General features: G+C 58.0%; 157 protein-coding genes and 1 pseudogene (1 of these 158 running past the window's edge). 93 read left to right on the top strand and 65 right to left on the bottom strand.

The window, feature by feature from the left end:
- The 4 genes from C7H08_RS09810 to C7H08_RS09795 all read left to right on the top strand — a co-directional run.
- Window positions 1-1614, top strand: a 1614-nt coding sequence (locus C7H08_RS09810) for a type VI secretion system Vgr family protein (RefSeq protein WP_106671580.1), incomplete at its 5' end; no start/stop codon positions are given.
- Between the two features lie 17 nt (window positions 1615-1631).
- Window positions 1632-2171 carry a DUF4123 domain-containing protein gene (locus C7H08_RS09805; RefSeq protein ID WP_227663172.1) on the top strand — a complete coding sequence of 180 codons (540 nt, stop codon included), beginning with the start codon at window positions 1632-1634 and terminating at the stop codon, window positions 2169-2171.
- A gap of 39 nt (window positions 2172-2210) precedes the next feature.
- Window positions 2211-6329, top strand: a complete 4119-nt coding sequence (locus tag C7H08_RS09800; protein ID WP_106671525.1) for a hypothetical protein — start codon at window positions 2211-2213, stop codon at window positions 6327-6329.
- Complete coding sequence (locus C7H08_RS09795; protein WP_106671524.1) at window positions 6322-7485, top strand: hypothetical protein; 1164 nt, start codon at window positions 6322-6324, stop codon at window positions 7483-7485. The genes C7H08_RS09800 and C7H08_RS09795 overlap by 8 nt, the downstream gene beginning before the upstream one ends.
- A 168-nt stretch (window positions 7486-7653) precedes the next feature.
- Here C7H08_RS09795 and C7H08_RS18105 read toward each other — a convergent pair whose 3' ends face one another.
- Window positions 7654-8178 carry a hypothetical protein gene (locus C7H08_RS18105; protein WP_133169827.1) on the bottom strand — a complete coding sequence of 175 codons (525 nt, stop codon included), beginning with the start codon at window positions 8176-8178 and terminating at the stop codon, window positions 7654-7656.
- Window positions 8179-8205: 27 nt separating this feature from the next.
- Here C7H08_RS18105 and C7H08_RS09785 point away from each other — a divergent pair, with 27 nt between their 5' ends.
- Together C7H08_RS09785 and C7H08_RS09780 are read left to right on the top strand one after the other, a co-directional pair.
- Complete coding sequence (locus C7H08_RS09785) at window positions 8206-8658, top strand: DUF4124 domain-containing protein (protein ID WP_106671522.1); 453 nt, start codon at window positions 8206-8208, stop codon at window positions 8656-8658.
- Between the two features lie 57 nt (window positions 8659-8715).
- Entirely contained in the window at window positions 8716-8958 is a 243-nt protein-coding gene (locus tag C7H08_RS09780; protein ID WP_106671521.1) for a hypothetical protein, read from the top strand.
- Window positions 8959-9034: 76 nt separating this feature from the next.
- On the opposite strand, the gene C7H08_RS09775 is transcribed toward C7H08_RS09780, so the two are convergent.
- The 4 genes from C7H08_RS09775 to C7H08_RS09760 are packed head-to-tail and all read right to left on the bottom strand — an operon-like array spanning window position 9035 to window position 11650.
- Window positions 9035-10129 (bottom strand): rhomboid family intramembrane serine protease, encoded by a 1095-nt coding sequence (locus C7H08_RS09775; protein ID WP_106671520.1) that lies wholly within the window; start codon window positions 10127-10129, stop codon window positions 9035-9037.
- A 29-nt stretch (window positions 10130-10158) separates the two neighbouring features.
- Window positions 10159-10491, bottom strand: a complete 333-nt coding sequence (locus C7H08_RS09770) for a hypothetical protein (RefSeq protein WP_044389001.1) — start codon at window positions 10489-10491, stop codon at window positions 10159-10161.
- 44 nt (window positions 10492-10535) lie between these two features.
- Complete coding sequence (locus C7H08_RS09765) at window positions 10536-11231, bottom strand: PspA/IM30 family protein (protein ID WP_106671519.1); 696 nt, start codon at window positions 11229-11231, stop codon at window positions 10536-10538.
- Window positions 11232-11245: 14 nt separating this feature from the next.
- On the bottom strand, window positions 11246-11650 hold the full coding sequence (locus C7H08_RS09760; RefSeq protein WP_044389003.1) for a YjfI family protein: 405 nt from the start codon (window positions 11648-11650) through the stop codon (window positions 11246-11248).
- Window positions 11651-11855: 205 nt separating this feature from the next.
- Between C7H08_RS09760 and C7H08_RS09755 the strand changes: the two genes are divergently transcribed.
- The 9 genes from C7H08_RS09755 (at window position 11856) to C7H08_RS09715 (ending at window position 23427) form a co-directional block, all read left to right on the top strand.
- Window positions 11856-12482, top strand: a complete 627-nt coding sequence (locus tag C7H08_RS09755) for a hypothetical protein (protein WP_106671518.1) — start codon at window positions 11856-11858, stop codon at window positions 12480-12482.
- 43 nt (window positions 12483-12525) lie between these two features.
- The gene (locus C7H08_RS09750) at window positions 12526-14529 is read left to right on the top strand and encodes a flotillin family protein (protein WP_044389005.1); all 2004 of its coding nucleotides are present in this window, start codon (window positions 12526-12528) and stop codon (window positions 14527-14529) included.
- Between the two features lie 83 nt (window positions 14530-14612).
- Window positions 14613-19850, top strand: coding sequence for a DNA repair ATPase (locus tag C7H08_RS09745; RefSeq protein ID WP_106671517.1), 5238 nt, complete (start codon window positions 14613-14615; stop codon window positions 19848-19850).
- 151 nt (window positions 19851-20001) lie between these two features.
- Complete coding sequence (locus C7H08_RS09740) at window positions 20002-20325, top strand: ElaB/YgaM/YqjD family protein (RefSeq protein ID WP_106671516.1); 324 nt, start codon at window positions 20002-20004, stop codon at window positions 20323-20325.
- Between the two features lie 2 nt (window positions 20326-20327).
- Complete coding sequence (locus C7H08_RS09735; protein WP_106671515.1) at window positions 20328-20825, top strand: hypothetical protein; 498 nt, start codon at window positions 20328-20330, stop codon at window positions 20823-20825.
- 124 nt (window positions 20826-20949) lie between these two features.
- Window positions 20950-21207, top strand: coding sequence for an HP1242/YdcH family protein (locus tag C7H08_RS09730; protein ID WP_106671514.1), 258 nt, complete (start codon window positions 20950-20952; stop codon window positions 21205-21207).
- A 31-nt stretch (window positions 21208-21238) separates the two neighbouring features.
- Window positions 21239-22138: a DNA ligase gene (locus C7H08_RS09725; protein WP_106671513.1), complete on the top strand. Its 900-nt coding sequence runs from the start codon at window positions 21239-21241 to the stop codon at window positions 22136-22138.
- Window positions 22139-22204: 66 nt separating this feature from the next.
- On the top strand, window positions 22205-23116 hold the full coding sequence (locus C7H08_RS09720; RefSeq protein WP_106671512.1) for an esterase/lipase family protein: 912 nt from the start codon (window positions 22205-22207) through the stop codon (window positions 23114-23116).
- The gene (locus C7H08_RS09715; protein WP_188445199.1) at window positions 23113-23427 is read left to right on the top strand and encodes a hypothetical protein; all 315 of its coding nucleotides are present in this window, start codon (window positions 23113-23115) and stop codon (window positions 23425-23427) included. The genes C7H08_RS09720 and C7H08_RS09715 overlap by 4 nt, the downstream gene beginning before the upstream one ends.
- On the opposite strand, the gene C7H08_RS09710 is transcribed toward C7H08_RS09715, so the two are convergent.
- The 4 genes from C7H08_RS09710 to pdsR form a co-directional block, all read right to left on the bottom strand.
- Window positions 23400-26345 (bottom strand): transporter substrate-binding domain-containing diguanylate cyclase, encoded by a 2946-nt coding sequence (locus C7H08_RS09710; RefSeq protein WP_227663171.1) that lies wholly within the window; start codon window positions 26343-26345, stop codon window positions 23400-23402. The genes C7H08_RS09715 and C7H08_RS09710 overlap by 28 nt on opposite strands.
- Window positions 26346-26417: 72 nt before the next feature.
- Entirely contained in the window at window positions 26418-27725 is a 1308-nt protein-coding gene (locus C7H08_RS09705) for a DUF3422 family protein (RefSeq protein WP_106671511.1), read from the bottom strand.
- Entirely contained in the window at window positions 27722-29773 is a 2052-nt protein-coding gene (locus tag C7H08_RS09700) for an ATP-binding protein (RefSeq protein WP_106671510.1), read from the bottom strand. The genes C7H08_RS09705 and C7H08_RS09700 overlap by 4 nt, the downstream gene beginning before the upstream one ends.
- A 2-nt stretch (window positions 29774-29775) precedes the next feature.
- Window positions 29776-30477: a proteobacterial dedicated sortase system response regulator gene (gene pdsR / locus C7H08_RS09695; RefSeq protein WP_106671509.1), complete on the bottom strand. Its 702-nt coding sequence runs from the start codon at window positions 30475-30477 to the stop codon at window positions 29776-29778.
- Window positions 30478-30657: 180 nt separating this feature from the next.
- Here pdsR and C7H08_RS09690 point away from each other — a divergent pair, with 180 nt between their 5' ends.
- The 5 genes from C7H08_RS09690 to C7H08_RS09670 all read left to right on the top strand — a co-directional run bounded on the left by C7H08_RS09690 (window position 30658) and on the right by C7H08_RS09670 (window position 34858).
- On the top strand, window positions 30658-32793 hold the full coding sequence (locus tag C7H08_RS09690) for a marine proteobacterial sortase target protein (protein ID WP_227663170.1): 2136 nt from the start codon (window positions 30658-30660) through the stop codon (window positions 32791-32793).
- Window positions 32790-33371, top strand: coding sequence for a class GN sortase (locus tag C7H08_RS09685; RefSeq protein ID WP_106671507.1), 582 nt, complete (start codon window positions 32790-32792; stop codon window positions 33369-33371). Before C7H08_RS09690 ends, C7H08_RS09685 begins: the two co-directional genes overlap by 4 nt.
- 48 nt (window positions 33372-33419) lie before the next feature.
- Complete coding sequence (locus C7H08_RS09680; protein ID WP_106671506.1) at window positions 33420-34139, top strand: lysophospholipid acyltransferase family protein; 720 nt, start codon at window positions 33420-33422, stop codon at window positions 34137-34139.
- A 73-nt stretch (window positions 34140-34212) separates the two neighbouring features.
- On the top strand, window positions 34213-34455 hold the full coding sequence (locus C7H08_RS09675; RefSeq protein ID WP_106671505.1) for a GlsB/YeaQ/YmgE family stress response membrane protein: 243 nt from the start codon (window positions 34213-34215) through the stop codon (window positions 34453-34455).
- 1 nt (window position 34456) lies between these two features.
- Window positions 34457-34858, top strand: coding sequence for an MAPEG family protein (locus tag C7H08_RS09670; protein WP_106671504.1), 402 nt, complete (start codon window positions 34457-34459; stop codon window positions 34856-34858).
- 65 nt (window positions 34859-34923) lie between these two features.
- Here the strand turns inward: C7H08_RS09670 and C7H08_RS09665 are convergent, their stop codons facing one another.
- Window positions 34924-35364, bottom strand: a complete 441-nt coding sequence (locus tag C7H08_RS09665; RefSeq protein ID WP_106671503.1) for an OmpA family protein — start codon at window positions 35362-35364, stop codon at window positions 34924-34926.
- 304 nt (window positions 35365-35668) lie between these two features.
- On the opposite strand from C7H08_RS09665, the gene C7H08_RS09660 reads away from it, so the two are divergent.
- On the top strand, window positions 35669-37120 hold the full coding sequence (locus C7H08_RS09660; protein ID WP_106671502.1) for a rhomboid family intramembrane serine protease: 1452 nt from the start codon (window positions 35669-35671) through the stop codon (window positions 37118-37120).
- Between the two features lie 41 nt (window positions 37121-37161).
- Here C7H08_RS09660 and C7H08_RS09655 read toward each other — a convergent pair whose 3' ends face one another.
- Window positions 37162-38616, bottom strand: a complete 1455-nt coding sequence (locus tag C7H08_RS09655; RefSeq protein WP_106671501.1) for a hypothetical protein — start codon at window positions 38614-38616, stop codon at window positions 37162-37164.
- A 257-nt stretch (window positions 38617-38873) separates the two neighbouring features.
- On the opposite strand from C7H08_RS09655, the gene C7H08_RS09650 reads away from it, so the two are divergent.
- Both C7H08_RS09650 and C7H08_RS09645 read left to right on the top strand, forming a co-directional pair.
- On the top strand, window positions 38874-39458 hold the full coding sequence (locus C7H08_RS09650; RefSeq protein WP_106671500.1) for an SCO family protein: 585 nt from the start codon (window positions 38874-38876) through the stop codon (window positions 39456-39458).
- Entirely contained in the window at window positions 39455-40978 is a 1524-nt protein-coding gene (locus C7H08_RS09645; RefSeq protein ID WP_227663169.1) for a methyl-accepting chemotaxis protein, read from the top strand. The genes C7H08_RS09650 and C7H08_RS09645 overlap by 4 nt, the downstream gene beginning before the upstream one ends.
- Before the next feature lie 62 nt (window positions 40979-41040).
- On the opposite strand, the gene C7H08_RS09640 is transcribed toward C7H08_RS09645, so the two are convergent.
- A complete protein-coding gene (locus C7H08_RS09640) occupies window positions 41041-42309 on the bottom strand; it encodes a sensor domain-containing diguanylate cyclase (RefSeq protein WP_207768301.1) in 1269 nt (422 codons plus the stop codon).
- Between the two features lie 206 nt (window positions 42310-42515).
- On the opposite strand from C7H08_RS09640, the gene acnA reads away from it, so the two are divergent.
- Window positions 42516-45275 (top strand): aconitate hydratase AcnA, encoded by a 2760-nt coding sequence (acnA, locus tag C7H08_RS09635; protein ID WP_106671499.1) that lies wholly within the window; start codon window positions 42516-42518, stop codon window positions 45273-45275.
- Between the two features lie 163 nt (window positions 45276-45438).
- Window positions 45439-47490 (top strand): bifunctional metallophosphatase/5'-nucleotidase, encoded by a 2052-nt coding sequence (locus tag C7H08_RS09630; protein WP_106671498.1) that lies wholly within the window; start codon window positions 45439-45441, stop codon window positions 47488-47490.
- Window positions 47491-47552: 62 nt separating this feature from the next.
- On the opposite strand, the gene C7H08_RS09625 is transcribed toward C7H08_RS09630, so the two are convergent.
- From C7H08_RS09625 to C7H08_RS09615, 3 genes are read right to left on the bottom strand one after another with little or no spacing between them, the layout of a single operon-like run.
- Complete coding sequence (locus tag C7H08_RS09625; RefSeq protein ID WP_106671497.1) at window positions 47553-49484, bottom strand: sensor histidine kinase; 1932 nt, start codon at window positions 49482-49484, stop codon at window positions 47553-47555.
- On the bottom strand, window positions 49481-51547 hold the full coding sequence (locus C7H08_RS09620) for a GAF domain-containing protein (RefSeq protein ID WP_106671496.1): 2067 nt from the start codon (window positions 51545-51547) through the stop codon (window positions 49481-49483). The genes C7H08_RS09625 and C7H08_RS09620 overlap by 4 nt, the downstream gene beginning before the upstream one ends.
- Entirely contained in the window at window positions 51534-53318 is a 1785-nt protein-coding gene (locus C7H08_RS09615) for a sensor histidine kinase (protein ID WP_106671495.1), read from the bottom strand. Before C7H08_RS09615 ends, C7H08_RS09620 begins: the two co-directional genes overlap by 14 nt.
- Window positions 53319-53415: 97 nt before the next feature.
- Here C7H08_RS09615 and C7H08_RS09610 point away from each other — a divergent pair, with 97 nt between their 5' ends.
- The 7 genes from C7H08_RS09610 to C7H08_RS09580 all read left to right on the top strand — a co-directional run bounded on the left by C7H08_RS09610 (window position 53416) and on the right by C7H08_RS09580 (window position 61416).
- Window positions 53416-55104 carry a diguanylate cyclase domain-containing protein gene (locus tag C7H08_RS09610; protein WP_106671494.1) on the top strand — a complete coding sequence of 563 codons (1689 nt, stop codon included), beginning with the start codon at window positions 53416-53418 and terminating at the stop codon, window positions 55102-55104.
- Window positions 55105-55134: 30 nt separating this feature from the next.
- A complete protein-coding gene (locus C7H08_RS09605; protein WP_106671493.1) occupies window positions 55135-56274 on the top strand; it encodes a response regulator in 1140 nt (379 codons plus the stop codon).
- A 1-nt stretch (window position 56275) separates the two neighbouring features.
- Entirely contained in the window at window positions 56276-56680 is a 405-nt protein-coding gene (locus tag C7H08_RS09600) for a response regulator (RefSeq protein ID WP_106671492.1), read from the top strand.
- An 88-nt stretch (window positions 56681-56768) separates the two neighbouring features.
- On the top strand, window positions 56769-57089 hold the full coding sequence (locus C7H08_RS09595; RefSeq protein WP_106671576.1) for a DUF2288 domain-containing protein: 321 nt from the start codon (window positions 56769-56771) through the stop codon (window positions 57087-57089).
- A gap of 68 nt (window positions 57090-57157) precedes the next feature.
- A complete protein-coding gene (locus tag C7H08_RS09590; RefSeq protein WP_106671491.1) occupies window positions 57158-58066 on the top strand; it encodes a LysO family transporter in 909 nt (302 codons plus the stop codon).
- Between the two features lie 114 nt (window positions 58067-58180).
- The gene (locus C7H08_RS09585; protein WP_106671490.1) at window positions 58181-59137 is read left to right on the top strand and encodes an ABC transporter substrate-binding protein; all 957 of its coding nucleotides are present in this window, start codon (window positions 58181-58183) and stop codon (window positions 59135-59137) included.
- The gene (locus C7H08_RS09580; RefSeq protein ID WP_106671489.1) at window positions 59134-61416 is read left to right on the top strand and encodes a diguanylate cyclase domain-containing protein; all 2283 of its coding nucleotides are present in this window, start codon (window positions 59134-59136) and stop codon (window positions 61414-61416) included. The genes C7H08_RS09585 and C7H08_RS09580 overlap by 4 nt, the downstream gene beginning before the upstream one ends.
- Here the strand turns inward: C7H08_RS09580 and C7H08_RS09575 are convergent.
- The 3 genes from C7H08_RS09575 to C7H08_RS09565 all read right to left on the bottom strand — a co-directional run bounded on the left by C7H08_RS09575 (window position 61386) and on the right by C7H08_RS09565 (window position 65086).
- A complete protein-coding gene (locus C7H08_RS09575; protein WP_106671488.1) occupies window positions 61386-63005 on the bottom strand; it encodes a Na/Pi cotransporter family protein in 1620 nt (539 codons plus the stop codon). The two genes, C7H08_RS09580 and C7H08_RS09575, sit on opposite strands and share 31 nt — an antisense overlap.
- A gap of 66 nt (window positions 63006-63071) precedes the next feature.
- Window positions 63072-64280: a cyclic di-GMP phosphodiesterase gene (locus C7H08_RS09570; RefSeq protein WP_106671487.1), complete on the bottom strand. Its 1209-nt coding sequence runs from the start codon at window positions 64278-64280 to the stop codon at window positions 63072-63074.
- Complete coding sequence (locus C7H08_RS09565) at window positions 64277-65086, bottom strand: TatD family hydrolase (RefSeq protein WP_106671486.1); 810 nt, start codon at window positions 65084-65086, stop codon at window positions 64277-64279. The genes C7H08_RS09570 and C7H08_RS09565 overlap by 4 nt, the downstream gene beginning before the upstream one ends.
- A gap of 118 nt (window positions 65087-65204) precedes the next feature.
- On the opposite strand from C7H08_RS09565, the gene C7H08_RS09560 reads away from it, so the two are divergent.
- Genes C7H08_RS09560 through C7H08_RS09550 form a run of 3 tightly spaced genes read left to right on the top strand, consistent with a single transcriptional unit; the run spans window position 65205 to window position 68624 of the window.
- A complete protein-coding gene (locus tag C7H08_RS09560; protein ID WP_106671485.1) occupies window positions 65205-66035 on the top strand; it encodes a polyphosphate kinase 2 family protein in 831 nt (276 codons plus the stop codon).
- A gap of 12 nt (window positions 66036-66047) precedes the next feature.
- Window positions 66048-67319: a D-amino acid dehydrogenase gene (locus C7H08_RS09555; protein ID WP_106671484.1), complete on the top strand. Its 1272-nt coding sequence runs from the start codon at window positions 66048-66050 to the stop codon at window positions 67317-67319.
- Window positions 67320-67367: 48 nt separating this feature from the next.
- On the top strand, window positions 67368-68624 hold the full coding sequence (locus C7H08_RS09550; protein ID WP_106671483.1) for a methyltransferase: 1257 nt from the start codon (window positions 67368-67370) through the stop codon (window positions 68622-68624).
- Between the two features lie 44 nt (window positions 68625-68668).
- On the opposite strand, the gene C7H08_RS09545 is transcribed toward C7H08_RS09550, so the two are convergent.
- Together C7H08_RS09545 and C7H08_RS09540 are read right to left on the bottom strand one after the other, a co-directional pair.
- Window positions 68669-69805: an OmpA family protein gene (locus C7H08_RS09545; RefSeq protein ID WP_106671482.1), complete on the bottom strand. Its 1137-nt coding sequence runs from the start codon at window positions 69803-69805 to the stop codon at window positions 68669-68671.
- Between the two features lie 165 nt (window positions 69806-69970).
- Complete coding sequence (locus C7H08_RS09540; RefSeq protein ID WP_106671575.1) at window positions 69971-72295, bottom strand: ATP-dependent helicase; 2325 nt, start codon at window positions 72293-72295, stop codon at window positions 69971-69973.
- A gap of 188 nt (window positions 72296-72483) precedes the next feature.
- Here C7H08_RS09540 and C7H08_RS09535 point away from each other — a divergent pair, with 188 nt between their 5' ends.
- The 3 genes from C7H08_RS09535 (at window position 72484) to C7H08_RS09525 (ending at window position 75667) form a co-directional block, all read left to right on the top strand.
- Window positions 72484-72861, top strand: a complete 378-nt coding sequence (locus C7H08_RS09535; RefSeq protein ID WP_106671481.1) for a DUF2237 family protein — start codon at window positions 72484-72486, stop codon at window positions 72859-72861.
- Entirely contained in the window at window positions 72862-75006 is a 2145-nt protein-coding gene (locus tag C7H08_RS09530) for a tRNA(Met) cytidine acetyltransferase TmcA (protein WP_106671480.1), read from the top strand. It begins immediately after the preceding gene.
- A gap of 70 nt (window positions 75007-75076) precedes the next feature.
- On the top strand, window positions 75077-75667 hold the full coding sequence (locus C7H08_RS09525; protein ID WP_188445197.1) for an ankyrin repeat domain-containing protein: 591 nt from the start codon (window positions 75077-75079) through the stop codon (window positions 75665-75667).
- 40 nt (window positions 75668-75707) lie between these two features.
- On the opposite strand, the gene C7H08_RS09520 is transcribed toward C7H08_RS09525, so the two are convergent.
- Entirely contained in the window at window positions 75708-76811 is a 1104-nt protein-coding gene (locus tag C7H08_RS09520; RefSeq protein WP_106671479.1) for an enoyl-CoA hydratase/isomerase family protein, read from the bottom strand.
- 226 nt (window positions 76812-77037) lie between these two features.
- On the opposite strand from C7H08_RS09520, the gene C7H08_RS09515 reads away from it, so the two are divergent.
- A complete protein-coding gene (locus C7H08_RS09515; protein WP_106671478.1) occupies window positions 77038-77373 on the top strand; it encodes a c-type cytochrome in 336 nt (111 codons plus the stop codon).
- Between the two features lie 23 nt (window positions 77374-77396).
- Here C7H08_RS09515 and ppnN read toward each other — a convergent pair whose 3' ends face one another.
- Window positions 77397-78779, bottom strand: a complete 1383-nt coding sequence (gene ppnN / locus C7H08_RS09510; RefSeq protein ID WP_106671477.1) for a nucleotide 5'-monophosphate nucleosidase PpnN — start codon at window positions 78777-78779, stop codon at window positions 77397-77399.
- 121 nt (window positions 78780-78900) lie between these two features.
- Between ppnN and thiI the strand changes: the two genes are divergently transcribed.
- The gene (gene thiI / locus C7H08_RS09505; RefSeq protein ID WP_106671476.1) at window positions 78901-80355 is read left to right on the top strand and encodes a tRNA uracil 4-sulfurtransferase ThiI; all 1455 of its coding nucleotides are present in this window, start codon (window positions 78901-78903) and stop codon (window positions 80353-80355) included.
- 1 nt (window position 80356) lies between these two features.
- Here thiI and C7H08_RS09500 read toward each other — a convergent pair whose 3' ends face one another.
- Window positions 80357-81370, bottom strand: coding sequence for a histone deacetylase family protein (locus C7H08_RS09500; protein ID WP_106671475.1), 1014 nt, complete (start codon window positions 81368-81370; stop codon window positions 80357-80359).
- Between the two features lie 226 nt (window positions 81371-81596).
- On the opposite strand from C7H08_RS09500, the gene C7H08_RS09495 reads away from it, so the two are divergent.
- Window positions 81597-83045: an NAD-dependent succinate-semialdehyde dehydrogenase gene (locus C7H08_RS09495; protein ID WP_106671474.1), complete on the top strand. Its 1449-nt coding sequence runs from the start codon at window positions 81597-81599 to the stop codon at window positions 83043-83045.
- 65 nt (window positions 83046-83110) lie between these two features.
- On the opposite strand, the gene C7H08_RS09490 is transcribed toward C7H08_RS09495, so the two are convergent.
- The 3 genes from C7H08_RS09490 to C7H08_RS09480 are packed head-to-tail and all read right to left on the bottom strand — an operon-like array spanning window position 83111 to window position 86381.
- The gene (locus C7H08_RS09490) at window positions 83111-83524 is read right to left on the bottom strand and encodes a type 2 periplasmic-binding domain-containing protein (RefSeq protein WP_106671473.1); all 414 of its coding nucleotides are present in this window, start codon (window positions 83522-83524) and stop codon (window positions 83111-83113) included.
- A gap of 9 nt (window positions 83525-83533) precedes the next feature.
- Entirely contained in the window at window positions 83534-84739 is a 1206-nt protein-coding gene (locus C7H08_RS09485) for a hypothetical protein (protein ID WP_106671472.1), read from the bottom strand.
- A 28-nt stretch (window positions 84740-84767) separates the two neighbouring features.
- Window positions 84768-86381 carry a methyl-accepting chemotaxis protein gene (locus C7H08_RS09480; protein WP_165793950.1) on the bottom strand — a complete coding sequence of 538 codons (1614 nt, stop codon included), beginning with the start codon at window positions 86379-86381 and terminating at the stop codon, window positions 84768-84770.
- 251 nt (window positions 86382-86632) lie between these two features.
- Between C7H08_RS09480 and uvrD the strand changes: the two genes are divergently transcribed.
- Window positions 86633-88798: a DNA helicase II gene (gene uvrD, locus C7H08_RS09475; protein ID WP_106671572.1), complete on the top strand. Its 2166-nt coding sequence runs from the start codon at window positions 86633-86635 to the stop codon at window positions 88796-88798.
- A gap of 43 nt (window positions 88799-88841) precedes the next feature.
- Here the strand turns inward: uvrD and C7H08_RS09470 are convergent, their stop codons facing one another.
- The 3 genes from C7H08_RS09470 to arsH form a co-directional block, all read right to left on the bottom strand.
- Window positions 88842-89639, bottom strand: a complete 798-nt coding sequence (locus tag C7H08_RS09470) for an undecaprenyl-diphosphate phosphatase (protein ID WP_106671471.1) — start codon at window positions 89637-89639, stop codon at window positions 88842-88844.
- A gap of 147 nt (window positions 89640-89786) precedes the next feature.
- Entirely contained in the window at window positions 89787-90854 is a 1068-nt protein-coding gene (gene arsB / locus C7H08_RS09465) for an ACR3 family arsenite efflux transporter (RefSeq protein WP_106671470.1), read from the bottom strand.
- A gap of 10 nt (window positions 90855-90864) precedes the next feature.
- The gene (gene arsH / locus C7H08_RS09460) at window positions 90865-91581 is read right to left on the bottom strand and encodes an arsenical resistance protein ArsH (protein WP_106671469.1); all 717 of its coding nucleotides are present in this window, start codon (window positions 91579-91581) and stop codon (window positions 90865-90867) included.
- Between the two features lie 91 nt (window positions 91582-91672).
- On the opposite strand from arsH, the gene C7H08_RS09455 reads away from it, so the two are divergent.
- The 4 genes from C7H08_RS09455 to C7H08_RS09440 all read left to right on the top strand — a co-directional run bounded on the left by C7H08_RS09455 (window position 91673) and on the right by C7H08_RS09440 (window position 95188).
- The gene (locus C7H08_RS09455; protein ID WP_106671468.1) at window positions 91673-92437 is read left to right on the top strand and encodes a metalloregulator ArsR/SmtB family transcription factor; all 765 of its coding nucleotides are present in this window, start codon (window positions 91673-91675) and stop codon (window positions 92435-92437) included.
- 45 nt (window positions 92438-92482) lie between these two features.
- On the top strand, window positions 92483-93487 hold the full coding sequence (locus C7H08_RS09450) for an ArsJ-associated glyceraldehyde-3-phosphate dehydrogenase (RefSeq protein WP_106671467.1): 1005 nt from the start codon (window positions 92483-92485) through the stop codon (window positions 93485-93487).
- A 1-nt stretch (window position 93488) separates the two neighbouring features.
- Window positions 93489-94691: an organoarsenical effux MFS transporter ArsJ gene (arsJ, locus tag C7H08_RS09445; RefSeq protein ID WP_106671466.1), complete on the top strand. Its 1203-nt coding sequence runs from the start codon at window positions 93489-93491 to the stop codon at window positions 94689-94691.
- A gap of 119 nt (window positions 94692-94810) precedes the next feature.
- Complete coding sequence (locus C7H08_RS09440) at window positions 94811-95188, top strand: cupin domain-containing protein (protein WP_106671465.1); 378 nt, start codon at window positions 94811-94813, stop codon at window positions 95186-95188.
- A 158-nt stretch (window positions 95189-95346) separates the two neighbouring features.
- On the opposite strand, the gene C7H08_RS09435 is transcribed toward C7H08_RS09440, so the two are convergent.
- Entirely contained in the window at window positions 95347-95793 is a 447-nt protein-coding gene (locus C7H08_RS09435; protein ID WP_106671464.1) for a phosphate-starvation-inducible protein PsiE, read from the bottom strand.
- A 237-nt stretch (window positions 95794-96030) separates the two neighbouring features.
- Between C7H08_RS09435 and C7H08_RS09430 the strand changes: the two genes are divergently transcribed.
- The 3 genes from C7H08_RS09430 to C7H08_RS09420 all read left to right on the top strand — a co-directional run bounded on the left by C7H08_RS09430 (window position 96031) and on the right by C7H08_RS09420 (window position 99196).
- Window positions 96031-96702, top strand: coding sequence for an SDR family oxidoreductase (locus C7H08_RS09430; RefSeq protein WP_106671463.1), 672 nt, complete (start codon window positions 96031-96033; stop codon window positions 96700-96702).
- A gap of 59 nt (window positions 96703-96761) precedes the next feature.
- Entirely contained in the window at window positions 96762-97931 is a 1170-nt protein-coding gene (locus C7H08_RS09425; RefSeq protein ID WP_106671462.1) for an MFS transporter, read from the top strand.
- A 221-nt stretch (window positions 97932-98152) separates the two neighbouring features.
- Window positions 98153-99196, top strand: coding sequence for a nucleoside monophosphate kinase (locus C7H08_RS09420; RefSeq protein ID WP_106671461.1), 1044 nt, complete (start codon window positions 98153-98155; stop codon window positions 99194-99196).
- A 300-nt stretch (window positions 99197-99496) separates the two neighbouring features.
- On the opposite strand, the gene C7H08_RS09415 is transcribed toward C7H08_RS09420, so the two are convergent.
- Both C7H08_RS09415 and C7H08_RS09410 read right to left on the bottom strand, forming a co-directional pair.
- Window positions 99497-99832: a TraR/DksA family transcriptional regulator gene (locus C7H08_RS09415; protein WP_106671460.1), complete on the bottom strand. Its 336-nt coding sequence runs from the start codon at window positions 99830-99832 to the stop codon at window positions 99497-99499.
- A 27-nt stretch (window positions 99833-99859) separates the two neighbouring features.
- Entirely contained in the window at window positions 99860-101077 is a 1218-nt protein-coding gene (locus C7H08_RS09410) for an MFS transporter (protein WP_106671571.1), read from the bottom strand.
- 135 nt (window positions 101078-101212) lie between these two features.
- Here C7H08_RS09410 and C7H08_RS09405 point away from each other — a divergent pair, with 135 nt between their 5' ends.
- The 8 genes from C7H08_RS09405 to C7H08_RS09375 all read left to right on the top strand — a co-directional run bounded on the left by C7H08_RS09405 (window position 101213) and on the right by C7H08_RS09375 (window position 113154).
- A complete protein-coding gene (locus tag C7H08_RS09405) occupies window positions 101213-102352 on the top strand; it encodes a tRNA-queuosine alpha-mannosyltransferase domain-containing protein (protein WP_106671459.1) in 1140 nt (379 codons plus the stop codon).
- Window positions 102349-103395, top strand: a complete 1047-nt coding sequence (locus tag C7H08_RS18235) for a HelD family protein (RefSeq protein WP_207768299.1) — start codon at window positions 102349-102351, stop codon at window positions 103393-103395. The genes C7H08_RS09405 and C7H08_RS18235 overlap by 4 nt, the downstream gene beginning before the upstream one ends.
- Window positions 103383-104114 carry a 3'-5' exonuclease gene (locus tag C7H08_RS18230; RefSeq protein ID WP_207768298.1) on the top strand — a complete coding sequence of 244 codons (732 nt, stop codon included), beginning with the start codon at window positions 103383-103385 and terminating at the stop codon, window positions 104112-104114. The genes C7H08_RS18235 and C7H08_RS18230 overlap by 13 nt, the downstream gene beginning before the upstream one ends.
- 297 nt (window positions 104115-104411) lie before the next feature.
- Window positions 104412-105917, top strand: coding sequence for a sodium/proton antiporter NhaB (nhaB, locus tag C7H08_RS09395; RefSeq protein ID WP_106671570.1), 1506 nt, complete (start codon window positions 104412-104414; stop codon window positions 105915-105917).
- Between the two features lie 86 nt (window positions 105918-106003).
- Window positions 106004-107494: a SulP family inorganic anion transporter gene (locus C7H08_RS09390; protein ID WP_106671458.1), complete on the top strand. Its 1491-nt coding sequence runs from the start codon at window positions 106004-106006 to the stop codon at window positions 107492-107494.
- A 13-nt stretch (window positions 107495-107507) separates the two neighbouring features.
- On the top strand, window positions 107508-108401 hold the full coding sequence (locus C7H08_RS09385) for a universal stress protein (protein ID WP_106671457.1): 894 nt from the start codon (window positions 107508-107510) through the stop codon (window positions 108399-108401).
- 156 nt (window positions 108402-108557) lie between these two features.
- The gene (gene nifJ / locus C7H08_RS09380; RefSeq protein ID WP_106671456.1) at window positions 108558-112151 is read left to right on the top strand and encodes a pyruvate:ferredoxin (flavodoxin) oxidoreductase; all 3594 of its coding nucleotides are present in this window, start codon (window positions 108558-108560) and stop codon (window positions 112149-112151) included.
- Window positions 112144-113154: a dihydroorotate dehydrogenase-like protein gene (locus C7H08_RS09375; protein ID WP_106671455.1), complete on the top strand. Its 1011-nt coding sequence runs from the start codon at window positions 112144-112146 to the stop codon at window positions 113152-113154. The genes nifJ and C7H08_RS09375 overlap by 8 nt, the downstream gene beginning before the upstream one ends.
- Before the next feature lie 37 nt (window positions 113155-113191).
- Here the strand turns inward: C7H08_RS09375 and C7H08_RS09370 are convergent, their stop codons facing one another.
- Both C7H08_RS09370 and C7H08_RS09365 read right to left on the bottom strand, forming a co-directional pair.
- The gene (locus tag C7H08_RS09370) at window positions 113192-114520 is read right to left on the bottom strand and encodes an ATP-binding protein (protein WP_106671454.1); all 1329 of its coding nucleotides are present in this window, start codon (window positions 114518-114520) and stop codon (window positions 113192-113194) included.
- Window positions 114510-115175: a response regulator gene (locus tag C7H08_RS09365; protein ID WP_106671453.1), complete on the bottom strand. Its 666-nt coding sequence runs from the start codon at window positions 115173-115175 to the stop codon at window positions 114510-114512. Before C7H08_RS09365 ends, C7H08_RS09370 begins: the two co-directional genes overlap by 11 nt.
- A gap of 166 nt (window positions 115176-115341) precedes the next feature.
- Between C7H08_RS09365 and C7H08_RS09360 the strand changes: the two genes are divergently transcribed.
- The 4 genes from C7H08_RS09360 to C7H08_RS09345 all read left to right on the top strand — a co-directional run bounded on the left by C7H08_RS09360 (window position 115342) and on the right by C7H08_RS09345 (window position 119915).
- Complete coding sequence (locus tag C7H08_RS09360) at window positions 115342-116652, top strand: ferredoxin reductase family protein (protein WP_106671452.1); 1311 nt, start codon at window positions 115342-115344, stop codon at window positions 116650-116652.
- An 87-nt stretch (window positions 116653-116739) separates the two neighbouring features.
- Window positions 116740-117141 (top strand): PepSY domain-containing protein, encoded by a 402-nt coding sequence (locus C7H08_RS09355; protein ID WP_106671451.1) that lies wholly within the window; start codon window positions 116740-116742, stop codon window positions 117139-117141.
- 55 nt (window positions 117142-117196) lie between these two features.
- Window positions 117197-117667, top strand: a complete 471-nt coding sequence (locus C7H08_RS09350) for a DUF2271 domain-containing protein (RefSeq protein WP_106671450.1) — start codon at window positions 117197-117199, stop codon at window positions 117665-117667.
- Between the two features lie 22 nt (window positions 117668-117689).
- Window positions 117690-119915 carry a PepSY domain-containing protein gene (locus tag C7H08_RS09345; protein WP_106671449.1) on the top strand — a complete coding sequence of 742 codons (2226 nt, stop codon included), beginning with the start codon at window positions 117690-117692 and terminating at the stop codon, window positions 119913-119915.
- Between the two features lie 98 nt (window positions 119916-120013).
- Here C7H08_RS09345 and C7H08_RS09340 read toward each other — a convergent pair whose 3' ends face one another.
- Both C7H08_RS09340 and C7H08_RS09335 read right to left on the bottom strand, forming a co-directional pair.
- Complete coding sequence (locus tag C7H08_RS09340; protein ID WP_106671448.1) at window positions 120014-120565, bottom strand: DUF2231 domain-containing protein; 552 nt, start codon at window positions 120563-120565, stop codon at window positions 120014-120016.
- A complete protein-coding gene (locus C7H08_RS09335) occupies window positions 120562-121956 on the bottom strand; it encodes an ethylbenzene dehydrogenase-related protein (protein WP_106671447.1) in 1395 nt (464 codons plus the stop codon). The genes C7H08_RS09340 and C7H08_RS09335 overlap by 4 nt, the downstream gene beginning before the upstream one ends.
- Before the next feature lie 224 nt (window positions 121957-122180).
- Between C7H08_RS09335 and C7H08_RS09330 the strand changes: the two genes are divergently transcribed.
- From C7H08_RS09330 to arcC, 4 genes are read left to right on the top strand one after another with little or no spacing between them, the layout of a single operon-like run.
- Window positions 122181-123629, top strand: a complete 1449-nt coding sequence (locus tag C7H08_RS09330; RefSeq protein WP_106671446.1) for a YfcC family protein — start codon at window positions 122181-122183, stop codon at window positions 123627-123629.
- A 60-nt stretch (window positions 123630-123689) separates the two neighbouring features.
- Complete coding sequence (locus C7H08_RS09325; protein ID WP_106671445.1) at window positions 123690-124919, top strand: arginine deiminase; 1230 nt, start codon at window positions 123690-123692, stop codon at window positions 124917-124919.
- Between the two features lie 18 nt (window positions 124920-124937).
- Entirely contained in the window at window positions 124938-125939 is a 1002-nt protein-coding gene (locus tag C7H08_RS09320) for an ornithine carbamoyltransferase (protein ID WP_106671444.1), read from the top strand.
- Between the two features lies 1 nt (window position 125940).
- Entirely contained in the window at window positions 125941-126849 is a 909-nt protein-coding gene (arcC, locus tag C7H08_RS09315) for a carbamate kinase (RefSeq protein ID WP_106671443.1), read from the top strand.
- 40 nt (window positions 126850-126889) lie between these two features.
- Here arcC and C7H08_RS09310 read toward each other — a convergent pair whose 3' ends face one another.
- A complete protein-coding gene (locus tag C7H08_RS09310; protein WP_106671442.1) occupies window positions 126890-127846 on the bottom strand; it encodes an arsenic resistance protein in 957 nt (318 codons plus the stop codon).
- 14 nt (window positions 127847-127860) lie between these two features.
- Window positions 127861-128265, bottom strand: coding sequence for an acyl-CoA thioesterase (locus C7H08_RS09305; RefSeq protein ID WP_106671441.1), 405 nt, complete (start codon window positions 128263-128265; stop codon window positions 127861-127863).
- A gap of 195 nt (window positions 128266-128460) precedes the next feature.
- Here C7H08_RS09305 and C7H08_RS09300 point away from each other — a divergent pair, with 195 nt between their 5' ends.
- The 5 genes from C7H08_RS09300 (at window position 128461) to phoU (ending at window position 133981) form a co-directional block, all read left to right on the top strand.
- Window positions 128461-129519 carry a substrate-binding domain-containing protein gene (locus tag C7H08_RS09300; RefSeq protein WP_106671440.1) on the top strand — a complete coding sequence of 353 codons (1059 nt, stop codon included), beginning with the start codon at window positions 128461-128463 and terminating at the stop codon, window positions 129517-129519.
- A gap of 147 nt (window positions 129520-129666) precedes the next feature.
- Window positions 129667-131055: a phosphate ABC transporter permease subunit PstC gene (gene pstC / locus C7H08_RS09295; protein ID WP_106671439.1), complete on the top strand. Its 1389-nt coding sequence runs from the start codon at window positions 129667-129669 to the stop codon at window positions 131053-131055.
- Window positions 131048-132325, top strand: coding sequence for a phosphate ABC transporter permease PstA (gene pstA, locus C7H08_RS09290; RefSeq protein WP_106671438.1), 1278 nt, complete (start codon window positions 131048-131050; stop codon window positions 132323-132325). Before pstC ends, pstA begins: the two co-directional genes overlap by 8 nt.
- 10 nt (window positions 132326-132335) lie before the next feature.
- The gene (pstB, locus tag C7H08_RS09285) at window positions 132336-133226 is read left to right on the top strand and encodes a phosphate ABC transporter ATP-binding protein PstB (protein ID WP_106671437.1); all 891 of its coding nucleotides are present in this window, start codon (window positions 132336-132338) and stop codon (window positions 133224-133226) included.
- A gap of 32 nt (window positions 133227-133258) precedes the next feature.
- A complete protein-coding gene (gene phoU, locus C7H08_RS09280) occupies window positions 133259-133981 on the top strand; it encodes a phosphate signaling complex protein PhoU (RefSeq protein WP_106671436.1) in 723 nt (240 codons plus the stop codon).
- A gap of 48 nt (window positions 133982-134029) precedes the next feature.
- Here phoU and C7H08_RS09275 read toward each other — a convergent pair whose 3' ends face one another.
- The 6 genes from C7H08_RS09275 to C7H08_RS09250 form a co-directional block, all read right to left on the bottom strand.
- A complete protein-coding gene (locus tag C7H08_RS09275) occupies window positions 134030-134395 on the bottom strand; it encodes a histidine triad nucleotide-binding protein (RefSeq protein WP_106671435.1) in 366 nt (121 codons plus the stop codon).
- A 39-nt stretch (window positions 134396-134434) separates the two neighbouring features.
- Window positions 134435-135730, bottom strand: coding sequence for an FAD-dependent monooxygenase (locus C7H08_RS09270; protein WP_106671434.1), 1296 nt, complete (start codon window positions 135728-135730; stop codon window positions 134435-134437).
- A 76-nt stretch (window positions 135731-135806) separates the two neighbouring features.
- Window positions 135807-136364, bottom strand: a complete 558-nt coding sequence (locus C7H08_RS09265) for an aminoacyl-tRNA deacylase (protein WP_106671433.1) — start codon at window positions 136362-136364, stop codon at window positions 135807-135809.
- A 172-nt stretch (window positions 136365-136536) separates the two neighbouring features.
- Window positions 136537-137370, bottom strand: a complete 834-nt coding sequence (locus C7H08_RS09260) for a mechanosensitive ion channel family protein (RefSeq protein ID WP_106671432.1) — start codon at window positions 137368-137370, stop codon at window positions 136537-136539.
- 29 nt (window positions 137371-137399) lie between these two features.
- The gene (gene mnmH / locus C7H08_RS09255; protein WP_106671431.1) at window positions 137400-138503 is read right to left on the bottom strand and encodes a tRNA 2-selenouridine(34) synthase MnmH; all 1104 of its coding nucleotides are present in this window, start codon (window positions 138501-138503) and stop codon (window positions 137400-137402) included.
- Between the two features lie 609 nt (window positions 138504-139112).
- The gene (locus C7H08_RS09250) at window positions 139113-139517 is read right to left on the bottom strand and encodes a VanZ family protein (RefSeq protein ID WP_106671430.1); all 405 of its coding nucleotides are present in this window, start codon (window positions 139515-139517) and stop codon (window positions 139113-139115) included.
- A gap of 95 nt (window positions 139518-139612) precedes the next feature.
- On the opposite strand from C7H08_RS09250, the gene cysZ reads away from it, so the two are divergent.
- From cysZ to C7H08_RS09225, 5 genes are all read left to right on the top strand, one after another.
- Window positions 139613-140362, top strand: a complete 750-nt coding sequence (gene cysZ / locus C7H08_RS09245) for a sulfate transporter CysZ (RefSeq protein WP_106671429.1) — start codon at window positions 139613-139615, stop codon at window positions 140360-140362.
- 18 nt (window positions 140363-140380) lie between these two features.
- The gene (gene rapA / locus C7H08_RS09240) at window positions 140381-143242 is read left to right on the top strand and encodes an RNA polymerase-associated protein RapA (RefSeq protein WP_106671428.1); all 2862 of its coding nucleotides are present in this window, start codon (window positions 140381-140383) and stop codon (window positions 143240-143242) included.
- A 134-nt stretch (window positions 143243-143376) separates the two neighbouring features.
- A complete protein-coding gene (locus C7H08_RS09235) occupies window positions 143377-145824 on the top strand; it encodes an acyl-CoA dehydrogenase (RefSeq protein ID WP_188445195.1) in 2448 nt (815 codons plus the stop codon).
- 14 nt (window positions 145825-145838) lie between these two features.
- Window positions 145839-146219, top strand: coding sequence for a fluoride efflux transporter CrcB (crcB, locus tag C7H08_RS09230; RefSeq protein WP_106671426.1), 381 nt, complete (start codon window positions 145839-145841; stop codon window positions 146217-146219).
- A 261-nt stretch (window positions 146220-146480) separates the two neighbouring features.
- On the top strand, window positions 146481-146687 hold the full coding sequence (locus tag C7H08_RS09225; protein ID WP_044389091.1) for a cold-shock protein: 207 nt from the start codon (window positions 146481-146483) through the stop codon (window positions 146685-146687).
- 71 nt (window positions 146688-146758) lie between these two features.
- On the opposite strand, the gene C7H08_RS09220 is transcribed toward C7H08_RS09225, so the two are convergent.
- The gene (locus tag C7H08_RS09220) at window positions 146759-147562 is read right to left on the bottom strand and encodes a dienelactone hydrolase family protein (RefSeq protein WP_106671425.1); all 804 of its coding nucleotides are present in this window, start codon (window positions 147560-147562) and stop codon (window positions 146759-146761) included.
- A gap of 247 nt (window positions 147563-147809) precedes the next feature.
- On the opposite strand from C7H08_RS09220, the gene C7H08_RS09215 reads away from it, so the two are divergent.
- The 5 genes and pseudogenes from C7H08_RS09215 to C7H08_RS09205 all read left to right on the top strand — a co-directional run bounded on the left by C7H08_RS09215 (window position 147810) and on the right by C7H08_RS09205 (window position 153107).
- Entirely contained in the window at window positions 147810-148421 is a 612-nt protein-coding gene (locus C7H08_RS09215; RefSeq protein WP_106671424.1) for a Yip1 family protein, read from the top strand.
- 219 nt (window positions 148422-148640) lie between these two features.
- The gene (locus tag C7H08_RS18545; protein WP_107524644.1) at window positions 148641-148709 is read left to right on the top strand and encodes a twin-arginine translocation signal domain-containing protein; all 69 of its coding nucleotides are present in this window, start codon (window positions 148641-148643) and stop codon (window positions 148707-148709) included.
- A pseudogene (locus C7H08_RS18540) lies at window positions 148700-148837 on the top strand (PhoD-like phosphatase N-terminal domain-containing protein); the annotation flags it as partial. The gene C7H08_RS18545 and the pseudogene C7H08_RS18540, both read left to right, overlap by 10 nt.
- 36 nt (window positions 148838-148873) lie before the next feature.
- Complete coding sequence (locus C7H08_RS09210) at window positions 148874-150199, top strand: alkaline phosphatase D family protein (RefSeq protein WP_373284904.1); 1326 nt, start codon at window positions 148874-148876, stop codon at window positions 150197-150199.
- A gap of 163 nt (window positions 150200-150362) precedes the next feature.
- Window positions 150363-153107: a cation-translocating P-type ATPase gene (locus C7H08_RS09205; protein WP_106671422.1), complete on the top strand. Its 2745-nt coding sequence runs from the start codon at window positions 150363-150365 to the stop codon at window positions 153105-153107.
- Window positions 153108-153148: 41 nt separating this feature from the next.
- Here the strand turns inward: C7H08_RS09205 and C7H08_RS09200 are convergent, their stop codons facing one another.
- Window positions 153149-155569: a phosphoketolase family protein gene (locus C7H08_RS09200; protein ID WP_106671421.1), complete on the bottom strand. Its 2421-nt coding sequence runs from the start codon at window positions 155567-155569 to the stop codon at window positions 153149-153151.
- A 193-nt stretch (window positions 155570-155762) separates the two neighbouring features.
- Between C7H08_RS09200 and C7H08_RS09195 the strand changes: the two genes are divergently transcribed.
- Complete coding sequence (locus C7H08_RS09195; RefSeq protein WP_106671420.1) at window positions 155763-156053, top strand: type VI secretion system PAAR protein; 291 nt, start codon at window positions 155763-155765, stop codon at window positions 156051-156053.
- Here C7H08_RS09195 and C7H08_RS09190 read toward each other — a convergent pair.
- The gene (locus tag C7H08_RS09190) at window positions 156040-158649 is read right to left on the bottom strand and encodes an EAL domain-containing protein (RefSeq protein ID WP_106671419.1); all 2610 of its coding nucleotides are present in this window, start codon (window positions 158647-158649) and stop codon (window positions 156040-156042) included. The two genes, C7H08_RS09195 and C7H08_RS09190, sit on opposite strands and share 14 nt — an antisense overlap.
- Before the next feature lie 227 nt (window positions 158650-158876).
- Between C7H08_RS09190 and pbpG the strand changes: the two genes are divergently transcribed.
- Window positions 158877-159809, top strand: coding sequence for a D-alanyl-D-alanine endopeptidase (gene pbpG, locus C7H08_RS09185; protein ID WP_188445193.1), 933 nt, complete (start codon window positions 158877-158879; stop codon window positions 159807-159809).
- A gap of 17 nt (window positions 159810-159826) precedes the next feature.
- Window positions 159827-160318, top strand: a complete 492-nt coding sequence (locus C7H08_RS09180; protein WP_106671418.1) for an asparaginase domain-containing protein — start codon at window positions 159827-159829, stop codon at window positions 160316-160318.
- On the opposite strand, the gene C7H08_RS09175 is transcribed toward C7H08_RS09180, so the two are convergent.
- From C7H08_RS09175 to C7H08_RS09160, 4 genes are all read right to left on the bottom strand, one after another.
- Window positions 160315-161016, bottom strand: a complete 702-nt coding sequence (locus C7H08_RS09175) for a pseudouridine synthase (protein ID WP_106671417.1) — start codon at window positions 161014-161016, stop codon at window positions 160315-160317. The genes C7H08_RS09180 and C7H08_RS09175 overlap by 4 nt on opposite strands.
- Window positions 161016-162044: a metal-dependent hydrolase gene (locus tag C7H08_RS09170; RefSeq protein ID WP_106671416.1), complete on the bottom strand. Its 1029-nt coding sequence runs from the start codon at window positions 162042-162044 to the stop codon at window positions 161016-161018. The genes C7H08_RS09175 and C7H08_RS09170 overlap by 1 nt, the downstream gene beginning before the upstream one ends.
- Window positions 162045-162161: 117 nt before the next feature.
- Window positions 162162-162905 carry a THxN family PEP-CTERM protein gene (locus C7H08_RS09165; RefSeq protein WP_106671415.1) on the bottom strand — a complete coding sequence of 248 codons (744 nt, stop codon included), beginning with the start codon at window positions 162903-162905 and terminating at the stop codon, window positions 162162-162164.
- A 157-nt stretch (window positions 162906-163062) separates the two neighbouring features.
- Window positions 163063-164286, bottom strand: coding sequence for a lytic murein transglycosylase (locus tag C7H08_RS09160; RefSeq protein WP_106671414.1), 1224 nt, complete (start codon window positions 164284-164286; stop codon window positions 163063-163065).
- Between the two features lie 226 nt (window positions 164287-164512).
- Here C7H08_RS09160 and C7H08_RS09155 point away from each other — a divergent pair, with 226 nt between their 5' ends.
- Window positions 164513-165409 (top strand): response regulator, encoded by an 897-nt coding sequence (locus C7H08_RS09155; RefSeq protein ID WP_106671413.1) that lies wholly within the window; start codon window positions 164513-164515, stop codon window positions 165407-165409.
- Between the two features lie 12 nt (window positions 165410-165421).
- On the opposite strand, the gene phoR is transcribed toward C7H08_RS09155, so the two are convergent.
- The 5 genes from phoR to C7H08_RS09130 all read right to left on the bottom strand — a co-directional run bounded on the left by phoR (window position 165422) and on the right by C7H08_RS09130 (window position 169648).
- The gene (phoR, locus tag C7H08_RS09150; RefSeq protein WP_106671412.1) at window positions 165422-166741 is read right to left on the bottom strand and encodes a phosphate regulon sensor histidine kinase PhoR; all 1320 of its coding nucleotides are present in this window, start codon (window positions 166739-166741) and stop codon (window positions 165422-165424) included.
- Window positions 166742-166793: 52 nt separating this feature from the next.
- Window positions 166794-167486, bottom strand: a complete 693-nt coding sequence (phoB, locus tag C7H08_RS09145; RefSeq protein ID WP_106671411.1) for a phosphate regulon transcriptional regulator PhoB — start codon at window positions 167484-167486, stop codon at window positions 166794-166796.
- 107 nt (window positions 167487-167593) lie between these two features.
- Window positions 167594-168478: a 4-hydroxybenzoate octaprenyltransferase gene (gene ubiA / locus C7H08_RS09140; protein ID WP_227663166.1), complete on the bottom strand. Its 885-nt coding sequence runs from the start codon at window positions 168476-168478 to the stop codon at window positions 167594-167596.
- Between the two features lie 65 nt (window positions 168479-168543).
- Entirely contained in the window at window positions 168544-169110 is a 567-nt protein-coding gene (locus tag C7H08_RS09135; protein WP_106671409.1) for a chorismate--pyruvate lyase family protein, read from the bottom strand.
- Window positions 169091-169648 (bottom strand): hypoxanthine-guanine phosphoribosyltransferase, encoded by a 558-nt coding sequence (locus C7H08_RS09130; protein WP_106671408.1) that lies wholly within the window; start codon window positions 169646-169648, stop codon window positions 169091-169093. The genes C7H08_RS09135 and C7H08_RS09130 overlap by 20 nt, the downstream gene beginning before the upstream one ends.
- 278 nt (window positions 169649-169926) lie before the next feature.
- Between C7H08_RS09130 and C7H08_RS09125 the strand changes: the two genes are divergently transcribed.
- The 3 genes from C7H08_RS09125 to tesB all read left to right on the top strand — a co-directional run bounded on the left by C7H08_RS09125 (window position 169927) and on the right by tesB (window position 172249).
- A complete protein-coding gene (locus C7H08_RS09125) occupies window positions 169927-170094 on the top strand; it encodes a rubredoxin (protein ID WP_044389108.1) in 168 nt (55 codons plus the stop codon).
- A gap of 15 nt (window positions 170095-170109) precedes the next feature.
- A complete protein-coding gene (locus tag C7H08_RS09120) occupies window positions 170110-171267 on the top strand; it encodes an NAD(P)/FAD-dependent oxidoreductase (protein ID WP_106671407.1) in 1158 nt (385 codons plus the stop codon).
- A gap of 121 nt (window positions 171268-171388) precedes the next feature.
- The gene (tesB, locus tag C7H08_RS09115) at window positions 171389-172249 is read left to right on the top strand and encodes an acyl-CoA thioesterase II (protein ID WP_106671406.1); all 861 of its coding nucleotides are present in this window, start codon (window positions 171389-171391) and stop codon (window positions 172247-172249) included.
- Here tesB and C7H08_RS09110 read toward each other — a convergent pair.
- From C7H08_RS09110 to C7H08_RS09100, 3 genes are all read right to left on the bottom strand, one after another.
- A complete protein-coding gene (locus C7H08_RS09110; protein WP_106671405.1) occupies window positions 172216-174762 on the bottom strand; it encodes an EAL domain-containing protein in 2547 nt (848 codons plus the stop codon). The two genes, tesB and C7H08_RS09110, sit on opposite strands and share 34 nt — an antisense overlap.
- A gap of 108 nt (window positions 174763-174870) precedes the next feature.
- Window positions 174871-175317 carry a flavodoxin gene (locus tag C7H08_RS09105; protein ID WP_106671404.1) on the bottom strand — a complete coding sequence of 149 codons (447 nt, stop codon included), beginning with the start codon at window positions 175315-175317 and terminating at the stop codon, window positions 174871-174873.
- Between the two features lie 75 nt (window positions 175318-175392).
- Entirely contained in the window at window positions 175393-176505 is a 1113-nt protein-coding gene (locus tag C7H08_RS09100) for a GGDEF domain-containing protein (RefSeq protein WP_106671403.1), read from the bottom strand.
- A 198-nt stretch (window positions 176506-176703) separates the two neighbouring features.
- Between C7H08_RS09100 and C7H08_RS09095 the strand changes: the two genes are divergently transcribed.
- Both C7H08_RS09095 and C7H08_RS09090 read left to right on the top strand, forming a co-directional pair.
- A complete protein-coding gene (locus C7H08_RS09095; protein WP_106671568.1) occupies window positions 176704-178269 on the top strand; it encodes an inorganic phosphate transporter in 1566 nt (521 codons plus the stop codon).
- 100 nt (window positions 178270-178369) lie between these two features.
- Window positions 178370-178636 carry a hypothetical protein gene (locus C7H08_RS09090; RefSeq protein ID WP_106671402.1) on the top strand — a complete coding sequence of 89 codons (267 nt, stop codon included), beginning with the start codon at window positions 178370-178372 and terminating at the stop codon, window positions 178634-178636.
- A 233-nt stretch (window positions 178637-178869) separates the two neighbouring features.
- Here the strand turns inward: C7H08_RS09090 and panP are convergent, their stop codons facing one another.
- The 4 genes from panP to C7H08_RS09070 all read right to left on the bottom strand — a co-directional run bounded on the left by panP (window position 178870) and on the right by C7H08_RS09070 (window position 183632).
- Complete coding sequence (panP, locus tag C7H08_RS09085; protein WP_106671567.1) at window positions 178870-180546, bottom strand: pyridoxal-dependent aspartate 1-decarboxylase PanP; 1677 nt, start codon at window positions 180544-180546, stop codon at window positions 178870-178872.
- 199 nt (window positions 180547-180745) lie between these two features.
- Window positions 180746-181090, bottom strand: a complete 345-nt coding sequence (locus C7H08_RS09080) for a DUF503 domain-containing protein (protein ID WP_106671566.1) — start codon at window positions 181088-181090, stop codon at window positions 180746-180748.
- Window positions 181091-181293: 203 nt separating this feature from the next.
- A complete protein-coding gene (locus C7H08_RS09075) occupies window positions 181294-183000 on the bottom strand; it encodes an isovaleryl-CoA dehydrogenase (protein ID WP_188445191.1) in 1707 nt (568 codons plus the stop codon).
- Between the two features lie 2 nt (window positions 183001-183002).
- Window positions 183003-183632, bottom strand: a complete 630-nt coding sequence (locus tag C7H08_RS09070) for a TetR/AcrR family transcriptional regulator (RefSeq protein ID WP_106671401.1) — start codon at window positions 183630-183632, stop codon at window positions 183003-183005.
- A 272-nt stretch (window positions 183633-183904) separates the two neighbouring features.
- On the opposite strand from C7H08_RS09070, the gene C7H08_RS09065 reads away from it, so the two are divergent.
- The 4 genes from C7H08_RS09065 (at window position 183905) to C7H08_RS09050 (ending at window position 188864) form a co-directional block, all read left to right on the top strand.
- Window positions 183905-184129: a hypothetical protein gene (locus tag C7H08_RS09065; protein ID WP_106671400.1), complete on the top strand. Its 225-nt coding sequence runs from the start codon at window positions 183905-183907 to the stop codon at window positions 184127-184129.
- Between the two features lie 154 nt (window positions 184130-184283).
- Window positions 184284-185333, top strand: a complete 1050-nt coding sequence (gene hemB / locus C7H08_RS09060) for a porphobilinogen synthase (protein WP_106671399.1) — start codon at window positions 184284-184286, stop codon at window positions 185331-185333.
- Between the two features lie 43 nt (window positions 185334-185376).
- Window positions 185377-187518, top strand: a complete 2142-nt coding sequence (gene ppk1, locus C7H08_RS09055) for a polyphosphate kinase 1 (protein WP_106671398.1) — start codon at window positions 185377-185379, stop codon at window positions 187516-187518.
- A 50-nt stretch (window positions 187519-187568) separates the two neighbouring features.
- The gene (locus tag C7H08_RS09050) at window positions 187569-188864 is read left to right on the top strand and encodes a DUF945 family protein (protein WP_106671397.1); all 1296 of its coding nucleotides are present in this window, start codon (window positions 187569-187571) and stop codon (window positions 188862-188864) included.
- 14 nt (window positions 188865-188878) lie between these two features.
- On the opposite strand, the gene coaD is transcribed toward C7H08_RS09050, so the two are convergent.
- Complete coding sequence (gene coaD, locus C7H08_RS09045) at window positions 188879-189358, bottom strand: pantetheine-phosphate adenylyltransferase (RefSeq protein ID WP_106671396.1); 480 nt, start codon at window positions 189356-189358, stop codon at window positions 188879-188881.
- 239 nt (window positions 189359-189597) lie between these two features.
- Window positions 189598-190083, bottom strand: the 3' portion of a protein-coding gene (locus tag C7H08_RS09040) for a GMC family oxidoreductase (protein WP_106671395.1). Its footprint extends 1110 nt past the window's final position; the window shows 486 of its 1596 coding nt (coding positions 1111-1596); the start codon falls outside the window, past its right edge — the gene reads right to left on this strand; its stop codon occupies window positions 189598-189600.

The following is a 190083-nucleotide window of genomic DNA, read 5'->3' as shown; positions in this document are numbered from 1 at the left end:
TACCAGCACGGCAGCGTGGACGGCGAAGAACAACCGGCGCTGATCATCGCCGACCACCACGGCGACGCCCCGAAACTGGACCCGGTGCCCTGCAACACCCAGGCCGGCGGCAGCACCAAACAGGCCTGCGTGTTCAGCTTCGCCTACGAAGAACGCATCAAAGCCGCTTCGGTCGCCATGAAGGACTACACCTTCAAAAACCCCGCCTACGCCCTGATGCACGAACAAAGCGCCGGCAGCCCGAACCACCGCGAAGACTATCAACACTACGACTACCCCGGCCGCTACAAAGCCGACGCCAGTGGCCAGCCCTTCACCCAGGCCAGACTGGACGCCCTCAGAAACGACGCCAGCCTGGCCAAGGGCGAAAGCAATCGCCCCGACTTCACCCTCGGCGCCAAAGTCGAGCTGCAGGATCACGACAGCCAGAGCCTGAACCGGGAATGGCTGCTGACCGCCATCACCCACACCGGCACCCAGCCCCAGGCGATGCAGGAAGAAGGTGGCAGCCAGCCCACCAGCTACCACAACGACTTCACCGCCATCCCCGCCGATAAAACCTGGCGCCCGCTGTGCGAACACAAACCCATGATGGACGGCCCCCAGATGGCCCTCGTCACCGGCCCCGAGGGTGAAGAGATCCACTGCGACCAGTACGGACGAGTCAAAGTACGCTTCCCCTGGGACCGCTACTCGAAAAACGACGAACACAGCAGCGCCTGGCTGCGCGTCGCCCAGGGCTGGGCCGGCGGCCAATACGGCTTTATGGCCCTGCCCAGAATCGGCAACGAAGTGATTGTGTCCTTCCTGGACGGCGACCCGGACCAGCCGATCATCACCGGTCGCACCTACCACGCCACCAACACACCGCCGTACGCGCTGCCAGAACACAAAACAAGAACTACCCTGAAAACCAAAACCCACAAGGGCGAGGGCAGTAACGAACTGCGCTTTGAAGACGAAGCCGACCAGGAACAGATCTACGTCCACGCCCAGAAAGACCTGGACCTGCTGACCGAAAACAACCGCACCGAAGTCATCAAGAACGACAGCCACCTGACGGTGGAAAACAACCGCTTCAGCCACACCAAAGGCTACAGCCACCACACCGTGGACGGCGAGAAGCGCGAACAAACCGGCAAAGACCACAGCTTCAACGTTACCGGCACCCTGCACCTCAAAGCCGGCACCGCCTGGCTCAGCAACGCCGGCACCGAACTGCACATCAAGGCCGGCCGGAAAGTCGTGATCGAAGCCGGCGCCGAAATCACCCTGAAAGCGGGTGGCAGCTTCGTAAAGATCGACCCCAGCGGCGTGGCATTGGGTGGCGCGAGCATCAAGATGAATGCCGGTGGTGCTGGCGGCAAAGGCAGCGGGCAGAAGGTGAAGGTGCCGGAGCGGCCGGGGTTGGTGACAGCGGCGGGTGGGGTTGTGGCGCCGGTGGCGTTGGCGGAGGATGGGCAACGAATAGATGCCCAGCCGAAAGCCATCGTGGCCCATCGGCTGAAACAGGCAAAGCTGAACAGAACCGCCGTTGTCGAGCAATGCCAGCAGCAGCCTGATGGCAGCTGTCCGCTGGGGAACTGCCCCTGCGGTAAGAGTCAGTCGGCATGAATCAAGGGAGCGATCGCGTGGCATTCCCCAACCCGTCGCCTGACAAGAGCCGCTATCTGGTTCTGGAGTCCGGCCAGACAACTCCGGTTACACGGGCTCTGTATGAGCACGCCGAGAACCCGGACTGGGTCTATCTGTTCGCCGATACGGAATGGCAGCTGTACCTGACGGAAAGCCCGATTGTCCTGAAAGCGGCCCAGCACAGCCCAGAATACCAGTGGGCCCTGAAAGGCCTGAAGGAGGGGCGGCTTATCGGCCTGATTCTGGAATCATCAGAAGCCCTGGAGCCGGTAGCCAACTGGTTGAGGGCAAGGTTGAAAGTGCGCTTTGATGGCCGGCGCCATGGCCTGCTGCGTTTTTACGATCCGCGAATCTGGCATCAGCTGTCGCCCACCTCGGGATCGGAAGCCAATGTGATCGAGCGAGCGATCTACTGGTACGGAGCGCCTGGTGATGAGCGTTGGCAAACTACTGAAAAGCCCAACCTCTTCGCCATGTTGCCGGTGCCCACATTAGACGAAAGCCAGTGGCAGGCATTGAATGCCACCACCGCTTAAGCATGAATTCACCGCTATACAGAGCAAGGAATGACAGGGATGTCTGAGAACAACTCAAACCAGGTTACCGGAAGCTGCGGCCCCGCCTGTGAAGGCGAATCGCTGATTATTGAGGTGATGGGCAAGGATCATCCGGAAGGGCATAGTTTCAGGATCTTTGATGAGACAAATGCGGAGCAGCAAGAAGGGCTGGAAAATCGGGCAGTAGTGGAAGAATTGGAAGGATCGGTCCTTCATGTCTGGCCTTGGCAAAGAGAGCCTAATCGTAATCTGTGGCTGGAGATTGCCGCGGACAAAGGTGACCCCGTTCGTGTCCCGTTCCTGCAAAGTGCCACGGTGGTGAATCGTGAAACAGAAAGGCAACGTCATGTGATACTTCCCATCATTCCGACCACTCTGGTATCGGGTGTGACCCTGAAGCGTGACAACCCAGCGCATCATGTAATGTCCCGGCCTGGCTTTATTTACCTGTTTCATGAAGGGAAACTTTGGCGTGAACTTGAAGTACGAATAGGCGAGCAGGGCGTTACACGCTATCACGATGTGGCACTCCAGAATTATCGACAGGCCGACGGTAAATTTGAACCTGGTTACCGAGCCGTTACAGGTACCGCACTGAGTGAAATCTGGGTGCCTGCCCGAGTTGATGGAAGGTGGATTAGTATTCACGCAGCCTACAGTGAGTCTCAGTGGCCCGGGGCCCGGGTTAACTATTTGCAGGGAAAACCTCTGGCCAGGGTGGACCGATGCAGCACCGTTAACATGGAGCTTGCAGAGCCGAAACATAGCGACGGCGATACCCTCACGGTCAACACCAGTTTTACCAATGCTTTCCTGGCTAGCGATCTCGCACCCCAGCGGAGCCGAAACCCTTCAACTGAGTGGCAGTTCGATCGCCCGGAGAATTATCTCCTTGATCTCAAGGGCGACTATGCTGCGTCTGCTGCGCAGGAAGCCATCGGCGTCCACCAACGTCAGGAGTACCCGGATCCGGACGATCCGGTCCATGAGGATGAACGTCCGGAGATGACCGCGCTTGCCAAATGCCTTCATCAGACATTGAAAGAAGTGGAAGCCGCTGACGAGGCAACGAGGGATAACGAAGGGCTCGGGATACTGGATTGGCCTGAAAATACACAAACCGTTGAAGACTGTGTAAAGGACGCACGTGATCGGTTAATCGGAGCCATTCGGCTTGATGACCCGGTTGGAAAGCTTCGCTACCTGCAGCAGCGTCGTCAGGTAGCGGGCTGGTTTTCCAATGCTGCGGTTCGGAGGGCAAAGGCCCGACCTTATTTTGATTCTGCCCTGCTAATGAATGCCGCAGTTGTCCCCAGTAACATTGGCGGAAGGCTGAATCCGCTGCATAAGTACATGTCTGAAATTAATGGCGAGGGGCGGAGGGAACTGGAACGTTCCATCGCAGCTTCCGAAAGAAAACTTGCAGTGGAGTATGGGACTAACCTGCAGGCAGATCTACTGGATCTGTTGCGGCGTAGTTGGGCGCAGCACAGCTTGGTGGATCTCTTCACCCATGATGGTTATGACTATGCAGGTGCTTTCCACTTTCTGGCTTCGCTAATACAGGAGGTGGTTATGGAACCGGAGGAATGCGACGTACTAGCCGCCAAGGTGGACGGCCCGAGGGATGGAGCAGGTAAGGAGTGGCTTCGGAGGCTCTGTAGTGCAGGGCACAGTGAATTGTTGTACTCACTATTGTTTCCCCGCTTTCGTATTGAAGACCTGGAACAGCCCTATGTGTTGCCTTCCGAGCCAGACGAAAACTCTGGCGACGGCCAGTTCCGTGCCAGCGAATTGGCCTCTCTGGAAGCTGCAGACCTTCCGGAAACGGAACTTGTTAAAACACGGGACGGCCTGGAGCTTGCTGCAGCCGCCGAGGCAGGAGTCTTTTTAACGGCCTTCGCCTCAAGCTTGCGGACAGGCGCCCAGACACTATTGAGTATCCATGGAAATATGTGGGGAACTATCCAGAGTGCCAGTCAGCCTCTGATTAGCGGCAACCAGCAACTTAAGGACATAGATGCTCAACTCAAGTCGATGAAAACGGAAATGGATCGGTTGAGTCAAGAGCGGGTAGATGCCGAAAAAGCAAATGCGGATGCAAGAGCCAACGCTGTTGATGAACAGAATGAGGGCCGCCGGCAGGCCGAACAGGCCAGACAGAGAGCGCAGGCAAACCTTGGGCGTATAGCCGCACAGGAATCTGAAGTCGATCTACGCTTAAAGAATCTGGCCGCACAGAGACAGCGATTACTTAAAAACGTGATCAAAGCTCAAATGAGACTGTACGCAGGGTCGATTCAGCAGCTCCGAGCTTCAATGCCCTTCCTAATGGGTAACGTCCGGCTGGAGCGCCTCTCAAAGGCAGCGCAAAAGGGCTATTTAGTGATTGGCATCATGGGCATGGAGGAAATCTCCGAAGAGGGACTGTTCGTTCAGATGTTTGGCGATATCACCGAGCAAGGCGAGGGAGGAGCTCACCCCAGAGCTTCGACCAACCGGAGGCGTGCCAGAGCGCAGGGATTGCCCTCTGATAAAGCGGAGGATGTGTTAGTGCTGGTTGTGCCGGAGAACGAGCAAATGGCGAGAATTCTGAGGCATTTGGGTGCAGCGCAAAGACAATACTCCGGGGCGTTGAAAGAACTCGGCATATGGGAGCGCTATGCTGCCCAATCATCGAATCTGTCGGCGGCAGCGACTGCCGTCGTGGCCCGGCGGGTCGCCGACGCCGAGGCGAAATTGGAGCGGGCGTTAAGCCACTTCGAAAGGGTAGACGGTAACCTGCAAGCAGCCAACGACGCCTTCGATGACCTGGAAGTGAACAGGGGTACCCTGAGAGCCGAAGTGCGCAAACTTGAGGAGACGGTGACCAAGACGGAGAACAGGCGTCTTTACCGGGTGCTCAACTCGCCGCTTTTGCCTGCGGCGGTTATGTTGATGGAGTTGCATAATGTTAGGGGGGGAAATGCGGCTTTTGACCAAAACGTGAGAGCGATGGGTCTCAGTAATGCTTTAGCTAGATCAGCAAGTGCTTACTATGACCTAGCCTATGCCTCTGTCATTCTAACAGAGAGGTTTCTACAGAACGTGGTAATCGTCGAAAGGGTCTCTTCTCAGTTCATGTCTCGTAATTTGGCGACCCCGTTTTTTAAAGCGCTTGAAAAAATTGTTGGTGGGTCGTTGACACCGGGAAAATTGCTGGGGGGGCTGGGTGGTATGCTTATGGCGTTCGACTATTCCCAGGAGGCCAATTATCTTTCCCGCATGGGGAACACCGGTGCGGCAGTGGGTGCAAGCATTGCTGCTGCGGGAGGCTTGGCATTCGCGTTTGCCAGTGTCGCAGGGTCTGCGGGCCTTCTGTTTCTGGGGCCTGCCGGTTGGCTGGCCTTGGGTGTGACACTGGCAATCTCTGGTACGGCGGTGATGGCCTGGTTCAGCGAAGAGCCTGTGGAGATTTGGATGCGCCATGGCCCCTTCGGATCGATGGCGGAGAAACCCTTCCTGAAAGAGCCGCAGGAGGCCTATTACCGCCTTGCTAGTCTATTAATGGGTGTGAATGTTGTGATCGAGCCCAATCCCTTGCGTAGATTGGCACTTCGGGGGGAGTTGGTCGAGCAGGATGAGCATCGTCTGGCTGCGCTCCAAGAGGCCAACACCCGTCTACGTGTAGAAAGCGCCTTTCCCGGTTTGTTCAAGGGAGCGGAGATGGTGGCGGTGAAACCACACCTGCAGCTGGTAGAGACAAAGTCCGAGCGGGGGTATTTGTTGGGTGTGAGCGATATGTCCAGAACGACAGTTACGCCATTTGCAAAACCCGAGCTAAAGAACCACGTGCTTCTAGAGGAGGAGTTCGATGGTGGGACCTATGTGTATCTGAAAACGCCCGTTACGCGCAGCGCGGAATCGCAGCGCTGGCTGGGCTCGGCGGATTTGATCGAAACCTGGACCTATCACTGGAACGTTCGGATTCAGTTGCAAATCCAGACGAAGGAAGGTGAGGCCCCTATGGTGTTTCCCGCCCCCGATCCGGAGGATCCATTGGTCTACAATACAGATGATCCGAATCACACCGAACCGGACTTTAGTAAAAAGGGTCGTCCATTCTGGTACGACGAACAGGTCCGTTACTATGGATAAACCAGCAAACACAGGGACTGATTTCGGTGGCTACTATGGCATCGAAGCTTACCGTCCCGAATCGATACCGGATCAGCCCGTTCAAAGTCAGGATTTCAATCATTCGAAATTGGGGCGATCGGCTGGCTTTCGGCTGCCTTGGGGCGGCACTCAAGAGTTGATGCCGTTGAGCTTGTTTACTCGATGGTCGCCGAAGGACCTGCGAAAGATTGAATCGCGTGAAAGTCTGCTGACTGGGAGCGGGGATCAGGGGCAACTCGATCACGAAAGTATTTGTTATTCACCCCTAGCCTTTCGGTCTAAGGTGATCGGTTATTCCCAAGTTATTGGGAAAATTTACTTTTGGGTTGGGCTAACACTTTCTATCGTCACTTATTTAGCGACTGCTTATCAGCTTGGGCCTCCAGAAACACGGTTAACTATTTTTTTAGAATCGTGGCCATTTTTCTTTTTCCTGGTAGGCATACCCGCTCTCATGTGGTTGTCCTCAACACTCGTTTTCACACTTTTCCCCCGATGGAGCGTAAAGGCCGGACGGGGCCCTGAGTGGGAGCTCGACCGTCGTAACGGGATGGTCCGGGTATGGCGTTACCGTCGCACAGTTCCTCTCATTGGTCGACGTAAAGTGACGGTTTTCGAGGCACCTTTCTATGAGTTCGACGGCTGGGTAGCAGGCGGAGCGACCCGGTATGGGCCGAGGTTCGATTTCATACTGTGCCATCGCTATAGCAAGTTGAAGGTCCATATCGGCGATATTCTTTTAGGCTGGCACCATGTTTCCCGTCCTTGCTATGCACTCTGGGATTTCCTCCAGAACTACATGGATGTGAGCCGTCCCCTGCCAGAGTATCCGGTGCTGGAACCCCACAGACGCAAGGATCCGGTGACCGCCGAACACGACAGGAGTACCGGCCGTCCGGAACGCTACTGGCGGGATATGGACAATAAAACGTTCAAGCAACAAGAAGATGAGATGCTCAGTCGGGTCCTGCGCATCAACACCGAACAACGCCCGAACCTGATGGCAAAGAAAGTACGTTATGCGCACATGACGCCAGAGGACATGCTCGCCTATGGGCGTGGTTCCCGTCAGGGTCGTACTGGGTCTCGTGCACCCAGACCGTCAGTTGGACGTGTGCAAAGCGATTGGAAATAAACCAATGACTGCTTACCGTACCTGCACTTATCAATTCTAAAAGCATCGGTTAACGGACTAACTCCGATGGATTCAACGTGCTCAAAAATATCAACGGTCAAGCATCAGGTGTACCCCAAAAACAGGGCATTGATGTATGCAACCGGCGCTCTATTGTTCGGAACGGCCCTAGGCTTCGGGTATCTGTTTTATCTGGAAGCATCCGCCGCGTTTGCATTTGGCTTCGTCATATTTATAAGCATTGTCATGCTGGGTTTGTTGCGGCTGGATTTTGGCAAGATCAATCACATGATTGAGGTGACGCCCCAATTCCTGAGAATTGACGACTGTATGTTGAATGAGATTGCCTGGCAGGATATCGCTGATCTCAAACTGGAAAGTCATTTCAGCAAGGGCATAAAGCGGTCTGCACTTCTGATCGTTTACCTCAAGAACAATCACCCGTACGACCTGCCAGAACCAGGGCGAATCCTGTCCCGCCAGCGATCTGACGGCGGGATTGTTGCCACGAATCTGTATAACTACGCCGGCGATTACAAAGACCTCTTCAAAAGTCTCTGTGAAGCGCGGGAAAACGGTCAGATTGTTTTGTGGAATCGCTCTCAACATTGAGCACCAGTTGACGCGTTGTATGGCCAGATCAAGGCGCCCAAACACTTGCTCGGGTAGACTAGCGGGATCATAAGTGGTCACAAGTATCTGCGGAAAAGGACTTCAGTTTTGGCTTACAAGCGTCTTCTATTTCTAGTTTTGCTATTGGTAACCCCTCTCACCCACGCCGCTGTCTACCAATGGACCGATGCCAACGGCCAAGTCCATTTCGGTGACCGGCCTCCAGCCCAGGTGAAATCCAATGAAGTTCGGGTAAACGCCGCTTCCGCTCAAGTGGATACGAGTGCCCGGGAACGTCATCAGAAAATGACCGAATTTCTGAACCAGCAACAACAGGAACGGGAAGCACGCCAGGCAGATCAAGCCAAGTCTCGAGAGCAGGCGCAAAAGGCCGAGGCGACCTGCCAGAAGCTGCGAGCGAGACTCAATAACATGGAGCGAATCTCCACCTTCTACAATCTTGATGAGAGTGGTGAGCGGGTGTTTGTGTCGGAGGAAGAGAACGAACAGATACGCGACCGGTTCCGGGAAAAAGTACAAGAAACGTGTAATCAGGGATAACCCTGGTTGCCTTGTAACCATCCAGCATCAATACAGTGTTATCACAGGGAGAAAACCATGTCAGGAAGTCGCGATCATCTGGAAATGTCGTTTATGTCGATTCAGTGCTTTACCGATGACGGCAAACTCGATGCTGAAGAGCTGGGCTCAATCGTTCGTATCGCCGAGCGCGATGGCGTGATCGATGAAAACGAAATCCGGGTGCTTCGGAACATCATATCCAGGATCAAACCGGAAGAGGTGGACGACGCCATGCGACGCCGCTTGCAGGAGATTGAACGCAAAATCAACGCAGTTTGAATGACAGCCCTACTGAGTGGGGAAGTCGGAAGCTTTACTGTTTTGAACAGCATACAGTGAGTGCATGCGGCGGTCTTCACCGCCGCAAAACCGCCTCCGGCTGATTCAGTAGAGCAATGAGCGGGTTCTTCCTGAGCACGTAATCCCGCATCAGATATCCCAGCAATAACCCCAGGGCAAAGCCGCCGAGGTGCGCTGCCCAGGCCACGCCACCTTGCGCGGTAAACATGCCGAACAGGTTGATCAGGCTCCAGATCAGGAAGTACCAGTGGGGGGCGAGTTTCTTCTGGTAGACGATGATCATGAAGCTGAGGCTGGCATGGCGGAACCACATCAGGTATAGCCCGAACAAGGCGGCGATAGACCCGCTGGCACCCACGAGCAGGAGGGGGCCCTGGGCCGTATCAAACAGTAGAAGCTCTGCCAGCGCGGCCATCACGCCGGCGAACAGGTAGAGGGCCAGGAAGGCGCCGTGGCCGAGTGCGTCTTCCAGGTTGTCCCCGATGATCCAGAGAAAATACATGTTGCCGACCAGGTGCATCAGTCCCCCATGCACAAACTGGTAGGTCAGCAATTGCAGTACGAAGTGTGCTGGGCTCTGGGTGTCAGAATTCAGGCCCAGATTCACGAAAATCCATTCGTTGGCGGAGGGTGTAAGCAGGCCGGCTACAAAAATCAGGCTGCAAAGCACTACCAGTGTGCGGGTGACCCAGGGCGTGCGGTGGGGTTGAATGTTGTATTCCACCGGCATGGAGGTCAGGAACTGGAATAACCAGGACTTCCAGGTCACTTTCTGGTTCAGATCGGTCAGCGCCTGTTTCAGTTTGGGCGAGTGCATCACCTGGTCAATTTCGTGTCTATCGAGCCACACGCCGTCGCAGTCCGGGCAGCAGTCAATCTCCGTGGTGTAGTGCTCCAGTAACTGGTAGTGCACCATCGGCACCCGGCAGCGCCTGCACTGGCGGTCGCTGGCACGCAGGGCCGGGCCCAGGTGCACTTCGTGGTCGTACTCATCGATGCAGTCGTGCTGATGGGCAATCGCCTGATTCAGCGCGCCATCTTCAAACCATAAGCCGTGGCACTGTCGGCAGTCCAGTATCGAGGGGTTGCTGGTGGCAACCAGGCCGTCGGTGCGGCAGGCCGGGCAACGTTGGTGTCGTATTCTGGGCATTAGGTCCTTTCCATGGAGTTCTCCGGCGGCTAGTGGCCGGAGTCGGTCAGATAATTCCTGGCAAATCCCTGTAACTCTTCTGCCACCCGATGGCGGATAGCAGCTCGATCCTGCGGATCAAGGCGGTATTTCTGTGCCAGCAGTTCAAAGTCTTCGTCTTTCAGGGTTACCGTCAGCCGAGGCCTGGCTCTGGCTCTTCGGTAAGGCAGTTGCAGAACCTTCCGCACCATGTCGGCCGTGCTCATGTCCTGCAACGCCGCTGATACCCGGAATGCGCGCTGGATGTCGTTGGAGAGATCAAAGGCCAGTTGCACCGCCTGAACCGCTTGCTCTTCTTTTGACCAGTCCGGTTTCTTTGCCATTGGCTTAGCCTGGGTAGGCGCCCCCATGTTGGGGGCGCAACGATTTACTGAGCCTGATTGCCTTTGAGGCGGGCAAGAACATCGTTTACCGCGTCTTGCTCGCTGTCAATGCCAGCGGCTTTCAGTTTCTCATCAAGGTCCGCGCCGGTCAGTTCTTTTTCCAGCGAGGCGCTGGCGGTCTGCCGGTCTTCTTCCCGGGCCTGGCGATCGCGGATGCGCTCGAGGGTTTCCTTGGCGGTGCTCAACGATGACTGATTGCTGTTAATGTTGGTGTCGATCTGGGCGGTGGTGCGCAGCACCCGCTCATTGGTCTTCACCACCTGCAGCTCGCGGCGGTAGTCGGCCAGTTGTTTCTCGGCCCGTTGTACCCGCTCTTTCAGGCCGGCAATGCGCTGTTGCAGCAGTTCCCGAGTCTGGGTCAGTTCGGTCGCACGGCGCTCGTGGCCGACAATGCGTTCGGCCACTTCCCGGGCCAGCTCTTCCTGGCCGGCGGCCAGGGCTTTGCGGGCATCCTGTTCGCGTTTGCCGGCGCTGTCCTGCTCGACCCGGATCTGCCGTGCCAAGGACGCCGCCTCTGCCATCAGGGCAGCCAGTTCCTGCTTGGCCTGCTTCAGTTCCTGCTCGGCATCGCGCAGTTCCTGTTCCAGAATGCGGTTGCCCTGGCCATCGACGACGGCTTCGCCCAGTTCGTTAACACCACCGCGCATCGCGGTCAGAATCTTTTTCAGTACGGTTCTCATGTCTCACCCCTTGCTCAAGCCAGATAGTCTTCAAATGTCTGTAACAGGTCGATGGCATTCTCGGCGAGCGTGACCAGTTCCTGCATGATCTCTGCGGTGCCGGAGGTGGGGCTCAGGGCGCCGTACACCACGTAGTGGTCGCCAGTTTTGCCGAGCGCACTCAGTGGCATGGGAACGCTGATTCTCAGCATGTTTTCATGCAGCTCGTGCAGCCGTTCCGGGTTCAGTTCCTGGGTGTCAAAAAGGTACGCAAGGCACAGAATCTGGGTGTCGGTTACGGTAATGTACACCGGCGTTTCTTCAGCACCGGACACGGTAACCTGCAGAACCGGCTCGTCACCGGCCACGGGCATAACATCGAAGGTACGGCCGGCATGGGTAGCATCACCCAGGGCCAGGGTGAGGGATTGAGTGTCCACGAATAGCTCCTTCCTGTGGCGTTGAATCGGTTCGGCCGATCCGGACGAACCTTGTCCTGTAGCTTGACATTTTATGTCAGTGAACTGAGTCTATACTCCGCCATTAAATGTTTGCAAGAAATAGTTTATTTGGGTTATAAACAACGCCTCTCGTTGACACGAACTGTCACTTATTGGATTTACCGGAACGGATATCTGGTCGCGTATGGAAACATTCTTCGCAGTTGCGTTCTCCTTCCCGACGGTGGTTTTCTCGGTACTGCTTTGCGTTGCCATTGTGTATTGGCTGATTTCGTTGTCTGGCATGGGCGACGTCGATACCGATGGTGATATTGACTTTGTTGGCGATTTCAGTGGCCTGATGGTGACGCTGGGCCTGCAAGGTGTGCCTTTGCCGCTGGTGCTCACGCTGCTGTTCCTGATCAGCTGGTTGACCAGTTATTTTACTGATCTGGTTTTCGGCGCACTGGTGCCGTCGGGCATTCTGCACTGGTTGTACGCTCTGGCGGTGATGTTCATTGCCCTGGTTGTTGGCTTGTTGGCCACATCGATCGTGGTAAGGCCGCTCCGGCCCCTGTTCCGGCGCGCCTATCTGCCGCCTCTTCAAAAACGCATCATCGGCACACCGTGCGTCGTGATTTCGTCATCTGTTTCTGAAACATCCGGACGGGCAGAAGTCCATCTGGATGGTGCCCATCTGGTGTTGCAGGTGCGCAGCCATTCACCGCTTTCCCATCGGGAACGGGCGGTCTTGATTGAACACATTCCGGATGCCAACGCCTGGTGGGTGGTGCCGGAAACCGAATTTCTGTCCGGCGAATCGGCCGGTTAATCCCGCACTCATTTCTTTCCAATCAGCTCAGGAGAAAGCGTAAATGGATTTATCTTGGATCATACCGGCCTTCATGACGGTAGGTGTTCTGGTTTTGCTGATATTGAGCATTCTGACCCTGTTCAAAGCCTTCTACCGCAAGGTGGATCAGGGCCAGGCCCTGATCGTGAACGATCTGTCGCCAACGCCCAAGGTGTACTTCACTGGTGCCATGGTGTTGCCGGTTATTCACCGTTCCGAGATCATGAAAATCTCGGTGATCACCCTGGAGCTGAACCGCACCGGCAAAGAAGGGTTGATCTGTAAAGACAACCTGCGGGCCGATATCACCGTTGCCTTCTACTTGCGGGTAAATGAGACGGCAGAAGATGTGCTGCGGGTCGCCAAATCGGTGGGTGTCGGTCGTGCGTCTGACCGGGACGCGGTTAATGAACTGTTCAATGCCAAGTTCAGTGAGGCCCTGAAGACGGTCGGTAAGAAGCTGGAGTTCATGCAGCTGTTTGAGGAGCGTCAGCATTTCCGCGACTCCATCATTGAGACCATTGGTGAGGATCTCAATGGTTACGTGCTGGAAGACGTGGCTATTGATTACCTGGAACAGACGCCGAAAACCTCTTTGGACCCCAACAATATTCTGGATTCTGAAGGCATCAAGCGGATTACTGAAATCACCGCGATGCACAACGTGGAAACCAATCGCCTGGAACGCGACCAGGAACTGGAAATTCAGCGCAAGAACGTCTCTGCCCGTGAGGCGTCGCTGGAATTGGAACGCAGCCAGGCTGATGCGGAAGCCCGTCAGCGCCGTGAAATTGAAACCCTGCAGGCCCGTGAAACTTCCGAGACCGAACAGGTGCGTGAGCAGGAGCGTGCCCGCGCTGAAGCTGCTCGTATCAAGACCGATGAAGAGCTGGCCATTGCCGAAGAGAACAAGCAGCGCCAGATTGAAATGGCCATGAAGGCCCGTGAACGTGCGGTTCAGATTGAAGAAGTGCGGATTCGCCAGGCCCGTGAGCTGGAAGACGTCAACCGTGAACGTGCGGTAGAGATCGAGCGCATCGGCATGGAGAAGGCGCTGGAAGGCGAGCGCAAGGAAATTGCTGACATCACCAGCCAGCGTATTGCGGTTGAGCGCAACGTGGCGGAAGAGGAAGAGAACATCAAGGACGTGCGCAACCGTTCTGAAGCGGAGCGCCTGAAGGTCAAGAAAGTGGTGGCTGCGGAAGCGGATGCCGAAGAACTGAAACTCATGGACGTGAAAGCTGCGGAAGCCGCCTTCGAACGCTCCAAGTTTGAAGCTGAGCAAGTGCGAGTCAAAGCCCAGGCAGACCTGGATGCCGCCGAGAAGAAGTCGGTGGCTGACGAGAAGCTGGCTCGTGGTCGTCAGGCAATGGCGGCATCAGACGGGCTTGCCGAAGCGCAGGTCAAGGAAGCTCAGGCGTCTGCTATCCGCGCTGATGGTCTGGCACGGGCCGATGTTAAATCGGCTACTGCCAAGGCGGATGAAGAGGCTGGTCTGGCTGAAGTGCGTGTGCTGGAGCAGCGCCTTGAAACCGAAGCCATGGGTGAAGAGAAGCTGGGTCTGGCCAAGGCCGATGCCCGCAAGGCAATGGTGCTGGCAGATGCCGAAGGCGAGCAGCGCATGGGTCATGCCAAGGCCGATGCCCGTGAAGCCATGGCCAAGGCCGAAGCCTCTGGTCTGGTTGAGAAGCTCAAAGCCTATGACAACATGTCTGAAGAGGCACGTCACTTTGAAGAATTCCGCATGAACCTGGAAGTTCATGAGAAGGAAGTGATGGCCCAGATTGAGGCTCAGAAGACCGGCATGCTCGAGAATGGCCGCGTGATGGCGGCTGCCCTGAAAGACGCCAAGTTCGAAATGATTGGTGGCGACGGTGGCATCTTCGAGAAGTTTGCCCAGGGCATCGGCTACGGCAAGAGCGTACAGGGTGTTCTGGACAAGTCCCCATCTCTGCAGGCCGCCCTCGCGGGTATTGCCGGGCGGGTTGCTTCTGAGAAGTCCAGCCGGACTTCCGAAACCGCCTGATGTTCTGGACCGGGTCGGTGCCTGATGTGCACTGCCCCGGTCTTCTCCCTTTCAGATTTCTCCTCAGTTCAGGATGATTTGGTATGTCGACGGATCGCACCGGCCTTGAGAGCATTGTTCAGGAAGGCTCTGCCTTCGAAACCATTCAGCGACGGTTAAAGGAGCAGGGTGCCCAGCTGCGCCAACAGGTTTCCGGGCTCAACCAGGCCCGCGAGGACATCTTTGGCAGTGCCGGCATGAACGTGCTCGGCCGGGCTCGGGTCCGGACCGAAAATAACGCGGTTGCACGGGATGTGGTCCGTCTGGGTGATAGCCTGCTGTTTGGATTCAACCTGCGGCTGGGGCTGCGTAAGACCCTCGCAATCGAGGACGTGTTCCGGCTGTACCACCTGAACGACGGTGACAGTGGCTTCGAGATGACCGAAGCCGCCATTGAAGGCTCGTTCCTGACCGATGCCCGTTTTGTAACTGATTTCAGGGAATTGCAGCAGTACTACAACACCGCCACGCTATCGCAGCTGGTCATCCTGAAGGGCATGCTGCTGATGGCATTCCGGATTGGCGACAAGCTTGATGACCTGAGGGTGTTCCGCTGGGAGTTAAAGCCGGACGGTGAGGTTGGTCGCTATGTGGATAACCGGGGTGAACGGGACCTGACGTTTCCGGATCGTTTCAGCTTTGCGTGGAAATCCGTGGGCCGAGACAGTCAGGTTCAGGGGCGTTCACCGCACCTGAACATTGCCGACACCCTGTTTGTCGACAACCTGCGGGGCAACATCACCTTCAAGGTGGAGAACAACACCGCCACCGGCGAAGGCATCTATCAGGATGCGGTAGAGTCTGATTCCCAGTCGCTGGATGATGCGACCTTCGACTACGCAGATCTGGGTGAGATTCTGCTGGTGCGGATTCTGCCCTTCAATGAAAAACAGTGGCGCTACTACCTGTTCAATCGCACCGAGCGCAAGGTGGAGCGGGTTGATACCATGGCCGGCTCGGTGGCATCGCTGCCGGACAATCACGGCCTGATTTTTCCCTCGGGCTATTACCTGACGACCGGTGAACTGAAAACCTTCCAGATTCCGGATGGGGATTTTCGTCTTAAACGTACCCTGCGCTCGCCCAATGGCGAGGACGTGCTGTATGTGTTCTACGAGCAGCTCACCGGACAGGTGATTCTGTTCCGCTACAACCTGATTCGCAAACAGGCCGATGTGCCGTTGATTGGCCATGGCTTTGCCCTGTTCGAAAATGGTCATCTGGTGATTTTCAACGCCGACAACGAGCCCACTCTGGTGCATCCGTTGCAGGTGTGGGAAACCCCGTTCACATCTGAAACCTTTCATGCCCAGGCCAGTGTTTCGAACGATTCGGAGCTGGCCCGCATTGGTAATCCGGAACTGGTGCGCGGCATCGCCGAGCTGAATACCGTGGCGACCCTGATGGAAGCTGCGGGTGCCAGCGAACGCCACTTTACCGCACTGATTCGTACTGTCGACCGTGTTCTTGATCAGTTCTTCTGGTTGACCGCCCGGCAGGATGAAGCACTGTTTGCCGGTCTTCATCAACAGCTGAGCACCATACGCGGAACCGCCGAACTGGTGTTGGATGAATACGAGAAGGTCCAGAGCATCCGGGCTCAGACGGAAACCGCCATCGCCGAAGTGGCGGATGCCCAAGGCGAATTGATGCGGGATCTGAAACCAGACAGCTGGAAGGCCCCGGACCAGTTCGTCGGCTACCTGGCCCGCCTGCGGGAACACCGGGGCCGGGTGCGTACCCTGAACGATCGCCGTTATGTGGACAAGGCCAGGGTTGAGGCTCTGGAAAGCGATCTGGCTGAGGCGGAAGAGCGCCTGACCGACCGCACCTTCCGTTTTCTGGCATCGCCAGAGGCTCTGGATGGTTATCGGAAGACGTTGACTGAATTGCAGACCGATCTGGTGGACGCCGATACCCGCGACGCGCTCAGAAAGATCGTTGAACGATACCGGGAACTGACCTCCGGACTGGATATGATCCAGGGCATGCTGGCCTCCATGGCCGGTGACGACGCGGCCCTGGAAACCGCCATCACCGACAACATCTCTGGCATCTACGCCACCATTAACCAGCAGCGCTCGGAAGCGGAGCTGCGCCTGAAAGAGCAGGGCAGTGCCGAGGCTCGGGCCCAGTTTGCCGCCCGGCTGCGGCTGTTTGAGCAGAGCCTGGCCAATGGTGTGAGTGCGCTGACCGACGTGCGGGAATGCGATGGCCTGATGACGCGCATGCTGGATCAGCTGCAGGAACTGGAAAGCCAGTTTGGTGAGTTTGATGAGTTCCTGGCGGCGGTTCTGGAGCAGCGTGAGAACGCCCACGAAAGCATTGAGGCCCGGCGCCAGCAACTTCAGGATCAGCAGCAACGACGAGTAACGACATTGACCGATGCCGCCGAGCGCATCCTCAAGAACGTTACCCGGCGGACCGAGCGCTTCGCCAGCCCGGAAGAATTGCACGCATTCTTTGCCTCCGATGCCATGGTCGCCCGCCTGCGCAGCATGGCCAAAGAACTGCGGGAATTGGGCGCTGCCATGGAAGCAGACGATTGTCTCGGGCAGCTGAAAGCGGCCCAGGACAATGCGCTTCGAAGTGTTCGCGACAAAGCCGATATTTTTGAAGACGGCGGCGCGGTCATCCGCCTCGGCAAGCATCGGTTCAGCGTCAACCAGCAGGAGCTGGACCTGACCCTGATTCCGCGAGACGACCATGTATTGCTGCACCTGACCGGCACCCAGTATTACGAACGGCTGGACGAGCCGGAGCTGGATCGGCTGCGGGGTTACTGGAACATGAGCCAGCCGTCTGAGTCAGACCGGGTGTACCGTGCCGAATACCTGGCGGCGCTGGTGATTGACGAGTTCCGGGCGTTGCCGGATTTACCGGTCAATGTTGCCGATCTGGATGAACTGACCGACTACGTTCGTAAGTTCGCCTCACCCCGTTACCGGGAAGGCTATGAAAAAGGCATTCACGATCATGACGCCGCGCTGATTGTCAGTACACTCTGGCCAGCAACCCAGAGCGCCGGGCTGCTGCGCTTCAGCCCCCGGGCCCGGGCGTTGGCGATGCTGTTCTGGGCGGAACTGAGCCAGCAACAGGCTCCCGCGCAGCAGTTGCGGTCGCGATGCCTGTCTGCCGGTATTCTCAGCCGGATGATGCAATCGAATGAACTGCTGGGCTCGCTTGAACAGGAACTCGGCCCTCGGTTGTCTGAATTTATCGAGACTCATGGGCTTGCGCTGACAGACAAAGGCAGTGCAGAGCGGTCGCTGGTGACCTCTGCTGCCGAGTACCTGGTGCGTCAGCTGGCGGAAGAGTCTGATGCGTTCGAGATAACCCGCTACGCCGGTGAACTGGCCGAAGGGTTCACAGAAGCCCTGAAGCGCGACAATCAGTTGGCGCAATATCAGAACGCGCTGAATGTGGTGGCCGGTCAGCCAAAGGCGCGCTGGAGCATTACCAGCCATTGGCTGAAAGCCTGGATGGGCAAGGCCGATCAGCAACACCTGCAACATTATCTGCCAGAAGTGGTAGCGGTGCTTAATGCTGGCGATGCGGTCAAAACCACCGTGCGCAGTGTCGAGTTGGCGTTTCATGTGGAAGGCTTGCTGGGCCAGCACGCCTGCATTGATGAGCGCACACTGAGCTTGCAACTGGATGAATTTGAGGAGCGTTTGCGCCATCACCAGCAGGAAATCATTCCCGGCTGGCGACAGCTGCAGGAAGTCCGCCACCAGGTGTTGGAGCGCTGGCGTGATCAGCTGCGTTTGCAAGAGTTTCGGCCCCGGCCATTGTCATCGTTTGTCCGTAACAAACTGATCAGCGAGAGCTACCTGCCGATCATCGGCGACAACCTCGCCAAGCAGATGGGCACCGCCGGTGAAGACCGACGCACAGACCAGTCCGGCTTGTTGATGATGATCTCGCCACCCGGCTACGGTAAAACCACCCTGATGGAATACGTGGCGCACCGCCTGGGCCTGATCTTTATGAAGATCAACTGCCCGAGTCTGGGCCACGACGTCACCTCGCTGGACCCGGAGAAAGCGCCGCATTCCACTGCCGAGGCGGAACTGATCAAGCTCAACCTGGCGCTGGAAATGGGCAACAACGTGATGCTGTATCTGGACGATATCCAGCATACCCATCCGGAGTTCCTGCAGAAGTTCATTTCCCTGTGTGACGGTACCCGGCGGATCGAAGGTGTCTGGCGCGGCCGCACCCGCACCTACGACATGCGCGGCAAACGCTTCTGCGTGGTCATGGCCGGTAACCCCTATACCGAAAGTGGTGAAGTGTTCAAAGTGCCGGACATGCTCGCCAACCGGGCCGATATCTACAACCTGGGGGATGTACTCTCCGGCATGGAACACGCCTTTGCGCTGTCTTACGTCGAGAACAGCCTGAGCTCAAATCCGGTATTGGCACCACTGGCCACCCGAGGCATGGCGGATTTCTATCGCTTTGCCGATCTGGCCGAAGGCAAAACCGTGGCGGATTCGGACTTCGAACACGACTACAGCGCCGCCGAGCGTGATGAAATCGTTTCCCTCCTGAAGAAAATGATTCGGGTGCGGGAAACCGTGTTGCGGGTCAATCAGGCCTACATCGCCTCCAGCGCCCAGGCCGAAGCCTACCGCACCGAGCCGACCTTCAAGTTGCAAGGCAGCTACCGGAACATGAACAAACTGGCGGAGAAGCTGTCGCCGGTAATGAGTGACCGGGAACTGGAAGCCCTGATTGATGACCATTATCAGGGCGAATCCCAACTGCTGACCCAGGGCGCGGAAGAAAACCTGCTCAAACTCAAACAGATGCGGGGCACCCTGAGCGATGCAGAAGCGGCTCGCTGGCAGAGCATCTGCGAAGAATACCGCCGTCGCCAACAGGCCGGTGGAGATGAAGAAACCGGGGTGAAAGTGGTGCGCCAGCTTGGGCTTATTTCCGAGCACATGCAGCAGCTGGTGGCCGGGCTGGACAGCCGCAGAGATGCGGAGCCGGATCTCGACAAGGCCCTGAGCCAGCTGTCCCGCTCCCTCGAAACCGGCCTCACCGAAGGCCTGCAATCGGTGCAGCTCAACCCGGCGGTCACCGTCAACCTGGACAGCCCGCCCCAGGTGGGCGATGCCCTGATGGCGTTTGCCCGTATCTTTGAGGAATCCATTGTGCCGCTGGTGAAAACCATGGATGGCAAGCTGGATCTGGATCTGAAAACCCAGAGTGAAATGAGCCGGGTGCTGAAGGTGATTCGGGAGTTGCAGGAGCGGTTGTTGGCGGGGTGAAGCCAGACGCAGAAATGTGAGCTTGAATATCTGTGCTAGGATTATGGTGTCCTCGCCACTCCGTTGTCGGATCCAGTGTTTGGTGAAGCGTTGGCTATATTTATCGAATACGCCAAATTAGCAGTAAATCTATTGTGTAAGGAGGCAGAAAATGGAAGCAAAATCTACCCAAGACGACTACAACAAGGTAAAGCAGGATCTTCAAGAACTCCGAGAGGATCTGTCCAAGCTGACCCGATCGGTTTCCGAAAGCCAGAAAAGCAACATCAGCAGTCTTCGGGATGAAATCCGCCGCGAGAGCCAAGAGGCTTATGATCAGGTCAAGCAAAAGGGTGATCAAGCACTGCATCGCGCCAAGGATGCCGGAGACAAAGCCGTGCATGAGGTTGAGCACAAGATTGAGGAACGACCGTTTCTCAGCATTCTCATTATGTTTCTGGCCGGTATCCTCGTGGGCAAACTGCTTGATCGCTGATCATGCTTGATTCTGCGCAGGTACAGGGTGCGTTGCGTAAGGCCGCCGCCGCCATCATTGGCATGGTATTAGCGATGGTCTTGCTCACCGCCCTGCTACTTACCGGGTTTTATCTTTTGGTTCAGGCCGCTGTCCTGGCGCTGTCGCCCTGGCTTGGCGAAGCCGGCGCCATGGGGTTGGCCGGATTTGTCTGTGTTCTTTTATTGGCGTTTTTTTTGTACCGATTAAGCCGCCCGAAGTCTTCGACCAAATCCCCAGACTCGGCAGACGGCAAGTCGGGTTCAGGCATTGATGTGCTTCGTAACCTGATCCGGGAAAACCCACTTGAGGCGGCTGCGCTGGCTTTTGCGGTGGGCATCGCGGAACAGGGAGATCCCCGGCTTAAATCCCTGCTCATGGAAGGCGGCATGATTTTGATGAAGCGCACGGACGCCGAACAGCCAGATGGAGGCGGCACCGATGAGGTGTCAGGTCAGGGCGGCACAGGCCCACCGGGATAAACTTCCGGCCATTGATAATCTTGCTATCTTGCCGTCCGAAGGCTTGACGTTGATCAAGTTTCTTCTGCTCTGAAGGCATACAGTAACCCTAGGTAGTCCATAAAACCCAAGGAGAATGTCAATAATGTCGATCGAAAAACACGATCTGTTACACGAGCTGCCCGAGTCCAAAGAGGCGATTCACCACCTGAAGACCAGCAACAATCACTTTGCCAAGCTGTTCGATGAATATCACGAACTCGATCATGCAGTTCACCGTATTGAAACCGGTGTCGAAACCACCTCGGATGAGTATCTGGAAGATCAGAAAAAAACGCGCCTGAATCTGAAAGATCAGCTTTACACGATGATTCGTGAGCACGAGGCATCCCTCGCGGGCTGACAGGGACAGGGCGTTAACGAGGCAACGGATCATGCCACTTTTCTTTATCCGGTTTGCCAGGGCTTCGGTCTTGGCAGTCAGTCTTTTTTTTCTATTTGGTTCCTTGGTTTATCCACCATCAGCCTGGGCCCAGCCACCGGCCATTCCTCTGGCCAACGTCTATCATCCGGGCGTCAACTTGAAGGACTACTGGGTCAGCGAAAAGCTGGACGGAGTTAGGGCCTATTGGGATGGCGAGCAGCTCTGGTCCCGGGGTGGCCACGTCTATGCAGCCCCCGTCTGGTTTACCAAACACTTTCCGAAGCAGCCTCTGGACGGAGAGCTCTGGAGTGGCCGTGGTCGCTTTGCAGAGCTGTCCGGGGTGGTGCGTAAGCACCAGCCGGTCGATGCCGAATGGCAGCAGGTGCGCTTTCAGGTGTTTGATCTGCCAATGCAAAGCGCGGCGTTTGAGCTTCGCTATCAACGCCTGACGGCTCTGGTACAGGCGGCGGGGTCTCCCTATCTGGCTCTTGTCAGTCAAAGCCCGGTGGCCAGTCACGACGCGCTTCTGGAGCAGCTGCACGCGATGGTGGCGGCCGGCGGTGAAGGCTTGATGCTCAAGCGCAAGGCCGGTCTGTACCAGGCTGGCCGATCCGATGATCTACTGAAAGTGACCACTCATGACGATGCCGAGGCGGTGGTGGTCAGGCACCTTCCGGGCAAGGGCCGGCTCGAGGGGATGATGGGTGCGCTGGAGGTGAAGCTGGCTGATGGTCGCCAGTTTCGCATCGGTACCGGTTTCAGTGACACACAAAGAAGACAGCCACCGCCGGTTGGCGCAACCGTCACCTTTCGCTATCGCGGCCTTACAGCAACCGGCCTGCCTCGCTTCGCCCGTTTCCTTCGGGTTCGGAATGACGATCCCGAGTTCGCCCCGGCGCCCTTCCATTGACTAAAAATTGGCCATTCTCCTGCACCTGGAAAGGCGTACACTGAAAGAATAACCGGGAGGGTTTCCATGGTGTCTGTTCCTTCAGCTGGAAAAATCCAGCACCACATCTCTGCCATCGCCAGTGGTTTTTTTGGCGATTGGCTGGAAGCGCGGGGCAATGGCCTGGCGATATCTATGACTGTGCTTGCTAACGGCATGGCGCTGGAGGTACTGAATCCACAACCGGAAGCCCCGGGCGCAACCCTGTGTCTGTCGATCCACGGGCTGATGGAGCTGGAATCGGTGTGGGATCTGCCGGGTACCGCAGGCGAACATTACGGCAGCCAGCTTGCGGAGGCATTGGGCGACACCACTGATCTGAAGCTGCGCTTCAACTCCGGGCGGCCGATTTACCGCAATGGCCAGGAGCTGGCGGAGCTTCTGGAGCAAATGGTGGCGAACTGGCCAGTGCCGGTGCAGCGCATCATCTTGCTGGGCCACAGCATGGGCGGACTGATGATTCGCAGCGCCTGTTATTACGGTTCGGCGAAGGGGCACGACTGGGTCGGCAAGCAGCTGGACTGCGTGTACATCGGCTCGCCCCACGATGGCTCCTGGTTGGCCATTGGTGCCCATAAGGCAGCTGAGACGCTGAACCGGGTGCCGAGGGATTATCTGAAAGTGGTGGGCGAAGTAATTGATCTGCGCAGTGAAGGCATTCGCAATCTGTCCCGGGGCGAGGTGTTTGAACCTGATATGGAAGAGCAACCTTTGATTGCGCACGCTCGGCATTACATCATCAGTGGCCTGATCGTTAAGGGTGAGAAACACCCCGTGAATATTTGGTTCGGAGATGCGTTGGTGCAACAACCCAGTGCCCGAGGCGCACGCCGGGAGGGTTGGGTACTGAATGGCACGGCCAGTTTCCCGGGCGTGGATCATATTCGCCTGGCACACCATCCCTTGGTGGGCGGGCAATTGCAGGAGTGGCTGGTATGAATGGACCGGATAACAATGTGCATTGGTGGCTGGGCGTGGCCGAACTTCTGGCCCATGGCATGCAGCACGGTGCAGTCAAGCTGAAACGAGTGCACCTGGCGATTGCCGATGAAAGCTTTCGGGTGCTTGAGACCATACCGGTAACCCGTCAAGGCAGCCGGATGGTTCGAACCTGCCACCATAGCGTCTCGCACGTTACCTACGCGAGTGTTGAGTTTGCTGGCCGTGCTGTTGCTGAGGTCGCGGGCCGGGCCAGTTACCGCAGCAGCGGTAAGTCTGAACGTCAGTCAGAGCCGCCCGCTTCGGCCTGAGGTATAGCAGAAGATACCTCCAATCGGTTTCGACCTTTACGTTTCGCCTCATAAAGAGCCTGATCCGCAAGCCGGAGATACTCGCCTGCGGTGTGGTCTGGTGAGGGCACGCCCAGCGCCAGGCCAATGCTGACCGTCAGCTCGATGTCCCGCTTCTGGCCGGTGGCAACGGCTTCGCGGAAATGGGTGAGTCGGTCCTGAATGTCGGCAGCGTCCTCATAGCTGGTAAAAATCACGAACTCTTCACCGCCGAACCTTACCAGCCGGTCGGTATCGCGCCGAAAGTGCTCGCGCATAGTGTCTGCCAGTGCCTCCAGGCAACGGTCACCGGCTTCGTGACCCCAGTTATCATTGATCTTCTTGAAATGATCCGCGTCCACCATGGCCACCGCAAAGCCGGTTTTGTGGCGCAGGCACCACTGAAAACTGCTCGGAAATTCCCGGTCAAAGTAGGTGCGGTTGCCGAGACCGGTCAGGCTGTCGGTGATGCTGAGCCGCGACAGCGCCTTGTTGGCCTCGGCCAGCTCTCGATTCAGCCGTCCGAGTTTCCGGTTCCAGTACACCAGCAATGCGGTGACCACAAGCCCCAGGGCCAGTATTTGCCAGAACCGGGTATAGTCCACCCGCTCCTCAATCCGCAGATTGCGCCAGGTGCTTTCCAGCTCGGCATGCTCCTCGGCGGACAGACTGGAAACGAGCTTCTGCATGATGCTGTGCAAGGTTGGCTCGTCATTGCGGGTGGCGATGGCCAGCGACCAGTCGGCGGGCACCCGGCCGATGACCTTGAGGTCTGCAAGTCCCAGGGACTGCATGTAGTAGCTGGCGGTGGCCAGGGTGGTGATGTATCCGGCCAGAGAACCGTTCTGCAGTAGCCTCAGGCCATCCTCCTCCGACTCGACAGTGACCAGCTGCAAAGACGGATTACGTTTGAGTAGCAGCTCCGCGAAAGCATAGCCCTCCACAATGCCTACCGGCTGGTCACCGAGTTCAGTCAGGCGCTGGATAAAGGGTGCCTCAATACGCCCGATCACCACATTCGGCACTTCCAGGTAGGGGGAGGTAAAATCCATATAGGTTCGGCGTTCCGGTGTTTGCATCGCCATCGGAAAGATATCGCATCGGCGCTCACGGGCAGCCACCAGGGTCTGCGGCCAATCGTCCGTTGGTACCAGCCGGAAATTCAGATCGCCGCGTTGGCTGAACAGATTCAACAGATCCGCCGCGAGCCCTGTATGTTTGCCGTCACGTACGCCTTCCAGTGGCATCCAGTCCGGATCCACACACATGCGGATCTCCCGGTTGCGTTGGTCCAGCCAGAGTGATTCGGTTTCATTCCAGCGAACCTGCTCGCCCTGGATGATTGCCCGATGGTCCGTGGCACCCAGCCAACGAGTTTCGATGACCCGATGTTCGGTTGGCGTGATGCTCTCCAGGGCCTGATTCAAAATGTCGGTTAACGGCGATAATGACGGTCGAACGCCGAATCGCAGATCTTCACCGGTGAAACCCTCCAGCTCGAATTCACCCGCGATCCGGGTGCCGCTGATGCCCAGTTGTCGAATCCAGTAGTTACCAGAGTGCAGAGCCCCGATCACCACATCAACATCACCCTGGGCCAGCGCCTGGAACATCGGCTGTTGTATGCCGAAACTGAGCAGTGATCCGTTATCGAGAACCTGCCGCACGGCGTCTTCGTAGTAGATGCCCGCCCCCAGAGCGACCCGATAATTACTGAGGTCTTCCAGGCTTTGGTAATCCAGTGAGTCATCACGGGTAAAAATAACGTTGGGGATCCTATGGTAGGGATCGGTGAACCGGGCATAGGATTCTCGATCCGGCCGGAACGACATATTGGCCATAACATCGATGTCGCCGTTCTTCAGCATCGGGATCAGTTCGTCCCACTGGCCACGGACCGGAATCACCTGCAGGCCGGTAATGTCCACCAGTCGGTTCATGATATCCACGCTCAGACCCAGTGCGCGGCCTCCGTCGGTGAAGCTGAAGGGCGCGTAGTCGTTCATGAACCCGACCCGGATGGGCCCCAGACTGGCCAGATATTGTTTTTGCTGAGCGCTCAATGGCAATTCAGTTGGCGCACTGGCGGTTTCCCCGCCAAATTCCTGCCAGCGCTGTAAAAGGTTTTGCCGTAGGTCTGACGGCACGGCATTCAGCCCGGACTGCAGCTGTTGGAACAGCTGCAGATTGTCTTTGCGAACGCCAATGCGAAAGTCTTCTCCAGAGAACGGGTCAAGAGGTGCCGGGCCCAGCACTTTCAAAAATCGAAAACCGGCCTGATTGGCCAGGTATTCCAGTGTGAGGCGGGGGCCAACGGCAACGTCAACCCAGCCAAAGGCCAGAGCTCTGACCAGGCTTGGCAGTGAGTCGTAGGTAGTGAGCGGGATGCCAGCGTCCTGAAACACACTGTTATAGAAAATGTCCTCGACCACACCGACCCTCAGGCTGGCCAGGTCGTTCAGTTCCCGAATGACGGGTAAGGCCCTGGCGCTGTCGTGCATCAGGTAGATTTCGCGGAAATGATAAGGCTCGGTAAAAAGGATGTTCTCTGCCCGGTCTGGCCGCCAGGAAATGCCGTCGATGGTGTCCAGATCACCCCGAAGGAAGGCGGCATAGATGTCTGGCCAGCTGCCGGCGCGAAAATCGAAGGTGAGGTTGCTGTTACGGGCCACTTCCCGCAAGACATCAATCGAGAATCCGGCCGGATTGCGGCCTTCAAAGAAGGTGTAGGGTTCGTTATCGGCAACCACGCCAATGGTCACGACCCGGTTGCCATTATCCGGTTCAGTCGCCTGAGCGGTCAGTGTGGTCATCAGAAGCGCCAAAACAATGATGGCAAGTCCGATAAACCAGGCAGCATTGGCACTTTTCTGACTCGGTAATGGCAGGAGGGGCTGCAAGGTACACCTTCCGTGTTGAGTTCCGAATCATTGTAGTTGCAGATCGCAACCTTCGACAATGATATATGGCCATTACTGTCGCCTTGCCATGCGGATAAACCGGTGATGAATCGTCCGGATGCCCAGAAACACCAGCACCATGACCACGGGAATGGCTACGCCCAGTATCAGGGATTTGTTGAAGATGACGCCGGTGTCCTGCAGCCCGTCCAGAACAAGCTTTAACAAGCCGATCAGGTAATAGGAGATGGCGACGACCGAGAAGCCTTCTACGGTATGCTGCATCATCAGTTGAATGCGCGAGCGCCGATCCATGGAGCTGAGCAGTTGCTGGTTCTGGCTCTGGATCGCCAGTTCGACCCGGGTGCGCATCATATCCGAGGCCCGGTCCACCCGGCGGGACAGATCTTCAAGCCGCTCACCTACGGCTTCGCAGGTTTTTACCGCGGGTGTGAGCCGGCGTGTCATGAACTCGCTGATAGTCAGGTGCCCGGACACTTCATCTTCCCGGAGTTCTTCCAGCCGGGTCAGCACCAGCTGATGGTAGGCCCGGGTAGCGGAGAAACGGAAAGTGGAGTGGGCCCGGTAAGCCTCGATTCTGGCCGCAATGTGGGTTAGCTCGGCCAGCAGCGCCTGTTCATCGAGCGATTCGTTGTCAGCCAGAGACTGGGTAATGGTGGCCAGTTTCTGGTCCATGTCGTTCAGGCGCGGCGTGATGTCTCTGGCCAGCGGCAAGGCTAACAATGACATCAGCCGATAGGTTTCGATTTCCATCAGGCGCTGAACAAGCCGGCCCAGCTGACTGTCGGACATTTCATGGTTAAGCACCATGAACCGGCCGAACTGATCACTGTGGAGTTGAAACGACCCCAGCACTCGCGCCGCGCCGTTCTGAGGGCTGCTGCCGATCAGGCGCATGCCTTCAAAATACTTGCGCATGAACGCCAGCTCACTGAGGGCATCCTGGGTCGATGGTCGGACTTCAATGTGAAAGGCACCGACGACCGTACCCGCCAGTTGATCCAGCCAGCCATCCGGTAACGGGCTGATGCCGGTTTCGGTAAACGGGTCTGCCTCCGAGGTTTCAAGATTGGTAAAGGTGTATGAGGCGAATTCCATGTGAACTTCGCGCCGGATTCTTAACGGCCCGATGGTGTGTTCATAGCAGCTGACTTCCTGTTCTGGCCAGGGTTCGCCGAGCATCCGGTGCAGTTTCTGCAGATGTTCGAACTGCTGCTGGCGCTGCTCTGGGGTAATCATTACCGCAATGTGAGTGATCCGGGCATGGCACGGAATCACCTGGAACGGGCGTGAGTGCAGCTCAAGGTAAAGGTCTGCTCGTAACGGATGAAAGTCCATGGAAGACAGTTTGGCACTCACGATAGGGTCCTTGATTCAACGCTGGTTGTCGGGATAATAACCCTGAAGCAGACGCCGTCAATGCTACCTTGGCGCCTGTTGCACGCATCCACATGGCCGCCATGGTAGTCTGCAATCAGTCGGACGATCAAAAGCCCCTGGCCCAGGTGGCCGTCGCTCTGGCCTTCGCGTTGGGACACGAAGGCGCCAAAAATATCCAGTCCGCTGTTGCCCGGTAGTCTCGACCCCTCATTGAACACCGTCAACTGATAGTGGTCACTCTGTGCCTGCAACTCTACCTCAATGGTGCCACCGTCGGGGGTGAAATCGCGGGCGTTATCCACCAGTTTGTCGAGCATCTGCACCAGCATCTCGGGCGAGCCCAGAACCGGGCAGTCGGCGACCGGACCCTGGTAATGAATCCGGTGATCAGAATCGAGCTGTTGATAGGCGGCGGTGGCTTCTGCGGCCACGCCCGCCAGATCAAATACTTCCTTGTCGGCTTGATCAAAACTCTGCTCCAGGCGCGCCGCCTCGCTCATACTGTTCAGAATCCGCCGCAAACGTTCGGTGGCGCCGGAGGCCCGCTCCAGGTATTGCTGCCGCTCCTGTTCCGAGTCCGTGTGAGCCAGGTTCTCAAGGGATGATCGCACCACCGCGACCGGGGTTTTCAGCTCATGGGACAGCCGACGGGAGAAGCTTTCCAGATAGCGGTTATAACTCTGCAGGCGTTCGACCATCTGGCCAAAGTGCTGTTGCAGTTGCCCCAGCTCATCGTGGCTGCGGGCGGGGGGAATCTGGCTCAGAATACGGCCATCTTCATCCACGCTGGCACTGACCAGTCGCTGCAGTCGGGCAATGCGCCAGGACAGCCAGCTGGCGTAACCGAGCAACACCAGGGTTAACGCCAGAATGATCAGCAGGCTGCGGGCCAGCACGCTGCCCAGTGTGGATCCGGACAGGGTGAGTAGCTGATCGAGTGATTGCTGCAGCACCAGTGATCGGTCACCAAACAGAGTATGTTCGGTGGCCAGCCAGGTCGAGCCATCGCGGTGTTGCACCAGGTGATTCTCCGGCAGCCCGCCGGTGATCAGCTTGTGATGGACGCCAGCCAGGGGCGTGGGTTCCGGTTGATACAGCCGGATCAGGGCGCGCAGGGCGTTCAGGGTGATCTGTTCAACCACTTGAAACGGCGATAATTCGTCAAAGTCGGCGTCGGGTTCGGTATCAGGGTACCGGGTGTCGGCGACGATCCAGCCAGCAGGCTCGGTCACCGTCACCTGCTGGCCATCACTGAGTTGTCCGGCCAGCGCCCGTTCCAGAGCGGGGTCGCGCTGCACCAACGGCGGCGGTGGCGAGATACCGGTTCCGGGGTTTGAGGCGGTATCGTCACCCTGTGTTACCCGGAAACCCAGGAAACTGCCCCGGGGCGGTAGCGGCAGCTGCAGTTCCAACTGCCAGCCGGAGGCCCGGTCGCGCCAGGCGCCATGAACCTGGAAGTCGGTGGTTGGTTGTTGATCTTCCCGCGTAGCATGCACTTGACCTGGCGCCGAAGTGCGCAGGGTCCAGCGCTGGGCTGCGACTGGTTGCCCGACATCGGTGACCGGTGGCCGTAGCACTAGCTCAAACTGATCATAGGGTTGGTCAGGGTGGTTCTGCTGATACAGTTGCATGGCCTGATTCTGCATTTGCACCAGTAAGAACAGGTGCCGGTCATCGGTGGCGGCCTGCCATCTTAGTTGCGCCAGACCCGGCACTGGCAGCTTGTTGGCCGACTGCCAGTTTTGCTGATCGTCGCCGTCATCGTATCCGGGCCAGTCGTCAGCATAACCGTCGGGGTTGATCGGGTTGTCGGCCCGGCTCACGTAGAGGGTGTCTGGCGTGTTGATCACCGGTTGGCCCAGCAGCAGGTCACCGGCCAGCTCGGCCATTCGCTGGCCGCGTTCCTGCAGTTGCTGAAGGGCTTGTTGGCGCAGCGCACTGTCCAGTTCCAGCACAAATTTCAGTCCGGCCCAGGGGATCAGTAGCATCAGCAGGCTGGCCAGGAACAATTGGCGTTTAAGGCTCAAGGTCAAATCTCACGGGCGTTCCACCGATAACCCATGCCATAGGCGGTCTGAATGCCCTCGAAGGCGCTGTCCAGCTGAACGAACTTGCGCCGGATGCGTTTGATGTGGGAGGTAACCGTATTGTCATCCAGCACGGTACTGGCGGCCTCCATCAATTGATCCCGGCTACGGACATGGCCGGGATGTTGCACCAGCGCATGCAGCATCCAGAATTCGGTGACCGTGAGGTCGACCGGCTGGCCATTCCAGGCCACTGTCATTCGATCCACATTGACCGTCAGCGGGCCCCGTTGCAACAGTTCGTCCGGCTTTTGCAGTGCTTCTGCCCAGGCATCGGCCCGGCGCAGCAGGGCGGTAATGCGCGCCAGTAAGTGGTCCAGGCTCATGTCCTTGGTGACGTAATCGTCTGCACCCAGGCGCAGGCCGTGGACGGAGTCAATGTCGCCGTCACGGGCGGTCAGGAAAATGATCGGCAAGGTGGGCGACTGCGCCCGCAAATCCTGACACAGAGTAAAGCCGCCTTCGGGCTCATCCCCCAGTCCGACATCAATGATGGCCAGGTCCGGCAGCGCCTGGCACAGCACCTGCCAGGCGGCGGGTCGGTCACCGTAGGTGGAAACCCGGTAGCCCCGGCGCTCGAACGCCGCCCGGTAGTTATCCCGGATGCCGGCTTCATCTTCTATCAGCACAATGTGTTTTTTCATCGGTCGTTCAGTTCAGCAGGATGTGCTGTCATTAAACCATGCCCGTGCCGGCACACAAGCCAGGGTTACGGTATTGCCATAATTCATCATTTTTTATCGCCGGCCCGCCTCGTTCTGCCACCGCCTTGCCCGCCCCGACTGGTGCAATGGCATCCTCAAATCCACACAAAGGATGTCGTGATGTTGTTGTCGCTGCTCGCTAATCCGGTTGCCCGAATCTCGATAGGTCGCCCGAAAACCATCCATACCGGCACCAACCGGCTCCGGTTACTTCGCCTGGCGGAAGGTGTCAGCCTCTGGCTGGCGGTGCTGATGATGTTGTTCGTGCATCCACTGTATGCGGAAGCGCGCCCGATGGACATGGAGCAACCCGGCCAACTTTACCTGATGGATGACCAGAATGCCTGGCAACAGCCGGCGCTGATTCTGGACAGTGATTTCAATGTGCAGGTGTCGGGCATGCTGGCCCAGACTAAGCTGACCCGATCATTCCGCAATACCAGCGAGCGCTGGCTGGAAGGTATCTTTGTGTTTCCGCTGCCAGATAATGCCACGGTGTACGGGCTGACCATGACCGTGGCTGAGCGCGAGATCGTAGGGCGCATTGAACCAAAGGCCAGCGCCCGCCAGACCTATGAACGCGCCAGGGCGGCCGGTCAGCATGCCGCCACACTGGAGCAGCAACGGCCAAATTTGTTCACCAGCCGGGTGGCCAATATCCCGCCCGGCGAGACCGTGCGGGTAGAGATCCATTACCAGCAGGCCGTGGCATATCGCCATGGCGAATTCGAGCTGCGCCTGCCCACCACCCTGACGCCGCGCTACATGCCCGGCGAGCCCATCACCAACCCGGAGCGTCAGTGGCAGGCAGGCTGGGCGGTGCCGACCAGTCAGGTTCCCGATGCCAGTGACATCAGTCCGTTTACCGTGCGCACGACCGATGTTGATGCTGGTAGCCACCGGGCCGGCATCGAGCTGGACATCGACAGCGGCCTGGTGCTGACGGACGTCACCAGCCCGAGCCACCGCCTGCATGTCGAAATAGACGGTAGCCGGGCCCGGGTGCGGCCGGAGCAAGGCAAGGTGTTGATGGACCGCGATGTCATTGTGAGATGGCGCCCTGTGACGGGCAGCGAGCCGTCGGCGGCGGTGTTTCATCAGCAGTGGCAGGGTGAGGATTATCTGATGGCGATGGTGCTGCCGCCTGACGCGGTGGGGCCGGTGCTGAGCCGGGAGCTGACTTTTGTCATCGACACCTCCGGCTCGATGGCCGGCGATGCCATCGCCCAGGCCCGATCCGCCCTGCTCCGGGGGCTGAACACCCTGCGCCCCGGCGACAATTTCAATGTCATCCAGTTCAACAGTCAGGCCCACGCGCTGTTTCCGCAGGCAGTGCCGGCTCAGGGACATTACCTGGCCCGCGCCCGCCATTATGTTCAGGGCCTGCAGGCCAATGGGGGGACTGAAATGGCAGGCGCCCTGTCCCTGTCGATGAGTATGGACAGCGGCGCGCCTGAGGCGCAGGTCCAGCAGATGGTGTTCATCACTGACGGCGCCGTGGGCAATGAAGCGGCGCTGTTCGAGCAGATCCGCTCCGGGCTGAACAACCGGCGGCTTTTTACGGTGGGCATTGGCTCCGCCCCCAATATGCACTTTTTGCGGGAAGCGGCCCGCTGGGGTCGTGGGGATTTCACCGCGATCCACACCAGTGCCGAGATAGACCAGGCCTTGAACCGACTGTTTGCCGCGATGGAAGCCCCAGTGCTGACCAGTCTGGATGTCCGCTGGCCGGATCAGGGGCGGCCCGTCGAACCGGTGCCGTTACGCCCGGGCGATCTGTTCCGTGGTACACCGTTTATGCAGGTGGTCCGGGGCTTGCCAGCTGGCGGAATACTGGAGGTAGCAGGCAAGTTGCCTGGTGGCCGAAGCTGGAACACCCGGCTAGATCTGGCCAGGGCCGCGCCTGCCAGCGGCTTGAATCGGCAGTGGGCGCGGGGGCGGATTGATGAGCTGATCGACGCCGCCCGGCTTCAGGGCGCTGGTCCGGATCGGGCGAATATTGTGGATTTATCCACCCGCCACAGCGTGATATCACCGTTCACCAGCTTTGTGGCTGTTGAACCGAGCCGGGCCCGGCCAGAGACAGAAACCGCAGGGAGTGAGGCCGTGCCCACGTTGCTGCCCGCCGGCGGTCAGCCAGGCATGCTCCGCTACCCGCAAACGGCTACCTTTGGCCCTCTGTTTGCCGTGCTCGGGCTGGTGGGGCTGATGTTTTCCCTGGCCATTGTGATGCTGAACCGGAGGCAATTCCTATGAGCCGGCTGCTGTTAATGTTAATCGGATGTTCGGCCACCGCCCTCATGTTCGGGCTCTGGATTCCATTAAAGGCGCTGGCCGCGCAGGAACTGCTGGCATTGGCCTGGGCGGAAAGCCAGGCCCGACAGGTGGAAGCCAGGCCCTGGCCCTGGGCGGATACCTGGCCGGTGGCCCGGCTGGATATGCCGGAGCTGGGGGTGTCAATGATCGTGCTCGACGGCATGCATGGCGAAAGCCTGGCGTTCGGGCCCGGCCGGGTGCAGGCCGGCGCACACGGGCCAGTGATCCTGGCCGGCCATCGCGACACCCACTTCAGTCATTTGCAACATCTGACGCCCGGCAGCGAGTTACGTTTGCAGGGCAAGGACCAGCATTGGCAGAGCTATCGGGTTACCGATATTCGGGTGGTGGACAGTCGGTCAGAGTGGATTGACACCCACGCTCTGGGCGCCGATACCTTGCTGTTGGTTACCTGCTATCCCTTTGACGCACTGGATGCCAGAGGCCCGCTGCGGTATGTGGTGCAGGCCAGTCCCGTTTACGCACTTGAACAAAAGGATACTGTTGCTGCGCTTTGATTTTGGCGTACACTTGTACGCTAAATTATTCAGTATCGGAAAGGCAGTATGGCAGTGTTACGAGCAGTAATGGCGTGGATCAGTGTGGCAGTGCTGAGTTGTCTGGCGCTTGTGGGGTACCTGGCCCGGCCCTTTAATCCTGATAACAACCGGTTGTTGGGCTGGGTTTTGGCGCGGGTCGGGCGTTATCTTCTGGGCATGAAACGCCCGCTTTATGGTGCCGAAAATATGCCGAAAGACCGGCCGACCGTGGTTATTGCCAACCATCAGCAGAACGACGACCTGTTTGTGGTGGGCGATTTGCTGCCACCCCGTACCGTCACCGTCGGTAAATCGGCTCTGGTTTGGACGCCGTTCTTTGGCCAGGTGTTCTGGCTGGGAGGCAATATTATCCTGAACCGGGGCCGCTCTCAAAAGGCGGTCGCGGTGATGCAGGCCACCAGCGACGCCATCAATAATCAGCGCAAAAGCATCTGGATCTTCCCGGAAGGCACCCGTAGCCGCGGTCGTGGTCTGGCTAAATTCAAGAAGGGTGCGTTCCACACCGCGATTGCCGCAGGTGCGCCGATTACCATGGTGTGCGCAGCAGAATATCACGGTAAAACCCGGGGCCTGTTTGGCCGGCGTGAGCCGGTACCCGTGCGCATCCTGCCGCCCGTCGAAACCCGGGGCCTGACCAGTGATGACCTCCCGGAACTGATGGCCCGCTGTCATCTGCAGATGTCTGAGGCCATTGCGGGGCTCGCCAGTGCGTCCGGAACTGCTTGAATGGCCGACAAAAACAGGGCAGTCTTCGGATCAGAGTTTCTCTCGGAACGGGTAACCATGGAGGTATGAACAGATGAGCCTGATCTGGTTTCTGATCATTGGTGGTATTGCTGGTTGGCTGGCGGGGCTGATCATGAAGGGCAAGGGCTTCGGCGTGCTTGCCAATATTGGTATTGGTATCGTCGGTTCGGTGATTGGTGGTGTGCTTTTCGGAGTACTGGGGCTGGCCGTCAAAAGCGTGGTGGGTGAGCTGGTAACAGCCACCGTCGGCGCTGTACTTTTGCTGGCGGTTGTTAACAAGATCAAGCAGGGCTGACATGATTGTTCCCGTAACCGCTGTGTTTGCGGCCGTCATTGGCCTGTTGTTGTTGGTGTTGTCTGGTCAGGTGGTTAAGTACCGGCTGAAGTACCGCAAAGGCCTGGGCGTCAATGACGACCCGGAATTTGAAGCAGCGGTGCGTGCCCACGCCAATCTGATCGAGTATGCGCCGGTTGGTCTGATCATGTTGGCGATAGCCGAGCTGAACGGAGTTTCCTCAAGCCTGATCTACTGGACCGGAATGGCGCTGGTGGTGGGGCGCATTCTGCACGCCTGGGGTATGATCAACGGCAAAGGTGGCCCCCACAAGGCGCGCATGGTGGGCATCCTGTTGACCTGGCTGTCGATTCTGGTGGCGGCGGTACTGCTGTTGTGGAACGTTTTTCAGGTCTACGGCTGAGCAGCTTGGATGAAACAACCAAACGGGGCCTGAAGGGCCCCGTTTGTGTTTGCAGCGTGACCGTTTTAAAGCGCCTGAGCGATATCCAGGGTCAGGTACTCCAGTTCTACCCGACGATTGGCGGCGTGGTCTTCCGGTCGCGCCAGCGGCCGGTCAGAACCCCAGGTGGCCAGCACAAGGGCAGACTGGTGAACTCCTTCACGCATTAACAAGCGGGCCACGGCATTGGCTCGCTGCCGGGCCAGAAACCGGTTGTATTCGGCCGCCCCGAACTGGTCGGCGTGGCCGTGAATCCGGACCCGCACACCCGGATGGTTTTTAAGATAAACCGCGTGTTGTTTGAGCACTTCGATGTCACTGGCATCGAGGTTGTGCTTGTTAAAACCGTAGTGAAAACGGGTGCGGTGAGGACGGGCCTCGTCGCAGGACAGGCTGCCCGCCATAACGCCGAATGCCAGTGCCGCCTTGGCCAGCAATTCAGGGTTGTCCAAAACAAGTACGGTCATGTGCAGTATCCTCGAATCCAGAATCCGGTTTTTATTGTTATCGCACCTTCAATATTGATTTTCGGAGCGATAACGGCAATTGGCGAAAGGTCGATAGGCCGATAGGCCGACGGAAGTTGTTGGCTACCGATTGAATGGCATTTGTGTGACTGTGTGATGACATCCATTGGTGTGTGCTGCCCCACAAATCCCGTTGCCGACCTGATTTTTCTGCTCGCCGGACACCATTACACCGGGAAAAGAAGCCTCTGCTGTGGTAAAAAGCAGCTTTTCAGGGACAGATTGTGATGAATTGTGACCGCCCATGCTGATTATTCCTGCCGAAAACTCGATTAACTGGAAGCGCCCGCCCTGGGTCACCCTGGGCCTGATTCTGGCCTGCCTGCTGGTGTTCCTGTTCTATCAGGGCGGTGACGACCGCAAACTGGAATCTGCCCTGGAGCAGTATCTCAATGGCAACCTGTTGGCACTCGAGGGCCCTGCATACGAGGATTATCTGCAACGGGCCATCCGCTTTGAGGGCGACGCTCAGCGAGTCTTGGAGCTTCAGGAGTTCCAGTCGCTTCAGGAAAACAACGAAGCGCTTTGGCAGGCCGCCACACTACTGCTGGACCGGGAGTTCTATCAGTATCTGCAGGACAACCGGGACCTGATCTGGGCGCCTGCCGAGCGTAGCCAGTGGCAGCAACAGCGCACCGCGATAGAAGAACAGTGGATCAGCCGCATGAGTGCCTATCAGCTGGGCCTGGTGCCGGCGGATCTGTCGCTGTATACCCTGATCAGCTACCAGTTCCTGCACGGCGGTTGGGGCCACATCATCGGTAACCTGCTGTTCCTGTTCTTGCTCGGCTTTACCGTGGAAAAAGCCCTCGGTCCTGGTCGATTCCTGGCGGCTTACCTGGTCTGTGGCGCCTTGTCCGGACTGGTGTTTGTCGGTTTTTCGATGGGCAGCTACATTCCGCTGGTGGGGGCGTCCGGATCTATCTCCGGGCTGATGGGGATGTACGTAGCCATTTACGGTCTGCAGAAGATCCGGTTTTTCTACTTTCTCGGCGTCTACTTCAATTATTTTCGCGCACCCGCCATCGCGTTGTTACCGGTCTGGCTGGGCAAGGAAGTCTACGATTACTGGTATGCCGGCGCGACCGGCATTGCTTACATGGCTCACGCCGGTGGTCTGGTGGCCGGGGCTGGCCTGGTCTGGTTGCTGGGCAAGAGTTGGCTGCAGGTAAAAGAAGAGTTTTTCGAGCCTGAGGAAGACGAGCAGGACGCCCGTTTTACCAGTGCCTACGCACAAGCCATGGCCAGCCTTGGCAGGATGGAATTCGACCTGGCCCGCCGGCAGTTCGAGGCGCTGCGCGAGCATTATCCGGAACGCACCATTTTGCTGGAGCACCTCTATCAGCTGGCCAAGCTGCGGCCGGACCTGCCGGAGTACCGGGAACGCGCACGCCAGCTGATGGCCGACGCCATGGCTCGCCGGCAGCCGGAGCAGATGGTGTCGGTGTGGCAGGAATACCTGAGCAAGGGTGAGGCCCATCATCCGCTGGCGGTGGAAGACCACAACCGGGTGTTGTTTATCAGTCTGAAGCATCACGACCTGAAAGCTGCCGAGAAAGCCTTTGAACGCATGCGCGCGCAGGGCGATCCCGATCTCGTCAGCGAGGCTTGCCGGTTGCTGCTGGCGGAGTTCGAGAAGCTGCAGATGGAGCCCAAAGCCCGGCATTACCGGCAGTTGTTACAAAGTCAGCCTTGATCGGATAAGGGGCGCCCGGGAGGGCAGCCTTACTGCTGCCGTTACTCAGACACCTGAAAGTTGGCCTTCGGGCCTTTCAGCGGCTGCTGGTTGCGGGCCTGCTCCAGCCAGATATCAATCTGGCCGTGAATAGGGTGGCCGGTGCAGCGTTTCTTGATGAATGCGAGAAACGCACTGGCCTTCTCCCACTGTTGCAATCCGTTTGCCAGGGCCTGGGCGGCAATCAGGTAAGCCGGGGCCAGCTGGTCACTGTCCGGAAAGCGTTTGTGGAAGTCCTGCAATAGCCTCAGTGCCGGCTTGTGGTGCCCGCGATGGTAGAGCGTGCCAGCGCATTGCACCGCCAGTTCCGGATCGTCCACCTGAAAGCCCGGCTCCGACGCCTGCAGGGTCTGCATCAGTTGGCTCAGGCCATCGCCGTCGTGGCGCTGAGCCAGCCAGGCCATCAGGCGCGGATGGTAGCGATACAGTTCAGCGGTGGCCTGCCGTGCAGTCAGAAGCTGGTAGAGCTGACCGATTCGCTTCGGGTCGTCCCGATCCCGCTTTAATGTTTCGATCAACATGCTTTGCACCCGGTCGTAGTTGCCATCTTTCAGGTTCATGTCCAGATCGGCATCAAAGCGGGTGCTGCGATCCCGGTGCAGATTGTCAGTCTCGGTGTCGTCATCCTGGAGATCGGAGGCAAAGCCCAGCTCTTCCTGATACTGGAACAACAGGTAGCCCAGCATGTGGAACAGAATCAGCGTGAAAGTACTGTTCAGAAAACCCGCCAGCGGCTGGGCAACCCAGAGCGGGAAGTGATTGACCGCAAAATCCTGGGCCGCGCCGGAGGCCAGCGTCAGTAGAATCAGATAACCGTAGAGCAGGAAGTAGGGCGTGCCGATGCGGGAAATGAGCACCGCCAGATTCATCGGATTCACCGCCGCACCTACCGAACGTTCCATGGCCAGCACCATAATGCTGGCGGGCAGCGCCAGTATCACAAAGGCCAGCGCCAGCAGCATCAGGATCGGGCCGCCAATCATCGCCGCCGCGGCCACCAGTGCACCCATCAAGACGAACACCAGCAGCTGCAAAATGACGATATCAAATCCGCTGCCGGTAAAGGCGACCGACACCGGAGGCGGTTTCAGGTGACCCTCTGCGGTGTGTTTGATCACGGCGTAGGTGTATTTGAACAGCGCCAGGGCCAACACCAGCCAGATAATCAGCCCGATAAAATTGGCCGGCACCACGATTGGCACCAGTGTGCAAATAGCAATGACCATCAGCGGGTCGGTATGAAACGGGTACCGAAAAAAGGCGCCAATACGGTGCCAGAAGGGCACCACCACGGTGGCGGCACCAAGGTAGCGCATAGCCTTGCTGCAATGGGGGCACAGCGCCCGGCGCTGGCGGGTGTCGGCATCGGGCATGCAGCGGTTGCAATAATGTACCTGGCATTCGCCACAGTGCCACTTGGCGGGGTCACCCGGATGGTAATGACAGTCGTGCTTCACGGTAGGTCCTGATCCGTCAGAAAACAGCGGCTAATGATGACAGAACTGGCTTTGGCCCGCATCAGATCCGTTCACAGATCCGGCGTGCCGAGCGTCGTTATCTTGCAGGTGCTTTCACGGATGGTTGCTTAGCCCAGTGATCTCGTGATGAGACTGAGCGTATCGATGAAGCCACCGATAAATTTCGGCTCATCCCTATAAAGGCCAGAGGCTTTCAGCCGTTACTATAAGTAGATAATAAGTACAGAGTGCAACTAATGCAGAACACATCCAGTTGGATCGTGCTGTTCATCCTGGCTTTTGGATTACTGGTATCGCTACCGCTGCTCGGCCACATCACCCGGGACAGCAATTTTTACGGTTTTAAAACCGATTTGCCGGTACCTGAGTTGCCCGGTTACGAGCCGGGAGCGGAGCAGGTGCGCCTGGTGTTTTTTGGCTATCAGCATTGCGGCACGGTGTGCCCGTTGCAGCTGATGAACTTGCGGGAACTGCATCGGCGGCTGGCAGCGCAGCCAGTAGCCTTCGTGTTTGTCAGTCTGGACCCGGACCGGGACAGTCAGCAAGAGCTCGACCGTATCATGATGGCCATGGGTGCCAACTTTCACGCGGTGCGGCCGAACAATCAGGCTTCGGCTCAGCGCTTGGCGATGGGGTTTTCGGAATTTGCCGCCAGAATTGGCGGAGCAGAGCACTACGATTTTGACCATAGCGCACGTATTTACGCAGTTACGCCGGACAATCGGCGGCACCTGCTTTATAGCTCACCCGAGCTGGATCTGGATCGGGTGCAGAGCGACATTGAACGGCTAATGGCCGGCATAAAAGGAGGGTTGCGGTGACTGCATCCTTTGAGCAACAAGATTTTGCGACACAACAAACACTGACCACAGATCGGCAGATGCTGTTCATAATTATGGCCCACGTGCCGGTAGTCGGTCTCCTGGTGCCCTGGGGTCATGGTACTTATAGCTTTGCCATCGTGGCATCGTTGCTGGTGGGGGTGCTGGCGCTGGCGGGTTACGCAATGTTGAGAGGTACCCGGGCCTGTTCGTCCTTGTTTGCCGTTTGCCTGATGCTGTTTTCGGCGGTGATGATTCAGGCCCAGATGGGTCGGATCGAAATGCACTTCCACATCTTCTCAGCGCTCGCCCTGGTGATTATCTACCGGGACTGGTTGCCGGTGATCGTCGCGGCCGGTGTGATTGCCGTGCACCACCTGTTGCTGACCGGTTTGCAGCTGGCCGAAACCCACATTGGCGGTATGCCACTGATGATATTCAACTATGGCTGTAGTTGGGGTATCGCCTTCCTGCACGCGGCTTTTGTGGTTTTTGAGGCCAGCATACTGGTGTTTTTTGCTCTCCAGATGGGCGCAGAGCGCCGGCAAGCTCATCGAATGATCGATATTGTCCGGGCGTACGACGGCGAGAAAGATTTGCGGGGCCGCCTACCAACGCAAGATCAGAGTGTCAGTGCTTTGTCCTTTAACCAGATGATGGACCAATCTTGTGCGCTGATTCTGCAGTTAAGAGATTTCTCCGGAGAGCTGCGCAGCAATGCAGTGCAGCTGGCCGACGCCAGCAATAGCACTCGCCATTACGTGGGAGAGCAACAACAACAGGCGGATCAGGTGGCCACCGCGACCAACCAGATGTCTGCCAGTGTGCAGGAAGTGGCCCACAACGCTCAACTGGCCTCCGAAGCCGCCTCCGATGCGTCCCGGTCAGCCAACGACGGCAGCAAGGCCATGGCCGATGCCCGCAAGATGACGGAGGCCACCAACAGGGCGTTGGAAGAAAGCACCAAAATGGTGGTGCAGCTGGCGGAGAAGGTCGAGTCCATCGCCCGGGTCACAAGCTCGATTCACGACATCTCGGACCAGACCAATCTGTTGGCCCTCAATGCGGCCATTGAGGCGGCTCGTGCCGGTGAGCATGGCCGTGGTTTTGCCGTGGTGGCCGATGAAGTGCGATCACTGTCACGCCGAACACAGGAGTTCACCGACGAAATCCGTAGCACCGTGGATGAGCTGAAAGACCTCTCGGAAGCGACCACTGCCGCCATGGAAATCGGCCAGACCCGCTCCGGCGAATCCAATCGTGCGATTCAGAACGCAGCGGAGGCCATCAGTCGGATTGAACAGGCGATTGATGCCGTCAGCAGCATGAACAACCAGATTGCCTCGGCCTGTGAGCAACAGGCGGCTACGTCACTACAGATCAACGAAAACATTCACTCGGTCGCCACCCGCAATGGCCAGGTGGCCGGCGAGGCCGACAAAGTGCGCGGTATGGCGGGAGAGCTTGAGCAGGCCGTCGGTCAGGTGGACGCCTTGGTTAGCCAGTACCGGCTGCCCTAGCGCTATGGCCTTGGGCAGATCGGTTTCTACCGTGTCAGGTTTCGTTGGCCGTTGTCAGGGTGCTATGTCGTGACTCGGTTTTTGCCGTCACGCTTGGAGTCATACAGGAGCTTGTCCACTCGCTCGAGAATGGCCGACGTGGTATCACTGGCGGTCGATTCGGTTGCACCAATCGACAGTGTGACCTGACCGACGTCGTCAAAGGAGAAAGCCGACATCGCCGCCCGGATATTTTCGGCAATCTCAGATGCTTTCGCGAGGTCGCAAAATGGCAGTACGACAATAAATTCCTCTCCGCCCCATCGCACACATTTGTCGGTTTTGCGGGTTTCGTCCATGAGAATTTCCGCGACCACCTTGATAATCTCGTCGCCTCGCGGGTGGCCATAGGTGTCGTTGACGGCCTTGAAGTTGTCGATGTCGATCATCAGCACACTAAACCCGGAATCGTTTTCCTGGGCCTCGATCAGCGCGACATCCAGTTCAATTTCACCGGCGCGGCGATTGAGCAACCCGGTCAGCGAATCGTGAGAAGCCTGTTCCCGGAGCTTCAGTTCCTCAAACACCCGATCGGTCAGGTCTTTGATGATGCTGATGAAGTGGGTGATCTTACCGTCGGGGTTTTTGACCGGGGTAATGGTTTGCTGACAATGAATCTCCTGTCCGCCCTTGGCGCGATTGATCACCATGGCCCGGAACGGCAGGCCCTCGTTCAGGTGGCGCCAAAGCCCCTTGTAGAAAGTTTTGTCATGTTTGCCGGATTTGAGTACTGAGGGTGAGCGGCCAACCACCTCGGTCGGAGTGTAACCGGTCATGATTTCAAAGCCCTGGTTGGCAAATTCGATCACACCCTCAGCGTTGGTAATGAAGATGCCGTCGTGGGCCGCATCAATCGCCTTGGCGAACAGGTTGCCGGTAGATTGCGCCGCGTGCAGTTGGGTGATGTCTTTCTGGATGGAGATGAAAAACCGAGGCTTGCCGGCCTGGTCATTGATCGGAGAAATGGTCCACTCCACCAGATAAGGCCGGCCGCTTTTGCGGTAATTGAAAGTGGAACCAGAAAATTGCCCGCGGCTTTTCAGGTTCTGCCGTAACCTATCGATGACCACAGGTTCAGTCAGCGGGCCCTGCAGGATGCGAGGGTTCTGGCCCAGCAGTTCGTCTAAATCGTAACCGGACATGTTGCAGAAGGCCGGGTTGGCATAGAGGATGTTGTGATCGGTATCGGTGATCAGGATTGAATTGAACGCCAGCTCCGTCGCGCTGCGCAGTAACAGGAGTGTGTCGTCACCGGACAGTCCGGGCAATGTCTGGGTGTGTTCCGGTTTCAAGGGAGTTCCTGTTATTGGAGTAGACGGGTCTCTGAAAAACCTCAGAATTGTTCAGTTGCCGGTTGGTGTCAACGAGGGAATGTCCCTAGTGCCCTGGCAGGGCTCGTGGTATTCACTTAAGGAATTTTGAACATTCACCGTTGTTGAGTTGAACTATGGGTATTCGGTGCAATAGTTAAAAGAGAACCCGGAAAAGGAGGCACCGTATGTCGAATACTACTCCGAGCAAAGACAGTCTGAACACCCTTTCCAGCCTGAAGGCCGGTGGCAAGACCTTCCACTACTACAGTCTGGCCAAAGCCGCTGACACGCTGGGTGGTCTCGACCAGCTGCCGTTCTCCCTGAAAGTCCTGATGGAAAACCTGTTGCGCAATGAGGACGACACCACCGTCGACCGCTCTCATATCGACGCCATGTTGCAGTGGCTGAAAGATCGAAAATCCGACACCGAAATCCAGTTCCGCCCGGCTCGGGTGCTGATGCAGGACTTCACCGGCGTGCCCGGCGTGGTGGATCTGGCTGCCATGCGGGAGGCAGTGCAGCGCGCGGGCAAAGACCCGGCCATGATCAACCCGCTGTCACCGGTCGACCTGGTGATTGACCACTCGGTGATGGTAGACAACTACGGTGATGCCTCTGCGTTCAAAGACAACGTCGCCATCGAGATGGAGCGCAATCAGGAGCGCTACGAGTTCCTGCGCTGGGGCCAGCAGGCCTTCGACAATTTCCGCGTAGTGCCGCCGGGCACCGGAATCTGTCACCAGGTCAACCTGGAATACCTGGGCAAAACCGTGTGGCAAAAAGACGTGGACGGCAAAACCATCGCCTATCCGGATACCCTGGTCGGCACCGACTCCCACACCACCATGATCAACGGCCTCGGTATTCTGGGCTGGGGTGTCGGCGGGATCGAGGCTGAAGCTGCCATGCTCGGCCAGCCGGTATCGATGCTGATTCCTGAAGTGGTCGGTTTCAAAATGACCGGCAAACTGCGTGAAGGCATCACCGCCACCGATCTGGTGCTGACCGTAGTGGAAATGCTGCGCAAGAAAGGCGTGGTCGGCAAGTTTGTCGAGTTCTACGGCGACGGCCTGCAAGAGATGCCGGTGGCAGACCGGGCCACTATCGCCAACATGGCGCCGGAATACGGCGCCACCTGCGGCTTCTTCCCGGTGGATGAGCAAACCCTCACTTACCTGCGCCTGACCGGCCGTGAAGACGCCCAACTGGAACTGGTGGAAGCCTACGCCAAAGCCCAGGGCCTTTGGCGTGAGCCGGGTCAGGAGCCCATCTACACCGACACCCTGGCGCTGGACATGGGTGAGGTGGAAGCCAGCCTGGCCGGCCCCAAGCGGCCTCAGGATCGAGTCGCTTTGAAAAACATGAAGGCGTCTTTCGAGCTGCTGATGGAAACCGCCGAAGGCCCTGCCAAAACCCGGGAAACCAAGATGGAATCCGAAGGCGGCCAAACCGCGGTGGGCGTGGACAACAGTTACCACCATCCTTCCAGTCAGCCATTGGAAATGAACGGTGAGCAACTCCGGCTGGACCCCGGCGCCGTGGTCATTGCCGCCATCACGTCCTGCACCAACACCTCCAACCCCAGTGTGATGATGGCGGCCGGCCTGATTGCCCAGAAAGCCGTAGCAAAAGGCCTGAAAGCCAAACCCTGGGTGAAAACCTCGTTGGCACCGGGCTCCAAGGTGGTCACCGATTACCTGGCGGTGGCCGGCCTGCAGGACGACCTGAACACGCTAGGCTTCAACCTGGTGGGCTATGGCTGCACCACCTGCATCGGGAACTCCGGCCCGCTGCCGGATGCGGTTGAAAAAGCCATCACCGAGGGTGACCTGACCGTGGCCTCGGTGCTGTCTGGTAACCGCAACTTTGAAGGCCGGGTGCACCCACAGGTGAAAACCAACTGGCTGGCCTCGCCGCCGCTGGTGGTGGCCTACGCCCTGGCCGGCAACGTCCGGCTGGATCTGACCAAGGAGCCGCTGGGCGAGGATCAGGATGGCAAACCGGTGTACCTGAACGATCTCTGGCCCAGCCAGGCCGAAATCGCCGAAGCGGTGGAGAAAGTGAAGACCGATATGTTCCGTAAGGAATACGGCGAGGTGTTCGAGGGCGACGACATCTGGAAGGCCATTGAGGTATCGGACAGCAAGGTGTACGAGTGGTCCGGCCAGTCCACCTACATTCAGCACCCGCCGTTCTTCGAGGGCATGGGCGAAGAGCCGGAGCCGATCAATGACATCAAGGAGGCCAACATCCTGGCTCTGCTGGGGGATTCGGTCACCACCGATCATATTTCCCCGGCCGGCTCGTTCAAGCCCGATACCCCTGCCGGCAAGTATCTGCAGGAGCACGGCGTGGCGCCGAAAGATTTCAACTCCTACGGCTCCCGCCGGGGTAACCACGAAGTGATGATGCGCGGCACCTTCGCCAACGTGCGCATTCGTAACGAGATGCTGGACGGCGTGGAAGGCGGTTACACCAAATTCGTGCCCACCGGCGAGCAGATGGCCATCTACGATGCCGCCATGAAATACCAGGAGCAGGGCACGCCGCTGGTGGTCATCGCCGGCAAGGAATATGGCACCGGCTCCAGCCGCGACTGGGCCGCCAAGGGCACTCGTTTGCTGGGGGTAGAGGCGGTGGTGGCAGAATCCTACGAGCGTATCCACCGCTCCAACCTGATCGGCATGGGCGTGATGCCCCTGCAGTTCCCGGAAGGTACGGATCGCAAGAGCCTGAAGCTGACCGGCGAGGAAGCCATCAGCATCGAAGGTCTGTCCGGCGACATCACGCCGGGCCAGACTCTGACCATGACGGTGAAATATCAGGATGGCTCTACTGAAACCTGCGAACTGACATCACGGATCGATACCGCCAATGAGGCAGTGTACTTTCAACACGGCGGTATCCTGCATTATGTGGTGCGGGAGATGCTGAAGAGCGCCTGATCATTGCCTGAAAGAAAAGCGCCGGCAGTCTGCTGGCGCTTTTTGTTGCGTGGCTAGCTTTCGTCATCTAAGTGTCATTAAACTGTCAGTTCCTGGTAAGGGTGCTGTCATTGTCCCGGCAAATACTGAGTGAGCAAACATTCACCTGACCCGGGAAAAAACCATGCGTAATCTCTTGTTAGCCGTTGGCTCGGCTGCTGTTCTGGCACTTGCCGGTTGCGGCGACTCCAGTGACAGTGCTTCTGATCAGAACGAAACCTTTACGCTGCAGCTTCTCCACCTTGCCGATGTTGACGGTGGTGGCACCGCCGCCATGTTCAACGTTGACGATTTTTCAGCGCTCACTAACTATTTCCGCCAGCAGATGCCGGACAACACCGTATTGGTGAGCTCTGGTGACAACTACATTCCTGGCCCGATTTTCCAGGCAAGCGAAGATGCACGAATGAATGCCGTTGTCGGGGTTGCCGGTGAAGGCCGAGGTGAAACACAGATTCAGAACAAGTTGGGGATACAGGTGTCTGCCGTGGGTAACCACGACCTCGATACCGGCCCGGCCGGCTTTGCGGGCATCATCAGCCCGGACGGCGTCTATTCAGGCGCGGCCTATCCGTATATTTCCGCGAACGTCGACTTTACTGCCGATACTGGCACTGCCGCTTTGGTGACCGAGGGTGGCCAGGAAGCCAGCAAGATCGGTGGTCGTATTGCCCCGTCTACGGTGATTACGGTGAACGGTGAGCAGATCGGTTTTGTCGGCGCCGTAACACCGACATTACCCAGCATTACCTCGACGGGCAGCCTGGAGGTGTTTCCGGCCGATTTCACCAACAATGATGCCGGGCTTGATGCTCTGGCGGCCGCCCTGCAGCCGGAAATCGATGCTTTAATAGACGATGGCATCAACAAGATCATCCTGTTGTCTCACATGCAGGTGTTGAACGTAGAGCGCGGTCTGGCACGCCTGCTTGATGGCGTTGACATTATTGTGGGTGGCGGTTCGAATACGTTGCTTGCCGATAGCAATGACGTGGTGCGCGATGGCGACACGGTAGGCGGTGATTACCCGGAAATCTATGAATCCATCTCTGGCGAGCCGGTGCTGCTGGTTAACACCGAGGCGGATTACAAGTACCTGGGACGATTGGTCGTTGAGTTCGACGTTGACGGTCTTGTGGTTGTAGACAGTATTGACCCGGCCGAAAGCGGTGCCTGGGCAGCCATTCCGGCGGTCGTGAATGATGTGTTGATGGCTGACCCTATCGCTGAAGTGGTTGAAGTAGCGGATGTGATCCGTGAGATTCTGGGTGAACTGGATGGCGAGGCATTCGGCGTGACTACTCAGTTTCTGGACGGTCGCCGCGCCTTCGTTCGCAGCCGAGAAACCAACCTTGGCAACCTGTCGGCTGATGCCAATCTCTGGTACGGTCAGAAGTTGGTAGCGGGTGTCGATGGCGTCGTGCCCCCGGTGATTTCGGTGAAAAACGGCGGTGGCATTCGCGCCCCGATTGGTCGTATTGTCAGCCCGGCCGGTTCAACCTCAGAAGACGATCTGCAACTTCTACCGCCAGCAGGCAATGACTTCGGCAAGCCCGAAGGTGGCATTTCTCAGCTGGATATCCAGACCGCCTTTGCGTTCAATAATGGGCTGGCGGTGGTCACCATGACCGCTGCCGAACTGCACGATCTGGTTGAAGAAATGATCAAAGGTAACTTCACCCACACCGCCGGACTGCGGGTCGAGTTTGACCCCGCCAGAGCTGCCCGTTCAGATGGTGATGTGAATTTGGGTGGTTCCGGACTGACTGACGGCCAGCGTGTACGCAAACTCGAGGTTCTGGTTGACCCTGACGCTGCCACCGAATCCGAGCGCTGGGACCTGGTGGTGGAGAATGGCGTGCTGCAGGAAGACGCAGGTCCCACCTTCCGGGTCCTGGCACTGGACTTCCTGGCCCGCTGTGCGGCAACGACCGACGGCACTGCCAATTGTGGCAGCGGTTGGCCGTTCAATGGCCTGCAAAGTCCGGAATATGTAGAAATGACCGAAGAGAGGTTTGCCGCCAACGACCCTGGTTTCACCGACTTCTCGATAACCGGTGGCGAGCAGGACGCGTTTGCAGAGTATCTGCAGGTGTTCCATCCCGATACGGCTAACGCTTACGGTGTGCCGTTCGATGTTAATGAACGGCTAATCCCGGTGTCTGTCGCTCAGTAACAGTCGATCGCTAAGAAAAGCCAGCCTGCGCCCGGGACAATGGTCGCTGGCTGGTTATATTGTTAAAGCTCATTTTTGTCAGCCACCGGCAATGCCAGCCAGAAACAGGCACCTTCGCCTTCCTTCGATTCAAAACCGACCTCGCCCCCCATCACGCACATCAATTCCCGGGTAACAGCTAGACCGAGCCCTGTGCCTTCCTTGCTTCGGGCTGAGGAGCTATCGGCCTGGGCGAACTTTTCAAAGATGCGGCCACGAAAGCTTTCCGGCACACCCGGGCCCTGGTCGGCAACCTCGATGACCACTTGGCTTTCTCGCCTCTGAATTTTCACCATCACCTCTTTGTGTTCAGAGGAAAACTTAATCGCGTTGGACAGCAGATTGGTCAGGGCCTGTTTAAGGCGCTTCTGATCGAAGTAGGCGTAAAGCCCCGGCGACGTTTCCAATTGCCGGATCTGGACCCGTTTCTGGTCGGCGTAAGCCCGAATATCCTCGATGGCTGTGGTAACAGCTTCGTTGAGGGAATGATGCTCCATGGTGATCGACATGTTTCCGCTAGCCAGCTTTTCGATATCCAGCAGGTCGTCAATCAGAGCCCGAAGCTGATCGGTATTTCGGTGGGCGATGGCGAGCATCTGGCGAGTTTTGTCTGGTAATTGTCCGGTGGCGCCACCGAGGATTAAACCGAGTGCCCCGGAGATAGACGTCAGCGGGGTGCGTAATTCATGGCTGACGGTGGAGATGAACTCGTTTTTTATACGGTCAGCTTTTTTCTGCTCCGAGATGTCCTCGGCTATAAGCCAGATGACCGGGTTTTCGCCTGGGGTGTCCAGTCTCAGGCCGTGCAGCACGATGGGTTTAAGCGTTCCGGTTGCCGTTCGAAGGTAGCCTTGTTGCCCGCTGAACTGGAACTTGTTGGCCAGCTTGTCCAAAATGCCGAAGCCGCCCGCAAGATCCTTGCCGTGCTCGTCAAAGGCCTTGTCGAAGTAGCCCAGCGAATTCGGGGCGTTGCCCATAATGTATTCCAGGCTTCGGTTCGCTCTGATCAATTTGCGGTTGTTGGCGTTATACAGCCCTATCCCGACAGGCGCGAGTTCGAACAAGCCCCAGAACCGTTGTTGCATTTGCCGATCTCTTAACAACAGCTGGGTTAACCAGAAGGTTGCCCCTATCGCCAACAGCACCAGAAAAGCCAGAATGCTGCGAGTCATCCACGGCGCTTCCGGATGGCCGGGCCAGCCGTCACGGGGCTGAGCCAGTAGGGTCCAGCTAACGCCGGGCATCTCCAGAGATGAGTGTACAGGCTTGTTCCAGGTAACGTCGGTAGCGCCAAAAAATACGCCACCAGAATTACCCAAATCCGTTGTCGTGGACAGGGACAATACGGCGTCACTGGCCATCGAAGTAAGGTTTACGGAGTCATAAAGGCTGGTCAGATCGAGAATGACCGATATGACGCCCCAGAATTCGCCGGATACATTTTCGAAAATCGGGATTCTGGCGGCGAGCCCCTGCCCACCCTGAACCAGATTAATCGGCCCGCTGAACACGGCCCGCTCCGAATCGAGCAGCATTCTGGTTTGCTCACTGGAAAGGCTCTGTGACTCAAGGTCAAGGCCGATCGCTGCCTCGTTACCTTCCAGAGGGTACATGTACCGAATGATGAACCCGGGAGCCAGTCCGATATTTCTCAGCTCAGGCGCAAGCCGGAAAATCACGGCGGCAAGCTCCTCGAAACGCGCTTCGCCAATGTCTGGCTCAACAGACACGTTTGCGGCCAGGCCCCACACCGTTTGTATGTTTTGTAAAATGGTGCTTTGTAGTTTAAGGCTCAAGTCATCGATTCTGGTCTGCCACTCCTGCCGGACTTCTGCCTCGAATCGTTCAGTACTAACCGCGTCGATAGCGACGGCAACCGAGATCATCAACAACACCACCCCGCCTCGGGCAATCCGAATCAGAAAACGGAACATGCGGTCTTGGCTATGGGTCATCGTTCTTTATCTATCCGTTGCGCAATGGGCAACTCCAGCCAGAAGGTAGCGCCCTGGCCTTCTTCGGATTCAAAACCGACCTGTCCACCCATCTGAGACAGGATTTCTCTGGTAATGGCGAGCCCGAGCCCGGTGCCCTGCTTTCCGCGGGTGCTGGAGCTGTCGGCCTGAGCAAACTTCTGGAAGATACGAGGTTTGAAGCTGTCGGGAACACCCGCACCTTGATCACTCACCAGAATACGAAGGTTGCCCTGGTTAATCTGGGTTGTGACTGTTACCTGTGAATTCTGCGGAGAAAATTTGATGGCGTTGGAAAGCAGGTTTCCCAAAGCCTGGGCAAGACGATGGTGATCAAACAGCGCCATCAGGTTGGGAGGGCTCTCTTGGTAGGAAACCGACACAGCATGATCGACGGCGTAGGTCTCGAGGCTGGCGATGGCTTCTGTGATAACGGGGACAACCCGCTGGCTTTCCAGGCGTATGGGCATGTTGCCTGAGATCAGCTTTTCCATGTCCAGCAAATCATCAATGAGACGCTTGAGTTGCTGGGAATTCCTTAACGCAATCGAGATCATCCGGTGCACAGGCTCGGGCAGGTGCCCAAGAGAACCGCTGGCGATCAGCCCCAGAGAGCCAGCAATCGATGTCAGCGGGGTACGCAGCTCATGGCTGACGGTCGAAATGAACTGGTTTTTCATTTCTTCATTCTTGTGCCTTTCGTCAATATCAACGATGTACCCGTGCCACAGCACACTGCCATCCGGCAGTGCTTCAGGGTTAGCGCTGCCCTCTACCCAGTGCCAGTTGCCATCGTCCCAGTAAATGCGGTATCTGCACAGCCAGGGCTGCAGGGTGTCTGCGGAATGTTGGATGGATGCTGCGACTGAGGCCAGATCATCCAGATGAATGCGCTCAAAGGCAGGAGAGGCATCTTGAAGGACTTGCTCCGCGGTCACGTTGTAGATGGTCTGAATGCCGGTGCTGGTGTAAGGAAAGGTACTGCGTCCGTCAGGCCAGAGCCGGTACTGGTAGAGCATGCCAGGGGCGTTGGCAACCAGCTTGTCGAGGGTATCAACATGGTGTTGTTGTTGGAGCACGTCTGCTACCCAGCGGGCCAGCAGGCTTACAAACGTTTTTTCACTTTCGGTAAAGCCGGGTCGGCGTGGCACCTGTGAGGAAAAGTTCAGTGTGCCAACGATTTCACCGTCAATCCACACGGGCGCAGCCAGATAGCTTTCTAATCCAAACTGGTGATAACAGGGATGGTGACTGAAACGGGAGCGGGCCATGTGATCGATGGCCAGCACATCGCCGTGCTCCATCAAAAGTGAGCAGTAGGTCTGGGCAAGTGGCAGTGTCATACCGTTCTGGAGTGACGACCCCTGTTGCGCCTGATGCCATCGAATGGTGTAGGCCTCACCGGTGAGGCCGCTTACGATCGCCGTGTCCATGCCCAAATACTGATTGGCGGTTGCCAGGGCGCGCTCGACCCGGTCAGACACAGGGCCATCCGTATCCAGTGTGATGTCGCTCAGGATGTTCAGCGCTCGGCTGCGTTCTGCGTAGTAGGCGCCCAGTTCCTGATACTGAAATTCCCGCTCGACCATGTCGGCGAGGTCCCTGAGCGCCTGTTTATCGTCGTCGGGAAACGGCCTGGGGCTGCGGTCAATCAGGCATAAGGTGCCCAGCCGATGGCCATGGCGGTCTTCCAGCGGCGCGCCGGCATAAAAACGTATGTTGGGCTCACCGGTGACCAGTGGGTTGTCTGCAAAACGTTCGTCCTGCAACGCATTTTCCACCACAAAGGTGTCGGTCCCCAGAATGGCATGCCCGCAAAAAGAAATATCCCTCGCCGTTTCTCTTACGCCAAGGCCATAGCAGGACTTAAACCATTGCCGGTTCGCGTCAATTAAAGACACCAGGCAAATCGGCACATCGAAAAGGCGGGCTGCCAGCCGGGTAATGCGGTCGAACCGCTCCTCCGGGGGTGTATCCAGAAGCAGCGCGGCCTCCAGCGCGGACAATCTCTTATCTTCATTGGCCGGATGATCAGGCGTCTGCATGGTGATCTCCGCTTTGCGACTCGGGCTTGGGCAGCTCCACCCAAAAATGGGCGCCGCGGTCATAGTAGTAGCCCACGTGACCATGCATCAGTCGGGCCAGCTCCTGACAAATCGCCAGGCCCAGACCTGTGCCGGTTTTGGCCCGGGTAGAGCCGGACTCTGCCTGCGCAAAACGTTGGAACAGGTGCGGCAGGAAAGGCTCTGGCACGCCATTGCCCTGATCGGACACGACGATACGCACAAACCCCTGAGTTGTGGTCTTCGAACTGACCGATACCAAGCCACCCCTGGGCGAATACTTGAGGGCGTTACTGATAAAGTTATTGAGGATTTGCTGAAGCCGGGCCGGGTCGGCATACACAGTGAGGCCATCACAGCACTCAGGTGCTAACCGGACCTGGTATTGCGTTGCCATCGACTGGTTGCTTTCGCAGGCAGAACGAACCGTGTCGGCAACGTTCAACTCAGCGGCATGGATGCTCAATTTACCGGCGATCGCCTTGTCAAAGTCCAGCAGGTCTGTGATCAGTGCCTGCAACTGCTGACCGTTTCGCAGTGCGACATCGATCATGACTACGGCCTTGGGCGGCAGGGCGCCGGCGGCGCCGGCATCCAATAGTTTCAGAGATCCGTTGATCGAGGTCAGCGGCGTGCGCAGTTCGTGACTGACGTTCGAAACAAACTGGCTCTTAAGGTTGTCCAGAGCTTCGCGCTCATCCATCAGTGTATTAAACGCCTTGGCCAGATTTCGGGTTTCTGCCGGACCTTTGGGTAACAACCTTTGGGTAAAGCTGCTGTCAGCCGCCATGTTATTGATCTGGCGGGACATGCCCGTCAGTTGACGAGTTGCCGCGGCGGACACAAAAAACGTGAGTAATATCAGGGGAGGTATGGCTAGAACACTGATCCAGAGAAAGCTCTGGAAAGAGGCCCTGGCCGGCTGGGTGGCACGCTCATAGGGGGCGGCGCTCAGGAACAGCCAACCAAGCCGCTCCAGGTGTTCGGTTGCAAACACCCAGCGCTCTCCGGAACGGTCCGTTACTACCCCGGACGAAATGCCGGATAAAGCGGCATCAATCAACAGATCTTCGCCCGGGTTTGGAAGGCCAGGTGCGGGTTGATCTTGCTGTAAGGCGTCCACTTGCATGAAATGCCCGATATCCAGCACTTGCAAAATGGCGTCACTGTCGGAGTCCAGGTCTTTCGGAAGAATTCCGGCCTCGGCCAGATTAATCGTACCGCCCGCCAGGCCCAATAAGTCTCCGTCGTCACTTTGTATGGGTGCCAAAAACGACAGCAAGGGCAACCCGGTCGTGCGCCCGATAATGGGCCGGCTGACAATGGGCTTACGTGTCACCACGGCCTGCCTGAAGTGCGGACGGTCGGCGTAGGACGTCCCCAGCCGTTGCGGGACAAAAACATTCTCGGCAATGGCCACGCTTTTATCATCAAAAACGAGTAAGCCACCTCCAAACAGTCGTTCTAGAGTAGGCTGACGTCCCAGCAGGAACTCAAGTTGTGACTGTGGCAGTAGGTCGGAACCGTTTGTTAATACGCTGGCGAACGCTTCGAGAGAGTTCAGGCGAATGGTCAGTTCCTCATTCACCCGGCTGGCCACTGCGGCAGTTTGAAGCGATTGACGTTCAGTCAGTACCTGCTCGAAATCGCGCACCAGTCTGTCGTAAGCAATAAACAGAACAAGTCCGACGCTGATGACAATGCTGGAACTGGTGATCAGAACAACACGGGCACTGAGGCTGAACGATTTCAAGGATGACCCTTTTGATGATGGCCGTAATGACGAAAACATGCTTTCATTGGAGAGGATAGTGTAATTGGCACAATGAATAAAACACTGAGGGGGCCCTTTGACCAACGGAGCCAACATTCCACTCCATAAGCGGCTGCAAGTGTTGCAGGATCGGTTTGTCGAGCGTGCCCAAGGCGACATTCAAACGCTGTGCAACTTTGCCGATCTGATTGACCGCCATCATTTGGAAAGAAATGATCTGGTGGCGTGTTATCAGCTGTTGCACCGAATGGCAGGTTCGGCAGGTACTTTCGGGTTGCCGGAACTCGGGGCGGCTGCGCGTGTGATTGAAAAACAGATCAAGCCACTGGCGGAAGCGACTGAAGACTCCGTGGACGATAAGCGTGATGCCGTGTCTGTTCCGGCCAGCCTTGCCGGGGCCATTCGAAAGCTCGCCGACTTGATTCAGAACCCGCCGCAATCGAAAGACAGCGTTGCTGAACCAGCAAATGACGGAGAGGATTCGTTCGGGGGCACTCATGGCATGCAGATTCACGTCATGGCGCTGGCACATAGCCCTGACTACTTGTCAGGGCTGGTGGCTGAGCTGGCCGTTTACGGTTTTCTCTGCGATGTGGCGTCATTCAGCCAGCCAGAGGCGGCAGTCACGCGTCTGAAAGAGCATTCAGGTGCCACGATTATCATGTGCGTGGACTCTGAGTTAGACGACGTTCTGAGTTTTCGTAATGAGAATCTCCCGAAAGCTGAACACAGACGTTTTCCTGTCGTCTGTGTCGGACATGACGGTTCTTTTGAAAGCCGGTATCGGGTGGCAGCGCGGGGCGCAACGGCCTACTTTTGCGAGCCGCTGGATATGCCCGAGATGGCTGAACGCATTGAGTCCCTTGCCCTTGAACGTGGTTCCAGGCTGCAGGGTCGGGTTCTGATAGTTGATGACGATAAGGAGCTGGGCGAGCACTACAGCCTTGTCCTGAGCAGAGCTGGTATCAAAGCCCGGCTGGTGTCTGAGCCCTTTGAGCTGATGTCGGAGCTGTCTGCGTTCGAGCCAGACCTGGTGCTGATGGATGTCCAGCTGGGTGGCTACTCCGGAGTGACGTTAGCGAGGCTGATCCGTTTTGAGCCACGATGGCTCGGCCTGCCGATTGTTTATCTGTCCTCGGAAGACAACCCCGAGAATCAGCTGGATGCTTTAGCAAAGGGCGCCGATGAATTTCTGGTGAAGCCGGTGACCGACGATTACCTTGTCCGGTCGGTTCGCATTCGATGCTACCGTGCCCGTCAGCTCTCCGATCTGATGAATCGCGATAGCCTCACCGGGTTGCTCAAGCATTCGTTGATCAAGCAAGAGGTGGATAAGGAGCTGGCCCGTTGCCGTCGCAGTGGCCACCCCTCGTGTGTGGTTATGCTGGACCTGGATCATTTCAAGCGGGTTAACGACACCTGGGGCCACGGCCAGGGCGATATTGTTATACGAACTCTGGCTAACTTATTGAGAAACCGGCTGCGCGAGACCGATATGATCGGGCGGTATGGTGGCGAAGAATTCCTGTTGGTGTTGCCTCAGTGCGAACCCCGGATTGCAGCAGAGTTTATTGGTGCTATTGGCAAGAGTTTTGCCGAACTGGCGTTTGGGGTCGGGGATGACAGCTTCCAGGTCACCTTGAGTGCGGGCGTGGCCTCAATCAATGATTTTGCTGTCGCGGATCAAGCGATTGAAGCGGCCGATCAGGCACTCTACGAGCGCAAGCACGCGGGGCGTAACGGCGTAACGATATACGCACGCTAAGCGCCAGCTAAAGCACTAGGGGAGTGGTCGTTGAGAACGCTGATACTGGAAGATGACGAGCTGGTGGGAGAGCTTCTTGAAACCGTGGTGGCAGGGATCAACCGGGGTGCCAACGTCAGCCTGGCTCGTTCCCTCAGAGAAGCGAAAAGCCTGTTGCAACAATCTCGATACGATTTGTATCTGATCGACTGGCAGTTGCCGGACGGTTCCGGCCTTGAGCTGGTCAAACAGGTGCGAGCGTCTGATTCAGAAGTGCCAATTGTCATGGTGTCGGGTCGTTCCGATCGGGAATCGGTGCTCCAGGCTGCGCACCATGGCATTAATGGGTACATTACCAAGCCTCTGAATATTGAGCTTTTGCACCAGCGCTTGAGTAACCTGGTTAGTGCAGGTGCTGCGGAAACCGAAACGGTATCGGTGCGAGAATTTCTGGCGGCATCATTAAACGACGTTGTTCAGTTACCGACAGACATAGACCCGGGCGAGGTTCTCGGGCTGATTGGTCGTCAGCAAGAACTGTCGGCCGCTCAACTGGCCGAGCGTTGGCGTGAAGAGGTGGCATTAGCGGCTCGCTTGCTTGATGTGGCGAACAGCAGCTCGTTCAGACGAACGGGCAAGCCGGTGGAGTCACTCAGAGATGCGATCAGCGCGATGGGCGTTGCCATGGCATTGAACCAGGCTCTGGCGCTGTCTCTGGATGTCGCAAGCAAACTCGACAACCCTGCTTTGAAAGAACTGGCACAAAAACACCACGACACGGCTCTGCAAGTGGCTCGTGAGGCTCAGCGGATTGCGATCAGTATTAACAGGCCTCCGGCTCCGTTTCAGGAGGCAGGTTTGCTGAGTCGGTTGGGCGAAATGGCGGTGTTACGGGTGCTCAGTCAATTCATGGCCCACGGTGGTAGCCTGGATCAAACCGAGATTGATCACAGTATGGATGATTGGTCTCAAAAATATGGCAATCGTTTGAAAGTGCAGTGGAAGCTTCCGTTAAGCCTAAGGGAACTCATTGGAGCGGTGCATTTTTTGCCTAAAGATAGTACCCGAGAAGATCGCCTTGTGATGCGGGCTGCGGCATTGATTGCTGCGGGTCAACAGAACGGGGAAGAGTGCCAGCGACTGTTGCGCCGCATCGGTCTGGAAATAGATCAGCCTGCCAAGGAGCAATAGCATGGGATCAGTAGATGGGCGTCATCTTGATAAAATCATGTACGTTGAGGATGACCCGGATATTCGAGCAATTGCCGAGCTGGCATTGCAGGAGGTGGGAGGTTTTACCACGCGTTTGTGCAGCTCGGGCAAGGAAGCGCTCGAGGTGGTGTCCGAGTTTGAACCCGATCTGATCATTCTGGATGTCATGATGCCAGAGATGGATGGCCCGCAGACGCTCAAGAGCTTGCGGCACCTTCCGGAAACCAGACTCACGCCGGTGGTTTTCATGACGGCACGCATCCAGAGCTCTGAAATCGAAGAGTACCTGGCCCTCGGCGCCATTGGCGTGATCCCCAAACCTTTTGATCCGATGACGCTGGCTGATGACATTCGCCGTCTGGTAAAAGAACAGGTCTCCGAATAGTCATTCCGTGTTGGCGTGCGGATGCGAAAAGCGACGTTTTGCGATAGTCTGGGGCGCTTGAACGACTGCATGAATAGTTGAGGTGATCATGTCATTCCCCGAATCTCCGGACCAACTCAAGGCCCGGCTTAATCTGGAAACCTCCCGCATCCACTGGCATGAGCTGCAAACCCATTATGCCCGCGGACAGGTGGTGCGTGTGGCGCCGGAACTGGATTTGTTGAATGTGGCATCGGAATTGACCGCCGACAACAAAGCCCGGTTTGAGCACTGGATGAGTAATGGCGACATCGGTGACGTGTCTCCGGATCTGGCCAGAGCCTGGTATGACCGTAATGCTGAACTGTGGGCTGTGGTGATTGCTCCCTGGGTGCTGGTACAGGATCGCTCAGGTCAGAGCCTGCACTGAGTGGCGATCACAATAATTCTGACCAGGGCTTCTGGTCTGTGTTTTGAACAAGTCTCCTCGAGAAATTTATGCTGACTGGCGCCCTGCTGATACTGGCCCCGTTGTTCCTGGGTTTTGCCATTGCCCTGTCCAATCGCCGGCTGATGACCGCGATTCACTACACCGTGGAAGGTCTGGTCTATTTCATTCTGGCGCTGCTGGGGCTGGGGCTGGGGCAAATGGAAGGTCTGCTGGATCAGCTGGGAACCATGGCGGCTCAGGTCTCCGGTCTGGTGATCGTGCTGTTAATAGCGAACCTGGCCGGGCTTTGGTTGTTTCATCGTTGGCAGCCGATGACGATTGATCCCGATGAGTCCGAAGCTCGTCCGGGTTACCGCCGGTTGTTTCTGGCCGGGATGAAACCGTTGTTGGCGGTGCTGGCCGGAGGGTTGCTGGGCTACTTTCTTTGGTCACAGCTGCCGCTGGTGGACGAAATAGCGACCGCCGCGCTGATGTTGCTGTTGTTCCTGATCGGTTTGCAGCTTCGCAATGCCGGGTTGTCACTGCGCAAGTTGCTGATGAACCGCCAGGGCCTGGGGATAGCACTGGTGCTGGCGTTCAGTTCGCTGCTGGCCGGAGTGGTGTTGATTCCCTGGTTGGATGTGCCCTGGTACCAAGCGCTGGCGCTGACTTCCGGCTTCGGTTGGTATTCGCTCTCCGGTATCGTGATCGGGGATGCTCTGGGCCCTGCCTGGGGCGGCGTCGCCTTCCTTAACGACGTGCTGCGCGAAATCATTGCCCTGGCGTTGATCCCTCTGGTTATCGGTGTAAAACCTGCCATGGCTATTGGCTACGGTGGCGCCACCGCCATGGACTTTACCCTGCCGGTCATCCGCAGCAGTGGCGGCCTGGCGTGTGTGCCGGTGGCCATCGCCTCGGGTTTTCTGTTGTCCTTCCTGTCTCCGGTACTGATGGGCGTGTTTCTGGCCTTGGGCTAATGCGCCATTGCAGTTTCCTAAATTGATCCGGTGCAATGCTTTGGTCAGATTTACGGCTATAGTAGCTACGTATTAATATCCGACCTTCGACCCTGCCGCACCGGAGCCCCAAAAATGAACCGCCGCCACTTCCTGCAACTGTCCGTTGCCGCCGTTTCGGCTATTGGGGTGGGCGGTTGCTCGGGAACGGCTCCGTTGCGTACCGGTATCCACCCCTGGATTGGTTACGAGCCTCTCTACCTTGCTGAAGAGTTCGGGTGGCTTTCAAATTCGGTTCACCTGCTGAAGGGCGCAGCCGCCAGCGACTCGATGAGTGGCCTGCTATCTGGTGAACTGGATGCAGCGGCGCTCACTCTGGATGAGGCGCTCCGGGTTTTTTCCCAAGGCATTCCCTTGCGTATAGTGGCGGTAACTAATGTTTCGGTTGGCGCAGACATGCTGGTGGTCAAGCCTTCGATTACCAGCCTCGGCAGTCTCAGCGGTCGTGCTATCGGGGTTGAGCTTGGTGGCGTTTCCGGTGTTCTGTTGTTTGCCGTGCTGGAGCGGGCCGGCTTGAACACCGATCAGGTATCGGTCATCGACCTGCCGGTGCATCGTCACCCGGAGGCGTGGCAGAATGGCATTATCGACGCCTCAATTTGTTACGAGCCCACCGCTACTGCACTGATGAAAGCGGGTGGCACCCGCTTGTTCGACAGCAGTCAGATACCGGAGACTATCTTTGACACGCTGGTGGTGACAGAACAGGCCGCCCGGCGCCAGCCGGAGGCGGTGAGAGATCTGGTGTACGGTCATTTCCGGGGCCTGCGCCACCTTGTGCGCAGCATGCACGATGCGGTTTACCGGGTGGCGACGCGCCAGGGCATAACGCCCGACGCCGTTCACCAGTCGCTGGCAACAATCATGCTGCCGGAGCTTTCCGCCAATCAACGTTATCTTGCCTACCATGGGCGCATCGAAGTGGTGGCCCGACGATTAACCGACGTGTTGATCCGCGAGGGCCTGATGGAAACTCGGCCGGTATACGACCGCTTGGCGGATCCGTCGTTCCTGCCCCGGAGCATGTCGTGAGCCGTCGGCTTGTGGGTTGCTGTCTTACTGTACTGCTTTGGTCAGTTGCTGGTGGCTGGCAACCGCGGGTGCAGGCACAACAGGATGTCACGCTGGGCATCTTCGCATACCGGCCGGAGCCGGTCATTCAGGAACGCTATGCTCAATTGGCCGACTACCTGAGCCGGGAAAGCGGCCTGACTGTGCGCTTGCAGGTACTCAATCAAGACGCTATGAATCGAGCGCTGTCAGCGAACCAGATCGATTTTTTCCTGACCAATCCCAGCCACTTTCTGGTGATTCGCAGTGATCGCAGCCTGACCGGCGTGCTGGCCACAGTGCAGCGGGAATGGCAAGGACAGTCGACCGGCAGTATCGGTGGCGTCATTCTGGTGAGGGCCGCGCGCGATGACATTGACGGGCTGAGTGATATCCGTGGCAAGAGCATTGCCACCCCCGGTATGTTTTTTCTTGGTGGCTATCAATCTCCGGCGTTGGAGCTCAAGGACGCGGGTGTCGATATCCTGAGATACAACCGGATGGTACACCTGGGCAACCATGACCGGGTAATCCGGGCGGTGCAGGCCGGTGATGTCGACGTGGGCTTTGTGCGCACCGGTGTTTTTGAAGAGCTGGTCCTGGACAATCCGGCCCTGATGACCGAGCTGAAAATCATCAACCGACAACGGCTATCCGGTTTTCCGTTTGTGGTGTCGACTCGTCTCTATCCCGAGTGGCCGCTGGTTTCTCTGCCCCATGTGGAAAGCCGGGTCGTGCGCCGCATTGCCTCTGCCCTGTTTGCTCTCGAGCCGGATCATCCAGCGGCCATAGCGGCCAGTATCAGCGGGTTTTCGCCCCCGGCCGATTACCAGTCCGTGGAGCAGCTTGCCCGAACCTTGCGTATGTCCCCCTATGATCAGGTGCCGAGAGTAACCTGGCTGGATGTGCTCAGTCAGTACCGGGTGTGGGTGATCACTGTGGTTGTTCTGTTTGTGTTGCTGGTAATTAGCAGTTTCTGGTTAGGCCGCAAGAAGCGCCAGCTAGCGATCGAAGAACGGCGTCTGCGTGAGTTGATTGCCAGTTGGCCGCAGCCAATGCTGATGATCCGCCAGGGGGCGTTTGTTGACTGTAACCGGGCGGCGGTCGTTCTGTTGGGTTACAACTCAGAGGCGTCTCTTCTGGGTAAGGGATTGCCGGCTTTTTCGCCAGATAAACAGCCCGATGGCATGTTATCACTGCAAAAAGCGGACGCCTCGATGCGGCAAGTGGCGGCAGGTCAAGTGGTCCAGTCAGAATGGGTATTCGAGCGCTCGGACGGGTCGGAAATCTGGGTTGATATAACGCTGGCACCGGTTTATGAGCAAGGTCAGGATGCGCCGTCAGTCCTCTGTTCCTGGTATGACATTACTCGCCGAAAACATGCGGAAGAGCGGCAGCGGCTGGCTTTGAGGGTATTTGAAAATGCCCGTGAAGCCATCTTTATCACCGATGCTCACGGCGTAGTGGTCGACATCAACGATGCCTACTCGGAGATTACCGGGCGCGAACACAAGGTCGCGGTCGGCAGCCTGCCGCCTTTGCCGCTGGATGAAGGCAGCGCTATTCTGATTGCGGCGCGCAAGCACGGCGTCTGGAGTGGCGAATTCGCCAGTCGTCACCGAAAAGGCCATCCCACTATTCTGAGCCTGACCCTGAGCAGCGTGTTCGATGATCATGACGAGCTCAGTCATTTTGTCGGTGTCTTTACCGACATCACCCAGCTCAAAGAAACCGAAAAACAGCTGCGCACCATGGCGCATTATGATGCCTTGACCGGTCTGCCCAATCGAGTACTGTTTTCGGATCGGCTGCAGCAGTCCATGGCGCAGGCCCGTCGCCAGGGGTATCAGTTGGCCGTGATCTACATTGATCTGGACCACTTCAAGCCGGTTAATGACGCCTTCGGTCATGACGCCGGCGATGGCCTGCTGATCGAACTTGCCCGGCGCATGCGAGCGACGCTGCGCGAGGAAGACACCCTTGCCCGGCTCGGTGGAGATGAATTTGCCGCGATTATCGTGAACGTGTCGGATGGTCACACGCTGAATGCATTGTTGTCGCGTTTGTTGACGACCGTTTCGGCAGCGGCCTGGGTGGCTGGGCACAGTGTTGAAGTGTCGGCGAGTCTCGGTTACACCCTCTATCCTCAGGATTGCGAGCTTGATGGTGATCAGTTGTTACGGCAGGCGGATCAGGCCATGTATCGCGCCAAACGGGATGGCAAGAACCGTTACTGCAAGTTTTCCGACTCCAGTACCTGATGCCCGCCACCGTTCAGAAGATCGGTGGCGGCCTGCCAATTCAACGCCTTGCTCCACTGGTCATTGAGCCGCCGTACGGCGCTCAGGGCATCCAGGGACTGCTCCCCCAAACCGGTACTGAAATCCCGTCGCACCATCATCTGCAGGGTGCTGTTTTTCAGGCGATGATAGGTGGCTTCGGCTTCAGCCAGAAGGTTGGGGGCGGGGCCTTCGGCGGCCACCAGGGCCCGGATGGTGTCCAGGTACTGTGCCAGCGTCTGGGCCTGTTCGGCAAACTCGATTCGATGGCTTAACTCTCGTAATTTTATCAGTCGTGAGGCCAGCTCCGTTGCCTCTGCCAGATAACGGCAGGTGCGGATGCTGATAGTCAGTGCATCTACTATTGAAAGGCTCATCTTTTCCGCACGCAGGCGACTGATATAGTCAGTAATTGCCTGGTTCAGATTGCGGATGGCTTCGGCTTTAGGGCGGATGTCGGTTTCGGTCAGGCTTTCACGGTCGAGACAGACCCGCAGCAGGCCGCGGCTGTGACCGATCAGTCGCTTCATTTCCTGGTCTACCGCGCCAATGGCCAGTTCTGGAGTGGTGATCAGGGTGTCGTCCAGATAACGAGGCTCGGCGTTGTCTTCTTCCTTGCTGCGGAACAGCCGGCCCAAAAAGCGTGCAAAAGGCTTGGTGAACGGCAGCATGCAGAACGCACCCAGCACATTGAACAGGGTGTGGAACAAAGCCAGGGAGATGGCCGGATTGGCTTCCAGGTTCAGCCAGTCGGTCATCAGCGCGACCAACCACAGCATCACCGGCAGAATCAGCAGGGCAATGGCGCCCGTCAGTACGTTGAACAGGATATGGCCAACGGCCAGTCGACGGGCATTGGCGGTGGCTTTCAGAGCGGACAGGGCGGCGGTGGAGGTAGACCCCAGGTTGGCTCCGATAACGGCGGCTGCGGCGTTATCCAGGCTGATCAGGCCGCCGGCCGCAGCGGTGAGCACAATGGCCAGAGCCGCACTGGAAGATTGGGTCAGCACCGTTGCCAGTAAACCGATGACCAGATAAGTGGGCAGGCCATAATCCGGGCTGATGATGCCGCCGCCGGTAAAGCCGCCAGCAACGGATTCCAGAGCGGTTTTGAGAATCGACAGGCCGAGGAAGAACAGGGCGAATCCGGCCAGGGCCTCACCCAGAAACTGATTTCTCGGGGTGCGGCTGATCAGTTTGGTGCCGACACCGGCGGCGAGCAAGGGTAAGGCAACGGCTTCGACATTGAAGCCGAACCCCACCAGGCTGACCAGCCAGCCGGTCATGGTGGTGCCGATGTTGGAGCCGAAGATAACCGCCAGAGACTGCGCCAGGGTCAGCAAGCCTGCGTTGACAAAGCCGATGGTGGCGACCGTCACCGCCCCGGAGTGTTGAACAATGCCGGTGATGGCGAACCCCGCCATCAATCCCCTCAGAGGGGTTTTGGTCCAGGTGCCCAGCAAGTGCCGAAGATGGTGGCCCGCAGCATTCTTCAGGCCGTTGGTCATCATTTCCATGGCCAGCATGAACAAGGCAAGGCCACCCAGAATCTGGAATGCCGATGAGATCATGGTGCGGGGGTCGTTGTGCGCGAAGTCATAACGACAAGTTTAGCAGAGGTTGACCAGTAGCTGGGCTCAGGTCAAAAATTTACGCACGTCCAGCTTGTATTCTTCCGGGTCTACTGCTCGCAAAATCCGGTCCTGGTTGCCGGCGCGGGCAAGGTCGATAGTTTCGACTTTGATGGGGAGCCGGAACCTGGTGTGGTACATCACCCTCACCACCGGCAGACGCTGATCCTGCTCGTTGGTTTCGATTACCACACCGAGACGGCCACTTTCCAGCAACACCAGGGAGCCGACCGGGTAAAGCCCGATGCAGCGAATAAACTGTTTGACCAGCATCGGGTCCAGGTGATCACCACTCCACTCCAACAGCTTTTTCAGGCCCTGGGTCGGCGTCATGCCCTTGTGGTAAACCCGGTCTGAGGTGATGGCATCGTACACGTCGGTGATTGCGACCATGCGCCCGTACTCGGTAATTTCGTCGCCCTTGAGGCCCTCCGGATAACCACTGCCATCCATTTTCTCGTGGTGCTGGGCGGCGGTAATCACGGTGATCTCACCAATGCCTTCGGTGCTGGCGAGAATATCCCGGGAATGCCGGGCGTGCAGCCTCATCACTTCGAACTCTTCCGGACTCAATCGGCCGGGTTTGTGCAGGATGTCATCCGGTGTCAGGATCTTGCCCAGATCGTGCAGCAGAGCGCCAACGATGGTTTGATGGAGTACATCTGACGACAATTTGCGATAGTTGCCGAACAGCGACATCAACACACTCAGGTTGACGGAATGTTCGAGTAGATAATTGTCTTTCTCACGGATGCGGCCCAGGCAGCTCAGTGCATTCGCGTTGCGTAACACCGAGTTCTGCAATTCATCCGCCAGCTGGTGAATCGGGGCGACATCGACGGCAGCGCCCATTTTGACATTGCTCATGAAACTGCCCACCAGACCCTGAGCCTGGTGGTGGATCTTCTGGGCTGTCACGATTTCTTCGGTCAGTGTGATTCTGGGTAACACCCCGGGGCTTAGCTCGCCGGCGCCCTGAAGCGCCTGCTCGTTGCGGCGATCGACCTCAGTGGCGGTTTCCGAATCCTGGCAGTCCAGGCCTTTTTCAACGTCGATATAGACGTAGGTCACCCCCATCCTGCGGATCTTGTCGATGGTGTCATCCCGCTTGATTACCCCTTTTTTGCGTTGGGTATTGTGCGGTATCCAATCGTTATTCAGATCGGAAATGTACATGCCAACCTTTAACGCTGAAATGGGGATGCGCTTGATCATGGTTGCGGGAAAAACGTCCTTAAGCTGTTCAAATAGGTCTGGCTCAGTACCTGATCCAGCGGGAGTTCTTTTACGTCAGCAATTTTCTCGGCAATAAACGGCAGGTAAAAGGGCGCGTTTTCACGGCCACGATAGGGCACCGGGGTCAGGAAGGGCGCGTCGGTTTCCAGCAGTATCTGCTCAATCGGTGTCATGCGCACGATGTCTCGCACGTTTTCGGCCTTGTTGAAACTGGTGATACCATTGAAGCCCAGGCACCAGCCCTGGTCGAGGGCGTACTGTGCCAGCCCGGGGCCGGAGGTAAAGCTGTGGATTACGCCCCGGCGCTCCAGACTGTTTTCGAATTCTTTCAGGATGGTGATGGTGTCGTCATCGGCGTCGCGGCTGTGAATCACCACCGGGCGCTGGTTGTCGCAGGCAATCTGTAACTGGCGCCGGAACACGTCTCGCTGAACGCCCCGGTCGGCATTGTCGTAGTAATAATCGAGACCGATTTCGCCGATGGCCACGATCTTCTCATCCCGGGCGTGCTCGCGAATCTCGGCTTCTACTGCGTCCGAATAACGTTCCGCCTCGTGCGGATGAATGCCTTGGGTACCGTACACCCAGGGAGCAATATGGCTGAGCTTACGCACAGTAGCCAGGTTATCCGGAGACACCGCGATGGTGATCACCCGCTCGATGTTGACCTGCTGGCTTTGCTCCAGAATGTCGGCCAGGGGCTGATCTTTCAGGTAGTCGAGGTGGCAGTGGGTCTCGATAATCGGATGATTAAATACGGGAATCTCACGACGTTTCTTGCTCATGCCAGGCTATTAAGCTCCATCACAGCCGGCGTTGGCTGCTATTCTGAGAGTTTGGTCACACAAGGTTATCAGTTTGCGTGATCGTTGGGTTGCATGGTTGCCATAGGGAGTTTCTTTAATGAAGTATACGGCGTTTGCCCGCTCGTGGTTTTTAGAGCCGAAAAAACCCGGTTTCAAGTACTATCCGACCCTGCTGGACGAGGATCAGAAGGTGCCGGCCCTTGAGGCCAGCCTGGAGGACATCGGTGAATACCAGCGCCGGCTATGGGCCAACGGCAAAAAAGCGTTGCTGCTGGTGGTTCACGGCCCTGACACCAGCGGTAAAGACAGCCTGATTCGCACTCTCGCCACCTACGCCGACCCTGCCGGTTTTCATGCCTGGTCGTTCAGCCGTCCTACGGAAACGGAAGCCGCTCACGATTTCCTGTGGCGGGTGACGCCTTTGTTGCCAGCATATGGTCAAATGGTGGCCTTCAACCGTAGCCATCATGAGGCGGTGATTGGCGAGCGGGTATGGCCGGTTCGGGCGGTTGACAGCTACGACTGGCCGGCACGCTATCAGGCCATCTGCGATTTTGAGCGGCACCTGGTGAGCGAAGGCACCTGTGTGGTGAAAGTCTGGCTCAACCTGTCAGAAGACGAGCATAAGCGCCGGTTGCTCAAACGGCTCGACAAACCCCGCAAGCGCTGGAAGTTTGATCGCTCGGATATTGAGGGCTGGAAGCTGCGAGCTGACTATCAGTCATACGCTGAGCAGGCACTGGCGGCCACGCATACTGAGGCCGCGCCCTGGTTTATCGTGCCCGGTGATCGCAAGCCTGAGGCCCGCGCTATCATTGCCGCCCTGGTGGCGGATGTGTTGAAGCAGTTGGCACCGGACTATCCGGCGGAGCACCCGGATGTTTTGGAAGAATACCGGGCGTTGCTGGCGGAACAAGGGGTGAGCTGAAGGAGGCAGGTTATGCATATTGCAGTTGTAGGCGGCGGTGTGGTGGGGATAACCACCGCCCGGGAGCTGCTTCGCAGAGGGCATCAGGTGACGGTGCTGGAGCGCCATGCCCTGGCAGGCAATGAAACCAGTAAGGCGAATGCGGCCCAGCGCTCTTACGGGGTAGTCTATCCTTGGGCAGACCCCGGCATGGTGTTCAAGGCCCTGCCCTGGCTGTTTCAGAAGAGCGGCCCGCTTAAACTCAGGATGCCGCCGTCCCCGGAGGCTGTCCGATTCATGTTTGCCACCCTGCGCTATGCCTGGTCGCCCGGGCTGTTCGGTCTGAACAAGCGAGCCATGTTACGACTGGGCATACACAGCCGGGAGCGGTTTCTGGCCCTGGAGCAGGAACATAAGCTGGCCTTTGATGGCGAGCACCAGGGCTTGCTGCATCTGGCCAGCACGCAAAAAGCCATGGACGACTACCGGGGTGTTCATGAGCTACTGAGCGAACTGGGCATCGCCTCGCGTTTGCTGACGCCAGAGCAGGTGCGGGCGGCGGAGCCGGGTATGTCCGGCAATGGCCCCCTATACGGCGCCCTCAGCTATGACACCGATGGTACCGGTGATTGCCATCTGTTCTCTTGTGAACTGGCAAAGGTCTGTGAACAACTGGGGGCAAGCTTTCGCTATGAAGTGGAAGTGCAGCGCCTGATCGCCGATGATGCCCGGGTTCAGGCGCTGCAATTGCGAACCGCGAGTGGCGATCTGGAAACCCTGGCAGCCGATGCCTTTGTCATCTGCGCCGGCTGCTGGTCGCCTCAACTGGTGCGACCTCTGGGGCTGGAGTTGCCCATGTATCCGATCAAGGGCTACAGCATCACGGTGCCACTGAGTGATCCTTCAAAGGCTCCGGCCAGCACCGTTCACGACGACAACTTCAAGGTGGTGTCCACTCGTTTGGGGGATCGGCTGCGGGCGACCGGGTTTGTCGAGTTGGCGGACTATAACCGGGACATTCCGGAGGCCCGGATTGCCACCATCAAACAATCGGTGCAGTCGCGCTTTCCCGGTTGTGCCGATCTGAACGCAGCTGAAGCCTGGACAGGCTTTCGCCCGATGACGCCGGACGGCCCTGCGATTATTGGCCGGGGGCCGCGCGATAACCTGTTCCTGAATACCGGCCACGGCACCTTCGGCTGGACCCTGTCTGCCGGCAGCGCCTCGGTGATCGCGCAGGTAATTGACGGCGAGGAACCCTCAGTGCCGCTGGACCCGTTCCGGCCCGGGCGCTTTGCCGAATAGATCTGGTTTTCCGGAACGTTTGCTTCAACCAGCACAAAGGCTCGTGTCATGACGTTATCTCCGGCGGCGAATCTTCACGGCGCCGCTCCTTCTTTCTGGAACCGCTGGCAGTTGCTGAATAACTGGCTTGTTCAGCATCAGCCGATTTGGCGGACCGTGCCGTTTTCGGAACCCGTACCGGCATGGTGCCGGCACTATCCGGAGCTGACCAGTTGGCTGGAGACACTGACAGATCAGGAATGTGATGCCTGGCAGGATAATCTGCAGGCGTTCGCCACCGAAGCAGCGGGTTTTGTCCCGGATCTTGGCGATTACGGCGAGCTGGTCGCTTTGCCCCGGCTGACCACGGCTGAAACCGGGCAGAACGCCGCCCTGCCCGAAGTCAATGCGGTGGATATGCCTGGTCGTAAACGCCTGCAAGCCGGTGCCTTTGCGGCTTCGGTGCGCCCGCTGAATGGCCCGGTACTGGACTGGTGTTGTGGCAAAGGCCATCTCGCCCGCACCCTGGCAGGGCAGGGTGCGGATTCGGTGCTGGGTGTCGAATGGAACCCGGAACTGGTGACCGACGGCAACCGGCTGGCGCAGCGCTATGGTGATCCGGTACAACTTCGACAACAGGATGTGATGGCCGGCGATTTCGCCTGGCCCGCTGCCGCTCATGGAGTAGCACTGCATGCCTGCGGTGACCTGCACCGTCAGCTTCTCAAAAATGGCAGTGCGGCAAGCGCACCACGGCTAAGTATCTCTCCCTGTTGCTACCATCTCACGGGTAACGAACAATACCGATTGCTGTCAGATCAGGCCCGCAACGCGGCTGGAGCATTGGCCGTAGATCGCAACAGCCTTCGGCTTGCCGTGCAAGAAACGGTGACTGCCCCGGCCAGAGAGCGTAAGCAGGCTGCTGTGGTCAGCGCATGGCGCCTGGGTTTCGATGCCTTGCAGCGCCATGCGCGGAACGCCGACGAGTATCTGCCGGTGCCGTCGCACCCATCACGATTGAACTCCGGTGATTTCGAGGGTTTTTGCGTGTGGGCGGCACAGCACAAAGAACTGCGTTTGCCCGACAAGGTGGACTGGCAACATTGGCAATCTGAGGGTGAACGAAGGGTGCGGCAGGTGCGCCGCCACGAACTGCTCCGGCACCTGTTCCGACGGCCTCTGGAATTGTGGCTGGTGCTGGACTATGCGGTGTTTCTGGAAGAGCAGGGCTATCAGGTACGCCTCGGAACCTTCTGTGATCGTTTACTGACCCCGCGTAATCTGCTGCTGGATGCGGTCAGAGCAAGTGAGCTGGCCAAAAAATAAGGCGCCCGAAGGCGCCTTATCATTCAGTCCCGAACAGGTTGTCGTTAGCGACGAACCTGAATGCGGGCTTCAACACGACGGTTCTGGGTACGGCCAGCCGGGGTGGCGTTTGAGGCAACCGGCTCGGCTTCGCCATAACCGACTGCAGATACACGCTCCGGATCGACGCCCAGCACGCTGGTCAGGCGGTTAGCCACAGCTTCGGCACGACGCTGAGACAGGAACCGGTTGTACTCGGCGTCGCCAATGCTGTCAGAGTGGCCGGCAATTTCCACAGAGGTTTCCGGGTACTCTTCCATGAAATCAGCGACCCGACGGATCTCGCTGTCGTAGGTGGCATCAATTACCGAACTGTTGGTGGGAAACTGAACTCGAAGTTCAATGGTCTCGATGGTTTCGGTGACGCCTTCACAGCCTTTCTCATCGACGGTTGCGCCAGCAGCAGTGTTCGGGCATTCATCCCGGTAATCGGCCACGCCATCACGGTCGCTGTCGAGCGGGCAGCCACGGCTGTCTACCTGAGCGCCGGCCGGGGTGTTCGGGCACTGATCACGATTGTCCGGCACGCCGTCACCATCGGAGTCAACTGGAGCCGGTGCGGGAGTTGGCGCCGGGGCCGGTTTCGCCGAAGCAACTGTGCGCGTGAAGGCCCAGCTCAGGCCCAGTGAAGCCATAGTGTCGAAGGTGCTTTCGTCGATGCCGTGGAATTCTCTCAGATCACCTCGGATCGAAATGACATCGCTGACGTTGTAGCGGAAACCGACGCCAACGTTAACCCGGGTTTCTTCATGATCACTGCCAGCGGTGTTGAGTCCACGATTGTCATCAACGCCAAACTCGGCATGGCCCGCACCCAGAGAGACGTACGGGTTCCAGGCAGCATCTGGGCCGGCGAAGTAGTAGGTGCCGTCGATGCGAAGTTCCTGAAATTCGGACGAGCCCGAAGTGTATTTCTGGTTGGCGTCTGCCCGTGAGTAGAGCGCTTCGACCGACCAGCGCGGCAGGAAGCGGTATTCCACACCAACACCGAAAGTGCCGGTTTCGCTCAGATCCCGTTTGTCGTCAAACAGTTGGAAGCCGGCAAACGGGTTCAGGTAAATGGTTTCCTGGCGATCGGCCAGGGCGGGGGTTGTAAGGGATGTGGCAAGGGCCGCCAAGACGACCGGGCGCATGATCTTCATGCAGAACCTCCTATTTAGTTATTATTTCCTGCAAATCTAATCAGGAACGAAAATTCCAAGAAATTACTATGTTGCTCGGAATTTAGGGCAGTAGGCCTCAAAAAACAAACAAATGACAGTTTCGAGTACGTCCGGAATTGTACGCAGTTCACCGACAAAACAGATTTATTCAGAGGTGATCGTGAAATACAGGTGGGCGCTCTTCTTGCTGAAGTTGAGTGTATCGCCATTGGCAAAGCGCACCTCGAACGAGCTTTCATCTTCGGAAATTACGTCTCCGCTGCCAAAGATGGCATGCACTACCCGTTGTTGATGCCAGACCGGTTCCGGGGTCTGGTCAACGGGCGCACCCTGACCTTCGATAACCACGCCCTCACGCTCCGCATAACGGAGGCTTATGGCGGTCAGCGGGACACTCACTGCCAGTGACTGCTCTGGCGCAGGATGCCCCTGATCCAGAGCGGTTCCGAGTTCATGGGACAGCTCGAAACAGAATTCAGACACAAACCGGCTTGGCCCCTGGTCACCTTCAAGGTGGGGTTTCGGGCTGGCTGGACGGGTGATCAGGTGCAGTGCATTACGGGTCCGGGTCATGCCCACGTAGAGCAGCCGGCGCTCGCTTTCCAGCGCGGCGCGGGCATCGTCTTGTGGCCGAGGGCTGTAGGGCAGATACTTCTCCTGCAGGCCCGGAATGATCACCACCGGCCATTCCAGGCCTTTGGTACGGTGAATGGTGGACAGCAGCACACCGTGATCCCGTTTTTCCCCGGCCTGCTGTCGCAGCGCCTTGAGATGATCCAGCGCCCCGGCGGCATCCACATCCAGATTCTTCAGGTAGTCCCGGAAGCCCTGAACCGTGTCAATCCGCTCCTCGGCACTGTCGTGGGTCAGTGCCAGGCTTCGAATGCCCTCATAAAGATCCATGTGGTCTGCGTACACGCTGATCAGACCCGCCACCGGCCCCTTATACCTCTCAAGCTGCGCCAGCACCTCGCCCAGTTTTCGCAGCTTGCGGGCCTGCATCGGCGCCAGCGCGTCAAAGTCCATCGCCAGCAAGCGTTCATGCCAGGCTCCGTCAAACGCTGCCAAAAATTGCGCCAGGTTCTCCAGCTCCGCTTCCTTCAGACCAACATGGGGAAACCTCAGCAACTGCCGGGCCAGGTCCAGTCGATCGGTATCCGGCAGCAACTTCAATCTGCCTGTCACCACCATCAGCAGCGCCGTAATGGCCTGCACTTCACGACTGAACAACGCGCCCTTGCCGGCATCAATCCGATACGGAATCTGCCGCGCCAACAGTTTGAGCTCAATCGGCACGCTCTGGCTCCAGACCCGGAACAGAATCGCAGTCTGGCTGTTCAGCACTTCATCCTGCTGGCGCACAATCTTCAGCACCTGATCGCCATCGTTCTCGGCCCGATGCAGCGCCACCGCGGTAGCTGGCGTCGACGGGTGCGAGTGGCACAGCACATCCTTGCGCCCGGTGTTGTGACAAATCAGATGATTCGCCAACAGCGCCACCTGATGGCCATAACGGAAGGTATAGCTGAGCGACTGCTCCAGCGGGCTCTCGAACTCATCACTGAACCGCCGCAGAATAAACTCCGGCCGCGCGCCCCGGAACTCGTAAATCGTCTGGTCTGGATCTCCCACCACCGTTACCCGGGCCCGATCCCCGGCGACAAAACGCAGCAACAGATGTTGAATCTCATTGGTGTCCTGGTACTCATCCACCAGAATCAGATCCATCTTGTTGCCCACCAGCCGCTGCAACGGCTGGTTCTGATGAATCGCCATCACCGGCTCATACAGCATATCGGCATAACTGATCCGGCTCTGGCCCTTACGCCACTGCTCAAAGCTGTGGAACAGATCGATCAGATACCGGTGTTTGTCTGAATACCCCAGCTCCTCGAACACCACCTCCGCCGGCGACAGACCGGTCTTCACCAGATCAATAAACCCCGTCGCCGTCTCCACAAATTCCTTCTTGTTGCGCCGGATCTCATCCGCCAGATCCTCCGGCGCCAACCGCCGCGTCAGCATCCAGGCCTGGTAGGCAATCTCCTGCTCGGTCAGAATCTTGTCCGAAAACCCCGGCAGATAGCCCTCCCGAACAAAGCGCTTATACAACCGCAGCCCCATGGCGTGGTAAGTCCGGATCTCCGGCAGCGCCAGCCCGGACTGGGCACACACCTCCTGCAGCTTGCGCTCGAAATCCACCCGCGCACTGCGGTTGAACATCAACACCAGCACCCGGTCCGGATCATGCCCCTGCGCCAACAGAAACCGGATCCGCCAGGCCAGGGTAGAGGTCTTGCCACTGCCGGCAACAGCGGTGATCACCGAATGCTCGTAACCGGCGGTAATGATCGCCCGCTGCTCATCGGTCAGAAAATCCGGCAGGTAAGAAGTATCAGGGATTTGGGGTTTGGTAGGCATGGGCGCTATTGTACTGGCCAACTGGTAGTGGGAATAGCGCTGCCGCATAATTGCCATAAAGGCGGTCGGGCAGAGCGAATACAGCTCCGGGGTATGAAAACAGGCTTCGGGCAGGCTTTCCAAAACTGTGCGGAGCCAGGGATGGCGGAGCCCAAGCGTCACATGGATGTGCCGAAGGAGCGTGTTTTGGAAAGCCTGCCCGAAGCCTGTTAACACCATAATCAGAAGGTTAAGTCATGGAAAAATCTGAAGCATTGAACGTACTGGGCGAAAAACTGGAAACCTGCGGCACAGACCCGAAAACCGGCTTCTACCGGGACGGCTGCTGCAATACCGGCCCGGATGATTTTGGCAACCACACCGTCTGCACCATCGTCACCGCAGACTTTCTCGACTACTCCAAAGCCCAGGGCAACGACCTTTCCACTCCCAGGCCGGAATTCGGCTTCCCCGGCCTCAAGCCCGGCGACAGCTGGTGCCTCTGCGCCGGACGCTGGCAAGAAGCCTTCGAAGCCAAGTGCGCACCCCGGGTCAAACTGCGGGCTACTCACCAAAACGCCCTCGAAGTCTGCCAGCTCAACGACCTCAAAGCCCACACCGCCGACCTCAGCTGAATGACCACTGATCCCACCTCCGCACCAGAACACGCCTGGTCCGACTTGCAGGCCGCTCTGGCGGCCCAGGGCCATCGACGCCTCGTTCTGGTAGAGGGCGATCAACAACACGCGCTCGCCTGGATTCGTCAGCAGCTGCCACAGCTCAATACCAGCCACAGCCTCTGGATAGGCCGCCCCGAGCACGCCGAAGCGGTTGGTATGCCGCACTTGCAGGCCAGTCAATACCGACAATGGCTGGGCCGGGAAACCAGCCTGCTGATCTGGGATGGCTGGCAGGGCAACCCGCCGGACGCCATTGCCGCACTCTCCGGCACCCTGCAGGCCGGCGGCTTGCTGTTCTGGTTAATGCCCGCGCTGGCCTCCTGGCCCGATCACGCCGACCCGGATTACGCCCGAACCGGCCTGGAGCAGGCGCAAAACCACCCGTTCGCCGCCCGGCTTGCCCGCAAACTGGCGCAAGACCCTTCCGTTATCCGGGTAAGGGCACGGGCCAGCGCCCCGCCGGACCTGCCCGAACTGCCGACGCAGGGCAGCCCGTTCCTACCGGGAACCACCGAGCAGCAGCAAGATCTGATCCAACAGCTTCTGCACTTTGGCCAGGGCCGCCGCCGCCGGCCTCTGGTGATCACCGCAGACCGGGGGCGCGGTAAATCCGCCGCCCTCGGTATCGCTGCCGCCCGCCTGTTACTGGCCGGCCGGCAGCGAGTCATCGTCACTGCACCTTCGCGCGATAACCTGCACAGCCTGTTCCGGCATGCCGTGCTCGAACTGGCGGAGGATCTGGCGGAGCAGTCGGAGGTTGAGTTAATCACCCGTGGCGGTCAGCGCCTGAGCTTTGTCCCGGTTCGCGAACTGTTATTCGAACGCCCGGAAGCTGAAGTCGTGCTGGTGGATGAAGCTGCCGGCCTGCCAGCGCATTGGCTGCGGGATATCCTGCTGGGCTGGCCCAGAGTAGCCTTTGCCAGCACGGTACATGGCTATGAAGGCACCGGCCGGGGCTTTGCGATCCGGTTCCGGGATATTCTGGATCGGGAAACTCCGCAGTGGCGAGGTGTCTCGATTCAGCAGCCGGTGCGCTGGGCGCCTGGCGACCCCCTGGAAAAACTGGTGTTTGAGATGTTTCTGCTGGCGGCAGAGGGGCCGGCAAGTTCAATTGCTGATGCGGCTCAGGTCACCCTTGAGACCTGGTCGCCGTCGCAGGCCAGCGAGGTTGAGCTGGCGGAAGCCTTTGGCCTGCTGGTGGATGCCCATTACCGGACCACTCCGGCAGACCTGCGGCAATGGCTGGATGACCCGGCGGCGCAATCCTGGCGCGCGTTGTATCAGGGTCGAACCGTGGGTGTGCTCTGGGGAGCGGTGGAAGGCGGGCTGTCGGAAGAACTGGCAGATCAGGTGGTTCAGGGCAAACGCCGGCTCAGGGGTCACCTGCTGGCGCAATCCCTGGCCAGCCACGGCGGTTTTCCGGAGGCGGCCAAGCTGAGAACACTCCGGATCGTTCGAATTGCGGTATCGGAACAGGCCCGCCACCTTGGCATCGGGCGACGCCTGGTTGCGGCCGCTGCGACCGCCTGCCAGCAACAGGGGCTGGATACTCTGGGCACCAGCTTTGGCGGCAACCGGGGATTACTGGCATTCTGGCAGGCTAGTGGTTTGCAGGTGGTGCGTGTCGGGCTGCAGCAGGAAGCGACCACCGGAGAGTTTCCCCTGCAACTATTGCAGGGCCTGTCGCCGGCCGGCACTTGCCTGGCCCAAAGGCTTCGTGCCCGCTTCGCACACCACTGGCAGGTCTTGATCCCGAGGCACTGGTCGGTGATGGATCCGCATCTGCTGGCGGCGGTGGGCGCAGATTTACCTCCGCTCCATGGGCTGGATGCGGAGGATCGGCGCGACTTGACCGCCTTTGCGGAAGGCTTCCGGGGCTTCGAACTTACCTTGCCGGTGTTGCAGGCGCTTGCCGCCGGTCAGGGCGCCATGACCTGGTTTTCAACCCAGCCGGCGTTGGCGCTCTGGTGCCACGTCGTACTTCAGGGCTGGTCCTGGCGGGAAGTGCAGTTGGCGGGGCTGTGCACCGGTCAGCGGGATGGCGAGCAGCAATTGCGTCAGCTGGTCTGTCAACTTCTGCAAAACGGACCCGAGTTGTGACCGGCTCGATTTAATTGTGGCAGTTTGCTGCCCAGAATGACTGTAAAAATCACATAAGAGAATTCAGGTTATGGCCAGGGAAGTGGGCAAGGTACTGTCTCTGTTTTTCGTTTGTTGGGTGTCGGTGATGTCGACAGGGTGTGCCAGCATCGACGGCAGCTCCGGGCAATCTGAGCAGGCGGGGGATGCGTCCCAGCTGATGGCGGCGGTCAGGGCGGATGAAGACAGAATGGTTCTTGATCTTCTGTCGAAAGGAGTTGCCCCCGATTTCCAGGAGAGCAATGGCGAGAGTCCACTGATGGTGGCGGCTGCCAACGGCAACCGGCGCATCGCGCGTTTGTTGCTGGCGGCAGGCGCAGAGGTGAACGCCCGGGACGACAGCGGCTCTACTCCGGTCATTCGCGCCGCCGAAAACGGTCATCTGGCGGTGGTCCGGACCCTGCTGGCAGCTGGCGCCAACGTTAACGTCAGTCAGGGTGGCAAGTCGCTGCTGATGAGGGTGGTCAACAGCGGTGATTTGCTGACCGCCGAGATGCTGCTGGCTGCTGGGGCCGATGTGCATTACCGGGGCACCGGCGGTCGAACGGCGCTGGATCTTGCCCGGGCCAGCAACAACCAGGATCTGGAAATGCTGTTGGTGCAGGCGGGCGCGGCCCGTTAGTCAGAAGGCCAGCGCCTGTTGCCTTCTCACCGGTTGTCGCTCAATCCAGTGCCATCGGGTCGTCTGAATCGTCCCACACCGGCGGAAAATGCTGCTTGACAACCTCCTGCGGTACATCGGCGACGGAGGCATACGACCAGATTGGTGAGCGATCCTTATCGACCATCAGGGCCCGGATGCCTTCAGCCAGATCGGGCCTGCGGGTACACTCCATTGCCATCGCCAGTTCCATCCGGAAAATGTCCTTCAGGGACATCTGTTGGCCTTTGCGCAATTGATTCCACACCAGCCAGGCAGTCACCGGGCAGCCCTGTCTGAGCGTTTGCATGCAGGTTTGCCACCAGGGATCGTCGCTTTCTGAGGCCAGCAACCGTTCGACAATACCCGGCAACTCGTCGCCGGCGCTGAGCCGTGCAATGGTCTGCTCGTGCCGCTCCAGATGGCCGGGTGTCAGCGCCCGATAATCCAGAGCATCGAGCTGGTTGAGCAGCCGGAACAGTCGATTGTCATCGGCTGCCTGGCCGCCAGTCCAGCGTTCCTCTTGCAACCGGGCCAACAGCGTTTCCGTGTGATCGGCGTCAACCACCAGGTCGGCCAGACCAACGCGAAGCGCGTCGCTGACGTTAAGGCGTGCGCCGGTCAAACCCATGAACAGTCCCAGGCGGCCGGGCAGACGGTTCAGAAACCAGCTGGCCCCGACATCCGGAAAAAGGCCGATGCTGATTTCCGGCATGGCGAGGGTTACATCGGGAGTGACCAGGCGGTAACGGCAGGCCGACAGCAAACCCAGGCCGCCCCCCATTACCACGCCCTGTGCCACGCCAACCACCGGCTTGGGAAAGCGGTACAGGCGGTAATTCAGGCGGTATTCCCGGGTAAAGAAGCGAGCGGGGGCTTCGGTATCGCCATGCCCCATGAGGCCATCGTACAGCGTTCGGATATTGCCGCCGGCGCAGAAGCCCCGTTCACCGGCACCCCGCAGCACCACCAGGCAGATCCGGCTGTCTGTTGCCCACCGATCCAGTGCTTCCTGAGCCTGCATGACCATGTCTTCGGTCAGGGCATTCAGGGTGTTCGGGGCGTTCAGCGTCAGCAGGCCGATGTGGCCTTGGCGGCAGGCGAGTTCCTGGACCTCTACGGGCATGAAGTGTGTCTCCGGCAATCGGGTTGCGCTGTTATCGGATGTGTTTAACGGTTTGTTCGTACTGTCGTTTACTCAATTCAAGCGTAAAACAAGACCATGGTCGCACGGATGTCCTTGATCTATCACATTTGAGCCATGGGCCGCCTGTGTTATAAGTGAATTCTGATTTACTGTCCGGTCACAAGCGCCGGTGTGTAAACGTTAAAACGATGAGAGGGTGAACACAATGAATCTGAAACACTTCGCGGTTGCCGGTCTTTTTGCTCTGGGCACTGTCGTTCCGGTTGCGGCTGTAGCGGCCGATGCTGAAGCTGGTAAAGCCAAAGCAGCGGTTTGCGCGGCTTGCCACGGGCAGAACGGTATCTCCCAGATCCCGATGTATCCGAACCTGGCCGGCCAGAAAGAGCAGTATCTGGTGGCTTCTCTGAAAGCTTACAAAAATGGCCAGCGCCAAGGTGGCCAGTCGGCGGTCATGCAGGGCCAGGCAACCGGCCTGAGCGATGCCGACATCGCCAATCTGGCAGCCTTCTACGCCAGCCTGCCAGCCGACGGCGGCAAGTAATTGCGATGTTGCAGTGGTGCGGCTTACGCCGCGCCACTGACAATCCGGTAGCTCGGTCGGTAAGCCGATGAGCCCGGCAACTTCATTCGGTTTTGTGCTATAAACTGCTCCAGCATGGCCTCGAGAGGCTTGATCAGCGTCGGGTCGCCAGCAATCTCGAACGGGCCTTTCGCCTGAATCTGTCGAATTCCGTTTTCTTTTACGTTCCCCGCCACAATGCCGCTGAAAGCCTTGCGTAGATTGGCCGCAATCAGATGCACTGGCTGGTCCCGATGCAGCTCCAGCGCCCGCATATTATCGTGGTCGGGCTCGAACGGTAGCTGAAACACTGGGTCGATTTTCAGCATCCAATTGAAATAGTAAGCGTCTTGCATGGCACGGCGGAAGGTTTCCACTTCCTTCATGCCTTGCTTCATGGTCTGTGCGACCCGGGCCGGGTCATCAATGATGATTTCGTATTTGCTGGCGGCTTCATCGCCCAGGGCATTGCGGATGAACTTGTCGATCATCTCGAAATATTCCGCGTTGTCCTGACGGCCGGTGAACACCACCGGAAACGGCAGGTCCGCGTTATCCGGGTGCAACAGAATGCCCAGCAGGTAAAGAATCTCTTCGGCGGTACCGACACCACCCGGGAACACGATCACGCCGTGACCACAGCGGACGAACGCTTCCAGGCGTTTCTCGATGTCCGGCATGATCACCAGCTCGTTGACAATGGGGTTGGGAGCCTCGGCCCCGATGATGCCCGGCTCGGTAATGCCGATGTATCGACCGTTCTTAACCCGTTGTTTGGCATGACCAATGGTGGCGCCTTTCATGGGGCCTTTCATGGCGCCCGGGCCGCAACCGGTGCAAATGCTCAGAGCGCGCAGACCAAGCTGATGGCCTACGTCTTTGCTGTACTGGTATTCATCGTGACTGATGGAGTGGCCACCCCAACACACCACGATATCGGGTTGACGCCCGGCTTCCAGTACTCGCGCGTTACGCAGAATGTGGAACACCAGATTGGTGATTTCTTCCGGATTGTCCCGGCGGAAACCGGCCACGGTGTTGGGGATGGAGTTGCTGTAAACAATATCGCGCAACACCGAAAAAAGGTGCTCACGAATGGCCCTGAGCATCTCGCCGTCGACAAAGGCATGGCCGGGCGCGTTGATCAGTTCCAGTTTGAGGCCCCGTGGTTGGGGCACCAGGCGTACATCAAAATCGGCATGTGCCTCCATCAACTCCTGACAATCGTCGGTCTCAACGCCGGTGTTGAGTACAGCCAGAGCGCACTGGCGGAACAAACGATACAAGCCACCCTCGCTCTTGTCCTTGAGACGGTTTACCTCGTGGTTGGACAGTATTTCGAGGCTGCCCTCTGGAGAGACCAGGGCATTCATGGTGGGTTCGGTCATCGGTGGTGGAGCTCCTGATGGTTTCGGCAATGACGGATTTTGAGCCGCTTGGGCAAAAGAGTACACTAAGGCCTTTCCGCTTTTTACGCTACCCGACGTTAATCCGATCTAAGACTTTTTTATGAAATTGCTAATCCGTCCCGCCCCGGAAGTGGCTATCAAGAGTAAACCTGTCCGTAACCAGCAGATGCGTCAGCTGCGCCAGAATATCCGTAAGCTGTTAGCTCGTCTGGACCACGACATCCGGGTGGATGGCAGCTGGGACCGGGTGGATGTAGAGCTTCCCGATGGCCGCGGCCTGGAAGGACCAGCTATTGATGAGCTGACTCGCATTCCTGGTATCGCTACCATCCAGGAGATCGGGGTGTTTCCGTTCGTCGGTCTGGGAGATGTCGGTGACAAGGCCGTGCAGGCCTACGCTGACCGCCTGGCGGGCCAAACCTTTGCGGTGCGGGTGCGCCGTCACGGCAGACATGACTTCCGTTCCATTGACCTTGAGCGCTCAGTGGGTGCAGCGTTGCTGCGGGCATCAGACGCCAGCGGCGTAAACCTGAAGCATCCGGATCTGGAAGTGCGCATCGAGCTGAACGAAGCGCAGTTCCACATTGCTCACCGGCGTCATGAGGGTCTGGGTGGCTATCCTTTGGGTACCATTGAAACCGTGATGACGCTGATCTCCGGGGGCTATGACTCGTCGGTTGCCGCATATCTGATGATGCGCCGGGGCATCCGCAGCCATTTCCTGTTTTTCAACCTTGGTGGGCCGGCACATGAGGTCGGGGTGCGTCAGGTGGTGCATTATCTTTGGCAGCGTTATGGTGCGTCTCACAGCGTGAGGTTTATCTCGGTGCCGTTTGACGGTGTGGTGGCCGAAATCATGCGCTCAGTGAATCACCGCCACTGGGGCGTGGTGCTGAAACGTCAGATGCTGAAAGCGGCAGCTGAAATCGCCCGATACTATTCGGCCACCGGTCTGGTGATGGGCGACGCTGTAGCGCAGGTATCGAGCCAGACCCTGACCAACCTGAACGTCGTCGACCGGGCCAGTGACGAAGTGGTGTTGCGACCGCTGATTGCCATGGACAAACAGGAGATCATCCGGATTGCCAGGAACATTGGCACCGAACCTTTTGCCCGCAACATGCCGGAATACTGTGGTGTGATTTCCAGTAAGCCGGTAACGCGCGCCAGGCTGCACCGGGTTGAGGAAGATGAGGCCAACCTCAATCCGGAGGTGCTGGCGCAAGCGGTCAGCGCCCGCACCGATGTGATGGTCAGCAAGCTGCTGGACAGTGTCACCACGCCGGAGGAGGTCGAGCTGGTGCAAACACCGGCGGTGGCCGATGTCATCATCGACGTTCGCCACCCCTCAGAGGAGGCGCGCGCACCGCTGGCGTTAACCAACAACAAAGTGCTCAAGATTCCCTTCTACGAGCTGAGCCAGCAGTTATCGGCCCTGTCCGGTGACCGCCAATACCTGCTTTATTGTGACCGGGGCACCATGAGCCGGATGCACGCCGGTCACTTGCGGGCCGACGGCCACAATAACGTCAAGGTATACGCCCCGGCCGCGTGATTCAGCCTGCGAGACCTTTGAAGAACTGCTGGACATTCTCGCTCAGGGTGTCCAGATCGTACCCGCCTTCTTGCACCACCAGCGTGGGCAGCCCCAGTTGACGGATGTGGGTGCTGAGCCGGCAGAAGCCTTCCGACGATACCGAGACCTTGGCCTGCGGGTCGTTCTTGTAGATATCAAAGCCGAGCGGCAGGATCAGCACATCCGGTTGATACAGCCGTATCGCCGCCAGCGCCTCGTCCACCTTGGTAAAGAAGTCGTCTTCACTGGCGCCATGGGGCATGGGGAGGTTGATGTTGTAGCCGTAGCCTTCGCCTTCGCCACGTTCGTTTTCAAAGCCACTGACCACCGGGTAAAAGTTGGTGGGGTCGCCGTGAATGGAGATGTACAGCACGTCGCTGCGTTCGTAAAAAATTTCCTGAATGCCCTGGCCGTGGTGCATGTCGGTATCAAAAATGACCGCGCGCGGGAACCGGCTTTTCAGGTGCTCAGCCGCAATGGCCGCGTTGTTCAAGTAGCAGAAACCACCGGCGGCATCCTTGCGGGCGTGGTGCCCGGGCGGGCGGCACACCGCGTAGGCGGTGCGCTCTCCAGCGATCAGGGCGTCGGCTGCGGCGAGTGCGGACTGGGCGGACCAGTAGGCGGCTTTCCAGGTGTTTTCACCGATCGGGCAGCTGCCATCGGCCTGATAACAGGCGGCTTCGGCCAGGATACCGCGCATGGCGTTGGGCGAGCGCACGAAGATATTGGACATCACTTCATCGCCCCAGTCGTCCATCTCCATCCAGCGGTGGTGGGCCGACTCCAGAAACCGGAGATAGCCCAGATCGTGCACCCGGGAAATCGCGGCCGCGCCCTGATCGGCCGGTTCCAGCACCGGGATTCCCATTGCTTTCAGGCCCTCCAGCATTTGACTGGTGCGGTCTGGCACCTCCTGAGGTTGGCGCATCTGGCCCCGTGTGAAATACGTTTTGGGAATATGCAGATCTTGCGTAGGATGGAAAAATGCTTTCATTAAACAGCCTCCTTGGGGGCTCGGAATATCTCTCCCGAGTATAGGCGGTGACAGTTCAGGGTCAAAAATCGCCGGGAGCGATTGTTGATGTTGTCGGAGTAGCCGGCCTCAAAAAATCGCTACTTGCTTTACAGGCCGGCACTCAAGATCCACTATGAAAGACATTCACGACCAAGACAAGCGCTCTGAACCGGGGCGTGTCAGCAGGCACAGAAGAGGAGCCGAGATGATCGAGTCACCATTGCTGGACAACCTTACAGGCTACATCGGCGGGCGTTGGATCGACAACACCGGCGGTACTACGTTTGATGTATTCAACCCGGCCACCAGAGAAGTGATTGCCAAGGTAGCTTCGATGCCGGAGGACGAAGTGCTGGCAGCGGTTGAAGCGGGCAAGTCCGCGCTCAGGCTGACCAGCCCATGGCCGATTGAAACTCGCCGAAAATGGCTTGAAGGCATCCGTGATGGCCTGAGAGAGCACCGGGAAGAGATCGGCAGAATTCTTTGCCTGGAGCATGGCAAGCCCCTCAAAGAAGCTGAAGGCGAAGTGGAATACGCCGCCGGCTTTTTTGACTATTGCGCCAAACACATTAATGCGCTGGACGCCCATACCCTGACCGAGAAGCCCAAGGATTGCACCTGGACCGTCCATTACCGCCCGGTTGGCGTAGTGGGGCTGATCGTGCCCTGGAACTTCCCGATCGGGATGATTGCCAAGAAGCTTTCGGCTGCGCTCGCCGCGGGCTGCCCCTCGGTCATCAAACCCGCCAGCGAAACACCCCTGACCATGGTGGCGCTGTTTGCCCTGATGGATAAGCTGGATCTGCCCGATGGCATGGTCAACCTGGTGATGGGTAAGGCCAGCATGATCGGCAAGGTACTGTGCGAACACAAAGACGTGCCCATGCTCAGCTTTACCGGCTCCACCGAAGTCGGTCGCAGGCTGATTCTGGACACCGCCGAGCAGGTGAAAAAACTGGCCCTGGAGCTGGGTGGCAACGCGCCATTTATCGTGTTTGACGACGCCGATCTGGATGTTGCTGCCGATAACCTGATCGCCAACAAATTCCGCGGTGGTGGTCAGACCTGCGTATGCGCCAACCGGATTTTCATCCATGAAGACGTGGCAGAATCTTTTGGTCAGAAACTGGCTGAACGAGTCGGCCGTATGGCCGTTGGCGACGGCATGAAAGAGGGTATCGATATTGGCCCTCTGATCAATCAAGCCGGCTTCGACAAGGTAAAAGGGCACCTGGAAGACGCCCTGGCCAACGGCGCCACCCTGGTCGCCGGCAAGAAGCCGGATGAGCTCGGTGATGGCCTGTTCTTCCCGCCCACCGTGGTGATGGGTGTTGACCGCGACATGCGCTGCTACCGGGAAGAAACTTTCGGCCCGCTGGTACCCATGGCACTGTTCCGGACCGAAGAAGACGTCATCGAGGCCGGTAATGATACCGAATTTGGTTTGGCTTCTTACGTGTTCACCGCCGATGCCGCTCGTGCCCAGCGCGTTGCCGCCGGCCTGCGCTTTGGCCATGTTGGCTGGAACACAGGTACCGGGCCGACTCCGGAAGCGCCGTTTGGTGGTATGAAAGCCTCCGGCATTGGCCGGGAAGGTGGTCTGGAAGGGTTGTTTGAGTTTGTCGAAGCGCAAACGGTACCGCGCGGCTTCTGAGTCGGCGGTTACAGAACGCAAAAAGGCGAGCCGAGGCTCGCCTTTTTGCGTTTACTGACTTGCGATCAGGGTGTCAGGATCACTTTAACGCTGTCATCCACATCCGCAGAGTCGATATAACCAATACCGCCTGGCGTAGAAGCCACCTGGGCCTTCACGGCTGCCGCGTTGCCGGCCTCTTCAGGCGGCTGACCACGGCCGGTGAACACCTGCTGAGACCAGAACGCTTTCAGCTGGGCATCGTTGCGGCCGGTCACCTTGTCGTGAAACTCGGCACGACTGGCGTTGCCTTCCGGCAGTTCAAACGGCTTGGCGCTCTGACCATCGGGCAAGGCTTTGCTGCGGTTCAGGTAAAGGTCCCGAACTTCATTGGCAGCGATGCTATCCGGTCCGCCGGGATGCCCAATTACCACCACATCGGCAAGTGCGAGAGGGCTGGCCAGCAAGCTGGCCGCAAATAACAGGCTTAGCTTTTTCATGGGGCCTCCTTAGAATGCCGATTCGAGTTTCAGGGTGTAGACGTTGGTGCTGTTGGTACCTGAGGATAAAATATAGGTAGGGTTCAGGTTGCCAGTGCCTTTGTCGAAGCCTCGGGAGTGGGTGAAGTCTGCCTTGATGGCGACGCCTGGAGTGATATCCCAACGGGTGCCAACACTGTAATCTTCACGTTGGAAGTTCAGAATAGACTCTGGTGCTAACGGGTCTCCGCCGGTTGTGGTCACGAAGCCCAGACGCTCTTCATCATCTTTGCTTTCAACCCAGCCAAATGCGACGTAGGGCGTCCAGGTACCGAGACGGTGTCCGATGGACAAATACGCGGAATCGGTATCGGCAAACTTGCCATCGACTTCAACGCGGGTCACTTCACCAATGACCTGCCAGCGACCATCATCATAGCTGGCGCCCACGCCATAGAAGTTGCCGCGGTCACCATCGGCAAGTACGGTGTTTACCTCTGCTCCTGCCGGTGCCTGAGCCGCCAGGCGGGTTGCATCAATATCCGCTTCAGCCGTCGCCGCTACACCCCTTACCGTCCACACATAATCGGTCCAGGTCAGGTTCAGGCCTGCCACATTGCGCAGTTCAACGTCACCGGAGTTGCCATCTTCATCGGTAAAGCCGGTAAAGAAGTTGGCTGTCAGTGAGGAGTTGTCAAAGTTGAAGTTGTAGGTGGCATCGGCACCCACGTAGCTGGTGACCGCAATCGGGCCGTACACGCTCTGGGGCGGGCGTGCCCAGGGCTGGGCATAGCCTACCTCCAATGAATCCGAGTACATGAAGAACGGCAAGCGCATTTTGCCCGCACGCAGCTGCAGATTGTTGGTGGGGCGATGGCTCAAGTAGGCCCATTCAACTTTTGGCTCCCAGTCATCCGCGCCACGGCCAACCAGCTGCATCACGATCTGGCTCTGCTGGGTAACGTCGAAGGTGCCCTGCAGGGCGAACAGGCTCAGGTCTTTCACTTCGGATTCTTCAGTAATGCCCGCGTAGCCGGCATCGTTACTGGCACGAGCATAGCCTGTGCTGAAAAAGCCGTTAAAGCGCACGCCAGTGTCTTTCGCCGAGTTCAGTTGTTGTTGCATGGAGTTCAGCTGCTGCTGCATGCGCTCCAGGGTTTGTTCGGTATCTTGTGCCAGTGCCGGTGTTGCGGCAATCGCCAGCGCCAGGGGCGCGACGGTGAAAAAGCTCTTCATCAGGAATATCCTAGTCTTTGGTTATGCATTAAACGCGGAACTGGCCGGCCACACTTTGCAATCCATTACTTACGTCCTGGATCTTGCGGCTGACGGTGTCCAGTTCATCGGTACTTTCCATCACGGCCTCGGCGTTGCGATGCATATCGCCCATGTGGCCGGTGACTTCCCCGAATGTGGTGCTCTGCTCATAGGTGGCAGCAGCAATCTGTTCATTCAGCTCACTGATCTGCTGAACGCTGTCTAGAATCTTACTCAGTACTTCACCGGATTCGGTGGTAGCGTCTACGCCCTGGCGGGCCATCTCGACACTGCCTTGCATGGAAGTGACCGCGTTGCCGGACAGCTTGGACAGCTCGGAAATGACCTGCTTGATTTCTTCGGTGGCCTTGTGAGTTCGCACGGCCAGCCCGCGCACTTCATCAGCCACGACCGCAAAGCCCCGGCCATGCTCACCGGCCCGGGCGGCTTCGATGGCGGCATTCAGGGCCAGCAGATTGGTCTGCTCGGCGACGGTCTGAATGGTTTCCAGCAGGCCGCCGACTTTCACTGAGAAGTCGTCAAACTGATTTACCAGGCCCGCGGTTTTCTCGATCTCTGCCATCAGTTGCTGGATGGTTTTGATGTTGCTGTTGACCTTTTGCTGGCCAGTGGTGGCAAATTTCGATGCATCCTGAGTCTGGTCAGAGGCGGATGACGCAAACCCCGCCACCTCTTCCACACTCCTGACCAGTTCTTCCACCGAGTTGCGGGTTGAGGAAATGGCCTGGGCCTGCTGGCTGATGCGTTGCAGATTGGTTCGGCTGGTACCGGCCAGATGCGAGGCCACGCCGTTCAGTTCGCCAATGTCGTGCTGGATGGTGCCGAACGACTTGTGCAGCTTTTCAACAAAAAGATTGAACTGATTGACCAGCTCGCGCAGTTCGTCTTTGCCGTCGTAGGTGATTCGTGAGGTTAGATCGCCCTCCCCAGAGGCCATGTTTCTGAGTGAGCTGATGATCTGTTGCAGGCTTCGGGAAATGGACTTGCCAATGACCAGGCTCAAGACCACCAGAACGATGAGAGCGACAATTAATATGCTCAAGGACGCAGTGCCGGCCTCACTTGAGGCTTCGATGGTGTCGTCAATGGCCTGGGTCAGCTGGCTTTCCATGGTGTTGCGCATGTTATCCAGATCGGTGCGCAGCGTGTTCAACCGGGCGGCGTTAGCGGAAGCGTCCTCGCCAATGCGGCTAAAATCGGCGGTGCCTTCGATAATGGCGGTCGCCATGCGGGTAGCGTTATCGTAATAGGTTTCCAGATCCTTCCGGAGTGTCGCTGCGCGGTCTTTCAGGCCGGGGTTAAGTGCTGCGATTTTTCCGAGGTTCTGTGTAATCTCGTTTCGTTGCTCCCGGGTGGCGCCCAGCTGCTGATCGTCACCGGTAGTGACGGCGCTGTTGATTTGATTTTCAATCAGCTGGAGCAGGCCCTGGTTAATAGTGGACAGTTCAAGGGAAGGGTAGAGTTGATCCCGAACTTCGCTGAGCCGTTCCGAGTTATTGCGTTCGGTAATAATGGAAAATGCCTGGCTGACCACAAAAGCAGCAACTGCCACGATCACCAGTAGAGCCAGCTTGTGAGAAATCTTCAGTGATGAAAGCATGTAAGCAGTTCCTGTACGCCTGACCTGCAACTTAGGTCTGACGGCATTCTAGGTGGTTTTTTGAACGCCTGACACGAAATTAATGTGTCAGTGTGTTAAAGGGTGTATCGGCGATAGGGGCGTCTTCTTTATAGCCAGTTGTTGAATTTTCGGGGATATACTCACTTGTTGGTAGGCTGAGGCGCAAAGGACGAATGTGATCAGGCCTGATACAATGCCTGTAAATTTAACCAGTGATGAAGCCGATCTCCATGGATGTCTCCCACATAATCGATCCCCTCAACGACGCCCAGCGTGAGGCCGTGACCGCCCAGAACGATCACCTGTTGGTGCTGGCGGGTGCCGGCAGTGGTAAAACCCGGGTGCTGGTGCACCGGATTGCCTGGTTGATGACCGTAGACCGGGTGCCGCCCACCGGTATTCTGGCGGTGACCTTCACCAACAAAGCCGCCAAAGAGATGCGTTACCGCATCGAGCAGATGATGAACATTCCCTCCCGGGGTCTGTGGTTTGGCACCTTTCACGGTATCGCCCACCGCCTGTTGCGCTCGCACTGGAAAGACGCTGGCCTGCCCGAAAACTTCCAGGTGCTGGACAGCGACGATCAGCTGCGCATGGTCAAGCGGGTGATGCGGGAGTTCCAGATTGATGAAAGCCAGTGGCCGCCGAAACAGGCCCAGTGGTTTATCAACAGCCAGAAAGACGAAGGCTTGCGGGCGGATCACATCCAGGAAAACCCCGGCGACCACTTCACCAACACCATGCTGAAAGTCTACCGCCAATACGAAAAGCTCTGCCAGCAGGGCGGTCTGGTGGATTTCGGCGAGTTGCTGCTGCGCTCTCACGAGCTTTGGTTACACCGCCCGGAACTGTTAACGCATTATCAGAGCCGGTTTCAGCACATTCTGGTGGACGAGTTCCAGGACACCAACACCATCCAATACGCCTGGCTGCAGGTGCTGGCCAGTAACCGGGTGCCGCTGACCGTGGTCGGCGATGACGACCAGTCCATCTACGGCTGGCGCGGTGCCAAGATCGAGAACATCCAGCAGTACCAGCGGGACTTTCCCAACGCCCGGCTGGTCAGGCTGGAGCAGAACTACCGCTCCACCCAAATGATCCTGAAAGCCGCCAACTCGGTGATCGCCAACAACCAGGGCCGGCTTGGCAAGGAATTGTGGACCGACGGCCCGGATGGCGAGCCGATCAGCCTGTACGCGGCCTTCAACGAGCAGGACGAAGCCAACTACATCGCGGACTCCATTACCGCCTGGGTTAATGACGGCAACCTGCGCAGTGAGTCGGCGATTCTGTACCGTTCCAACGCCCAGTCCCGGGTGTTGGAAGAATCCCTGATGCGCCAGGGTATTCCTTACCGCGTTTATGGCGGCCTGCGTTTTTACGACCGCCAGGAAATCCGCAATGCGTTGGCCTATTTGCGGCTGGTGCAATACCACCGGGACGACGCCGCTTTTGAGCGGGTGGTGAATATTCCGACCCGGGGCGTTGGCGCCAAAAGCCTGGCCGAGCTGCGGGCGTACGCTACCGAACAGGGCATTTCCCTGTGGGAGTCTGCCGAACGCATGCTGGCGGCCGGGCAAGTCAAAGGCCGGGCCAAAACCGGACTGCAGTCGTTTATGGAGATCATCAACGAGTTGTCGGCCATGGTCGGTGATGCCTCGCTGCAAGGCCTGATGAAGCAGGCCATCGAAAACAGCGGCCTGAAGGATTACCACGCCAGCGAAAAAGGCGAGAAAGGCCAGGCGAGGGTAGAGAACCTGGAAGAGCTGGTGAACGCGCTGTCGGATTTCGAGGTGGAAGACGGCGTGGATGCGTTGTCGGAATTCCTCGCCCAGGCGGCACTGGATGCTGGCGGTGGTCAGGCCGAAGATCATGAGGACAGCGTTCAGTTGATGACCCTGCACTCGGCCAAAGGCCTGGAGTTCCCGCTGGTGTTCCTGGCCGGTGTCGAGGAAGGTTTGTTCCCTCACAGCATGTCGCTGGAGGAGCCTGGCCGCATGGAAGAAGAGCGCCGCCTGGCCTATGTCGGCATCACTCGGGCCATGCGAAAGCTGGTGCTCACTTACGCCGAGTCCCGCCGTTTGTACGGCCAGGAAAAGTTCCATGCGTTGTCGCGCTTTGTGCGGGAGATCCCGGCGGATTGTCTGCAGGAAGTCCGGCTGCGCAACACGGTCACCCGCCCGGCCATGGTCGGGCGCCCCAATGAGAGCATGTTCGCTCAGGATTCCGCCCAGCAGTCCGGCTTCAGTCTCGGTCAGCGCGTGCGTCATCCCAAGTTTGGCGAGGGTATTGTGTTGAACTCCGAGGGCACCGGGCACCACACCCGGGTGCAGGTGAACTTCGATGAAGGGGCCAAGTGGCTGGTTCTGGCTTATGCCCCTTTGGAAGCCTGCTAGCTTTAGGGGGTGAGCACAGGGTTGGGCAGTGTGCTTGTCGCTTTTACATCAGGACGGCATAGATCACGCCGGCCAGAATGATGCGGTAAACAACATACGGCCACATGCCGATCTTGTTGAGCCACTTCAGGAAGAAGTGGATGGCCGTGATGGCAGTCAGGAACGACGTTACGCCGCCTACCAGAAAACCACTCCAGTCCACGAGGATGTCCGAGGTCGCCACCTCCAGCAACTTCACCGACCCCGCCAGCGCAATAATCGGAATCGCCAGCAGGAATGAAAACCGCGATGCGGCTTCCCGGGACAGGCCCAGGAACAGGCCGGCGGTGATGGTGACGCCGGAGCGGGAGGTGCCGGGGACCAGGGCCAGGGCCTGGGCGCAGCCGACGATGACGGCGTCTTTCCAGGTCAGGGAGTCCATGGTGCGGTTTTTCTTGGGGAGCCAGTCGGCCCAGCCCAGCAGCAAGCCGAAGACCAGCGTGGTGACAAACATCACCTCCACCGCCCGCAATTCGTTGTCGATCATGTCTAGCAACGCCAGTCCGGCGAGGCCGGCGGGGATGGTGCCGATCACCAGAAACCAGGCCAGGTTGCCCTGGCCAATCATTCGGCGCTTGGCCAGCGAGAGCAAGCCGTCGTGGGTGATGGCCAGAACGTCTTTGCGGAAGTACAGCACCACCGCCAGCAGCGTGCCGATGTGCACCGCCAGATCAAAACCAACGCCCTGATCTGCCCAGTCAAAAAAGGCGGGCACCAAAATCAGGTGGCCGGAGCTGGAGATGGGTAGAAATTCGGTCAAGCCTTGCAGAAGGCCGAGGAAAAAAGCCTGAAAAAAATCCATGATGTCCTGTCCATCCGGTGGAGAGACGGCCTCTCCCTGTTCGTCAGCGGGCGATAGTAGCAGGAGCGGCGGGGGCTGAACAGGCGGGGCAGGTTACCCGCACACTGGCATTTCGTGCGGGTAACCTGCCGGGCCGGGATGGAGGCTTCAGGCCGGGAAATGCCCCCGGGTTTTGTTGGCGAACTTCACCAGCATCAGCATCAGAGGTACTTCGACGAGCACCCCCACTACCGTGGCGAGGGCGGCACCGGACTGCAGGCCGAACAGTGCAATAGCGGCTGCTACAGCCAGCTCGAAAAAGTTGCTGGCACCGATCATGGCGCCGGGTGCGGCGATGCAGTGGCGCACTTTCCACATTTTTGCCCAGCCGTAGGCGATGGCGAAAATCAGCACGGTCTGCAGAATCAGCGGCACCGCAATCAGGGCGATGTGCAGCGGGTTGTTCAGGATGACGTCACCCTGAAAGGCAAACAGCAACACCAGGGTAACGATCAGGGCCGCCGGAGTGACCGGGCCCAGGCGCTTCATGAACACGTCGTCGTACCAGCGCTGACCGTGACGGGCAATCAGTGTGCGGCGGGTCAAGTAGCCGGCGACCAGTGGAATCACGATGTACAGCACCACCGACAGAATAACGGTATCCCAGGGCACCTGGATATCGGAAATGCCAAGCAGAAACACCACAATGGGCGCAAAGGCGAACAGCATGATGATGTCGTTCAGCGATACCTGCACCAGGGTATAGGCGGCATCGCCTTTGGTCAGGTAGCTCCAGACAAACACCATGGCGGTGCAGGGCGCGGCGCCTAGTAGAATGGCGCCGGCCAGGTATTCACTGGCCAGTTCCGGGGCAATAAAGGGCTCGAACACCACCATCAGGAAGAACCAGGCGATGGCAAACATGGTGAAGGGTTTGATCAGCCAGTTTACGATGGTGGTGATGGCCAGCCCTTTCGGCTCTTTGCGTACGCCCACGATCGCGCTGAAGTCAATTTGCGCCATCATCGGAAAAATCATCGCCCAGATGAGTATAGCGATGGGGATGGAAACCTGAGCATACTCGAAATGGGACAGGGTCTCGGGTACCGAGGGTGCAAACTGACCCAGTGCCACACCAGCAACAATGGCTAGCGCCACCCAGACCGACAAGTACCTTCCGAACAGGTCCATGCCACCCGCGTCTTCAGTTTTCGTGGCTTCTGCATTGCTGTTCATGACTTACCTCTTACATGGACCGTTGGTTGACACGTTTTGATACTTCCTCTGCGCTTTCCACCCGCTCGGAGTAGCGATCCGTCAGATAATCGCTGCGGTCCCGTATCAGCAGGGTGAATTTCACCAGCTCTTCCATCACATCGACTATACGATTGTAATAGGCCGAAGGCAGCATCCGGTCCTGCTCGTCAAATTCGGTAAAAGCCTTGGGTACTGACGACTGATTGGGGATGGTCACCATTCGCATCCACCGGCCGAGCACCCTCAGTTGGTTAACCACATTGAAAGACTGTGAGCCACCGCAGACCTGCATTACGGCCAGTGTCTTGCCCTGGGTGGGGCGCATGCCACCGATGGAGAGGGGGATCCAGTCAATCTGGGTTTTCATGATGCCGGTCATGGCGCCGTGGCGTTCCGGGGAACACCACACCATACCTTCGGACCACTGCGCCAGTTCCCGCAGTTCCTGAACCTTTGGGTGGGAGGCATCTTCAGCATCGGCCAGGGGCAGTCCCCTCGGGTCAAACACCCGAGTTTCCGCGCCCATGGCCTGCAACAGGCGGGCCGATTCTTCGATGACCAATCGGCTGAACGAGCGCTCTCGCAGTGACCCATAAAGCAGCAGCAGACGAGGTGCATGGCCGGCGGACTTCATCGCAAAGACCTTGTCCGCCGTCGGCGAATCAAACAGGTCGGGTTCAATATTCGGGAGATCTTGGGTGTTCATGTTTGAGAGCTCGTCCTTTACGACACCAGATTGTCACACTATTATGCATAAAATTAGATATCCGTAAAAACGAATATATAGGAAATCAGATATGAAGCGTCGGGTTCTTTTTGTCTGCACCGCCAACAGCGCTCGTTCTCTGATGGCCGAAGCCCTGCTCCGGCACGCGGCCGGGGACCGGTTTGAGGTGGCCAGTGCCGGTACCGAGCCTTCGAAACCTCATCCTATGGCGTTGCAGGTGCTGGCGGAAGCGGGAATCGCCACCGAAGGGTTATCCAGCAAGCCGCTGGAAGGCCTGCAGGATCAGTACTGGGATTACGTGATTACCCTGTGTGAAAAAGCGGCTAGCGAATGTGGTGAGGTGTGCCAGCCAGCGCAGCGGATTGCCTGGGATTTCCCCGACCCGGCGCAGAGTAACCGCCACGCCACGTTTGCTCTGACCCTTAAAGAGCTGAAAGAGCGGATCGGTCTGTTTACCTTGGTGCACCAGAAAGAAACCGGGATGAAGCCTGAAGGCTACCATCCGGTCACCATTTTTAAAGCACTCGGTGATGATCTTCGACTTGCCGCTCTGCTGCTGATTCGTGATCAGGACAAGCTGTGCGTGTGCGAACTGACCGAAGCCTTTGATGTTTCCCAGCCCAAAGTAAGCCGCCATCTGGCGACGTTGCGGGAGGCCGGGCTACTGGAAACCGAAAGGCGCGGGCAATGGGTCTATTATTACCTTAACCCGCGTTTACCAGACTGGCTGGTACGGGTTCTGGACGAAACCGCGTTAAACAACGGTGCATTGATTGTGCAGCCCATGGCCCGATTGCAGGCGATGGCGGCGCGCCCGGCAGTGCAATGCCCCTGAACATTCATTGAATCAACGGATTGCGAGTCTCGCAAGGAGTACATCATGAGCAAGATCAAAGTAGGCATTAATGGATTTGGTCGCATCGGTCGCCTGTCACTTCGGGCTGCCTGGGGCTGGCCGGAGCTGGAGTTTGTGGCCATCAACGACCCGGGGGCAGACGCCCATACCCTGGCGCATCTGCTGAACTTCGACAGCGTGCACGGCCCCTGGGGCCACGAGGCCAAGGCCGATGGCAATGACATGGTGATTGAGGGCCAGCGCCTGACCGTCACCCGCAACAAGGCCATCGGCGACACCGACTGGTCCGGCTGCGACCTTGTGATCGAAGCCAGCGGTGTGAACAAGACCGTCGCGGCACTGCAGGGTTATCTGGACCAGGGCGTCAAGCGTGTGGTGGTGACTGCGCCGGTGAAAGAAGCGGGTGCTAAAAACATTGTATTGGGCGTAAACGAGCACATCTTCGATCCGGCCGAAGACCGCATTATTACGGCGGCCTCCTGCACCACCAACTGCCTGGCGCCAGTGGTCAAAGTGATTCATGAAAAACTGGGCATCAAGCACGGCTCCATCACCACCATTCACAGCCTGACCAACACCCAGACCATACTCGACGCACCCCACAAGGATCTGCGCCGGGCCCGGGCCTGCGGCAGTTCACTGATCCCGACTAGCACCGGCTCAGCAACGGCGATTATCGAGATCTTCCCGGAACTGAAAGGGCGGCTGGATGGCCATGCAGTCAGAGTGCCGTTAACCAACGCGTCGCTGACCGATTGCGTGTTTGAGGTGGAAACACCAACCGACCGCGACACCGTGAATCAACTGTTGAAAGCGGCGGCCGAAGGCGAGCTGAAAGACATCATGGGCTATGAAGAGCGTCCGCTGGTGTCCATCGACTACAAGACCGACCCGCGCTCCTCCATCGTTGATGCCCTGTCCACCATGGTGGTCAATGGCACTCAGGTGAAAATATACGCCTGGTACGACAACGAGTGGGGCTACGCCAACCGTACCGTCGAGCTGGCACGCAAGGTAGGTTCTGCCTGATATGACTGCTGCCATCCGTCAATACCTGGTCATCACTGGCAATTACTGGGCCTTCACCCTGACGGATGGGGCCCTGCGGATGTTGGTGGTGCTGCATTTCAACCAGCTGGGCTATTCGCCGCTGGAAATTGCCCTGTTGTTCGTTTTTTACGAGTTCTTCGGGGTGGTGACCAATCTGGTGGGTGGCTATCTGGGTGCCCGCATGGGCCTGAACCGCACCATGAACATCGGACTGTTTTTGCAGATTGTGGCGCTGGCCATGCTGGCGGTGCCGTCGACCATGCTGACCGTGGTCTGGGTGATGGTCGCCCAGGCGCTGTCCGGCATTGCCAAAGACCTGAATAAGATGTCCGCCAAAAGTGGTATCAAGTTGTTGGTGCCGGATGAGCAGCAGGGCACCCTGTACAAGTGGGTGGCTATCCTGACCGGCTCCAAGAATACGCTCAAAGGTGTGGGCTTCTTTCTGGGCGGTGTGCTGTTGATGACCGCAGGCTTCGCTGGCGCGGTTACTATCATGGCCGTAGCGCTGGGCCTGGTGTGGCTGGCCAGCCTGTTCCTGCTCAAACAGGAGCTGGGCAAGAGCAAGGCCAAGCCTAAGTTCACCGACATTCTGTCCAAGAGCCGGGCCATCAACGTGTTGTCCGCAGCCCGGATGTTCCTGTTCGGCGCTCGGGATGTGTGGTTTGTGGTGGCACTGCCGGTGTATCTGCACACGGTGTTCGGCTGGGATCACTGGCAAGTTGGCGGCTTCATGGCCAGCTGGATCATTGGCTACGGTTTCATCCAGACCATTGCGCCCCGCATCACCGGCAACATGGAAGGCAAGCGACCGGTAGTGGTATGGGCTGCAATTCTGGCATTGATTCCGGCGGCGATTGCCGGCGGCCTGATGGCAGGCTGGTCGCCACAAGTGGTGGTTGTCGGCGGGTTGTTACTGTTTGGCGTGCTGTTCGCCATCAACTCCTCCTTACACAGCTACCTGATTGTTAGCTATGCCCGGGGCGATGGCGTGTCGCTGGATGTGGGCTTCTATTACATGTCCAACGCCGCCGGTCGGTTGTTGGGTACGATCCTGTCCGGTTGGGTGTATCAGGTGTACGGCCTGGAGGCCTGCTTGTGGATATCGGCAGGGCTGGTCGCCATCGCAGCGCTGTTGTCGATGATGTTGCCGGACAGAGCCCTGGCGTCCCCAGCTAACGGTTAAAATCGGTGCGCCGGGCGCCCTGACAAGAACAAAGTTAATCTTTGTCGCATTGTAGGTGTTGGGGACGCTGCTAATATTGAGAGGGCCAATCACTATCATCGTATCCGGAGGATTCGGTCATGCAAGAAGTCAGTCAGACAACGCTCCCCATTGTGGAAATGGCGAAAGGGAATGAAGAGTTTCGCCAGGTACTCTGGACGGGGAAAAACACTCAGTTGGTACTGATGGCGATCCCCGCCGGTGGCGAAATTGGAGGGGAAGTTCACGAAGGGCACGATCAGCTGCTCTATTTCGTTGAAGGCGAGGGCGAAGCCACCATCGGCGATACCAAGGCTGCCGTTCAGTCAGGTGACGTCAGTATCGTGCCGTCCGGGTCGTTTCATAACTTCCGCAATACCGGAACGGTAATGCTCAAACTGTACACCACCTACTGCCCACCGGAGCATGCGCCCGGCACTGAGCACGAAACCAAAAACGAGGCGGATGCAGACGAGTAATCCTGCCTTTTCTATTGCGTCCCGGACCGCACCCTGCGGTCCGGGGCGTTATTTCCAGTGCCATCATGCTGGCTGCAATAAGTCCTCTTACAGCGGCCTGGCAATCACCATGCCGGCCAAGGCGATTATAAATTGAGGATATCCACGGCTAGAGGTCATTAACGCTTGGGCAAACGCAGAATGATGATGGCCGCAATCGCCAGCAGCACGATTGCACCGGCTTCAAACAGGATGTTTTGCGGATCCATCTCTTTACCCTGCAGCACGATCAGTCGTGCTAAAGCCGTAATGGCGATGAAAATCGAATAGACAAATGGTGAGCCGCGCCCGGTGTAAGACACCACCACCATTGAAACCACCTCGGTGTAGAGAAACAGCAACAGAATATCGGCGAGGGCTATGACACCTCTTTCGTAGATGGCCAGGACCTCTATACCGGCAGCGCCGAATGTCATCAGCCCGGTCAGAATCAGCAGCAGCTTCTGGATGAGATTGAAACCGCCAACAACAAAAAGTTGTTCGGCATTGCTGACCTTCGGCATTTCCGGTTTGTTTGCATCCGGGTTGTCAGTTAGACGCGCATTGTTCGAATCTGAATCGCTCATGACTGAACCTTATTCTGTTTGCCGAAATTACCTCAATTTGATCACTTCATCATTAATAATAGGGGAGGTAAACAGAAACGCCATGGTGATACCCAACGGGATGCCGGTGCTGGTAAACCCAGAATCAGGATTCGAAAGGATGCAATAATTGTAGCCTGCTATAGTTTGGCGCAGAGTCTGTTTCTTCGATCGCTCTGAAGCAGGGCGAGTCTTGCCAACACAGAAAACGGAGTGGTTATGTCTGAATCAGCTGTGGTTGTGATCACCGGTGCCAATCGCGGAATTGGTCTTGAGCTTGCGCGGTATTACGCCGGAGCAGGGCGAGAAGTTATCGGCGTGTGCCGTCAATCGTCTGCTGAGCTGGCCGAAGCGGCGGCCCAGGTGATCGACGGCGTGGATGTCACTACCGATGATGGCATCAAAAAATTGAAAGCTGGCCTGGCCGGCAAAACCATCGGCTTGCTGATCAATAACGCCGGCCTGCTGCAAGACGAGCAATTGGGCAGCATCGATTTCGACTCGATCCGCACCCAGATGGAAATCAACGCCTACGCACCCCTGCACGTAACCGAGGCACTGATTGCTTTCATGGGGCAGGGCAGCAAGATCGCCAACATCACCAGTCGCATGGGCTCCATTGCCGACAACGATTCCGGTGGCCGCTACGGTTACCGTGCCTCCAAGGCCGCACTTAACGCGTTCGGCAAATCGCTGGCGATGGATCTGAAACCGAAAGGCATTGCCGTGGCCCAGTTGCATCCGGGTTATGTGAAAACTCGCATGGTGAATTTCGGTGGCCTGATCACCCCGGAAGAGTCCGCCAAGGGGTTGGCGGAACGGATTGCCGGTCTGAACCTGGAGAATACCGGTTCGTTCTGGCACAGCAACGGTGATGCGCTGCCCTGGTGAGCTGGTTGTGTTTCCCGGGCCTCGGCCTGGGTTAGTCACTCTCCAGGAAGATAACAACAATGATTGAGTTACTGCGGCGTTACCCTCTGCCCGTCATCGTGCTGGCCCAGCTGTTTGGCACCTCCCTGTGGTTCAGTATCAATGGGGTTTGGCTGTCATTCTCCCGGGAATCGGGTTTGACTGAAAGCGATCTGGGCCGGTTAACCCTGGCGGTTCAGGCTGGTTTTATCATCGGCACGCTGACCATTGCCGTCACCGGGCTGGCCGACCGGTTTGGCGCCAGCCGGATTTTTGCCGTGGCCAGTGTGCTGGGCGCTTTGGTGAACGGTGGATTTGTCTTCGCCGCCCATCTGCCACCTCTGGATTTCATGCTGCGATTTGCCACCGGCCTGTGCCTGGCGGGCATCTACCCCTTGGGTATGAAAATGGTGATTGCCTGGACCCCGAAACACGCCGGGTCGGCCCTGGCGTGGTTGGTGGGCATGCTGACTCTGGGCACGGCATTGCCTCACCTTATGCGTGGCGCGACCTTCGGTATGCCCTGGGAGTTGCCGTTACTGGCGGCATCTTTGTTGGCCCTGATCGGCGGGGCCATGGTGTTGCTGTTGGGTGACGGCCCGCATTTGCCTAAAAGCAGTGGTGCCATTCCCCTGAGTCAGGGCCTGGCGGCATTGCGTATACCCCGCTTTCGGGCGGTCGCCGGTGGTTACTTCGGGCATATGTGGGAGCTGTATGCCTTCTGGACGCTGACGCCGTTATTGGTTGGCCGGGAGTTGCAGCGTTTGGCTGCAGATGATCGGCTGATTCCCTGGCTGGCTTTCGCCGTGATCGGAATAGGTGCAGTGGGTTGTATCGGTGGCGGCAAACTGAGTCGTACCAAGGGCAGCGAATGGGTAGCCTGGAGGGCTCTGATGATTTCCGGGATTGTCTGCTTGCTGTACCCGTGGTTAAGCGGGCTGTCGCCGATGCTCCTGATTACCTTGCTGTTTGTCTGGGGCATTGCGGTGGTTGCGGATTCTCCGCAGTTCTCTGCGCTGGCCGCTGCGACCGCTCCCCGGGAGTCCGTGGGCTCATCGCTGGCGGTGATGAATGCCGTGGGGTTCGGCCTCACCTTGCCAGCCATCTGGCTGACCAGTGGCTTGTGGGGGCAGTTCGGGGTCTGGGTAGTGCTGTTGCTGGTTCCTGGGCCGGTGCTCGGGCTCTGGTCGCTGGCCCGGGCAAAGGCGTAGACCGGTACTGTCTGAGGCGCCAGCTGCCTGTTGTAGTTTTTCAAGCGCAGGGGATGGATGTAGCTGTCATGCACCCGATGCTGTGCCCGGGTCGTGATTATCCGGGAGGGAAAGCCTCTTGCTGCTCTGGTAAAATCTTGCGTTTTCTGGCGCCATTTCGTCGAGGTCGCTTTTGCAGGCAAACGCTCCCTCTATTTCGTTCAACGAAAATGAGAGTACACATGACTGAAACAACAGAGTTTGAACCTAACACCCTGTTTATCGAAGTATCCGGATCTGGCTTGCCTGAGGTTGACGGGCTCTATGTCCCGTCCGAAGCCCCGCCCACCACATCCGAATCGGGCGTTGTCTCCAGCTCCGGCTACTGGAACGGCAAAATGGCCTGGGATCGAGCCGATGGCAAATCCGAGAGAAGTCCTGCCATTTCCTACTCGAACAGCTACAAATCCTGGCGTATCTGCCGCCTGGACGGTCACCTCGCTTACGAGCTGACCTGTGAGGACGAATTGCCGCCTACAGATCGCGAGTGGAACGTTTACAAAATGGGCATCGCGCCGGCCCCCAAAGTTGAGATCTTTCACGTTGATCCCAGAAAACCCTGTCCCGAACCGAATGTGGTTTTTGTATTGGGTGGCCCGGGCGCGGGCAAAGGCACCATGTGCGAGCTGGCGGAAATCCAGCTGGGGTGGACGCATCTGTCGACCGGTGACTTGTTGCGCGCAGAGCAGGAAGCGGGTGGCCCGACAACAGACATCATCAAGGAGTACATCGCCGCCGGTAAACTGGTGCCCAACGAAATCGTCGTGCGCCTGCTGAAAGACGCCATGGAGAAGACCACCCGAACCACCGGCAAGCGCAACTTCCTGATCGATGGTTTTCCCCGCTCACTGTCCAACCTGGAGGCATGGTACGAAGTCTTTGGTCGCGAAGCGGAACTCCCCACCATGCTGTATTTCGAGTGCCCGTTTGAAGTCCTTGAACAACGCATTCTCGGCCGCGCGCGCTACTCCGGCCGGGCTGATGACAATGTCGAGGCCATGAAGCTGAGATTTGATACCTTCAAAGCCGAGACGCTGCCCACGGTTGAACTCTTCAAGGGCAAAGGCAAATGTGTTGAACTCGATACCAGCCAGGACCGCGAGGCGGTCTATGCGCTCGTTCGCGAGCAGCTTGCCAGGCACACCGATCAGCAACTGATGGACCAACCACTTACCGAGAAAGCCGAGGTACTGCTTGGCCTGAGGCCTTACCCGAAAGACGCGTGAGTAATTGCCCAGAGTGTCAGTGCTAATCTGCAGGCCAGAATCTCAACATCACGGGGAGGAACAATTGCTGATTTTTGGACTCGACTCGGAAAAGAGTAACCAGGGCCAGTACCTGGTTCATCGTCTCGGCTGTAGACAATACCCACACAGAGACAAGTTGATAAGACTTGGCCGATATGACCGCTGTGAGGCGGCGCTTGCAGAAGCAAAAACTCACCGAACCCCGGTTAATGGATGCTGGGCATGCATCCCGCTGTGTCATGAACGATCGGAGCGTTAGGCTGAGTTTTCTGTCAGGGTCTACCGTGCACAAGTAATGCAGTGGCGGCTGGTTGGATCGATTTCCAGACGTTTGGGATTGATCGGCTCGCCACACTCCATGCAATCACCGTAGTCGTCGTTGTCGATTCGTGTGAGGGCGGCTTCGATCATCTTTAATTGACGCTCTGCTCGCACCTTGCCCGCTTTGGCCAGTGCCTGGCCTTGCAGGGCATCCATGCGTGACAGCCGGCCCACGCTTTGCTGGTCCAGATGTACGGTGCCGCTGGATTGGTCGCGCTCGGCACTGGTCGACTGCAGATCCTCCCGCCACTTCAGCAGCAGGTTACGAAATTTCTCGAGTTCTTCGGCCGTCATCTTCCTTCCTCTTTTGCTCTGGAACCGTCATGCCCTTTGTTTGGGTGCCGTGGCTACCAGGGCCAGAATCGCACTGAGCAGTATCAGTACCGCAAACAGTACACCGATGCCGGTAGTCGCGATGCCGAAATCCAGCAACACACCCACGAGAATTGGCGAAAGCGCGGTGGAAAACACCATGCTCGCCTGAGCGACCGAGCGGATAGCACCGATGTGCCCGACACCGTACCGCTCCGGCCAGATAGCGCCAGCGGCGGCGCCGATGAATCCCAGGCTGATGCCGCACAGGGCCAGATACAGATTGGGTGTCCAGGCAAAATCACTCAGGCCCAGCACCAGCATGCTACAGAAGATCGGGGCCAGTCCATAGCTTAACGCCCGCTGGGCACCAATCCGGTCCACCAGCGGGCCGCCAAAGAACAGACTGACAATATGGCCTGCCGCAAAACCGGTGAAGGCCAGGCCGATCTGTTCCGTTGACCATCCCCGTACCTCGGCGAACGCAGACTGGTGAAAGAGCACGGCGGTCACGGTAAACGGCACAATCAAGGCCGCTGGCAGGATCAAATAGAACCCGGGATCCCTCAACACCTGGCTGCGATTGTAGTCGGGGCGAACGGCTTGGGCATGCGGGTGATCGGAACGGTTGCCGGACAGGACCACCGGGTGTGTCGCATGGCGCGAAAGATAAAGCAGCAGCGGCAACAGCACGACCAGCAGAAGACCGGTGGCGATAAACCAGGGCATGCGCCAGCCACTGGCGGCCAGGATCAGTCCGGCGGACAGGGGCAGGATGGCCTCAGCGATCGGAAAACCACCCGAGGTCAGTGCCATGATCCGGCCCCGGTTTGTGGAAAAATAGCGCCCGGCCGTGGTCAGGCCGATATGCCCCATTAGCCCCTGGCCACCCAGGCGGGCCAGCAGAAAGCCGGGTATCAGCAGCAACCAGTGCGGGGTCAGGGCAATGGTCAGGCAGCCGGTGGCCAGAATAACCACCGCCAGTGTGGTCACCCGGTTGAGCGACCACCTGTCGGCCAGGGGGCCGAGTTTCAGCAGCAGGATCGCCGAGGCCAGCGTTGCCAGGCTGTAGATCAGGCCATAGGTACTGTTCTGCAAGGCAAAGGTGTCACGAATGCCACCGCCGAACACGGAAAAGAAAAACGTCTGCCCGAAGCCCGAGGATGCAGTGGCCAGCACCGCAAACAGGGCCAGGCGAGGGTTTTCTCTCATAAACGCTGGAAACATCACGGCTTGGTTGGTGTCCTGGGCTGATTGATTTTTGATCCGGTTTCCGGGGTTTGGTAGCATTCCGGGCTTCTCGAGCAGGCGGGGCTAGTAGTTCAGCCAGCGTTGCCTGCAGTTCATTCGCAGAACACTACCATGGCGGATTCCAGATTGCAGAGTCCGAATCACGGCCCCCGAATCCTGTTGTTGTCCGGTTACGATGCCGCCAGTCACCAACGCTGGCGGGAGCAGCTCACGGGCATGTTCCATGACTACCACTGGCACACGCTGGCGCTGCCACCCCGGTTTTTCCGCTGGCGCATTCGTGGCAATGCGCTGACCTGGCTCAACGAGCCCTGCCTGCAGGAACCGTGGGATCTGATCCTTGCCACTTCCATGGTAGACCTGGCGTCGTTGAAAGGCTTCCACCCGCAGCTGGCCTGCGTGCCCAGCGTGCTGTACATGCACGAAAACCAGTTTGCCTTCCCGGTGTCCAGCAAACAGAACTCCAGCGCCGAGCCCCAGATGGTCAATCTGTACAGCGCCATTGCGGCGGACTGCGTGGTGTTCAACAGCGCCTGGAACCGGGACAGTTTTCTTCGCGGTGCCCGGGCGTTTCTCGACAAGATGCCGGATGGCGTGCCGGACGGTCTGATTGCCGGCCTGAATGAGAAATCCCGGGTGATCCCGGTACCCATTGAAGACCGATTGTTTGCCGATCAACCGGGGCCGGTAAACTGGGCCTGCCCGCACCTGCTGTGGAATCACCGCTGGGAATACGACAAAGGCCCTGAACGCCTGCTGAATTTCCTGCAGGTGCTGAAAAAACGATCGTTACCGTTCCGCCTGAGCGTGGTGGGTGAGGGCTTCCGGAGCCATCCCAAGGCGTTTGACCAGATTCATCAACAGTTCGGGGATAGGTTGGAGCAGTGGGGCTTTCTGGAAAGCCGGGAGGATTACGACCAACTGCTGCGCCGGGCGGATGTGGTGGTCTCCACCGCGCTCCACGATTTTCAAGGGCTCTCGATGCTCGAGGCCATGGCCTCCGGCTGTGTACCTTTGGCGCCAGACCGACTCGCTTACCGTGAATATGTGCCGGAAGGGTGTCGTTACCCGAGCCATGAACAGGACGCCGACTTGGAAGCAGAAGCGGCGGCTGATGTTCTGGAGGCGCTGATGCAGCAAAAGCCCGCTTTTTGTCCACCCGATCCCTGGCGGGCATCGCGGCTGGCCGGGCCGTACCAGTCGCTGTTTGACGAATTGATCCAGACTGAGCGGAGCAAACGAAGCCAATGACCAACCATAACCCAGCCCCCTCTGATACAAAGCTTGAGGAAACTCGCCGACTGGAATCTGTAAAACAGCGCCTGGAACGGGCGATGCAGGAAGCCGATGAGCGCCTCCAGGGGTATCAGGAAGACATCCAGTCCCAGAAGGAATACCTTTGGAATAACCGGGATGAAATGGACCACATCGAAAAAATTGCGGCCCGGGACTCTATTCAGCAGGCGGTCACCACCGGTGATTTCGTGTTCAATCAGCGCAAACGGCTGGTCAAGCTCAAGCAGTCGCCATATTTCGGGCGGTTCGATTTTTGTTACCAAAGCACAGGGCTCAGCGTGCCCATCTACATTGGTGTGCACCATTTCTATGACGAGTTCGACAAGGAAAACGTCGTCTTCGATTGGCGCGCGCCCATTGCCTCGTTGTTTTACGACTTCGAAACCGGCCCGGCCAGCTATCAGGCCCCGGACGGGAAGGTGAGTGGCGACATCCAGCTCAAACGCCAGTTCCGCATCCGTAACGGCCAGATCGAGCTGATGATCGACAGCGCCGTGAACGTGGTAGACGACGTGCTGCAAGACGAGCTGGGCCGGGCCACCGACGATGGCATGAAGAACATCGTAGCCACCATTCAGCGCGACCAGAACGCCATCATCCGCGATGAATACGCCAAAACCCTGATCATCCAGGGCGTGGCGGGCTCCGGTAAAACCTCCATTGCCTTGCACCGCATTGCGTTCCTGCTGTACCGATTCAAAGACACGCTGACCTCCGAAGACATCCTGATCATCTCTCCGAACCGGGTGTTTGCCGATTACATCTCCAACGTGTTGCCGGAGCTGGGGGAGGAAACCGTCAACGAAATCGGCATGGAGACCCTGGCCAAAGAGCTGCTGGACGACCAGTACCGGTTCCAAACATTCTTCGAACAGACGGCCGACCTGCTGGAAACCAATGACGAAGCCATGAAGCAGCGCCTTCGCTACAAGGCCAGCCCGAGCTGTTCAAACCGGCCAAGGGCGGCAAGCTGGAATATGCCGATGTGTTCCCGCTGATTTACCTGAAAATGCGCCTGGAAGGCATTCGCTCACCCTACCGCAACGTCAAGCATCTGCTGATCGATGAAATGCAGGATTACACCCCGGTCCAGTACGCCGTGATTGCCCGCCTATTCTCCTGCAAGAAAACCATTCTGGGCGATGCCTTCCAGTCGGTGAACCCATACAGCGCCTCGGGAGTAGACGATATCCGGGCGGCATTCCGCGATGCCACCTGCGTGACATTGAATAAAACCTATCGGTCCAGCTACGAGATTGCCCGCTTCTCCCAGCGCATTTCACCGAACCCGGACCTGGAGATTATCGAACGCCATGGCGAGGAGCCGGAAGTTCTTACTTACAAGACGCGGAAGGGCGAAATTGAAGCCATTAAAAACCGTATCGAGGCCTTCGAGAGCTCCCGGTTCAATACCTTTGCCATCATCTGCAAAACCCAGAAACAGGCCAAACGGCTGCATAAGGCGCTGGAGGGTAGCCATGCCCGGTTACAACTGCTCAGTGAGGAAAGCCAGAACTTTGCACCGGGGGTCATCGTGTGCACCTCACACCTGGCCAAGGGCCTGGAGTTTGACCATGTGGTGTTGTCGGAAGTCACCGCCGACAATTACCACACCGATATGGATCGGAACCTGCTCTACGTGGGCTGTACCCGGGCCATGCACCGCCTGACTTTGACCGCAACCGGCGAGGTTACGGATTTCGTCGGATCGATGTAACGCGGTCACCGCGTGCTTACAGTGATTTCTTTACAGGCCTAAGAAAATTTACCTAGATAGCTTACTTTTCAACCTTGGCTCTGATAGACTTCGCGCCCTCTTTTGAGCGATACCTGATCTACATCAAAAACACTGAAGCGATACTGTGACGATTCTTCCGCCCTAGCGTTCAAGCTTTACCCCCTCCCTCGTTTATCTGTTGAGCAAGGTCTCAAACCTGTATTTATTGTGCCGTGATTGGGTGCATGGGTTGGTTTGTCTCAACGTTTCGCTAACGAAACTGCGGTTGATCTGGCAATGCCCAAAACGGTTCTCTCTGGCTTTACACATAATTTTCTTGGTAACGCACCAGCTTGGTACAAGCAGACGATCGTTCTGTTTTTGGTGATCAATCCTCTGGTGTTATGGGTGTTTGGGCCGGTCGCCACCGGCTGGTTGCTGGTGGCGGAATTCATCTTCACTCTGGCCATGGCCCTGAAATGCTACCCGCTGCTGCCGGGCGGCCTGTTGGCGACTGAGGCCTTGCTGATCGGGCTGGCGACGCCCGATGCGGTGTATCACGAAGTGCTGGTGAACCTCCCTGTCATCCTGCTGCTGATGTTTATGGTGGCGGGTATCTATTTCATGAAGCAGCTGTTGCTGGTGGCGTTTACCCAGATTCTGGTGGGGGTGCGTTCCAAATCGGCGCTGTCGCTGCTGTTCTGTGCCGCGGCAGCGTTGCTGTCAGCCTTCCTGGATGCTTTGACGGTCACCGCGGTGATCATCAGTGTCGCCGTGGGCTTCTATTCGGTGTACCACAAAGTGGCCTCCGGGCGCGGTTATCAGCATAAGGATCACAACGCCCAGAGCGACGAGCACGTTATTGAGTTGCACCGTGAAGACCTGGTGCAGTTCCAGGCCTTCCTGCGCAGCTTGTTGATGCACGGCGCCATCGGTACTGCACTGGGGGGTGTCGCCACCATGGTGGGCGAGCCTCAGAACCTGTTGATTGCCAAGGTAGTAGGTTGGGACTTTGCTGAGTTCTTCGTGCGCATGGCGCCGATCAGCATGCCGGTGCTGCTGGCCGGCTTGGTGACCTGCTGGTTTCTGGAAAAACTGCGCTGGTTTGGATATGGCGCCCGCTTGCCCAGGCCGGTGCGCCAGGTGCTGGAGGAATTTGCCGACAACGAACGTAAAAAACGCACCAAGTCGGATCAGGCAGCCCTATGGGTCCAGGCCGCGGCAGCGGTGGTACTGGTGATCGGTCTGGCCTTTCATATTGCTGAAGTGGGGCTGATTGGCCTGCTGGTGATAATCCTCATTACGTCCTTTAATGGGGTGACGGACGAGCATCAGATAGGTAAAGCCTTCCAGGAATCCCTGCCGTTTACCTCCTTGCTGGTGGTGTTCTTTGCCGTGGTCGCAGTTATTCACGAGCAGCACCTGTTCAAGCCCGTGATCGATTTCGTGCTGGCACAGCCGGGAGACCAGCAGGCGGCCATGTTTTTCGTGGCCAACGGCGTGCTGTCCATGATCAGTGACAACGTGTTTGTGGCAACGGTTTACATCAGTGAAATCAAACAAGCGCTGGATGCCGGCGCCATCAGTCAGGAGCATTTCCAGAATCTGGCGGTGGCGATCAATACCGGCACCAACCTGCCGAGTGTGGCCACGCCCAATGGCCAGGCCGCATTCCTGTTCTTGCTGACCTCGGCCATCGCACCCTTGGTGCGGCTGTCCTACGGACGCATGGTTGTCATGGCATTTCCTTACACTCTGGTGCTCGGCGGTGTGGGCCTGTTGTCTGTGATCAACTTTTTGTGATCACTGAATAAAAAGAAAAGGTGCGGCCTGAACTGCGGGTTGTGCCCTTAACGTTTTTTTTCAACCTTTAACCGGATTAACTGATTATGCTCAGCAGTATACGAACGAACTGGTTTTCCAATATTCGCGGCGATCTGCTCGCCGGTATTGTGGTGGCTCTGGCGCTGATTCCCGAGGCCATTGCCTTCTCCATCATCGCCGGTGTCGACCCGAAAGTGGGGCTTTACGCCTCCTTCTGTATTTCTGTGGTGATTGCCTTTGTCGGCAGCCGAGCAGGCATGATTTCCGCCGCCACCGGCGCCATGGCGCTGCTGATGGTGACATTGGTCAAAGAACATGGTCTGGAATACCTGCTGGCAGCCACGCTGCTGACCGGTCTGTTGCAGATTCTTGCTGGCTACCTCAAGCTGGGCGCACTGATGCGGTTTGTGTCACGCTCGGTAGTGACCGGATTTGTTAACGCGCTGGCGATCCTGATTTTTATGGCCCAGTTGCCAGAGTTGACCAACGTCACCTGGCACGTCTATGCCATGACCGCTGGCGGTCTCGGCATCATTTACCTGTTCCCGCTGATTCCGCTGATTGGCCGTATTTTGCCTTCTCCGCTGATCTGTATTGTGGTGCTGACCGGATTGGCCATGTACCTGAATATCGACGGTGTCCGCACCGTGGGTGATATGGGTGACCTGCCGGATACTCTGCCCATCTTCCTGTGGCCGGATGTACCCCTGAATTTTGAAACTCTGATGATTATCCTGCCTTACGCGATTGCCCTGACCGTAGTAGGTTTGCTGGAGTCGATGATGACCGCAACCATCGTTGATGATCTGACCGACACCACCAGCGACCGTAACCGTGAGTGCAAAGGCCAGGGCATTGCCAACATCAGCTCAGGCCTGCTCGGTGGTATGGCTGGCTGCGCGATGATTGGCCAGTCCATCATCAACATCAAATCCGGCGGACGTACTCGCATGTCCAGTCTGGCAGCCGGCGTGTTCCTGCTGTTGATGGTTCTGGTGTTGGACAAATGGCTGGTACAGATTCCGATGGCCGCTCTGGTCGCGGTGATGATCATGGTCGCGATTGGTACCTTCAGCTGGGGCTCGATCAAGAACCTCAAGGAGCATCCGCTATCCACGAACATTGTTATGGTGGTAACCGTGGTGGTCGTTGTGGCAACTCACAACCTGGCTTTTGGCGTTCTGGCGGGCGTGCTGCTGGCAGCTCTGTTCTTCGCCAACAAGGTGGGCCAATACATGCTCATTACCCCGAAGTACGATGAGGAAACCGAAACCCGCACCTACACTGTGGTTGGTCAGGTGTTCTTCACCTCATCCGAGAAGTTCATTGAGTCGTTTGATTTCAAAGAAGCGGTCGAGAACGTGGTGATCGACGTAAGCCGTGCCCATTTCTGGGACATCACCGCAGTGGCTGCGCTTGATAAGGCGGTGGTGAAGTTCCGTCGGGAAGGCGCAGAAGTTGAAGTGCTCGGGCTCAACGAAGCCAGCGCCACGATCGTCGATCGCTTTGGTGTACACGACAAGCCAGACGCCGTAGAACGTCTGATGGCCCACTAACGGAGTTTGAACCATGACACTTGAAAACAGCAAAACCGGTGATCAGAAGCCTCTCCACGTGGTGGCCTGCATCGATGCCTCCAAGTCATCGTTGGGCGTCTGTGACTATGCCGCCTGGGCGAGCCAGCGGATGGGCGATCCCCTGACTCTGCTGCACGCGCTTGATGAAGAAAAGTACCCGGCCAAAACCGACATGACCGGCAATATTGGTCTGGGCAGCCGGGAGCAGCTGCAGGAAGAGCTGGCGAGCCTGGATCGCGAGCGCAGCAAACTGGCCTTGAAACATGGCCATCTGCTGCTGGATGAAGCGGAAAAGCGGGTGCTGGCCTCCTCCGGCGGCATTGAGAGCGTGACCAAGCGTCAGCGCCATAATGATCTGGCCAATTCCCTGATCGAGCTTGAGCCTGAGTCCCGATTGTTTGTGCTTGGGCTCCAGGGTGAAAGCAGCACCGCAGTGGGCCGCCATATTGGTAGCCAGCTGGAAACGGTCATCCGCAGCGTACACCGTCCTGTGTTCCTGGTGCCGGATGAGTTTTCCGAGCCGCGCAGCGCCATGCTGGCCTTTGATGGCAGCGCCACCGCGTTCCGCAGCATTGAGCTGCTGGCGGGTACGCCGGTGTTCAAGGGCATGCCCCTGCACCTGGTAATGGTGGATTCAGACACCGAAGAGCACCGGGCGCAGCTCAAACGCGCAGAGGAAGCGTTGGCTGGCCAGAATACGGACGTGCACCTGGCCATTCGTGAGGGTGATGTGGAAGAGACTCTGCACGCCTATCAGGAAGAGCACGACATCGATGTACTGATCATGGGTGCCTACGGCCATTCCCGCATTCGCCGGTTCCTGGTGGGCAGCACCACCACCAGAATGCTGGAAACCGCCAAGAAACCTCTGGTTATCCTGCGCTGACAAGCAATCCGGCAAGGCCATAGCCTGGGGCTGAAACACGTCAGCTCAGCGCCATGGCCTTGCCAGCCTCCCTCTCTCTGCCAAGCCTGCTTGCGACTGCCCGAAGCCCCGCCTAGACTCAAGTCAGTCTGACCGTACTGACAAGGAGTGGTGGTAATGGCGTTCAAAACCCTGGATGGCAATGAAGCTGTGGCCTCGGTGGCCTATCGATTGAGTGAAACCATTGCCATTTACCCGATTACCCCGGCCTCGGTGATGGGCGAGCACGCGGATGACTGGGCTGCCCTGGGCAAGCCCAATCTCTGGGGCCAGGTGCCCGGGGTGGTGGAAATGCAGTCCGAAGCCGGGGCGGCGGGCGCCATGCACGGGGCGCTGCAGGCGGGCTCACTGGTGACCACGTTTACCGCCTCCCAGGGCCTGCTGTTGATGTTGCCCAACCTGTACAAGATTGCCGGTGAGCTGACGCCGTTTTGCATGCACGTGGCCGCGCGCAGCCTGGCCACCCATGCCTTGTCGATTTTCTGTGATCACTCCGATGTGATGAGCGCCCGGGGCACCGGTTTTGCGCTGCTGGCCTCGGGCTCGGTGCAGGAAGCCCAGGATCTGGCCGCCATTGGCCACGCTGTGACTCTGGAAAGCCGTATACCGGTGATGCACTTCTTTGACGGCTTCCGCACCTCCCATGAAATTGACAAGATTGTGTCGTTGAGCGATGAAGATTTGCAGGCACTGGTATCTCACGAAGGGGTGGAGGCACACCGCAACCGCCGTATGACCCCTGATCACCCAGTGGTGCGGGGTACCTCCCAGAATCCGGATGCTTTTTTCCAGTCCCGGGAAGCGACCAACCCGTTCTATCAGGCTTTTCCGGAGCACCTGGAAGCGGTGATGGGTCGGTTTGCTGACATCACCGGTCGCGAGTATCAGCTGTTTGATTACGTAGGCCATCCGGAAGCAGAGCGGGTGGTGATCCTGATGGGCTCCGGTGCCGAGTGCGCCCATGAAACGGTCGAATGGTTGATGGCGCAGGGCGAGAAAGTGGGCGTGCTCAAGGTGCGCCTGTTCCGGCCCTTCGCCACCGACCGTTTTTTGCAGGCGCTGCCCGATACCGTGCAACACCTGGCGGTGCTGGACCGGACCAAGGAGCCGGGTGCCCAGGGCGAACCGCTGCTGCTGGAAATCAGCGGGGCACTGATGGAGACCTACAGCCGGGGTGACAAGCAGGTGTTGCCCCGGGTGATCGGTGGGCGTTATGGCTTGTCCTCTCGGGAATTCACCCCGGCCATGGTGTGCGCGGTGTTTGCCCAGTTGAATGAGCCAGCACCGAAAACCCGCTTTACCGTCGGGGTTCGCGACGACGTAACGAACCTTTCGCTGGACGTGGACAGCACCCTGGACATCGAGTCGCCGAAAACCCGTCGGGCGCTGTTCTTTGGCCTCGGCGCTGACGGCACGGTCAGCAGCAACAAGGCCAGCATCAAGATCCTCGGTGAAGGCACAGAGCTGTTTGCCCAGGGCCATTTTGTCTACGATTCCAAGAAATCCGGCGCCACCACGGTCTCGCACCTGCGCTTCGGGCCGCTGCCGATTCGGTCCAGTTATGAGATCCGCCAGGCCCAGTTTGTGGCGGTGCATGCGCCGCAGTTTCTGGAACGGTTTGACGTATTGGAGCACGCGGCCCCGGGTGCCACGGTGCTTCTCAATGTGCCCTGGGCACCGGAGGAGGTCTGGGATCGGCTATCTGTGGAAGTTCAGCAGGTACTGGTTGAACGCAAGGCCCATCTGTTCGTGATTGATGCCGCCGAGGTGGCGGAAAAAGCCGGTCTGGAACGACGCATCAACACCGTCATGCAGGTGTGCTTCTTCGCCCTGGCTGACATCCTGCCCCGTGACGAGGCCATCGGCCATATCAAGGAATCCATTCGCCAGACCTGGTGCCGGCGCGGGCCGGAAGTGGTGCGCCGCAATATTGAAGCGGTGGATTCTGCCCTGGAGAACCTGCATGAAGTGACGGTGCCGGGTGAGGTGACGGCAACCCGCCGTCGCCCGCCAACCGTGCCGGACGATGCACCGGACTTCGTGCAGAAAGTCACCCGCCTGCTGATGGAGGGCCAGGGCGACAAGCTACCGGTCAGCGCCTTTCCCATCGACGGTACCTGGCCGACCGGTACCAGCCAGTACGAGAAGCGCAGTATTGCCCTGGAAATCCCGATTTGGGAATCGGACCTGTGTGTTCAATGCAACTTCTGCGCAATGATTTGCCCCCACACGGCTATTGTCAGCAAGGTGTTCGAGCCAGAATCCGCCAAGGGTGCGCCCGAGACGTTTGAAGCGGTGGCCGAAAGCTTTACTCCCGAACTGGAAGGGCTGGATTACCGGATACAGGTGGCTCCGGAAGACTGCACCGGTTGCGGTTTGTGTGTGGAAGTGTGCCCCGCCAAGGATCGCTCCCAGCCCAAGCGCAAGGCGATCAACATGAGGCCGCTGGAAGACCATCGGGTGGCCGAGGCAGCCAACCTGGCGTTCTTGCGCAGTGTTCCGGATGTGCCCCGGGACCGCATTCCCCGGGACTTCAAATCGTTGCCGCTGCTGATTCCTCTGTTCGAGTATTCCGGTGCCTGCGCCGGTTGTGGTGAAACACCCTACATTCGTCTGCTCACCCAGTTGCTGGGTGACCGGCTGCTGATTGCTAACGCCACCGGCTGTTCCTCCATTTACGGCGGCAACCTGCCCACCACACCCTACACGGTGAACGCCGATGGCCGCGGGCCAACCTGGAACAACTCGCTGTTCGAGGATGCGGCAGAGTTGGGGCTGGGCATGCGCATGGGTCTGAACAAGCTGGTGAGCCGGGCCCGGCAGCTGCTGGAGGACATGAAGGAGAAGCTTCCGGCTCAGCTGTACCGGGACCTGACCGGCCCCTGCGCCACCCTCGACGAGACCGCCATGGCGGCGCGGCGTGAGGCGGTCAGTCGTTTGCGTGAGTGGCTGGCGGATCAGCAAGGTCCGGCGATGCAGGAATTGAACAGCCTGGCCGATGAGCTGTGCCCGAAAAGTGTCTGGGTCATTGGGGGCGACGGCTGGGCCTACGACATCGGTTACGGCGGCCTGGACCATGCCCTGGCTTCCGGCCAGAACATCAGGCTGCTGGTGCTGGACACCGAAGTCTATTCCAACACCGGCGGCCAGCAATCCAAGGCCACGCCCATGGGCGCTGTCGCCAAGTTCGCCGCCGCCGGCAAGGAAACCCGCAAGAAGGATCTCGGCCTGCTGGCCATGAGCTATGGCCATGTCTACGTGGCCCAGATTGCCATGCAGTCCCACAGCAATCAGGCCAGCAAGGCCCTGCAGGAAGCTGAAAACTTTGACGGCCCGGCGCTGATCATCGCCCACAGCCCCTGCATTGCCCATGGCTATGACCTGGTGCACTCGCCAGCGCAACAGAAGCGGGCGGTAGACAGCTGGGCCTGGCCGATCTATCGCTTCGATCCTCGCCGCACGCACGAGGGCCTGCCGCCCCTGCAGCTGGATTCGGTGCGCCAGAAAGTGCCCATGAAAACCTACATGCAGGAAGAAGCCCGCTTCCGCATGCTGGAACTGAGAGACCCGCAGCGCTATGAACAGCTGGCGGCCGCCGCCAGCGATGCCGCAAAGGAGCAGCGCGAGCTATACATGCAACTGGCGGGCATCCATTTTGAGCCCCATGAACAGCCAGAACAAAAGGACAAGGGAGCCGACCATCATGACTGACCTGACCACCCGCTGGCTCGGGCTTGACCTGCACTCACCGCTGGTGGTGGGCGCCAGCCCGCTCACCGACGACCTGGACGCGCTCAAAGCCTGCGTGGACGCCGGCGCCGGTGCGGTCGTGATGCATTCGCTGTTCGAGGAACAGCTGATCGCAGAGCAGATGGCGGCCCATCGATTTATCGATTCCCGCATCAACACGGACGCCGAGGCCCGCTCGTTCTTTCCCGAATCCGAAGTGTTTGCCATGGGCTCCAGCAGTTACCTCAAGCGCCTGGAGCAGCTTCAAAGTTCGCTGGATGTACCGGTGATCGCCTCACTTAACGGTATTTCCCCCGGCGGCTGGACCCAGCACGCCCGGGAACTGGAAGACGCCGGTGCGTCAGCTATTGAGCTCAATCTTTACGATCTGGCCACGGACCCGTCCGACACGGCCACCACCCTGGAGCAACGCCAGCTTGAGGTGGTGGGCTCGGTGGTTGAGCAGGTCAGCATCCCGGTCAGCATTAAACTGTCACCCTTCTATTCGGCGTTGCCCGCGTTTGTGGCCGGCGTGGAAGCGGCGGGCGCCCGGGGGCTGGTGCTGTTCAACCGCTTTTATCAGCCGACGATGGATCTGGACGAATTGGAGTTGAGCCGGGAGGTAGTGTTGTCCACCAGCGCCGAGCTGCCCGTTCGCTTGCATGCCATGGCCATGTTGTTCAATCGCACGACCTTGGAAATGGCAGCGTCTGGGGGAGTGCACACCGGCGACGACGCTGCCAAGGCCATTCTGTCTGGCGCCACGGCGGTGCAGGTGGTGTCAGCGCTGCTGGCTGAGGGGCCTTCGGCACTGGCCAGAATTACCGATGAAATGAATCAGCGTCTGACGACGATGGGTTACACCTCCCTGATCGAAGCACGAGGCGCGCTGTCACTGGACAATGCTCCCAACGCACAGACTTGGGAACGCTTGAATTACGCCCGCCTGTTGCAAGGCTGGCAGTCTTCCGGGAGGACATCATGAGTGAAGCCGAGGCTTAAGTTCGCCTGTTTTCTAAATTTCACCGGGCGGTTACGACATTAAGTTCCGCTTCAAAACCATCCTGCCGCCCTGTTGCCGGTGAGCGCAGATGCAATGTCATTCCCGCACCTGTGGCGATTGCGTCTGCGATGGCCAGGCCCAGGCCAGACCCGCTGGCACCGGTTTTTACGCGGGCAAAGCGGTTCCGCAGCAGGGCAAGTTGATCCGGAGGCACGACGTCACTGCCGTTGCGCACCCTTAACAAGCCATCGTCCGCCATGCTGACTTCCACCGGCCGCGTTTGGGAGCCATGCTTGAGGGCATTTTCAATCAGATTCCGCATCAGGATGGCGAAGGCATCGGGATCCAGAAAGGAGTTCACTACACTCTCGGGCAGGCTCAGGATAATTCGCCCCGGTGCCTGGCGTTGAAAATCATCCACGATCATTGCCAGTATTGGCACCAGATCTTGCTGATTCTGTGATAGTGCCCCGCCGCCTTCGGCTTTCGCCAGTTCAAGCAGCTTTCCGGACAGTACCGACAGACTCTGCAGTGCTTCCTCAATCTCGGTAACAGTGGTCTTTAACTGATCACCTTGAATCCGGGCTTGCAGCCGCTGCACTTTAGCGAGCGCCGTGGCCAGCGGTGTCCTCAATTCATGGGCGCTGTTGGCGGTAAAACTCCGCTCTGCTTCGAGAGCGCGGTGCAAGCGTTCCAACAACAGGTTGACGGCCTTGGCGATCGGCTCAAACTCTTTTGGTAACCGATCCTCTGCTACGGGGGTGAGATCTCCTGCGCCCCGGGATTCTATCGATTGCTGGAATTCGACCACCTTGCGCAGGGAAAGCCGGACAATCCACCAGACACCCAGCAGGCTGATCGGAATCAGGAAAACCAGAGGCATTAACAATGCCAGACCCGCCTCCAGTGCCGCTTCGCGCCGGTGAGCCAATGGTTCGGCTACCTCAATAAACATGGTGTCACTGACCGCAGATGCTCCGTATATCCTGTGGGTCGAAGTGTTAGAGAACCCTTCCCGGGGCAGGGTGCCAAACACCCGGGGGTCGGCATCGTGGGACTGGAGCAGGAGGTTGCCTTGTTGGTCCCGGACCAGGTACGTGAGGTATTCGTCATGGTCTTTCATGGCCGGGGCGATTTGATTCCCGGGGCCATTTTCCCGGTTCAGGATGTCGGTCACGGCCAGCGGCAGAATGCGCTGCGCAGTTTCTTCCAGGGCACTGTCAAAGACCTCGTTCATTTCGTGCTGCGCCACGAGTCCGGACGCGGTAACGCCTAGCAGCCAGAGCAGAGTGACGCCGAGGGTGAGGCCGATGCTCAGGCTTTTCTGTAAGCTGGATCTATTGCTCATGTGTTTCCAGGCGGTAGCCCATGCCCCTGACCGTGATGATGGCGTCGCGCCCCAGTTTCTTGCGCAAACGGCTGATATAGACCTCAATGGTGTTACTTTCGATTTCTGCCCCGAAGGCGTAAAGGCGATCCTCCAACTGCGACCGCGACAACAGAATTCCAGGGCGCTGAATAAAGCCTTCGAACAGTGCCCACTCCCGGGCAGTGAGCTCCAATGGCTGGCCGTTGCGACGGATGCGGTGATCACCAAGATCCACTTCCAGATCACCCACCCGGATCAGCGGGCTTGGATTGCCCCGGTAACGACGGGCGACCGCGGCCACGCGGGCTGACAGTTCGGAAAGATCAAAGGGCTTGACCAGATAGTCGTCGGCGCCGGCATTGAGCCCTTCAATCCGGTCCGACACCTGATCCCTGGCGGTAAGGATGATCACGGGGGTGGTGTTTCCGGTGGTTCTCAGTTTTCTCAAAAAACCAAAGCCATCGCCGTCCGGCAGCATCAGGTCGAGCAGCATCAGGTCGTAGGCCGTGGTCTGCACACTGGCCTGTGCAAAGGCCAGGGTTTGCACCCAGTCTACGGCGTGGCCATCATCGGTGATCTGATCCCGCACTGCCTCGCCCAGCCCGGCCGTATCCTCAACCAACAGTACCCGCATGGCTCACCTCGATTGCTCCTTGAGAGAACGATACTACAGCCGAGACCTGACAGCAGCCTGAATGGCTCTGAACCTTGATATGCCACGCTACTGACCTTCAGCTGCCTGTCAGGTTCAGGCGCTAGCCTTATCCCAACTATTCCAGGTGTCGGTTGGAGAAGAGGTCATGATCCGGATAATTTTACCTTTTATGTTTGTGGTTTCAGGCCTCTGGGCCTGGAATCTCGCTGCAGGCCCGGGGGCCGCTTCGCCCTGGTCGGTTTATGATCAGAGCTTGTTGCTCAGCGGGTGGTTGGCCATCGCGTTGATGTCGCTGGCCATGATGCTGGCGCTGCGTCCAGCCTGGCTGGAGCGGCCGTTGGGCGGGCTGGACCAGATCTACCACACCCATAAATGGGCCGGCATTCTGGCCGTAGTCTTTGCCGCTGCCCACTGGTTGATCGAGATGGGTGATGACGTTATAGAGTCGATTTTCGGTGAAGCTGGTGGGCACGAGCAGCATTATTCAGGATTTATCGACACCATGCGCGACGCCGCCGAAGAGGTTGGCGAGTTCGCCATTTATTTACTGTTTGCCATGTTGCTGATTACCCTGTGGCGCAAATTCCCCTATAAATACTGGCGCTATCTGCACCGGGCCATGCCCGCGCTTTACCTGTTGCTTGCTTTTCATGCGGCTTGGCTCACTCCGCTGCAATGGTGGCAGCAACCGGTTGGTGTGCTGATGGCAATCTTGCTCACCGGAGGTAGCCTCGCCAGCGTGCTTTCCCTGACGGGCAGAGTTGGCCGTCGTCGCCAGGTCCAGGGCTCGATCACGGCCATTAATACCCCGGCCCGGGATATCACCGAGGTTACCTGCCATTTGGGTTCAGCATGGCGGGGACACCGCGCGGGACAGTTTGCACTCGTCACCTTTAACACAACTGAAGGTGCTCACCCGTTCACCATTGCCAGTGCTGACCAGGAAGATGGCTCAGTCACTTTTCTCATTAAATCACTCGGGGACTTTACCCGTAATCTCAGCCATAAAATCAGGGTGGGGCAAACCGTGAAGGTTGAGGGCCCCTACGGCCGTTTTGATTTCAATCGAAGAAACCGCAAGTCCCACCAGATCTGGATTGCCGGTGGCATTGGCGTGACGCCCTTCCTGGCCTGGCTTGAAGCCATCGACAGCAACACGGCTCCGTCACCGGAGGCAGACCTGCACTACTGCACCCGAAATGCTGATCAGGACCCCATGGTGCAACGGCTCCGGACGCTTTGCCGGGACTTTCACGGCATTAATCTGCAGATTCATGACAGTGCCAGGGGTGAGTCGCTTTCGGCCGAAAAACTGGCTGCCGATGGGCGTTTATCCACTAAGGCGGAGGTATGGTTTTGTGGCCCGGCAGGCCTGGGACAGGCAATCAAGAAAGGGTTACGGGCCGGGCCATTGCGCCTGTCGCGCTTCCATAAAGAAGTGTTTCAATTTCGCTGAACTTCGCTGTACGGGAATTGCCGCGTTCAGGCCAGTGTCAGGAAATTCTCATAGAGTGTTCAGTGTGGATTCAACAGGAGACATCCCATGAAAACCAGGCCCTTTATTTTATGCCTCGCTCTATTGTTTCTGAGTTCGCCGCTGTTGGCGGACGATGACTGTGACGATCCGGTGGCTAAATGGCAGCCCCGGGAAAACCTGCGCCAGAAACTGGAAGCGGAAGGTTGGACGGTGTACCGCATTAAGGTGGACGACGGCTGTTATGACGTAAAAGGCCGTCTTTCCGGACAGTACAGAGCAAAGGCGTCTTTTGCCCCGGCTTCTCTCACGTTGATGAAGCTTAAGCTCGAGCGTGAGGAAACGAATGATGAGAATGATGCTGACAACAGTTACGGCTCTCAAACGTGGGGTGTTACGCCTGACACCAGCGAATCTTCGGCTCCTCGCAATGGGATTGTCAAAGGTCGCCCCAGTGTGAAAGTCGAATAAACTATTGATTAAAAATGATTTTATAGCAGTATTTTCATTTTGCCGGAGAGGTTTCATGAACAAGATTCTGGTTGCTCTGGGCCTGGCGACAACACTCGCTCTTCCCGTTTTTGCACAAGCCCGTGAAGTTACCTTCACAACTGAATTACTCAACTATGGCGGCGACGGCGCCTACCTGGCGCTTTACCTTACCGATACTGCCGGGAAATATCAGGGGACGCTCTGGGTGGCGGGGGAAAAATCCAAGTACTACAAGCATCTGAGTGGCTGGGCGCGAATCGGTGGGCTGAATCCGGCTGAGTACGATGGCCTGACCGGAGCCAGTATCACCAGCGGGCGCACCCTGAAAATCACCCTGGACCTGGATGATGCCCTGATCGACAGTGGCCACGAGATCCGTATCGACACTGCCGTTGAAGATATGCGGGATAATCGGGCGGATGTTGCCGTGCCCCTGACCAGCGAAGGCTCCGGTAAAGCGGTCACCGGGCGTGGTTACGTTCGCTCATTCCGTTACGATTTTTGACGGACGGGCAGGAGCGAAAGTAATGTTGCGCAAATTACACGGTTTACCGGGCCTGTTCGCGGCGTTGTTCCTGATGACGCTTGCGATCACCGGGGCGGTTCTGGCCCTGGCGCCCGCCATGGACAGGGCGGCTGCGGTTATCCCGGCTGCTGGCGAGATGAGCGTGGCGGAGCTGGCAGGGCGGGTTGTGGCCCACTACCCGGAAACCGAACAGATTGTCCGTGGCCCTTCCGGTGCTGTGATCGTCTATTACAACCGTGACGGCCAGCCCGGGGCGGATCTGGTCAACGCCCTGACCGGCGAGGGTATTGCGCCCTATGAGCCATCGGCTTTTTTTACCTGGATCAAGGATCTTCATCGCTCGTTTCTGCTGGATAACAGCGGGCGGGCACTGGCCGGGGTGATGGCCGCCGTCATGGTGCTGCTGTGTTTCTCCGGAATTCTGTTGCTGGTCCGTCGCACCGGTGGCTGGAAAGCATTGTTGCGGCCGTTCGCCGGTTCCGGTAGCAAGCGGATTCACGCCGAACTGGCCCGGTTTGCCGTTCTCGGGTTGCTGCTGTCGGCATTGACCGGCAGCTATCTGTCGGCGCAACGGTTTGGTTTGTTGCCCGAGCCGGTTGAAACCGGGCCAACGTTCCCGGCCGAGGTCTCTGGCGGGCAACCGGCGGCAGTATCTTCACTAAATGCCTTGATGGCTGTTGATCTCAATGAATTGCGGGAACTGGTGTTTCCCTATCCTGATGACCCGCAGGATGTCTATTCCCTGACCACCAGTGGAGGGTCCGGATTTGCGGATCAGGCGACCGGTGAGCTGCTGAAGTTCCAGCCTCGCTCTGAAGCGAGCCTGGTTCAGCAGTGGATCGTCAGTTTGCACACCGGCGAGGGCCTGTGGTGGCTGGGCCTGATTCTCGGCATCGCGGCGCTGACGGTGCCGGTACTCTCGGTGACGGGGATAACAAGTTGGTGGCAGCGCCGCCGGTCATCCGGGCAGTTTCTGGACAATGCCAATGCCGCTCAGGCGGATACCATTATCCTGGTCGGCTCCGAAGCTAACGCGACCTGGGGCTTTGCCCGGGAACTCCACACCAGCCTGAACAAGGCCGGTTTTCGGGTGCATTGCGCCGAGATGAACGCGTTGGCTGAGTATTATCCCCAGGCCGCCATGCTTTTTGTGCTGACTTCGACCTATGGCGACGGCGACGCGCCGGCGTCCGCTCGGCAGTTTATGGCCAGGCTCAGTGATTTCAGGGGTGAAAAGACTCTGCAATACGCTGTGCTGGGTTTTGGTGACCGGCAGTTCCCGAACTTCTGTCAGTTTGCGCTGAATGTGGATGCGGCACTCGCCAGCAAAGGGCTGAGCCGACTGCATCCCGTCGAGCTGATTGATCGGTGTTCCGCTTCGCAATTCAGCGAGTGGGGAGACAAGATCAGTGGGATTGTCGGGACGCCGCTTGCGCTGACCTACGACCCGCTGCCGCCGCCCACGGTAAAGCTGGCGCTATTAGAGCGGGCGGATTACGGGCTGGCGGTGCAGGCCCCTACCAGTATCCTGCGCTTCAAGGCGGCACAGCCGGGCCGCGGTTGGTGGCAAAAGTGGCTGCCCCGGGCCCCTGAAACGCTACCACCATTCGAAGCGGGCGATCTGCTGGGCGTTATGCCGCCGCAGGGCCAGGCGCCGCGTTTCTACTCGCTGGCATCTTCTGTCACTGACGGGGTTCTGGAGATATGCGTGCGCAAACAGCCGGGCGGTCTTTGCTCCGGGTATTTGCACGAGCTCAGACCCGGGGATCGTATTGATGGCTTTATCCGCCCCAATCCCGGCTTCCGGCCAGCTACTGGTAACACGCCGGTTATTCTGATCGGAGCCGGCGCAGGAATTGGTCCGCTGACCGGTTTTATCCGGAAAAACACCGAACGTCATCCTATGTTCCTGTATTGGGGTGGGCGCAATTCGCACTCGGATTTTCTTTATCAGCCTGAGCTGGGGCGCTACCTTGACGACCATCGGCTGACCGGGCTGAATACCGCGTTCTCCCGGTCTGACGAGCGCGCTTACGTTCAGGATAAGCTCAGGCAGGATCAGGTTGCTGTACGCCAGATGATTGAAAAGGGAGCTCAGATTCTGGTCTGCGGTGGCCGGGATATGGCCGCGGGGGTAAAGCAGGTCATTGACGACATTCTCAGGCCAATGGCAACTGATGTTGACACACTGAGAAGCCAGGGGCGGTATCTGGAGGATGTTTACTGAGTCTGGGCTTATCGGCGAACGGAGGCATACGCCTGATTTACGCCCCGCCATTCGAGGCATAAATCAGGTGTTTGATGGCCAGGACTGGCCTGCTTGTTCTATCGGGCTGAGCGTTGGCTTATCCGGCCAGCCACTGCACAGATCAAGCCGATCAGCACCAGCGCGCCAATCACCCATGTAGGTGTGTAGAAGGTGTTGTACACATCCCATCCCAACAGCTTCAATAACTCTGAAAACTGTGTTGTTGCCCCAACCAGGTGTCCACCGATGGTGCCGGTCGTGGCAAAGATGGACATGCCGGTGAGCGCCAGCAAAACCAGCACCCAGCGCCGAGCGCCCTCAAAAGCGCCACTGCCGGCGCGCCAGACCAGAACGGTCAGCATTGTGAAAATACCCAGTGACCAAAGTGCGGTCAGAATGTGATTTCGGGTGAGCGGGCTGGCGAGGGCGGCCTCGAGAGGCCATACCAGGAAACCACTGGCGACGGTGATTGCAGCGGCCAGAAGGCTGAGCACAAGAATCGGAAGCAGCGCTTCACGGCTGATGTCGGCAAGCCTGCCTTTGAAGAAACTGCCCACAAGAATCATGAGTGTTGCCAGAGCCCAGAATCCGAGAGGAAAGTGGACAAGCATATGGTGAATGCCGGTCATGAGCGTGCTCCTTTTCTATTGGTGCTTCGGGCGGAGAAAACGGAAAGCAGCCCTATGGTAACGCCAAGCATGGCCAGGAGCCCCGCAATCAGTGTCAGGAGCCACTGGCTTATGATTTCGTTGTTAAATTCCATTTCGACACCGTAGATGGCCAGTTGTCGTTCGCTGTGACGGGCCTGCACGGGTGTCCCGATTTCAATATCTTCGGCACCGGCATGAGCCCGGCTGATCAGCAATGGCCAATTGACCTGGCCGGGATAGAACAGAGTTACTTCTTTCCAGTTATTGCCCCATTCGGGCTGGCCACCGTTAAACGCCATGGCCTGGAGCTGCGCCTCTCGTCCCATACCGAGGGACACTGGCAGCGACACCATGTGCCAGCGCCCGCCGGTTGCGTTCCTGTGAATGGCAAAGGCTGCGGAATAAAGCCCCTGGTTTTCCAGGATTTTGTCTTCGGTGGGCGCACCGGTATCGAGTTGCCGATAGAGCGTTACATCCCAGTAGCCGTCTTTCCAGGTCGCCTCGCTTTGCACTTTGATATCGCCCCGGGAGCCTTCTGTCTGGCGAATATAACGCCGGGGAATAACATCACCATTCTGCCATTCGTGTTCTGGATCAAAGGCGACGGCGGTACTGTCGGAAAGGAAGTAAGGGGTGTCCGGGCCGACCTGACCGCCTGGAATCTCGTCAAGCTTCAGGGCGAACTGGCCGGTTGTCTCCGGATTGAACATCCATTTGGGCGCGTTTGCGTCTTTGTCCCAGTTGGTGGTGTAGGGGCTGGTGCCGCTGTCACCGCCTCTTTGTTCGCCGACCCACTGATCATCCGACAGGTTCAAAGGGTTTGATCGATGCCCCCGCCAGTGCCAGAGATCAAGAAAATAGCCGGCTTCACGTAGTGCGTTCAGAGTTTCCGGCGACTTCACGCTGGCCCAGTCGGTGACATCGATACGGGTTCCTGGCAATGACTTGGTCACTTCCTCGGGTGCTTCATCAGTGAATCCGGCGGCACCGGCGCCAATGGCGATGTAACCGCCGTAACGATCAAAACCCGGGACGCTGCCATCATCAAGCATCATGGATACCCGGTCCTCATGAAATCCTTCCGGGTTTGGTCCGGGCATGCCACCGCCTTTTCTGATCCACTCACCGTTCTGGTAGATCAGTACGTCATGAAGTACGTGTGGCTGGCTGGCCGGCCACCGGTAGCGAAAATACACGTGCGTGTCGTTAAACGCCGCTTGCACCTGCAACGGCATTGTCAATTCTTCGGGGATGGAAATGTTGCGATCAGGGTCATTCTGGATTACGCCAGTTCCGTGGGTTATCCAGGCAAGGCCAAGCGCGAGGGGAAGCCCCAAAACTAGCCAGGCAGCGCGACTGCTTATTTCCATGATGGTCATCCGTTGTTGTTTTTTTGATAAATGAAATATGAGTTAAGACCAATTCAAAGCTGGCATCAATGTGAAAAAAAATAAGTTCAAAACTAATCATGAACTATGCTTTTGTCAGGGAAGTCTGAACCAGTGCGCCCAGCGCCTGAGGATGTGTTCAGCCTCTCTTGAGGTTCCCGTAAGGGATCTTTCTGCACCATGCGATTAAGGACAGGAGACGCATCGTGGCTGAAGACGAAAATCCGCCAGAAAACCCTGAAAACGATCTCGCCTCGCGGTTCCCTACCGCTTATACCATTCTTTTCTGCCTGATTGTGCTGGTCGCGGCTCTGACCTGGGTGATCCCGGCCGGGCAGTATGAACGGACCATGAATGAAGACGTCGGCCGTGAAGTCGCTGTGCCTGGTACCTATCAAACCGTGGACCCCAACCCCCAGGGCTTTGTTGAGGTCATGCTGGCCCCGACTGCCGGCTTCTACGATCCCGACAGTTACGCGGCTAACGCTATCGATGTTGCTCTGTTTGTGTTGTTTCTGGGGGGCTTTCTCGGTGTGATGAATGCAACCGGTGCCATAGATACCGGTATACGCAGCGCCATGCGCCATCTGGAAGGCCGTGAAATCTGGATGATTCCTATCCTGATGACGCTGTTTGCCCTGGGTGGCACAACCTATGGCATGGCCGAGGAAACCCTGGCTTTCTACGCCATTCTGGTGCCCGTCATACTTGCGGCCGGATACGATGCGGTGACCGGTGTTGCCATTATTCTGATCGGTGCCGGGATCGGCGTACTGGGCTCCACCATCAATCCCTTTGCCACCGTTATCGCGGCCAACGCCGCGGGCATCCCGTTTACCGACGGTATCGTGCTGCGATTCATTCTGCTGATTGGTGGCCTGCTGATCTGCATTGGCTATGTCATGCGCTATGCCCACCGCGTCAAGGCAGACCCGTCCCGCTCGGTGGTGTCAAAACAATGGGCTGCGCATCGAAAGCTGTTTCTGCAAGGGCACGATGAAGAGATTCACAGTGCCAGACTCACCAGAACCCAGATCATTGCTCTGGTTATTTTCGCGCTGACCTTTGCCGTCATGATCTGGGGGGTGTCGTCCCAGGGCTGGTGGATGGCACGGATGGGGGCTCTGTTTTTTGGCGCCGCGATTGTGATCGGCGTCATTGCCCGTCTGGGCGAAAAGAAACTGACCGGCAGCTTCGTCGATGGCGCGCGGGATTTGCTCGGGGTTGCCCTGGTGGTTGGCCTTGCCCGTGGCATTGTGGTGATCATGGAGCAAGGCATGATTGCCGATACCATCCTGCACAGCGCGGAAACCTCGCTGGGTGGTCTGCCGGAGCTGGCGTTTATCAACCTCATGTTCTGGATCGAGGTTGGCATGAGCTTCTTCGTGCCGTCCTCCTCCGGGCTGGCGGTGCTGTCCATGCCGATTCTCGCACCGCTGGCGGATTTTGCGAATGTGGGGCGTGACCTGGTGGTGACGGCCTACCAGGCGGCCAACGGGCTGGTCAACCTGATCAACCCCACCTTTGCGGTGGTGGTTGGCGGGCTGGCCATCGGGCGGGTGTCCTACGATCGCTGGCTCGCGTTTATCTGGCCTTTGCTGCTCATTCTGACCGTGTTTATAACCGTGATCATCAGCGTTGGTACCCTTTTATGAACCCCGTTGTGATCCCTTTTTTAAGCCCCGTTGTGAACCCTGGATAAAAGGAATTCTGCCATGTCTGAACAAAGCCTTGGAGTTCACTCTGAAACCGGAACCCTGCGTCAGGTGATTGTCTGCCGCCCTGGCCTGGCCCATCGGCGGTTAACGCCGTCGAACTGCGATGCCCTGCTGTTTGATGATGTGTTCTGGGTGAAACAGGCACAGAAAGACCACGATGTGTTTGCCGATCTGATGCGCAGCCGGGGTATTGAGGTTCTGGATGTCAATGAGTTGCTGGCACAGACGCTGGCGATCCCTGAGGGCCGGGCCTGGATTCTGGACCACCGGATTAACTGGAACCACATCGGCGTTGGCATGGTGTCGGACCTGCGGGCCTGGATGGACGAGCTGCCCGGCAAGGAGCTGGCGAAGTTTCTGATTGGCGGCCTTGAGGTGATGGACCTGCCCTTTGATCCGGCCGGACTGTTTGGCAACCATCTCGGGCCATTAGGATTTGTGCTGCCTCCGCTGCCGAACTTCCTGTTCACCCGGGACAACAGTGCCTGGGTTTATGGCGGGGTAACCCTGAACCCGATGTACTGGACGGCGCGCAAGCCAGAAACCCTGCTGATGGCCGCCATCTATAATTTCCACCCGAAATTTGCCGGCAAGGTGACGGTGCATTGGGGCGACCCATTGCAAGATCACGGCCTGGCCACCCTGGAGGGTGGCGATATCATGCCCCTGGGTAATCGCACGGTACTGGTGGGCATGGGCGAGCGATCGTCGCCCCAGGCCATTGGTCAGCTGTCAAAAGCCCTGTTCGATGGCGGCATGGTCGATCGGGTGATTGCCTGTCAGCTGCCCAAATCCCGCTCCGCCATGCACCTGGATACGGTGTTCACCTTCTGTGGCGGCAACGTGGTGACCGCCTTCACGGAGGTGGCGGATGCCGTCATCTGCTATGACCTGAGGTCCGGCGAGGGTGCCAAAACACTGGCCTTCAAGCAGGACCCCCGGCATCTGTTCGAGGTGGTGGCCGAGATTCTGGGATTTCCGGCGCTGGAGGTTGTGCCCACCGGTGGCGATAGCCCGGAAGAGCGCGAGCGCGAGCAGTGGAACGATGGTAACAACGTGCTGGCGCTGAGCCCTGGGGTGGTGGTGGGTTATGACCGTAACGACGATACCAATGCGGCCCTGGCCGCAGCCGGCATCGAGGTTCTGGCAATACCCGGTGCCGAGCTGGGCCGGGGCCGGGGCGGCGGTCGATGCATGAGCTGCCCAACCATCAGAGATGCTGTCTGACAGCGAAGGAGCAGGGCCATGGCGTTTAACCTCAAGAACCGACATTTTTTGACGCTGCGGGATTTTACGCCGCGCGAAATCAGTTTCCTGCTGAAGTTGTCCGCGGATCTTAAAACCGCCAAGTACGCCGGCACGGAGGTGCCAAGGCTGAAAGGCAAGGACATTGCGCTAATCTTCGAAAAGAATTCCACACGAACCCGGGTCGGGTTCGAGGTGGCCGCTTATGATCAGGGTGCGCGAGTGACCTATCTGGGGCCCACCGGCACCCACATAGGCCACAAGGAATCGGTGAAAGACACCGCGCGGGTGCTTGGCCGGGTCTACGATGCCATCGAGTATCGTGGCTTCGGGCAGTCGATTGTGGAGGAGCTGGCCCAGTACGCCGGCGTGCCGGTCTACAACGGCCTGACCAACGAGTTTCACCCCACCCAGATCCTGGCGGATTTTCTGACCATGCAGGAACAGGTGGAAAAGCCGCTGCGGGAGGTAGCCTATGTGTTCATTGGCGATGCTGCCAACAATATGGGCGACAGTCTGCTGATCGGTGGTGCCAAAATGGGTATGGACGTGCGGCTGTGCGCGCCTCAGGTCTGCTGGCCGAACCAGTCGGTGCAGGACGAGGCAAAAGCGTTGGCGGCAGAAACCGGTGCCCGCATTACCATCACCGAGGACATTGACGCCGCCGTTGCTGATGTCGATTTCGTTTATACCGATGTCTGGGTCTCTATGGGAGAGCCAAAGGAAAAGTGGGCCGAACGCATCAAGCTGCTGATGCCTTACCAGGTCAATGCGGCCCTGATGGCGAAAACCGGCAATCCCCGGGTGCGGTTCATGCACTGTTTACCGGCCTTCCACAACACCGAGACGGTGGTGGGCAAAGAGCTTCAGGAAACCCATGGCATTGAGGCCATGGAGGTGACTGACGAGGTATTCGAAAGCCCGGCCTCCATTGTGTTTGATCAGGCCGAGAACCGGATGCATACCATCAAGGCCGTCCTCGTGGCGACCCTGGGAGACTGACATGCTGGTAGTCGCAGCCCTGGGCGGTAACGCCCTGCTGAAACGGGGCGAGCCGCTGACCGCGGTGGTCCAGCGCAACAATGTGAAAACGGCGGCGCTGTCGCTGGCGGATGTCATCCGGGCCGGACACGACCTGGTGATCACCCACGGCAATGGGCCGCAGGTGGGCCTGCTGGCTTTGCAGGGTGCGTCCTACAAACCGGATGAAGCCTACCCGCTGGATGTTCTGGGTGCGGAAACCGAGGGCATGATCGGCTACATGATCGAACAGGAACTGGAAAATGCTCTGGAGCATGACCGGCCGGTCGCGACGCTGCTGACGCAAGTGGTGGTAGACCCGAAAGATCCGGCCTTTGCCAAGCCGACCAAGTTTGTCGGGCCGGTCTATGAGCGCGAAGAGGCTGAGCGCCGGGCGGCCGGTGCGGGCTGGAGTATTGCGCCGGACGGCGACAAATGGCGAAGAGTTGTGCCTTCTCCGAAACCCCTCGAGATCCCCGATCTGAGAGTGTTGCAGCTGTTGCTGGAGCAGGGTGTGGTGGTGGTCTGCACCGGTGGCGGCGGAATACCGGTGCTGCGGCGGGAAGACGGCAGCCTGATGGGCGTCGAAGCGGTCATCGATAAAGACGCCGCCAGCGCCCTGTTGGCCAGAAAACTGGGGGCGGATGCGCTGCTCCTGTTGACCGATGTGGATGCGGTCTACCGGGACTTTGGCACCGATCGGGCGACACCGGTTTCGGCATTGACGGTGGCCGAGGCGCGAGCACTTAACATGCCCGCGGGCTCCATGGGCCCCAAGCTCGAGGCGGCCTGTGAATTTGCCGAAGCCGGGGGGCTCAGCGGCATTGGCCGGCTGCAGGATGCCGTCGCCATACTTGAAGGGTCGGCAGGCACTCGCGTGTCTGCCGGGTAACAGGTCGCTGTTATGAATCAGGGCAAGCTGGATGCGGCAGTCAGGACTTCTCGCGAAACAGCCCTGGCAGCCACTTCAGATAGGCCGTCATGCCAAACAGCTCCACCAGCGACTGAAACACGATTACCACGATGGCCAGTGACCAGAGCTCCGGCAGTGCAATGGCAAAGGGCAGCACCACAAACGAGTTGCGGGTACCAAAACTGAACGCCAGCGTTTGCCCTTTAGCGCCGGGCAGGGCGAAGGCGTGGCTCAGCAGCTTGCCCACCAGAGCGGCGGCGACCAGATAGATAGTGAAAATCACGGCCAGCATAGGCAGGATTCGCCCGGTCTCCAGCACCAGGGTGATCTGTGACGCGGCAATCAGAAACACCACCAGGGCCAGCAAAGGCACCGGTAGCCAGCCCAGCACCTCGATATAGCCTTTAACGGCTGGCTTTTTCTCTCCCGCTTTTTCCGTCAGCCAGGCCAGCAGCAATGGCGTCAGAATCAGCCCGAAAAAGACCGGTAACAGATGCCCGGTCAGGTCGGCGCTGACCATCTCCTTGCCCAGAAATAGCCACAGATACAGTGGCAACAGGATAATTTGTAAAATCAGCAGGATCGGACTGGCGGCAATGGCCCGGGCGCTGTCGCCACCGCCAAGATGGGTAAAGCTGATAAACCAGTCGGTGCAGGGCACCAGTAACACCAGCAGAAGGCCAAGCCGGATGGCCGGGTCGGCTGGTGCCAGCAACAGCAGCAACCAGACGACGATGGGCATGATGACGAAATTACCCAATACCAGCGCAAGGTTAAAACGGCCGTCCCGGAAGGCGGTGGCCAGATGGGTGAGCGGGATCTGGGTGAAGGTGGCGTACAGCAGTATGCCCAGCCCGGGCCACAGCAATACTTCAAACGCGCCGGTTACCGAGGGCCATAGCCAACCCGTCACCATGCCAGCCAGAATCGCCGCCAGATAGAGCCAGACCTGATGGCGTTCCAGAGCCGCTTTCATTCAGTTGAAACCGCTCAGTGGCCTTGTGCCGGCACTTCCCGAATGCGGCCCTGCTCATCAATGGCCACGTAAACGAACAGCCCTTCGGTCACCTTCCGGGGGGTTTTGGCGGTACGGTCCAGCGTCCAGACCTCCACATTGATCTTCATCGAACTGCGACCGATGTCCACCAGTTCGCAGTAGCAACTGACCTGGGAGCCAACTCGCAACGGTGACAGAAATTCCATCCGGTCCATGGCGACGGTGGCGTTGCGCCCAAGGGAAATACGCCCGGCCATGGTGGCCGCCGCAATGTCCATCTGTTTGACCAGCCAGCCAGCGAAGACGTCGCCGTTGGCGTTGGTGTCTGAGGGAAGCGGAATAATCTGCAGCGTCAATTCGCCGCGGGGCTTGGGTTTGTCGTCATCGTATGCCGTCATCAAAGTCGCCCGTGTAGAAGCTTGTGATTTGTTTTACCTGCATGGTAACGGGCTGGCGGCGGTCTGCAAGAAAAAATGAACATACTGTTCTACATTTCATAGACTGTAATAAACCTGTCACACAAGGGCTTTACTGTTCACCCATCGGTGCAGAAAATCCGACATAAAAGTCAAAGTGACAAATGGAGACTCAACGTGATCAAACTTAAAACAGCTCTTACAACTCTGGCACTGGCAGGCAGCATTGCCGCCGTGTCTTCCCCGGCCATGGCGCGCGACACCATCAACATTGTAGGTTCCTCTACAGTTTATCCGTTCGCCACCGTGGTTGCCGAGCGTTTTGGTCGTAACACCGATTTCCCGACACCGAAGCTTGAGTCCACCGGCTCCGGCGGCGGTTTGCAGCTGTTTTGCCAAGGTGTTGGCACCCAGCACCCGGACATCACTAACGCCTCTCGTCGCATGAAAAAGTCCGAGTTCGACATGTGCCAGAAAAATGGCGTTAAGGAAATTACCGAGGTTCGCATCGGCGCCGACGGTATCGTCATTGCTCGATCCAATAAAGCGGACAAGCTTGACCTGAGCCTGGAACAGGTGTTCCTGGCCCTGGCCAAGGAAGTGCCGGACCCAGACGGTGGTGACAAGCTGGTAGCCAATCCTTACAACAACTGGAGCGAGATCGACTCCAGCCTGCCGGATCTGGAAATCAGCGTGATGGGTCCGCCACCCACTTCAGGCACCCGCGACGCTTTCGTTGAACTCGCGATGGAGGGCGGTTGCAAAAAGTTCGACATGATCGCCCAGATGGAAGACGAGAACGAGAACAAGTTCAAGAGCGTGTGTCACAGCATGCGTGAAGACGGCCCGTTCATTGAAGCCGGCGAAAACGACAACCTGATCGTACAGCGCCTCGCACAGGATGCGGATACTCTGGGTGTCTTCGGTTACAGCTTCCTGATGGAAAATACCGGCCAGATCCAGGCAGTCACCGTTGACGCTGTTGAGCCGACTCCGGAGAACATTTCCAGTGACAAATACCCGATTGCCCGCTCACTGTGGTTCTACGTCAAGAAGGCGCACGTAGGTGTTGTTCCGGGTATCGAGCAATACGTAGCTGAGTTCACCAAAGAAAGCACTTGGGGTGACAACGGTTACCTGATTGATGTCGGCCTGATCCCGGCACCGCGCAATGAGCGCATGAAGATCGCTAAGAATGTTAAGGAACTGAACTCCATGACCGGTAACGAACTGTAAAGCTCGGTCAGGGATGTCATGGATGACAACAAAGAAGCGCGGGCCGTCAGGTCTGCGTTTCTTTGTTACATTTGAATGAACATTTTGTGCGGCAAACTGGCAAAATAGACGCCCAACTAACTTAAAGCCACTAATACAGAGACTGTTATGCAGACGGCCAATCTTCTGCCCCTGGTTCTGGTTCTTGCCGTGGTTGCCTATGGCCTCGCGTACATGCGATCCCGGGCGGTGGCGGCGCCCCTCGGCGGCATCCGTAATCTCAAGGCTCTTCCGGTATACTATGCGTCGCGAGCGGCGCTTTGGTGTGCCATTCCCGCATTGATAGTGCTGGCAGTCTGGGCCGGTTTCGAGGGCAAGGTGATCCAGGGCATTGTGATTGCCACTCTGCCTCAGGACACCTGGCCCGAATCTCCCGGTCAGGCTAGCCTGATTCTCTCCCAGATCAGCAACGTTGCCGCGGGCAACCTCAATCCTGAGTTTGTGCCAGAGCACATCGCCGGGGCAGCATCAGTGCTGGAAGCTATGGAAAGCCAGAGTGAAAACTTCAAAGCCGCTCTGGTTTTGCTGGTCGCCGTAGCGGGTGCTGGGTTTGCGTGGACCCGAGTTGCGCCCCATATCAACGCCAGATTAAACGTTGAGACCACCCTTCGCCGCATCTTCTTTGTGTGCGCGGCATTGGCAGTGTTAACTACGGCGGGTATTGTATTTTCGGTAATTCTCGAAACGGTACGCTTCTTCAACCGGGTGCCAATATCCGAATTTCTGTTCAGCACCAGCTGGAGTCCCCAGACCGCTTTGCGCGCCGATCAGGTGGGTTCGGACGGGGCTTTTGGTGTAATCCCGTTGTTCACCGGCACCCTGTTGATTTCTGCCATTGCCCTGCTGGTGGCGGTGCCCGTTGGCCTGCTATCTGCTATCTACCTGTCCGAATACGCCAGCAAACGGGTGCGCTCAACGGCGAAGCCGGTGATGGAGATGCTGGCGGGCATTCCCACCGTGGTTTATGGTTTTTTCGCCGCGTTGACCGTCGCGCCGTTTATTCGTGACGTTGCCGAAATGGTGGGCCTGCAAGCTTCTTCCCAGAGTGCACTGGCCGCCGGCCTGGTGATGGGCATCATGATTGTGCCGTTCGTATCGTCGCTGTCGGACGATGTGATCAATGCAGTGCCCCAGACCATGAGGGATGGTTCTCTGGCTCTCGGGGCAACGCAATCGGAAACCATGAAGAAGGTGATTTTTCCGGCAGCTCTGCCCGGCATCATCGGTGGCATCCTGTTGGCCGCATCCCGCGCCATTGGAGAAACCATGATCGTGGTGATGGCAGCAGGTCTGGCAGCCAACCTGACGGCTAACCCACTGGAATCGGTAACCACAGTGACGGTACAGATTGCAACGTTGCTGGTGGGTGATCAGGAGTTTGACAGCGCCAAGACCCTCTCGGCTTTCGCCCTGGGCATGCTGCTGTTCCTCGTCACGCTGCTGCTCAACGTGATCGCCCTCAAGATCGTCCGGAAGTATAGGGAACAGTATGAGTGATCAAAGTGCTCAGGCGGAGATAGTCCGCAACTCGCTGAAACGCCGGTACCGCAAGGAGCGCAGATTCCGCCTGTACGGAATTCTCGCAATATTCATTGCACTTGCGTCCCTGTTCATCCTGTTTGCAGATATTATCGGCAAGGGACATACAGGGTTCGTAAAAACCACCATCACCCTGGAGGTGGTTCTCGATTCTGAACTGATGTATCTGGATGATCCGACCGATGCGGATCAGCGGTCCATGGCGGATTTTTCAGCGCCGATTATCGCCGCATTGCAGGAGCATTTTCCAGAGGCAGACAGCGCGGGTGAAAAGCGTGAGCTGGGACGTTTGATTGGCACCTATGCGGCCAGCGAAATCCGCGATTTACTGATCGCGAAACCGGATCTTCTGAATTCCACTCAATCGATTGAGTTCCCGGCCCATGATCGGGTCTCGGTGTACGTCAAGCATCCGGACAATTCGCAATACAGTATCAAGCTGTCCGAACAGCAGCAACGCTGGGTGGATGAACTGTTGGAGAAAGGGGTCATCGACACCAGCTTCAACGACGTGCTGTTCAGTCGTGGTGACTCCAGGGAACCTGCCAACGCCGGTGTTCTTGGCGCCATCGTCGGTTCTCTATTGACGATGCTGGTTACGCTGGCGATTGCGTTCCCCGTCGGGGTTGCGGCAGCGGTTTATCTGGAGGAGTTCGCGCCCCAGAACAAGATTACCGACTTCATTGAGGTCAACATCAACAACCTGGCGGCGGTACCATCGATCATCTTCGGTTTGTTGGGCCTCGCGGTTTTCATTGGCCTCTTTGGTATGCCGCGTTCGGTACCCGTGTTGGGGGGTATGGTGTTGGCGCTGATGACGCTGCCGACGATCATCATTTCCAGCCGCGCCGCTATCAAGAGCGTGCCGCCCTCTATACGGGAGGCGGCCGAAGGCATCGGCGCCTCCAAGATGCAGGTGGTGCTTCATCACGTGGTGCCGCTGGCGATGCCTGGCATGCTGACCGGTTCCATCATTGGTATGGCCCAGGCCTTGGGGGAAACAGCCCCGCTGTTGCTGATAGGCATGGTGGCCTTTATCGTGGATGTTCCGGGCGGCTTTTTAGATTCAGCCACCGTACTACCAGTACAGATTTACCTCTGGGCAAGCAGCTCCGAACAAGGGTTTGTAGAGTTGGCATCCGCGGCCATCATGGTGCTGCTCACCTTTATGATCATTATGAACGCACTGGCGATCTGGCTGCGCAAGCGGCTTGAGCGTCGCTGGTAAGGAGAATGATATGAACACGATGAATCCGAGTATTGCCGCAAAAGCCAACATGCAAGACCAGGGCGCAGAGATTCCGGTGCCCGCAGACCGGCCAGAGGACACGATAATCGAAGAGGGCAGGACGGTTGGCAAGCCGTTTGTCGACGATCCCAAGTTCAAGTTGCGTAACGTGAGTGTTTCCTACGGCAGTGATCGCGCCATAAAAGACATCAGTCTCGATATTGGCCGAAACGAGGTTATTTCCTTTATTGGCCCCTCGGGCTGTGGTAAATCGACGTTCCTGCGTTGCCTGAATCGGATGAACGACAGCATCGACATTTGTCGGGTTGAAGGTCAGCTGTTGCTGGATGACGAGGATGTTTACCATTCCAAGAGAGATGTCGTCGAGCTTCGCGCCCGGGTGGGTATGGTGTTCCAGAAGCCGAACCCGTTTCCGAAATCCATCTACGACAACGTCGCCTATGGCCCTCGAATTCATGGCTTGGCCAACCGCAAGTCTGATCTTGACGAAATCGTTGAGAACAGCCTCCGTAAAGCCGGGTTGTGGGAAGAGGCGAAAGATCGCCTCGACTCAGTCGCGACCGGAATGTCCGGCGGCCAGCAACAGAGACTTTGCATTGCGCGAGCCATCGCGGTCAGCCCGGAAGTGATCTTGATGGACGAGCCGTGCTCAGCACTTGACCCCATCGCCACTGCGAAGGTGGAAGAACTGATTTCGGAAATGTCGGAAAGTTATACTATTGTGATTGTGACTCACTCCATGCAGCAGGCAGCTCGAGTGTCACGTCGCACGGCGTATTTTCATTTGGGGCACCTGGTGGAAGTGAATGAGACGGACAAAGTGTTTACCTCTCCGGAACATCAGCTAACCGAATCCTACATTACTGGCCGCTTTGGTTGATTGCAGCCCCCGGAATATTGGAGATATCAGGTATGCCGAATAAAAAAGACGATGTATACGGAGATCACATCTCCGAGAAGTTCAATGATGAGCTGACTGAATTGAAAACCCAGTTTCTGAACATGGGCGGTCTGGTGGAAAGTCAGGTGGAACATGCAATTCAGGCGCTGGTGGATAATGACGGTCAACTGGCTGAGCAAACTCGTCTCAACGACAAGATCGTCGACAAGATGGAAAGGGATCTCGACGAGGAGGCCATTCTGGTTATTGCCCGCCGGCAACCGACGGCCCGGGATCTTCGACTGGTTATTTCAGTGATCAAGATGGTGGCCGATCTGGAGCGGATGGGCGACGAGGCCAAGAAGATTGCGAAGATGGCCATCAAATTGTCAGAGGAAGGCCAGGCGCCCCGCGGCTATATAGAAATCCGTCATATTGGCAATCATGTGATGAGCATGATACACGATGCGCTGGATGCGTTTGCCCGCCTGGATTCTGAACAGGCTTTAAGAATCATGAAGGAAGACAAGCAGGTTGATGAAGAGTACCAGGCTGCGGCCCGGGCGCTGTTGACGTTCATGATGGAAGATACTCGTAACATCAGCCGTTGCATGATGGTGATGTGGGTGCTGCGTGCGCTTGAGCGTATTGGCGACCACGCCTGCAACATCGCAGAGCATGTGATCTTCATGGCCAAAGGCGAAGACGTTCGTCATTCGCCCATGGAAGAAACCGAGAAAGTCGTCGGTCGCTGACTTCGGCAGCCTGATATCAGGGGAGGTGGTCGCTTACCTCCCCGCCAGTCAGGCCTGCTTCATTTTGTCGGTATAGGGCGGCCAGCCTAAAGGCTTGCCAGCCAGCAGGTGCAGGTGGATGTGAAACACCGTCTGCCCTGCGTTTTCCCCGCAGTTCATCACCACCCGATAGCCATCCTCGGCAAAGCCCATGTCTTGGGCCAGTTTTCCGGCTACCCAATACAGATGCCCCACCACTTCCCGGTCGCCCTCTTCGATGTCGTTGATGGTGGCGATGGCTTTTTTCGGGATGATCAGCAGGTGCACCGGGGCCTGGGGGTTGATGTCTTTGAATGCCAGGCTGAGGTCGTCTTCGTACACGATGTCGGCCGGGATTTCCCGGTTGATGATTTTGGTGAAGAGAGTTTCAGACATGATGGCTCCTTGGTTGTTATTCAATGAACGACCGGCCCGCTAGATCCGGTTGAGGCCGGGCAGGCGATTGAGAATTTGTTGCACCGGGCGGGGCAGTTGCTCATCCAGGCCCATGGCATAACGGGCGACCCGGTTGCGGGCAAAGGGCAGGGCGCGGGCAGCGCCCAGGCCCAGGTTGCGGGCCAGGTGCACCGGTGGGATCTGGTTACTGAACAGGTGGTAGAACAGATCCATGGCCAGCATCATGCGCCGGTTGGCAGGGCGCCGCTGGTGTTCATACTGGGCCAGCCAGCGCGGATTGGCCAGGTCATCGCCACTGCGACGGGCTTCTTTGATCAGACCCTGCAGGCACTGAGCGTCCTGAAAGCCAAGGTTAACGCCCTGGCCAGCGAGCGGATTGATGGTGTGGGCGGCGTCACCGGCCAGCACCACGCGGTTCAGGACATACTGTTTGGCGTGTTGCCGGGCAATCGGGAAACTGGCTTTGGCGTCGATGTGGGTCAACTGTGGCAGTCTGGCCGGGAAGGCGGTACGGATTTCCGCCATCAGTTGGTCATCACTCAGGGCTTTGAGCTGCGCCAGGCGGGCGGGGCAGTCGTACCAGACCAGCGAGCCCCAGGTTTCGCCAGGGAACGGGTCGCCGGCGCTGTGCAAAGGTAAGAATGCTCTGGGGCCGCTGGGATAAAAGCCCTGCCAGGTAATGTCTTCCGGTTGGCCACGATAGCGGATAGACATCACCATCGCCTGTTGTTCGTACTGATCCCGGGTAACGCCAATGCCGGCCAGCGACCGCACCTTTGACAGGGCGCCGTCGGCGCCGATAATCAGTTGTGCACTCAGCTCGGTGCCGTCTTCCAGGGTAATGGTGGCTTGGTCGGCGCTTTGATCCAGTGTGTTGATGCCCTGGCCGGTCATCAGGGCCACGTCCGGTTCCCGTTTGACCGTTTGCCAGAGCGCGTTCTGAGTGATGCTGTTTTCCACAATGTGACCCAGGTGGCTTGCGCCCAAGTCGGTGGCGCTGAACTCGACCTCGGTCAGGGAGCCTGGTAGCAGCTTGCTCAGCGGGTGTGGGGTGTCATCCCAGACCGCCAGCCGGCGATAGGGGGTGGCGCGCATGGCCAGAATGGCGTGCCAGGCGCCGAGGCTTTGCAGGTAGCGTTCACTGCCGGCACTGAGGGCCGATACCCGAATGTCCGGGCTGGCGTGAGGATCGAAGTCCGCCGGTGTTGCCTTATCGATCAGGCACACTTTTATGCCTTGCTGGCCAAGGCCGGTGGCCAGTGCCGCGCCGACCATGCCGGCGCCAACGATGATGATGTCAAATGCTTGGGTCATATCCGGTTCCTGTCTGATGGCATCAGTTTACGCGATGCCGCGTGCCAGACAAGCGACCGGGATCAATCTGCGGGCTTCAGTAGCCTGCAATTCCGGCGGCGGTCGCCCTTTCCCGGGCCTGCGGCCGGCGCCGGCTTTTGATCAACCAGGCAGGCTTCTGGGTGCCTGGCCGGGTAAAACCCCGGTCGATCACCATCGGCTGCACCGACTGCAGGAAGTCTGACGTTTTCATGTGAATGGATTCGGTGTGGGTGCCTGCGGCAAAGGCCAGCTCTGGCTGCGTGGTCAGCACTTCGGCGCAGTACACACTCATCCCGAACAAGTTGCCGAACGGGGGCATGGCGCCAACCTCACAGTCCGGAAACCGGTCCTGAAACGCCTGTTCATCCGCCAGATCGACGAAGTCGGTATCCAGTACCCGCGACAGTCGATTCCAGTGGATTCGCCAAGTAGCGGGCATCACCAGCATCGCCATCTTGCCATCGAGTTCGATAATAACGGTTTTGACTACGCGGTCACCGGCGATTTTGACGTGGTGAGCCAGTTGTTGGGCGGTAAAGGCAGGGGGGTGAGACAGGCACATGTATTCCACGCCCGCCTCGTCCAGAAAGTGTTGTAACTGCTGTACCGGCATAGTGACAATCTCCTACCAGCAATGACAGCGGTACTGAACCCGGTGGAGTCTCCGGGACCGGTACCGGCGGGCTGGCGGCGAGGCAGTTGTAGCAAGCCCCACCGCCATTATTGGTCAGCTTAGTTGAGGTTGCACAGAATGCGAGTTACTGAGCGTGTTGTTTTGATACCAATCATTCGGTTTTGATCATGTGCACATCCCGCTGCGGGAACGGGATGGTGATACCTTCGGCGTCAAACGCCTTTTTCACTTTTTCCTGCATGTCCCAGTAGTACGGCCAGAGGTCGTCGGTGGCCACCCAGGCTCGGAACATCAGGTCTACAGAGCTTTCGCCCAGGGCGCCCACGCAAATCCGTGGTGCGGGGTCTTTCAGGGACCGCTCGTCTTCATCAAACAGGCGTTGGAGAATAGCCTTGGCCTTGTTGATGTCGTCGTCGTAGTGAATGCCAAAGGTCATGTCGCAGCGACGTGTGTCGTAGATGCTTACGTTCACCAGGGTGTCGTTGGACAAACTGCCATTGGGAATGACGATGCGGCGGTTATCAAAGGTGTTCACTACCGTGTAGAGGATCTGGATTTCTGCCACGGCGCCCAGGAATCCCTGAGCTTCAATGGTATCACCCACTTTGAACGGCTTGAAAATCAGGATCAGCACCCCCCCGGCAAAGTTGCCAAGGCTGCCCTGCAAGGCCAGGCCAATGGCCAGGCCGGCGGCACCGATCACAGCAATAAATGAGGTGGTGGCAATGCCGATCATCGAGGCAACCGAGATCAGCAGCATCACCTTGAAAATGATGTTTAAGAGTCCGCAAAGAAACTTGTTCAGCGTCGGATCTTTTGCGCCCAGCTTTTTATCGAGAACTCCAACGAACCGGTTAATCAGCCAGAGACCGACAACCAGTGTGATGATCGCCAGCACGACCTTCGGGGCGTAGGCCATGACCAGGGCAACCGCCTGATCCAGCCATTGGGCGGCTTGCTCGTTGCCGCTGAATAGATCTTCCATATTACCGAACTCCATGTTGATTAGAACCGCTAAAAAGAATGTTTGGCTCGGGCAAACGCCCGAAGAGTATTCGGGTCGCCTTGCATCAGAATCTTGCCCTGTTTCTGGCTCAGTTGGTAGTCGTACATGGGGTCATAATAGTCACATAGTAGCGATTCGATCCAGGCGTGATGGCCGTCGAGTTGACCAGAAGACTGTTGCAGATTGATTGCCTGCTCCATCAGCTGCCGTAATTGCTGGTGACGCTCGCCGCCCAACCGTTTGCGGATTCTGTCCAGGGCGCTGAGCAGATAGTCCCGGTAGTTGAGCCAGCCGGCCTCTTCACCGTCTCGTTTGAGGTAATCCGCAAGCATGCCTTCGACGTAATCGGCGCGGATGATGGCGACACGTTCTTCCATCGGCTGTTCCAGAACCAGCAGCGGAGATTCTGCCATGCGCGCACGTAGACGTTCCGGCAGGGTGCAGCGTCCGATCAGGCGGCTTTCGTCTTCCAGATAGATCGGGTCGCCGACTTGGTGGTGTGCTTTGAGCATGGCAACGGCAAGCCGGTTTTCGAAGTCAATCTGGGAGGGTTGCGGTGTGACCTGTCGGCCAAAGCTGGAGCCGCGATGATTGGCCAGGCCTTCCAGATCGACCGGATTGGGCAAGTCGAGTAATACACGGGTTTTGCCGGTGCCGGTGCGGCCGCTCAGCACAATAAATTGCTGGCTTTCGATCAACTGATCGAGGCTGTCGATCAAAAAACGGCGCAGCGCTTTGTAGCCGCCTTTGATCAGAGGGTAATCCAGGCCGGATTCCTTGATCCATTGCTGGGTCAGCCGTGAACGAAGGCCGCCCCGAAAGCAGAACAGATAGCCCTCGGGATGGCGGGCGACAAATCGCTTCCAGGCTTCAACCCGTTGTGCTTTGATGTCACCGGATACCAGCTGGTGGCCAAGCTCGATGGCTTTGTCCTGACCTTTTTCCTTATAACAGATACCTACCCGGTGCCGTTCCTCATCATTCATCAGGGGCGCATTTTCAGCGCCGGGGAAGCTGCCTTTGTCGAACTCCACCGGTGCTCGCACGTCCATCATCGGAATGTCGTTCAAAAATAGATGGAGGAAGTCATCGGTATCGGGTCTGCTGGCCATATTAACGGATCGCTGTCACTCAGGATGAGGCGGCAGTATACCGGACTGCCGATACCCGGGCCAAAGAGTACACTGTCGGCTTTGCAACCGTCAGAAAGGACGGGGTACATTTCAGCAGGTGCGCAGCTGTCTGGCTTGGGCGGCAGGAATTAACAGAAACAAAAAAATAAAGGGCTGCCCTAAGGCCGCCCTTTACAGGTACTGAACCGCCATCCTGAGCAGTTCAGATTCGGAACAGGTCGGCGCCTCCGTGCGCTTCGGGCAACTGCCTTGTTGCCGGTCCTTATGTCCGCTCCGTGGTGCCAGCGTCCGAGCCAGCGATCCGATTAGATTCCCTTAAGCGAGGCGTCCATGTGTCCTTGCCTCTCCCCACAATCCGTGCGGGGGTGCTTCCGTTGCGTCATCCATTTCCTTGTCATCCCTGACGTTGATCACTATACCGAACCTATCTTTACAGGCGTGTGAACTGTGCGCGGCATTTTGAACACGCAGCTGACGGGCTTAGAGTTTTATTATAAAAATCATAAGGCTGGGCGTAAATTATTAGTGAACCTTTGAGTCTGCTCACGCTACGCAGTTACAAGATCTCACAGCTATGTGAGAGATGTCTCACAACGATTCGGGCGAATTTCGCAAGTCTGCCTGGCGGGCGGCACGTAGTCCGGGCCAGGGGAGCATGCCGACGGCGATGCCGAAGGCGTCTGCCAGGACATCCGCCATGGAAAAGTCCCGGTAGGGCAGGGTCGCCTGAACGGCTTCAAGGGCAAAGCCGAAGCCAAGCAACGCGGGCACATACCAATAGGCGCTCAGCCGTGGCCAGGCCAGTCGAGTGACAATGGTCAACTCGATAAAGGCGATGATGTGGTTGACCTTGTCATTGGCGGCGGCCGGGATCGGGTAGCTGGCACTGGTGGTGGCAAGATACAGAATGGCGGCAACGGATATGACCAGCGCTGACTGCCAGAGCCGGCGCATTTGCAGAAGGGTTTCAATGATGTGCCGAAGCTGGGGCATGACGTCATCCGGGTGTTGATGCGGGCTGTGGGAATTGTCCTGACATGATATGCTTTGCGCCCCGTTATTGTCATGGCAGCGGAGGGCCACCAGCAATGCTCAAGGGAAATTTTCTTCGAGGCCTGGGCTACCTGGGTGAAGGCTTTCGGCTAATCCGCCAACCTGGTCTTCGATTATTTGTCATCATCCCCCTGGTTTTAAATGTCATCCTGTTCGGGCTGCTGTTCTATTATCTGGCCGGGCTGTTCTCGGCCATGATCGCAACCGCCATGGGCTGGCTGCCGGACTGGGCCTGGTTGCAGTCGCTCGATTGGTTGTTCTGGCTGCTCTACGGCGTGGTTATTCTGCTGATGCTGGCCTATGGCTTTGTCATTCTCGCCAACCTGATTGGTTCGCCGTTCTACGGCTACCTGGCGGAATTGACGGAAAAGCATCTGACGGGCCAGGAGGTTGTCAGCGACGCTGGCTGGATGGGATTACTCAAAGATACGCCCCGAATGCTCTGGCGCGAAGTGCAGAAGATTGCCTATTACCTGCCCCGGGCACTCGGACTGTTCATCCTTGGTATTCTCCCGGTGGTCAATCTGGTAGCGGCGGTGCTGTGGATTCTGTTTAACGGCTGGATGATGGCACTGCAGTACGTGGATTACCCTGCTGACAACCACAAGGTCAGTTTTGGGCGATTACGCAAAGACCTGGCGGCCAGTCGCCTGTCGGCCATGGGCTTTGGTTTGCCGGTAGCCCTGGCGGCCATGGTGCCGGTACTGAACTTGATTGTGGTGCCTGCGGCCGTGTGTGGCGCTACGGCCTTCTGGGTTCGGGAAAACGATTCAACTCAACAGTAATGTGCTAGCGGAGGTTTCTTGGAAACATCGGAATTTGTCATCGGTCAGCGTTGGGTCAGCCACAGCGATACCGCTCTGGGCCTGGGTATTGTGACCGATGTGTCGGGTCGCAGAGTGACTCTGGGCTTTCCGGCTGCCGACGAGGAGCGCACCTACGCCATCGATAATGCGCCTTTATCCCGCATCATCTATCAGCAGGGCGAGGACATTGAAACCTTCGCGGGTGAGCATTATGTGGTGCACGCGGTGGAGGACCTCAACGGCGTTCTGGTTTACCACGCTGATGACGGCGAGACTATCCACCAGATTTCCGAGGTCAAGCTGGCGGGTTCGGTGAACTTTTCGGCCCCTCATCAGCGCCTGTTTGCTGGCCAGTTTGATCGCAACGGCGCTTTTCGCCTGCGGGTGTCGACCTTACAGCACCTGGACCGGCTGCGGGCGTCGCCCGCTCAAGGGCTGATTGGTGCCCGCACTCAGCATTTGCCGCACCAGCTTTATATTGCCCAAGAGGTGGCCCGCCGCCATGCGCCCCGGGTGTTGCTGGCTGACGAAGTGGGCCTGGGCAAAACCATTGAGGCCGGCCTGATTCTACATTACCAGTTGCACACCGGCCGCGCCCGCCGTGCCTTGATTGTGGTTCCGGATTCGCTGATTCATCAGTGGCTGGTAGAGATGCTGCGCCGGTTCAATCTGCGCTTTTCGATTGTTGACCAGAGCCGCTACGACGACATCAAGGCTCAGGAAAACGATGTGGATGCCCTGATGAATCACATCTTCGGTGACGACGACCGGGTTAACCCGTTCGAGGCCGATCAACTGGTGCTGTGCAGTCTGGATTTTCTGGTGCGCAGTGAGCAGGCCCGGAACGATGCGCTGTCAGCCGGTTGGGACCTGATGGTGGTGGACGAAGCGCACCACCTGGCCTGGTCGCCGGAACAGATCAGTCCGGAATACGATGTGGTTGAAAGCTTATCTGCGGCCAGCAAAGGCCTGTTATTGCTGACCGCCACGCCGGAGCAGGTGGGTGTGGCCAGCCACTTCGCGCGCTTGCGCCTGCTGGACCCGGCCCGCTTTCACGATCTGGAAGCCTTCCGGCAGGAAGAGCAGCAGTATGAATCGATTAATAAGGTGGTGCGCCGATTGCTCGACACGCCGGACAGTATCAGCGCGGACGATCAGGCCGCGCTCGCCAACTGGCTGGGCGATGAGCTGGATGAGCTGTTGGCCCGGGAGGATGCCCATCAGGCGGTGATTGATGCCTTGCTGGATCGCCATGGTACTGGCCGCGTGCTGTTCCGCAACACCCGGGCGGCGATTCAGGGGTTCCCGGCCCGGCAACCGCTGCCGGAACCACTGCCATGCCCGCCACTTTATGACGCAGCGCGCTACGGGAACCTCGGCCTTGCGCCGGAGCAGTCGGCGGACGAAGAACGGTGGCTGGCTGAAGACCCCCGGGTGGCCTGGCTGGAGAAAAAACTGACCGGCCTGCGCCCGGCCAAGGTAGTGGTGATCTGTGCCCGCGCTGATACCGCCATGGCCCTGGAGCGTTATCTGCAACTGCGTGCCGGCATTCGCAGTGCGGCTTTTCATGAACACCTGAGCCTGGTGGAACGGGATCGGGCAGCCGCCTATTTTGCCGACAGTGAGCAGGGTGCCCAAGCGCTGATCTGTTCAGAAATCGGCAGCGAAGGTCGCAATTTCCAGTTTGCCCATCATCTGGTGCTGTTTGATCTGCCTGCCAATCCGGACTTGCTGGAGCAGCGCATCGGCCGGCTCGACCGAATTGGTCAGACCGAATCCATCTGCGTTCATATTCCTTATTTGCAGGGCACCAGTCAGGAAGTCCAGTACCGCTGGTTTCAGGACGGTCTGAACGCGTTCGCTGAAAGCTGCGCGGTGGGCGTGGCTGTGCACGAGCAGGTCAGTGAGCAATGGCAACAGGCACTGGATGGCGATGCCACGGTGCTGGAGCCTTTGCTGGCGGCCAGTGCAGAAGAAACCGGGCGCCTGAAAACCCTGCTGCATAACGGTCGGGACGCGCTGATTGAACTGAACTCCTGCCGCCGGGACGAGGCTGACGCCTTGATTGCGAGTATTGAACAGGAGGAAAGTTCGGCCCAGGTGCGTGATTATATGGTGCAGGCGTTTGATATTCTGGGTGTTGATATTGAAGACCACAGCGATCACGCCGATGTGCTCAAGCCCGGAGAGCAGTATCAGGCCGGCCATGTGGCGGAACTGCCGGAAGACGGGCTTACCGTGACCTGGGAACGGGAGCAGGCGCTGCAGCGCGAAGACATGGCGTTCATGAGTTGGGAGCACCCGATGGTGACCGGCATCATGGATTCGGTGACCAGTTCCGGGCTGGGTAAGGCGGCGCTGGCCAATCTGTCCGTGAAAGCTCTGCCGGCGGGTACGCTGTTACTTGAAGCCCTGTTCGCCGTGCATTGTCCGGCGCCGGAGAGCCTGCAGTTAACTCGATACCTGCCAGTCTCACCGCTGCGGCTGGTGGTCGATGTCAATGGCCGTGATCTGACCAATGCCTTGCCTCATGATCGACTGAACGAGCTGTGTTCCAACATTCGTCGTCGCACCGCGCAGGCCATCGTGCCACGCATTCGCACCGAAGTGGAAACCATGGTGGAGCACGTTGAGCAACTGGCGGCGCCGCATCTGTCATCGTTGCAGGAAAGGGCTCTGGCGCAGGTTGAAGCCGGTTTTGTGCCGGAGGTTCGCCGGCTGGAGGCTTTGCAGCGGGTGAACCCGGCCATCCGTGACGAAGAAATCGCCTACCTGCGCGGTCAGTTAAACGCAGCCAGAGAGGCGGTGGGTCATGCCAGCCTGGCGCTCGAGGGTATACGGGTGATCGTCACTTCCTGAGTCGGTAACGGCCGGGAACAGGCGGCGATCTGGCAAGATGCCATCTGATAGAGTAAGTTGAACGTAACGAACTGTTATAAGACTTTGGTTATTATCCAAAGGCTCAAATCCATGGAAGACAGAGAGATCCTGTGATGACGTTGATTCTGTTTCTGGTAGCACTGGCCGGCCTGTTGTTTGTGCTGCGCCGCGAATCGGGTGCCAAGCCCGCCATCGGTGTGATGGTTGTGGTTGGCGTATTATCGCTGTTTATGGCGTCGGGCTGGCTGGCGCTGTTGTTGTTTATTGGTGCGGCGCTGACCGCGGTTGCCGGTTTGCCACAGTTCCGGATCAACTGGCTGACACCCCGTGTGTTCGCCATGTTCAAGAAAGTGGCGCCGAAGGTGTCGGAAACTGAAAAGGTCGCCCTGGAAGCCGGAACAGTGGGATGGGATGGTGAGCTGTTCACCGGTCGGCCAGATTGGCACAACCTGCTGATCAACCGCCATACCGGGTTGAGTGATGCTGAACAGTCGTTCGTCGACAACCAGTGCACCCAGGCCATTTCCATGTGCAACGCCTGGGATGTGGCGGTCGAGCGTGCCGATCTCCCGAAAGAACTCTGGGATCTGCTCAAGAAAGAAAAGTTCTTTGGCATGATCATTCCGGAGGAATATGGTGGTCTTGGCTTCTCGGCCAAGGCTCAGACCGCGGTGCTGCAAAAGTTGTCCGCTAATGAAATGCTGATGGTAACCGTTGGCGTGCCAAACTCCCTGGGACCTGGTGAGCTGTTGGTCAAGTACGGTACCGAAGAGCAGAAAAAATACTATCTGCCGAGGCTGGCCGATGGTCGTGAAATTCCCTGTTTCGGCCTGACCGGGCCCCGCGCCGGCTCCGATGCCACCTCACTGCCCGACACCGGTATCGTGTGCAAGCAGGAAGTGGACGGTAAAGAAGTGTTGGGTATCCGCCTCAATTTCGAGAAGCGCTGGATTACTCTGGCGCCGGTGGCCACCGTGGTTGGCCTGGCGTTCCGCATGTTTGACCCGGACGGTCTGCTGGGCGACACCGAAGATTACGGCATCACCTGTGCGCTGATCCCGCGCGACACCGACGGCATGGAAATCGGTCGTCGTCATTGCCCGATTGGCACGCCGTTCATGAATGGCCCGATCAAAGGCAAGGATGTGTTCATACCGATGGATTACCTTATCGGTGGCCAGGAAATGGCTGGTCAGGGCTGGCGTATGCTGGTTGAGTGCCTGTCGGTAGGCCGTTGCATTACCTTGCCGTCTGGGGCAGCCGGTGGCGCAGCCTATGCGGTCGGTACTGCGGGTGGTTTCACCCGAGTCCGTCGTCAGTTCAACACCCCGGTGGCTGAGATGGAAGGCGTGCAGGCACCGCTGGCCCGGATTGCGGCCAAGACTTACATCACCCTGGCGGCGGTTAACCACACCGCCAACATGATCGACAAGGGCGAAAAGCCGGCGGTACCGTCGGCGATTCTCAAGTACCACCTGACCGAGTTCTCCCGTGACATATTGACGGATGCCATGGATGTGCACGGTGGTAAGGCCGTCACCCTGGGCCCCCGCAATTATTTGGGTATTGGTTACAGCGGTTCGGCGGTGTCGATCACCGTTGAAGGTGCCAACATCATGACCCGCAGCCTGATGATCTTCGGCCAGGGCGCGATTCGCTGCCATCCCTACGTGCTGAAAGAGCTGGCCGCCAAGGATAACGACGATCTCAAGGCGTTCGATGAGGCCTTCTTCGGCCACGCCGGCCTGATTTTCGGTAACGCTGCCCGTGCCTTCACTCAGGCACTGAGTATTGGCAAGGCGGACGTGCCGTTCGACAGTGCCTCCCGCAATTACGCGCAGGCTCTGGCCCGGTTCAGTTCTGCTTTTGGCCTGTGTGCCGATGCGGCGATGGCCACCCTGGGTGGTGAACTGAAGATGCGTGAGCTGATTTCCGCTCGCCTGGGTGACATGTTGTCGAACCTGTATCTGGCGTCGATGGTGCTGAAAAACTGGCACGAGACCCAGCCGGTAGAGGGCGAGAAAGAACTGATGCAGTACAGCCTTGCGTTTTTGCTGCATCGCACCGAGCAGGCGCTGGATGAATTTCTGCAGAACCTGCCCAATCGCCCGGTAGCGATGGTGCTGCGTGTCATCACGCTGCCACTGGGTCGCCATTGGGACGCGCCCCACGATGATCTGGCGCGCAAGCTGGCTCGTTCTATCTCGACCGACACGCCAATTCGTACCAAGCTGATGGCGGGGGCCTGGACCACCGATGGTGAAGGCATCGTCGAAAACCCGGTGGCCCGCTATAACGGGTTGCTCAAGGACAACGACAAGGCCGAACAATTGTACCGTAAAGCGAACAAGGCTTACGCCAAGGGTGAGTTGCCCATGACGGCGCTGCATCCGGAGGAGCGCTTTGAGGCGGCACTGTCCGCAGGCATATTCAGCAAGGAAGAAGCTGACTTCATGCGTCAGTATGAACAGGTTGTGCTGGAAATGCTGACCGTGGACGACTTCCCGTTCGATGAGTTTGCCCGCAACAAAGACTCGCTGATTGACCACAACCCCGCCTGACGGAGTCGGCAAGGATGTGGTTATCCTTTGTTGCTGTCAGTGTTGGCGCCGTGATCGGCGCCAACCTGCGTTGGGCACTCGGGCTCTGGCTTAACGCCAGCTACCACGCCATTCCCTGGGGCACTCTGGTGGCTAATCTCAGTGGCGGATGGTTAGTGGGCCTGCTGATTGGCTTCTTCACCCAGAACAGTGCTCTGGCGCCTGAATGGCGGTTGTTTGCCATTACCGGCCTGTGCGGTGCCCTGACCACCTTCTCGACTTTCTCGCTGGAAATGTTCGCAGCCTTGCAGGAAGGCAAGTGGGCAATGGCCATTACCGGGATTCTGGCCCATGTGATCGGGTCACTGCTGATGACGGCTTTGGGGTTCTACATGTTCAGTCTGATCAAGGCTTAAGCAGTACCTGAACGCCTTTGCGGCCCTGGGTATCACTACCTACATAAAATCTTGAAATTGCCCTTGGCAAGCCGGGAATTCCAGAGTAGAGTGGTTTTCGTAGGAAAGATTAGCACAGCAGTTCATGAATAAGACGTACTCCGCAGTTAGTAGTGACCGTCCTGTTTTTGATTCCGCGAGTTCAGTTTTTCCGCTAAACGCCGACCAACACCATAAGGTGCCTGGCGGCAGATAATATGATTGATTTCAGGAAGTTTACGTATGTCTACTACTACCGGTACTGTTAAGTTCTTCAACGAAGCTAAAGGTTTCGGCTTTATCACTCGTGAAGGCGGCCCGGACGTATTCGTTCACTACAGCGCCATCCAAGGCTCTGGTTTCAAGACTCTGGCCGAAGGCCAACAGGTCGAGTTCACTGTAACTCAGGGCCAGAAAGGTCCTCAGGCAGAGAACGTTGTTCCTCTGTAAACCTTTCTAAAGGTTCAGGAACATCGAAAAAGGCAGCTTCGGCTGCCTTTTTGCGTATGTGAAGGACTCTATCAGTCCGCGAATATTTCCTCATAGAAACGCAGAGTGCCGTCCCAGGAGCGCATAGCGGCCTGTTCATCATAGGCAATGGGCATCCCGAACTGTTCAGCCACCTCATCGGCACCGGGATTGGTAAACGAGTGGGTGGCCCCCGGGAAGCTGAGCAGCATAAGGTCCACGTCCGCATTTTGCATTTCTGCGACCAGGCTGGTCACTTGCTCTTTTGGCACCATGGGGTCGGCGCCACCGGTGTAAACCTGAACTCTCGCCTTCACCTTGCCTGCCTCGGCCTGAATCGGACTGGCCAGGGCGCCGTGATAGCTGACCACGCCATCCAGATCGACACCCAGCCGCGCCATGTTCAACACAATCGCGCCGCCGAAGCAGTAACCCTGAGCTGCGATCTTGTCAGCGTTAACGCTCTCATGATTCTGCAGGATCTCTTTTGCCTTCAGGAACCGGGCCTTGACCTGGTCCATGTCTTTGGTGGCTTCCTGCATGAATTCCTGAGCGGTATCCGGGTGCTCAGCCAGCTTGCCGTCACCGTACATGTCCAGGGCAAAGGCGGTATAACCAGACGCAGCCAATTTCTCCGCCTGTTCTCTTGCGAACGCGTTGTGGCCCCACCATTCATGGACCACGAGCACGCCCGGTCGTTTGCCTTCGTTTTCATCATCCCAGGCCAGATAGCCACTGAACGACTGTCCGTTAACTTCGTAAGTGATTGTTTCGGTTTGCAGTTCAGCCTGAGCACTGGCACCTGAGACGGCAAGGGTCAGCGCGGTGGCGCGTGCGGTCGTTTTGATTGAAATCATGGTGTGTTCCACTCCGTGTGGGGGTTGAAGGTTCCTTGCAATACGACGAGTAAAACCGATCCGATGAATGCATCTTAAAGAACCAAATGATCTGAACGAATCGGATTACTGAAAAAAATAACATCAGCCGGGCCTGTTAACCTGACTATTCTTGACTATAGTAAAGGATAGGAACGGTTTGAAGTCCGAACTTGTTTGGGCGCCGTATCCACCCATACCAATAACATCAATAACGAGGGGGTGGTCTATGCTCCTGTCACACGCGTTTGGTCTTTTTACTCACCCGGACCAAGAGTGGGCATCCATAAAGAAAGAACGTCAGCATCCAACCAGGCTATACGTAGCCTACGTTGTTATTCTGGCGGCTATCGCACCGATCTGTGCCTATATTTCAACCGCGCATTTTGGTTGGTCTGCAGGCAACGAGAGGTTGATCAAATTAACCGAAATCAGTGCCATTCAGCTAAGTGTGCTGACTTACCTTGCCATGCTTGTGGGTGTTTTTGCTTTGGGTTATGCCATTAATTGGATGGCAAAAACCTACGGTGCAAAAGAAGAGGCTGTTCCTTCTAATGGTATGGCGTTGGCGGCCTACTCTTGCACGCCGCTGTTCCTGGCGGGTTTTGCGTTGCTGTACCCGGTGCCCTGGTTCAATGCTTTGGTGTTTTTGGTCGCGGCTTGCTACGGCGCCTGGCTGATGTTTGACGGCCTGCCCATTGTCATGGGTATCGAGAAAGATCAGGCGGTGATGTACGCCGGAGCGTTGCTCACGGTCGCCTTGGTGATTCTGGTCTCAACGCGGGTCGGTTCCGTCATTATCTGGAACCTGGGCGTTGGCCCGGTGTTTGTCAGCGGGTGACGATCGATAACACCTGAAGACATAAAAAAAGGGGGCTTTGGCCCCCTTTTTTGTGACCGAATTCTAAAGTTTCCCCTGGTTGTCGGCATTTGCCACAGACCTGTCGCAATCCGGCAACGTGTTCTTCATGTCCGCAGTCTAGCTTCTAAAGAGCTGTCGCCTGTTCGCACGGTCAGGGCTGGCAGGACAAAAGAGCAATAAACCAAACAGGGGACAATCATGGCAAGACTTTCACGCAGGGATTTTCTGAAGGCATCCGCGATGGGGATGCGGACTTTACCCGGCTGATTCAATCGGGCACCGCGGACGCGTCTGAACCGCATGACTTCACTATCAAGGTGGACGCGCAGGGCCTGAATGCCGGCGAAATGTATTACTACCGGTTCCGTTCCGCAAACAAGACGTCTCCGGTTGGGATAACCCGCACCCTTCCCGATGGCAGTGTTGATCGGGTGAAATTGGCGGTGGTGTCCTGCTCTAACTATCCGGCCGGGTACTTCAACGTCTACAAGCAAGTGGCCGCTCAGGAGGGCTTGGATGCGGTTGTGCACCTTGGCGATTACCTCTACGAATACAGCAGCGACAGCACCAGTTATGCCGCCGCTGATGCAGAGGCTCTGGGGCGCACTTTCCCGGAAGATAACAATCTCGAGTTGATCACGCTGACCGATTATCGACGCCGGTACGATATCTACCGCAACGACGTCGACCTTCAGCAACTGCATCAAAAACTGCCGTTCATCGTGGTCTGGGATGATCACGAAGTGGCCAACGATACCTGGTTAAACGGTGCCGAGAACCACAACCCCGATCAGGGTGACGGCGACTTCACCGAGCGCAAGATCGCAGCGTTTCGTGCCTTTTTTGAATGGATGCCGATCCGACCGGTGATTGAAGGCAGTCATGAAACGATTTACCGGAGTTTCCGGTTTGGTGATCTGGTGGATCTGCACATGCTGGATACCCGGATCATTGGTCGGGACCAGCAGCTGGACTACATGGATTATCTGGGAGAAGGCGGCCTCAACGTTGCCCAGTTCACTGCTGACGTGTCTGACGCCAATCGCACCTTGCTGGGCGCCGAGCAGCAGTTGTGGCTGCAGACTGCCCTGGGCTCAAGTGCTGCCACCTGGCAGGTGCTGGGTCAGCAGGTACTGATGGGACGAATGAATCTGCCGGCGGAGCTGTTGATGGCCATCGCCACGCAAAAGCTTGATGATTTGCCACAGGCGCTGGCCGAACTGGCCATGATCAAAGGCAGAATCTTGCAGGGAGACCCGACCGTCACCGACCAGGAGCGGGCCAGGCTTGAGTTGTCTGCACCCTACAACCTGGATGCCTGGGATGGTTATCAGTTCGAGAGAGAAGTGGTGCTGGGGACCGCCAGGCAACTGAACAAGAATCTGGTGGTGTTGGCCGGCGATACCCACAATGCCTGGGCGAACAACCTGAAAGACAAGGATGGTAATCAGGTAGGTGTGGAGTTTGCCACCGCCTCGGTCACCTCGCCGGGCCTGGAAGGGTACCTGGGGCTGCCGGACGCGTTGATTCCGGACGCTGAGCAAGGCATCGGGTTGTTAGTTGATGACCTGGAGTACCTCAACATCAGCCAGAGAGGCTATATGCTGGTTACTTTCACGCCAAATGAAGCCCGTGCAGACTGGTATTTCCTGGATACGGTAAAAAGCCGGGAATACGAGGTCGATACCCAGGCTGGAATGTCTAAACGAGTGCGGCCCGGTGCCGGCAATCGTAGTCTGGAGCCTGCTGTGGGGTGATATCGAGTTTAGCCCGGGCATTGCCCCGGGTTCGGTTGCCGGTTAATGTGATGATAAATAATCGCACTACCTCAAGGTGTTTGCAGCACGATTGACCTGGGGCATAGGCAGTTATTCAAATTTGCTATGTAGTAGATGGCAGTCCGTTTGCAGGGAGCAGGCTATGCCCAGACAATCCTCCGTGACATCCCAAGATACCGATCACCCGCCAGCGCCCACCGACGCCGACTGGCATGCGCTGGATTTCTCCGGCGCTCGCGAGCAGCTTGAGGCGGCCGGTCCGCTTACCGATGCGGAGGTGACGGCGCGCCTGGCCAGCTACGGCCCCAACCAATTACCTGAAACCAGCCGATCCGGGCCATTGGCGCGTCTGGGTCGTCAGCTCAAGAACTTTCTGATTTACGTGTTGATGACCGCCGTGGTGATCACCGCGGCTCTTGGCCACTGGGTGGATGCCGGCGTCATCCTCGCGGTGGTGGTTATCCAGACGCTGGTTGGCTTTATCCAGGAAGGCAAGGCTGAGCAGGCGTTGTCGGCGATTAGGCACATGCTGGCGCCCAAGGCCCGGGTGGTGCGGGAGGATGGTCAGCATCAGGTGGATGCCGCGGGCTTGGTGCCCGGGGATACGGTGCTGCTGGAGCCGGGTGACCGGGTGCCGGCGGATATACGTCTGGAGAAATGTCACAACCTGAAGATTGAAGAAGCAATTCTGACCGGCGAGTCCGAGGCGGTGGATAAGACCACCGAGCCGGTTGACCCCGGTGTGGCGCTGGGGGACCAGGTCAGTATGGCGTTCTCCGGCACCATGGTGGCCACCGGCACTGGCCGGGGGGTGGTGGTTCGTACTGGCGCCCAATCCGAAATCGGTCGCATTTCCGGATTGCTGGCAACCACCACCACCCTGAAAACGCCGTTGCTCGAGCAGATGGACCGGTTTGCCCGCATTCTGTCGATCATTGTGATTCTGGCCGGAATTGCCATTTTCTTCGGTGGTCTGGCGTTCAGTGGTCTGGAATTCCGGGAGCTGTTCATGGCGGTGGTTGGCCTGACTGTGGCGGCCATCCCCGAAGGCTTGCCGGCCATTCTGACCATCACCCTGGCCATTGGCGTGCGCCAGATGGCCAAGCGCAAGGCGGTGGTGCGCCGGATGCCGGTGATTGAAACCCTCGGTGCCGTGTCGGTGATCTGTTCGGATAAAACCGGAACCTTGACCCGCAACGAGATGATGGTTACGGCATTGGTTGCCGGTGGTCAGAGGTTTGAGGTCACCGGGGAAGGCTACAGCTTTGAAGGCATGGTCTGCCAGAAGGGCCAGCCGGTAGCGGAGTCGGTTTTACTGGCGGAAATGGCCAGGGCCTCCGCCCTGTGCAACGACGCCAGCATCAGTAACCGGGATGGCGCATCCGTGATTCACGGTGATCCCATGGAGGCCGCACTCAAAGTCTTCGCCCGCAAAGCAGAGTTTGATATTGACGCCAGCAGTGGTGACTGGCCGAGAGTCGACGAGATCCCCTTCGATACCCGCATTCGATTCATGGCGACGCTCCATCACGATCATCACGGCCACGACGTCGCCTATCTGAAGGGGGCGCCGGAACGTATTCTCGATATGTGCACTCAGGAAGTAACCGCGGCTGGCGACACCGTCACCATGGATCACAAGGTCTGGGAGGCTACGATCACCGAGATGGCGTCCGAGGGGTTGCGGGTGTTGGCGATTGCCCGCAAACCCATGGCAGGGGGTGCCCGGTCGCTGGTGGTCGAGGATCTTGAACAGGGTGCCGAACTGCTGGGAGTGGTCGGGCTGTTGGACCCGCCCCGGCAGGAAGCGATCCGGGCGATTGAAGACTGCCATAATGCCGGTATCCGAGTAAAGATGATCACCGGCGATCATGCCCTGACCGCCGGCGCCATCGCTCGTAAACTGGGCTTGCGCAAAAGTGAGCGGGTACTGACCGGCAAGGAGCTGGATGAACTGAGCGATGAGCAGCTCAAAGAGCTGGTGGGTGAGGTGGACGTGTTTGCCCGCACCAGCCCAGAGCACAAGTTGCGCCTGGTGCAGGCGTTGCAGGCCCTGCACGGTGTGGTGGCCATGACCGGTGATGGCGTGAACGATGCGCCGGCACTCAAGCGGGCCGATGTCGGAATTGCCATGGGGGTGAAAGGCTCCGAGGCGGCCCGGGAGGCGTCGTCGATGGTGTTGCTGGATGATAATTTTGCCAGTATCGCGGCGGCAGTTCGCGAAGGGCGAACGGTCTACGCCAACCTGCGCAAAGCCATTGCCTTCTTGTTACCCATCAACGGTGGCGAGTCGGTCAGCCTGGTGACGGCGCTGTTGCTGGGTCTGACCCTGCCGATTTCTGCGTTGCAGATTCTCTGGGTCAATATGGTCAGCTCGGTGGTGTTGGCGATGACCCTGGCGTTCGAGCCACCAGAGCCGGGGGTGATGAAGCAGCCGCCCCGTGCCAAGGACGAGTCCTTGTTGCAGGGTTTTGTGGTCTGGCGGGTCGCGTTTGTGTCGCTGTTGTTCCTGATCGGTATTTTTGGTGCCTGGTTTTGGGCCATGCATCGCTACGATAATGCCGCGATGGCCGGCACTCTGGCAGTCAATACGCTGGTGGCCATGGAAGTATTCTACCTGTTTGCGGTGCGCTATCTGGACACGCCCTCGATTACCTTGAGAGGGGTGTTGGGAACACCGATTGTATTACTGGCGGTAGCTGCGGTCATCGGCTTGCAGTTGCTGTTCACTTACACGCCCTGGTTCCACGCCACCTTCGGAACCGCTGCCTTAACGGTTGAGTCATTGATTTTTGCGACGCTGGCCGGGGTTGCGGTGCTGGTATTGCTGGAGCTGGAAACGGCGATTCGCAATGGGGTTAAAAAGGTCAAAGCTCCGGCCCCATAGTACGCAGCCGGAGCGTCCGTCCATCGGGGTTTACGGTCGCTTCAGGACAGGCCGCGGGTGATAACGGATGGGTCGCCCCGGCCCTCCACGGCCGCCAGTTCAGCACTGGACAGCCATTTCCCGGGTGGCTTGTCCATGACATCGGCACAGGCGGCCAAGGCGTGCGCCCAGGAGCACTGATTGGCGAACAGCATGCCGGCTTCGTTCAGTGTGCCACCGCGATTGATATAGCCGAGCACTCGGGAGTGGACCGGCTGTGGGAACAGCGGGTGCAGGTGACCACGAAAGACTTCCGGGCGCATATGGGTGAGCGCCACCCGGCGGTGCATTTGGTGCGGGAACAGGCGCTCGCGTTCAAAGTCTGTCAGGCAGGCCGCGGCCTCAAGCGGATCCCGGGGCTGGCGGAAGCGACCGGGTTCTTGCAGATAGACCAGTCGAAACGGTGTGCCGGTTTCCCGCAGGCGCTCGCAGGCACGGATGGCTTCTGATAGCTGATAGGCGCCATTGGCAATCAGCAACAGCGGTTCCTCGCCGGCGGAGGTATCTTCATCCACCACCAGGGCGCCATGCCTGGCCAGAGTTTCCGCTTCATTGGCATTGAACACGCAGGGCCGATCCCGTTTCGGTATCACCATGCAACTGATCCGGCCCCTTTCGGTGAACACTGAGGGCAGGACCGCCAGGACGCTGTTGTAATCGGCCGGGAACAGTACCCGGGAGACATCGCTCATCTCGCCCAGCAGTGCTTCACAATAAGTGGTGTCCTGATGGGATTGCTCGTTCTTGCCGTTCTCCCAGGTGTGGGAGGTGGCGATAACCGGAAAGCCCAGCCACTTGGCTGGCCGGCCAACTTCCTTCTGATGCCGGGCGAAGATCAGTTCCTGGCGTACCGCACCGAGCATTTTTACGCAGAAGGCTTCGTAACTGGCGACCAGGTTGAGGCCGGCTTTGTTGGCCAGGCAGGCAGACACCACCGCTTCTTCGTTCAGCGCGGTGATGATGTGCCCGTCAATGGCTTCCTCGTCGCTTTCCGGATCGTTCACCCGGTGCTTGAGGTCTTTCAGAACGCCGGTTAACCGGTTGCTGGCCAGTTCATCGGGGTTGCCAACCCGGGGCCGAAGATCCGGGTTTTCAGCGGCCAGTGCCCGGAAAAAGTCATCAACCGCAGCCATCGGTGACACTTTGTTCTGGCTCCACGGCAGTGTAGGTATACCCGGCTCCCGGGGATTGCGCATCGCCAACGGGTGATCGCGCTCGGTGGGCCGCTGTTGCTGGCGGTGCTCGTTCAGGGCGGCCACCGCCCACTCCAGCTCTTCCGGGCTTACCCACAGTGGCTGAATGTGTTCGTTGAAGAGTTCGCGGGCCCGGGCATCCAGGCGCGGGTTTCCGGGCAACGGCAGGTTGTGGGCGGAGTTCTGCCCGGCACCGTAAAAACCGTAACCTTTGACAGTTTCCGCTATGCCATAGGGCATTCGAACCGGGTAACCGGTTTCGCCCTTTTGGGCCGCTTCACCGTGTGCGCTTAGTGCCTGTTCCATATCGAACAACGCGCAAACAAAGGCGGCGGGGTCACGACCATCAAAACGGACCGGATCAAACCCGCGGGCTTGCAAGTGTTCTTCAAACCGCTCCAGGCCCTCCCGGGTGCCCAGCTCGGTGCGCTGCTCTATCCGGCGGCCATTGGCAATCATCACTGGCATTACCAGGCCACAATCCTCGGCTCGCCACCATCGGGGAATCCAGTCGCTGCCGCGCTGTTCCTCGGCGGCGCCATCGGACAGAAACGCCACCAGGGATTCACCGGGCAATGGCATGTGAGCGTATTGCAGCTCGGCAAAGCCCAGATATCCGCCCTCCAGAATACCGCCTGCGGTGTGCGGGTTGACGTGGCTGCCAAGGGGCGCGGCCATCGAGCCATCCGGTTTTTGTCGATAGCTGTAAAAGTCCGACGCCAGTCGGCTTAGGCCTTCGACCGCCTGATAGCGGCTGCGCTGTTCAGGATGCAGATTGCCGGTGAGCACATTCAGGGCGTCGATGGCGGCCACGCAGTGGCCCTGGCCCATCAGCCAGCTTCGGGTTTGGCCGGTCAGGTTGTTCAGGGTCAGGTAAGCGGCGTAGGCGGGCACCATGTTGAGCGTGCCCCCGGTGTGACCTTCCGGTGAAGCTTTGAAATCTTGCGCTGACAGCGCTGCGCCCGAGATGTCTACCCGGTTGCAGTAAGTCATGTGCACCACCAGCCAGAGCCCGGCGCTGGTGAGACGATCAAGATAGGCCAGCTTCTGATAAACGGTGTCGGCATCTGGCTGATAGCCGGCAGCAACCAGTTTCTCAGCAAGGGCCTGAACACGGGTTTCGGTCTCGGCGGAATGCTGGATAACGCCATAGCCTTTTTGCCAGCGCTGCCAGGCGGCACTGGCGTTAGCCGGGGCCGTTATTGAACCTGGTGTAATGGGCGATGACATAAACGGCCTCCTTGGCTTGGATAAGTGTGAAATAAGTGTAAAACGCCGGGCCGCCAGTGCCCTTGATGCAGATCAGTCGTATCTGCAACTTTTCGGAAGCACCATAAAAGGCGGTGGCGGTCTGGTGGGCTTGGGTTAACAGGCAATTCGGTATAGGATAACGAGTATAATTCGTCTTGAAAGGAATCAGACAATGAGTAAAGCCATCGTGCTGTTGGGAGATCTCGGTTCAGACCATCAGGGATTCCCGCCCACCCCCGTCATTGCCGGCTCCCCCGACGTACTGGTTGATGGCAAACCGGTCGCACGTCTGGGTGATCCGTTACAGCCCCACTCCAAACCCAAGCATCCTGTTCATCCTCGGGTCATTGCGGCCGGATCGGCGACGGTCATGATCAATGGCAAGCCGGCGGCGGTCACCGGCAGTGCGGTATCCTGTGGTGGCGTCACCATCGGCAGTGGATCGGTGATTATCGGCAGTTAGCTGGCGCAGCGACGGCTCTTTCCGGTCGCCCCCAGTAGTAGCCCTGGCCATGCAGGCCGGGGAACTGCTGAAGCCAGAGCGCGATAGCTTCATCCTCAACCCCTTCAACGACTACGTCAAGATCCAGCGCTTCGCCAAGCTCCAGGGCTGCCTTCAGTATTTTTTGACGAATAGGATACAGCAACACGTCGGTCAGAAAGCTGCGGTCAATCTTCAGCTCATCCAGTGGAAAGCTGGCGAGATTGCCGAGCGAGGAATGGCCAGAGCCGAAATCGTCCAAGGCAATCCGGAAGCCCATCTGGCTGAGAGCCCGGATGGTATTTCTGGCAACATCCGGGTCTGCCATGGCGGCGGTTTCGGTAATCTCCAGAATCACGTTGGCCGGGCTGATCCCATGCCGGCGGGCGATGGCGCCTGCCTCTTCAAGAAACAGCGGGTGAGCAAGGTCTTTGGCAGAAATGTTGACGGCAACGCCGATGTTATCGCCATGCTGGACCTTGAGTGCATCGAAATCCCGGCAGGCCTGATCCATCACCCAGAGCGTGACCGAGTGAATGATGCCAACCTGTTCCGCCAGGGGAATCCACTGATCTGGCGGGATTCTGCCAAACTCTGGGTGTTGCCAGCGAATCAGTGCCTCGACCGAGAGCACCTTGCCATCCCGGATGTTGACCTTGGGCTGGTACTCCAGCCACATGTCTGCAGAACGCAAGGCATCTTCAACGTCGAGCATCAGAATCTGCTGCTGATATTGCCAGTCGGCGATCGACGGGTCATAGATGGCCAGGGTGCGGGTCTCATCCAGCGAAGCAAAGCCCGCCGCCGACAGAACACTGGCTGCATTGTCGCCATGATCGGGCGCGTAGGCCACGCCGACGGATGCAGCCCATGAGAATGAAAACCGACCTTCGCGAAAATTCTCTGATAGCCAATGGCTGACGGTTTCGATCAGTTCACGATCCCGGTCGCTGTCGCTGCGCACCACGGCGAAGGCGTGGTTGACTGTGTCCAGGGTTGCTACGCCATAACCATTGATCATGATCAACCGGTCACCGAGGGTGCGCTTCAGGTAGCGGTTCAGTTGTCTTAGGTACTGTTTGAGCAGATCTTCTGCGGCCCGGTAGCCCAGGGCCTGCTCCAGTTCGTTGAATCGGGCCAGCCTTACCAGGCAAAGCATGTAGGGTGTCTGCTGGCTGTCAATGCTGGCCAGGGTTTCCTCCAGCATCGGGCGGTTGGGCTTGCCAGTGACCCGGTGGGTTTTCAGAACCCGGTCGTAGTCCTGCTCGATTCGGGCCCGGAGCTTTTGTTCTTGCTGTACCAGAATGTCAGAGCTCAGGCGTCGTTTGCGTTCCTCCAGCAGCAGACGGCCGACTCCGCTGGTCAGGATCAGCGACCCGGCGGCAGCGCCCAGAAAGAACGCCGAGTCGGTAAGCGGCGTGATGGGCAGCCAGCCGATGGTTCGAAGTGAGGTGGTTATGGCCCCAATCAGAATGGCCAGTACCGACAGAGCAAAATACCGGGCATATGGCTGGCTGCGGAACTGGCTGAGCATCAGCGCGAAGATAAACGCGCCGCCGGCTGCACCAACCACCAGAAACACACCCTGGCCGAGTAAGGGTACGGATAACGGCGCTGCCAGCAAGTGCAGACCGGCTGCCACGCTGAACGCCCGCAGAATTCTGGCCACCAGTTTGCTGACCGCCATAAAGTTCGGAGTGAATTCGCACAAGGCGATCAGGCACAGTGGCAGGCTTACCGACAGCAGTGCGTTCAGTTCTGGCAGGTTTGGCCAGAGCAGCCAAAGCCCGAGGCCGTCCATCACCAGCTGACTGTAGATCACCCCGATGGTCAGAACGCTCAGCCAACCCAGCCCCGGTCGTTTCAGCTTGGCAACGATGCTCAGGTTAAGTAGCAAGGCAAACACCAGCAAACCGGTCACGAACGATTTCCAGGCAATGGTAAAAGTGCTTTCACTGACGACCTGGTTACCGCCCGCGACCGTTAGCGGCAACATCACTGGCCCGTTGTTGCGTACTTCAACCAGCAAAACGGTGTTTCCGGGTTGCAGGATGACCGGCCAGATCCATTGGGGCAGGGCGACCTGCCGGTTATCAAACGGATAGAGATCGCCCATTATCGGTAATCGTTCGACGGTTCCGTCTGGATGAATCAGCGTGGGCTCGAGGTGGTCAAGATAAGGCGCGGCAACCATCACCTGGCTGGCGACGGGGTCGTTGCCTGACGTCGTCAACTCGAAGCGAAAAGTGGCGGGCTGGTGGGGGTATCCGATGCCGGCGCGGTCGTTTGACAGTGGTAGCCAGGCTTCCGTGTGCCAGCGCTGGTGTGCAATAACATCGGCCAGTGGTGACAGCAGATAGCGGGTATCGGAGTGCAGTTCGACCGGGGGCGCCTCGCTGATGCTGGTCAACATGACGTGGTCCGTGTCTATCGGCGATGACGTCAGCAAGGCGGCTGTCAGCCCATAGCCTGCAGCGAGGATCAGAATAATAAACGGAATCCAGCGATTGAACCAGCGAATGGAGGGCGGGTTTGTCAGCGAGACGGTGCCGGTGTGGCTGGCTGGCTCAGAATCCATTCGTAGAATATCCTGGCAATAATTACGGCGAGAATTTACGAGAAATTACATCCGTTAACGATATGTAACAATATGATTTTCAACATATTTTAATCTATTTTTAATTATTTTGCATTTCCTGTTTTAAACGAGTGATTAAAATGAGATCTGCACACCCATTGGTGAGCGCTGGTATAGTAACGGCCGTTGTGGTGTTTAAGAATCCGGTTCAGGAGTACGAAAGCAGTATGTTATCGATCAAGCGGTTGTTTACCTCACCCTGGCTGTTGGCCGTTGTATTTTCCATGGTGTCGACTGGCATCCAGGCGACAAACGCTGCCAAACCGGCACTTGCGTCGGTGAATGCGGCGGCCGCGATCGCCGGGGAAGACGCCTTGCTATTCGGCAAGAATGCCGACCGGTCGGTACCGATAGCGTCGATCACCAAGCTGATGACGGCGTTGGTTGTGGTTGAGTCCGGTCTCGACATGACTGAGTGGCTGACTTTTGAAGAGCGGCACCTGCCGGCCGCTGCCAACGCCTGGACCCGAATCCGGGTAGACTCCCGGTTGCAGCGCCGGGATGTCCTGAGAATTGCCCTGATGTCTTCCGAGAACTTTGCCGCTTATACGCTGGCCAGGAGCTTCCCCGGGGGCTTCGACGGCTTTGTGGATGCCATGAATGCCAAAGCCCGTGAGCTTGGCATGAACAACACCCATTTTGTCGACCCTACCGGACTGTCCATTGACAACGTCTCCAGTGCCTCGGACCTGGTCCGGCTGGCCAATGCCGCCATGCGCCACCCGGTTATCGGTGAGTTTTCCACCACCGGGTATTATCGGGCACAGTTCAGAAACCCCAGGTACAGCTTGTCTTTCGGTAATACCAACGCGCTTGTGCATCGCGAAAGTTGGGGCGTGGGCCTGAGCAAGACCGGTTACCTGTCAGATGCCGGGCGCTGTCTGATCATGGTGTCACAGATGGATGAAAAGCCGGTGATTACGGTATTGCTGGACTCACTGGGCACCCGTTCGCCCATGGGTGATGCTGGTCGCATCAAGCGCTGGCTGGCGACCGGGGCTTCAGGGTCGGTCGCGGCTGCCGCAAAGCGTTATGCGCAAGAAAAAGACGCCGCCTGGATGGCAACGGAACGGGGCCAGACGGCTCGCATCAATCAATAACCAGGACTTTGGCATTTATGATCCAGATACTGACTACCGGTGGCACCATCGATAAGGTCTATTTTGACGCCAACAGCAGGTTTGAAATTGGCGAGAGCTTGTTGCCGGAACTGCTTCGGGAAGCCAATGTTCATGAGGGCTACGAGATCCGGGAGCTGATGCGCAAGGACAGTCTGGAGCTGACCGATCAGGACCGCGAAAAGATACTTGAGGCAGCGAAGGCGTCAGAACACAAACGGGTTCTGATCACCCATGGCACCGACACCATGGCCCAGACCGCACAGGCCTTGAAGCCACTGACGGACCGCACCATTGTTCTGACCGGCGCCATGCAGCCGGCCCGGATGCGGCGCACCGATGCCATCTTCAACATCGGATTCGCCTGGGCAGCTGCACAGCTTCTGCCTCCCGGAGTCTATATCGCGATGAATGGCGAGGTGTTTGAGGCGGGCGCCGTGCGTAAAAACCTGGAAGCCCAGAAGTTTGAACGTATTCCCGAGCCGGATTAACCCGGCTCGCGGACAGAATCAACCTCCTCCGCTGTTAACGCGCGGTATTGGCCGGGTGTCAGCGTGTCGTCCAGCACGATGCTGCCAATGCTCAGCCGATGCAGCGCCTCAACATGGTTGCCCACCGCCGCCAGCATTCTCTTGACTTGATGGTAGCGGCCTTCCCGTATCGTCATTTCAATCGTTGTCTCTGAGCTGACCACCACGCGGGCAGGCTGCGTTGGCTTGTCTTCGCCGTTAAGCAGTACACCCTGCGCCAGCCGGAGCCGGGCATCCTCCGATAAGGGTTCAGCTAACCGGATCTGATAGGTTTTGGGGCAGTCTCTGCGTGGCGACGTAATCTGGTGCGACCATTGACCGTCGCTGGTCAGCAACAGCAAGCCGGTGGTGTCTTTGTCGAGCCGGCCCGCGATGTGCACGTGCCTGGCCATGTCCGCCGGCAGCAGATCCAACGCGGTGGGCTGGTTGCTGTCGCGGGTGGCGCTGATCACCCCGGCGGGTTTGTTCATCATCAGATACAGGTCGCCGGGCAGGGTCAGTAACCGATCATCCAACATGACCTGGTCGTGCTCGGAGACCTGAGCGCGGGCGCTTTTGCAGCGCGTACCATTAACAGACACCCGCCCACCCATGACGGCTCGCCTGGCATCCTTGCGGGAAAGCTCAGAGCTGCTGGCAATATGCTGGTCCAGGCGCATCAGCAGGCTTTTCCTAGTTCTGGAATCGAGAGTGTGGCTAGACAAAGAACCGGCGTTTCTCCGGTGAGTCTTGACCATAGCAGCGGCAGGGCGTCGCTGTTGATCGAGGGTCTGGGCATCTGGCTGCTCGGTATCGGGGTGATGCCAGTGTCTGAGGTCTCGGCCAGAAGGAAGGTGAAGGGGTGCATTCCGGGAATGCCCAGGCGAATGTCGGTGGCGGTTATCTGGTTGCCTACCTGCTCGTAATGCAGAAAACCCTTGGTGAACCACTTAAGGCGCTGTGCTTCTGGCAACGTGGCAACGGAGCGGGCAATGTCTGGATTTCGGGAGAAGTATTCCAGGTTCAGGTGGTCCCGGTCATCCAGAAAACCGGTAACGATCTCCACTCGGGCATCCTCGGTGATTGCTGTAACTCGCCATAAGACCGAGTTGAACGGCATCGGCTGTACCAGCAGTGAGGCCTGGTCCATGCCAGCCTCTGCCAATACAGGCTGTACCCGCTGCGAAATGATTTGTTGAGCGACGAGTGTCCATCCAAGGTACAGGCTCGACACGAGCAGCCCGGCCGCCACTGCTTTTACCGCGGGCGGACGAAGCAGAAATGCCATGCACCCCGCCAATAGCGGCAGCGTGTAGAGAGGGTCAATGATAAAGATGTTGTTCAGGCCAACCGGTCCCCAAAATGGCCAGAACAACTGGGTGCCATAGGTGGTGAATGCATCCAGCAGTGGGTGGGTGACGAGTATCAGCCCGACCAGTGTTAACCAGCGCTGATAGGAGAGCAGGGGTTTCCAGCGCCAGAGACCCCAGGCAAGTAGAAACGACAGGGGGACCAGAACAAACAGCGAGTGGCTGAACCCGCGATGCTGGGTGAAGTTGGCTACGGCCGTGCCGTAGTCGATGACTACGTCCAGATCGGGCAGCGTGCCGATGAGGGCGCCGGTGAGCAGGGCTGACCGGCCCAACGTTTTGCCCGCGACAGCGCCGGCAATGGACGCGCCTAACGCAGCCTGAGTGATGGAATCCATGAAGCTCCGAAACAGTATCTGAGTGATGTGCCAGATATTATGCTCGGATTCGGCAATCAGATCACGGGGCAGGGAGAAAAGCGCTGGCGACCAGGCGGTCGCCAGCGTTGGCCGTTATCAGGCTTTACGACGACGGCTCAGCCCGAGACCGGCCAGGCCGAGGCCGAGCAGGGCCAGGGTGCCGGGTTCAGGGACGGATACGGTGCGCATGTTGAGCTTGGCCAACAGGTTGACCGAGGTGGCTTTGCCTTCTTCGGTGTGGATTTCGTCGATACCACCTTCGAATCCGAGTAGAGACAGGGAATAGATGTTGGAACCAAACTGGAATTCAGAGCTTTCGATCATGTTATCGAGCCGGACGATGTCATCGACGTCCTGAGCGGAACAGCCAAAGAGCCATGATAAAGGGCCACAGACGACGTTCGGGGTTTCGTCATGCAAAAACTCAAAGGTGTAGGGGCCGGTGACATTGCCGTTTACCGGCGTTGTCGAAAAGGTGGCGAAGACGTCAAGGCTGACGCCAGTAATGGCTTCACCAGTGATCGGGTTATTGAAGTGGGTAAAAACCCCGAGGACAAATGGGTCGTCCGAGGTAATGGTTTCCGGAAGGTCTGCAGAACCCTGGAAGCCGTAACCACTTTGAGGGCCATTGGAGCAGTGTTTCCACCAAAAATGACCTGCGCAGGTCTCCTCGCCGACGCCCCATCTCAGTTCACTGGTGCCAATGCCCTGAACATTGCTGCCGTTGGCTGGGGTTCCCCAGGCACCGCTCACCGATTCAAGATCAACCGGGAATGCCGCCGCTGTGGTAGCGAAACCCATGGCCGCGCTGGCAACAAGTCCTTTCATCAAATTGTTCATCGTTCACACCCTGCAATTCACTGGCTCAGTTGTCCCGGGAGTAACCGGGGTTTCCGATATGTTAGCCAGATCTATGCCATCTTTTTTTATCTTATTTTATCAATAGGTTGTCAATGGCTTCATGCAAGGTGTGTAAAAAAAGCCGACGCATTATGTGTCAGCTTTCAAGGCTGACCCCCAATTTTTGCAGTAACGGCTCGGACGGCATGCCATCGGCAATCAGCCCTTCCGCTTTCTGGAACTCGCGAATGGCCTTGCGAGTGTTGGAGCCCATAATGCCGTCGGGTTTGCCGGTGTCATAGCCTTTGTCGTTGAGAGTTTCCTGCAACTGGATGACCTGGTCGCGGGACAGCGTGGGTTGATCCTCCGGAGGCGGGCTCTGCAGCGCTCCGGCGCCGGCGATGCGGTCCGCCAGATGGCCGACCGACACTGCGTAGAACTCTGAGCGGTTCCAGCCCATGATCACCCGGAAGTTGCTGTAAACCAGGAAGGCCGGCCCTTGATGGCCGCTGGGCACGACCAGGGCCGCTTCAATCGGCTCTTGCGCAAGCGACTTACCAAAGGCGTCGGTAATGCCCAGGCTGCGCCATTCGCTCAGAGGCAGACGGCGGCCATCGGTCATGCTGAAGTCAAAGCTGTCTGGCAGCAGGACCTCACGACCCCAGCGGTAGTCGCCGTCCCAGCCCATGGACTGCAGAAAACGGCCAGCGGACATCATGGCATCCGGCAGACTGTTCCAGAGGTCCCGGCGACCGTCACCATCGCCGTCTACCGCATGCTGCAGAAATACCGTGGGCATGAACTGAACGTGGCCCATGGCGCCGGCCCAAGAGCCTTCCATTTGTTCCGCCGGTATTGCGCCTTCATCGATGATCTTCAGGGCCGCGACAAATTGCTCGGTGAAGAAAGTAGTCCGGCGGGGGTCACAGGCCAGTGTGGCCAGAGAGCTGGGTACCGGCATTTTGCCGAAATAGCTGCCGTAATTGGTTTCCAGGCCCCAGAAGGAAACGAGATAAGGCGCTGGTACGCCGGTTTCCCGGGTCACTTGGTCCAGCAGCTCACGGTGGGTCTCGAGCATTTCCCGGCCTTTGCTGATGCGGGCTTCGTTGACCCGGCGATTGAAATAATCGGCAAAGGTGGTGGTGAATTCCGGCTGCCTGCGGTCCAGTTCAATGACCCGTTCCAGATAGTTGACGTCTGCCATCACGGCCCGGGCGGTGCTTTCACTTACCCCGGCATCAATGGCTTTGGTCTGAAGCGTTTGCTTGCACTCGTTGAACTCTGCGGCAGTCATGGTCGGTATGCTTTGGGCCTGGGCGTTCAGAGCAAGAGCCGTGAGCGATACTGCAGCCAGAGTGTGCCGGATAATGGACCGTGTCATTGGATGAGCCACAGAAAACCTCTTGAAACGTTGGAATGCATCATTTCCCGACATGGTAGCCTGTTTTGATCATGGGAAAACACAGCATCCGCGCATAGCGGGTGACAATTGCTTAATGCCGGGGTTAATGTGTCGCGTTTGTCGTCTTTTTGTTGTCGGTGGGTCACGATGGGGCCGCGATGTTCTATAGTTGATCCACGCAGGGAAGTCCGGAGTGGATGTAGTTATGGCAACACTGAAAGCACTGGTGGTGGATGACGCCAGTTTTGTGAGAGACCTGGTCAAGCGCACAGTTCGCCAGCGTTTCCCGGTGATTGAAACGACTGATGCCCAGAACGGGCGCCGGGCGCAGTCCTTGATGTCCCGGACCAGTTTTGATCTTGTCTTGTGTGACTGGGAAATGCCTGAGATGTCCGGGCTTGAGCTGTTGCAGTGGATGCGCCAGCAACCGCAGTACGCGAAAGTGCCGTTTATCATGATCACCAGTCGGGGTGACAAGGATCACGTCATCGAGGCGGTCAAGGAAGGTGTTTCCGAGTATCTGGGTAAACCGTTCAGTCCTGAGGGTTTGAGCAAGAAAATTATCAAGGTGATGGGTCGGCGACTGAAAGATGCGATGGATCACGGCGGCAAGTCGATGGACGGGCCAGTGGACGCGTTCAAGGAGTCGGCGACGCTGCTGACCCAGAAGCGGGATGTACCTGAGCCCAGGCCGGAACCCTCGGTAAATGCGCCGGATTCCGACAATCCTTTGCTGGCGGCCTCCGGCCCGACACCTGCGGCAGCGAAGCCGGCGGCTCGCGGCGCGATGAGCCTGGCATCTGTAAGGTTTGCCGACAGTACTCTTAAATCAGTGGTGAAAGACATTAATCTGACCGAGGTGCGAGTGATCGCCAGGCGGGATCAGGTCTTCCCGGGCATTCTCGATCAGGCGGTGGTGGACATCGACGTGGGTGACGGCCAGATGGCGCGGCTGAACGGCTATGTGCATCAGCTGCAGGCGGTCGACAAACGGCAGGACACCGACTTTGTCAGTGTCACCATTCGTTTTGTCGATGAGGACCCGAAAAAGATGGAAGATCTGTCGCGCTTTGTCGCCAGGTTCCGGGCTGGTGGGCGCTAGCGCTTCGCCCGATTAATCGCCGGTCGTTTCCGGCACCCGCTCAACCAGCCGCTCCCGGGGGAAGTGACAGATAAATTCGCTGCCTTCTCCCATTCTGCTTTTTATCTCCAGATTGCCATCGTGATTGATCAGCACGTGTTTAACGATCGCCAGGCCCAGACCGGTGCCGCCGGTGTCTTTGTGGCGGCTCGGGTCAGCCCGGTAGAAGCGTTCGGTCAGGCGGGGAATGTGCACAGGATCGATGCCAATGCCGCTGTCTTTGACCGACAGGTGAGCGCCGTGACGGTTGGTGCTCCAGGACACGACGATGTTGCCATTGGCTGGAGTGTATTTGACGGCGTTGAAAATCAGGTTCGAGAAGGCACTCCTGAGCTGGCTTTCGTCTCCCTTCAGCAGTCGGCGGTCAGTGATCTGCACGGAAATCCTATGATTTTTTTCGCCGCTGAGCGCCCGGGCGTCGTGGCAGATCTGACCGACCAGCGCTTCCACATCAGTGAGCGCATCATCCAGTGTGTGCTCGCCGGTTTCAATTTTCGACAGCAGGATCAGATCGGTGATCAAGGATTCCATCCGGGACGACTGGGCGGCCATGGTTTTGATGGCGCGGCGCCATTTGGCCGGTAGCTCGTCGCTGTGATCGACCAGGGTTTCCAGATAGCCGCTGATCACCGTTAGTGGTGTTCGCATTTCGTGCGATACGTTGCCGACGAAGTCTCTGCGCATCTGTTCCAGCTGAAACAGGCGGGTCACGTCTTTGGCTACGATCAGGCGATCATCATCGCCGAACAGGCTGATCTGAATCTGAAGGTGGATATGGGGCTTGGCCGGAGAATTGATTTCCAGTGGCTCCCGGTAATCGCGAGCGTCAAAGTAGGCTTTGAAGGCAGGAGTGCGGATCAGGTTATGGATGTACTGGCCGCGATCTTTGTCGGGCTTGAATCCCAGTAGGTACTCGGCCGAGCCATTCCACCATTCCATGGCGCCACGGGTGTCGGTCATGATAACCCCGTCACGCATGGCGTTAGTGGATTCCTGTACCCGGTTAATGCGCGCCCGCAGGCGATCCTGGGTCAGCAGGTGGTCTCTGTGCAGTTTGTGCAGGCTGTCGAAGATATCGCCCCAGAGCCCGACACTTTGCGGGGGCTCGTCACTGGCGCTCGGGTGTGCCAGCCATTGGTAAAGTCGGTGCGCCTGCACCAGTGTCCACCACAGATACATCACCAGGCCGGTCAGCAGGCCATAAAGCGGGTGGCCGAAAAACCATCCGACCAGAGTGGCTCCAGCAAGGCCTGTGAAAATCAGGCGCAGATATCGTGACCAGTTGTACTGCATCAAATGCTGCCTTGTCGTGTGTCCGGCGATGATGCGATGAAGCCGGAGTGGTTCAGGCTGCCCGTGTTGAAAACCGGTACCCGGTGCCCCGCACCGTCTGAATCAAATGATCGTACTTGTCGCCAAGTGCCTTGCGCAAGCGTCGGATATGCACATCCACCGTGCGCTCTTCTACATAGACATTGCCGCCCCAGACCTGGTCCAGCAACTGGGAACGAGTGTAGACACGTTCCTGATGGGTCATGAAGAACTGCAGCAAACGATATTCTGTGGGCCCCATGGTCAGGGCACCTTCGACTGAGGTGACCCGGTGGCCGACTGGGTCGAGAGTCAGGCCTTCGACTTCAATGGGGCTGTCGACGCCTGGCGGCGTAGCGCGCCGGAGTACCGCTTTCAGGCGAGCGACCAGTTCCCGGGGGCTGAAGGGCTTGGTGATGTAATCATCGGCACCTGCCTCCAGGCCCTGGATCTTGTTATCTTCTTCTACCTTGGCGGTGAGCATGATGATGGGGATGTCGGCGGTGGCCTCTTCCCGTTTCAGCCGGCGGGCAAGTTCGACACCGCTGGTGCCAGGCAGCATCCAGTCGAGCAAAATCAAATCCGGCTGTTTATCGACAATCAGGGCATGAGCTTCGCGGGCATCCGCTGCCTCAAGATAGTCGTAATCCGCCATTTCGAGTGCGACCGCGATCATTTCGCGAATGGCCGCTTCGTCATCGACGATCAGGACAGTTTTTCCAGTCATGAGCATTAACCTGTGTCAGACCTCGGGAACATCAGTGCGGTTCCCCATGTTTGTTGCTGCTCCATTACAGCGTGTCTTTGTTACAAGTATATGACATGGCTGCCCCGTCAGGTTACCAGGTCCAGGATCAGCCCGGCAAAGACCGCAAAGCCTGCCCAGTTGTTGTTCAGAAAGGCCTTGAAGCAGCCTTCGCGCGAGCGGTCTTTGGCTAGATACTGCTGGTACACGAACAGCCCCGCCATCACCACCACGCCCAGGTAATAGAAGCTGCCCAGCTCAGCCTGACCGCCCACCATTAACAGAATGACGATGACCATGGTCTGTAGCACGCCAACGATGGCGCGGTCGGCTTCGCCAAACAGCACAGCGGTAGACTTGATGCCGATCCTGACGTCGTCATCCCGGTCGACCATTGCGTACAGGGTGTCGTAGGCCACGGTCCAGAGTACATTGGCGGTGAATAACAGCCAGGTAAGCTGGCTCAGTTCGTTGGCTTCGGCCGCCCAGGCCATAGGGATAGCCCAGGAAAAGGCGGCGCCCAGAAATAACTGAGGCAGGTGCGTGTGCCGTTTCATGAACGGGTAGATAAACGCGAGCAAGGCGCCACCGAACGACAGATACAGGGTCATCGGGTTGGTAAACAACAGCACCATCAGAAACGACACCAGGCTCAATCCGCCGAACAGTGCCAGTGCCTCCCAGGCCTTGATGCGGCCAGCGGTCAGCGGGCGATCTTTGGTGCGTTTGACGTGTCGGTCGAGGTCACGGTCGGCAAAGTCGTTAATAGCGCAGCCGGCTGCTCGCATAAAGAAGACGCCGAGGGTAAATACCACGAGGTTGGCGATTGAAGGGCTACCCTCGCCGGCCAGCCAGAGCGCCCACCAGGTTGGCCAGAGTAAAAGCAGAGTGCCGATGGGTCGGTCGATGCGAAGCAGCTTTGCGTAGTCGATCAGGCGGGTATGGATGTGCTCTGGCAGGGCGTTTTGCAGCATGTCTGGGATCATCCGTTGATAGGTGCGTGGGGCAGGGGGGATTATAGCCAGCCTGATGGTGAGGGTTAAAGCCGGGGTTTGCTCAGGTACAGCGCTGGCAACAGATATTCACCAACCATCAGGGCGTTTTCGCCCCGGTAAAACAGCGAGCGGCGGGCCAGTTGCGGTTGCTGTGTTTGAGTGGTTTGGCACAATCCCGTTTCCAGGGGGCCGCGTACCCATTCCGGACTGCTGAAAAGATAGGCTCCGAGCGGCTTGTTGCCGAGGTTGCGCAGGCGCCGGCCTTTGCCTTGCAGGCAGGCCTGCGGAATGATGGTTCTGGCGAGCACCCAGGGCTGGCCGTCACCACAGAGCCTGACTTCGCGAATCCAGGCCCGTTGCCGGGGCGCCAATCCGAGTCGTCTGGCTTCTTCCGGGGACGGCATGGCAAAACCTTCGCCGCACACGTCAACGTGAAAACGCTGCCGGCATTGTTGTTGCAGCGCACGGGTGAAGGAGCCTTGCACTTGCAGCCAGTGACGGGCGGGCCCATGCACTGCCGGATTCCGAAGACCGGCGGCCGACAGCGAACGATACCAGTGGGTGGCTGGAATGATCAGGCCATCGTCCCGGTTAAAGCCCTTTGACGGCATAGATCCCGGAGGCGTTGCGCCAGTATCCTTTGTAGTCCATGCCGTAGCCGAACAGAAACCGGTCCTCCACATACAGGCCGGTGAAGTCCGCCTTCAGGCCCGGGCGCGCCTTACGGCCGTGATCCTTGTCGACCAGTACCGCGGTCAGCACTTCACGGGCGCCGTGGGCCTGGCAGTAATCTGCGATGGCGCATAACGTCGTACCTTCATCGAGGATGTCGTCAACGATCAGCACGGTACGGTCTCTCATGTTCGCTTCTGGCTGGAGCTTCCATTCCAGAATACCGCCGGTGGTTTCCTGGCGATAGCGGGTCGCGTGCAGGTACTCTGCCTGAATGGGGAACCTGAGCCTGGTCAGCAGTTGTCCGGTCAGGATAAGGCCGCCGTTCATGACGCAAAACAGCAGTGGGTTGCTGTCTTTAAGACGTTCGGTAATGGCATGCGCCAGGGAGTCGATGGCGGCATCTACCTGCTGTTCAGTCACCAGGCAATCGGCTTCGGCCATAACCTGGTTCATTTCGGCGACGGTATCGGTCATAACGGTCGGATCCTGTCGTAAAACCGGCGATTATACCGAAGAGGGGCCGCCGAAGGGAGGGGCGTGTTGCACCCAAGCTATCTGTAATTATGGCTATTGGCACAAAACCCGGGGGAGAGCTGTCTATTGTGGCATTGGTCAATGTCGGGGTGGCGGGTATCATGGCCGCTGTTTGCAATATCATGGCTGGCCGGGTGGCCTGCAGTTTCAGTAAGCAGTGCTTGATTGTTGCATTGTTAGACAATAATATTCGGTCAACATCTGATTGGAGAGTAACGATGAAGAAGTGGCAGTGTGTGGTTTGTGGTCTGATTTACGATGAGGCCGAAGGTTGGCCGGAAGATGGCATCGAGCCCGGAACCACGTGGGACGACGTGCCCGAGGACTGGGTGTGCCCGGATTGTGGCGTGGGCAAAGAAGACTTCGAGATGATCGAAATCAGCTGATAACGGAGCAGGATGATGACCGACCAGGCACCGATCGTGATCGTGGGTACCGGCTTGTCCGGGTACTCGCTAGTGAGAGAGTTCCGCAAGCTGGACAAAGACACCCCGATTGTCATGGTTACCGCGGATGATGGCGTGAGCTATTCCAAGCCGATGCTGTCTACCGGGTTCACCAAAGCCAAGGACGCCCAGGGGCTGGCGCAGGCAGACACTGATGCCATGGCCGAACAGCTCGGTGTTGAGGTGCGCACCTACACGACGGTAACTGGCATCGATGCCGATAACCATGAACTGGTGCTGGGCGACCAGCGGCTGGGCTACCGCAAACTTGTGCTGGCCTGGGGCGCGGACGTGATTCGGCTCAATTTGGCTGGCGACGCCGTGGATCGTGTGCACTCTATTAACGATCTGATGGACTACCGAGCGTTTCGTCAGGCTCTGGAGGGCGGCAAGCGCGTCGCCATCATGGGCGCAGGCCTGATTGGTTGCGAGTTTGCCAACGATTTGCGTAATGGCGGCTATGACGTTGACGTTATTGCTCCCGATGCCGCTGTCATGCCCAGCTTGTTGCCGGAACCGGCGGCCAGTGCCGTGCAGCACGAACTCACCGAATTGGGGGTTCGTTTTCATCTGGGCACGGTGGTGGATCGGGTGGATCACGAGGCCGGAGGGGTCAGGCTGATGCTTGCCAATGGGGAGGCTCTGCAGGCCGACCTGGTGATTTCTGCGGTGGGTTTGCGCCCGCGCACAGAGCTTGCCAAGGCAGCCGGCATCGATACCGGCCGGGGTATCAAGGTTAACCGCGCCCTGGAGACCTCTGCTGCCGATGTCTATGCTCTGGGCGATTGTGCCGAGGTTGACGGGCAGGTGCTGCTGTATGTGCTGCCGTTGATGGCCTGTGCCCGGGCGCTGGCAAAAACCCTGGCTGGAGAGCGCACCGACGTCCGCTACGGCACTATGCCGATTATGATCAAGACACCGTGCTGCCCGACAGCCGTTTGCCCGCCACCTGTCGGCGCAGACGGAAGCTGGCAAGTAGAGCGGGACGATTCCAACGTTAAAGCCCTGTTCACTTCGCCGACAGGCGAGGTGCTTGGATTTGCGATCACTGGCCGTTTTGCGCTTGAAAAACAGACGCTGGCGCGGGAAATTCCGCCGATCCATCAGGATTGATGGTCATTGCCGTCGGGGCTATCCGGTCCCGATTCAAGGCTTTCTTCTCGGTGATCGTTGCCAAATCTTCCTGTCTGGGGTAGAAAACCCGTTCGCGAGCTAACAAACGACAGGAGCAGGCATGCGTGAAGTAACCCGAAAGCTGGTGGAGTTGCTGGATTTATCCCCCATCGGTGATGATCATTTTCAGGGTGAGAGCGAAGACCTGGGCTTCCCCCATGTGTTTGGCGGTCAGGTGCTGGGGCAGGCGTTGATGGCGGCCAGCCGCACGGTTGAGAATCGCCTATGCCATTCGCTGCACGCGTATTTTCTGCGCCCGGGCAACCACAGCATGCCGATTGATTACGAGGTGCAGCGGGTCCGTGATGGCGGCACTTTTGCGGTACGGCGGGTGATTGCCCGGCAGGATGGCAAGGAACTCCTGACCGGTTCGATGTCGTTTCAGGTTGCGGAATCGGGCCTGGATCATCAGTTGACCATGCCAGAGGCACCAGACCCGGAGTCCCTCAAGTCCGAGCAGGACTGGGGCAAGCTGATCGCCGAGAAAGTGCCGGAACACCTTCGCGATCTGCTGACCCGGGATCGCCCCATTGAAATCCGGCCGGTCAATCCGATGAATCCATTCAAACCGGAAAAACGCCCACCGCACCGGCAGAACTGGTTTCGGGCGATGGGCCCGCTACCGGATGATCCGGTGCTGCACCAGTGCCTGCTGACCTATGCCTCTGATTTTACCTTTCTCGGCACCTCACTGAACCCGCACGGGCGCACGTTTATGAGCAAGGGCATGCAGGTGGCCAGTCTTGATCACGCCATCTGGTTTCATCGGGACTTCAGGATGGACGACTGGCTGTTGTACGACAAAGACAGCCCCAGCGCTTCCGGAGGGCGGGGTTTCAACCGGGGTAATTTCTTTACTCAGGACGGTGTGCTGGTGGCCTCGACCACTCAGGAAGCACTGATCCGTGAACGGCTGGGCTGATCAGACAGCCAGTTAATCATTTCGTCAAACGGAAGCGGTCTGGTCAGGAGGTAACCCTGAATCAGGTCGCAACCCATCTCTTCCAGTAATTTCAATGTCGCCTCATCCTCAACGCCTTCCGCAACCACGGTGTAACCCAGGCTGTGGCACATGTCGATGGTGGTGCGCACGATTACTCGATCCTGCTCCCGATCTGACAGGTCGGAAATCAGCGACCGATCGATTTTTATCTCGCTGGCTGGCAGCTGTTTGATGTAAGACAACGAGGAGTACCCGGATCCGAAATCGTCGATGGAAATCGGAATACCGGCGGCATGCAGCGAGTTAAGCGCTTTCAGAGAATTCAGCGGATCCTGCATCATCGAGGTTTCAGTGACCTCGAAGGTGATACCTCCTGTATGGCTGTGGTAACTCTGCATCAGGCGCTGAACAAACACCGCAAAATCCGGTTCTCTCAGGTTGTTGGGTGAAATGTTCACGGCAATGCCAGTCTCGAACCCCAGGTCCCGTAACCGGCCCCGCATTTCCAAGGCTTCCTGCAGCACCCAGCGGGTCAGGGGTTTGATCAGGCCGCTTTGCTCGGCCAGGGCAATCAGCTCATCGGCCCGCACCGGCTGTTCCCGGCCCGGCCAACGCATTAACGCCTCGAAGCCGTCAATGGTCCCGGACTTCAGCGACAGCTTGGGTTGCAGATAGAGCGCCAATCCGTTGTTGTCGATGGCGTGCCGGAGCTCCGACACCATCGTCAGCCGGTCGGCGCTGTAAGAATCCCGGGCCGGTTTATAATAGGCAATGCCGCGATCCCGGGCTCGCTCAGAGCCTTCGGCAATCACTGCACGGCGGATCAGTGTGCTGGCATCGGCGCCGTGATCGGGATAAAACGCCACCCCCAGTTGCGGTGCAAGCGGCACTTGCATGCCCAGAAAATCCATCGGATACCGCACTTCTTCAATGCTGCGCAATACCGCCCGGTGTGCGGCTTCGGCCTGACTGGCATTGACCAGGAAGGCGAATGTTTGCGGCTCCAAACTGGCCAGGTAGAAGTTGCGGATCTCGGACTGCTCGATGGCAATGGCACCGGGCACATCGCGGATTACCGCATTGAAGTGCTTGGAGGCCAGTTCCAGGATTCGATCAGAGTTCCGATGGCCCAGAGTCTTGGTCACCGAATTGAGGTTGTTCAGGTGAATGACAACAATACCAAAGCGCTTGCAGGCATTGGCCTGCACCAGCTCGCTCAGCCTCATCTCATAACTGCTGCGGTTGGGCAGGCCGGTCAGCGGGTTGTGTAGGGCCTGGTCCATAAGGCGCAGTTCGGCAGAGCGTCGGGCCTCCAGAGCGCGCAGTTCCGCCTCGCGGGCCAGAACCTTATCCTGCCGTTCCCGGTAGATTCGCACCGCCAGGGCCAGGCTCAGTAAAATGGCTTCCAGGGCTGAGCCGATCTGCATGCCATAGGCGGTAATAAAATTGTTGGGAATCAGGCCGTATTTGTTGGCGCCGGTGATCGCGCTGCCCAGCGTCAGTGCCCCCCAGGCCAGCGTGTAATAGACCGCCTGAGGGTTGCCTTTGGCCCATTGCAGCGGCCCGATCACCGTCAGCAGCAGACAGCTGGGAATGGCCAGGGCCACGGTCAGGCGGCTGCCGGTGCTGTAATCGACAACAAAGGTTATGGCGGCCACCAGAAGATTCAGCGCGATGGTCACTAGGACCAGCCGGTCCACCATCGGACTGGAGCGGTTCAGCCGAAGAAAGGATCGGGAAAACATCAGGGTGAAGACCATGGCAAAGGGCACAGTCAGCAACATGGCGCGGGTCTGAAAGGCTGGCAGGTCTGGCCACAACAATTGGTAGGTGATGCCGTTCAGGCTGCCCACCAGGATCAGGTATCCAAAGGTGGACAGCACGTACAGTAAATAGACCGGCTCTCTCAGCGCCAGAAACACGAACAGATTGAAACAGATCACCGTAATCAGGATGCCGTAGTAGCCCGCGTGTAACTGGCTTTCGATGGACGCTTTTTCAAAATAGCTGCGATTGTTCCAGAGTCTTAGCGGAACCTGCATGGCGCCTTCGGTTTCGACCCGCAGCAGGATCTGATAATCCTGCTCTGGCTGCAGTTGAAACGGAAACAGGAAATGGGGGTGTTTGACCGGGCGTTCCGAAAACACTTTCTTGTCACCGGTGCTCTCGTGGCGGATGACGTCGTTGTTCTGCATCAGATAAAAGTCAATCTGGTCCAGTTGTGGGTAACTGATTTCCAGAAGCGTGATCAACTCCGGATGGCTGACCGGAAAGCGAAGCCAGATATGATCCCGGATGTAGCCAAAGTTGGGGGTTGTTTCCGGCAGAAGTTGCCACTGATTCGAGCTCAGTGCCTGCTGCGGTGTTAGCTGAGTGTCTGGCGACAGTCTCAGGTATTCCATTTCAGGAACATAGGAGGGGCTGGCTGCGTGTGTGGTTATCGGCAGCGTCAAAAGCAGAAGCAGCAGGGCCAGTAGCTTAGCTGGGTTCATCAGAGTCACAAGTTACCATTTTTGTCATTATGCTTTTGAGTATGGCCTGACGCCGAAGGCGTCTCAAGCGCCGTTACCCACCAATTTGGTAACTTGTGTAAAGAAAGGTCAAATCCCGTTAACCCAGCTTTTTGCCCAGGGCACCGCTTCGGACTCTGGCTCCAGGGTTTCCAGGGCGTCAATCTTTAATGAGTCGCCAACCTTGCGGGCGCTGGTTTCGAAGAGTGCTTCTTCCATCAATGTGCCGGCGCCACAAAAGGTATCGCCGTATGAGCTGTCGCCCAGGACAATAACGCCAAACGGACGCCCCGGCTGCTGCGGTAGCTGGTCTCTGAGATCGACGTAAAAGGGCAGAAGGTTTGGTGGAACCTCGCCTTGCCCGGTAGTCGAGGTACACACCAGCAGGGCATCATCATTGCCGGTAATATCGCCCAGTTTTGGGTTTTCCAGAACCACCACCTGGTGACCGTCGGTTTCCAGCTCCTGCCCGATCTTGCGAGCAGTTAGCAGAGCCCCGCCGTATACGCTGCCCACCAGAATGCGAATTGCTGCCATGTGACTACCTGTGTTTGCTCAAAATTCTGACCGATCGGCCGCCGCGCCCGATCATAACGAGGGCAGTCGGGTTGCTCAAGCCCCTGCAGGAGGAGGGCCAGCCTTAGCTGAAGTGTCCTGGCTCCTTACCCGGGGCGCTATCCGGTTTCTGCCGGCGTCTTTGGCGTTGTAAAGCTGGATGTCGGCCTGCTTGAGCAGTTCGTTCACAGAACCCGCTTTTGAGATCGAGCAGACGCCAGCACTTATGGTCACTGGCAGTAACTCGTCACGATGGCGGAATTCAGTTGCGGCAACTTCGGAGCGCAGTCGTTCGGCCAGGGTCAGCGCCTGTAGCAGGGTGGTATCTGGCAGTAATAGCAGAAACTCCTCACCGCCCCAGCGCGCGGCCACATCGGATTGTCGCACGATGGTTCGGGTCAGCTCTGAGAACTGCTGCAGCACCCGATCGCCGGCATCGTGGCCGTAGTCATCGTTGACCCGCTTGAACAGGTCCAGGTCAATCAACACCACCGAGAAGTGGTGGCCCGAGCGCTTGAAACGGGAGAATTCGGTGTTCAGGCGGTTCTGCATGTCCCGGCGATTGGCCAGTCCGGTCAGTTCGTCGGTGCGGGCCGCATGCTCATGGGCTTTGGCCAGATCCAGCAGCTTGCTGCGGGCCCGTAAACGGCCAGCCTCAAGAACAAAACAGAAAATGGATTCAAAGGTCAGGGCAGCAAAAAAACGGATTTTGAAATCAAACGAGTATTCGGCGGTTACCAGCGGTATTCCCGGAAACTGAAACACGATGATTGCCAGCAGGTAGGAGAACAGCAGAATGGCGGTGCCGCCTTTCAGGCTGGTCAGATAGAACAGCAGGGGGGGGAATACATAGAACCACAGCGGCCCGGTGTTGCCTTCACCGCCAGACGCCAGAAGGTAGCCGAATAATAGGCTGACAATGATTAGCAGGGCGATTTTCTGAACAACGCCGTCCCGCTTCCAGGCGTACCAGGCCATGTTCAGTGTTACCGGGATGATAAATAGCCACAGCACCCAGGCATGGGTGACATGGTCTGCGTACCAGGCTTTGGTGCCGATGCCGGCCAGGAAAGCCACAGTCGCGGCAGACAGGCCGTTGAGCAAACGGGATATTTGCTGCTCGTCTTGCCCAGCAGAGTTCTGCTGGTCAGCGATCACTTGTTCATTCATAGGCTGTTTTTATGGTTTTTTTGGCGCGATTTCGAGCAGTATGCGTCAATTTGTGTAGTGCTTGCAGGCCCTTTTCTCAGGAATGTGACGCCTGCCTTTGTGTCAGTTATGTTTCAATTTTATGGCAAAAAAATTATAGTTGCGCCCGGCGGCAAGATCGCCCGAATTATACTCAGCCTAAAAGAGATGATCATCAATATGGCCCGTTCCAGCAGCTATCTGGATACTCTTCTTACCAGCCCCGCCACGGAACGGTATCGGGTCGGCCTCAGCGTACTGTTTCTGCTCTGTGTCTGGTTAATTGTGGGTGCCTTCAGTCAGGGCTTGCCCAACAATATGCTGTTGATGGCGGCCGCTGTCATCGGTGGCTACATGGCGATCAACATCGGCGCCAATGATGTCGCCAACAACGTGGGCCCGGCGGTGGGTTCCGGCGCCTTGTCGTTGGGCGCAGCTGTTTTGCTGGCGGCGGTCTTTGAGGCCGGCGGTGCCATCATCGCTGGCGGTGATGTGGTTTCTACCATCAAGGGCGGCATCATTGATCCGACCAGTCTTGAAGACCCCCGAGAGTTTGTCTGGCTGATGACAGCGGCGTTGCTCGCGGGTGCGTTGTGGCTGAACCTGGCCACCTGGATGGGCGCACCGGTTTCAACCACCCACTCCATTGTCGGTGGTGTGTTGGGTGCCGGTATTGCAGCTGGCGGTTGGGCTATTGCTGACTGGTCGGTGATGGGCAAGATTGTTGCGAGCTGGGTGATTTCCCCTGTGCTTGGCGGGGTTCTCGCGGCGCTGTTTCTGTTTGCCATTAAGAAAACGGTGCTTTATCAGCAAAACCTGGTGTCCTCGGCCCGTACTTTTGTACCCTGGCTGGTTGCCATTATGGCCTGGGCATTCGGTACCTACCTGATGATCAAAGGCATGAGCCAGCTGGTCAAGGTGACGTTTTTCCAGTCATCCATGATTGGTCTGGCAATCGCGGTGGTGGTCTTTTTCATCATGCGTAGCCTGGTTAGTCGCCGTGCGGCGACCATGGAGAACAGTACCAAAGGGGTCAACACTCTGTTTACCTGGCCGCTGATTTTTGCCGCAGCCTTACTCAGTTTTGCTCACGGTGCCAACGACGTGGCTAATGCCATCGGCCCGCTTGCGGCGATCAACGATGCCATTCAGTCTGGCGGCGGCGTGGTGATGACGGCCAGTATTCCGTTGTGGATCATGTTAATTGGTGCCTTTGGGCTTGCCGTAGGTTTGATGCTGTTCGGCCCAAGGCTGATCAAGACGGTAGGCAGTGAAATCACCGAACTCGACAAGACCCGAGCCTTCTGTATAGCGTTGTCTGCGGCCTTGACGGTGATTCTGGCATCCCAGCTGGGCTTGCCGGTCAGCTCTACCCACATTGCTATTGGTGGCGTGTTTGGTGTCGGCTTTCTGCGGGAATACCTTAAGTCCAACTACGCGACCCAGCTGCACAAAATCATGGAACATCACGACTCAGCCGAGCAAGAGCGTTTGAAGCCGTTCCTGGATGACTTCCGCAATGCCTCGGTCGAAGAGATGGAATACCTGCTGAAACAGGCCAAAAAGAGGAAGGCCCAGGTGCCGCTGTCGAAATCAGAGCATAAGCGCCTGAAGAAGATCTATCGGGAAGAAATGGTCAAGCGCTCGCACCTGTTCAGGATTGCGGCAGCGTGGATTATCACGGTGCCGGCGTCTGCCCTGATGGCCGCGTTCCTGTTCTTTGCCCTGCGCGGCCTGATGATCTGAACGTTGATGGGGGCTGGTGACGGCCCCGCTGTTTGGCCATACTATGGCTATTGCGCGGAGCGGGTTTGCTTTGCCGTCGTCCACCTTCGGGGAGTCTAGAATGAGTTCATCTTCCGAGAGCCGTCAATCCAAGATGATTGAAGAGCTACGTGTTTTTATCAAAAAGGTCATGAGTGAGCCGACCATTGCGGTCAAATCCATGGATATTGCCCGCAAGCACAAGGGCGCAAAGGATGCTGATGCGTTGATCGCCCGTGAGATCAGTGCCAATACCACCATTCGTATTCCGGAAAACTGGAGTGAAGCGGACAAGATGTTTCTGGAGATCCTGCACGAGGTGCTGGATGACGAAGAGGCTATGTACTGATTTGATCGGCTGACTCTGAGCGAGGGTGAGGGGAGGCTTCTCCCAAAACCTTGCGAAGCCATGGATGGCGGAGCAGAGCGTACACGGACGTATTCACAGCGTGTTTTGGGAGAAGCCTCCCCTTACCCTTGCGGTGATGAGGCAATTTGCCTCCGCCATCCATGGCTGCGCAAGGTTTTGGAAAGGCGTCCCGCACACCCCGCCTCATGCCACGGAGCTGTATTCGGCAAGCCTTAGGCGTGCTTGGCTTCTTTCTGGTTTTGTTTCAGAACGGCATTGGCCATCTGGTTCAAAATATTTATCTCATCTGCAATACCTTTCTCCCCTGACAACTCCCGCTGCTCCTTCAGGATATCTTCCAGGATCTCTGCCGTGGTTAACGGGTTGGCCAACACCACCCGGAACACGATGCAGGGGAAGTGAAAGTAACGAGCAGGCTCCAGCCGGGTTCTGGACACGAACGCTTTGCCGCGCTCCCGCTGGGTTTTCTGGATGAACTTGGTGATGCGGCTCAGGCAGGTGTTTATCTTTTCGGCCTGGAGTTCGTCGGCCACGGCCAGCGCTTGCTGGGCTATTTCAGGGCAGTAGCGATAGGTCAGGATGTTCAATTCTGGCCGGGTGATCAGTTCGAAGTCCGGCTGCTCGTCAATCATCTGGGCGAAGCTTTTCGCCTTTTCGATGCCTTGGTCGATCAGGATTTCATAGCCTTCCCGGGCCAGGATTTTCAGGCCCGAGTGAATCAGCATGGACATGCCCGGGCGGGAGCCTTCGAGGGTGGTGCTGCCGAGGTCTCTGGAGCCTTTCCGAATGATGTACTGGGCGTGGTGTTCGACCGCACTGGCGAGGCTTGGGTCTTTAAATACCACCAGGCCGACGCCCATGGGCACATAAAGCTGTTTGTGGGCGTCGAAGGTAACTGAATCGGCTTTTTCGATGCCGCGCAGCAGGTGCCGGTAGGTGCGAGAGAACAGGGTCGGGCCACCCCAGGCGGCGTCGACGTGGAAGTGGGCGCCGAATTCGCGGGCGATGTCGGCCATGGCGTCCAGGGGGTCGACGTTGCCGGTTTCGGTAGTGCCGGCGACGCCGCAGATGGCCATGACTTTGATTTTCTGTTTTTGCAGCTCCAGGCATTTGTCGCGCAGGGCGTCGGTCTGGATGCAATTGTTGTCGTCGGTGTCGACCGGTACCAGGGCATCACGGCCCAGGCCGAGGACGTCGGCGGCTTTGCGCAGCGAGTAATGGCCGCGTTTGGAGACGACGATGGCGGCGCCTTCGTAGCCATAATATTTCAGGGCGCGGAACAGGCCTTCTTCGTGCAAGCCGCGGAAGCTGCCTTCGGCAGGGAAGGCACGGTTGCGGGCAACCCACAAGGCGGTCAGGTTGGCGACGGTGCCGCCGGAGCACATGGCGCCCAAGGCGTGCCGGGGGTCGTGCATCCATTTGCGGTAGAAGGAGCCATCCTGCTGGTACACCAGCCGATGAATCATGCCCAGGACCTGGCGCTCCATGGGGGTAAACGCCTTGGAAGTTTCGGTTTTGACCAGGTTCTGGTTCAGGGCAATCATGATTTTCGACAGCGGCAGCATGAAGTAGGGCAGTGCCGAGGTCATGTGGCCGATGAAGGCGGGTGACGCGGTGTGAACCGAATTGGCCACCAGTTTGTCGAGCAGGAACTGGGCTTGCTCCGACACGAATACCGGTTTTTCCGGGATGGCGGAATCGGCAAAGTTCTTTTCGACCTCAGACAGGTCCCGTTCAACGGCAACGATGTGTTCCTGGAGAAATCCGGCCAGGTTGCGGGAGATGTTCTGGTCTATGCGGCTCAGCGTCGATTCCGGCGCCTCGGGCACCGTGAACACTCGATACATGGCCTCGATCGAGGCCTGGGCGGATTTTTTCTTTCCGGTCATAGAGCCACACATAATTCAGTGGTTGTCCGTGGGGTTGGTTCCGGAAACCCGGCGGACGGGGCCAGGCACTGCCCGGCGTTTGTAGTGCTGGCCTGCCTGTGGGCAGGTCATGTATTCCCTGAGGGTGCGTAGTATAAGGCCTGAACCGGAATGACGCTATGCCCCGGGGATGTTGGATGTTTCTGGGTGTTGTGTCGGGTCAGAGAATTTCGCGGTGGACGTCGAGGATGGCGGCGTCGATGCGGTCCTGGATGTCTTTTTCGACCTGATCGAGGCGTTGGGTTATTTGCTGGGCGCTGGCGCCGAGGGCGGCGATGGTCCAGGTGGCGCAATCGAGGGCGTCGTGGTCGGCGGTTTCGCTGACGGCCAGGTCGGGTTCTTTGCCCCAGATGGCTTTCATGGCGGTGAAGGTTTTGCGTTTGGCTTTGAGGTCTTCACAGCCGTAGAGCTGAAAGTGCAGGGTCAGTACGCCGACGTGCGGGGTGATCGTGGTCTGGGTTGGCGTGTTGCCTTCCCTAAGCAGCTTTCTCAGGGCTTCTGACATTTTTGGGTCCAGCTTTTGGTGGCGGAACCGGGGAGGAACAGCTTTCCAAAACACGCTGTGAATACTTCCCTGTACGCTCTGCTCCGCCATCCATGGCTCCGCAAGGTTTTGGAAAGCTGTTCCTCCCCGGTTCTCAAACATTTCACGGGGAGTCTCGCTAGCCTGCTTTGTTAAGGGGCTAAGGCGAGCAGACTGGATTTCCCCTAGCCTACTACAGGCGTTGCCCGTTTGATAATGGCCGCCGGGTTGGTGCCGGAGGGCAGGTTGCCGTAGTTCATGCCGCCGCTGGCTTGCAGGCGGGAGGCGCAGAAGGCGTCGGCGACGTGTCTGTCGCCAAAGCGCAGTAGCAGTGAGCCCTGCATGGCGAGGGCCAGGCGGTCGACGAGGTTGCGGGCGCGGTACTGGAAGTCGCTGAGGTCGGCGAAGTCGGTTTGCAGTTGCGCCAGGAACTGGTCGAAGTGGCGATCGCTGCCGCGGGCTTCGGCGGCTTCTTTGAAGAAGGCGTCGAGGGTTTCGGGTTCTTTGTGAATGGCACGCAGGGTGTCCAGGCACTGGACGTTGCCGCTGCCTTCCCAAATGGCGTTGACCGGGGATTCCCGGAATAGCCGGGGCATGATGCAGTCTTCCATCACGCCGCTGCCGCCGATGCACTCCATGGCTTCGTAGGCGTGGTTGGGGGTGCGTTTGCAGATCCAGTATTTGCCGACCGGGGTGGCCAGGCGGGCGAGCAGGCGTTCGTGTTCGTTGTTTTGGTTGTCCATGGCGCGGGCGACACGCAGGGTGTAGGCGAGGGCGGCTTCGTTTTCGATGACGAGGTCGGCCAGGACGTTCTGCATCAGTGGTTGGTCGCTCAGGCGGGCGCCGAAGGCACTGCGGTTGTGGCAGTGGTGCGTGGCCTGGGCGACAGCCTGGCGCATGCCGGCGGAGCTGCCGATCATGCAGTCGAAGCGGGTCATGGCGACCATGTCGATGATGGTGCGCACGCCGCGACCTTCTTCACCGACCATCCAGGCCAGGGCGCCGCGGATTTCGACTTCGCTGGAGGCGTTGGCGACGTTGCCCATTTTGTTTTTCAGCTGCTGTACCTGCCAGGGGTTTTTGCTGCCGTCCGGGCGCCATCTGGGCATCAGGAAGCAGGACAGGCCGCTGGCGGTCTGGGCCAGCACTAAAAAGGCGTCACACATGGGCGCTGACACGAACCATTTGTGGCCGACCAGTTCGTAGGGCTGGCCGGGGCCTTCCTGACCTGTGGCGTAGGCGCGGGTGGTGTTGGCGCGTACGTCGCTGCCGCCCTGTTTTTCGGTCATGGCCATGCCGATGGTGACGGAGCGTTTGTCGGTATCCGGCAGGTTGCGAGCGTCGTATTCGTTGGTCAGGATTTTCTGTTCCCAGACTTTCGCCAGGTCCGGCTGGTTGCGGATCGACGGGATTGCGGCGAAGGTCATGGTGATTGGGCAGCAGTGGGCCGCTTCCACCTGGGAGTGCAGGTAGTATTTGGCGGCCCTGGCCACGTGAGCGCCCTGGCCGGGATTGCTCCAGGGTGAGCTGTGCAGGCCGTTTTCCAGGGCTACCCGCATCAGTTCGTGATAGGCGGGATGAAAGCTGACTTCGTCGACCCGGTGGCCATAGCGGTCGTGGGTTTTGAAGGTGGGCTTATGGGCGTTGGCCTGGTTGCCCAGGTCGATGGTCTCGGCTTTGCCGGCCCAGGCGCCGAACTGGCTCAGGTCCTCGTGAGCGTGGCCGGCACCTTCCCTCAATACGGCTTCCCGCAGGGCGGTGTCCTGTTCATAGAGGTTGTAGTCTTGCAGCGCTTTGGGCTGGTTGGTGACCTCATGGGTGGCGGACAGGTAGCGGTCGTCTTTGGGCATGTGCCCGGTGGCCTGACGGTTGCTGTTTTGTGGGCTGGTCATGGTTAGCTCCTGGAGTCGGTCAATCCCCGGATGCAGAAGCAGACGATGGCGTTGACCAGTTCATCTTGGTTGTTGTCGTTGCCGGGTGTGGTGTTTGTCTGTGTTGGCGACAGCGGCCCCACCAGGGATTCTGATATTGCTCCGACCAGGCAGGTGCTGCTTAGGCGGGCGTTCTGTTCGGACAGGCTGCCTTCGGCAATGCCGTCCTGGATCGCCTTTTCGAACAGGCTGGCGTAAGCCTTACGGTAAACCAGTCGCTCTTGTTCGACTTTCGGGTCTACCGGCTCGGCGATCAGGGCCCAGGCCTTCATCGGCCCTTTGAGCGCCCGCTGCGCGAACTTTCTTAGGGCACCGTCCAGTCGTTCGACAGCATTGCCCGGTACCGATAATGCCTCGGCTACTTTGTCGACTTCCCGTTGTGTGGCCAGTCGGAAGATCTCGGCAAAGAGGTCTTCCCGGGATTCAAAATGGCGGTAGATGGTGCCGGTGGCTACCCCCGCCAAACCCGCAATTCGAGTAATTCTGGCGCTTCGGAAACCGCCCTCTGCAACGCACTCCCAGGTGCACTCGATAATCTTGTTTCGCGCCTGGGCTTTGCGCTGGCGCATCTTCTCGGTTTCGCGATAAGCCATAACGGCTCCTTGCCAAGTAGTGAATCACTATTCATTCTTTGTGTCAATTTGCTGGCCTTCTATAGCTCATTTATACGTCATTTAAATCATGGGCTTGGCGCCCGATACAAAAACTTACAAAAAAGTGGTTGTCAGTAAATAGCGCCGTCATCAAAACCGGATTATAAAGACGCCAAGACGGGCCGGCCGGCGGCTGGCGGTCGAGACGGGGTGTTACCAGATCAGGTCTGGATTGCACCTGTAGTTCCGTTTTCGTTGATGGAGAAAAAACCATGAGTGAATTCGACGAAAGCAGTCTGGAGCAATCCGGCAGTAGCTGGAGCAGCGACAGTGATGATAACCATTCGATTGCCAGTCGGGCACGGGTAAGAGCCCAGTTGCAGTCGGATATCGAAGCCTTCTTGCAAAGTGGTGGCAGGATCGTGGAGCTAGACACCACGTTGCGCTCCGATTCGCCTCGCAAGGTGGAAGTGGGTTTCAACAACCGCTCCCTTTGAGTTCCTGCCAACGGATACCCTTCGTCTGCGGGCGGTTTATGTTAAAACCGCCCGGTTTTGTCATTGGATTGTCACCAATCAGCGGCACACTCGGCTCAGACCTGCAACGGCGAAGCTCTGGCGTGTATGATGTCATTACTTTCCAAGGCCATCCATGTTCAGGAGATTACTCGTGTCAAAGCCGCGTTCGCCGCTCTCCAGCCGAGCCTATCCATCTACCCGGTTGCGCCGCAATCGGGCCAGTGATTTTTCCCGCCGTCTGGTCAGGGAAAATCAGCTGAGTCCGGACAATCTGATTTACCCGGTGTTTGTGCTTGAAGGTGAAGGCCAGCGGCAAGAGGTTCCGTCTATGCCGGGGGTTGAACGGCTGAGTATTGATCTGCTGGTGGCGCAAGCTGCGGAGTGGGTCGAGTTGGGCATACCTGCGGTGGCGCTGTTTCCCGTGGTACCGGCAGAGCATAAAAATCTGTCCGGTTCGGGTGCCTGGAATCCGGATGGCCTGGCCCAGCGTGCGGTTCGGGCGCTTAAAACCGCCTATCCGGAGCTGGGGGTGATAACCGACGTGGCGCTGGATCCGTTTACCACCCACGGCCAGGACGGCATTATCGACAATAATGGTTACGTGCTCAACGACGTGACGGTAGAGGCGCTGGTGAACCAGGCGCTGTCTCATGCCGATGCTGGCGCGGACGTGGTGGCACCCTCAGACATGATGGATGGCCGTGTCGCCGCCATTCGAGAGGCGTTGGAATCGGCCGGTTATGTCAATACCCGGATTCTGGCCTATTCTGCCAAGTATGCCTCCAGCTATTACGGCCCGTTCCGGGACGCGGTGGGCTCTGCCACTAATCTGGGTAAGAGCAACAAGTCCACCTATCAGATGGACCCGGCCAACAGCGATGAGGCCATTCACGAAGTGGCGATGGACCTGGCCGAAGGCGCAGACATGGTGATGATCAAACCAGGTATGCCCTATCTGGACATCGTGTACCGGGTAAAAACTGAATTACAGGTGCCGACCTTTGTCTATCAGGTCAGTGGCGAATACGCCATGCACATGGCGGCGGCTCAGAACGGCTGGCTGGATGGCGATGCGGTGATGATGGAAAGCCTGATGGCCATGCGCCGGGCCGGCGCCGATGGCATTCTGACCTACTTTGCGGTACGAGCAGCGAGATTGATGAACGAGCGCGCGCGGGCCTAGACGGGACACCAAGGGCCCGCACCAACCATGGATGTAATGAGTGATGACGACCGAGACCACGCAGACAGCAGTAAGCAATGATCACAGCGTACCCGCACCGGTGGAAGTGCCGCCGGTGGGGGAAGAGATCAACCTGGACGCCAGCGAAAACTATTTCAACCGTGAGCTGAGCCAGCTTCAGTTCAACTATCGCGTGTTGAAACAGGCGCTGGACACCACACACCCGCTGATCAACCGGTTGATCTTTTCCTGCATTTTCAGCAGCAACATGGACGAGTTCTTCGAGATCCGGGTGGCGGGCTTGCGTCAGCAGATCAAATACGGTCGTGAGACGGTCGGCGTCGATGGCATGCTGCACGAACAGGTGCTGGCGGAGATCAGCCGGGTGGCTCATGAATATATCCATGAGCAGTACGACATTCTCAACAACGTCCTGATTCCGGAGCTGGAGAGAGAGAATATTCACTTTGTCCGGCGCCGGGAGTGGACGCCGGCCCAGGCCGAGTGGGTACGAAACTACTTTGATGAAGAAATTCTGCCAGTGGTCAGCCCAATCGGGCTCGACCCGTCGCACCCGTTCCCGCGTCTGGTCAACAAGAGTCTGAACTTCATCGTCGAGCTTGATGGCAAAGATGCCTTTGGCCGGGAGACCGGCATGGCCATTGTGCCTGCCCCTCGCTCCCTGCCACGCCTGGTGCGTCTGCCGGATGACGTCTGCGATGGCGGCGATAACCTGGTGTTCCTGTCGTCGATGATCCACGCCCACGCTGACGAGCTGTTTCCGGGCATGGAGGTCAAAGGCTGTTATCAGTTCCGGTTAACCCGTAACGCCGACCTCGAGCTGGAAGACGATCTGGTCGATCTGGCTTCGGCCTTGCGGGGCGAGCTGCTCAGCCGCCGTTTCGGTGACGGTGTGCGACTGGAAGTGGCCGACAACTGCCCGGAAGAGCTGATGCACTTCCTGTTGCGGGAATTCGGGCTGACCGAACGGGACCTTTATCAGGTGCACGGCCCGGTCAACCTTACCCGGTTGCTGGCGGTGGGCAGTCTGGTGGATCGGCCCGACCTGACCTATTCCAGCTTTTCGCCGTCGATTCCGCGCCAGATTCGCAGCAAGGAATCGATGTTCGATGCCATTCGCAAGCGTCCCTTGCTGTTGCTGCATCCCTATGAAAATTTCAGTCCGGTGGTAGACCTGTTGCGCCAGTCGGCGAAAGATCCCCAGGTGCTGGCCATCCGTCAGACTCTGTATCGGACTGGTGCCGATTCCGAAATTGTCGAAGCGTTGGCCGATGCTGCTCGCCGCGGCAAGGAAGTGACCGCGGTGATTGAGTTGCGGGCCAGGTTCAGTGAGGCCGAGAACCTGGAGCTGGCCAGCCGGTTACAGGAAGCCGGCGTCATCGTGGTGTACGGCGTGGTGGGCTATAAGACTCACGCCAAGATGATTCTGATCGTCCGTCGGGAGGAAGGTCGCTTGCGCCGTTATGTACATCTGGGTACCGGTAACTATCATGCCGGCAACGCCCGCTTGTACACCGATTACAGTTTCATGACCTGTGACGAATCCATCGGCGATGACGTCAACAAACTGTTCCAGCAGCTCACCGGTATGGGCAAGGCGCTCAAGATCAAAAAGCTGTTCCACGCTCCGTTCACCCTGCACAACCGCCTGATCAGTCTGATCGAGCGTGAAACCAGTCATGGCAAGAACGGGCGTATTATCTTCAAATTCAATGCACTGACCGAACCGCAGATGATCAAGGCGCTATACCGGGCGTCTCAGGCGGGGGTACAGATAGATCTGATCATCCGGGGTATCTGCTGCTTGCGCCCGGGCGTGCCGGGGTTGTCTGAAAATATACGGGTGCGGTCGATTATCGGGCGCTTCCTGGAGCATACACGGGTGTACTATTACGACAACCATGGTCAGCCGGATGTTTACTGCTCAAGTGCCGATGGCATGGAGCGAAACCTGTTGAGCCGTATTGAAACCGCGTTTCCGATTGAGGAACCGGCCTTGCTGGCTCGGTTACGGGACGATCTTGAAGCCTATCTTGCCGACAACTGCCAGTCCTGGGTGTTGCAGCCGGACGGCAGTTATATCCAGAATCAGCCCGCAGAGGGCGAAGAGCGCCTGGCCTCGCAACTGGTATTGCTGGATCGGTTAACCGCCAAGCTCAATTGATATGCCGATTGTCATCCGGCAAACAATAATTAGACAACAGGACTGGAATCTTGAATCTTAAACGATGGACCATCGCAGGTGCGGCGATATTGGTGATTGCGGGTATCGCACCCTGGGGTGTGGGTTACCTGACCCAGCAACATTGGCAGGAAGCCACGAGGGAAGTGAACAGTGCCCAGCCGTTTCTGCGCATGGAAACCGGCAAATACAACCGGGGGCTGCTTGGTGCCGAGGTATCGGGCACGATCACTCTGTTGGACCCCGCCACCGGTCAGAGTAACCGGATTGATTTCGAGGTTCAGGTTTCACACGGGGTAACCGGCAGCTTTCTGGATTTCCGCCCGACCGAGGGTTGGCAGCCGCCGGGCGCCGAGTGGTTTCCGGAGGCCGAGCCCAAGCTGACACTGGAGACCCGGGTCTGGGGCTCGGCCACGCTCGAATTGCTGGCGCCGGTCATCCACATCGATCACCCGGTGAACGGTGGCTCCTTGCGCAGCAGTGGCGGCTTGGCGCGGCTTGAGATCGGTAGGCTTGGCGAGCAGGCTGACATGCTGCTGGTCTGGCCGGCGATGGTTTTGGCCGGACCAGCGATGAACGTGAGCATTGAGGATATTCATCTTGAGCAAAGCCTGGCCTGGCTTTCGGGGGATATCTGGACCGGTTCCGGCACCATGACCGTGGAATCGGTCGTCGTGCAGGAGCATCAGGCGCCGCCTTTGACGCTGAATGGCTTCTCTCTGAACAGTCACAGTGAGGCAGGCAGTGATGGCGAACGTCTCGATTCCACCTTGTCGCTGGCGCTGGAATCGGTGTCTTTTGACGATGAGGCCTTCGGCCCGCATCGGATGGACGTGGCGGTTGACGGCCTCGATGTGGCCAGCTGGAATGCCTTCAGCTCGGTCATGACCGACATGCAAATGATGGCGCAGCAGGCTTCCGGTCAAGCGCCGCCGGCCGCGTTCGAGCAGCAGATGGCATTGATGCAGCGTTTTAATGAGTCGGTTCACGGGCTGGCGGCCGCCGGTTTTTCGGCCGGTATCCGGGAGTTGAGCCTGGACACACCTGAGGGCCCGGTGCAGGGCAGTCTGGATATTTCGCACCCTGAGCTGTCTGACCGCGAGCGTGACAATATGCTGATGGTTATGCAACAGCTGACCGGCGCACTGGATTTAAGCATGCCGCTGGCGCTGGCGGAAAACTATCCCGGGCTGCGCATGCAGCTGGCCCCGCTGATCAAGCAAGGTTTGCTGGTCGAGAATGGTGACCAGCTAGTGATGGCCGGGCGGATGCAGAATCTGGTGCTGGATATCAACGGGATTTCAATCCCGTTGCCACCCTTGCTGTAATCGTGCTTACGGCTTCAGCTGCTGAACTTTCTGGTCAGCGCGTCTGCGACGGTGGGGTCGACGAACTCAGAGACGTCGCCGCCCAGGGAGGCAATTTCCCGAATCAGGGAGGATGAGATGTAGGATAGGTGGTTGGCCGGTGTCAGGAAAACGCTTTCGATTTCTGGTGCCAGCCGGCGGTTCATGTCGGCGAGCTGGAATTCGTATTCGAAGTCGGAGACTGCGCGCAGGCCGCGCAGGATGACGGTGGCGTTCTGTTCTCTGACAAAGTCGGCCAGCAGGTTGCTGAAGCCGGTAACGCTGACGTTCGGGATGTGTGCGGTGGCCTTGCGGACGAGCTCGCAGCGCTCTTCGAGGTTCAGCAGGGGCTGCTTTTTCGAGTTGTAGGCGACGGCAACGACGACTTCATCAAACATGCGGCCAGCCCGTTCGATCAGGTCGGTGTGGCCGTTGGTGATCGGATCGAAGGTGCCTGGGTAGATAACTTTGGGCATGCACAGCTCCTTTTGTTGATGCCCGTAGGATAGCAGGAACCATAGGCGCGCTGTAGTCCGGAGCCCTGTTCAAGGCTGTCTTGGTTGTTTGCGTGGCATGTGCAGCGTCTTCCCTCCCGGGAAACGCTACAAGCACATCCATGTGCGCTTGACTCAGGCCATCCATGGCCTTCGACATTCCCGGGAGGGAAGACGCTGCACATGCGGCTAGCACCCTGCATGCCGCTCCGAGAATGGCGTTACGCTCTGACCAATCTTTGCGCCAGCCTGGCGCTGTTTCGTGCCGCCAAGGCATACACCGACAACTGCGGATTTGCCCCGATACTGGTGGGGAAGATCGAGGCGTCGTGGATGCTCAGATTGGTCACGTGATGGTGTTCGCCGAAGCCGTTGACCACCGAGTTTTTGGCGTCGGCACCCATGCCGCAGCCACCCATCTGGTGCGCGGTAAACAGGCGTGCACGGTGGGGTTTCATGGGCAGGTTGTTGATGGCGGCTTTGGCCTGGCTCCAGCTGGTGTACCAGTCGGAATCCAGGTGCATGGCCTGGACCGCTTCAGCGCCGGCGGCGAACTGGATTTCGGCCATGTGCAGGTAAGCCTCACGGATGCCCTGCCACAGGTAGTCGGTGATCGGGTAGTCGAGTATGGGACTGCCGTCTTCACGCAGGGACACGGTGCCGCCGGGGCTGTCGGGGTGGAAGCCGTCCCGGAGCAGGGCGATGAC

It is taken from the genome of Marinobacter halophilus (genome assembly GCF_003007685.1).
In the GTDB taxonomy this organism is placed as follows: domain Bacteria; phylum Pseudomonadota; class Gammaproteobacteria; order Pseudomonadales; family Oleiphilaceae; genus Marinobacter; species Marinobacter halophilus.
The sequence above is the reverse complement of the archived record's forward strand: the minus strand, read 5'-3'. Positions and strand labels throughout refer to the sequence as shown.

Bases quoted from the DNA above. Each gene is read 5' to 3' on its own strand.
- C7H08_RS09800 (WP_106671525.1), top strand. From the start codon at position 2,211: ATGTCTGAGAACAACTCAAACCAGGTTACCGGAAGCTGCGGCCCCGCC.
- C7H08_RS09795 (WP_106671524.1), top strand. From the start codon at position 6,322: ATGGATAAACCAGCAAACACAGGGACTGATTTCGGTGGCTACTATGGC.
- C7H08_RS09780 (WP_106671521.1), top strand. From the start codon at position 8,716: ATGTCAGGAAGTCGCGATCATCTGGAAATGTCGTTTATGTCGATTCAG.
- C7H08_RS09775 (WP_106671520.1), bottom strand. From the start codon at position 10,129: ATGCCCAGAATACGACACCAACGTTGCCCGGCCTGCCGCACCGACGGC.
- C7H08_RS09770 (WP_044389001.1), bottom strand. From the start codon at position 10,491: ATGGCAAAGAAACCGGACTGGTCAAAAGAAGAGCAAGCGGTTCAGGCG.
- C7H08_RS09765 (WP_106671519.1), bottom strand. From the start codon at position 11,231: ATGAGAACCGTACTGAAAAAGATTCTGACCGCGATGCGCGGTGGTGTT.
- C7H08_RS09755 (WP_106671518.1), top strand. From the start codon at position 11,856: ATGGAAACATTCTTCGCAGTTGCGTTCTCCTTCCCGACGGTGGTTTTC.
- C7H08_RS09750 (WP_044389005.1), top strand. From the start codon at position 12,526: ATGGATTTATCTTGGATCATACCGGCCTTCATGACGGTAGGTGTTCTG.
- C7H08_RS09745 (WP_106671517.1), top strand. From the start codon at position 14,613: ATGTCGACGGATCGCACCGGCCTTGAGAGCATTGTTCAGGAAGGCTCT.
- C7H08_RS09740 (WP_106671516.1), top strand. From the start codon at position 20,002: ATGGAAGCAAAATCTACCCAAGACGACTACAACAAGGTAAAGCAGGAT.
- C7H08_RS09735 (WP_106671515.1), top strand. From the start codon at position 20,328: ATGCTTGATTCTGCGCAGGTACAGGGTGCGTTGCGTAAGGCCGCCGCC.
- C7H08_RS09730 (WP_106671514.1), top strand. From the start codon at position 20,950: ATGTCGATCGAAAAACACGATCTGTTACACGAGCTGCCCGAGTCCAAA.
- C7H08_RS09725 (WP_106671513.1), top strand. From the start codon at position 21,239: ATGCCACTTTTCTTTATCCGGTTTGCCAGGGCTTCGGTCTTGGCAGTC.
- C7H08_RS09720 (WP_106671512.1), top strand. From the start codon at position 22,205: ATGGTGTCTGTTCCTTCAGCTGGAAAAATCCAGCACCACATCTCTGCC.
- C7H08_RS09715 (WP_188445199.1), top strand. From the start codon at position 23,113: ATGAATGGACCGGATAACAATGTGCATTGGTGGCTGGGCGTGGCCGAA.
- pdsR (WP_106671509.1), bottom strand. From the start codon at position 30,477: ATGAAAAAACACATTGTGCTGATAGAAGATGAAGCCGGCATCCGGGAT.
- C7H08_RS09690 (WP_227663170.1), top strand. From the start codon at position 30,658: ATGTTGTTGTCGCTGCTCGCTAATCCGGTTGCCCGAATCTCGATAGGT.
- C7H08_RS09685 (WP_106671507.1), top strand. From the start codon at position 32,790: ATGAGCCGGCTGCTGTTAATGTTAATCGGATGTTCGGCCACCGCCCTC.
- C7H08_RS09680 (WP_106671506.1), top strand. From the start codon at position 33,420: ATGGCAGTGTTACGAGCAGTAATGGCGTGGATCAGTGTGGCAGTGCTG.
- C7H08_RS09675 (WP_106671505.1), top strand. From the start codon at position 34,213: ATGAGCCTGATCTGGTTTCTGATCATTGGTGGTATTGCTGGTTGGCTG.
- C7H08_RS09670 (WP_106671504.1), top strand. From the start codon at position 34,457: ATGATTGTTCCCGTAACCGCTGTGTTTGCGGCCGTCATTGGCCTGTTG.
- C7H08_RS09665 (WP_106671503.1), bottom strand. From the start codon at position 35,364: ATGACCGTACTTGTTTTGGACAACCCTGAATTGCTGGCCAAGGCGGCA.
- C7H08_RS09660 (WP_106671502.1), top strand. From the start codon at position 35,669: ATGCTGATTATTCCTGCCGAAAACTCGATTAACTGGAAGCGCCCGCCC.
- C7H08_RS09650 (WP_106671500.1), top strand. From the start codon at position 38,874: ATGCAGAACACATCCAGTTGGATCGTGCTGTTCATCCTGGCTTTTGGA.
- acnA (WP_106671499.1), top strand. From the start codon at position 42,516: ATGTCGAATACTACTCCGAGCAAAGACAGTCTGAACACCCTTTCCAGC.
- C7H08_RS09630 (WP_106671498.1), top strand. From the start codon at position 45,439: ATGCGTAATCTCTTGTTAGCCGTTGGCTCGGCTGCTGTTCTGGCACTT.
- C7H08_RS09625 (WP_106671497.1), bottom strand. From the start codon at position 49,484: ATGACCCATAGCCAAGACCGCATGTTCCGTTTTCTGATTCGGATTGCC.
- C7H08_RS09620 (WP_106671496.1), bottom strand. From the start codon at position 51,547: ATGCAGACGCCTGATCATCCGGCCAATGAAGATAAGAGATTGTCCGCG.
- C7H08_RS09600 (WP_106671492.1), top strand. From the start codon at position 56,276: ATGGGATCAGTAGATGGGCGTCATCTTGATAAAATCATGTACGTTGAG.
- C7H08_RS09595 (WP_106671576.1), top strand. From the start codon at position 56,769: ATGTCATTCCCCGAATCTCCGGACCAACTCAAGGCCCGGCTTAATCTG.
- C7H08_RS09590 (WP_106671491.1), top strand. From the start codon at position 57,158: ATGCTGACTGGCGCCCTGCTGATACTGGCCCCGTTGTTCCTGGGTTTT.
- C7H08_RS09585 (WP_106671490.1), top strand. From the start codon at position 58,181: ATGAACCGCCGCCACTTCCTGCAACTGTCCGTTGCCGCCGTTTCGGCT.
- C7H08_RS09575 (WP_106671488.1), bottom strand. From the start codon at position 63,005: ATGATCTCATCGGCATTCCAGATTCTGGGTGGCCTTGCCTTGTTCATG.
- C7H08_RS09570 (WP_106671487.1), bottom strand. From the start codon at position 64,280: ATGATCAAGCGCATCCCCATTTCAGCGTTAAAGGTTGGCATGTACATT.
- C7H08_RS09565 (WP_106671486.1), bottom strand. From the start codon at position 65,086: ATGAGCAAGAAACGTCGTGAGATTCCCGTATTTAATCATCCGATTATC.
- C7H08_RS09560 (WP_106671485.1), top strand. From the start codon at position 65,205: ATGAAGTATACGGCGTTTGCCCGCTCGTGGTTTTTAGAGCCGAAAAAA.
- C7H08_RS09555 (WP_106671484.1), top strand. From the start codon at position 66,048: ATGCATATTGCAGTTGTAGGCGGCGGTGTGGTGGGGATAACCACCGCC.
- C7H08_RS09550 (WP_106671483.1), top strand. From the start codon at position 67,368: ATGACGTTATCTCCGGCGGCGAATCTTCACGGCGCCGCTCCTTCTTTC.
- C7H08_RS09545 (WP_106671482.1), bottom strand. From the start codon at position 69,805: ATGAAGATCATGCGCCCGGTCGTCTTGGCGGCCCTTGCCACATCCCTT.
- C7H08_RS09540 (WP_106671575.1), bottom strand. From the start codon at position 72,295: ATGCGGCAGCGCTATTCCCACTACCAGTTGGCCAGTACAATAGCGCCC.
- C7H08_RS09535 (WP_106671481.1), top strand. From the start codon at position 72,484: ATGGAAAAATCTGAAGCATTGAACGTACTGGGCGAAAAACTGGAAACC.
- C7H08_RS09530 (WP_106671480.1), top strand. From the start codon at position 72,862: ATGACCACTGATCCCACCTCCGCACCAGAACACGCCTGGTCCGACTTG.
- C7H08_RS09525 (WP_188445197.1), top strand. From the start codon at position 75,077: ATGGCCAGGGAAGTGGGCAAGGTACTGTCTCTGTTTTTCGTTTGTTGG.
- C7H08_RS09520 (WP_106671479.1), bottom strand. From the start codon at position 76,811: ATGCCCGTAGAGGTCCAGGAACTCGCCTGCCGCCAAGGCCACATCGGC.
- C7H08_RS09515 (WP_106671478.1), top strand. From the start codon at position 77,038: ATGAATCTGAAACACTTCGCGGTTGCCGGTCTTTTTGCTCTGGGCACT.
- ppnN (WP_106671477.1), bottom strand. From the start codon at position 78,779: ATGACCGAACCCACCATGAATGCCCTGGTCTCTCCAGAGGGCAGCCTC.
- thiI (WP_106671476.1), top strand. From the start codon at position 78,901: ATGAAATTGCTAATCCGTCCCGCCCCGGAAGTGGCTATCAAGAGTAAA.
- C7H08_RS09500 (WP_106671475.1), bottom strand. From the start codon at position 81,370: ATGAAAGCATTTTTCCATCCTACGCAAGATCTGCATATTCCCAAAACG.
- C7H08_RS09495 (WP_106671474.1), top strand. From the start codon at position 81,597: ATGATCGAGTCACCATTGCTGGACAACCTTACAGGCTACATCGGCGGG.
- C7H08_RS09490 (WP_106671473.1), bottom strand. From the start codon at position 83,524: ATGAAAAAGCTAAGCCTGTTATTTGCGGCCAGCTTGCTGGCCAGCCCT.
- C7H08_RS09485 (WP_106671472.1), bottom strand. From the start codon at position 84,739: ATGAAGAGCTTTTTCACCGTCGCGCCCCTGGCGCTGGCGATTGCCGCA.
- C7H08_RS09480 (WP_165793950.1), bottom strand. From the start codon at position 86,381: ATGCTTTCATCACTGAAGATTTCTCACAAGCTGGCTCTACTGGTGATC.
- uvrD (WP_106671572.1), top strand. From the start codon at position 86,633: ATGGATGTCTCCCACATAATCGATCCCCTCAACGACGCCCAGCGTGAG.
- C7H08_RS09470 (WP_106671471.1), bottom strand. From the start codon at position 89,639: ATGGATTTTTTTCAGGCTTTTTTCCTCGGCCTTCTGCAAGGCTTGACC.
- arsB (WP_106671470.1), bottom strand. From the start codon at position 90,854: ATGAACAGCAATGCAGAAGCCACGAAAACTGAAGACGCGGGTGGCATG.
- arsH (WP_106671469.1), bottom strand. From the start codon at position 91,581: ATGAACACCCAAGATCTCCCGAATATTGAACCCGACCTGTTTGATTCG.
- C7H08_RS09455 (WP_106671468.1), top strand. From the start codon at position 91,673: ATGAAGCGTCGGGTTCTTTTTGTCTGCACCGCCAACAGCGCTCGTTCT.
- C7H08_RS09450 (WP_106671467.1), top strand. From the start codon at position 92,483: ATGAGCAAGATCAAAGTAGGCATTAATGGATTTGGTCGCATCGGTCGC.
- arsJ (WP_106671466.1), top strand. From the start codon at position 93,489: ATGACTGCTGCCATCCGTCAATACCTGGTCATCACTGGCAATTACTGG.
- C7H08_RS09440 (WP_106671465.1), top strand. From the start codon at position 94,811: ATGCAAGAAGTCAGTCAGACAACGCTCCCCATTGTGGAAATGGCGAAA.
- C7H08_RS09435 (WP_106671464.1), bottom strand. From the start codon at position 95,793: ATGAGCGATTCAGATTCGAACAATGCGCGTCTAACTGACAACCCGGAT.
- C7H08_RS09430 (WP_106671463.1), top strand. From the start codon at position 96,031: ATGTCTGAATCAGCTGTGGTTGTGATCACCGGTGCCAATCGCGGAATT.
- C7H08_RS09425 (WP_106671462.1), top strand. From the start codon at position 96,762: ATGATTGAGTTACTGCGGCGTTACCCTCTGCCCGTCATCGTGCTGGCC.
- C7H08_RS09420 (WP_106671461.1), top strand. From the start codon at position 98,153: ATGACTGAAACAACAGAGTTTGAACCTAACACCCTGTTTATCGAAGTA.
- C7H08_RS09415 (WP_106671460.1), bottom strand. From the start codon at position 99,832: ATGACGGCCGAAGAACTCGAGAAATTTCGTAACCTGCTGCTGAAGTGG.
- C7H08_RS09410 (WP_106671571.1), bottom strand. From the start codon at position 101,077: ATGTTTCCAGCGTTTATGAGAGAAAACCCTCGCCTGGCCCTGTTTGCG.
- C7H08_RS09405 (WP_106671459.1), top strand. From the start codon at position 101,213: ATGGCGGATTCCAGATTGCAGAGTCCGAATCACGGCCCCCGAATCCTG.
- C7H08_RS18235 (WP_207768299.1), top strand. From the start codon at position 102,349: ATGACCAACCATAACCCAGCCCCCTCTGATACAAAGCTTGAGGAAACT.
- nhaB (WP_106671570.1), top strand. From the start codon at position 104,412: ATGCCCAAAACGGTTCTCTCTGGCTTTACACATAATTTTCTTGGTAAC.
- C7H08_RS09390 (WP_106671458.1), top strand. From the start codon at position 106,004: ATGCTCAGCAGTATACGAACGAACTGGTTTTCCAATATTCGCGGCGAT.
- C7H08_RS09385 (WP_106671457.1), top strand. From the start codon at position 107,508: ATGACACTTGAAAACAGCAAAACCGGTGATCAGAAGCCTCTCCACGTG.
- nifJ (WP_106671456.1), top strand. From the start codon at position 108,558: ATGGCGTTCAAAACCCTGGATGGCAATGAAGCTGTGGCCTCGGTGGCC.
- C7H08_RS09375 (WP_106671455.1), top strand. From the start codon at position 112,144: ATGACTGACCTGACCACCCGCTGGCTCGGGCTTGACCTGCACTCACCG.
- C7H08_RS09370 (WP_106671454.1), bottom strand. From the start codon at position 114,520: ATGAGCAATAGATCCAGCTTACAGAAAAGCCTGAGCATCGGCCTCACC.
- C7H08_RS09365 (WP_106671453.1), bottom strand. From the start codon at position 115,175: ATGCGGGTACTGTTGGTTGAGGATACGGCCGGGCTGGGCGAGGCAGTG.
- C7H08_RS09360 (WP_106671452.1), top strand. From the start codon at position 115,342: ATGATCCGGATAATTTTACCTTTTATGTTTGTGGTTTCAGGCCTCTGG.
- C7H08_RS09355 (WP_106671451.1), top strand. From the start codon at position 116,740: ATGAAAACCAGGCCCTTTATTTTATGCCTCGCTCTATTGTTTCTGAGT.
- C7H08_RS09350 (WP_106671450.1), top strand. From the start codon at position 117,197: ATGAACAAGATTCTGGTTGCTCTGGGCCTGGCGACAACACTCGCTCTT.
- C7H08_RS09345 (WP_106671449.1), top strand. From the start codon at position 117,690: ATGTTGCGCAAATTACACGGTTTACCGGGCCTGTTCGCGGCGTTGTTC.
- C7H08_RS09340 (WP_106671448.1), bottom strand. From the start codon at position 120,565: ATGACCGGCATTCACCATATGCTTGTCCACTTTCCTCTCGGATTCTGG.
- C7H08_RS09335 (WP_106671447.1), bottom strand. From the start codon at position 121,956: ATGGAAATAAGCAGTCGCGCTGCCTGGCTAGTTTTGGGGCTTCCCCTC.
- C7H08_RS09325 (WP_106671445.1), top strand. From the start codon at position 123,690: ATGTCTGAACAAAGCCTTGGAGTTCACTCTGAAACCGGAACCCTGCGT.
- C7H08_RS09320 (WP_106671444.1), top strand. From the start codon at position 124,938: ATGGCGTTTAACCTCAAGAACCGACATTTTTTGACGCTGCGGGATTTT.
- arcC (WP_106671443.1), top strand. From the start codon at position 125,941: ATGCTGGTAGTCGCAGCCCTGGGCGGTAACGCCCTGCTGAAACGGGGC.
- C7H08_RS09310 (WP_106671442.1), bottom strand. From the start codon at position 127,846: ATGAAAGCGGCTCTGGAACGCCATCAGGTCTGGCTCTATCTGGCGGCG.
- C7H08_RS09305 (WP_106671441.1), bottom strand. From the start codon at position 128,265: ATGACGGCATACGATGACGACAAACCCAAGCCCCGCGGCGAATTGACG.
- pstC (WP_106671439.1), top strand. From the start codon at position 129,667: ATGCAGACGGCCAATCTTCTGCCCCTGGTTCTGGTTCTTGCCGTGGTT.
- pstA (WP_106671438.1), top strand. From the start codon at position 131,048: ATGAGTGATCAAAGTGCTCAGGCGGAGATAGTCCGCAACTCGCTGAAA.
- pstB (WP_106671437.1), top strand. From the start codon at position 132,336: ATGAACACGATGAATCCGAGTATTGCCGCAAAAGCCAACATGCAAGAC.
- phoU (WP_106671436.1), top strand. From the start codon at position 133,259: ATGCCGAATAAAAAAGACGATGTATACGGAGATCACATCTCCGAGAAG.
- C7H08_RS09275 (WP_106671435.1), bottom strand. From the start codon at position 134,395: ATGTCTGAAACTCTCTTCACCAAAATCATCAACCGGGAAATCCCGGCC.
- C7H08_RS09270 (WP_106671434.1), bottom strand. From the start codon at position 135,730: ATGACCCAAGCATTTGACATCATCATCGTTGGCGCCGGCATGGTCGGC.
- C7H08_RS09265 (WP_106671433.1), bottom strand. From the start codon at position 136,364: ATGCCGGTACAGCAGTTACAACACTTTCTGGACGAGGCGGGCGTGGAA.
- C7H08_RS09260 (WP_106671432.1), bottom strand. From the start codon at position 137,370: ATGGAAGATCTATTCAGCGGCAACGAGCAAGCCGCCCAATGGCTGGAT.
- mnmH (WP_106671431.1), bottom strand. From the start codon at position 138,503: ATGGCCAGCAGACCCGATACCGATGACTTCCTCCATCTATTTTTGAAC.
- C7H08_RS09250 (WP_106671430.1), bottom strand. From the start codon at position 139,517: ATGCCCCAGCTTCGGCACATCATTGAAACCCTTCTGCAAATGCGCCGG.
- cysZ (WP_106671429.1), top strand. From the start codon at position 139,613: ATGCTCAAGGGAAATTTTCTTCGAGGCCTGGGCTACCTGGGTGAAGGC.
- C7H08_RS09235 (WP_188445195.1), top strand. From the start codon at position 143,377: ATGACGTTGATTCTGTTTCTGGTAGCACTGGCCGGCCTGTTGTTTGTG.
- crcB (WP_106671426.1), top strand. From the start codon at position 145,839: ATGTGGTTATCCTTTGTTGCTGTCAGTGTTGGCGCCGTGATCGGCGCC.
- C7H08_RS09225 (WP_044389091.1), top strand. From the start codon at position 146,481: ATGTCTACTACTACCGGTACTGTTAAGTTCTTCAACGAAGCTAAAGGT.
- C7H08_RS09220 (WP_106671425.1), bottom strand. From the start codon at position 147,562: ATGATTTCAATCAAAACGACCGCACGCGCCACCGCGCTGACCCTTGCC.
- C7H08_RS09215 (WP_106671424.1), top strand. From the start codon at position 147,810: ATGCTCCTGTCACACGCGTTTGGTCTTTTTACTCACCCGGACCAAGAG.
- C7H08_RS09205 (WP_106671422.1), top strand. From the start codon at position 150,363: ATGCCCAGACAATCCTCCGTGACATCCCAAGATACCGATCACCCGCCA.
- C7H08_RS09200 (WP_106671421.1), bottom strand. From the start codon at position 155,569: ATGTCATCGCCCATTACACCAGGTTCAATAACGGCCCCGGCTAACGCC.
- C7H08_RS09195 (WP_106671420.1), top strand. From the start codon at position 155,763: ATGAGTAAAGCCATCGTGCTGTTGGGAGATCTCGGTTCAGACCATCAG.
- C7H08_RS09190 (WP_106671419.1), bottom strand. From the start codon at position 158,649: ATGGATTCTGAGCCAGCCAGCCACACCGGCACCGTCTCGCTGACAAAC.
- pbpG (WP_188445193.1), top strand. From the start codon at position 158,877: ATGTTATCGATCAAGCGGTTGTTTACCTCACCCTGGCTGTTGGCCGTT.
- C7H08_RS09180 (WP_106671418.1), top strand. From the start codon at position 159,827: ATGATCCAGATACTGACTACCGGTGGCACCATCGATAAGGTCTATTTT.
- C7H08_RS09175 (WP_106671417.1), bottom strand. From the start codon at position 161,016: ATGCGCCTGGACCAGCATATTGCCAGCAGCTCTGAGCTTTCCCGCAAG.
- C7H08_RS09170 (WP_106671416.1), bottom strand. From the start codon at position 162,044: ATGGATTCCATCACTCAGGCTGCGTTAGGCGCGTCCATTGCCGGCGCT.
- C7H08_RS09165 (WP_106671415.1), bottom strand. From the start codon at position 162,905: ATGAACAATTTGATGAAAGGACTTGTTGCCAGCGCGGCCATGGGTTTC.
- C7H08_RS09160 (WP_106671414.1), bottom strand. From the start codon at position 164,286: ATGACACGGTCCATTATCCGGCACACTCTGGCTGCAGTATCGCTCACG.
- C7H08_RS09155 (WP_106671413.1), top strand. From the start codon at position 164,513: ATGGCAACACTGAAAGCACTGGTGGTGGATGACGCCAGTTTTGTGAGA.
- phoR (WP_106671412.1), bottom strand. From the start codon at position 166,741: ATGCAGTACAACTGGTCACGATATCTGCGCCTGATTTTCACAGGCCTT.
- phoB (WP_106671411.1), bottom strand. From the start codon at position 167,486: ATGACTGGAAAAACTGTCCTGATCGTCGATGACGAAGCGGCCATTCGC.
- ubiA (WP_227663166.1), bottom strand. From the start codon at position 168,478: ATGCTGCAAAACGCCCTGCCAGAGCACATCCATACCCGCCTGATCGAC.
- C7H08_RS09135 (WP_106671409.1), bottom strand. From the start codon at position 169,110: ATGCCGTCAAAGGGCTTTAACCGGGACGATGGCCTGATCATTCCAGCC.
- C7H08_RS09130 (WP_106671408.1), bottom strand. From the start codon at position 169,648: ATGACCGATACCGTCGCCGAAATGAACCAGGTTATGGCCGAAGCCGAT.
- C7H08_RS09125 (WP_044389108.1), top strand. From the start codon at position 169,927: ATGAAGAAGTGGCAGTGTGTGGTTTGTGGTCTGATTTACGATGAGGCC.
- C7H08_RS09120 (WP_106671407.1), top strand. From the start codon at position 170,110: ATGACCGACCAGGCACCGATCGTGATCGTGGGTACCGGCTTGTCCGGG.
- tesB (WP_106671406.1), top strand. From the start codon at position 171,389: ATGCGTGAAGTAACCCGAAAGCTGGTGGAGTTGCTGGATTTATCCCCC.
- C7H08_RS09110 (WP_106671405.1), bottom strand. From the start codon at position 174,762: ATGAACCCAGCTAAGCTACTGGCCCTGCTGCTTCTGCTTTTGACGCTG.
- C7H08_RS09105 (WP_106671404.1), bottom strand. From the start codon at position 175,317: ATGGCAGCAATTCGCATTCTGGTGGGCAGCGTATACGGCGGGGCTCTG.
- C7H08_RS09100 (WP_106671403.1), bottom strand. From the start codon at position 176,505: ATGAATGAACAAGTGATCGCTGACCAGCAGAACTCTGCTGGGCAAGAC.
- C7H08_RS09095 (WP_106671568.1), top strand. From the start codon at position 176,704: ATGGCCCGTTCCAGCAGCTATCTGGATACTCTTCTTACCAGCCCCGCC.
- C7H08_RS09090 (WP_106671402.1), top strand. From the start codon at position 178,370: ATGAGTTCATCTTCCGAGAGCCGTCAATCCAAGATGATTGAAGAGCTA.
- panP (WP_106671567.1), bottom strand. From the start codon at position 180,546: ATGACCGGAAAGAAAAAATCCGCCCAGGCCTCGATCGAGGCCATGTAT.
- C7H08_RS09080 (WP_106671566.1), bottom strand. From the start codon at position 181,090: ATGTCAGAAGCCCTGAGAAAGCTGCTTAGGGAAGGCAACACGCCAACC.
- C7H08_RS09075 (WP_188445191.1), bottom strand. From the start codon at position 183,000: ATGACCAGCCCACAAAACAGCAACCGTCAGGCCACCGGGCACATGCCC.
- C7H08_RS09070 (WP_106671401.1), bottom strand. From the start codon at position 183,632: ATGGCTTATCGCGAAACCGAGAAGATGCGCCAGCGCAAAGCCCAGGCG.
- C7H08_RS09065 (WP_106671400.1), top strand. From the start codon at position 183,905: ATGAGTGAATTCGACGAAAGCAGTCTGGAGCAATCCGGCAGTAGCTGG.
- hemB (WP_106671399.1), top strand. From the start codon at position 184,284: ATGTTCAGGAGATTACTCGTGTCAAAGCCGCGTTCGCCGCTCTCCAGC.
- ppk1 (WP_106671398.1), top strand. From the start codon at position 185,377: ATGACGACCGAGACCACGCAGACAGCAGTAAGCAATGATCACAGCGTA.
- coaD (WP_106671396.1), bottom strand. From the start codon at position 189,358: ATGCCCAAAGTTATCTACCCAGGCACCTTCGATCCGATCACCAACGGC.